At 39.1% G+C, this 211572-nt stretch carries 200 protein-coding genes and 1 tRNA gene; 59 read left to right on the top strand and 142 right to left on the bottom strand.

The window, feature by feature from the left end; translation table 11 throughout:
* Positions 1-241: 241 nt before the first annotated feature.
* Both elbB and PVK71_RS11280 read right to left on the bottom strand, forming a co-directional pair.
* Positions 242-892: an isoprenoid biosynthesis glyoxalase ElbB gene (elbB, locus tag PVK71_RS11275; RefSeq protein WP_274418951.1), complete on the bottom strand. Its 651-nt coding sequence runs from the start codon at positions 890-892 to the stop codon at positions 242-244.
* Positions 893-1236: 344 nt separating this feature from the next.
* Positions 1237-1313: transfer RNA gene (locus PVK71_RS11280), tRNA-Val, on the bottom strand.
* Between the two features lie 197 nt (positions 1314-1510).
* On the opposite strand from PVK71_RS11280, the gene PVK71_RS11285 reads away from it, so the two are divergent.
* Positions 1511-3064 carry a diguanylate cyclase gene (locus PVK71_RS11285; RefSeq protein WP_274418950.1) on the top strand — a complete coding sequence of 518 codons (1554 nt, stop codon included), beginning with the start codon at positions 1511-1513 and terminating at the stop codon, positions 3062-3064.
* Between the two features lie 184 nt (positions 3065-3248).
* Here the strand turns inward: PVK71_RS11285 and PVK71_RS11290 are convergent, their stop codons facing one another.
* Complete coding sequence (locus PVK71_RS11290) at positions 3249-4085, bottom strand: CvfB family protein (RefSeq protein WP_274418949.1); 837 nt, start codon at positions 4083-4085, stop codon at positions 3249-3251.
* Between the two features lie 89 nt (positions 4086-4174).
* On the opposite strand from PVK71_RS11290, the gene PVK71_RS11295 reads away from it, so the two are divergent.
* Complete coding sequence (locus PVK71_RS11295; protein ID WP_274418948.1) at positions 4175-5530, top strand: hypothetical protein; 1356 nt, start codon at positions 4175-4177, stop codon at positions 5528-5530.
* A gap of 83 nt (positions 5531-5613) precedes the next feature.
* On the opposite strand, the gene PVK71_RS11300 is transcribed toward PVK71_RS11295, so the two are convergent.
* On the bottom strand, positions 5614-6498 hold the full coding sequence (locus PVK71_RS11300; protein ID WP_274418947.1) for a putative PEP-binding protein: 885 nt from the start codon (positions 6496-6498) through the stop codon (positions 5614-5616).
* A 210-nt stretch (positions 6499-6708) separates the two neighbouring features.
* Between PVK71_RS11300 and PVK71_RS11305 the strand changes: the two genes are divergently transcribed.
* Entirely contained in the window at positions 6709-7761 is a 1053-nt protein-coding gene (locus PVK71_RS11305; protein WP_130046275.1) for a 3-deoxy-7-phosphoheptulonate synthase, read from the top strand.
* Positions 7762-7777: 16 nt separating this feature from the next.
* Positions 7778-8260, top strand: coding sequence for a YajQ family cyclic di-GMP-binding protein (locus tag PVK71_RS11310; RefSeq protein ID WP_130046274.1), 483 nt, complete (start codon positions 7778-7780; stop codon positions 8258-8260).
* A gap of 132 nt (positions 8261-8392) precedes the next feature.
* Here the strand turns inward: PVK71_RS11310 and PVK71_RS11315 are convergent, their stop codons facing one another.
* The 5 genes from PVK71_RS11315 to pheS all read right to left on the bottom strand — a co-directional run bounded on the left by PVK71_RS11315 (position 8393) and on the right by pheS (position 15750).
* On the bottom strand, positions 8393-10174 hold the full coding sequence (locus tag PVK71_RS11315; protein WP_274418946.1) for a M3 family oligoendopeptidase: 1782 nt from the start codon (positions 10172-10174) through the stop codon (positions 8393-8395).
* Between the two features lie 96 nt (positions 10175-10270).
* Positions 10271-11272: a succinylglutamate desuccinylase gene (locus PVK71_RS11320; RefSeq protein WP_274418945.1), complete on the bottom strand. Its 1002-nt coding sequence runs from the start codon at positions 11270-11272 to the stop codon at positions 10271-10273.
* A 196-nt stretch (positions 11273-11468) separates the two neighbouring features.
* Positions 11469-11765, bottom strand: a complete 297-nt coding sequence (ihfA, locus tag PVK71_RS11325) for an integration host factor subunit alpha (protein ID WP_005419121.1) — start codon at positions 11763-11765, stop codon at positions 11469-11471.
* 578 nt (positions 11766-12343) lie between these two features.
* The gene (pheT, locus tag PVK71_RS11330; RefSeq protein WP_274421810.1) at positions 12344-14749 is read right to left on the bottom strand and encodes a phenylalanine--tRNA ligase subunit beta; all 2406 of its coding nucleotides are present in this window, start codon (positions 14747-14749) and stop codon (positions 12344-12346) included.
* Positions 14750-14766: 17 nt separating this feature from the next.
* Positions 14767-15750 (bottom strand): phenylalanine--tRNA ligase subunit alpha, encoded by a 984-nt coding sequence (pheS, locus tag PVK71_RS11335; RefSeq protein WP_045102137.1) that lies wholly within the window; start codon positions 15748-15750, stop codon positions 14767-14769.
* A gap of 318 nt (positions 15751-16068) precedes the next feature.
* Between pheS and PVK71_RS11340 the strand changes: the two genes are divergently transcribed.
* Entirely contained in the window at positions 16069-18267 is a 2199-nt protein-coding gene (locus tag PVK71_RS11340; protein WP_274418941.1) for a TonB-dependent hemoglobin/transferrin/lactoferrin family receptor, read from the top strand.
* Positions 18268-18339: 72 nt separating this feature from the next.
* Here PVK71_RS11340 and PVK71_RS11345 read toward each other — a convergent pair whose 3' ends face one another.
* From PVK71_RS11345 to hutW, 9 genes are all read right to left on the bottom strand, one after another.
* Positions 18340-19059 carry a hypothetical protein gene (locus PVK71_RS11345; RefSeq protein WP_338000080.1) on the bottom strand — a complete coding sequence of 240 codons (720 nt, stop codon included), beginning with the start codon at positions 19057-19059 and terminating at the stop codon, positions 18340-18342.
* A gap of 25 nt (positions 19060-19084) precedes the next feature.
* Complete coding sequence (locus PVK71_RS11350; protein WP_274418940.1) at positions 19085-19816, bottom strand: hypothetical protein; 732 nt, start codon at positions 19814-19816, stop codon at positions 19085-19087.
* Positions 19817-19843: 27 nt separating this feature from the next.
* Positions 19844-20575 carry a hypothetical protein gene (locus tag PVK71_RS11355; protein ID WP_274418939.1) on the bottom strand — a complete coding sequence of 244 codons (732 nt, stop codon included), beginning with the start codon at positions 20573-20575 and terminating at the stop codon, positions 19844-19846.
* On the bottom strand, positions 20562-23816 hold the full coding sequence (locus PVK71_RS11360) for a T6SS effector BTH_I2691 family protein (RefSeq protein ID WP_274418938.1): 3255 nt from the start codon (positions 23814-23816) through the stop codon (positions 20562-20564). The genes PVK71_RS11355 and PVK71_RS11360 overlap by 14 nt, the downstream gene beginning before the upstream one ends.
* Positions 23813-24667, bottom strand: coding sequence for a DUF4123 domain-containing protein (locus PVK71_RS11365; protein WP_274418937.1), 855 nt, complete (start codon positions 24665-24667; stop codon positions 23813-23815). Before PVK71_RS11365 ends, PVK71_RS11360 begins: the two co-directional genes overlap by 4 nt.
* Positions 24667-26724 (bottom strand): type VI secretion system tip protein TssI/VgrG, encoded by a 2058-nt coding sequence (tssI, locus tag PVK71_RS11370; RefSeq protein ID WP_274418935.1) that lies wholly within the window; start codon positions 26722-26724, stop codon positions 24667-24669. Before tssI ends, PVK71_RS11365 begins: the two co-directional genes overlap by 1 nt.
* 272 nt (positions 26725-26996) lie before the next feature.
* Positions 26997-27524: a heme utilization protein HutZ gene (gene hutZ / locus PVK71_RS11375; protein ID WP_011261844.1), complete on the bottom strand. Its 528-nt coding sequence runs from the start codon at positions 27522-27524 to the stop codon at positions 26997-26999.
* Between the two features lie 52 nt (positions 27525-27576).
* Positions 27577-28113: a heme utilization cystosolic carrier protein HutX gene (gene hutX / locus PVK71_RS11380; RefSeq protein WP_443111715.1), complete on the bottom strand. Its 537-nt coding sequence runs from the start codon at positions 28111-28113 to the stop codon at positions 27577-27579.
* The gene (hutW, locus tag PVK71_RS11385) at positions 28097-29473 is read right to left on the bottom strand and encodes a heme anaerobic degradation radical SAM methyltransferase ChuW/HutW (protein ID WP_274418933.1); all 1377 of its coding nucleotides are present in this window, start codon (positions 29471-29473) and stop codon (positions 28097-28099) included. Before hutW ends, hutX begins: the two co-directional genes overlap by 17 nt.
* Before the next feature lie 157 nt (positions 29474-29630).
* Here hutW and PVK71_RS11390 point away from each other — a divergent pair, with 157 nt between their 5' ends.
* Genes PVK71_RS11390 through PVK71_RS11415 form a run of 6 tightly spaced genes read left to right on the top strand, consistent with a single transcriptional unit; the run spans position 29631 to position 34124 of the window.
* The gene (locus tag PVK71_RS11390; protein WP_274418930.1) at positions 29631-30332 is read left to right on the top strand and encodes an energy transducer TonB; all 702 of its coding nucleotides are present in this window, start codon (positions 29631-29633) and stop codon (positions 30330-30332) included.
* A gap of 21 nt (positions 30333-30353) precedes the next feature.
* Entirely contained in the window at positions 30354-31037 is a 684-nt protein-coding gene (locus tag PVK71_RS11395; RefSeq protein ID WP_274418928.1) for a MotA/TolQ/ExbB proton channel family protein, read from the top strand.
* Positions 31034-31453, top strand: coding sequence for an ExbD/TolR family protein (locus PVK71_RS11400; protein ID WP_146861286.1), 420 nt, complete (start codon positions 31034-31036; stop codon positions 31451-31453). The genes PVK71_RS11395 and PVK71_RS11400 overlap by 4 nt, the downstream gene beginning before the upstream one ends.
* The gene (locus PVK71_RS11405; RefSeq protein ID WP_274418926.1) at positions 31450-32298 is read left to right on the top strand and encodes a heme/hemin ABC transporter substrate-binding protein; all 849 of its coding nucleotides are present in this window, start codon (positions 31450-31452) and stop codon (positions 32296-32298) included. The genes PVK71_RS11400 and PVK71_RS11405 overlap by 4 nt, the downstream gene beginning before the upstream one ends.
* A 9-nt stretch (positions 32299-32307) precedes the next feature.
* Entirely contained in the window at positions 32308-33345 is a 1038-nt protein-coding gene (locus PVK71_RS11410) for a FecCD family ABC transporter permease (protein ID WP_274418925.1), read from the top strand.
* The gene (locus PVK71_RS11415) at positions 33345-34124 is read left to right on the top strand and encodes a heme ABC transporter ATP-binding protein (protein WP_274418924.1); all 780 of its coding nucleotides are present in this window, start codon (positions 33345-33347) and stop codon (positions 34122-34124) included. The genes PVK71_RS11410 and PVK71_RS11415 overlap by 1 nt, the downstream gene beginning before the upstream one ends.
* Before the next feature lie 76 nt (positions 34125-34200).
* On the opposite strand, the gene PVK71_RS11420 is transcribed toward PVK71_RS11415, so the two are convergent.
* From PVK71_RS11420 to thrS, 5 genes are all read right to left on the bottom strand, one after another.
* The gene (locus tag PVK71_RS11420; RefSeq protein ID WP_274418923.1) at positions 34201-35520 is read right to left on the bottom strand and encodes a ferredoxin reductase family protein; all 1320 of its coding nucleotides are present in this window, start codon (positions 35518-35520) and stop codon (positions 34201-34203) included.
* Between the two features lie 212 nt (positions 35521-35732).
* Complete coding sequence (gene rplT / locus PVK71_RS11425) at positions 35733-36086, bottom strand: 50S ribosomal protein L20 (protein ID WP_045102152.1); 354 nt, start codon at positions 36084-36086, stop codon at positions 35733-35735.
* A gap of 39 nt (positions 36087-36125) precedes the next feature.
* Complete coding sequence (gene rpmI, locus PVK71_RS11430; RefSeq protein ID WP_005419080.1) at positions 36126-36320, bottom strand: 50S ribosomal protein L35; 195 nt, start codon at positions 36318-36320, stop codon at positions 36126-36128.
* 107 nt (positions 36321-36427) lie between these two features.
* Positions 36428-36979 (bottom strand): translation initiation factor IF-3, encoded by a 552-nt coding sequence (infC, locus tag PVK71_RS11435; protein WP_130047836.1) that lies wholly within the window; start codon positions 36977-36979, stop codon positions 36428-36430.
* A 3-nt stretch (positions 36980-36982) separates the two neighbouring features.
* On the bottom strand, positions 36983-38911 hold the full coding sequence (gene thrS, locus PVK71_RS11440) for a threonine--tRNA ligase (RefSeq protein ID WP_130045361.1): 1929 nt from the start codon (positions 38909-38911) through the stop codon (positions 36983-36985).
* Between the two features lie 422 nt (positions 38912-39333).
* On the opposite strand from thrS, the gene PVK71_RS11445 reads away from it, so the two are divergent.
* Entirely contained in the window at positions 39334-40380 is a 1047-nt protein-coding gene (locus PVK71_RS11445) for a DNA-methyltransferase (protein WP_274418920.1), read from the top strand.
* A 195-nt stretch (positions 40381-40575) separates the two neighbouring features.
* Here the strand turns inward: PVK71_RS11445 and PVK71_RS11450 are convergent, their stop codons facing one another.
* From PVK71_RS11450 to PVK71_RS11640, 39 genes are all read right to left on the bottom strand, one after another.
* Positions 40576-41178, bottom strand: a complete 603-nt coding sequence (locus tag PVK71_RS11450; protein ID WP_274418919.1) for a hypothetical protein — start codon at positions 41176-41178, stop codon at positions 40576-40578.
* A gap of 84 nt (positions 41179-41262) precedes the next feature.
* Complete coding sequence (locus PVK71_RS11455) at positions 41263-41556, bottom strand: MarR family transcriptional regulator (RefSeq protein WP_274418918.1); 294 nt, start codon at positions 41554-41556, stop codon at positions 41263-41265.
* A 74-nt stretch (positions 41557-41630) separates the two neighbouring features.
* Positions 41631-42860 carry a tyrosine-type recombinase/integrase gene (locus PVK71_RS11460; RefSeq protein WP_274418917.1) on the bottom strand — a complete coding sequence of 410 codons (1230 nt, stop codon included), beginning with the start codon at positions 42858-42860 and terminating at the stop codon, positions 41631-41633.
* An 8-nt stretch (positions 42861-42868) separates the two neighbouring features.
* Positions 42869-43846 (bottom strand): hypothetical protein, encoded by a 978-nt coding sequence (locus PVK71_RS11465; RefSeq protein ID WP_274418916.1) that lies wholly within the window; start codon positions 43844-43846, stop codon positions 42869-42871.
* Positions 43837-44040 (bottom strand): hypothetical protein, encoded by a 204-nt coding sequence (locus PVK71_RS11470; protein ID WP_274418915.1) that lies wholly within the window; start codon positions 44038-44040, stop codon positions 43837-43839. The genes PVK71_RS11465 and PVK71_RS11470 overlap by 10 nt, the downstream gene beginning before the upstream one ends.
* Positions 44037-44402: a phage tail protein gene (locus PVK71_RS11475; protein WP_061036757.1), complete on the bottom strand. Its 366-nt coding sequence runs from the start codon at positions 44400-44402 to the stop codon at positions 44037-44039. Before PVK71_RS11475 ends, PVK71_RS11470 begins: the two co-directional genes overlap by 4 nt.
* Before the next feature lie 10 nt (positions 44403-44412).
* Positions 44413-47118 carry a phage tail tape measure protein gene (locus PVK71_RS11480; protein ID WP_274418913.1) on the bottom strand — a complete coding sequence of 902 codons (2706 nt, stop codon included), beginning with the start codon at positions 47116-47118 and terminating at the stop codon, positions 44413-44415.
* Between the two features lie 115 nt (positions 47119-47233).
* Positions 47234-47806 (bottom strand): phage tail assembly protein, encoded by a 573-nt coding sequence (locus tag PVK71_RS11485; protein WP_274418912.1) that lies wholly within the window; start codon positions 47804-47806, stop codon positions 47234-47236.
* 59 nt (positions 47807-47865) lie between these two features.
* Positions 47866-48357 (bottom strand): phage major tail tube protein, encoded by a 492-nt coding sequence (locus PVK71_RS11490; RefSeq protein ID WP_274418911.1) that lies wholly within the window; start codon positions 48355-48357, stop codon positions 47866-47868.
* On the bottom strand, positions 48350-49525 hold the full coding sequence (locus PVK71_RS11495; RefSeq protein WP_274418909.1) for a phage tail protein: 1176 nt from the start codon (positions 49523-49525) through the stop codon (positions 48350-48352). Before PVK71_RS11495 ends, PVK71_RS11490 begins: the two co-directional genes overlap by 8 nt.
* Positions 49525-49713, bottom strand: a complete 189-nt coding sequence (locus PVK71_RS11500; RefSeq protein WP_274418908.1) for a hypothetical protein — start codon at positions 49711-49713, stop codon at positions 49525-49527. The genes PVK71_RS11495 and PVK71_RS11500 overlap by 1 nt, the downstream gene beginning before the upstream one ends.
* Before the next feature lie 72 nt (positions 49714-49785).
* The gene (locus PVK71_RS11505; RefSeq protein ID WP_274418906.1) at positions 49786-50232 is read right to left on the bottom strand and encodes a hypothetical protein; all 447 of its coding nucleotides are present in this window, start codon (positions 50230-50232) and stop codon (positions 49786-49788) included.
* A 10-nt stretch (positions 50233-50242) separates the two neighbouring features.
* Positions 50243-51814 carry a tail fiber protein gene (locus tag PVK71_RS11510; RefSeq protein WP_274418904.1) on the bottom strand — a complete coding sequence of 524 codons (1572 nt, stop codon included), beginning with the start codon at positions 51812-51814 and terminating at the stop codon, positions 50243-50245.
* Positions 51811-52341 carry a phage tail protein gene (locus PVK71_RS11515; protein WP_274418903.1) on the bottom strand — a complete coding sequence of 177 codons (531 nt, stop codon included), beginning with the start codon at positions 52339-52341 and terminating at the stop codon, positions 51811-51813. The genes PVK71_RS11510 and PVK71_RS11515 overlap by 4 nt, the downstream gene beginning before the upstream one ends.
* The gene (locus PVK71_RS11520; RefSeq protein WP_274418901.1) at positions 52325-53302 is read right to left on the bottom strand and encodes a baseplate J/gp47 family protein; all 978 of its coding nucleotides are present in this window, start codon (positions 53300-53302) and stop codon (positions 52325-52327) included. The genes PVK71_RS11515 and PVK71_RS11520 overlap by 17 nt, the downstream gene beginning before the upstream one ends.
* Positions 53299-53631, bottom strand: coding sequence for a phage baseplate protein (locus PVK71_RS11525; protein WP_274418900.1), 333 nt, complete (start codon positions 53629-53631; stop codon positions 53299-53301). The genes PVK71_RS11520 and PVK71_RS11525 overlap by 4 nt, the downstream gene beginning before the upstream one ends.
* Positions 53628-54299, bottom strand: coding sequence for a DUF7217 family protein (locus PVK71_RS11530; RefSeq protein ID WP_274418899.1), 672 nt, complete (start codon positions 54297-54299; stop codon positions 53628-53630). Before PVK71_RS11530 ends, PVK71_RS11525 begins: the two co-directional genes overlap by 4 nt.
* Positions 54299-54925 carry a baseplate assembly protein gene (locus PVK71_RS11535; protein ID WP_274418898.1) on the bottom strand — a complete coding sequence of 209 codons (627 nt, stop codon included), beginning with the start codon at positions 54923-54925 and terminating at the stop codon, positions 54299-54301. The genes PVK71_RS11530 and PVK71_RS11535 overlap by 1 nt, the downstream gene beginning before the upstream one ends.
* Positions 54906-55397: a hypothetical protein gene (locus tag PVK71_RS11540; RefSeq protein ID WP_274418897.1), complete on the bottom strand. Its 492-nt coding sequence runs from the start codon at positions 55395-55397 to the stop codon at positions 54906-54908. The genes PVK71_RS11535 and PVK71_RS11540 overlap by 20 nt, the downstream gene beginning before the upstream one ends.
* Complete coding sequence (locus PVK71_RS11545) at positions 55360-55887, bottom strand: hypothetical protein (RefSeq protein ID WP_274418896.1); 528 nt, start codon at positions 55885-55887, stop codon at positions 55360-55362. The genes PVK71_RS11540 and PVK71_RS11545 overlap by 38 nt, the downstream gene beginning before the upstream one ends.
* A 1-nt stretch (position 55888) precedes the next feature.
* Complete coding sequence (locus tag PVK71_RS11550; protein ID WP_274418895.1) at positions 55889-56191, bottom strand: hypothetical protein; 303 nt, start codon at positions 56189-56191, stop codon at positions 55889-55891.
* Between the two features lie 12 nt (positions 56192-56203).
* The gene (locus PVK71_RS11555) at positions 56204-56539 is read right to left on the bottom strand and encodes a hypothetical protein (RefSeq protein ID WP_274418894.1); all 336 of its coding nucleotides are present in this window, start codon (positions 56537-56539) and stop codon (positions 56204-56206) included.
* 56 nt (positions 56540-56595) lie between these two features.
* Positions 56596-58584 (bottom strand): ClpP-like prohead protease/major capsid protein fusion protein, encoded by a 1989-nt coding sequence (locus PVK71_RS11560; RefSeq protein WP_274418893.1) that lies wholly within the window; start codon positions 58582-58584, stop codon positions 56596-56598.
* Positions 58562-60040: a phage portal protein gene (locus PVK71_RS11565; protein WP_274418892.1), complete on the bottom strand. Its 1479-nt coding sequence runs from the start codon at positions 60038-60040 to the stop codon at positions 58562-58564. The genes PVK71_RS11560 and PVK71_RS11565 overlap by 23 nt, the downstream gene beginning before the upstream one ends.
* Positions 60033-60251 carry a hypothetical protein gene (locus PVK71_RS11570; RefSeq protein ID WP_274418891.1) on the bottom strand — a complete coding sequence of 73 codons (219 nt, stop codon included), beginning with the start codon at positions 60249-60251 and terminating at the stop codon, positions 60033-60035. Before PVK71_RS11570 ends, PVK71_RS11565 begins: the two co-directional genes overlap by 8 nt.
* Positions 60248-62335, bottom strand: coding sequence for a terminase gpA endonuclease subunit (locus PVK71_RS11575; protein WP_274418890.1), 2088 nt, complete (start codon positions 62333-62335; stop codon positions 60248-60250). The genes PVK71_RS11570 and PVK71_RS11575 overlap by 4 nt, the downstream gene beginning before the upstream one ends.
* Positions 62310-62786 (bottom strand): DUF1441 family protein, encoded by a 477-nt coding sequence (locus tag PVK71_RS11580; protein ID WP_023603419.1) that lies wholly within the window; start codon positions 62784-62786, stop codon positions 62310-62312. Before PVK71_RS11580 ends, PVK71_RS11575 begins: the two co-directional genes overlap by 26 nt.
* A gap of 6 nt (positions 62787-62792) precedes the next feature.
* Positions 62793-62996, bottom strand: coding sequence for an Rz1-like lysis system protein LysC (gene lysC / locus PVK71_RS11585; RefSeq protein ID WP_274418888.1), 204 nt, complete (start codon positions 62994-62996; stop codon positions 62793-62795).
* Positions 62986-63354 carry a hypothetical protein gene (locus tag PVK71_RS11590; RefSeq protein ID WP_274418887.1) on the bottom strand — a complete coding sequence of 123 codons (369 nt, stop codon included), beginning with the start codon at positions 63352-63354 and terminating at the stop codon, positions 62986-62988. The genes lysC and PVK71_RS11590 overlap by 11 nt, the downstream gene beginning before the upstream one ends.
* A 1-nt stretch (position 63355) precedes the next feature.
* A complete protein-coding gene (locus PVK71_RS11595; protein WP_274418886.1) occupies positions 63356-63883 on the bottom strand; it encodes a lysozyme in 528 nt (175 codons plus the stop codon).
* A complete protein-coding gene (locus PVK71_RS11600; protein ID WP_274418885.1) occupies positions 63864-64076 on the bottom strand; it encodes an HP1 family phage holin in 213 nt (70 codons plus the stop codon). The genes PVK71_RS11595 and PVK71_RS11600 overlap by 20 nt, the downstream gene beginning before the upstream one ends.
* 148 nt (positions 64077-64224) lie before the next feature.
* Positions 64225-65424, bottom strand: a complete 1200-nt coding sequence (locus PVK71_RS11605; RefSeq protein WP_274418884.1) for a hypothetical protein — start codon at positions 65422-65424, stop codon at positions 64225-64227.
* A gap of 15 nt (positions 65425-65439) precedes the next feature.
* Positions 65440-66483, bottom strand: a complete 1044-nt coding sequence (locus PVK71_RS11610) for a nucleoid-associated protein (protein ID WP_274418883.1) — start codon at positions 66481-66483, stop codon at positions 65440-65442.
* A gap of 117 nt (positions 66484-66600) precedes the next feature.
* A complete protein-coding gene (locus PVK71_RS11615) occupies positions 66601-67191 on the bottom strand; it encodes a hypothetical protein (protein WP_274418882.1) in 591 nt (196 codons plus the stop codon).
* Entirely contained in the window at positions 67188-67382 is a 195-nt protein-coding gene (locus PVK71_RS11620) for a hypothetical protein (protein WP_274418881.1), read from the bottom strand. The genes PVK71_RS11615 and PVK71_RS11620 overlap by 4 nt, the downstream gene beginning before the upstream one ends.
* Positions 67379-68107: an ATP-binding protein gene (locus PVK71_RS11625; protein ID WP_274418880.1), complete on the bottom strand. Its 729-nt coding sequence runs from the start codon at positions 68105-68107 to the stop codon at positions 67379-67381. Before PVK71_RS11625 ends, PVK71_RS11620 begins: the two co-directional genes overlap by 4 nt.
* A 9-nt stretch (positions 68108-68116) precedes the next feature.
* On the bottom strand, positions 68117-68824 hold the full coding sequence (locus tag PVK71_RS11630; RefSeq protein WP_274418879.1) for a helix-turn-helix domain-containing protein: 708 nt from the start codon (positions 68822-68824) through the stop codon (positions 68117-68119).
* A gap of 140 nt (positions 68825-68964) precedes the next feature.
* The gene (locus tag PVK71_RS11635; RefSeq protein ID WP_045102189.1) at positions 68965-69510 is read right to left on the bottom strand and encodes a toxin YdaT family protein; all 546 of its coding nucleotides are present in this window, start codon (positions 69508-69510) and stop codon (positions 68965-68967) included.
* A gap of 19 nt (positions 69511-69529) precedes the next feature.
* A complete protein-coding gene (locus tag PVK71_RS11640) occupies positions 69530-69793 on the bottom strand; it encodes a helix-turn-helix transcriptional regulator (protein ID WP_274418878.1) in 264 nt (87 codons plus the stop codon).
* Between the two features lie 112 nt (positions 69794-69905).
* Between PVK71_RS11640 and PVK71_RS11645 the strand changes: the two genes are divergently transcribed.
* From PVK71_RS11645 to PVK71_RS11680, 8 genes are all read left to right on the top strand, one after another.
* Positions 69906-70568, top strand: coding sequence for a LexA family protein (locus tag PVK71_RS11645; protein WP_274418877.1), 663 nt, complete (start codon positions 69906-69908; stop codon positions 70566-70568).
* A 19-nt stretch (positions 70569-70587) separates the two neighbouring features.
* The gene (locus PVK71_RS11650) at positions 70588-70971 is read left to right on the top strand and encodes a hypothetical protein (RefSeq protein WP_274418876.1); all 384 of its coding nucleotides are present in this window, start codon (positions 70588-70590) and stop codon (positions 70969-70971) included.
* Between the two features lie 179 nt (positions 70972-71150).
* Entirely contained in the window at positions 71151-71408 is a 258-nt protein-coding gene (locus PVK71_RS11655; protein WP_274418874.1) for a hypothetical protein, read from the top strand.
* A gap of 32 nt (positions 71409-71440) precedes the next feature.
* Positions 71441-72127, top strand: coding sequence for a hypothetical protein (locus PVK71_RS11660; protein ID WP_274418873.1), 687 nt, complete (start codon positions 71441-71443; stop codon positions 72125-72127).
* A 148-nt stretch (positions 72128-72275) separates the two neighbouring features.
* Positions 72276-72515: a hypothetical protein gene (locus PVK71_RS11665; protein ID WP_274418872.1), complete on the top strand. Its 240-nt coding sequence runs from the start codon at positions 72276-72278 to the stop codon at positions 72513-72515.
* A complete protein-coding gene (locus PVK71_RS11670) occupies positions 72512-73183 on the top strand; it encodes a DUF2786 domain-containing protein (RefSeq protein ID WP_274418870.1) in 672 nt (223 codons plus the stop codon). Before PVK71_RS11665 ends, PVK71_RS11670 begins: the two co-directional genes overlap by 4 nt.
* Positions 73171-73554, top strand: coding sequence for a hypothetical protein (locus tag PVK71_RS11675; RefSeq protein WP_274418869.1), 384 nt, complete (start codon positions 73171-73173; stop codon positions 73552-73554). Before PVK71_RS11670 ends, PVK71_RS11675 begins: the two co-directional genes overlap by 13 nt.
* A gap of 118 nt (positions 73555-73672) precedes the next feature.
* Positions 73673-73864: a helix-turn-helix transcriptional regulator gene (locus tag PVK71_RS11680; RefSeq protein WP_274418868.1), complete on the top strand. Its 192-nt coding sequence runs from the start codon at positions 73673-73675 to the stop codon at positions 73862-73864.
* Between the two features lie 51 nt (positions 73865-73915).
* Here the strand turns inward: PVK71_RS11680 and PVK71_RS11685 are convergent, their stop codons facing one another.
* From PVK71_RS11685 to PVK71_RS11725, 9 genes are all read right to left on the bottom strand, one after another.
* On the bottom strand, positions 73916-75844 hold the full coding sequence (locus PVK71_RS11685; protein ID WP_274418867.1) for an AAA family ATPase: 1929 nt from the start codon (positions 75842-75844) through the stop codon (positions 73916-73918).
* Positions 75845-76303, bottom strand: a complete 459-nt coding sequence (locus tag PVK71_RS11690; protein WP_274418866.1) for a hypothetical protein — start codon at positions 76301-76303, stop codon at positions 75845-75847.
* Positions 76296-77510, bottom strand: a complete 1215-nt coding sequence (locus tag PVK71_RS11695) for an ABC-three component system protein (RefSeq protein ID WP_274418865.1) — start codon at positions 77508-77510, stop codon at positions 76296-76298. The genes PVK71_RS11690 and PVK71_RS11695 overlap by 8 nt, the downstream gene beginning before the upstream one ends.
* A 128-nt stretch (positions 77511-77638) precedes the next feature.
* Positions 77639-78838 (bottom strand): tyrosine-type recombinase/integrase, encoded by a 1200-nt coding sequence (locus PVK71_RS11700; RefSeq protein WP_274418863.1) that lies wholly within the window; start codon positions 78836-78838, stop codon positions 77639-77641.
* Between the two features lie 402 nt (positions 78839-79240).
* Positions 79241-79987 (bottom strand): sporulation protein, encoded by a 747-nt coding sequence (locus PVK71_RS11705; RefSeq protein WP_274418861.1) that lies wholly within the window; start codon positions 79985-79987, stop codon positions 79241-79243.
* A gap of 95 nt (positions 79988-80082) precedes the next feature.
* Positions 80083-81165, bottom strand: a complete 1083-nt coding sequence (locus PVK71_RS11710) for a site-2 protease family protein (RefSeq protein ID WP_274418860.1) — start codon at positions 81163-81165, stop codon at positions 80083-80085.
* Positions 81166-81182: 17 nt separating this feature from the next.
* Complete coding sequence (yqfB, locus tag PVK71_RS11715; protein ID WP_274418859.1) at positions 81183-81500, bottom strand: N(4)-acetylcytidine aminohydrolase; 318 nt, start codon at positions 81498-81500, stop codon at positions 81183-81185.
* Positions 81501-81571: 71 nt separating this feature from the next.
* Positions 81572-82924: a molecular chaperone gene (gene yegD, locus PVK71_RS11720; protein WP_130047838.1), complete on the bottom strand. Its 1353-nt coding sequence runs from the start codon at positions 82922-82924 to the stop codon at positions 81572-81574.
* 62 nt (positions 82925-82986) lie between these two features.
* Positions 82987-83535 (bottom strand): phosphatase PAP2 family protein, encoded by a 549-nt coding sequence (locus PVK71_RS11725; protein WP_274418858.1) that lies wholly within the window; start codon positions 83533-83535, stop codon positions 82987-82989.
* A gap of 221 nt (positions 83536-83756) precedes the next feature.
* Between PVK71_RS11725 and PVK71_RS11730 the strand changes: the two genes are divergently transcribed.
* Positions 83757-84464: a DUF3581 domain-containing protein gene (locus tag PVK71_RS11730; RefSeq protein ID WP_274418857.1), complete on the top strand. Its 708-nt coding sequence runs from the start codon at positions 83757-83759 to the stop codon at positions 84462-84464.
* Between the two features lie 158 nt (positions 84465-84622).
* Entirely contained in the window at positions 84623-84844 is a 222-nt protein-coding gene (locus PVK71_RS11735; protein WP_274418855.1) for a hypothetical protein, read from the top strand.
* Between the two features lie 59 nt (positions 84845-84903).
* Here PVK71_RS11735 and gyrA read toward each other — a convergent pair whose 3' ends face one another.
* Positions 84904-87543: a DNA topoisomerase (ATP-hydrolyzing) subunit A gene (gene gyrA, locus PVK71_RS11740; protein ID WP_274418854.1), complete on the bottom strand. Its 2640-nt coding sequence runs from the start codon at positions 87541-87543 to the stop codon at positions 84904-84906.
* Between the two features lie 322 nt (positions 87544-87865).
* Between gyrA and ubiG the strand changes: the two genes are divergently transcribed.
* From ubiG to yfaE, 5 genes are all read left to right on the top strand, one after another.
* Positions 87866-88570: a bifunctional 2-polyprenyl-6-hydroxyphenol methylase/3-demethylubiquinol 3-O-methyltransferase UbiG gene (gene ubiG, locus PVK71_RS11745; protein WP_274418853.1), complete on the top strand. Its 705-nt coding sequence runs from the start codon at positions 87866-87868 to the stop codon at positions 88568-88570.
* Positions 88571-89068: 498 nt separating this feature from the next.
* Complete coding sequence (gene nrdA, locus PVK71_RS11750) at positions 89069-91345, top strand: class 1a ribonucleoside-diphosphate reductase subunit alpha (RefSeq protein ID WP_274418851.1); 2277 nt, start codon at positions 89069-89071, stop codon at positions 91343-91345.
* A gap of 174 nt (positions 91346-91519) precedes the next feature.
* Entirely contained in the window at positions 91520-92653 is a 1134-nt protein-coding gene (gene nrdB / locus PVK71_RS11755; RefSeq protein WP_274418848.1) for a class Ia ribonucleoside-diphosphate reductase subunit beta, read from the top strand.
* A gap of 178 nt (positions 92654-92831) precedes the next feature.
* Positions 92832-94907, top strand: a complete 2076-nt coding sequence (locus tag PVK71_RS11760) for a tetratricopeptide repeat-containing diguanylate cyclase (RefSeq protein WP_274418847.1) — start codon at positions 92832-92834, stop codon at positions 94905-94907.
* Between the two features lie 70 nt (positions 94908-94977).
* A complete protein-coding gene (yfaE, locus tag PVK71_RS11765) occupies positions 94978-95256 on the top strand; it encodes a class I ribonucleotide reductase maintenance protein YfaE (protein WP_274418845.1) in 279 nt (92 codons plus the stop codon).
* A gap of 49 nt (positions 95257-95305) precedes the next feature.
* On the opposite strand, the gene PVK71_RS11770 is transcribed toward yfaE, so the two are convergent.
* On the bottom strand, positions 95306-96541 hold the full coding sequence (locus PVK71_RS11770; RefSeq protein ID WP_274418844.1) for a CinA family nicotinamide mononucleotide deamidase-related protein: 1236 nt from the start codon (positions 96539-96541) through the stop codon (positions 95306-95308).
* 227 nt (positions 96542-96768) lie between these two features.
* Between PVK71_RS11770 and PVK71_RS11775 the strand changes: the two genes are divergently transcribed.
* Positions 96769-97941 carry an aromatic amino acid transport family protein gene (locus PVK71_RS11775; protein WP_274418843.1) on the top strand — a complete coding sequence of 391 codons (1173 nt, stop codon included), beginning with the start codon at positions 96769-96771 and terminating at the stop codon, positions 97939-97941.
* 171 nt (positions 97942-98112) lie between these two features.
* A complete protein-coding gene (locus tag PVK71_RS11780) occupies positions 98113-99030 on the top strand; it encodes a DUF3943 domain-containing protein (protein WP_274418842.1) in 918 nt (305 codons plus the stop codon).
* A gap of 125 nt (positions 99031-99155) precedes the next feature.
* Here PVK71_RS11780 and PVK71_RS11785 read toward each other — a convergent pair whose 3' ends face one another.
* The 14 genes from PVK71_RS11785 to PVK71_RS11850 all read right to left on the bottom strand — a co-directional run bounded on the left by PVK71_RS11785 (position 99156) and on the right by PVK71_RS11850 (position 116267).
* Positions 99156-99542, bottom strand: coding sequence for a hypothetical protein (locus tag PVK71_RS11785; RefSeq protein WP_274418841.1), 387 nt, complete (start codon positions 99540-99542; stop codon positions 99156-99158).
* A 203-nt stretch (positions 99543-99745) separates the two neighbouring features.
* Positions 99746-100399 carry an MBL fold metallo-hydrolase gene (locus tag PVK71_RS11790; RefSeq protein ID WP_274418840.1) on the bottom strand — a complete coding sequence of 218 codons (654 nt, stop codon included), beginning with the start codon at positions 100397-100399 and terminating at the stop codon, positions 99746-99748.
* Positions 100400-100484: 85 nt separating this feature from the next.
* A complete protein-coding gene (locus tag PVK71_RS11795; protein ID WP_274418839.1) occupies positions 100485-101600 on the bottom strand; it encodes a DUF1513 domain-containing protein in 1116 nt (371 codons plus the stop codon).
* On the bottom strand, positions 101590-102609 hold the full coding sequence (locus PVK71_RS11800) for an imelysin family protein (RefSeq protein WP_274418838.1): 1020 nt from the start codon (positions 102607-102609) through the stop codon (positions 101590-101592). The genes PVK71_RS11795 and PVK71_RS11800 overlap by 11 nt, the downstream gene beginning before the upstream one ends.
* A gap of 10 nt (positions 102610-102619) precedes the next feature.
* Positions 102620-104008, bottom strand: a complete 1389-nt coding sequence (locus PVK71_RS11805; protein ID WP_274418954.1) for a di-heme oxidoreductase family protein — start codon at positions 104006-104008, stop codon at positions 102620-102622.
* Between the two features lie 175 nt (positions 104009-104183).
* Positions 104184-105437, bottom strand: coding sequence for an imelysin family protein (locus tag PVK71_RS11810; protein ID WP_274418836.1), 1254 nt, complete (start codon positions 105435-105437; stop codon positions 104184-104186).
* A 220-nt stretch (positions 105438-105657) separates the two neighbouring features.
* A complete protein-coding gene (locus tag PVK71_RS11815; RefSeq protein ID WP_274418835.1) occupies positions 105658-106257 on the bottom strand; it encodes a GTP cyclohydrolase II in 600 nt (199 codons plus the stop codon).
* Positions 106258-106414: 157 nt separating this feature from the next.
* Positions 106415-107560, bottom strand: coding sequence for an L-threonine dehydrogenase (gene yiaY / locus PVK71_RS11820; protein ID WP_274418834.1), 1146 nt, complete (start codon positions 107558-107560; stop codon positions 106415-106417).
* Positions 107561-107758: 198 nt separating this feature from the next.
* On the bottom strand, positions 107759-108475 hold the full coding sequence (locus PVK71_RS11825; protein WP_274418833.1) for a M48 family metallopeptidase: 717 nt from the start codon (positions 108473-108475) through the stop codon (positions 107759-107761).
* A gap of 1 nt (position 108476) precedes the next feature.
* Complete coding sequence (locus tag PVK71_RS11830) at positions 108477-111695, bottom strand: type I restriction endonuclease subunit R (protein ID WP_274418832.1); 3219 nt, start codon at positions 111693-111695, stop codon at positions 108477-108479.
* Between the two features lie 4 nt (positions 111696-111699).
* Positions 111700-112767: a Fic family protein gene (locus PVK71_RS11835; protein ID WP_274418830.1), complete on the bottom strand. Its 1068-nt coding sequence runs from the start codon at positions 112765-112767 to the stop codon at positions 111700-111702.
* Positions 112767-113975: a restriction endonuclease subunit S gene (locus PVK71_RS11840; RefSeq protein ID WP_274418829.1), complete on the bottom strand. Its 1209-nt coding sequence runs from the start codon at positions 113973-113975 to the stop codon at positions 112767-112769. The genes PVK71_RS11835 and PVK71_RS11840 overlap by 1 nt, the downstream gene beginning before the upstream one ends.
* Positions 113968-115719, bottom strand: coding sequence for a type I restriction-modification system subunit M (locus PVK71_RS11845; RefSeq protein WP_274418826.1), 1752 nt, complete (start codon positions 115717-115719; stop codon positions 113968-113970). The genes PVK71_RS11840 and PVK71_RS11845 overlap by 8 nt, the downstream gene beginning before the upstream one ends.
* A gap of 197 nt (positions 115720-115916) precedes the next feature.
* A complete protein-coding gene (locus tag PVK71_RS11850; RefSeq protein WP_105054594.1) occupies positions 115917-116267 on the bottom strand; it encodes a hypothetical protein in 351 nt (116 codons plus the stop codon).
* A gap of 154 nt (positions 116268-116421) precedes the next feature.
* Here PVK71_RS11850 and PVK71_RS11855 point away from each other — a divergent pair, with 154 nt between their 5' ends.
* The 3 genes from PVK71_RS11855 (at position 116422) to PVK71_RS11865 (ending at position 118276) form a co-directional block, all read left to right on the top strand.
* Positions 116422-117615 carry a cystathionine beta-lyase gene (locus PVK71_RS11855; protein ID WP_274421813.1) on the top strand — a complete coding sequence of 398 codons (1194 nt, stop codon included), beginning with the start codon at positions 116422-116424 and terminating at the stop codon, positions 117613-117615.
* Between the two features lie 183 nt (positions 117616-117798).
* Positions 117799-117966, top strand: coding sequence for a hypothetical protein (locus tag PVK71_RS11860; RefSeq protein WP_165371178.1), 168 nt, complete (start codon positions 117799-117801; stop codon positions 117964-117966).
* Position 117967: 1 nt separating this feature from the next.
* A complete protein-coding gene (locus tag PVK71_RS11865; protein ID WP_130086829.1) occupies positions 117968-118276 on the top strand; it encodes a hypothetical protein in 309 nt (102 codons plus the stop codon).
* Between the two features lie 39 nt (positions 118277-118315).
* Here the strand turns inward: PVK71_RS11865 and PVK71_RS11870 are convergent, their stop codons facing one another.
* The 6 genes from PVK71_RS11870 to PVK71_RS11895 all read right to left on the bottom strand — a co-directional run bounded on the left by PVK71_RS11870 (position 118316) and on the right by PVK71_RS11895 (position 126126).
* Positions 118316-118702, bottom strand: a complete 387-nt coding sequence (locus PVK71_RS11870) for a DUF2750 domain-containing protein (RefSeq protein WP_105054592.1) — start codon at positions 118700-118702, stop codon at positions 118316-118318.
* Between the two features lie 106 nt (positions 118703-118808).
* On the bottom strand, positions 118809-121886 hold the full coding sequence (locus PVK71_RS11875) for an efflux RND transporter permease subunit (protein WP_274418824.1): 3078 nt from the start codon (positions 121884-121886) through the stop codon (positions 118809-118811).
* A complete protein-coding gene (locus PVK71_RS11880; protein ID WP_274418823.1) occupies positions 121886-122965 on the bottom strand; it encodes an efflux RND transporter periplasmic adaptor subunit in 1080 nt (359 codons plus the stop codon). The genes PVK71_RS11875 and PVK71_RS11880 overlap by 1 nt, the downstream gene beginning before the upstream one ends.
* 2 nt (positions 122966-122967) lie before the next feature.
* Positions 122968-124002: an efflux RND transporter periplasmic adaptor subunit gene (locus tag PVK71_RS11885; protein WP_274418822.1), complete on the bottom strand. Its 1035-nt coding sequence runs from the start codon at positions 124000-124002 to the stop codon at positions 122968-122970.
* Between the two features lie 95 nt (positions 124003-124097).
* Positions 124098-124454, bottom strand: a complete 357-nt coding sequence (locus PVK71_RS11890; RefSeq protein WP_274418821.1) for a DUF2799 domain-containing protein — start codon at positions 124452-124454, stop codon at positions 124098-124100.
* 145 nt (positions 124455-124599) lie between these two features.
* Positions 124600-126126, bottom strand: a complete 1527-nt coding sequence (locus tag PVK71_RS11895; protein ID WP_274418820.1) for a fumarate hydratase — start codon at positions 126124-126126, stop codon at positions 124600-124602.
* Positions 126127-126292: 166 nt separating this feature from the next.
* On the opposite strand from PVK71_RS11895, the gene pabB reads away from it, so the two are divergent.
* The 5 genes from pabB (at position 126293) to PVK71_RS11920 (ending at position 131890) form a co-directional block, all read left to right on the top strand.
* Positions 126293-127663 (top strand): aminodeoxychorismate synthase component I, encoded by a 1371-nt coding sequence (gene pabB / locus PVK71_RS11900; protein ID WP_274418818.1) that lies wholly within the window; start codon positions 126293-126295, stop codon positions 127661-127663.
* A gap of 16 nt (positions 127664-127679) precedes the next feature.
* A complete protein-coding gene (locus tag PVK71_RS11905; RefSeq protein ID WP_274418817.1) occupies positions 127680-128261 on the top strand; it encodes a CoA pyrophosphatase in 582 nt (193 codons plus the stop codon).
* Between the two features lie 185 nt (positions 128262-128446).
* Positions 128447-129697 (top strand): aromatic amino acid transport family protein, encoded by a 1251-nt coding sequence (locus PVK71_RS11910; protein ID WP_274418816.1) that lies wholly within the window; start codon positions 128447-128449, stop codon positions 129695-129697.
* A 96-nt stretch (positions 129698-129793) separates the two neighbouring features.
* Positions 129794-131155 (top strand): L-serine ammonia-lyase, encoded by a 1362-nt coding sequence (locus PVK71_RS11915; RefSeq protein WP_274418815.1) that lies wholly within the window; start codon positions 129794-129796, stop codon positions 131153-131155.
* Positions 131156-131341: 186 nt separating this feature from the next.
* Positions 131342-131890 (top strand): hypothetical protein, encoded by a 549-nt coding sequence (locus tag PVK71_RS11920; RefSeq protein ID WP_130086821.1) that lies wholly within the window; start codon positions 131342-131344, stop codon positions 131888-131890.
* A gap of 76 nt (positions 131891-131966) precedes the next feature.
* On the opposite strand, the gene PVK71_RS11925 is transcribed toward PVK71_RS11920, so the two are convergent.
* From PVK71_RS11925 to sbcD, 8 genes are all read right to left on the bottom strand, one after another.
* Positions 131967-132326, bottom strand: coding sequence for a DUF2799 domain-containing protein (locus PVK71_RS11925; protein WP_274418814.1), 360 nt, complete (start codon positions 132324-132326; stop codon positions 131967-131969).
* Between the two features lie 50 nt (positions 132327-132376).
* Positions 132377-132739 carry a DUF2799 domain-containing protein gene (locus PVK71_RS11930; protein ID WP_338000079.1) on the bottom strand — a complete coding sequence of 121 codons (363 nt, stop codon included), beginning with the start codon at positions 132737-132739 and terminating at the stop codon, positions 132377-132379.
* A 64-nt stretch (positions 132740-132803) separates the two neighbouring features.
* Positions 132804-133973, bottom strand: a complete 1170-nt coding sequence (locus PVK71_RS11935; RefSeq protein WP_274418813.1) for an amino acid permease — start codon at positions 133971-133973, stop codon at positions 132804-132806.
* A 106-nt stretch (positions 133974-134079) separates the two neighbouring features.
* Positions 134080-135234: an amino acid permease gene (locus PVK71_RS11940; protein WP_274418812.1), complete on the bottom strand. Its 1155-nt coding sequence runs from the start codon at positions 135232-135234 to the stop codon at positions 134080-134082.
* A 414-nt stretch (positions 135235-135648) separates the two neighbouring features.
* Positions 135649-137037, bottom strand: coding sequence for an MATE family efflux transporter (locus PVK71_RS11945; RefSeq protein ID WP_443111716.1), 1389 nt, complete (start codon positions 137035-137037; stop codon positions 135649-135651).
* A gap of 201 nt (positions 137038-137238) precedes the next feature.
* The gene (locus PVK71_RS11950) at positions 137239-137724 is read right to left on the bottom strand and encodes an acyl-CoA thioesterase (RefSeq protein WP_130086818.1); all 486 of its coding nucleotides are present in this window, start codon (positions 137722-137724) and stop codon (positions 137239-137241) included.
* A gap of 36 nt (positions 137725-137760) precedes the next feature.
* The gene (locus tag PVK71_RS11955; RefSeq protein ID WP_274418808.1) at positions 137761-141441 is read right to left on the bottom strand and encodes an AAA family ATPase; all 3681 of its coding nucleotides are present in this window, start codon (positions 141439-141441) and stop codon (positions 137761-137763) included.
* Positions 141438-142682 (bottom strand): exonuclease subunit SbcD, encoded by a 1245-nt coding sequence (gene sbcD, locus PVK71_RS11960; RefSeq protein WP_274418806.1) that lies wholly within the window; start codon positions 142680-142682, stop codon positions 141438-141440. Before sbcD ends, PVK71_RS11955 begins: the two co-directional genes overlap by 4 nt.
* Positions 142683-142866: 184 nt before the next feature.
* Here sbcD and PVK71_RS11965 point away from each other — a divergent pair, with 184 nt between their 5' ends.
* The gene (locus tag PVK71_RS11965) at positions 142867-143892 is read left to right on the top strand and encodes an endonuclease/exonuclease/phosphatase family protein (protein ID WP_443111714.1); all 1026 of its coding nucleotides are present in this window, start codon (positions 142867-142869) and stop codon (positions 143890-143892) included.
* A 49-nt stretch (positions 143893-143941) separates the two neighbouring features.
* On the opposite strand, the gene queD is transcribed toward PVK71_RS11965, so the two are convergent.
* On the bottom strand, positions 143942-144304 hold the full coding sequence (gene queD, locus PVK71_RS11970; RefSeq protein WP_061002237.1) for a 6-carboxytetrahydropterin synthase QueD: 363 nt from the start codon (positions 144302-144304) through the stop codon (positions 143942-143944).
* A 267-nt stretch (positions 144305-144571) separates the two neighbouring features.
* Between queD and asnS the strand changes: the two genes are divergently transcribed.
* Positions 144572-145972: an asparagine--tRNA ligase gene (gene asnS / locus PVK71_RS11975; RefSeq protein ID WP_072054459.1), complete on the top strand. Its 1401-nt coding sequence runs from the start codon at positions 144572-144574 to the stop codon at positions 145970-145972.
* A 135-nt stretch (positions 145973-146107) separates the two neighbouring features.
* Here asnS and PVK71_RS11980 read toward each other — a convergent pair whose 3' ends face one another.
* From PVK71_RS11980 to PVK71_RS11990, 3 genes are all read right to left on the bottom strand, one after another.
* Complete coding sequence (locus PVK71_RS11980; protein WP_274418804.1) at positions 146108-146659, bottom strand: YcbK family protein; 552 nt, start codon at positions 146657-146659, stop codon at positions 146108-146110.
* A 176-nt stretch (positions 146660-146835) separates the two neighbouring features.
* Positions 146836-148374 carry a L,D-transpeptidase family protein gene (locus tag PVK71_RS11985; protein WP_274418803.1) on the bottom strand — a complete coding sequence of 513 codons (1539 nt, stop codon included), beginning with the start codon at positions 148372-148374 and terminating at the stop codon, positions 146836-146838.
* Between the two features lie 135 nt (positions 148375-148509).
* Positions 148510-149910, bottom strand: a complete 1401-nt coding sequence (locus PVK71_RS11990) for an amidohydrolase (RefSeq protein WP_274418802.1) — start codon at positions 149908-149910, stop codon at positions 148510-148512.
* 368 nt (positions 149911-150278) lie between these two features.
* On the opposite strand from PVK71_RS11990, the gene PVK71_RS11995 reads away from it, so the two are divergent.
* On the top strand, positions 150279-150800 hold the full coding sequence (locus PVK71_RS11995) for a hypothetical protein (RefSeq protein WP_274418801.1): 522 nt from the start codon (positions 150279-150281) through the stop codon (positions 150798-150800).
* A gap of 96 nt (positions 150801-150896) precedes the next feature.
* On the opposite strand, the gene PVK71_RS12000 is transcribed toward PVK71_RS11995, so the two are convergent.
* Both PVK71_RS12000 and htpX read right to left on the bottom strand, forming a co-directional pair.
* Positions 150897-151376, bottom strand: a complete 480-nt coding sequence (locus PVK71_RS12000) for a DUF1456 family protein (protein WP_130045311.1) — start codon at positions 151374-151376, stop codon at positions 150897-150899.
* Between the two features lie 135 nt (positions 151377-151511).
* Positions 151512-152387, bottom strand: a complete 876-nt coding sequence (htpX, locus tag PVK71_RS12005; protein WP_130045310.1) for a protease HtpX — start codon at positions 152385-152387, stop codon at positions 151512-151514.
* Positions 152388-152688: 301 nt separating this feature from the next.
* Between htpX and PVK71_RS12010 the strand changes: the two genes are divergently transcribed.
* Entirely contained in the window at positions 152689-152850 is a 162-nt protein-coding gene (locus PVK71_RS12010; protein ID WP_274418799.1) for a heat-shock protein HtpX, read from the top strand.
* A 77-nt stretch (positions 152851-152927) separates the two neighbouring features.
* On the opposite strand, the gene PVK71_RS12015 is transcribed toward PVK71_RS12010, so the two are convergent.
* On the bottom strand, positions 152928-153518 hold the full coding sequence (locus tag PVK71_RS12015; protein ID WP_130045308.1) for an acetate uptake transporter: 591 nt from the start codon (positions 153516-153518) through the stop codon (positions 152928-152930).
* A gap of 241 nt (positions 153519-153759) precedes the next feature.
* Here PVK71_RS12015 and PVK71_RS12020 point away from each other — a divergent pair, with 241 nt between their 5' ends.
* The 3 genes from PVK71_RS12020 to PVK71_RS12030 all read left to right on the top strand — a co-directional run bounded on the left by PVK71_RS12020 (position 153760) and on the right by PVK71_RS12030 (position 157778).
* A complete protein-coding gene (locus PVK71_RS12020; protein WP_274418798.1) occupies positions 153760-155442 on the top strand; it encodes a sensor histidine kinase in 1683 nt (560 codons plus the stop codon).
* Positions 155435-156151 carry a two-component system response regulator BtsR gene (gene btsR / locus PVK71_RS12025; protein WP_274418797.1) on the top strand — a complete coding sequence of 239 codons (717 nt, stop codon included), beginning with the start codon at positions 155435-155437 and terminating at the stop codon, positions 156149-156151. Before PVK71_RS12020 ends, btsR begins: the two co-directional genes overlap by 8 nt.
* Before the next feature lie 160 nt (positions 156152-156311).
* The gene (locus PVK71_RS12030; protein WP_274418796.1) at positions 156312-157778 is read left to right on the top strand and encodes a carbon starvation CstA family protein; all 1467 of its coding nucleotides are present in this window, start codon (positions 156312-156314) and stop codon (positions 157776-157778) included.
* Between the two features lie 151 nt (positions 157779-157929).
* On the opposite strand, the gene PVK71_RS12035 is transcribed toward PVK71_RS12030, so the two are convergent.
* From PVK71_RS12035 to PVK71_RS12055, 5 genes are all read right to left on the bottom strand, one after another.
* Positions 157930-158379, bottom strand: coding sequence for an exoribonuclease R (locus tag PVK71_RS12035; protein ID WP_130049345.1), 450 nt, complete (start codon positions 158377-158379; stop codon positions 157930-157932).
* A gap of 9 nt (positions 158380-158388) precedes the next feature.
* A complete protein-coding gene (locus PVK71_RS12040) occupies positions 158389-159684 on the bottom strand; it encodes a DEAD/DEAH box helicase (protein WP_130045299.1) in 1296 nt (431 codons plus the stop codon).
* A gap of 173 nt (positions 159685-159857) precedes the next feature.
* Positions 159858-161147, bottom strand: coding sequence for an NAD(P)/FAD-dependent oxidoreductase (locus PVK71_RS12045; protein ID WP_130049344.1), 1290 nt, complete (start codon positions 161145-161147; stop codon positions 159858-159860).
* Between the two features lie 416 nt (positions 161148-161563).
* Complete coding sequence (gene ycfP / locus PVK71_RS12050; RefSeq protein ID WP_274418795.1) at positions 161564-162115, bottom strand: alpha/beta hydrolase YcfP; 552 nt, start codon at positions 162113-162115, stop codon at positions 161564-161566.
* Between the two features lie 128 nt (positions 162116-162243).
* Complete coding sequence (locus tag PVK71_RS12055; protein WP_274418793.1) at positions 162244-163080, bottom strand: phosphotransferase; 837 nt, start codon at positions 163078-163080, stop codon at positions 162244-162246.
* A gap of 281 nt (positions 163081-163361) precedes the next feature.
* Here PVK71_RS12055 and PVK71_RS12060 point away from each other — a divergent pair, with 281 nt between their 5' ends.
* Positions 163362-164105: a class I SAM-dependent DNA methyltransferase gene (locus PVK71_RS12060; protein WP_274418792.1), complete on the top strand. Its 744-nt coding sequence runs from the start codon at positions 163362-163364 to the stop codon at positions 164103-164105.
* A 130-nt stretch (positions 164106-164235) separates the two neighbouring features.
* Here the strand turns inward: PVK71_RS12060 and PVK71_RS12065 are convergent, their stop codons facing one another.
* From PVK71_RS12065 to hinT, 5 genes are all read right to left on the bottom strand, one after another.
* Complete coding sequence (locus tag PVK71_RS12065) at positions 164236-164574, bottom strand: YggL family protein (protein WP_130045294.1); 339 nt, start codon at positions 164572-164574, stop codon at positions 164236-164238.
* Positions 164575-164729: 155 nt separating this feature from the next.
* On the bottom strand, positions 164730-165320 hold the full coding sequence (gene lpoB / locus PVK71_RS12070) for a penicillin-binding protein activator LpoB (protein ID WP_122035085.1): 591 nt from the start codon (positions 165318-165320) through the stop codon (positions 164730-164732).
* Positions 165321-165365: 45 nt separating this feature from the next.
* Positions 165366-165755: a YcfL family protein gene (locus PVK71_RS12075; RefSeq protein ID WP_274418789.1), complete on the bottom strand. Its 390-nt coding sequence runs from the start codon at positions 165753-165755 to the stop codon at positions 165366-165368.
* A complete protein-coding gene (locus PVK71_RS12080) occupies positions 165755-167152 on the bottom strand; it encodes a COG3014 family protein (RefSeq protein WP_274418788.1) in 1398 nt (465 codons plus the stop codon). The genes PVK71_RS12075 and PVK71_RS12080 overlap by 1 nt, the downstream gene beginning before the upstream one ends.
* A 66-nt stretch (positions 167153-167218) precedes the next feature.
* On the bottom strand, positions 167219-167569 hold the full coding sequence (gene hinT / locus PVK71_RS12085; protein ID WP_274418787.1) for a purine nucleoside phosphoramidase: 351 nt from the start codon (positions 167567-167569) through the stop codon (positions 167219-167221).
* Positions 167570-167871: 302 nt separating this feature from the next.
* Here hinT and PVK71_RS12090 point away from each other — a divergent pair, with 302 nt between their 5' ends.
* The gene (locus PVK71_RS12090) at positions 167872-169863 is read left to right on the top strand and encodes a methyl-accepting chemotaxis protein (protein ID WP_274418786.1); all 1992 of its coding nucleotides are present in this window, start codon (positions 167872-167874) and stop codon (positions 169861-169863) included.
* 103 nt (positions 169864-169966) lie between these two features.
* Here PVK71_RS12090 and PVK71_RS12095 read toward each other — a convergent pair whose 3' ends face one another.
* Positions 169967-171349 (bottom strand): alpha-amylase family protein, encoded by a 1383-nt coding sequence (locus PVK71_RS12095; RefSeq protein WP_274418784.1) that lies wholly within the window; start codon positions 171347-171349, stop codon positions 169967-169969.
* A gap of 163 nt (positions 171350-171512) precedes the next feature.
* Entirely contained in the window at positions 171513-171986 is a 474-nt protein-coding gene (locus tag PVK71_RS12100; RefSeq protein WP_130045289.1) for a LabA-like NYN domain-containing protein, read from the bottom strand.
* 94 nt (positions 171987-172080) lie between these two features.
* Here PVK71_RS12100 and PVK71_RS12105 point away from each other — a divergent pair, with 94 nt between their 5' ends.
* Together PVK71_RS12105 and PVK71_RS12110 are read left to right on the top strand one after the other, a co-directional pair.
* Positions 172081-172539, top strand: a complete 459-nt coding sequence (locus tag PVK71_RS12105) for an RNA methyltransferase (RefSeq protein WP_060990765.1) — start codon at positions 172081-172083, stop codon at positions 172537-172539.
* Between the two features lie 34 nt (positions 172540-172573).
* Positions 172574-173551 carry a phosphotransferase gene (locus PVK71_RS12110; protein ID WP_274418783.1) on the top strand — a complete coding sequence of 326 codons (978 nt, stop codon included), beginning with the start codon at positions 172574-172576 and terminating at the stop codon, positions 173549-173551.
* Between the two features lie 153 nt (positions 173552-173704).
* Here the strand turns inward: PVK71_RS12110 and PVK71_RS12115 are convergent, their stop codons facing one another.
* From PVK71_RS12115 to PVK71_RS12130, 4 genes are all read right to left on the bottom strand, one after another.
* On the bottom strand, positions 173705-175519 hold the full coding sequence (locus tag PVK71_RS12115) for a DUF4365 domain-containing protein (protein WP_274418782.1): 1815 nt from the start codon (positions 175517-175519) through the stop codon (positions 173705-173707).
* A gap of 319 nt (positions 175520-175838) precedes the next feature.
* Positions 175839-176006: a hypothetical protein gene (locus tag PVK71_RS12120; protein WP_274418781.1), complete on the bottom strand. Its 168-nt coding sequence runs from the start codon at positions 176004-176006 to the stop codon at positions 175839-175841.
* Between the two features lie 139 nt (positions 176007-176145).
* Entirely contained in the window at positions 176146-177750 is a 1605-nt protein-coding gene (locus PVK71_RS12125) for a BCCT family transporter (protein ID WP_274418780.1), read from the bottom strand.
* 322 nt (positions 177751-178072) lie between these two features.
* Positions 178073-178789 (bottom strand): sugar isomerase domain-containing protein, encoded by a 717-nt coding sequence (locus tag PVK71_RS12130; protein ID WP_274418778.1) that lies wholly within the window; start codon positions 178787-178789, stop codon positions 178073-178075.
* Between the two features lie 465 nt (positions 178790-179254).
* Between PVK71_RS12130 and PVK71_RS12135 the strand changes: the two genes are divergently transcribed.
* A complete protein-coding gene (locus PVK71_RS12135) occupies positions 179255-180742 on the top strand; it encodes an oligopeptide:H+ symporter (RefSeq protein ID WP_274418777.1) in 1488 nt (495 codons plus the stop codon).
* A 117-nt stretch (positions 180743-180859) separates the two neighbouring features.
* Here PVK71_RS12135 and PVK71_RS12140 read toward each other — a convergent pair whose 3' ends face one another.
* A complete protein-coding gene (locus PVK71_RS12140) occupies positions 180860-182896 on the bottom strand; it encodes a prolyl oligopeptidase family serine peptidase (protein WP_274418776.1) in 2037 nt (678 codons plus the stop codon).
* A gap of 446 nt (positions 182897-183342) precedes the next feature.
* Here PVK71_RS12140 and PVK71_RS12145 point away from each other — a divergent pair, with 446 nt between their 5' ends.
* On the top strand, positions 183343-185295 hold the full coding sequence (locus PVK71_RS12145; RefSeq protein WP_274418775.1) for a BCCT family transporter: 1953 nt from the start codon (positions 183343-183345) through the stop codon (positions 185293-185295).
* Positions 185296-185369: 74 nt separating this feature from the next.
* Here the strand turns inward: PVK71_RS12145 and PVK71_RS12150 are convergent, their stop codons facing one another.
* The 5 genes from PVK71_RS12150 to murQ form a co-directional block, all read right to left on the bottom strand.
* A complete protein-coding gene (locus tag PVK71_RS12150; RefSeq protein WP_274418774.1) occupies positions 185370-186098 on the bottom strand; it encodes a sulfite exporter TauE/SafE family protein in 729 nt (242 codons plus the stop codon).
* Between the two features lie 95 nt (positions 186099-186193).
* On the bottom strand, positions 186194-186733 hold the full coding sequence (locus PVK71_RS12155) for a YaeQ family protein (RefSeq protein WP_130045280.1): 540 nt from the start codon (positions 186731-186733) through the stop codon (positions 186194-186196).
* 153 nt (positions 186734-186886) lie between these two features.
* Positions 186887-189505: a glycosyl hydrolase family 18 protein gene (locus PVK71_RS12160; RefSeq protein ID WP_274418772.1), complete on the bottom strand. Its 2619-nt coding sequence runs from the start codon at positions 189503-189505 to the stop codon at positions 186887-186889.
* Positions 189506-189883: 378 nt separating this feature from the next.
* Entirely contained in the window at positions 189884-191335 is a 1452-nt protein-coding gene (gene murP, locus PVK71_RS12165; protein ID WP_274418771.1) for a PTS N-acetylmuramic acid transporter subunit IIBC, read from the bottom strand.
* 62 nt (positions 191336-191397) lie between these two features.
* A complete protein-coding gene (gene murQ / locus PVK71_RS12170) occupies positions 191398-192300 on the bottom strand; it encodes an N-acetylmuramic acid 6-phosphate etherase (protein ID WP_274418770.1) in 903 nt (300 codons plus the stop codon).
* 260 nt (positions 192301-192560) lie between these two features.
* On the opposite strand from murQ, the gene PVK71_RS12175 reads away from it, so the two are divergent.
* On the top strand, positions 192561-193415 hold the full coding sequence (locus tag PVK71_RS12175; protein WP_274418769.1) for an SIS domain-containing protein: 855 nt from the start codon (positions 192561-192563) through the stop codon (positions 193413-193415).
* Here PVK71_RS12175 and PVK71_RS12180 read toward each other — a convergent pair.
* From PVK71_RS12180 to PVK71_RS12210, 7 genes are all read right to left on the bottom strand, one after another.
* Positions 193412-194590 carry a hypothetical protein gene (locus PVK71_RS12180; protein WP_274418768.1) on the bottom strand — a complete coding sequence of 393 codons (1179 nt, stop codon included), beginning with the start codon at positions 194588-194590 and terminating at the stop codon, positions 193412-193414. The two genes, PVK71_RS12175 and PVK71_RS12180, sit on opposite strands and share 4 nt — an antisense overlap.
* 64 nt (positions 194591-194654) lie before the next feature.
* Positions 194655-195557, bottom strand: coding sequence for a DnaJ C-terminal domain-containing protein (locus PVK71_RS12185; protein WP_274418767.1), 903 nt, complete (start codon positions 195555-195557; stop codon positions 194655-194657).
* Between the two features lie 131 nt (positions 195558-195688).
* The gene (locus tag PVK71_RS12190; RefSeq protein ID WP_274418766.1) at positions 195689-196372 is read right to left on the bottom strand and encodes an ABC transporter ATP-binding protein; all 684 of its coding nucleotides are present in this window, start codon (positions 196370-196372) and stop codon (positions 195689-195691) included.
* A gap of 10 nt (positions 196373-196382) precedes the next feature.
* Positions 196383-197615: an ABC transporter permease gene (locus PVK71_RS12195; protein ID WP_274418765.1), complete on the bottom strand. Its 1233-nt coding sequence runs from the start codon at positions 197613-197615 to the stop codon at positions 196383-196385.
* On the bottom strand, positions 197605-198834 hold the full coding sequence (locus tag PVK71_RS12200) for an ABC transporter permease (RefSeq protein WP_274418764.1): 1230 nt from the start codon (positions 198832-198834) through the stop codon (positions 197605-197607). Before PVK71_RS12200 ends, PVK71_RS12195 begins: the two co-directional genes overlap by 11 nt.
* Positions 198835-198865: 31 nt before the next feature.
* Entirely contained in the window at positions 198866-199642 is a 777-nt protein-coding gene (locus tag PVK71_RS12205; RefSeq protein WP_274418763.1) for an outer membrane lipoprotein-sorting protein, read from the bottom strand.
* Between the two features lie 138 nt (positions 199643-199780).
* A complete protein-coding gene (locus PVK71_RS12210) occupies positions 199781-200248 on the bottom strand; it encodes a methyltransferase family protein (protein ID WP_274418762.1) in 468 nt (155 codons plus the stop codon).
* 406 nt (positions 200249-200654) lie between these two features.
* Between PVK71_RS12210 and PVK71_RS12215 the strand changes: the two genes are divergently transcribed.
* The 3 genes from PVK71_RS12215 to PVK71_RS12225 are packed head-to-tail and all read left to right on the top strand — an operon-like array spanning position 200655 to position 203618.
* On the top strand, positions 200655-201797 hold the full coding sequence (locus tag PVK71_RS12215; protein WP_274418761.1) for a DUF262 domain-containing protein: 1143 nt from the start codon (positions 200655-200657) through the stop codon (positions 201795-201797).
* Positions 201787-202836 (top strand): AAA family ATPase, encoded by a 1050-nt coding sequence (locus PVK71_RS12220; protein ID WP_274418760.1) that lies wholly within the window; start codon positions 201787-201789, stop codon positions 202834-202836. The genes PVK71_RS12215 and PVK71_RS12220 overlap by 11 nt, the downstream gene beginning before the upstream one ends.
* A gap of 2 nt (positions 202837-202838) precedes the next feature.
* A complete protein-coding gene (locus PVK71_RS12225) occupies positions 202839-203618 on the top strand; it encodes a hypothetical protein (RefSeq protein ID WP_274418759.1) in 780 nt (259 codons plus the stop codon).
* Positions 203619-203763: 145 nt separating this feature from the next.
* On the opposite strand, the gene PVK71_RS12230 is transcribed toward PVK71_RS12225, so the two are convergent.
* On the bottom strand, positions 203764-203922 hold the full coding sequence (locus tag PVK71_RS12230; RefSeq protein ID WP_274418758.1) for a hypothetical protein: 159 nt from the start codon (positions 203920-203922) through the stop codon (positions 203764-203766).
* Between the two features lie 118 nt (positions 203923-204040).
* Positions 204041-204199 (bottom strand): hypothetical protein, encoded by a 159-nt coding sequence (locus PVK71_RS12235; protein ID WP_274418757.1) that lies wholly within the window; start codon positions 204197-204199, stop codon positions 204041-204043.
* A gap of 173 nt (positions 204200-204372) precedes the next feature.
* On the opposite strand from PVK71_RS12235, the gene PVK71_RS12240 reads away from it, so the two are divergent.
* The 5 genes from PVK71_RS12240 (at position 204373) to PVK71_RS12260 (ending at position 208157) form a co-directional block, all read left to right on the top strand.
* Positions 204373-204717 (top strand): YajD family HNH nuclease, encoded by a 345-nt coding sequence (locus PVK71_RS12240; protein ID WP_130043423.1) that lies wholly within the window; start codon positions 204373-204375, stop codon positions 204715-204717.
* Positions 204718-204806: 89 nt separating this feature from the next.
* Complete coding sequence (locus PVK71_RS12245; RefSeq protein ID WP_274418756.1) at positions 204807-205724, top strand: 1-aminocyclopropane-1-carboxylate deaminase/D-cysteine desulfhydrase; 918 nt, start codon at positions 204807-204809, stop codon at positions 205722-205724.
* Between the two features lie 35 nt (positions 205725-205759).
* A complete protein-coding gene (bla, locus tag PVK71_RS12250; RefSeq protein ID WP_274418755.1) occupies positions 205760-206611 on the top strand; it encodes a class A beta-lactamase in 852 nt (283 codons plus the stop codon).
* 50 nt (positions 206612-206661) lie between these two features.
* Positions 206662-207159, top strand: coding sequence for a peptidylprolyl isomerase (locus tag PVK71_RS12255; protein ID WP_130043420.1), 498 nt, complete (start codon positions 206662-206664; stop codon positions 207157-207159).
* Between the two features lie 92 nt (positions 207160-207251).
* Positions 207252-208157 (top strand): glucosaminidase domain-containing protein, encoded by a 906-nt coding sequence (locus PVK71_RS12260; RefSeq protein WP_274418754.1) that lies wholly within the window; start codon positions 207252-207254, stop codon positions 208155-208157.
* An 80-nt stretch (positions 208158-208237) separates the two neighbouring features.
* Here the strand turns inward: PVK71_RS12260 and PVK71_RS12265 are convergent, their stop codons facing one another.
* The 3 genes from PVK71_RS12265 to PVK71_RS12275 all read right to left on the bottom strand — a co-directional run.
* The gene (locus tag PVK71_RS12265; RefSeq protein WP_274418753.1) at positions 208238-209443 is read right to left on the bottom strand and encodes a NupC/NupG family nucleoside CNT transporter; all 1206 of its coding nucleotides are present in this window, start codon (positions 209441-209443) and stop codon (positions 208238-208240) included.
* A 286-nt stretch (positions 209444-209729) separates the two neighbouring features.
* Complete coding sequence (locus PVK71_RS12270; protein ID WP_274418752.1) at positions 209730-210665, bottom strand: LysR family transcriptional regulator; 936 nt, start codon at positions 210663-210665, stop codon at positions 209730-209732.
* Between the two features lie 57 nt (positions 210666-210722).
* On the bottom strand, positions 210723-211572 hold an 850-nt coding region (locus tag PVK71_RS12275; RefSeq protein ID WP_274418751.1), incomplete at its 5' end, for a transporter substrate-binding domain-containing protein.

Here is a 211572-nt window from a genome sequence, read left to right on the forward strand (position 1 = left end):
ACTCCAAAGCAACGATAGAAACAAAAAAGCCCACATCTGGTGGGCTCTTTCGTATGATCTATTGTACTAAACTATAAAATCTATCAAACTGATTAATAAGTAAATTATAAAATAGATTTTTAAAACGCTACATCTGGTGTTACTTAGATAAGGCCGTAGATAATATTAAAAACACTAGTAAAAGTGCGCTGTAACTAATTACAAGCTTGTAGCAAATATTGATTTCAAGCTTTTATGTTAATTAACTTTCAGAGACCACTTTTTCAATTAACTTTGAAATCCCTTTCTGTACTTCAAGCATATTTTTTGCTGTCATATAAGCTGGTGTTGTTGCAACTTTATTTATGTCATCCCAAACAATATCTTGAGCTATACAATTTACATGCTTACCTCCTTGTGATTCTATAAAATTAGCGACTTTAATATCATTACCAATTGTACATTTAATCCCTTTTCCATAAATTGCAGGTAACATTACAGGAGAGATACACATGAATCCCGTTGGTTTTTCAGCCTTCTTAAATGATTTACAAGCTTTTAATACATGAGGGTTAATTTCAAACATTGCTGAGTCTAATGCAAAATTGGACAAATTTTTGGCTACCCCAAAACCACCAGGGACAATAAGTGCATCGAAGTCATTCGCATCAAGTGTAGCAACATCTGAGATTTCACCTCGAGATAAACGTGAAGATTCTTCCATAACATGTCGAGAGTCGATATGTTCACTTCCCGTAGAATGATCCAATGCATGATGCTGATAAACATTCGGAGCAAAACAAACCCACTCAGCGTCATTTTGCTCTATAGCTAACAGAGACAGTACCGCCTCATGGATCTCCGACCCATCAAACACTCCACAACCAGATAAAATTACCGCAATTTTTTTCATTATCATTTCCAATCAAGTAAAAACATAGCAATTATTTTAACTATACCCCAACCTAATAATGAACATTAAGTATCAAATAATAAGCTAAAGCTTAAATTTTGATACTTAGTGATAGAAAATATCGATAGAAGGTTTTCTAGAATCTCGATGCTCTTTTCATTTGGAGCAAGACCATTGTAAGTGATATTTCTTCTCTTTTGGTTTTACTTGCACATCAGAGGTGATGTTTGGATTTGTTTTCTTGCAGGCATTGAAAAAACTAAATTATTGATAAAACAAAGAATTACAGGCACAAAAAAGCCCACACTAGGTGGGCTTTTTTGCTTGTTCATAAAGAACGAATTTGGTGCCCGCTACTGGACTCGAACCAGTGACACCTTGCATGTCATGCAAGTACTCTAACCAACTGAGCTAAGCGGGCAAATTGTTAACCGGGAAGTAACTTACTTCTCCTTGAGAACGAGATGAATAATATCGAGTTCTTTTTTACTCTGCAAGCCTTTTTTTATTATTATCAATCATTTGACCATTTTTCGATCAAAGCGTGCAAAAACAGAGCAACTTGATACTTGGCGTCTTTTAAAATAGAATCAGCATACTGTTAATAGGACTTATTTCATGCCTCAATCTCGTTTTCATCATTTACTCTTTTTACAACCTATTTTAATTCTACTATTAATTGGTATTGCTGCAATTTCTTTAACGTTTAGCATTCAAAGCTTTCAAACGGTTGAAAAAACAATTCGCACCTCTTCATTTAAAGCGTTTAATAACTCTATTGAAGCCAGTTATGATATTGTTGATACCGCACTTAATGAGTCAATTAAACGTTATTTAAGAGGTATTGTAACTACCTCTGCTAAGTTTATTACTCAAATTCAGACCTCGTCTTTTTTAACGCAAAAACAAAAGAACACGTTAATTCAAAATTACATTAACTCTAATAAAATTGGTGATACTGGCTACCCTTATATCTTAAACTCTAAAGGTCAATTGGTGTATCATCCTATTTTTCAGGGTCGTAACGTCAGTGAGTATCGTCACATTCAAGAGCAAATAGATAATGATGATCATTTTGTTGAGTACTTATGGATAAATCCAGGTGAAGAGAAACCACGCAGAAAGCTGGCTTATTCTATTTATGTAGAAGAATTAGACTTTGTTATCTCTGCTAGCGCTTATAAAGATGAGCTTTTACACTTCATTGATAAAACTATCCTAAAAGATAAATTAAATAAGTATCAATATGGTAAAACTGGTTACGTTTATGTCATTGACTTAGTTGGTGAACTTATCCTCCACCCTAGCTATGAAGGAGAAAACATTCGTAGTTTGATTGGTGAAAATGCTGATGGTTTACTTAAAAAGATCCAACAATCAGCACACAGTTACAGTTTACAAATGAATCTAGTTAATGGTTCACCAGAGACGGTTTTTCATAGTGCAAATGTTGAAGATTATTCATATCAAATTACTATCGATAATAATACCTATCAAAAAGATGTTCTTTATATTTATTACCCTTATCTTGACTGGGCTATTGTCTCGGGAATTTCTCGCGATGAACTCCATCGCCCCACCAATACGCTTCTCTATAGCTTGTTAACCTTGGTTTTAAGTCTAACTGCGATAATCGTTATTTTATTATTATTGCTTAACCATCGCCATAAAAAGCTTGTTAACGTTCTTAATCGTGACTATTTGACTGGTTTATTTAACCGCCGTGCTTTTCACTATATGGCATCAAAGCTCACTAAGGACACGCAGCACCCGACAGGCTTTAAACCTTACTCTATCATTTTGTTAGATATTGATTTCTTTAAAAGAATCAATGATACCTATGGCCATACTGTCGGTGATAAAATCATTGCGATAGTAGGTAAAGCTATCTCCCAATACCCAAATATTTTAGCGGCACGCTATGGCGGTGAAGAGTTTGTGTTATTTACGAAAGAAAGCGATCCAAAGCAAGCGGTTCGATTTACAGAGCAAGTCCGAAAGAAAATCGATCAGTACAATACACTGCATGAGAAAGTAACATTAAGTGCAGGGATAACCACAATCAATAAACCAAATGTACTATTAGACGATGTAATTGAGCAGGCAGATAAAGCGTTATACCACTCAAAAAATACGGGAAGAAATAAGATTACTCATTATCGAGAGCTGTAAGGTGAATAGTAAGATAAATAAAAAGGGAATAAATAATAGACAAGCTAAGAAGCTGTACTACGCTAAATAAAGTAAGTTCTCCATTTTATTAGCGCAAGGCTCAGTGATTTGAGCCATTTCCCTAAGCCCGTAACCAGGAATCGTTACGGGCTATTTTTTAGGGCAATATTAGTTTAACTCTCGGTTATTTAACGAGGCTGATGCCTTCTTTTGTAATGGTGATTTTGCCTGCTTTATATAGGCCACCGATGGTCTTTTTGAACGTCCCTTTACTGGTTCTAAACTCAGAAAAAATCGCTTCTGGGGATGATTTATCACTTAATGGTAAGAAGCCGTCTTTTTTCTCTAATGTCGCCAATACTTTTTCGCTTAAATCATCCATACGTGCAACACCTGGACGTTGTAATGACAATGAGATTTTACCATCTTCACGCATATCATTAATAAACGCCTTTAACTGCTTACCAATAAATAGCTTACCAAATACATCTGAATGAAAGATTAGACCCCAATGCTCGCTATTTACTACGGCTTTATAGCCAAGGTCGGTACACTCAGCGATAATGATATCGACTTGTTGACCTTTCTCATAATTTGCTGGTGTTTTATCTAACCATTTATTAAAACGAGTTGTACCTACAATACGGCTAGACGCTTTATCGATATACACATAAACAAGAATAGATTGGCCTTCGTTTAAGCGACCACGTTGTTCACTAAACGGAACTAATAAATCTTTCTTCGCAATACCCCAATCAACAAATGCACCGATACTGTTAGTACCAATGACATTCATTAAACCAAATTGGCCAACTTGAGCTTTTGGTGTTTCAGTTGAGGCTACCACTTCATTTTCTGAATCAAGATAAATAAACACATCAAGCGCTTCGCCAACTTCTGTGCCTTCTGGAACAAAACGACTTGGAAGAAGAATTGAACCATAATCATCACCATCTAAAAAGACGCCAAAGTCTACGATTTTTGTTACTTCTAATTTGTTGATTTGACCAATTTTAATCATTACTTCAATTCCTAAATAAAATACTCGGCGATTATACCTTAACTCTGATATGCTTGCTGTATGAATTAGCATTTTTATAGGAATTTCCTGTGATTACAGTTGGTAAGAAGGATGGCTTATCACTTAAAATTTCTCATATTGTTGAAGAGTCAAAACAACATGAATTAGAAATGTTTCTTTTTGTGCCTGGAGAACTCGGGCTTAACAAAGATATGGTTTCTGAATCTGAGTTTTATTACAACTCCATTCAGAGCCAACGCACATATTTCAGTGATAAAAACCATCTCCCTCTTGTACACTCTCGTCTTGCACAACGCGGACGCTTGTCTACTGAACAATACCGTTTAAGTTTGAGTCTGTATGCTTATCAATATGCTTTGGCATTAGAGAAAGCCATGCAGCAACTGAGCGATACAACTCGTGACGACATTACACATGATGAAGTGGAAGATGCGATTGAATTGGCGATTGATATCCTTAGAAAGTTACGACGTAACGTGCCTTATGACGATGCATTAAAGCGTTACTATGCCAATATTGATAATTACCTTTCTTGGTATACCGAGCAAAAATTTCTTTCTCTGATTGCACATATGCCACGCAATGAAGAATATAAAGAAATAAAAGAGAAGCTTATCGATTTTTGTGAAAAAGAAGATCTCCATCGTTTAGATAAGAGTTATAACTCTCGTAAAGCGCGTGAGGATATGACTCGTATGTCGAATAAAATGCGCTTACTTCGTCGTTTAATTGAGTTCCCTATCGTATTAAAAGAGAAAAATCTGGCTCTTGGTAAACACATTAAACGTATGGTTAAAGGTGGCGCAACGGCTGTTGTGATGATCTTCGTTTCATTAATGGTGATCCAAGCACGCGGCTTCTTAGGTGAAATTACCGCCTCTTTTATCTTTGCGGTATCATTTATTTATGCCATGCGTGAAGTCTTTAAAGATGATTTACGTGATGTTATGTGGCGTTGGATACGTAAAGGCCAACCAAAATGGCGTAAGCGCTATCTTGACCCTACCACCAACACTTATGTTGGCCGTAAGCTAGAGTGGCTTGATTATATGACGTTCTCTGAATTGGACTCTGACATTCAAAAATTACGTAAACACCGTGTAGTACAGCGTGAAGAAGTGGTTCTGTCATACAAAAGCCAGACCAAAATGGCGATCACTAAGTTTATGAGTGGTTATGAACAGACACGAGAAACCATGTTGGTGGATCTTCGCCCTATCGCTCGTTTAATGGAAAAAGGCTCTCAAAAGATTTATCAATTGAATGAAGGACAAGTAAGTAAAGAGTCGGTTGAAAAACGCCACTTAATTAATTTAATCGTGCGGGAAACCATGGATGATTACAGCACCAAACTACATCGCTGGAAGATCATTGTAAACCGCTCAAAAATTATCGATATTGAAAAAATTGCTATCGATAAGTAATACTAATTAAATCCAAACAATAAAAACACTTTTAGGTTTAATCACCTAAAAGCGTTTTTTATCTTAACGGTAGCCAATTATCGTCACGCCGTAACTACAACCTCTGTCGCTGTCAGTTGCTCTAACAACTCTTGAATACGCGGATTTTGAGCCAATTCATCAATGGTTGTTAATACTGGCTTGTTCGCTTTATTTGCTGCTTGGATTGCGTTACCCACAAGATGTAGGACGGCTTCGTTTTGTGGATCAAAGTGGTGTTCTAGCGCTTCATTTTGTTTGTCTACGCCTAACGTAAATTGCGTCAATGTATCCACATTAATAATTAAACCATCAAAGTACTGGAGTAATTTATCTGCCATTAAAGCAGCGGCAGGCACATCACACACAAAGTGAACTTGTAAACCATTTAAACCACGTGGCAAACCTTGAATCGCTAAACGATCAATGATGGTTGCTGCATCACTTAAATTACGCACAAATGGCACCACAATTTGCACACTTGCTGTTGTCGCTGCGATGACTTTCTTTATCACTTCACACTCTAAAGCAAATTGCTCTGTACTCGCATCAGAGGCAAAGCGAGTAACACCACGAACGCCCATTTTTGGGTTTTCTTCATGTGCTTCTAGTTGGCCTCCCAGTAACCCTGAAAATGCAGCACTGTCAGCGTCTGAGAACGCAATTTTCACTTCTTTTGTTGATGCTTTGATATTCGCTAGGATCTCATTAGCTAAAGTATCTACAAAATGTGTTTTACCATCTGCCGCCCCTTCAATAATAATGGCTAAACTTTGCGCATCAATATCGCTCATTTTTGGTGCTTTAATAACGGCTTTTGGGTGATAAAACAAATGCTCTTGGATTAACCCTGCAATAGAAACATACAAAGTAGCTTCTGAATCGGTTTGAGACTGATATGAAGGTAAACTTGCCACACGAGTTAGCGTTGGTAAAATTGTATCTGTCATGCTTGCTCCAATGAACTCAATAAGTCGGTTTCATTATTTAATGTTATTTATGTTGAACATACCGATACATGAGCAACAACTCAAGTCTAAAAGATACAATACGTTAACTTTTCTTTACTCTATCTTTCGTTATACAAAAATTTTGGGTTTCATCCCCTTTGATTTTCCGTTATCTTATCCTTGTGTATTAAAGAATTAACGGGCGAAACTATGCCATTTCAAACAGATGAACTTCGTACTCAGCCATTAGGCCCTATGCCAACTCCTGCTGAGCTTACGACTGCTCACCCTATTACAGATGAGGTTGCTGAACATATTGAGCACTCTCGCGCACAGGTTGAAGCAATTTTAACTGGCAAAGATAAACGTCTTTTAGTCGTTGTGGGTCCATGCTCTGTTCATGATACAGATGCAGCTTTAGATTACGCACAACGCTTAGCCAATATACAAGATCAGTATAAAGATGAGCTTTTCATCGTTATGCGCACTTATTTTGAAAAACCACGTACCATTGTGGGTTGGAAAGGCTTAATTACCGATCCTAACTTAGATGGCAGTTATGCACTTGAAGCTGGTCTTCATAAAGCGCGTAAGCTCCTGCTTGATATCAACAAACTGGGTTTAGCTACGGCGACTGAGTTTTTAGATATGATCACGGGTCAATATATTGCTGACTTAATCACTTGGGGTGCTGTTGGCGCTCGTACGACTGAGTCTCAAATTCACCGTGAAATGGCTTCTGCCCTATCTTGCCCTGTTGGCTTTAAAAACGGCACAAATGGCAATGTACAAATAGCAATGGATGCGATTCGTGCAGCGAAAGCTTCTCACTTTTTCTACTCTCCAGACAAGCAAGGTCGTATGACGGTTTACCGTACTGCTGGTAACCCTTTTGGTCACGTTATCTTACGTGGTGGTAACGATAAGCCTAACTTTGATATTGATTCGGTAACGGATGCGTGTCAACGCTTAGCGGACGTAGATTTACCGCCTCATCTGATTGTAGACTTCAGCCACGCAAACTGTGAGAAGAAACACCGTCGCCAACTTGATGTAGCCAAAGATATTTGCGCTCAAATAGAGTCTGGTAGCAATAAAGTGGTTGGTATTATGGCCGAAAGCTTCATTATTGAAGGCAACCAACCAATGACTGATTTAAATAACCTGACTTATGGCCAATCAATTACTGACCCATGCCTAAGCTGGGAAGATACCGTGACTATGTTAGACATGTTATCAAACACAATTAAAACATCTCGTTAATTTAAGGATTAAAACTATGCCTGCTTTTGATATCGTTTCTGAAGTTGATAATGTTGAACTAAAAAATGCAGTAGACAATGCTACTCGTGAATTAGCTACTCGTTTCGATTTTCGTGGCGTTGATGCTAGCTTTGAATTAAAAGGCGAAAACATCAAGATTAAAGCGGAAGATGACTTCCAGCTGTCTCAATTAGTAGATATTTTACGTGGTAACCTTGCAAAACGTGGTGTTGATGCTCGTGCTATGGAGATCAAAGACGCCGTTCACTCTGGTAAAAACTTTTATCAAGATATCGACTTTAAGCAAGGTGTTGATACGCTTATCGCTAAGAAATTAGTAAAAGAAATCAAAGCATCAAAAATTAAAGTACAAGCTGCAATTCAAGGCGAGCAACTGCGTATTACTGGTAAAAATCGTGACGATCTACAAGCTGCAATGGCACTTGTACGTGAAGGTGACTTTGGTCAGCCTTTCCAGTTCACAAACTTCCGTGACTAATCCAATTTTCACATAGTGTTGTTCTAAAAAACATTGCTGTTTGATAGATATAGAAAAAGCGTCTCTACTGTTTATCAGTGAGACGCTTTTTATTATTTTCGGTTATATTTTTCGTTAGTCTCTAGTTTAAAATTAGCTGACTAATCGCTCAAATTCATCAATTTGTTGACTTACTCTGTCTAAACTCTGTTGCCAAAAATCCTCTTTGGTTAAATCCATCTGTAAATGCTTTTTAACTACCTCTTCTGCTCGCATAGAGCCTGTATCACGCAGTAAACTTACATAATCACTGTAGAAGCGTTCTCCTTTTGCTTCCCTCTGAGCGTATACACCAATACTAAATAAGTAACCAAACAAATATGGATAATTATAAAAGCTAACCTCTGGAATACTAAAATGCAGCTTACTTGCCCAGAACATGGGATCGGGCTCAGACATTGCTTCACCATACCATTCAGACCATGTTTGGCTCATTAAATCAGAGAGCTGGGTTGGCCCAAGCTCTTTCGTTGCACGTTGCTCATAAAATGCTTTTTCAAACTCATAGCGAACAGGAATATTAATGGTTAATGCGAGTGCCGAAGATAACTCTTCCCATAGCATTTCGATTTTATCTTCTTTGGTTTTTGCTTTAGCCAATAATGCATCACGAACAACGTTTTCTGCAAAGATTGACGCAGTCTCCGCTAACGTCATTGGATACTTGGTTTTACATAATGGCATGTCTCGCATTACCCAGTTATGGAAGGCGTGACCTAACTCATGTGCAAGCGTTAATACATCAGACATGCTATTACCCCAAGTCATAAAGACTAGAGGAGTACGTGTATCTGCAAATTTTGTACAATAAGCGCCAAGACGTTTAGTTTCTTGTGGTGCGGCATCAATCCTGCCATTTTTAACCATCAAATCAACAAAATCTGCCATCTCTTGAGACACACCAGAAAAAGCGTCTTTTATGATTTCAATGGCTTCATCAAAGCTGTAATTAGAGGCCTCTCCTACTAATGGTGGCATTGACGCTTGTTGATCCCATGGCGTTAACTGCTCAGTTCCAAACATTTTTGCCATTAAGCGTCCTGCTTTTTGTCCTACTGCGCGGTTCTTTTTTGCTACCGAGATCATGCTATCCAGCGTTTGTTGCTCAATACGGCTACCATGTAGACTTGGTTCAAGAAAGTGCAACTTATTCGCAGCGCTACGCTTTTGGTATTCTGTTAAACGCCAACCTGCCAGTGCATTTAAGATGGCAGAAAAGCTTTCTTGGTGTTGTTTCATTGCCAATTGTATTGCGTGCCATGCAGGCTCTCTACGTAGTGTATCGCTGCCATAGAGAATACTTGCCGCTTGAGACAAGCCAATGGTTTCCTCTGTTCCATTTGGAAGTTGCAGTGTCACTTTCATAGAGCCTGTAATATTGTCATACAAACGACCCCAGGCATTTTTACCATCAACACTCATGGCTGATAATAACTGCTCTTCTTTCACGCTTAGTCTGGTTGCAACCAGTTTTCTTTCTTCTTCGAGCAGGAAACGTTGTGCTTCTAATTCATCGTTTAGTGACAATACTTGCTCAAAGCATTCCGTTGGCGCATTTACAATCGCATCTAGATACGGGCTAAAAGCTTGAGACAGATCAGACGCAAGCTTTGTTACTTGATTAACCAATGCTTTAGCTTGAGAATTTGATCCATCCACAGAAGCGATGCAGTTACCATAGCTCCCCACCGTGGCCAGTTGCACAGAAATGGATTCTTTCTCAATAATCGCCTGCTGCAATCCATCAACGTTGACATTAATATCATCAGCAGCGAAATGAAGAATACGCTCTTCAATTGAAGTAATGGTATTTACTAGCTTTGGATCATCAAGCGATTGAAATGCAATAGAGAGATCCCAACTTGGTGCTGTCATTATCATGTCCTTTTATTTTGTTTTTTACATCATAACAATTGAATTCATTGGATAAAGGATTTATTGATAGAGACGCATTTTTTAAGTTAATTCGTCTTAATTTTCTATTTTTTGAACCAATAAACACGCCCTGTGTCCGTTTTCTACTTTCGCATTTGGAAACACAACACTTTCGCCACCACGTTGAGCCCGGTATTTAACCCCTTCATCTTCGGCAAGTAATTCATTCTCGTTAAATTGAGTAAAGTTCGCTAAGTCAGATGGAAAGTGAAATTCAAACTGCTCACTGTGTTTCATAATGCTTCGGGTTACTTGGTATTCAATGACACTCGATATAACCTTCTCATTATCTGTATGGCTATCATGGCTAATAAAATGTCGGAGTTCTTTTTCAAAATCAGCCAGTAAGGTTAAGTCATTTTCGCCCATTTTTGCCACTTTACCTAGCTCAACAGTCGCAGCATGAGCACCATGATGCTCTGCACTGTACCAACTAAAGGTTGATGCTGGCGCTTCTGAAAATAAGCAGGCTTCGATTTTACTTTGTGATAAAAAGCGAAGTAATGGATCTGATCTTTTGTAATGCCTGTTATATGGATGAATTGCAAAAGTGTAATGCTGCGATGAACGAATTGCACAATGGAGATCTAAATGCCATTTTTCTTGTGCGTCATGTTTGGTAAAAAAGCGGTCCACACTTTCCATCAGTCTATTCGCTAAGGCTACTTCTACAACGCTATCGTCAGGAGTTTGATACCCGCTAAATAAACGATTCAAATTTGTATCAATAAATCGAGTATGTTGGTGTGTTGCTGCAGGATGTCCATAAATAAATAAACAAGGTTGAGTCAATGAGAGCTTACCGCTTTGAATATCTTCAATGATAGTATCAAGCAGTTCTATTGGAGATGTTTCATTACCGTGAACCCCCGATGACAATACAACAGCACGGTTAGAGGTAAAATCTAAACTTGGGACAAACTCTACGACACCTCGACTATGATAAATAACCTGAGTGCCATCCGTAAGTAACCAACTTTTTTCTTTTACAGAGACAGATAAATCTAAGGTATTTTGAATAAATGAAATATGATCCATTGGTACTTCTCTTCCTTGGTAAAATATTCAACCAAAAAACTGTACCATTTACGTCAATGTTATTTAACAAAATACAAACAATTGTGTGAATTCAAACACAATGGAACTCTAAGTTAGAAAAATGAAGGCAATAAAAAAGCTGCATAACAAATAATTGTCATACAGCTTTCATTTTCTTCAGCCAAAGATGGCAAGATTATTTTTCTACTGGTAGATTCTCAACGCGAGCTTTCAGTTTCTGGCCCGGTTTAAATGTTACTACGCGGCGTGCAGAAATTGGAATATCTTCCCCAGTTTTTGGGTTACGTCCAGGTCGCTCACTCTTTTCGCGTAAGTCAAAATTACCAAATCCAGATAATTTAACTTGCTCACCACTCTCTAGAGCTTGCTTAATCTCTTCGAAAAATACTTCTACCGTTTCCTTGGCGTCGCGTTTACTTAATCCAACTTTTTCAAATAAGGTCTCAGCCAAATCAGCTTTAGTGAGTGCCATAAAAACTACCCTCAAGTTACGTTAGACAGAGCTACAGTATTTACTGTAACTGGAAACTGAACAGTTAGAACAACAACTTAACATTCGTTCAACTCTTGACAGTGTATGCCAACTGACTGATTTTCGCCAACTTTTTTCTCAAAAATCATGATGCATTTATGAGATGGCGATCAAATTTATAAGCTTAATCTACTTAGATATCTTATATCAGCCTAACCTAAGTCATTGATTTAGTATATACCACTAATAATACGTGGTTATTTAGAATATTCGTTCGTATGTAAAATTGTGATGCTACCCAAATAATTATTAACAAATTTGAAAGTAAGCCATCTGTTTGATTGTGAACAAGTAAGCTTTAGACCTCTATTACTATTTTCTAATCTATAGATACTAATCGAGTTTTTCTTCAGCATTATATACTGATACTGGATTGCAGCTTTCTCTCTTGCTTGATATAAAGCGAAGCCTAAAACGTAAATCTTTACCTTCGCGTTATTTTATAATAAAAAAAATCCAGCACCAACAAACGTCAGCACTGGATTTTATAGTCTTTCGTTAAAAAAGATGTGTATTAGTTAGTCACGCAGTGTTGCTGAGAACTTCTCACCAATTGCAGCAACAATAGCATCAACAGCTGAAGTGATATCAGCCTCTTCTAGCGTACGCTCAATAGATTGAAGTGTCAGTGCGATAGCAAGACTCTTCTTACCTTCTTCAACACCTTGGCCACGGTACACATCGAACAGTTTCGCGCTAGTTAATAGCTCGCCACCTGATGCTAGACATTCAGCAACGATGTCACCAGAAGCAATTGCTTCGTCTGCAACGATCGCGATATCACGACGGTTTGCAGGGAACTTAGATACTGATGCAGCTTCTGGGATAACGCGAGTATTGATTGCGTCCCACTCGATTTCAAACATAATTGTACGACCGTTTAAGCCAAACTTACGCTCTAACTCTGGGTGTACTGTACCAATGAAACCAACTTCTTTACCATCAACAACGATAGCTGCTGTTTGGCCTGGGTGAAGTGCTGGGTGCTTAGCTGCTTTAAACTCATACGCTAATTCGTTAGCAGTTAGTTCAAGAACTGCTTCTAAATCGCCTTTAAGATCAAAGAAATCAACAGTGTTTGTTGCGATATCCCAGTGTTCTTCACCACGAGTACCAGCGATGATACCAGCAAGCATCATTTCTTGACGCATGCCGTTTTCTGCTGATTCTTCAGGAATAAAACGTAGACCAGATTCGAATAAACGAACACGTGGTTGTTGACGTTTTTGGTTATGAACAACAGTGTTGATCAAACCAGTCCATAGGCTTAGGCGCATTGCTGACATGTCAGCTGAAATTGGGAATGGCAGAATTAACGGCTCAATCTCAGGCACGATCAGTTTTTGTTGCTCAGGCTCTACGAAGCTATAAGTAATTGCTTCGTGGTAACCACGGTCAACAAGAAGATCACGAACACGCTTAAGCGGTTGGTTTGCTTCTTTGTGATCGTTCATGTTTAGTGCAGCAACAGGTGCTTGGTTTGGAATGTTATTGTAACCGTAGATACGACCTACTTCTTCAATTAGGTCTTGCTCGATTGCAATATCAAAACGCCATGATGGAGATGTTGCAGTCCAGCCAGTATCCGTCGTTTCAACAGAACAACCTAGACGCGTTAAGATCTCAACCACATCTGTTGATGGGATGTGATGACCTAATAGACCATCTAACTTGCTGCGACGTAATTCAACTGTGTTTGCTGTTGGAAGATCAGCGTCAGATTCTGCTGCAGAGATAGGAGCTACTTCGCCACCACAAAGTTCAACAAGAAGCTGTGTTGCACGCTCCATCGCTGTTGCTTGTAATGTAGAGTCAACCCCACGCTCAAAACGTAGAGAAGAATCAGTGTGTAGACCGTATGCACGCGCACGACCACGAATGTGATCAGGTGCGAAGAATGCACACTCAAGCATGATGTCAGTTGTTTCAGTCGTTACACCAGACTCTTTACCACCAAAGATACCAGCGATTGCTAATGCTTTGTTTTGGTCTGCAATAACTAATGTATTGTTGTTTAGCTTCGCTTCGTTGCCATCAAGAAGAGTTAGTTTCTCATCTTGTTCAGCCATACGAACCACAATGCCGCCGTCGATCTTAGCAAGATCAAACGCGTGCATTGGTTGGCCTTGCTCAAGCATTACGTAGTTTGTGATATCAACAATCGCATCGATTGAACGGATACCACAACGACGCAGTTTCTCTTGCATCCAGATTGGTGTTTCAGCTTTTGTATTTACGTTCTTGATTACACGACCAAGGTAACGTGGACACGCTTCAGTTGCTTTAACTTCAATAGAAACCGTATCTTCAATACTTGTTGCTACTGCTTCAATAGTTGGTTCAACTACGTCTGCACGGTTAAGTACACCCACTTCACGGGCTAAACCACGAATGCTGAAACAGTCAGCACGGTTTGCTGTTAAGTCAACATCGATAGCAACGTCATTAAGCTCAAGAAGCTCACGAACGTCCATTCCTAATGTAGAGCCTTCAGGTAATTCTAAAATACCTTCAGATTCAACATCAATACCTAGCTCAGAGAAAGAACAAAGCATACCGTGTGATGGAACGCCACGTAGTTTTGCTTTCTTAATTTTGAAGTCACCAGGAAGTACAGCACCAACCGTCGCAACAGCAACCGTTAGGCCAAGACGACAGTTAGATGCACCACAAACGATGTCTAAAAGCTGTTTATTTCCATCAAGATCGACTTCACCGATATCAATTTTAGTTACACGAAGTTTGTCTGCGTCTGGGTGTTGTCCACACTCAACCACTTTACCTACTTTAACGCCGGTGAACTCACCAGCAACAGGTGCAACTTCATCAACTTCCAAACCTGCCATTGTGATTTGGTGAGCTAGCTCTTCGCTGTTAATAGCAGGTTTAACCCACTCGCGTAGCCAAGATTCACTGAATTTCATAAATTTCTAGCCCCGAATTACTTGAATTGTTTAAGGAAACGAAGGTCGTTCTCGAAGAACGCACGAAGGTCATTTACGCCATAACGAAGCATAGTTAGACGCTCAACACCCATACCAAACGCAAAGCCTGAGTATTTTTCAGGGTCGATGCCAACAGAGCGAAGTACGTTAGGGTGAACCATGCCACAACCTAATACTTCTAGCCATTTGCCATCTTTACGCTTCACATCAACTTCAGCAGAAGGTTCTGTGAATGGGAAAAATGAAGGGCGGAAACGCACTTCAACTTCTTCTTCAAAGAAATTACAAAGGAAATCGTGAAGAATACCTTTAAGTTGTGCAAAGTTTACGTTCTCATCAACTAACATACCTTCCACTTGGTGGAACATTGGTGTGTGAGTTTGATCGTAATCGTTACGGTAAACACGGCCCGGAGCGATGAAACGGAATGGTGGTTTGCCATTTTCCATTGTACGGATCTGAACACCTGATGTATGCGTACGTAGCATTAGATCAGGATTAAAGAAGAACGTATCGTGGTCAGTACGCGCTGGGTGATCGTCTGCAATGTTTAGTGCATCGAAGTTATGGAATGCATCTTCGATTTCAGGGCCAGATTCTGTGCTGAAACCTAATTCACCAAAGAATTGCTCAATACGCTCAACGGTACGAGTTACTGGGTGTAAACCACCGTTCTCAATACGACGGCCTGGAAGGCTTACATCGATAGTTTCAGCAGCAAGTTTCGCTTCAAGCTCTGCAGTTTGAAGAGAGTCTTTACGTTCAACTAATAACGTTTGAACCGCTTGCTTTGCTTTATTGATCAGTTGACCTGCTTCACGACGCTCTGAAGGATCTAGTTTACCTAGTCCTTGAAGCTGAAGTGTCAAATGCCCTTTTTTACCTAAGTATTGAACACGGACTTCGTCCAGAGCGACTAAAGAGCCTGCTTGTTCAATTTCTGCCGTTGCATTGGCAATGATCTCGTCTAGATGTTGCATCGTTTCCTCATCCACTTATAGGTGGTATCCGTTGCGAGTAAAATACATATCAGCACATAGTAATAAATCACAGCGCTAAATCCAAACTGAATTGGATAAAATAGCTGATCTAATAGAAAAAAGTACTTTTCTTAGCCAAATGCCTATAGAACGCCTATCAATTCCCCTCTTTTTATATGGCTATCATTTTTATTTTATTCAATTTTTCACGCCATAGAACAAAAAAACAAAAGATCAAATGAAAATGATAGTAATTATCATTCGCAGTATGTATTATCTTTCCCGAATTATGAGACCAGACACTTTCAAGGAATTAACATGTCTAATAAAAAAACACTTTTAGCTGCGTCTATTTTAGTTGCTATCTCTCCCACTCTTCACGCTGAAAGCTCTTCTGATGGGAATTCAACAATGTTTGATGAGGTTGTGGTATCGGCAACTCGAACAGAACAAAGCATCAAAGATGTATCAAGCTCTATATCAAAAGTAACTGCTGAAGACATTGATAAGACAATGGCAACCAGTGTTCAAGATGCTTTAAAATATACACCAGGGGTAACTGCAAATGGTGGCGGTCGTTTTGGTTTATCAGGGTTCACTATTCGTGGTATGAGTGACAGCCGTATTAAAATGTTAGTTGATGGAGTTCAACAACCTACCCCATACAATCCAGGCTCCAATGAACAACGTAAATACCCAAGTGCTATTGAAATTGACACCTTAAAAGCAATTGAAGTAAATAAAGGCCCATCTTCTACTCTATATGGTTCAGATTCTCTTGGCGGTACCGTTCTAATGGAGACTAAAAATCCTGAAGATATTTTAAGAACCGAGGGAGACGAAAACGCTTTTGAAGTCAAAACAGGCTATAACAGCGTAGATTCAAGCACGAAAACTACGGGGACATGGGCAATGCGTGCTGCTGAGCTAGAAACTCTAGTCATGCTGACGTATAAAAAAGGCAGTGAATCACAAACCCATTCTAACGGTGCAGATATTGAAGGCCCAGATCGTGGTGCAGCAAACCCAGCAGATGCACAAATTGGCAACTTATTAGCAAAAGCCTTTTACCAATTAAATGATTCACACCGCATCGGTACGACTGTGGAATATTACACATCACAATATGATGAAGATGAACTTTCCCAAAATGGTTATTCTATGATGAGTAGAGGGGTGCCTATCATTACTTATTACGATAACTACAATAAGGACACAACAACTCGATTACGCGTTGGTTTAGAGCATGAATGGACAGCTAATAATGCGCTATTCGATACGCTAGAATCAAAATTAAATGTACAACAAACTGAATCATTATCTGAAAACTACGATACTTCAACTGGGCCTTACGGCAGTGGTCGCCGTATGCGTGAACGTATTGCTAACGATGATTCTATCCAGTTTGACGCACAGTTTGATAAAATCGCCGAGTTTGGAGAAGGATTCCATCAAATCACTTATGGCCTGAGCTTTAGACAAAACAAGTTCGCAACTGAAAATACCGATTATAAATACGACCAAGGCACATCTGGCCCCGGCCATACCGATATGCCTGATGCAACCATGACGCAATATGGTATTTTTGCGCAGGACCAAGCTTTCTTACTTGATGAACAATTGGTGCTAACTGCTGGTTTACGTTATGACTCATTTGAAGCAAAACCAGAAACCAATGACGGTTTTAAAACAGAATATCCTGACAGCAAAAATGACGCTTTTACGGCGAAATTAGGATCGGTTTATCATATAAATAATAACGTTAGCGTACTTGCTCAGGTGAGCCAAGGCTTTAAAGCCCCTACTCTACAAGACATGTATTACTTCTATGACAGTGGCGCCGTCATTGATGCAAACCCAGATCTTAAAGCAGAAAGCAGTGTCTCTTATGAGGCCGGGATTCGAGCACAATCGAATGCCGCACAAGTTGAATTAATCGCTTTCTACAATGATTATTCTGATTTCATCAATCAACAATACTTAGGTAAAGTCGTTGGTGGCCCGAACGATGGAAAAGAACATTACACAAAAGAGAATATCGATTCTGTAGAAATTTATGGGGTTGAATTTAGTTCTACTTACTTATTGGATGAAGCGTTTAATGCACCTCAAGGAACCTACTCGAAGCTAAGTATTGCTTATGCTGAAGGCCGAGATAAAAAAACTGGCGCATCAATAGACAGTGTTGCCCCGCTAACTTCAAACCTAGGCTTAGGTTATGACTCCATTGGTTATACTTACGGTGCTTTATTAAACATCAATATGGTGGCAGCAAAAGACAAATGGTCAAATATTGGTCATGAAAACATCAATGTTGCTGGTTACACCTTGGTTGATTTAACGGCTTACTATAAACCAATGAAGGATTTAACCCTTCGTGGTGGTTTATTTAATGCGTTTGATAAACAGTACTGGCTATACAACGACATGATTGGTACTGAAGCCGGTGAAGATGGGATTGACCGTCAAGCTCAAGCAGGTCGTAATTGGGGCATTGAGTTAGATTACAAATTCTAAAAATGAATAAAATTCAACGTTAATTGGCTAGTTCAAAGCGGCGTCATCGCCGCTTTTTTTATGTTTGTTGTATTATGATTTTACTATTTCAGAGGGTTCAAATGGGCCGTAGTTATCTATTTCTTTCAAACGTTCCACTTCAATAAAATAACTTTTCTTAAATACATTCAATAAATTATCTCTAATTTCATTTTTATCTTTTAATTGATAATACAGCCCATCAAACGAGTTAAATAACCTATCAGGGTGGCTTCTTATCGAAAATGCACTCTCTTTCTGAATATCAAATAGTGTGTATTCATCCAAGAACAAAACATATGAGTCTCTAACTTGAGATTGAAAGCCTGTCACCTTAAATGAAAGTAACGCACATGCACCAGCTCCAACAAAGGCCATAGGTCCAATAATAGCCACAGAAACAATGCAAACTGCAACGCCAAACCATGCAAATCCTCGTACAACTTTATAAGCTGAATCAGGAATGATTTGTTCATAGGTATAATAGAGTCCTATTTGAGTTAGATAAAATTTATAATAGCAATCTGAAAACCATAAATAACGAACAACAAACATCATTATGGATGCAATAAAAAGAAATGGTACCACCGCATTGATATCGTTGATTAATAACAATAATATACTTATTGGAAAGAACGGAATAAATATACCTAATAACCATTGAGTTAATGATGTTTTATTTCCATGAAATCCACTATATTCCCACTCGTAAAGTACTGGAGAATTATAAAGTTCTTTCTCTAGCTTTAATTCATTGTCTTTATCATGCACCATTTAAAGCATCCCTTATAATTTCACATCAATCTTGACCTGCTGGATGTAAGAATTCATTAAACTTTTCATGTTCACAAATATCTTCGACACTCATCACTTCAAAAAAATATCCATTTGGATAAAATATTTTTATTGTATTAAAAATTTCTTCTACGTTATCTTTATTACAAAAAAATCCCATCGAAGAGCAGGTATCATTAGTATTTGCTGTAATATCTATATAATTTTCTTTGCTTGTTTTAAATATTACTGACTCATCAAAATACAACGTTTCAAACATCATAGGTTTTAATCTAAAGTTAACCAGTTTGAATGAGAGTAACGCACTGGCCCCTGCTCCAATGAACGCCATAGGACCAACAAAAACAACTGCAATCAAACATACAACGACACCCACTCGGCCTATCATTCGTATGCATTGATAAGCGTACTCTGGTACCACATCTGCTTGCTCGGTTACTATTCCGTTTTTAGTGAACTTGTAAATCCGCTTTATGTCTGCTGATGCAAAAAAAATAAAAACCAAATTGAGTAAAAGCCCACCTCCTGCGTAAATAATAATCTCCCCGATGTCAAGCCCATCATAACTAGAATCATACGACATCCAAACAATAAATAATGAACATAACAATGCCACAAAATATCCCAAATATTGATGCTCTATGGTTTCATACTCATAAAGCACTTCTTCGTTGTATAAATCCATTCTCATGGTTTCTATTTTGTCGTTATTGTCTATATCTTTATGAGTTAGCATTATTTAACGCATCCTTACAATTTCACATCAATCTTGATCCATTGGATGTAAGAACTCTTTAAATTTTTCATGCTCATAAATATCATCTTCTTTCTCAACCTCATAAAAATGACCATTTGGATAGAATTCTTTTAAAGTATTAAAAATATCATCTACATTTTCTTTATTACAAAAAAAGCCCATTCTAGAGGCTGATATTTTTCCATTAGGTATTACTGATATATAACTCACATCCGAAGCTTTAATTAATACCGTTTCATCAAAATACAACGTTTCAAACAGCATAGGTTTTAATCTAAAGTTAACCAATTTAAATGAAAGTAACGCACTGGCCCCTACTCCAATGAACGCCATAGGGCCAACAAAAACAACGGCAATCAAACATACAACGACACCCACTCGACCTATCATTCGTATGCATTGATAAGCGTACTCAGGCACCACATCTGCTTGCTCGGTTACTATTCCGTTTTTAGTGAACTTGTAAAGCCGTTTTATATCGGCGGATGCAAAAAAAATTAAAAATAGTGTCATTATGGTCCCACCACCACCAAATATAATGGCTTCACCTGCGTCTATTCCATCATCACTAAAATCATATAAAAACCAAAGCATCACACTGAAAAAACCAGCAGCCGCAAAATACCCTAAATATTGATGCTCTATGGTTTCATACTCATAAAGCACTTCTTCGTTGTATAAGGCCATTCTCATGGTTTCTATTTTGTCTTTATTGTCTATATCTTTATGAGTTAGCATTATTTAACCTCACAATCTCCATACCTAAGTTTTCTTTTTTTGAATAATCATTAAATGAAGTAACCTTATTTACATTTAGCTTTATATCCCCGCTACCACCTTGAAAACCTGAATAAGAAATAACATGAGGTGTTCTATTGGCTAAAACATCTAAACAAATGATTATATTAGAAATATCTTCTGAATGGTTTCGTTCAACTTTCATTTCATAACAATTATTATTTACTTTCGTAAAATTGACTTCTACTTCTGATTGACTCATCTCTTTATTTCCAATGAAATTATAATGTTTTATTGCTTTTTTAGATGCGCTTTTAATCACTTTAATTCCAAACCATTTATCGGATAAGTAATCAGGTAAATCAATTGTTAATGTCCATTGTTTGTCTGAATCAGAGCTTGACTGATACGTTCTAAGTATTCCAGTGTCTATCTGGGCAACAGGTTTATTTAATATGTTTTGCAAGTTAACTAGCTCTATTTCTGGTGCCCACTTAGCCGTCTTTACTCCCCATATGGACTGTACTAACCACAACTCCATATCGGTTCGTTTAAACATATTAATGAATACCGTTGCTGCAATATAAGCAATACCAAATACACTTAACCAAATAACCATCCAAGGAGCAAAAATCGCGCCTATTGACCCATTCATAAAACATGAAATTAGCTGAACAGAAAAGACTACTACTTGCCCGCCTAATGCGAATAATTTAAGTTTCTCAGCTATTCTTTCTTCTTTTGACAAAAGAGAGTTGTCTAATCGCTTATAGACATAATAAATTTCAGACACACTGGCGATTAATCCAGTAACAGCTACTAATCGAGTTAGATTAACGAATTTAGTAATGAGTTTTTTATTTGTTTTTAAAGCTTGCTTTCTTCTTTCATTCAATAAATCTTTATCTTTCATCACTTCAGCCCATGCCGCATCTCTTGATACCAAGGCGCAGGCATTGACTGTCCAAGAAGCCGTATAAACAACCTCTGCGGCAACTGATTTATATTCCTCTGTCGTCTTACTCTCTTGGTTTCTTTGAAGTAAATTTGAAAAAACGGTTATTGAGTTCCAAATGTTTAATGCTGCAACAACCCCATTCCAACTTGCTGAGCCTTTCCACTTCCTTTCCGAAAAACTAACAAGATCTGCCTTTGTATTCTTATATGCAGCCCAACTCTCTGCTACGCCTTTGCTGATTGCTCCTTTTACGTTTAACATTGAGCCGTTTTGTGAAACCTTAAGCATTTGAGGCATGTTCTCTGAAATAAATTCAGACGTTTTTTGTACTAGCACGGCAGCAAATTGTTCTTTCCGAATAATCGCAGCCATTGTTTTACTGTTAGATAATAAAAACTGATCATATTTTTTATTAAATGCCGCCAGTTCTTTAGGGTAATTAGGGTTTACAGAAACAATAAAACTGCTATCTGCTAGATTTTCCATGATGAGAACTCTGAAGCGAGCCATAAAGCTAAGTGCACTGAATTGATTTGTACGAGGTTGAATTGCATTGAGCATCTCCATCGAAGGTCGAAATTGCAGTATCGGATTGGCTTTATTACTTGCAATAAATGCAGCAAACACGACTTTAATATCGATATGAAGTAGCTTGTACCAATCAGAATCTTGAATTCTTACGTCACCTGTTAATGTATCGAATTCTGATAATCGAGTATGCAGTGCGATCATGTCACTAGGACTGCTCATATTAAGTCCAGCGCCACCTTCAGAGTAAATGGTTAACTCATCCACCACTTCTTTGGAATAGGCAAATGGGGCTAGTGCTAATAAATTATTTGGTTTACTCAGATCTAACATTTTTTCTAGGTAATGCTTAATCTCAGGAACATTAAAGCCTGATTGAACAAGCTCTACGGTTATTGGTGAAAATAGTTCGGATAAATAGCGTTGACCAACCTCTGTTTGGTTATCAATCCCGAAATACATAGGATCGATACCCATCTGTTCAATGGCATCGGTTACCTCTTTATGTTGATAAACTAACTTACTATTTAATGTTTCTACTTCTGATAATTTATCGTATTGTTCAAATAGGTATTCGTTTAATTCATTCCATCGAATTTCATCAAAATTTCGATATTGCCTTTTCCACTGAGAAGTATGTTCCTTTTTGATTTCAAAATTAAACCGCTCTTTTATGGTTTGTTTTTTCGCTTCTAACGCCTTATACCATGAGGTATTTTCTACCCCTTCGCCGACATGATATTCATAAGATGCTGAAGATTGTTGGACATTTTGCTCTTGGTATAAATACTCATTGATCTCTATTTCTAGCTTTAACCGTTCAATTGGATCTGATTTAATATGTTCAGGAAGTTGATCATCACTAAATGTTACCCTTGCTAAAGATCGTGTTAATTCAGCCATTTGAGCTTTGTACTCATCCTCCTCTGTTCCTTGTAGTTCAACAATACGCACGTATGTTTCTGACAACTTAAAAAACAGATCCGTTATATCTGCCAACTGATCATCCAGTGCAATATACAAAGCGCTGTTCTTTTCTAATAAATCGCATTGATAATCGGTTTCTAATACGGGTTTCTTATAAGTAGCGAGATGAAACTCATCATCAGAAGAATCATCGGCTTTTAATGGTGAACATGTTTTTTCAAACAAGATATCGGAGGGCTTTGGCGTACCAATATCAGCAACGGCATGGACAAAATCACGCATGCCACCACCGTGTTCTATCTCTAATATGTTTGAATAGGTTTTTAAGTCGACAGTTCGCATCCATTCGTTTCGACACTGAGTATTTGATCGCATGTGCTCACATAAGCGCCATGTCCAACGTTGGTGAGAAAATGATATGGTTAATGTGTCATTCTTAGAGTAAGACAAACAGCTTTTAGCCTCTCCTGCTTGACCTCTCTCTTCTGGTGCTTTGTCGGCTTCATCTGAGCCCCAATCAATCTTAATGAATTGAGTACCTTTCACCTGATATTCATGAAAGGTTTTATCTCTATTGCTATAAACGTAAAGCCAGCCATCTCTTAATTGTCTTAATGTATATTTTGAATGAGCAACATCAAAAAAGCCGTGACCTTTATGGGTATCAAGTAATGGGTGTATCTGCTCTTTCTCTTCATCATCCATATCATCAATCGCATAACGAACCGGAATAATGTCAATAACGCCAAACTTTACAGGGCAAGCTCCTACCGGGTTTTTCGCATCTTTTTTACTGCCACACATGGCGGCATTGTTTGCTTCGCTCATTCTTGTAAATCCTTTTGCATAGAGTGACGATATTGATAGGCCAAATCCGCCGCTTGTTTAATTCTTTGTTCTGGGGTTTGCTGCGATGTTTGATAGATCAATTCTGTGATTTTCGGGTATTTATCGGTTGTGATCGCTTCTTTTCCTAAATATCCCATCACATTCATAAAGAAGCAGACTTCAGTCTCATTTTGAAACCCTCTGCTGTAAGCGGCATCGAACCAATACTGAATCCATTTTTGTTTATCTATCACGCCCTCTAGACAATGTGGGAAGAAATATTCCACATGATTAAGTACATAGGCATAGGCATTTTCTGTCGCTAACTCTCCTAACGCTTGCCATTGTTCATCCGTTAAACGATAAGGTTTGATGCTTTTCATCTCAGTGCAAGGCGATAAGTAATGCGCCCATCCCTTTTTATATGGAAGCCAAACTTCATCAATGTGTTGCCAATACCAATCAGTTCCTGTCGAGAATAAAACATTGGCGCACCCTGAATGTGCTGATTTTAATATAATGGATGAACCATAAGGCGATTGAACCTTAATCACACTTCTTAAATGCTCTGCAAGGCTTTCTAGTTCTAATGGTGAACTGAATAAGAAACCGTCTAGCTGATCAAGTTGGCTTTCAAACCATTGTGCAATAACAGGCGTTGCTTTTACCAAATAAGGAGAGACTGATATCATGTCATCCCAAGGCTCATACAAATACAGTGGTTCTTGCTCTACTGCTGTATCTAATCGATATAGCTGTTTTAATACGTCGCCTTCCTGACTTGTATCTATCATCAAATAGAAAGAGGAGAAATCATCAATATTCAGAGAATCAAAGCACTCTGTTTCCATTACTCTTGCCCCTGATCTTGCTCGCATTCCTCGCAGATTGGATCCAATGTTTTTAATGCCTCGATCTGACGAATGGCGTGAATTTTACTTCTTGTGTATTCAGAGACCGTTGCGCTTTCAGCCACACTGCCTGCCATTTCACTCTGCTTCATGATTGGTTGGGTTGCTGTAATACCTGCATACCCACTGCCGCTTCCTGCACTTCCGCCTTTATTTAAGTCAATGGCAGCACCAAGTAGATGAATACCACCTGAATCTAGCTTCATTGTGCTACTGCCAGTGGTGATGGTCAGTTCACTACCGGCATCAAGGACTGCTTTATTACCCACCTTAATGTGTAACTCGGTGCCTATTTGTTCAAGCCGACTTCCTTGGATTTTTTGTTGAACAGAGCCTGATACTTGCTGGTGTGCGTCACCTTTAATTGAACTTAAATTATCTGATTGCACGGTTAAGTGATTATCTTTGGTGACTTGATGAAATTGATCATGATGCACAACAGAGTGATCATCATTAAATATCTCGCTAGTACGGTTGTTTTGAATTTGGCTATCCATGTCTTTCGCTGCATGAATATAGATCTGCTCTGACGCTTTTTTATCCTCAAAGCGCAACTCATTAAAATTATCCGCACCAATTGAGCTTGATGTTTTAAATGTACTGCGTGTTTTATGCTCTGGCAGTGTATATGGTGGTTTATTATCCCCGTTATACAGTGAACCTGTGATGATGGGTTTATCGGGATCCCCCTGAATGAAGCTAACGATCACTTCGTGTCCTATTCTTGGCAATACAAACTGACCGTATTGATTACCAGCCCATCCTTGTGAAGTACGAAGCCAACAACTGGTTTTCTCATCGGCTTGGCCATTTCTGTCCCAATGAAATTGAACTTTGACTCGTCCATGTTCATCACAATAGATCTCTTCACTCTCAGGGCCTGTGACTATTGCAGTATCAATATTATAAATATGAGGTTTCTCTATTTTTGCTAAACGATAAGGGACTGACCAAGGAATACATTGAAAACGAGATTCAAAATGAGAAGTTCCCTCTGCCAGTTCTTCTAACACTTGCGGTTGTCTACCTTCGTAATTAACCGAAGTAATTAACCAATTGGTATTCCACTCTTCTATCGGATGGTTTGATATGGGTTGAAAATACCCTGGTGTTAATTGCGGACTGTCGCTCTCTCCACGTAATATGGTTTGATTAGTACGTTTACTTTCAAGATAAAGGTTGGCTTGTTCTAAAGCTTGATAATCGTAATGCTCTAACGCCTCTTCACTGGCGGTGTTTTCTTTCTGCTCAGAACTTTTTTCTGCTTTGATTATTTGCTTTGGTTGATGAAAAGCATAATCTTTTATTGAATATTTACCAGTTTGAATGTTCTGTTCTTTAGCCAGTGAATAAATCACATCGCTCTCTTGTGCCATGCCATTTTCAGGCATAAATTCAAGTTCAGGAAGGTTTGTGTGGGTTTCTTTGCCATCAGAAATAATTAATTTGGATTGCGATTCTGTATGTTCAAAATAAGAAATTAATCCTTCTTCAGCCATTAAACGTTGCACAAATTGCGCATCAGTTTCACCATATTGCACACAATAATCTCGGTTCTCATGAGCATAATGAAGTTCAATTTCATAATGATGATTTAAAATTCCGGCTTTAGAATACATTTCAGAAATAATATCGTGTACTGGCTTGTGTTGAAAAATCTGATAATTATGTCGAAGTGATAACAAAGAAAATACAGGAACTAATGACAGTCGATACGTACTAAATCGAAATGATGTATTAATCTGCTCCATAGATTGAATCACACCATGAACAAACCGAGTATTAGCGTCACTATTCGCATTATCCCCATTAATACTTAATCGAGCAGGCAGCTGTAGCCACTCTTCTAAAATAAGATCTGGCTCCTCGCAAATGAAGGTAATATCAAACTGGTAGCCTTCACCTATTTTTTCGTCACCAGTAAATTCATAGACTTGAAGCGGCATATCTACCGTTGTTACATCCAAATCAAACTTTGATTGATTAGCATCCTGCATGGTCAACTCAGCCCTTAATTAACAGATTAATCAGTTACTTAGTAAAATTCACACTGAATGATATCAAGTTAATATTTAGTTTCTAATTTGATGAATAAATATGCGATCAACGACACTTCCACGCTTGAAAATCAATCAAACTAAAATTCATGCCAAAATTATTAGTCACTAATACCATTTAAAAAATCAACCAACGTTCAAAATCAATAGACATAAAAAAAGCCCAATTGCTTGAGCTTTAAATCTATTGACGATGTATAAAAAACAATTCGTTATGCGGTTCTTTTCTTATGACCTTCATCTAGATGGACAAAATCGACAAGATCATCACCACTCACTTGAAACGCTTGACCAAATCCTTTTACGAACAATCCTTGAATTGGCTTTAAACGAAACATTTTAAAATCTTCTAACGAACTCAAGCCGTCGATAATGTCGCCAAAGCGTTGTTTCATTTCATCAACCGCAAGTTGCCAATTGGCTTCTTCTCTATCAATTAAAATCGCCGTCGCATCAAACGTTAATCTTTTACGAGCAAACAGTTGTTTCGATGAATCTTCATCTTCGACAAGCATTAACGACACATCAGGGTTTTGTAGCAGATTTCTTGCATGACGTGCTATCTCTGAGATCAGCACATAGTAACCATCTTCTAATAACACAAAAGGAGCGTAGCTTACGTTTGGCTTTCCTTCGCAATCGACTGTTGCTAATTGAAGGGTTTTACGTGAATCACGAAACTCTTGAATTTCAGGACCAAGACGATTTTGTAATCTTTCCTGCTTAACATTTGAATTCATTTTTCTTTCCTTTTAAATTTGGTGCTGAGTTGTATGCTGAGCTGACTATTTTTTATTTATATTCTTGTTTTAAGACAGTAAACGCTGCAACTTGTTCTGGAATAAGTTGACGCTTTTTATCTCGACCTAAATAGATCTTAAATACCGAGTGGCCTTCATGATTAAAGAAGCCAAAGTAATGGCTTTCAGTTCCTCTGAACGGCTTGCTAATCAGTGCGATATCCTGAATTAAATCTAATTTTAAGTGACCGTGTAACTGTCCTTCTCGCCCCATCAGATTATAATAACCATGCGCTATTTTCCCTTTTGGAAATGGGGCTTTAACTTCAAAGATAGAACCAAATGAATGTACGATGGTTGTTACATCACCAAAACCTACTAGCCCTTCTAAAATCTCTTGGGTTTTCTGGCCTGATACCATGGTCACCATCTCTTTAGGTAATGATTTAACCACTTCGACTTCACTAATAGACAGTTGCTTAGCTATATCACTTGGTAATAATGATGGGTCATTTTCTAATAATTCGATAACGTGTTTATTCACTGGAATACTCTTATTATATTGATTAAATTTATGCAGCATGTTCATTAAAAACAGGCTGTTTGTTCGTCATTGATAAAGCAGATATCACACTTTGTGCTAAAGTCACTGCCCAAAATTCACCCGCTAGCGTTAAACTTAAATAATCGGCATTAACCTTAACTAATCCATTGTTTTGCCACTGTTTAAATAGCGGCATTAAGTATTGATAGACATCCTCTGATGTCTGCTGCATTAATGCTTTTCTTGATAGAACACCACGATCAAACCCTGCTTTAATCATTGAGAATAATCCTGCTGAAGAAGCGGATTGTGTCATCATTGCAATCGGCATTTGTTGAGCGTTAATTGACTGAATATAGGCGTCTAACGTGCGATGTTGCATAATGCCTACACCGCCAAGATTACCACCAGCACCACACCCTACAGGCAATACCTCTGCAGTGGTTTTAGCTAAACTGTTATAAATGCTTCTTTCACGATTACTGCGTGCCCAGTGGTTAACGCTCAAGCGATTCAGATGATGTTTGTTCATAAACTCCACACCATATTTATACATATACGCTTTTTCTTCGGTTGATGCGGGTTGTGGCAGTTTACCTTTATCAATCATGCCTTTCATGGGTGTTCCTCCCATTTCAATCAACTGATAAAGATCAACACCATGTGCATTTGTCTCTAAAAAATCATTAAGGTCTTGCTGCCAGATCTCTGCTGTTTGATAAGGAAGGCCATAAAGTAAATCAACCACAATGGGGGCTTGCTCTGAATCACTCAATTCTTGAATACGACGTAATACATACTCTTTATCATCAAGCCTCTTGGCTGAGCGTCTTACTTTTGTATTAAAGCTCTGTACACCAAATGAAAAACGATTAAAGCCACCTTCTAATGACTTATCAAACATCTCTTCGTCAAAACGGTTAATTCGCCCTTCTAGCGTAATTTCACAATCAGGGGTTAATGGGAACTGAGAGCGAATGGCTTTACCCAATTGTTCAATTTGATCTGCAGTAAGATCCGTAGGCGTTCCACCACCAATATATACCGCATGAAATGGCGCAGCTTGAGTCCAAGCGAGCTGCGCTTTCCATTTCAACTCAACTAATAAGGCATCAAAATATTCTTGTACTAGTTGCTTGCTTGAAGCGTGTTGAAAGAAATTGCAGTAAGTGCATCGCACACGACAAAAAGGAATATGTACATAGAGGCAACGATGCGTACTGATCTGTGTGGTTTCCGATGAAACGGAAGAAAAACGCTCATTAAACAAATCTGCCGAGATTGGTGTTGCGCCTCCCCCAGCATGAGCGGATGCTTTTCTTTGAAAGGCATACAGCAATGGCTCTGGTGTACTTTCACCGACAAGTGAAATAGGTAGCTGATTTAAGTCAATTTCTGTTCTCATGATTTCAATTCTTTTTAACTCGTTACTTCAAAGAGTTTTGCTTCTTTTTATATCATAAAGTATTTTCAAATGAGAATGCAATTGATAATTGATCTCATTCTTGTTTTGTTTATAATGTTGTCATCTTAAAAAAGTACTGAATTAAATGGAGACATTCGTGCTGAACTTTCGTTATCTAGCGGCAGCTGGTATTTCATTAGCTATTCATACCGCGCTTATTTGGTCTGTTCCTGAAAAAAAAGCCTTTGCTATGCCTACAGGTAGTACCTCATCACAAGTCAATATCCAGTTTGTCGTACCAAGTGTTCCTACCCCGCAATCAGTACAAACGAAAAAGAATGAGGTAACAAAGCCTAAAGAACAAACAAAGCAACAAGCGACGGTTGAAAAGAAAGTTCAAAAACAAGTGATGAAAAAGAAACCAACCGTTTCAAAACTAATTAAACCAGAAAAAAAGATTCTTAAAGAAAAAATAGAAACCAAACCAACAACTGAAACGGCTAAGAAAACAGAAAAACATGTTGAAAAAGAGTCAACAGCGGAACCAGTTGCTTCTAAATCAGGGGCAACAGAAAAACCACAATTAGTCCAAAAACCGAGTTTCTTAAAACGCCCAAACGCACCGCGTTACCCTCGCATAGCACAACGCAAAGGTATTGAAGGTACTGCGTTATATGAGATTTGGTTAAATGAAAATGGAAAACAAATTAAACAAGAGTTAATCACCTCATCAGGGGCACAAGTTCTTGATGAAGCCGCTCTTAATGCAATTCGTGATTGGCAATTTTCACCTCAAGTTATTAATGGCCAAGCGATTGCACATCGTGTGCAGATCCCTGTCCGATTTTCACTTAATTAATCAGTTATACCGGATTTAACTATGCTTAACTTTTCACACTTATATTCACAGCTTGGCATTATGGCATTACCGCTATTAGGGTGTTCATTACTCACTCTCGCCTTGTTACTTGAACGAACTATTCAGCTTTTACTTTTCTCTGGCTGCTCTCATAAAAAGATACAGTCAACGCTAAATCAATTAGAAAAAGACGATGCACATGGCATTCAATCCTTTATTAAAGAATTAAAAAAACGCCGTGCTCTCTCGGCAAAAGGCAATGCCATGCTACTTGCTCATCGTGATTTTGAAAAAGGATTACGAGAGGATGTGGCAGGATTATGGCTTCAAGAAAAACGCCATCAATTACGATCTGGACTGCGCCTTTTAGCTCTTATTGGCATGATCAGTCCATTGTTAGGACTATTAGGTACCGTTCTTGGTTTAATTGATATGTTTAAAGATGTAGCGGCAACGACGGGCTCTATTACACCGAATATTCTGGCGGATGGCTTGGGACTAGCAATGCGTACGACTGCGATTGGTTTGATCATTGCCTTACCCGCTATCGCAAGCTCACAACTTCTAGGCTTATGGGCTGATCGTATCTTGTCACGTTTGGAGCATTCATTAAATTACACTAATTTGTGGATTGAAGGCGTATTCAGCTCAAGTGATTCAATGACGGAGATTAACCAACATAAAATCATCAAGGTGAATGCATGATTAAGTCACCGTCCTCTGCTGCTGAAGAATCCATTCAGCCTGATCTGACCCCTTTACTCGATATTATTTTCATCGTAATGGTCTTTTTATTACTGACCGCGACAGTGAAACTTCAATCTTTAGAAGTGAGCTTACCGACAGCGGATACCGAATCGGTAAGTGACGTAGACAGTAAATCTTTTACCATCAATATATTAGAACAACCTCCATATTGGGGATTGGATGGCCATTCCTATTCAACGTGGGACTCTTTTACTACCGCATTATTGCAAAAAGTAAAAAGTAAGCCTGAGTTTCAAGTGGTTATCGCCTCAGATAAGACAGCTGAAATTCAGCATATGGTGAAATTATTAGCCTTTTTACAAGACAACAATATTAAAGCGACTCAAATTTTAATGGACGAAAATAAATCATGATTAACTCAAAGCTTACCTCTTCTCTTCTAACTATTGCATTACTTTCATTCTCATCCATTAGTACGGCACAAGAACGTATTATTAGTGCTGGAAGTGCCGTTACGGAGTTAATTTACGCGCTAGGTGCAGAAGACTCTCTTATTGCCGTTGATGTAACGAGCAAAATGCCGCAGACCCAATCCTTACCTAAAATTGGTTATCACCGCCAATTATCGACAGAAGGATTATTAGCCTTACAACCAACACAAATCATTGGTTCCGACGAAATGGGACCTCAAAGTACACTAGATTTGCTTTCTCAATCGAATGTAAAGGTGAATATCGTAAACACGACACCAACGGTTCAAGGCTTATTAAATCGTATTGACGAAATCGCCTCTATTACTCAACATCAATCGCAAGCAGAAGCCATCAAGGATCAAGTAAATAAAAAAGTCGCGTTACTAAGCAGTAATATTCCAAGTAAAGCGAAACAGAAAAAAGTCATTTACCTTTTATTACATGAAGGTAGAGCACCTTATGTGGCAGGCAGTGATACGACAATGGATGAATTGATCCATTTAGCAGGAGCAAATAACCCTGCAAACTCATCGATATCATCGTTTAAACCCATTTCAATGGAGGCAATGATATCAATGCAACCTGACGTTGTTTTAGTCAGTAACCGCAGCATCAAGAAGTTAAAAGGCATTGATAACATTATTGAATCGATTCCAACCTTAGCCTCCACGCCTGCTGGTATTAATAAACAAATTATTGGTATTGATGGCTCTGCACTCGTCGGTGGTCTTGGGTTGGCGACACTTGATGAGGCTGCTCGTTTGAATACCCTTCTTTACCCTTAAGTGATTATTATGTTGTTAAAGTACATCTCTTATTCAAAATTACTGTGGTTAAGTGGCTTTTCTCTACTTATTATCGCTGTCAGCTCCATTGCGACAGGACCAATGAACATTACTCTAAATGATAGTTTTCATAGTCTTATGCCTTGGTCAACAGATGAAATTCCGACGCACATTAATTTGATCATTCATCAAGTTCGTCTACCAAGAACCATCCTTTGTATGCTTGTTGGTGCCATATTGGCTATTTCTGGTGTTGTCATGCAGGGGTTATTTCGAAATCCTCTTGCTGAACCTGGGATCATTGGTGTATCTGCTGGGGCTGCACTGGGCGCTGCAATGGCAATCGTATTATTTTCATCCGTTGCTCAGCAATTTCCTATTTTTATGAATTTTGCCGCTGTACCTATTTTTGCTTTTCTTGGTGGCGCAATAACCACGCTAATTGTCTATCGATTAGGTACCAGTAAATTTGGCACCTCAATTACCGTTATGCTACTCGCTGGTGTGGCTATTAGCGCTTTATCTGGTGCTGGAATTGGCTATTTGAATTTCATTGCCGATGATCAAATGCTTCGCGACCTCTCTTTATGGTCTATGGGATCACTAGCCGGAGCAAAATGGAATGACCTACTGCTTGCAGGTATTGGTCTTATCACTCTGCTTATTTTATTTATGAAGAATGCATCAGGACTTAACGCCCTACTTCTTGGTGAAGCAGAAGCAAAACATTTAGGCATTAATGTTCAATCATTAAAGAAACGTATGATCATTTTAAGTGCTGTAGGTGTTGGTATTACCGTTAGCTTATCTGGAATGATTGGGTTTATTGGATTAATCATCCCTCACCTTGGTCGCATGTTGTCAGGTCCTAATCATAAAACCTTACTGCCTCTTTCAGCATTACTTGGCGGTCTTTTATTAACTGCAGCAGATATGTTTGCTCGTGTTGCCGTTAGCCCTGCTGAACTGCCTGTTGGTATCGTGACGGCCATTATTGGTGCGCCTTTCTTTTTGTATTTACTCTTTACCCAGCGAGGTAAAATTTAATGAGCCATTCTTCATTAGCAATCTCAGCCAAAAATATTTCCTATCGTATTGGTTCTAAAATAATTTTAGATGACATTAACTTAGATCTTCGTTGTGGTGAAGTCACAACACTACTTGGGCCAAATGGTGCCGGAAAAAGTACATTACTGAAATTGTTATGTGATGAAATCACCTCTTTTAATGACATCAGTTATTTCGGAAAAGCAAAAGACCAATGGGATAGTAATGAACTAGCAAAACGGCTTGGGGTTCTCCCTCAGCACAGTACCCTCTCTTTTGCTTTTAATGTAAATGAAGTGGTAGAGCTTGGAGGATTACCATTAGCACTATCGAATCAAGCATTACGAGAAATCACATCAGGCATGATGCAAAAAACGGGAATAAGTCATTTAGCTGAAAGATCCTACCCCTCTTTATCTGGTGGTGAAAAGCAACGAGTTCATTTAGCACGAGTGCTAACTCAAGTAAGCCAACATCAGCAGAAAATCGTGATGTTAGATGAACCGACGTCAGCGTTAGATCTTTCGCATCAACACAATACATTAAAGTTAGCAAGAGAGTTAGCGAGCGAAGGTGCTGCAGTTATTGTGGTACTGCATGACTTGAATTTGGCTGCACAATATTCTGATCGAGTGATTGTACTCCAAGATGGAAAACTCCAAGCAGACGGCGCTCCATGGGAGGCAATAACATCAGAAATGATAGAGAATGTGTATGGACATAAAACCTTAGTGCAAGCCCACCCTACATTGAATTTCCCTGTGGTTTTTGCGGCATAAAAACCAAAGAGGTTTCAATAAAAGAGCCAATATGTTTATGTTGGCTCTTTAGGATTAGATTGAATAAAAATACAGATCAACGCATCTTAAATATTTCTTTATGAAATGATGCTTCAGGAAGACCGTTAGCCATCAAACCTTGTTTTAAACTCATTCCAAACCCTTCAGGTCCGCAAAAACTAACAGAAAATGAATCACTATCGATTTTCTTTAGAATCTGCTCAGTAGTTAATCTACAGCCCTTATCTGACTCTATAAGATGTAATTCAATAAAATCCATATGACGCAAAATAGTTGTAATTTCGGCACTGAAAAAGGCTTCTTTCTCATTATTTACACAATAAAAAAGGTGTATTTTTTCAATATTTTTTGTAGCTTTATCGGTGGCCTTTTGTAACCAATATAATCGCGATAATAATGGTACGATCCCAATTCCTGCCCCTACCCATACTTGGTTCATATCAGATGGGACTTGAAAGTAACCATAACCGCCTTCAACTGTTGCTTTTTTTCCTACTGCAATTTGGTTAATTAATTGATGCGTATAATCCCCAAGATCTTTAATCCCAAACTCAACCAATCTTGTCTTTTCGTTATAATTTAAAATAGAAAATGGATGCGGTGCTTCACCGTCATGAAAATTGATATAAGCAAACTGTCCCTCTTTATATCGCAATTCACTCTCAAGTTTAATTTGAAGACGAGCCACCACAGTAAACTCAGACTCATCTTTAAATAGATCAACCTGAACCACCTCACCGTCTATTTTACTTTTATTACCAATAGAACCCGTTAGTGAAAGTATTGCACACCAAACTGAAATAACAGATATCAGTATTATTGCAATATTCATTGGGATTAATGAAAGATCCCATTTGATCAAAAACAGCGTATGAAACACACCAGCCAACATTAATGCCCCACCAATTTTGTGGATCCCTTTAAATTTTTTATAACTGACTCTTTCAACCAAACTAATGATGATAAAAAGTATAAAAAACTTAAACGATATATCACCCACTTTCTCTGCAAGAGATACCCAGTCAACCCCAGTAATTACTCTCTCTTTTCCTGCATGAGATGGACGTACAAGCCAACCTAGTTGCACAGCCCAGTGTGCAGATTTAATCACTAACCAGTGCAAGAGCAGAGCAATAAAAGCTGAAATCCCTAATTTTTTATGTAAACCATAAGCCTTATCTAGCCCTTTTACTAATCGTTCTGTCCATTTAAAGCGAGCGGAAAGAACAATAGCGGCGCCCATATAAGCAAAACCAAGCCAACCAGTTAAGACGATTAATTGTTTACGTAAATCCATCACACTATCAAATTGAGTAAGTGATGAAACAAAAGATGGCAGCCATAGCAAAAGCAACAGAACAGTAAATTTGCGCATTTTCAATACTCATTAAATGAATTAATTGAGTGAATAATAGACTTTTGTTGTTAAATCAAAAGTAACTTTACGTTAGTTGTATAAGCTTTACAGAAACTGACAGAGGGAGAAACAAGAGATTAATAAGATGGTATATGAATAAATTGGAGGCATAAAAAAAGGAGAGCTAGTGCTCTCCTTATTTAGTCTTAAAGCCTTTGAAACTGTTCTAATTAAAGAGCAGCTTTCGCCTTAGCAACAAGAGCAGCGAATGCTACTTTGTCGAATACAGCGATGTCAGCTAGGATCTTACGATCGATTTCAATAGATGCTTTCTTAAGACCGTTAATGAAACGGCTGTAAGACATCTCGTTTTGACGAGCTGCAGCATTGATACGAGCGATCCAAAGTTGACGGAAAACACGCTTTTTGTTGCGACGGTCACGGTAAGCATATTGACCTGCTTTAGTAACTGCCTGGAAAGCTACACGGTAAACACGTGAACGTGCTCCGTAGTAACCTTTAGCTTGTTTTAGAACTTTCTTATGACGTGCACGAGCTTGTACACCACGTTTTACGCGAGGCATTGTGTCTCTCCTAAACTAAAATTAAATAAATACTAAAAATTATGCGTATGGAAGCATACGTGCAACTGCTGCTACTTCACATTTTGGAAGTAGAGAGTTTGGACGAAGCTGACGCTTGTTTTTAGTAGTACGTTTAGTCAGGATGTGACGTTTCGTAGCGTGCTTAAATTTGATACCACCAGCAGTTTTCTTAAAACGCTTAGAAGCACCTTTGTTTGATTTCATCTTAGGCATGATGAATATAACTCCGCATTGTTGCGTGATTAAACATATAGTAATTAGGCGAATAAAACAGGATAACTGCGAGCAGTTACCCCACTTTACTACTTGAATGCACTAAATTACTTCTTCTTAGGGGCCAACACCATAATCATCTGGCGACCTTCAATTCTCGATGGGAAAGATTCAACTAGAGCAAACTCTTCAGTATCCGCTTTCAAACGATTAAGAACGTCAACACCGATGTTTTGGTGAGCCATTTCGCGGCCACGGAAGCGAATTGTTACCTTCACTTTGTTGCCGTCTTCAAGGAAACCAGTCAGGTTGCGTAGTTTTACCTGATAGTCTCCAATATCAGTTCCAGGTCTAAATTTAATTTCTTTAGTCTGAACCTGTTTTTGTTTTTTCTTCTGTTCTTTAGCAGCCTTAGCCTTTTCGAAGAGGAATTTGCCATAGTCCATCACACGACAAACTGGTGGCTCGGCATTCGGGCTGATTTCAACTAGATCGACACCTGCTTCAAGTGCAACGTCTAACGCTTCATTTAGTGAAACGACACCAACTGATTCGCCATCTAGACCTGTAAGGCGCACTTCTTTAACGCCAGTAATTTCACCGTTTAGACGATGAGCATTTTGTTTAGCCGGCTGTTGGGCTCTTTTTCCGCCTTTAATACCTTATTCCTCCACAGTATTGAGCGTTCGGGCACTAACTTCTTGCTGCAGGAATGCAACAAAATCATCAATTTTAAATTTACCCAAATCTTTACCTTTACGAGTACGTACTGCAATTTCGCCAGCTTCCATTTCTTGGTCACCACAAACAAGCATGTACGGAACACGTTTCAAAGTATGTTCCCTGATTTTAAAGCCAATCTTCTCATTTCTCAAGTCCGCTTTGGCTCTAAATCCATTTTTTTGCAGTTTTTTTGCAATTTCTTGTACATAATCAGCTTGTTTGTCTGTAATGCCCATTACAATTGCTTGTTCTGGAGCCAACCATGTTGGGAAAAAGCCTGCGTAATCTTCAATTAAGATACCAATGAATCGCTCAAGAGAACCTAAAATCGCGCGGTGAATCATCACTGGTGTGTGACGTTCGTTATCTTCACCTACGTAAGTTGCCCCTAAACGCTCTGGTAATGCAAAATCGAGTTGTACTGTACCACATTGCCACGCACGGTCCAGACAATCATGCAAAGTAAATTCAATTTTCGGTCCGTAGAATGCACCTTCACCCTCTTGAATCTCATAAGCGATTTCCATCGACTCTAGAGCAAGGATTAAATCGGCTTCTGCTTTGTCCCACATTTCGTCAGAACCCACACGTTGTTCAGGACGTGTAGATAACTTAACTACGATGTTTTCAAAACCGAACGTTGTATATGTATCATAAACCATCTCAATACATGATTTCACTTCATCTTGCACTTGTGCTTCTGTACAGAAGATATGTGCATCATCTTGAGTAAAGCCACGAACACGCATGATGCCGTGTAAAGCACCTGATGGCTCGTTACGGTGACATGAACCGAACTCAGCCATACGTAATGGCAGATCACGGTATGATTTCAGACCTTGGTTAAAGATTTGAACGTGACCAGGACAGTTCATAGGCTTGATAGCGTATTCACGGTTCTCAGAGCTTGTTGTGAACATCGCCTCAGCGTATTTATCCCAGTGACCAGAACGCTCCCAAAGTACACGGTCCATCATTAATGGGCCTTTAACTTCTTGGTAATCGTATTCTGTTAGTTTTTCACGTACGAATACTTCTAGCTCACGGAAGATAGTCCAACCGTTGTGGTGCCAGAAAACCATACCTGGTGCTTCTTGTTGCATATGGAACAGATCAAGATGCTTACCAATCTTACGGTGGTCACGCTTTGCTGCTTCTTCTAGGCGGATAAGGTGTGCTTTAAGCAGTTTCTTATCTTGGAATGCAGTGCCATAGATACGTTGAAGCATTTTGTTGTCGCTATTACCACGCCAGTATGCACCAGCCACACTCAGAATCTTAAAGTTCTGGCAGAAGCTCATGTTTGGAACGTGAGGACCACGACACATGTCGATGTATTCTTCATGATGGTATAAACCTGGACGATCGTCTTTAGATACGTTTTCGTCAAGGATTTCAATTTTGTACGTTTCGCCACGAGCATCGAATGCATCGCGCGCTTCTTGCCAGCTTACGTTCTTCTTGATTACTTGGTACTTGGTTTTAGCAAGGTCTTTCATACGCTTTTCAATCTTATCAAGATCTTCTTGCGTTAAAGAATGCTCCATATCGATATCGTAGTAGAAACCGTTATCAATAGTTGGACCAATCGCCATTTTAGCTTCAGGGAAAAGCTGCTTAACTGCGTGACCTAAAAGGTGCGCACAAGAGTGACGAATAATTTCTAAACCGTCTTCATCTTTTGCTGTGATGATTTCAAGTTGTGCGTCATTTTCAATTAAATCACACGCATCAACACGAACGCCATCAACACGACCAGCGATACAAGCTTTCGCAAGACCTGGACCGATGTCAGCAGCAACATCCATAGTAGAAACAGCATTATCGAATTGACGTTGAGAACCGTCTGGAAGAGTAATTACAGGCATGTTTTATCCTTTACAGTGGTGTTGCACACGAAGCAACACTTGTTAAATTAATAAAGCATTTAAAATTAAATACTTAATTGCGAATTTTCTATATATCTTTACCGTTGGTACAAAGCTAGGTACAAATACAGATGTACGTTGCTTAGTGTGTGAGCATTGTAACGAATTTAAATGAAATAACAACACGCAGCTTGCATAGGTAAGTCTAGAAATATTCCCTCTATATATAGAGAGAGTCAAACCCAACAAAATATAACTGTATATATATACAGTCATATTTGTTTTTGATACTCTTTCTTGGTGTTTATGCCTTGAGTACCTGAGACCCAAACTATTTTGGAGAGGAAGCATAAAGACCAACCTAGCCACATCATGTGGCTAGGTATCTTTAATTCAAGGCTCTATTATTTATGGAGTATCGAATGCACGCACCTATCGTAAAAAGTAACTTGTTACACCTAATCAATGGCGATTGCCTTAATCACTTAAAAACATTACCAACCAATTCTGTTGATCTCATTTTAACTGACCCACCCTACTTTCAAGTAAAGAAGAACGCTTGGGACAATCAATGGCCTAATGTGGAAAGCTTCATAGCTTGGCTTGATGATGTCTTAGTTGAACTTTGGCGAGTTCTAAAACCCTCTGGAAGTCTATATCTATTCTGTGGGCCTAAGTTGGCCGCAAATACTGAGCTTTTAATTAAAGCTCGTTTCGATGTATATAATCACATTGTATGGGCTAAGCCATCCGGGATATGGAAACGAGCACATAAACCTAATCTGCGATCTTTTTTTCCATCAACAGAACGGATCATATTTGCAGGACATTATGATTCAGAAGGGTTTGCCAAAGGTGCCAGTCAATATTCAATCAAGTGTAATGAATTAAAAGCAGAAGTTTTTAAACCTCTTATCGATTATTTTAAAAATGCTCGAGAAGTCCTGGGTATTTCAGCTAAAGAGATTAATGAAGCTACCGGCACACAAATGTGCTCTCATTGGTTTTCATACAGTCAATGGAAACTCCCTACAGAGAAACAATACACCCAGCTACAACTGCTCTTTTCTAAACGTAATCATGAGTTAAATAAAAGTCATAATGAGTTATGTAACGAATATTCAGCTCTACAAACAAAGTTCACGGTACTACTGAAAGAATATGATGATTTAAAGCGAGAGTATGAATTATTAAGACGCCCATTCAAAGTTACAGATGAAGTTCCTTATACTGATGTTTGGACTTTTGCTCCTGTTCAATACTATCCAGGTAAACACCCTTGTGAAAAACCTGCGGATTTACTCGAGCACATAATTCAAACCAGCAGCCGCAAAGGCCAAGTCGTATTGGATGCTTTTATGGGATCAGGTTCTACTGGCAAATCATGCGTGAAATTAAAGAGACCATTTATTGGAATAGAAATGGAAGAAGATACTTATCAAAATGCAGTCAGTAACATTCTTAAATAGTTTAGCCTACGACATAAAGACACTGACTAATATTAGCTAGTGTCTTTATATAATGCCTTTTTAATCAGCGTTACGCATCACGCTAACTCAGAATGAAGTAACTAAGGTGGTAATTTCTAAGCTGTTGGTGGTGACCATAGAGCCCGAAAAATTTTTATTCCCCGGGATGTAGCCCCGTAGGTAGGGATTTAAGCTCTAGAAGTACCTATCAAATAGATAAAAGACTGCAAACAAAATCATCATACCTAGAATGCAATACAATACTTTTAACAAGTGATCAGTTTTCTTTTCTAATAGAGTCAAACGCTCATCTACTTCATTTTGAACTATCATATTTATCTCTGGTGGTGATTTAGTTAAACCAAAACCAAGCAAAATAGCACTTAATGAGAAGCCAAAGAATGACACAAACATACGAATAATATTCAATGGCATAATTAACAGATCAATTCTTTTTTGTTCTTCTTCCGTTATAAACTTCTTGAATGGTTCTAATGACACATCGCCTGAGCCTTTAGTTATAGCCTCTACTAATAAATGTTGATTGCTAATTATTATCTCCATATATTTATAATTAGAAAAATCTTGTGTTACTGTGTTAATTATATCGATATACCCTTCATTAAGTAGAGCGCATATAAGTGATGAGGCAAAAAGAAAAATACTATAATGAATGCACTCTTCTGAACTTAAATTTTTACCCTTACTGAGCGCTTTGTAACAAAAAAACAGAACCGGAATTAACACCGCCAAAGTCGAAAACATGATTTTCATTTCAACAGAAAGTTCACTTCCCATATAACTCAAATATAAATAAAAATACGATAAAAGAAGTTTACCGTATTTACTCTTGTTTTCAGCAATCAAATTCACAATTTATAATTAAGCTAACGCTTTACAATACCGATACTCAACCCCACCCGTTAACTGCTGCATACAACTTCGAGTTAAATAATACTTCTCCGCCAGCCTCTTCAACAACGAACTTGCCCAGCTTGATGACAAACCGCACCTATCCGCAATCTGTGACAGTGTCACCTCTTCGCCCTCTTTAATCGACTGCAGAACAATTAACTGTGTCTTACTCAATTTAAGCGCTCCAACTTGGTGTGGAGCCGAACGTGCGCATTTCAATAAATCAGCCGAAATATGGTCATTTTTGCCCAAAATTGCCATCCTATGATTACCCCCTGTGATTGATATTTATTTTAACTTTATTAATTGATCTTAAAGATCATTTTACTGCTCATCTATTTCTGAAAAACAGGCGATAAACAGTTGCAACAGCTCTTTTTTAGCCATAAATGGTAGCGATTAAGGGCTTCTGACTTCTGAAATTCAATATGAGTATGAATGTAAGCCTGATCGAGTTTTCCCTTAGCATGGTTAAGCAGAGTCTCTGCTACTAGGTAATCAATACCAATATCAGCCCAAACCGTTCTAGCCAGCTTTCTTAAATCATGAGCGGTCCATTCCCCTTTGCTTACTGACTTAACAAAATCACTCGCAGTACCACGATGGATTGGTGCCTTATCGTATTTTGAATTAGGAAAGACATTGTTCCCCTGGTAATAATGATCCAGTTGCCATTGCTTAAAGCTTTGAAGCAGTAGCACCATTTCATTGCTTAATGGGTAGGTCATTTCCTTTTTTGTTTTCGTGTTGTGCTTGGGTATGGTCCATCTTTTGGTTTTAAAACAAATATGTCGCCATTTGGCTTTTCTGGTTTCACCAATGCGAGTGCCATGTGTCAGCATAAGCAAAGATAGTATACGAGCAAATGGATCGGCATTTTGGATCTGTTCTAGGATATTAGGTATATCACTCGGACGAACTTTGCAGCCTTTTACATCAATGGGTGTTGATACAAAATCAGTGAATATCATATTATTTAGCGGATTATAAGTAAGTAATCGAAGCTTTAACGCCTTAGTAAAAGCCGTTTTTAGTGCTTGGAAGATAACTCGCATATAGCTAATGGAATAGTGCTTCTCTCTTAATGGCTTCATCAGTAAAGATTCAATGTCCTTATGTTGAAGTCCATTAATCGAAGTGCCGTGTAAGTTAGGGATTAAGTGCCCTTCTGTAATTGATTTGAGCATTACCAACCTTTCTTTTGATAGCTGCTCTGAGCGGATCTCTCTATCTAGATTCCATATCAACAATTCATCAATCGTTTGAAATTCATTGGTTGATGAACGGCTACCAGTAGAGAGATCAGCAACAAGGTTTTGAAGCACTGTAAATGCATGAGCTGCCGATAAATTCGGATATTGGCCAAGACGATGTGACTTTTGCTTGCCGTTCTTATACTCCATGAAGAACCAAGCACCTTGAATTCGATTCTGTTTAAAGCGCAAATACAACGAATAGCGCTCATCTTTAAGCTGTCTTACTTGGCTGTCACGGCTGTATTTCTTGATTTGAGCTTCTGATATTTTGCATCGCACCGTGGTTTGAAACAGTACGTTTTGATTCATTGTGATCATCATTCCCCCAATAACGTGGCTTGCAATGTCATTCGTGTGGCTTGTTTTCCTGCTCCGCTGAGACTGACTGAATCAATGGAGTACGTCCCTTGTGCCACACTTGGAAATGAACCATCTAAAATCACATGACCTTCAGCAAAAGCCGTGGCAATGGCCGGAGCTTGAATGGTGACTTTGCGGCCTTGTCTTTGTATTTTTCTAAGCTCGGCATGACACGCTTGATCGGCTTCTTGCTGGTTGTTCTTATCCTGACCTAGACGTTTAAACGGTGCGGCCCCAATACTGACTTCCTTTCTTGAACTGTCCGTTGGATCCAAATAGAACGCTTTAACCCCTGCGAAATCATTACGGCCATCCAAGTCACCCGAGACATTCACAAAGTTTGAGTTAAGGCTTTTGTTTTCATCAGGAAGTGACAACGTAATGGATTGAATCTCTTTACCACTTGAAGTTGAACGTTGGCCAATTGGCACAAAGACAAAACGATCTTCCACCGGCTTTGCAATCGCATCATAACGTTTTGCTAATTTACGCAAAAAAGGCAACGTGCTTTCATCGAGCCTATGTAAACTCTCGATTTCAATTTTTTGTAATTCAGGTGCGACAAAAGGAACGAACCCATGTGGAGAAACGCAATCAGAGACCACTTGGCCTAGCGTTGCCTTGTTCCAACTCATGCTCTTTCTTTCTCTAAAACCTGAGTTATCTTTGATTGAGAATGGTGACACCGTCATGGTGATCGTGATGGTTCTTGGCTCTACTGAGAATTGACGGCCTGAGATTTGAAACACCCCACGATTTACCTCATCAAGATAAACGGTGTACTTCTCGCCCTTTGGCGGTAAACCATCAATGTCTGATGAGTGAATGACTAACTTTAGATCATCACCATCGATGCCGTTCTCATCACGCAGTGTCCAGCTTTGCAGTAAAGAGAGCATCATTTCACTGTGCTTGCCTTTGAGTTCTAGTCCCATGAGCGATTTACCTCTTTGATATTTTGTTTAAAGCTGACTTCAGGAATGGTGACCATGGTTTCTTCCATAAAAAAATCCCCACGAACATGAGGATTTAATTGATAGAAATCGGCTTCTAATTGGTCATCATCTTGACCTGTGTGTTTAAAGAGAACATCCGTAATGAGATCCCCTTTATGTACGGTGACTTTCATCGATACTCCAATAACTCAAGAGTGACGTCGGTAACTTGCGCCGAGCCGTTATGCACCAATTCTGATTTCCCTTCATTGATGCTTTTAATGGTCCATTGACCTAGGTTTACCCCTCCACCATTGCTGACTTGTTGTGGCTCATCGACCATTTGACGTAAACGTTCCACATTATCTTCTGCGGTTTGGCGTAACCATTTAGCCGTAATAGAGAGGGTTTCAAGGGGTTTTCCTGTGGGTGATGACATCGCACCATCAACCAGACTTATTTCAGTAAAGCGGCCTGTTGTGACACGGTTCATTTTCATAATGGGGGTTTTATCCCCCACCGAAAATACAAACTCACCAATAACAAGGTGATGCATGTATGGCTCCTTATCCTCTGTCTATTCCGGCATAATTAAAGCGTGATTCAATTGAATGACCGCCCATGAGATAACTGAATTGTTGCTGCATTTGCTCTGTCACTTGTTTGGCTATGGCCATTTCATCTTGGCCTTTGGATGGGGTGATGTTGATTTGTGGCGCAAAGTGAACAGCTGAGTTCTTTTCCTGCAGTGCTTCTTTGTTGGCTTTCTCTTCGACCTTTTGGCTGACTTCATCGGATGAGGCAAGTTTACTGCCAAACCAACCCCCGAGCATTTCGCCGCCCATGTCCCCAATCATTGAACCAGCAAGACCACCAAGCATGGTGCCAATGCCTGGCAAAATCATGGTACCAATCGCCGCCCCCAACGATGCGCCGCCCATGCCTCCGGCTAAACTGCCAAGTGAGCTGCCTGCGCCTTCCATATCCCCTTCAGATAATGATTGCACTGCATCGACACCACTGATGGCCATGTTTAATGGTCGCAATACTTTAGCAAGACCAAATCGTCCTGCAGACTGCGCCGCATCAGCCCCCATATCAATGGCATCTTGCGCCATCGCCATACCTGGTAAACTGGCAATCGCTCCGCCAGCCAAGGCTAATGGAATGCCTCTTTTTGAATGAGAAAATGAACCAGCAATACGAGACAATGGATTTCTGGATTTTGAACGACCTCGGGAACGTTTACCTGAACCACTGCGTGCTCCTCTTGAGCCGCCAGAGCGTCTAAGCTCTTGGTTTAAGCCTTTAAATGCCTTAGTCGCATACGAAGCCGCCTTTCCACTTTCTTGAGTTTCTCGGTTTAATCCTTTTTTAAACAGGCGAGTTTTATCAACCGTATTACCAAAAATTAATGACGCGGCTTTTCCTGCTATCAATGCAGTTTTAAACGCTAAGATTGCTCCAATACCGCCCATGATAACCGGTACAAGCACATCACTTTCTTGTGCAAATGCGGTGACACCATCAACCACGGCACCTAATGGAGTTAATACCCAGTTCAGTCCTGGTAATAACTTCTCACCCAGCACCACCGCCAACGCATTGAGTTTATTTACAAACTGTTTAATGCCATTTTCAGTGGTGTTCACACGCGCATCGTATTCATCTTGCAGTGATTGAACGTGTACTTCTTGGCTTTCATTGGCGAGTTTTAAAATATCAGTGAAGTTTTTGGTGTTACCGGCTAACGCTGCCACCGCGCCTTTGGCCTCTTCTCCAAAGATTTGAGAAATGAGCGCACTTTGCTCTTCAAGTGGCGCGTTCTTTAAGGCATCAAGCACTTCTAACAAGGTTCCTGATGCATCGGTTTGCATATCGGCCGCTAATGATCCTGAATCAAAGCCAAGTGAACTCAAAGCTTTTTGTTGATTACCACTGGCCGCATCACCTAGTGTCAAACGTCCTGAAATGTTTTTCAGAGCTGTTGCTGCTCGCTCTTCATTCATACCAGTAGAAAGCAGTGAAGCCGCTAATGCTGCGGATTCATTAACTTTAAAACCACCCGTTTTGGCGGTTGCTCCTTCACGCGCCATGACACCAGCAATGTCTTTGGCCTTTGCGTTGGAATTATTCGAGAGATAATTTGAAAGACCGGCTAAGCCAACCGCTCCTTTTTGATCTAATCCCATCGAGGCTTTAAAGGTGGCGAGCGTTTCACCGGCTTCACCTGCCTCCATATCAAACGCTACACCCATCTTGGCGGAATCAAGCACAAACGCTTTGAGCTTTTCATGATCCTTAATACCACTTTGACCACCAGCCGCCAACATGGCGTTGATTTCAGTGGCCGACATCGGCATATTGCCCGACTCTTTTAATGACCACTCTCTCAATGCTTTCATTTTGGCAGCATCTTGAGGATCATTTTTATCAGAGAGCACCTTCTTCACATCCGCAAAAGAAGATTCATTCTTGATAGCTGCATACATGGTACCGGCAATAGGAGCAGCGGCCATCGCAAGACCTGATGCTTGGCTTTGTAACTCACCAAGTTTGGCGTTTCGTTTATCTATTCGGCTTTGAATAGAATTAAGCTCTTTAAGTTGTCGTCCTTGTTTTTCTAACGCGCCGGTGGCTCGCTCACTAGCGGTTTTTAATCGTTGTTGCTCATCAGATAACTTATCAGTATTAAGGCCAGCACCTTTCAATTCACTCTGCAGCTTTTTAAGTTTGGCCGATTGGGTATCACTGCTTGAGGAATAACGGTCTATCTGTTTCTTGGCTTGATATTGGGATGAGCGCAGTTTGTTGGTGTGAATCGCGTTGCTGGCCATTTCATCAGAGAGTTTTTCAAGCCGTAACTCTGTTTTTGCAATCTCAACACCTAACGATTTTGTTTCAAATTGAGAGAGATTAAACGCCGTGGGATCGGCTAACTTTTTATGAAGTAAACCCAGTGATTGTTCAGTGCTTTTATAGCTTTCAGCCAGAGTTCGGGTTTTCTTCTGGCTGTCGCTAAGCTCTGCGCCAAGTCCTGATAATTTAACCTTTGAAGCATCAAGTTTGGCGTTCACTTTTTGTAGTGATTGCTCTGTGGCTTGATAGCCTTCGACCTTTTTTAAGTCTCGATTTAAGGCGGCCACATCATTACGTTGTTGCTCAAGCGTATTATTTAACTTTTCAGTGGCTTTGGTGGTTGATACCACATCCCCCAAGCCTCTGGTTGTTACATCAAGCAGCAAGGACACTTTGCTTTTTTGATTGCTCATCGTTTCTTAATCCCCAGCTTAGTTAAAATCAGCTCGTATCGATGCACCGCTAAATCCTGCCGCCATTCCTTTAACTCGGTTTCGGAGGTGTTGCGGTACATCGGGATCACATCAATTAAGTTTTCGACGTCGTCACTTGAAAGTAAGCCGCCGACTGTAGAAAAAAATCACCGACCTTCGGTTTAATCGTTAAGTAATCATTTACCGACATCTTCTGCAGATCTTCTTTATCTAGATCACACACCACCTGGAACATGAAATCTTCACGCAATTGCTTTTCACTGATGTCCGTCAGCGCTTGTGAATGCTTCACTTTAGGTACCGTAAATTTGATGTGTTCAATCTTCTCACCCACTTCATTTTCAAAGGGGAAAAGTAAATCAAATTCATAGCAGTCGTTCGCCAGTTTCTTACCTTGGAGCTCATCACTGCCCGTTAAGATATACGCCGTACAATCATTGGCTAAGGTATTAAAATCGGGGGCGGTTAATTCTTCAAACTGCTCTTCTGTTAATACTGTCGTTTCAAGGATGACCGCTTTTTGTTGCTCAAACAGCTCTTTATCAGTGAGTTTTTCTTCTTTGTTGATGAATGGGAGTTTTCGAAACACGTCAAGCGTCATAGAAGAAATGCTCAGGGTATCGCTGTCATTTAAACGAAAAAATGGCAATGCAGAAGTCTTTTTCATAATTATCTCGATCAAAAAAAGGAGCCGAAGCCCCTAGTAAAAGTAATGTCACAATGTGGTTAAGCCGTCGCGCCGTATTGACCCATAAGATCCACACCACCAATGATGGTTTTGCCGGTTCGGGTATCAATGTCATACACAGTTTTACCGTTATCAATCAGCTTGTAAGATTTACAGGTACCTTCAATGGTACACACCGGCTTTTCTCCCATCTTTACTGTTTCTTGCTTAATAGAGCTAATGGTGGAATAGAGTGAGTATTGCGCTTTATACCCACCGTTATTGCTGTCTTTGCCTTTTTCCGTCACGTTAACTTGCGCTTCAGATAACGCATAACGACCGAGCGACATCACCAGATCTGCATGCTTACCACGAACCTTCATGGACCATTTGAGCAAATCCATACCCACAACGTCTTCATTTTGAACAAAACTGCCTTCGTTCGCGGCGGTCTTAAACGTCACTTCTGGCGCACTAAATTCCACAATCTCATTCACCAATGGCACATCCTGCACCACTGCTGATAATCGTAATCGAACGCGATCAACCATTTACGACCTCCTCAAGCCATTGTTCAATCAATCCGTTATCCACGGACATTTCATACACCATGTGTTCATTCGGGCTATAACGACCATAATCCACACACAAGAACCAACGGCCTGAATTGTAGTTTTCAAGGTTGTTTTTACTTGGGTGCAAATAAGCACGAAAGACAGGAATAACCCCATCAGCCACTAAAGATTGACCCCAATTGCTCAAGCGCTCAACCACGCTGTCCATGAACTCTTCAGTAAGCAATTTGCCCATGTAGGGCTGAGAAGTCTCTTCGAGTTTACGTACCATCAGATCTTCTAAACCCACATGAGCCATAAAGCGCCCTGTGTTGGTTCGATTACCAATGATAGACACGCCACCCATGCGCGTTTTTGCCATGGTGGTCACGCCGTGTTTGTTCAAGAAATTGGCTTGAGTGGTCTTATCGCCAATCTTGTAAGTAACTAAACGACAAGGCTCATCACACAACACGCCTTGGTTTTGTGGTGATTCATACCCTTCAACTGCGGCCATGGCAGAGATAAGAGCGATTGATGCTGGTAATACCGTTGGTAAGCCGTCGTAGGTTTTAATAAACCATGGGTCGATAATGCTGAGCTTATCTTGCCCTGTTCCTTCAGCACCAAATTCACCGGCAAACTCTGCGGCTTCGGTATCGTTGGTATTTGGTCCATCAACAATGGGACGACAATGAATATCACGCGCCACGGTGCAAAGCTTTTGAACAAACGGAATGGAATTAAAGCCTGGTGCGCCAATCAAGGTTGGAGTTTCAGGACAACCTTTAATTGAAAACAAGCCAGAAGTCGCGCCGGTGTTTGCATCCACACCACCAATGATATTGGTTTCTGTGGCTGGTTTATCTACACCTTCTTCAACCACAATTACATAGAACACCGCACGAACATAACCCAGTAGATAACGCGCTAATAACGGCAACGTCCCTTCACTGGTGTTTGTGGTATCTAACATCATTTTGGCTTGTGGGTAATCAAACAAACGCACCGGCTCATTGTAAGCAATACCTGCATGTTTATTCGGTGCTGTACCCACTAAGCACACCACATGCTGAGCCAATGGCCCCATGCTTGGTAATGGCTCAATCGCAATGACTTCTGCGCCGTTTAATTCAAAATCCTGAATTGGGATCATGTCTGCCATTATTTCACCTCGGCTTTAGTAAGTTGAGCAACAATTTTGGCAATCTTTCCATTGAGAAGAAGAAAGCCAGCTTGTCGTGGATGAAGACGAATGGTCTTTTCATTGAGCAGAACCCAACGCTTGGCCAATCGAAAGGGGGTTAGAATTTGATATTCAATGCGCCCATCGATTTTGCTGTTTTTGTCCATAGGGTTTTCCTGTGGCTAGATAAAAGAAAACCCAGCGTAATGGCTGGGTTGGTAATGAATTAAAATATAAATCTACTCTTCTAACGTTGTGTTTAATTGTGAGTATTGATTCATAATCTCTGGACGGTTCGGAATGCGTCGAGTAACCGTATTTGGCTTTATCGCTCTTATGTATTCTTTTACTTCTCGCATTTGTTCATCTGAAATATCAGCGAGTTCTAAGCGATAATCTTCTTCAATACGAAGCGCAACCACTTTCTCTGATCCAAAGAACATTCTCGCTTCTTCTGCTAAATCTTCTTCAGTTTTAACGTAAGGTTCATAAGGTTTAATCTCACCGTAACTGCCTTTCATTGCCTCCTTCCATAAAGTTTGACCATGCTCCGTGTCAGCGTTATCTTGGGTAGAATGAGGGATAAAATCTAAGTCTTTTAACTCTTCAAACAGCACTTCTAAATTAAGTACCGTGTTGTCTTCGTTAATCCATACTGGGTTTTTTACTTGCAATACCGTGAACATGTGTTTTCTCCTATGAAATTCGTAACCAAAGGGTGGTTTGGGGAGAATAGTTATCGTTTGTTAGAAGGTCTGAAGTGACGCCCATGCATTGCCAAGTACCTTGCAACGTGCCACCATTATCATAACCCCATGCATTAGTCGGTACTAACCCAGACCCCTGCTGTATCTCCCCAAAATACGTCCGTTCGCCCAGAGTACGAGCCATAACATAAGTCTCCACCCCTCCTATTGAAGACTTTAATACATAACGTCTATCACCATCCGCTTTACTAAAAACACTCAACCATTCTCTGATCTCTGTGAGGTTATTACAAAACCGGATGTAGTTATCAGATGTACTGTTACGGAAAGCTAAACCGCCACTGATTGTGCGCTCATTGGCATAATTAGAACGAAATAATCGAGCAGATATATCACCTGAAGAGTCCCTTGTGGCAATCGTGTTTGATGTTGCCATTGTTGTATTAATTTTATTATTTAAGCGCGATGAGTTTGTTACTGTTTCATCACGCTTCCAATACCAACTATCCCCCTGCTCTTTCGTTACCTTACTGTTTGCAATATCGGCGACTAACTTCACCGCCTTTGATGTTGCCGCTAATGATTGACTGGTTGAGTTAATAGCACTGGATAGTTTAGTTGCTCCATACGCGGTTAAACTGGCTTCAACATAAGTCCATTTACTACGAGCAACCCTGAATGCATCATTTGCTCTATCCCAAATCGTTGTCCCTTTATTTGCGGTTAATGCTTGTGTTGTTGAGGTTGATGTCACCGTATCATTTAACTGCACCGCCCCTTTGGCTTCCGTACTCGCATTAGGTAATCGCTCGATGGCTAAAATACCTGAGTTCACATCACTGGCATCGTGTTTATGTGACGAGTTTGCTTTTGTTTCTAACCCATTACTAAGCGCTTTTTCACTCACGGCATAACCAGCTCTTGCTCTAGTAAACGAGTGAGATAACCGAGACAAAAAAGCCTCTTTCCAACGAAGTGCCGAAATCCAAACCGCCGTTGATGTCATTTCCTCCGCTTGGACTTTTGTTGCGTGCTCATCGTTATGAAGGTACTGAGGGTGTGGATTATCTGCCTCGCAATGCGCATTAAACTCAACAACGTGCGCGTCAAAATCCGTAATCGGTGTATAGAGCACTGAATCATCTTGGGTAATAGTCATTAACTCTGAATTATTCGTTCTAAAGTTCAGTCTAATTCGGGTGAGTTTCCCATCTGAATCTACCTTTCCAGCAACATAATCACCACGTGAGCGTGCGTATGAATAAAGAACGCCAGTATCAGTCAAAGTGCCAATTTCAAAATAGTGGTAACCCGTATCAGGAATAGGTATATCTGCTTCAACACGATAAAAACCACGCTCAGTATCTATCGCTTTGACAAAACAAACCGCTTCCGCTTTAGATTGTAATAACGCCGCTTGGTGTTGTGGTTGTTTAGTATCAGACAACAATCCAAGCCCAATAACGACTTTTTTAATCGTAACCTTACGGCCTTCTTCTTTGGCCAGTGCTTCTTCATCAAGCCCTGCCAACGTAATGTAATTTAAATATTCTGTACTCATGCGGCACCTATTTCTATAACAACCCCAGTTTGAATGGTTGAGCCGATAAAGGCGTGTGAATCAGCAGAGCGAATAAGGGCAATCTCCACCGTGTCACGCTCTGATTTGTAGTTATCTATTCGTGAACCAACTCGTGTGGTCGTTTCTTTATCAATAGGTAAGTCTGATAAAATCCCATCAATTTTTAGCGAATACGCCAATGCCCCCTTTTTTATTTCTGTGGTAATGTTCAACACACTCAAGGCTTGAGATAAACCAAAGCGTGTTCCTGCTTTTCGATGAATAGTAAAGGATTGCTCTGTGGTTTCTCGCCGTTGCTTCATGGTGTCATTGGGTTGCCAATCCAATACGCCACGCTCAGAGGCAAGTAACGACACAAATTCATCAGAAGTTAAAAGGGGTTGCTTCAATTCTGGATAAGGGTTTTCTGATGCACTTAATAAACTATGCCAGGCAAACTCTAATCCCTCTTCAATCAAGGTTCGATTCTCAGGTTGAACCGACACAAACTCATTGGGCTTTAACATTAATGATCACCTCTGTGCAGTGCGGCGCTTCATCCCATAAACAAAAAATATCCACAGAGGGTTTGGTTATCTCGACACGCTTTGCCCCTAATGAATAAAACACATGGCCAAGTTCAAGCCGCTCCACTCGCCCTTCAAGTAACTGGCTTTTATCCGCAAAATGTAATGCTGCGCTTTGGGCTTCTTCTTTTGAAATATCATTGACTGGATCACCTCCTGTGAATAACGTCGCTTCAATTACATAGGGTTTTGGCACACAGCTTTTCACTGTGAGGTCATCCGTTTCTTGGGCAATGTCATCACGATTTAAATAATCTCTAGCGCGTTTAATCAATTCAGGGCTTGCCGTTCCATCTGGATTTTCACGACTGACCAACGCCACCTGAACTTGACCGCTGTTTGGTACCAGCATTTTGGCTCTGGCATCTTTAACCAGTGCCGGTTGACTCTCTTTTGGAAACTCAAAGCGCATCACTACCGCATCAGGCTCTGAGCTGACCGTCATGGTTGGCCGTTCATCCAAAGTCAGTGCATGAAAACGATAACCGGCGCGAGTACCAGTGGTGTGAAACATGTACGGCGCTAAGTCAAAGCGCTGCAATAAACTGTCATTACTCTCCATCACCGCCGCTTTAGGTGGGAAAACATTGATGTTTTCAGGGATGAGTACTTGGCGTTTAAGCTGATATTGCGCCGCTAACAAGTCCACCATATCGGTTTCAGTCACAAACTTTCTGAACATCTGCAGAGCCCAATAGTTCTGCTCACGAATTTCAGCTAATCGCTTTAGCATGAAGGCTTGCGTCACTTGCGCTAAGGTTTCCGCTTCATTACGAAACGCCTCTTCAAGTTGAACCGCCATTTCTGGGTTCGACTCTTGAACGTAATTAACCGCAAAGGCCACATAATCATCAAACAAGGCTTCAAACGATGGCTCTTTAAACGCATTAGGGATGGTCATAATTCACCTTCAAGTTTGAGTTGATTGCCTTTCCACTTGCCAATCACTTTAATGGAATACCCCGTCGAGGTTGGTTGGGCGACACATTGAGTGGCTTTAAACTCAGACAACCCGTTTTGATGCTCAGTAAAGGCCGATAACGTAAGGTTTTGAATGATTAACGTAGTTTGTGGCGTTTGCAGCTTACCGAGACAACGTAACGCTGGATTTCCCACCTTTCGTCGTTTCACTCGGCTTGAAATTTCTGTGGTTAAAATACGACTGAAGCGCCGTTTAAGCGCTTCAAATCCTGTCACTGTTTTGCCTGTCTTTGGGTCAATCCCTATCATGGTAAAAGCCTTTTTATCTCATCGGGTAACACGTCGTTCATCACCGCTTTTGAACAAGGGTTATCCCAAAGCATGGCAATGGTTTGCGCGATGGCCGACGAGGTGATTTTGTTCTTTATCTCTAATACTTTCGCCGCTTCCTTACTGAGCAAGGACGAGATCTCACCATCAGCCACTGACATATAATCACTCAACGTTGTTAATAAGGTTTCAAACTCATCAAGTGCAATAAGCCCACCCATTACATCAATAATGCCTTGAACTAAGGCTCTGGCTGACTCATACACAATCGCAAAGGCCGCATCATTTTCACCTTGGATTGACCCAAATAATTCAGTGGTATTTGAACAACTGCTAGAAATACCACTGCTCATCGCATCCAATCGGTTCACTTGCTGCGCCATCGAACTCATTTGAATGGCATTATCGGCTGTGGTCGCCATGGCGTTTACACTGCCTATAATATTGGTATTAGTGCTTGCAATGCTGTCTCTAGCCGAAGTCAGCACCGTTAAATCAATGCCAAGTAAATCTAATGCCGGATTATTTAACGCCATTTCTAACGCCATTAATTGGTTACTGGTTTCACGCCCAGCATTCACCGCCGGATTTGAAATAGTCAGTCCATTGTTCATGATGTGCTGATAGATATTAAGATTAAGTGTCATTATTGATTTACTCCTGGGGGCATGGATGGATCACCGGGTTTAGAGCTGATATGATCATGTGCATTAAAGAGGTTTCTATCTTCAGACATACTGCGAACGCCATCAGAGATCTCTTTGGTTGCTTCAATATTGCCTTTTTGTTTGGTGTCCCCTTCAATTTGTAGATCACCAATCTGTTTACTGTCCGCATGGATTTCATAACCACCTGGGTACTTGGCCACAAGCTTTCGGCTCTCGATGTCATAAAGCTCCGTCATGCCATTGCCATAATCCACCATCACTTCATTTTCCTTAGTGGTTGGTACTGGGTATTGACTAGAAGGTAATCCCATTAAAGCCACGGCATTATTCAAATTAGTGCCAGAGCCAAGGTTAATCAATAAACACAATTCACCGACTGAAGGACGACGATAATGGCTCACCTTACCGCTGCAAAAGACAAAGAACGGTACGCCTTTCACGTCGTTGTCACCCGTTTTTATATCGACGGTGGTTTTACTGGCCTTTTCAACCACAGCAAGACGAATGAGATTGGCCAGATTGCCTCGTAATTCTTCAAGTTCATCCCCTTGTTCAAGCACTTTATTTTCTAAAGATAAGATCCGATTAATTATTGTCTGAAACATAAACACCACCAGGCATCATTTCAAAGTACTCCTCATCCACTTCACCAATCGACACCGACTGTCTCACCGTGACCGCTCGAATAAGATACCCATGCTCATCATCAATAATTTGAGGCTCATTAACGATATAATCTGGTAATTCAACCGAGTCACCCAAACCAAAATAACTGTTCTGAAATTCTCGCTCGATACGTGACGAGGCATCCAAGGCTTCTAAATCAAAGCCCTCATTGGAGGTGTTCACCGTAATGGAAAAAATCAGCTCAATGCTGTGCTTTTCTCTGCCATCGTTGGTGTCTTCTTTCATTATTTTAGATTGACCACATCGATAAGTGATCTCAACCGTTTCAGGACTGCTTGCCATCCGTTTGTATGAGCTAGTAATGTCAAGCGCTAATGTCGTTTCTAAATGGTCAATCACCGCCTTGACATAATCAGACGGATTTCGCAGTAATTGATAGGATCTCTTCATCAAAAAACGTCCTAAATTGGGCATCCACTTGAGGGGTTAATGTGGCAATGATGTCTGCCGTTTCTTTATCAATGGGCTCTGTAACCGCACGTATTTGGCGTCTTGCTTTCGCACTGCCAGAATGAGGCGCGTACCGCTCGAAAACCACAGGCGTTCGACCATTGCCAAGGTAACGAACAAAGGCGTTGTCATATTCGTTATTCCCCACACGAACCACTGAACCACCCAATTGGATAGGCTCACCAAAACGATGAGCCGCCAAATCATTGGTACCAATCCAAAGCTTGCCGATGTAATTGCGGCTCTTCACCCGATTAAATGGCTTTAAACGATCATTAAACGTTTTCAGTTTTAATTCCGTTTTCATCTCCGCTTTAGTTTTCACCTTTAGCCATTGGTTAGTTCGTCGTGCCGCCTTCATGGCCGCTTGCTCTATATGCTCAGGAAGATAGGCCAACTCCTTGAGCCAAGCCGTATCAACACTCAGCATATTATTTTGCCCAATCTCGACGTGTTGATGCACTTTCCATCATCAACGCGTATTCAAACATCCCATTACAGCCACGTTGAAAACTCACACGATAGGTTTTGCCTTTATGCTCCACAGTGGATTGCTCCTCTATTTTGCTATCGGTGATCATCGCTAAACGCTGCAATCCGTCTTTTTGGCGAGCCTTAACATAAGCGGTAATGACTGAGCTTTCTTCACTCGGAGAGATCACCGTTTTCTCATCCCCCATAGCCTCTAAAATGGCTTCATAAGCATCCGCTCTGTTTTCATCAAAATCAGACATTACCGCCCCTTATTACGCCGTTTTAATCTCAGTGATTAAGCCACCCGTTAACAGCACACCACCATCGACGAACACACCAATTGGTTGAATGACTGCGTCCACTTCCGTTGGCAGCGTTTTTGTAAACTCAACACCATCAAAATACGCAGGTGAGCAATCAAACATCGGATTATCACCGGCTTTAATCGGACCATCGAATAAACCGCGGATCATGCAGCTCACCACAACCCCTTCTTTGGCGCTAAAGCTTGGAACAACAAGCAAAGCCCCCACTAAACACGGCTCATCTTTTACAAAACCACCTGCAGGAGCCGCAATACTGAGTTTGTTTCCATCACATAAATGCATAATCATTACCTATAAAAAAAGGAGCCCGAAAGCGCCTATAAATGAACACAACAACCTTACTTAGTCGCTGCAAATGTGCCTTTACATAAACCACGGCGATCAGTCACCTTCGCCACAATGTCATAGGTGATACGCATCTTGGCACCATCAGAGGTAAAGCCATCACCCGTCTCCAACCATGGTTCTTCTTGACCATCCAAGAAGCCCATCACTACCGCTTCAAAGTCTTTGGTGGTTAAACCAATCGCACCATTCACCTCCTTCATGCGACCGGTACTGATCACTTCTTTGAACTTATTGAACGCAGGGTTAAATGCATCCGGCTTACTGGCCGTTGCCAATACCGCTTCAATCATTGGCGCATGATCGTGACTTGCCAGAATGAATTGGCTTTCTAAATCTAAAACATCACCGCCACTGGTTTCTGTTGTTGCCAGGGCTTTGTGCATCGCAAGAATAAGCGCTTGATAATCCCCTGCGGTGATCCCCGTTTGATTGTTAGCACCATAAAACACGGAGTCACCATCACTCATCTTTCCTGCAAGGATGGCATTGAAGATCAACTTATCGGATAAACGACGGCCTGATTGGAAGAACTTACGCGGAATTTTACTCAGCAAGGCAATTTCATCATTGATGATGGCTTGGCGAGTAATGCGGAACTCACGACCAAAGGTTGCCAGTTGAATTTTCTCGCCGGTTCCTTTGATTAGGGCTTGTTTGTATTCACCATCTTCCTGAATACCCATTAGATCAGGTGCATCATTGATGGTGATAAGTTCGGTTTCTTTAAAGTTAGGTAAATGCTCAGTACTTGCAAATTGACGCCACAACGGCGCTTTTACCTTCACTTCATCACGAATAACCGTTCTTACCCCTTCGGTTAAAATCTCAGAGAAATCACTGGTATTAAACGCTCGGGCCACCAAATCTTGCTTACTTAGCCCTTTACCTTCATTACCTAATGACGCTTTTGCCATGTTAAGCAATGAATCACTTGAGAATGAGTTATCCTTCTCAACCGTTTCAGTGCCTAAACGCGCATTTAAGGCGTTTTGTAATTCCGCTTTGATGTGATTGCCATTACCTGCATGAATGTGGGTTGGTGTTAGATTTGAAGGCGTTGGGGTTTCTTTGCCAGTCGCACTTTGTTGACCAATGGCAGCAAGGATCTGAGCCGCTGCATTGGCTTCATCACACTCCATGTCATTAAGCATTGAATTGAGTAATTCGTCTTTCACTTTATGTTGAGCGCACAGCCCACGAATGGCCGCTTGGCGTTGGTTTTCTTTCTTTACTGCATTTTGCAGATCTTCATTTGGTTTTGGCATAGTACTTACCTGTTTGGGCTCTTGGGTAGAGGGTGGAATTGAATTAGATAACGGCTCAGCGTTTGGTTTTGGCTCCGCTGATATGGCGTTTAACAGTGCATCTGGCGTATGTTTAAACGCGCTCAATGCTTCTTTTTTAATGCCATCAAAGCAGTTGGTTAAATTAACGGGGTCAATGACTTCGTCCACCAAGCCAAACGCGAGCGCTTCGTCTGCGGTAAACCACGTTTCTTTTGCCATTGCCGCCAATATGTCTTCATTTGATTGGCCTGTCTTTTCAACATACGCATCCGCAATGGTTTGTTTGGCGTTCTTAATCTGAGTGAGTGCGCTTTCAAGTTCTTTCTCTCCTCCCCATGCCCCAATCGATGGGTCGTGGATCATAAAGCTGGCGTTCTCTGGCATCTGAATATGATCACACGCCATCAAGAAATACGTCGCAATGGACGCCGCGAGTCCATCCACAACCCCTATGGTTTTTCCTTTGTGTGCCTTAATGGCGTTAAACATGGCTAAGCCTTCATAGACTGAGCCTCCAAAGCTTTTCACATGAAAAACGACGTCTTGAGTGCCAACCGATTGAAGCGCTCGAATTAAATCAATCGCCTCAATGTCATAGCTCCCAATGTCGCCGTGTATCCAGACTTTCACTGGCTCTGCGTCACCCTGGCTCTTTAACGTAAACCACGATTTAGCGTTGCTTTCCTTTGGCATTATTAACCTCTTTGTTTGAGTTAGATGAAATCAAGCTATGAGCAGGATCGGATGTGCTGACAATATTCATCTCATTGAGCTGCTTACGCTCCGATTGCACTTCAAGGCGCGTTGCCAGTGGGCTGATGTTCCGCTCACGTTGTGCCTGGCTTAATGAAAACAGCGATAAGCGAGTGCCTTTTTCAATTCCTGCCATTTCTCTTGTTGGGTCAATCCACGGCATCACCGGTGCTTGGTAAATCGCATTAAAAATGGAAGTTTTATCCACGCCTTTTGGCACATTCACTTCACCAGAAAGGATTGCCATATTGAGCGCATGACGGTATTGAGGACGGGTCCAATTAAGAATGAACTTACGTTGAAGCACTCGATAACGTGAATAGCTATCGACCAGCTCTTGTCGCTGCGATGAATAACTGCCGTTGCTGTAATCTCGGGTTACGCTTGAGTTATTCACACCGGCACCAGAGCTTGCTAAACGAAGTTGAGCATCACGAAATGGCGAGCTCATCGCTTCTTTGCGGTTACTCTCCACCATGCCAGCGTCTTCACCAGGTGAAAGCTCAAAGCTATTACCCATGCCAAGGAACATGTCACCATCACGCTCTAGTGATTCATCACCGCCCACCTCACGTTTAATGAAGTAGGTAAAGCGACTGGCAATTTGTGCGCTGACTCGTTCGGATTGATCGTAATCGTCAATGTCATCAATTAAATCGACAATCGAGTGAAGCAATGAAATGCCACGGTTTTGATGAAACCGCCGTGAGAACTTCAAATGCACCATAAAGAACGCATCGATTTCGACAAACTCAAACCCATGCGCGTCTTGTTGAATGAGATAGCTGATGGCTTGGCCTAACTTGTTGCGCTTAATCCCCTCTAACACGCCATTTTCAGGCTCATTAATTCGATGAGGAATAAAATCAGGCTCAAACGGCTGAATGGCAAACGGTGTATTGGTTGGGTATAACAGATCTTTATGCTTACCCATGTATAAACGACCAAACACTTCACCATCACGCAGCCAAGTTCGACACGCTAACCACTCGGTTTCACTTCGAGAATGCTCAGCATCGATGTTTTGATTGAGTGAAAACAGCTCTAACCATTTACTGATGGCTTGAGCAAACTCAGTGTGTACCTCTCCTTTCATATCGAGTGGTTGTGGTTCAATCATGATCCCATTAGGACCAATGACGTTAGAGCAGAGCTCATCCAAAATACCTGTCACTAACGGATTGTTTTCATCCATGTGACGAACACGCTCACGCACCGCTTTAGCGCCACGATTGACGCTATTAGCAGAGCCGGATGATTTCTTATTAGGTCGCTTGGTATGAGGATTACTAGGGAGTGAGGCGTTGTATTTGTTAAGAAGCTTTCTGTCGTATTGCCGTTGAAGTCCAGATTTCGGGTGAAAGTATTCCACTATTTTATCGATAAAATTACTCAAGATAATTTCTCCGTATCATGGAGCGACGACCACCTTGCCGAGAGCGATTCAATTGCCCTTCAAGACGCAAGATCTCAGCACGAACGTGGGCTAAATTGGCTCGAGTTAACTTCTCCCCATCCGCCGTTTCAACCGCTTGGCCTTTTAATATCTTGCGCTCAGCGTCGTAATACCACGACAAACGCTCTTGGGTTGTTGGTGTTGTTATCATCCGTAAATTCCTTTTGAGTGTTTGTAACGACGTTTAGGTTTACGAACAAACTCATGCTGCTCGATTGAATCACACACATTGCTGTTAAATTGCCATTCGGCGGCCCACGCCGGTGGATTATCCCAATTGATACTGTCACCGCCTTTGTAATGCATACCGGCTTCGGCGTAGTTACATAAATCAAAGGATTCGTTTCTCACCTTGGGTGGACATTCCCACAGCCCTTTTTCATTAACAAATTCGGCGGTCAGCTCATCAAACCATGAACGTTCAGCCCAGGCAGGAAGATGAAAGAAACGCGCCCCAAACTCTTCACGCTCATAGCTGGATGAGACACGGTTTTTTAATCGGTTGGTGTTGAGCAGCAATAACGGAATTTCACCGTGAGCGTGTTGGCTTCGCTCATCAGGGAAGCTTTCTTTGACCAAGTCTTTTTGGTTGTGGCTTGAGCCTTTAACTAATCGAAATAAGTGTTCAAGACGTTTGTGTTTTAAGCGCTTAAAGAACTGATAAGACAACTCCGTCACACTGGTGGCTTTACCGTCTTTCTCAGCACCCGAACCGCCAGAATCACACAAGGTTAAAACAGGCTTCATGCTGCGCCCTGACTCATCCGCCAAGGGATAGGTTTTTGCGATGACTTGGTCAATCAACAAATCCCAATCTTCGGCATAGATAGCGGGGTTAATGCGATCACCATTTCGATGTGGGTTCATGACGATTTCAAAGCGATCAATGATCCAACGTTGCAGCCCTTCACCAAACACTTGCGCTTGAACAATGAAACGAGGGTTTGATTTACCCCCTTGAACATCGATAGACATGATTAAGAAGCGCCCACCATAAGGAATAATCCCTCGAGGGTAACTGCTGGCACGCTCCATCAATTCATGAGCACCAATCTCAAAGCCACGGCCTTGTATGATGTAAGGACGGCCAATATTGACGTTCATGAAACTTTTCAGTGACTCTTCATCACCAGAATTATTATATAGCTCCTCTGCATTTAAAAAACGATACACCAACTTATCCCAGCTCGCATAGGCTGCAATGATGCCTTCAAACCAAAACGTTGCCCATTTGGATTTACGTATTTTGTTTTCGTCCGCAACCACTTCACCAAACTGGTTCACTTCCCCTTCACGGAACCATTTTCCATCCAGATTTAATGCTCGTTTTTTATTTTCAGTGATCACATGACTGCATCGCGGACATTCAACATACGCCGTTTTTGCCGCCTCTTGGAAATCCTCTAACGGCTCCCATTTCAACACTTCAAAATGCGGTAAAAAATACGCTTCGCAATCAGGACAGCACCAATAAAAACGACGTCTATCCCCTTGGTTATACAACTCAGCAATACCGCCACAAGGTTGTGCTTCATGCGGTTTTAAATCCTCAGCACGTTTTGGCATACGAACCACACGACCAGGAGAGCTTTCAGCCATCGCCATGCCAGAGCTTTTGGCATTCTGAACACGCATTAACATGAGCTGAAACTTTGAACCTTCTTCACCAACAGAATCGTCTCCACGATCATAATCGGTGCAACCGGCATAACGATACGTTGCGGCAGATAAACTGGTTTCGGTTGCGGAATCTAACTTCAAATTCATGCCGTTTTTAAAGCGTTTATGAGCAATATTGTCGTCAGCCTTTCGCCCTGTTCGTAACTTTGCAATCTCTTCAGTCGCTGAAAAACAGCGAGCCAAATCAACCTTACTCATTTCATTGGCTTTTGTTTTGGTACTGTAGATCAGCAACATGTCACCTGGCGCTTGAGTAATGGCATAATTCACCCACCCTTCAATCATGGCTTTGGTTTTGCCCGAACGTGCAGGGCCAACCACAATCACCGCTTCATAGATACGACGAGGCAAGCAATTCATGGGCTCACGCATATAAGGCGCTTGAGAAGACATGAATTTAGTAATATCGATACCATCTGACACCCACAACCCATGATCTGCCGCTTCAACGGGCGTTTTATCTGCTGGTAAACAAAGATACGCTAGGGACTTTCTTATTGCTTCGGCATCTGCGAACACCACACCTAATTTAGGATGGAACGGAGGAAACTTCATCACACACCTGCTTTAAGTCTTTATTAAACAAATCTTCTAACAGCTCTAACTCTTCAGGCTGAGCGTTAGGGATGGCGGTTTCAATCCGTGTAATGGCGTTAACCGCAAAGGTTTTCATTGAAGCAATCACCAAACCCAACTGACTTTCCATCTCAGGGGTTGCCACTAATTGCAAAGCGTCTTGTTGTAGACTTAGCTTTTCACGCTCAGCCTGAACAAACGCACGAAGCTCAGCGGCGGTTTTAAACCCCATTAGATCAGGTGCATCGGTTTCTTTCATTGGGGCTTTGCATAAATACGGAGCCACTTGAATGATGTCATACAGTGGCGTATTGCCTTTATTGGCGATGGGCTCGATACCGGCTTGTTTTAGTTTCTTGCGTATGGTTGAACGATGATAATTAAACCCTTCAAGCTCAGAGAGATTCCACAGACGTTTTTCATTATTCATAAAGCCTCACTGAGTCGAGTCCTCACCGTATCCATAAAAGCGGCGTAAATGCTGAATTTGATTCGCACACAAGCGCCACGCTTCTAACCAAACAGGATCACGTAATACCGCTTCACCGTAAGTTTTAGGTGGTGATGTAAATGGAATTTGGCATTGAACAAGATAAGCGGATGGCGGAACAATCAAACGGTCTTGATACTCAGTTACCACCTGTTTGGTAGTACAGCCACTTATCAGCATTAGGGATAGGCACATCACGACAAGTTTCATGCTTAATCACCTCTTTAATCACGGTTATCGTTTGGATGGTTTGTTGTTTTTGTTTGGAATGCTCAAGCGCCAATGCATCAGCGGCCATTTGAGCTTGTTTGATTTCTTGGTTTAAGTCACTAATGGTTAAGGCCAACGACAGATTCTTGGTTGCTGTATCTAGCAACTTGTTTTCAAGCTTGCCGTTGTGGATCGCTTGGCTCTCGATCACATCAAATAAGTAAGCAATAGAAAGCCCACAAGCGAGTAATAAGCCAGAAGACAAATACAACGCCACGTTCTTGATTGAAAATGCCATATCACCACCCGTTTAAACACGCTTGTTGTTCTATGTGACGACGCTTGACGATGCCAGCGCAATTGCTTTCTTTTACTCGACAATCTTTGCCATCGACATACACCCAACGAAGCAACTCGTTGCACGCGCCGGTGATGTCGTTTTGATTGAATTTTTTAAGCAGTGTTGAACGTTGGAAGTTGTCAGCACCAAGGTTAAACACAAAGCTCACCATCACATCGTATTGAGCTTGGGTAACATCAACACTGAGCGCGTTGTTTACAATGGTTTCTGCAGAGGAAATGTCGTTTACAAAATGGATCGCAATATCTTGGTTTGAAAGTTCAGTATTGGGGTTTACTGATTTGGTGTGGCCTACCCCGACAGTCCATACATTGGCACTGCATTGGTAGGCCTGTGTTCGGCAGCCCTCCAAATTTGCGATATGCGATAAACCTTGTTCGCTGGTCGCCAAATTGGAGTCAATGCCAAAGACAACGCCCAGTATGACGCCCACTGAACAAATGGCTTTAGTCGCTAATCTCTTCATATAATTTCTCGCTGATGGGACGTTTGCGAATTTCTTCGAGCATTTTCTTTTTGTAGTAACGATTCACTAAAGCGGTAAACACGACACATACCCCGCCAATGATGCTCATCCAATCTTGCAATGAATACGCACCAAACAAAGCAAAAGCACAACCAGAGACATACGCGGATAAAGAACTTATCTTTTCTTGCATATTTCACCCATAAAAAAAGCACCCCGAAAGGTGCCAGTAAACGTCATAAATTGCAGGTATAAAAAAACCCCGCCGGATGGGCGAGGTTTTTCAATGTGGTAAATGTGCATTATATTGACGTTAAAGTCAACACTCACATAACGAATACTTATGTTATAGCATGCATAGCTAGGCCAACTGTCACAATAAGAAGTAAGAACGTAAATAAAATAGTAATTAACAACTTAAAAAATGTCATCCAATATCTACAATTCAATTTTCCTTTTAATTCTAAAAGTTCAATACTTTGTGACTGGTCTAGATCATCATGTAATCTTTCAAAGAGACCTACATATTCAGCTTTCAATGCATTAATAAAAGAAAATTGCCCAAAAAAAGTAAAGCATACAATACAAACTAAAATAAGAACCATTAAACAGTACACTGAATTTTTTAAAAATTGGAAACTATCAATAGGGCTTTCATTAATTTGCATTGCTGCCAACCAAACCCCGGCTGGAATTGATAGAGCCTTTGCTGATACATCATCAAAAGATTTATTTATCTTAGATATATATTCTGTTGTTTTCTCTTGATACTCTTTTCTTACTTTATCAAATGAATAATTACGAATAAATTGCTGATAACCACATAATATTTTCGCAGAAAAAGCGTTAAAGTGCTGAATTAGGTGCTTTAATCGATGTTTACGATCAAGGGGATTCAATTGTTCAAGTAGACACTCTCTCATCAAACTTAACATTGCTTCTTTATGCATATCATGATTAAAAAATTCTTCAATCACCTGGGTATCAATTTCAGACTGTAGAACTTCTTCTGTCAAAACTATATCTATTTCTAATGCTTGACCGCAAACAACAAGGTATTTATCTGCTGTACTTGAATAAGAAACTCTATCAAGCAAACCTAAAACATCTGAAATCTTTGTGTAAGCCACATATTCATTAGTGCTATTACTCTCGCCTACAATTATGTTTAAATCACTGATATAGATATTTTTTATATGCCTTGTTAAATGCGTTTTATATTTAAGGACATCATTCCATGATTGACAAATAAATCCATCTATAACATTTTGTTTAGATTGAATAATCATCTCAACCTTAACATTTTCGCAATCCTTTAATTTGGAAGTATTAACGCTATCCTCTACTGAGAATTCTTCTTCACCGTCAGGATATACAAGAGTATAAATACCAGTACATAGATCATGATTATGTAATTTTTCTATATCATCAATTATATTAGGGTAATAAGGCACTAAACCCCTAACATCTTTATCTTCGATGATAGGATTTATAATGCTCTCCCTTATGTTTTTATATAATTTTAATATTTCAAGATCCATAATAACTACTTATCACTATTCTTTTTTTGTTTTTTTTTGTGCCAATATTGCATCTTTTAAACTTACTGGAATTTCATTAAAAATTAACGTTCCATTTTTTTCATCAAATTGCACCACATCGTCTAATAAATCCATGTCAAAACTAATGGACATAGTCTTACTTCTACCGGCCAATCTAACATATCGTTTCAATTCAGCACTACTTATTGCAATCTGCTCACTAATCTCATACTTTTCTGATTTAGCTAGCACCAAGAAATCTTCTGGGGAATCAGGGAAAACGCTATTAGCAATTGATGATAATAAAACTTCCTTACCCTTCTTTTGCTGATGAGAGATGAAACTATGAGCATCTTGTATTTTAATCGCGATTTCATCGTCATTTAAATCTTTACTTTTTCCATATGCTTGGATAACGTTTTTTAAAGCTCTAGTTTCTTTAATCGCAGCTTTTTTATCACGCTGACATCCAATAAAACGCTCAAAATAGTCTCTAACTTCTACAGCTCGGCCTGTCTTGAAACGAATGTAACGTGTATTTCCTTCTTCTTTCCATTTAGTGAGGTTAATCGACGCACCTAAGTGCAACCTATTAAGATCAATAATCGTTGAATCTGTTAAATCTAAAGATTTATTATCAGCATTTATTCCATCAATTCTGTCAACAACAGCTATACCTAGATAAGTATTATTTTTTTGCTCATACTCGTAAAAAACTAAAATCCCACCTTTTACACTGTAGAGAGCTTGTTCATTAATTATATCTTGATACATGACTGCCATGTCTCTAGTCATATCAACAAATGAACGGCATTCAAGTTTTTTGGGTTTATAGAACTGATTTAACTTTTGTTCAAACGCTGGCTCTAAAGTGGGATCAGAATTTAGTCCAAACTCACCAATATTTAAGTTAGCCATGGCAAAAAGATTCATCAACTGGTCAGTCAGTTTTTTACCTAAACCCTGCACATTATTTTCTACAATACGCAAGTTTTTAGTCGCATGCTCACCATCTTTATCTCTTTTTACTTCATGAAGTATCACATGATTAATTGCCATTAACTGCCCTATAAATAAACATCTGAATAATCATGTAATATTAACTAACTTTAGAAAAAATAATAGTGCCGATTATCAAAAAAATCTTTAAAAATTCACAAAGTTAAGTGTTAGTTCTCAATACGTCAATGCTTCCGCTTTCTCATCTTCGGCAATCGATCCCTGCACTGACAACGCCGCTGCATTCCTCTTATCAGAAAGCCAATCCACCAAGGCTTTGATAACTGGTATGTAGCGGCGAAAGCGTGAATACGTGATCCTCAAGGTTAAACAAAAGTATGCAAAACGGGTTTCTTGAGTCCACTGAATACGGCCATCATCACAACATGGGCACTTACGTGTTACGCGGTTCTTGGCCTTCACCTTTCCTGAGCCATTACACTCTGGGCAGATTTGACCTAATGGCTGGGTTGCCTCTGCTATCGCGGTGATGCACATTGCATTAAGAGCTTTATCTGGATAGGTTCCGCGCCATGTTTTCATGATCTCATTTGCTTCAATCATTGTAGCTTTGAATAACTGCTTTGCTGATTGGGCATCATTCAAACATTCTACGAACAACACCAAGAACCCTACTGGTGATTGCTTCCATGCTATCCCTACTGTGGCGAGATACTCTTCTAATGTCATTAACGCTTTGCTGCCTTTTGATGGCTCATAGTTAATCCCTTTTAAATCAAACTTTGCGATTACGCGTTCAATATTCATTTGTTACTCTCATCCACAATAAGCACTCTTGTTTTACCAGTACCAACAAGAACAAAACGGTTTGCGATGGTGATCACCTCACCTTTGATATGTTTAGCGGCTTCTTCAATCGCTTGGTCCCAATCAGCGCTTAGTGCTAATGGTTTCATGTTGACGGCTTGGCCACCTACGTCGTAAAAAAAACCTTTCATGACACCGCCTGTAATTTCTTGTTCTTTCTGAAGCTCGGCCATGAGAACGTTACCCACTCACCGTTATTTTCTAGTAAACGCTCCATCATTCGTGGCCCTAACATCTCAGTTAAGTTTTCAGTTTGAAGATTGGTAAGAATGCCCGTTGGTTTCTCGTTGGTGTAACGCGCATCGATGATCATATTCATCATCAGTTTTTCATGGTCGCTCATGCGTTGCAGCCCTACCTCATCAAGAATTAATACATCCAGATTGCCGAGGTACTTCATAAACTGCGCTTCAGTTGTGGTTGAGTTTGGTTTGTACTTGTCACGAATTTTAAGCATCAAATCGGCTACGGTGATCACAAGCACTGAAGTTTTACGTGCCATCAATCGCTTCGCAATGGCACACGCCAAATGATTTTTACCTGTGCCAGGTGTACCAGAAAAAACAAAACTGCTTGTTGCACCCTTGCGGTAATTCACTAGCCAGTTCTTTGCTTGTTTGTACGCTTGACGCTGACCTTGGTTCTCAGTAATGTAATTTTCAAAGCTGCAATTTAGGTGACGTTTTTTGATACCGCTTCGACCAAAGATGGATTGCATTTGGCTTGTTCGATAGTTGTCACGCGCTTTGTCTGATGCGGCTTTCTCGCACTCCTTCGCAATTTGTGCCATGCGTTCTGGTGTGTGGGGAACAATATGCACTGGAATGATTTGTTGTAATCTAGCCATTAAATTCATAATAATTCCTTAGTAACCTTTGGGAGCGGCAAACTGCGACGCATCAAGCTCTGGTGAATATTCCGCAATCTCGTTCATGCGGCTTGCTGTGTTCGTCTTGAGTTCAAACAACCCTTGCCATTCGTTGTCGATGGATTGATCGATAATTCGTTGCTGTAGTTTTTTATCGTTGCGAGATAATTCAAGCAGCTTGGTGATGCCAGTAAGCTCACCACGTTGGGTTTTGTATTTCTTCTTGATAGCTTCTCGATACTCAAGCCATTGCTGCCATGCAACCAAATTTAACTCTTCAGGAATTTCAGAGTTTTCGACCAAAGATTTTTTTATATTTTTTACTGGTTCTAATTGACTGGTTCTATGACTGGTTCTGGGTGACACAGGATCACTAGGGGGGTGATCCTCTGACACTACCCCTGGTGATCGTGTGTCACTAGGGGGTGACAATTTGTCACCATCTAAATTGAGTTGATAAAGATTGCTAGAATTGCCCTTTTCACCCTTCCGATATGTCAATGAGATGAGTCCTGAATCACATAATAATTTGATGTGACGCATGGCCGTTCGACGGTCGATTTCACACATTTCAGCAATGTGATCATACGACGGCCAGCACTTACCATTATCGTTCGCGTTATCGGCTAATTTAAGTAAAACAAGCTTACGAGTAGGATTACCCACTTTTATGCTCATGGCCTTTGCCATTAAGATCATACTCATTGATTAACCCTTTGTTTCATCTGGTTAAAAATGGCTTCAGCTTCGCATTTGGTCACAACGCAGCGCATGAAACGATTACTTGCTATCCACTGCATTTGGCCGTGGATGTTTTGATATGAAAGACTCATTGCACAAAGTCCTTATTTCTTATTAGAAATTAAAGTTTCTAGATAATTTAAAATGGGTTCATGAGCGCCCTCGCTTTCCTGAACTTCTTTGAAAGCGGCGCGTAGCTGGTCAATGCTTGCGTTTTCACTTAATAGAAGTACAGAACGAAGTGCCTCACCCGATTCTTTACTAAATTGTGCCAAGAGTTGATCTCGGCTGACTTGAGTTTGATTTGCTCCAATGGCAGCAACAGAGAACCCAAGTGGGTTTAAAAATTGGTTTAATGCAGTACACGCCCTATCCACTGGCATAACGCTGATAATGGCTGGCAATAAATCCATAATGGTTGCTTTGGCTTCAACACTGCTTCGTTCGTTGTAGCGAAAGAAGTTTTGAGTGTTGTTCTTGTCATCCGCACCAGGAACTTTCAGCAGTTCTTTACGTTGTGCATCGACTTCTTGCGGTAAGCCCATTTTGAAATAAGCGCTTGCGACTTTCTGAGCAATAAACTCTTTGCTTACTTCGCATCGCCACCCTTCTATGGCGTTACGCATAACGCCTTTTAAACTGGTTATCATGGTTTGTCCTTAGTACTGGTTATTTATCCAGAATGTTATGGCTCACCTGTTTTTCTTGATCTTCGATATAATTAATTTCAGTTGGATTAGGAAAGACATCAGAAAATTTACACTTAGTCCCTAGTTCATTAAGTGCTGTTATAATTTTCCAACATACATTCAAGCTAAAGTTACGCTTACCATTTTCTAAAAGAGCGATTTGCCCCTGACTAACTCCAATTTTTTCAGATAACTTTTTCTGAGAAATCGAAGCGTTATTACGAATTCTTTTTAATTGTGTCATCACGACCCCCTTTAAATACTTACTATTACATTATGCAATAAAATTAATCAATAATTATTTCATTTTGTCCATTTAACAAATTATTACTAACCGTAATAATCAAGGTATGAAAATGAATTGGAATGACCTGGTTAAAACTAGGATGAAAGAGTGCGGTATAACCCAAGAAATACTAGCTGAAAAGCTCGGTAAGTCTCAGGGTGCAGTTAATTTATGGCTCAATAAGAAAAGAGAACCTAGCTTGGATGATATTGCAGATATCATGAAAGAAGTTGGTCTAAGTACAATAATACTTAACTCTGATCGTAGCGTTGAATCTAGCTCTATTGGTATTGGAAATACTGAAAAAATAGATTCAAAAAATCTAACTTACAAAAATTCCTTCCCTGTAATAAGTGCTGTCCAAGCAGGATTATGGACTGAAGCTTGTGAAGCTTACACATTTTATGATATTGATGAATACTTACCAACAACAGAACGCGTAAGTGACTCTTCATTTTGGTTGCGAGTTAAGGGTGATTCAATGACATCTCTTACCTCCCCTAGTTTTCCTGAAGGAACAGCAGTTTTAGTTGACCCTACAATAGAACCTGAAAATGGTAAATTTGTTGTCGCAAAGCTCACTGATGAAAATGAAGCAACCTTTAAGCGTCTAGTCATTGATGCAGGGAAAAAATATCTTAAACCTTTAAACCGCGATTATTCCATGCTAGAAATCAACGATAACTGTAAGATCATTGGTGTTGTAGTTGATGCGAAAATTCAATTATTTTAACTAATTAGGATTATAAATCATGTCAAAAAAATTACTTATCGGCAGTTTTACAATTATTATATTAGGCTATTTTCTTATTGCTTCAAAAGGCACCCCACAAAGTGTTACCGCTGCTAAAACAAGTATTTGGTTAGAAATACAAAATATTAATTCAGCCCAATGTGAACCTGTTGAAATAGATAAACTCTGGTTTGTCGTATGTAAATCAAAAAGTAATTCCGATAACAAAGCTGTTTTTTGGATTGATTCACTAGAAAGTAATTCAAATAATGTCCAGTACGTTGTATACAACGTTAATGGTAAATCAAAGCAATATGCAGATCGCTTTAAAGACTTACAAACAGTTGATTTATACGATGATGGAAGTCATCCAAAAGTAATGACGGCTTTCAAGAAAATATAGCAAATAACCAAAATTTTTTGTTTTAAAAACCGCCCTCTTGGCGGTTTTTTTATGTCTAAAATTTCTCAAACCATAAAAATATTACATTTTGCAATTTACTTTATTATTTCAATATGTAATATTATGTGCATCGACGACATTTAACGAATGCAATAAATCGTAATCAACAAAGGTAATGTATGAAAACACTTACGTTAATCCATTTATCAAAGCTTGCCTCAACGGCTGAGCAAGTTCGCCAGAGTATTACTTTAGGCAATATCGCTGTAAGCCAGACAGCACAAAACCACCCAATCCGCGATGAGTTTAAGGCTTTTGAAATTGAGGCGAAGTCGCTGTTGGAGACATTCACAGCAGAAGTAAGTGATGAGCTGATCTCGAAAATTGAGAAGCTGCAAATCACCGCTGAGAATATTAATAGCAGATTGAGTTATTGATACCACCCATTTACCCAAAACAGGATTAAACCATGAAAGAACTACACGAAGTTGTTAATTCACACATCACATCGATGATTGAAAATGGCGCACTGAACGACATGATCGCCGAGCGACTTAACCAAGCAATCAAAGAATCTGTTGATGATTCAATGCGTTCATACGGCGATTTTGGCAAAGCACTAAAAGAGAAAATGAATGCCTCTCTAAATCAGGCACTTAAAAACGTCACCTTCCCTGAATACAACAAGTTTGTTAGTGAAGTTGCAATACAGGCTTATAACGACGTTTTAACTGAACAGGCTAAACCTAAAATTGTAGCGGCTATTGAGCAACGGTTAGAAGCTGTTCCTAAGGAGATTACGGCTAATGAGCTTTTAGGGAAAATAGCACAATATTGGAGAGAGCCTTGTAACGAAGAAGGACATGAAGAAATCGAAATTGAATGGAGTGATAGTCATGGAATGCATCTTAAAATTAAGCATCCTGAGTATGATTGGGAAACAATAAAAATTAGTTGTTACGACCATAGAACCCCAGGCATTTTCACTATCGGATACTTATCTGAAGAAAGTTCAGGCCGTTTATCTGGAACACTAAATGGCGCAACTCATAACAGTGGTTTACGTGGGTATTTATATAAATTGTATTGTGCTGGGACAACGATATCTGGCTTTGATGCTGTTTATGGTGAGAGCGTTCATATTGGCTGGGATTAAAAAGAAGAAAACCCTTATTAGTGACCAAACCAATAAGGGTTAACTTTGTGCAATGAGTCTTTCAACTCGCAATCAGTATATAACTGGCTGACCACCAATTACAAGTACTTATGCTGATTGCTGGGTTTCACCCAAAAGGAAATGTGTAATGAGTCTATTAACTTATCAAAACAGCCAAGAAGCGTTTATTGGCAAGCATATACATGCCGCTTTACAAACTGACGGCTATGAAACGTCTGATATTAACCGAGGCATTCAAGAAGCTCTCCGTTTCTATCGCACCACTTGTACTTTCACCAAAGGCCGAGTGTTTGATTCATGCTTAGCAAAAGCTCGTAATCTTCTTAAGCCAATTAAGAAGCCAACAAAGAAAGGTAAAGCGACATGAATCCACGTCATTTAGAAAAAATCAAAAAGTGTTTTGAGCTTGGTAAATCAGGCAACCCAAACGAAGCTGCAACCGCTTTGGCAATGGCTCATAAATTAATGCGTAAATATGGTCTTTCAGAAGATGATATTAACTTTATTGAAATGGGAGCCACCACCACTGCTTCTAAGATCCAGAAAAAGCCAGTTGCTTACGCTGTAAATCTTGGGACAAGTATTGCCAGCTCGTTTAAGTGTGAGGTACTTCTTCAGTATTCGTATCATGGAAATAATTTTAAATTCATCGGTAGAAAAGACACGGCCATGATGTCTGCTTATGCGTTTGATGTGCTTTTCCGTCAATTGAAACTGGCTCGTAAAGCGTTCTTGGCTACTATCCACCCTCGCACTTCTAAGCAGAATAAAACAAAACGAGCAGATTGTTATTGTGACGGCTGGGTAAATTCTGTTGTACGTAACTTAGATGTTGAAGAGTTACCACCAGAAGAGAAAGAGCGCATTACAAATTATCGTAAACACATTGGTTCATACAGTGAGAAAAAGGCTAAATCAAGACAGCGTAAAGGCGGTTCTATCTCTGATTATCTTACTGGATCTCATGATGGTAAGAACGTTCGCGTAAACACGCCAATACATGGTTCAGAAGGTGAAAGACTATGCCTTCAATAGACAAAATCAAAGAACAAAACCGTAAACGCGCTCAAAAGTTACGTAATAACAAAAAGAAACACGGTGTGATTGATCTTCGCGTTCCTTTGCACTCTGTTGAGCAAAACAAGTTAAGCAAGATTTGTGAGTTCTTCGCCTTTCCTGATAAAGCGTATAGCAGTGAAGAAGCTCTCCAATCGTTAATTCATCGGGTTTATTCCGAGATACCAAAGATTGAAAATGATCTTGGTACGTGTGAAATGTGTGGTGAGCAATTACCACAAGGTTGCGCGAAATTAAAAGATGGCGGCCTTTTTAAAGGCGATAGCAACTGTTTCCATACTATTAACCGTGTACGAATATTTGAACCAAGCAAGGAGGCTTCACAATGAGCTTCACAATTTATGGTATTGGCTGTTTGATTTTTTATGCCTTTTACACATGGAACCACCACGAAAAATAAACTTATCGTTCCAAAAAGCTACTTCGATTAAAAATAAGGACAGATTTATGACAACTCAAACTGAAGTTAAAAAGATACCACTGTACATTACTGATGCTGAAGTAATGAAAACTTTAGATATTAGCCAGCCTACTCTATGGCGCTGGACAAAGAAAAGAGATTTTCCAAAGCCAGTTATGCGTGGTCGCCGTTCGTACAAAGCATTTATGGAATGGATGGTAGGGAAAGGTTTGGTTTAATTAAAAAATAGCCAATCCATAGATTAGATTGGCTATTTAATTAATAATTACTTACATATCATTAATCAAACCTTTTTCATATTGCGAGTCGCTTTTATCAAATCGCTTTACAAGATTATAATTATCTTCATCTAAACAGTTTGGTAAATCATTATCTACAACTATTATTTGATAAGGGTTACCATTAGCTAATTCAGAAATAGCCTTTAATTGCATATAAATACCTTCATAAATAGAAGGGTCTGATAAATTTTCTTCATTCTTATCCATATCTAAAAGTCGAGCATATCTCCCTATATTTTGTCCAGGAGTATCTAAAAGTAAAGTAGTGGGTAAATACGCACCATTTTCTAAAATATATCTCAGTCTGGCCAAGTAAAGGTTTACAGAAAGAATTGTTCTAACGCCTCCTGATGAAATATGGCTATATTTACGTCCTCTAAATATTGGCATAAACTTAGAATCAATCGACGCGCCATAATTATTAGTAAGTTTCGATTGATTTATCAATTTTTTAAATTCACTAGATATACCCGTAAGCACATCATCAATGCTTCCTAAATTTTCCTCTACTTTAGATATCTCAGCCTTAATTTTTCCTACATTAATTTCTCTGCTTTCTACTTGAGTGTATTTCTCATCAAGCTTTTTAGTTAACATCATATTCTTTTTTAGAATGGCATAATGACTAACCAATGAACGTTTAATTGATTCAGCCCTAGAAATGGCATCAATCGTCGGAGATAACTTTTCTATATTATCAGTGTCAAATTTAATTCTAATCTCACTAAGATTATTATTCAATGCATCTTTTAAAATAACATTTTCTTTTATTTTTTCTAGTTGAATACTTATTGACGCATCACATCCTGATAAACGATTTTTCAAAGAGTTAATTTCATAGTCAATATTATCGTTATCTAAAGTTGGATCTGACAATTTGACTTCTGAATGGCACATCGGGCATGAAACATCTTTTTTACTCATCTCATCAACAGTTAGTACTCCACGCATTTTTTTAGATGCTTTAAGACAAGTAATATCATGGCTATAAGTAGTCTTTAACTTAGAATAAATTTTCAATTGAGATTCACTCATCTCTATGTCATTTATTAATTTATTAATTTCTTTTTGAAGAAGATCTATTTCTAACTTGATTTTATTAGAAACAATAGACGCATGAGTTTTATTACTTTTAAGCTTACAAATCTCTTCATCTATTTTATTTATTTCAATTGATAAACTTTCATATTCATCATTGGCTACAGATAAAGAACTTGTTGACTTTAAAAAATCTCTAATATTATTTACTTGCGTTTTAAGTGACGTTATTAGTTCAATTTCATGTTTTAATTGCTGATTAAGTTCTGATAATTGATCATCATGAACACCATAAATAAATTTTTGAACCTCAATATTTTTATTATGTACATAAGGATTTGCTGCATCCATCAAAGTATCATTAGCTACTTTTTTTTGTTTTAAATAAATTAATTTCATTAAATCTCTGAAACTTAACCTATCTGAATTAGTATTTTCACTTTTCTTTGATTCTTTAATTTTTACCTTTGGAATTCCTAACAAATCAAGGATAGCATCAGAAATCCAACCATCAGGTTCATTTGAAGATGATGAAGCGCCACAAATTAATGGATATACGTTACTAATATTATCTCGCTCAGAATGATAAAGCTTTATAATATTTGAATCCGTACCTAGCACCCTCTCTAAAGTAATTGGTTTATTATTAAACTCAACTTCAAGCTGTATATATCGCCCCTTACTTCTTAACTCATCATAATCTAATTGAAGTTCATTAAAACCACCACCAAGCGCATAATCGATTAAATTAAGAATGCTTGATTTCCCAGAATCCATGTCTCCCCAAATAAGATTAAGACCATAATCAAATTTACAAACGTACTCTTTATTGACACCGACAATAATTAGTTGTTTAAAAACCATACTTATTCTATTCATTTAAAGGCCCATTAATGATTTTAGTAATTTTGGCTCTGTCATAGAGGTAATTTTCTTTAATTTATTAATATTCGATGTGAGTAATTCATATGAATCAGTAAAAAAATCACTATCTCCATCATCCACAATATCAATATACTGAATACCCTTAACATTAGTATATTTTAACTTACCTATATTTATTAAATAGCACACAGTAAGTTTTATATTATCTAAATCTAAATAATCGATCAAACTTACAGATTGATCATAAAGCGTAGGTTTATAGCCAGTTATATTTCCTAAATTTAATAAATTACAGAATTCCTTAAACTTAGCAGGGTTCTGAATTAAAAAATATATAATCTCTAATTTTTTTAATGTAAGTATATTTCTACCATTATTATTTTTACCACAAAAATTAGTAATAAATAAAACCAAATACACTTTAAAATACCTTTCTTCTCTAAAATCATGCATTTGTTTTTATCTCTTCATGAATTTGTTCTAAATCTATACTTTTACACCAATTAACCTTTAAGTTTTTTTTATTTGATTCGTGATGAAGAAGTCCCTTTTTATGAATAAAGCTAACATATTGTAATACACAATCAATTGCTGACTTATCTAGTTCTATAATTTTTTTATGTATATATTGAACAACTTCACTATTAGATTTATTACTTGAACATGATGAATATGTTTTATACATACTGAGGACTTTAATTTTTAAATCATCAAAAATATCTCGATCTTTTTTAGGTGCTGATTTAAGTATAACATCAGCATAAAAAAAACTTTCTTTTGCATCATCAATCAACTTATCATCTATCTGTGCAAGTAGCATTTTAACTACAAATATTTCTTTGTCATAAGAATTTAAGCTTGGATCATATTTCAGCTTTAACGATTGATTAAGATCTATTTCTTGGATTGTTTCAAGAATAAATTTCTCTACAATTTTAAGAGATAGATCCGCTACTGATTCAGGCTTACAAATAGATGTATGATCATGATCTACAAGAAATGACTTAAATTTCTTTTTATTAGTACTGGAAGGTACTGAACTAATCTGATTCACATAATCATCATTTTTTGCAATAACATAACGCGAGTTAGGCATTGACTCTATATTTTCAACCCAACAATCATTAACATCACTTACTTCTTTGCTTAAAGGCCCTAACTCTTTAAGGTTAACATTAACTTTCCCAAATAGTGCCGCAGGGATAGAGCCCTTATGAGGTGTAGCTAATGAAATGTAGCCAAGAACTTCACTTTGAATGTCATCATAATTATTACTATTTAAATCTAAAATAAATTTCTTTCCGATTAGCCCCCCCATACTATGAGCTACTATTAATATATTACTGTATTCATTACAATCAAATTGGATAAATGTAGCGAGTTCCTCACTAAGTGTCATAAAAGAAACGTTCTTCTTTCTTTGTGGACCTTTAAAATTAACCCCTGGTACATAATTAACTAATTTAACTAACCCTTGTGATATCATGGAATTCTTTACATTCACAATTTTAGTAAAATACTCAAACTCCATAAAATCGAATTTTTCTTTTATTTGTTCATTTCTCATTAAAAGATCAGAAAATGATTCACTGTTACTATTCTTCCAAGTATCAGTACCTCCTGTTAAACCATGTATGAACAAAACTAAATTCTTGCGCATTATTACCTACTGTATATTATCAATAATTCATAAACCTTCACATGATATTACCTTTAGAATAATAAAAAACAATGACTTGAAACACATTTACAAAATTATACCAAATGATATTTATAAATAAGTAAGTATTACTCTGTCGTGTAAATAATACAACACCATAACTCATACCCCTCTCTCTGCTCTTCAAGGTAGTTATAATCAAGATAATGACTTTGTACGCCTGTATGCACCTTATGACCTAGCATCACTTCGGCTACATGGTATTTAATCCCTATCGACTCCCAAATATTACGGGCCGTTCGTCTCATATCGTGGTTAGTGGTTCTCGGGTAACCCATGCTTTCTATTTTATCTGCTAATGTTCTGCCAAACGCGACAGGAACATTGGCCGACATTGGTCTATCATCTTCACTGATTACTGGTGGAAACATGATTTTATGATCTTGCCATATCCCCATTTGAAAGCGGATAACCTCTTCAGCCAATTTTGGAATAGGACGGATAATATCTCCTCCCTTCTTCTTACGTGTCTTGTTATTCTCTTCTGGAACAGTCCATACCAGCTTATCTAAATCAAAATCACTCTTTTTCGCTAAACGCAACTCATTACTACGGCAAGCAAAGATCATCATTAAGCGTAAAAAATTACAGTTGCTTTCATGAACATGTATTTCTGATATGGCATTCCAAAGCACAGGAACCGCTTCTTCACTTTGTTTGCTTTTTTTAACGCTGCTTTGAACACCTACATCTGTTTTCTTTAGTTCTGAAAGTGCATTGTATTTAATTAGGCCGTGACGAACCGCAAATGAAAGGACTTGTTTAAATCGTGCCATTAGGTTTGCTGAATGCTTCGGGCTAACACGCTCACGCGCTTTTCTAAACACTGGCATATAATCTATCAGCTCTAAGTGCTTTGCTTGATACTCGCCGATATAGGGACGAATATCAGTATCAAACATTTGAATTAATGGTTTCCAACGAAGGATGTTATCTTTTGCGTGGTTTTCCAACCAATAATCTATGATCTCATTGATTGTCGTAGGCACATTGGTTTGACTAAGATTCAACCCAACTCTTGGATCAACTCCCATCATTACAAGCTCTGCTTTTTTATCTTTCAGAGCTATTGCTTCACGCATTTTTAACGCTGGGTACTGACCTAATGTTAATTTAATTGGTTTACTTCTAAATAGAACTCGATATATCCAGGTAACTTTACCTTTAGGGCTAACTCGCACACCTAAGCCGTCTCGATGAGTAACTTCTAGTTTACCCTTGTAAGGTTTATTTACTGTGGCTCTTAACCACGCATCTGTAATAGCCATAATTGTTCAATTCCACCAAATCTTTAGTACAAACTTGGTACAAATTGTAGATGAATACAAGGGATGAAACATGAAAATGAGATATCAACTGTATATTTACACAGTATTTTCTATTTTTGTTAAGATGCTGTTTTTGAAGAGAATTAGAAATGTAAGGAAAAACACTGAATAGTAATAACTGTATGTATGTACAGTATGAAGTTTTACACGAAGCAACACATGCTAAAAATTAATAAGTCTAAATAATAGATTGTCTAAGATGTAAGGATCAATCAACCACACAAAGGTCGGGAACACTTACAAGTCGGTCATTGTACGACTCTTAATCTGCTAATGCAAAAAAGAATCGAGATCACAAAAATGATGTCGATTCTTTTTAAAATTATAAGCAATGAGTATTAATTAAACGCGTAATATTTTTTGCACTGCATTATGAATTTCTGCACTTGAAGCATTTGTATTTAGTGAAAAAGAGACATATTGGTCACCACGATTAAAGCCCATCGAACGATCGACTTCAGCTAAACAATGAAGTACTTGCCCATCAAGAATAAACGACAGCTCAATCTCTTTTTTATTCATGAATCCATTACTTCTAAATTCAATCTCTTGGTAGCCGCCTGAATGAGATTTAAAGTGACCACCGTTAAGGTAGCCCTGCTCTACATCCGCTTTCACCATACCAAAGCCGGCCTGCTCTATTTGACTAATAATGGCAGCGGCAACAGGCATTGGTTTTACAATCAGTAAATCACGGTCGGTTGGGTCAATCGCAAAATCAATATCTAGAACAGTTTCAACCCAAACATCACAATGGTTATCACGAATATTTAATGCTGTAATTGGTGTCTCATCTGGCAATTTAATCGTAAATTGCATTTCCTTTTTCTCATTGGCTTGAATAGTAAATGGATTCACAGCCTGAGTATGGAATAAGGTTAGAGTTTGATAACTGGTTCCGCTGTCACTTTCAACTTTCACTTCCGTATTAAGTTTTAGATGAATAGCATCAATCTGCTGTTCAATATCCCCACCTTGGATGTGAACCGTACCAATTAGTGTATCACCTTGAAATAATTCTGGGTTTTCTAAAATGGTATCTACTTTTGCAGCACCTATACCTAATGACGCCTTTAGCTTTTTAAACATCCTTTCGTCCTTTTTCTATGTTTATTCTATGTTTATTCTTATTTTACTTCATCTATATATATGGCTTATATAGAGTCTTAGTATGGTATTAAAGATTAAGTTCCTAAAATCTGCATTGGTAATTGTAACAAGGCATCACCACTGCTAGCAAAGTACCAAATAATTCCTATAAGTGAACTAACTAAACCTACATACCATGCCGCTGATACCAATTGGCCATACTTATCGAGAGGCAGTAAATGGCTATGATGACGAGCACGCCATTCAAATACGATTTCAAGACTTCCCATAATAAGTAAGAAACCAAAAAGTGCGAGACCTAATTGGTAACTTAATATAACACCACCTACTGCAGCTAATGCGCATAATGTAATACCTAACTTACTGTTCATTGAGAAACTGATACTTTTAAGTACGTGCCCCCCATCTAACGGCAATATTGGCAATAAATTAAATAGATTTAAAAAGGCGTTAAATACAGCAAGGCCAGCAAAGAACATCTCGCCGGTTATCCAATAAACTACCATCAATATTAAGGAGAGGATCAAACCAAAGAATGGCCCCATAATAGAGATAACAACATCTTGCCAACGTGTATTTATTTTCTCATCACTGAGTGCTAAACCACCAAGGAACGGGATTAAGTAGATACCTTTAGTTTTCATACCAAAGTATTTCATTGCGCGAATATGGCCGTATTCATGAAAAACAAGGCAAGCAATAAGTGATAATGCAAACTCAATAGAAAAGAGCCATGAGTACGCGGCAATACTGGCGGAAGCTAAAGCCACTTTAATTAACTTTGCACTTTTTAACGCTTTCATCCCTAACGAAACAAGCCCTATCAAGCTGAATTTTCTTTCTGCTTTAATTGGCGTATGCGGTACTTGCTGCTCGATATCTTTAGTATTACGAGAGCCTTCTGCAATCAACTGACCATCAACCATTGCACGATACTCAATAAGAAAAGGCTGCCATGTCACTGTAGCTTCTAAGCGGCAAGTTAATACACTTTCGCCTTGATTGAGCTGGAATTCATGCACGTAATGATCTTGATGATCAGCAGACGCCGCTTGTTGTGCAACTAAAGTATTGCTCCAAAATACTTGCTGCCAACCCGCCATAGAACCTTCTAAGCGCAATGGTTGGCCTAAAAAATCAATAGATAATAATTCCATTACTTACCTTTACTTTCTTATACTAAATGGTATGAAATAACGTACAGTTGACCTTTATTTGGATAGATCTCTTCAATAATATTTTTAAGTTCTTCTAGCGTCATGTTTTCTTGCTCAGCATGGTACTGGTTAAGATCATCAAAGCTAATTGGATCAACAGCATCAATCGCTAAACGACAAAAACGACGGTTGTCTTCATAAGTGCTCACTTCAACTTCTGTTCCTACAACGTAATCTTTTTCAGATTCGTCACGGATAGTAATGACTTTTTTACTCGATAAAATATCTGATTCAAAACGCTCAAAGAATGTCATTGTTGCTGGTGCTACTTTCATTGTGTTTTCCTAATGTAATTCGAGCTGCGACAATGCAGCTCGAAAATTAATTATTGATATAATACTGTTCATTAACCAAAGCAGTAATTTGCCCAATGCGCTAAACCAGCGGTAACCGAACCAAAGTAGTTACCGCCTACAATTTCGATGTTTGGCAACTGTTGCTGTAAGGCTGCACGTAAAATTGGAGAGCGCGCTGAACCACCTGTAACATAAATAATATCAGGCGTTTTACCCGCTTGTTGAATCGCTTCTTTTACTAACTTATTGATGTTATCTTGTGGTTTTGCAATCGCTTCTGCTAAATCAGACTGATTAAGAGATAATGATAAACCTTCATCTAAGTAACTTAGATCAATCGCATGCTCTAAATGCTCTGATAACGCGATTTTCGTTTGCTCTGCATCACGCAATAATTTGTAGCTTAGTTTCTCATCATACAGCTTGATTAAGCGAGCCAATTTTTCCGGTTCTTGAGTATCGTTCATCATCTGTAAAAGGTGCTTGCGATTACCAAATCCAAAGAAATCCAGTTGAGCAACAATATTATTAATTGCAATTGGGTTCCAGAACTGTGTCATTGGTAACTCAAGGCCTTTATGAGTGCGGCTTTGAGAACCTAATAGTGGCATTAATTGACGATGCGCTAAATGAATGTCTAAATCGTTACCGCCAATACGTGAACCACTATGAGATAAAATGCCTTTAGTACGATCATGATAATCACGCCATGATGGTCCCATTTGAATCATTGAGCAGTCTGTTGTACCACCACCAATATCAACGATTAGTACCGTTTTATCTTCGGTCAGTGTTTGTTCATAATCTAGACCGGCAGCAACAGGTTCAAATTGAAACTCAATATTTTTAAAACCGACACGGATAGCTGCACGAGTTAAGATTGAGATCGCCTGTGTATTGGCGTCATCACTTGCTGCGCCTTGAAAGTTAACAGGACGGCCAATCACGGTCGATGTGATGTCTTGTTGTAATTCCTGCTCTGCATTATTTTTGATGTTTTTCATCATTGCAGTAACAAGATCTTCAAATAAGCTTACTTGAACATCACGTAAACCAGAAACACCAAGGAAAGACTTTGGTGATTTTACGTAATACACCTCTTCAGGATCATCAATATAAGTATTTAGAGCGGCTTGGCCGAATGTCATCGACTCAGCATCAACATCGATATCTTCTTCGCGGTTAAAAGAAATTGCAGTATGAAGTAAACGCTCATTAATATCTGTGCTTGGTTGAACGCCCCAAATACGGAAAAGATATTCAGAAACCGCTTCTCGTGTAGGCGCACATAATGCAGAAGGAATAAACGTGCTATCTCCTTCTAACTTTAATAGTTTCGCTTGATTATCTAGAATGGTCGCTACTGAGCAGTTAGCGGTTCCGTAGTCAAATCCAATAAACATTGTTGTACACCTAGCTTCGATAAAAGGGAGCTGATTTTACTCGCTTGTTGCCGCTTTGCCAATCAAAATGAGAAAGATGCTGCTATTCCTACCTGATCTTGATTAATTATAGGAGCAATCATTAGGTTATTTGCATTAAGGTACTTATCTGTAACTAAATACTGAATCGTTGTTGCCAATACCGCACCGGCAATAACATCTCGCCAATAGTGATGCTCATTCTCTACTCGTGAATAACCAACTAACCCTGCACCAATATAAGCAGGAAGACCATATTCCCACCCATAACGAAATTGTAGATATGATGCGCCTTGGAATGCTGATGATGAATGCCCCGATGGAAAACTAAGATTATCTTCGCCATTCGGACGCTCTTCTTTCACGGTATATTTTAATGCTTGTGTTGCAACTAACGTGTAGGTTGCTCCTTTAGCAAACATCCAAAAACCATCATAGTCTTCTTTATATAGAGCTATCGACCCCGCAATAACTGGGATTCCAACCGCACCAATGTCTGCGGCAAGATCACCAGATTTCCTCTCCTCTGCTTGTACACAATAACTTGATGCTAACAATGAACAAGTAACTCCTACAGATATTAACGTTCTCATTCTTTAACCTTAATTGTTAATCACAGATGTAATCTCAATGCATATAAATATTTCACCTATAATTATATCGAGGTAATCGTGAAGTAATTGTCAATTTTTCTACATTTTGAAACGTTTAACTCGCTGTTTTTACGTTTATTATGACTGGATAGACCATTTAACGATGAGAGATTGGTTATACTACCGCAGTTATTTCATTATCTAGGTTTTACCAAATATATATGCAGTTAAATCAATATTTTTCACAAACAGATAATTCATTCGAATTCACCCGTCAACAAGCAAGTGATTTTGCTAAAAAAGTAGCCCGTGATTTCAACCCGATACACGACGTAGATTCAAAACGTTTCTGTGTTCCTGGGGATTTATTGTTTGCTGTTTTGCTTTCTAAAACAGGCATTAGTAACAAAATGCACTTTGACTTTGCAGGCATGGTATCTGGCGGAACAGCTCTCCACATTAATCATGCTGAAGAAGGTGTTTATTCTTTATCTGATGATAATGACAAGCAGTACCTGCACGTAAAGCGTAGCGGTGAGAAAAACCGTAATCCTGAATTTATTGAATACGTAGTGAAGCAATATGTTCAGTTTTCAGGTATGAACTTTCCTCACATAATGGTGCCATTGATGGAAGAAAAGCAGTTAATGATCAACTGCCAACGTCCTTTGGTTATTTATGAAAGTATGGATCTTGAATTCACTCGTTTAGATATTTCCACACCTAAGGTTGAATTCACTGGTGCGACAATGGACATTGAAGGAAAACGTGGCCTTGTTAAATTAAACTTTAAATTCACTGAAAACGGTGAAGAAGTTGGTCATGGTACTAAACGAATGATCGCAACAGGTTTGAAAGCTTATGATCAAGCGGCAATTGATGATCTTGTTGAGCGTTTTGTTGATCTTAAAGCAGCATATAATAACTAAAATTTATAAATTAAATAATGGCTTATAAAAGAGTGCTCTTGCGCTCTTTTTTATTTTTAAAAAGGCAACCTAAGTCACGATCTGCATTATTGTTTTACGAGCCATACCATATCATACTCCTTTATAGGTATTTTATTAGCACCGTAAAGTTGGCTAGTATGAAAACAATAATAAAAGATGAAAGGCAAATTAAATTACAACAAGTAACTTTAAATGTAATTCCTAATAAAACTCATTTACGTTTAATTAATGCTCATTACTCATGTGGTGAATGCTATGCTGCGTGGTTTGGACCACCTGTTTGTATTTCTTGCGGCAAAAAAACGTTTGTCATTGCATCAAATTTATATTCAGAACAAGGCATTTTCGACGTTTTTTAATAATAAAAAAGCCCGCTTATTTCTAGGCAGGCTTTTTAATTTCTAGATTAAGTAATTACTTATTCTTCTGTGCTTTCAGTGTCTGAATCATCAGTTTGAGGCGCTTCAGTTGCTTCAGTATTTTCTGTCGCTTCTGTTACTTCGCTCTCTTCACCTTCAAGGACTTCAATCTCTTCTGGCTCATCAATGCGTTGTAGACCAACTACATTCTCATCTTCAGCAGTACGGATCAGAGTAACACCTTGGGTATTACGACCCACTTGACTTACTTCTGATACGCGAGTACGAACTAACGTACCTGCATCAGTGATCATCATGAACTCATCACCATCTTCAGTTTGAACGGCACCAACAACACTGCCGTTACGCTCAGAAACCTTGATAGATACAACACCTTGTGTTGCACGGCTCTTCGTTGGGTATTCAGAAAGTTTAGTACGTTTACCGTAACCATTTTCTGTCACTGTTAAAATGTCACCTTCATTTGAAGGAACAATTAACGAAACGACCTGATCTTCACCAGTCAGTTTCATACCACGAACACCCGAAGCAGTACGACCCATTCCACGAACATGTTCTTCGTTGAAACGAACCACTTTACCTGCTTTAGAGAACAGCATGATTTCATTTGAACCATCAGTGATATCAACACCGATCAATGAATCATCTTCACGTAGATTAACTGCAATCAGGCCGTTTGCACGAACTTTAGCAAATTGATCCAGTGATGTTTTCTTAACCGTACCATCACCTGTTGCCATGAAGATGAACTTATCTTCAGAGTATTCAGATACTGGTAGAATCGCTGTAATACGCTCACCTTCTTCTAGAGGAAGAATGTTAACGATAGGCTTACCACGAGCAGTACGGCTAGCTTGAGGAAGTTGGAATACTTTCAAGCTGTATGCTTTACCACGAGTAGAGAAGCAAAGGATATTATCATGAGTATTAGCAACAAGTAGACGCTCGATATAATCGGTGTCTTTCATCTTAGTTGCACTCTTACCCTTACCACCACGACGCTGAGCTTCGTAGTCACCTAGGATTTGGTACTTAACATAACCTTCACGAGAAAGTGTTACTACTACGTCTTCTTGTGTGATTAAGTCTTCCATGTCAATATCGTGAATTGCAGCACCAATTTCAGTGCGACGCTCATCACCATAAGTATCACGAACGGCTACTAATTCGTCACGGATAACTTCCATCAGACGTTCAGTGCTTGCAAGGATATGCATTAGCTCTGCGATTTCATCTAATAAAGCTTTGTATTCATCTAGAATCTTTTCATGTTCTAAACCAGTTAAACGGTGTAGACGTAATTCTAGGATAGCTTGAGCTTGTTGCTCCGTTAAGAAGTATTTACCTTCACGGATACCAAACTCTGGCTCTAACCAATCAGGGCGAGCAGCATCTGTACCTGCACGCTCTAGCATGTCAGCTACGTTGCCAAGATCCCAACCACGATCGATTAAGCCTTGTTTTGCATCAGCAGGTGTCGGAGCATTTTTGATTAGCTCAATGATTTCATCAATGTTTGCTAATGCTAGTGCTAAACCTTCAAGGATATGAGCACGATCACGCGCTTTGCGTAATTCAAAAATAGTACGACGAGTTACCACTTCACGACGGTGATCAACAAAACACTTCAACATTTCTTTCAGGTTGAACAGTTTTGGTTGGCCATTGTCTAGTGCAACCATGTTTACGCCGAATGTTGTTTGAAGCTGAGTTAATGAGTACAGGTTATTAAGAACCACCTCACCTACTGCATCACGCTTACATTCGATAACAATACGCATACCATCTTTATCAGATTCGTCACGCAGTGCTGAAATGCCTTCTACTTTCTTATCTTTAACAAGCTCTGCAATTTTTTCAATTACACGGGCCTTGTTTACTTGATAAGGGATCTCCGTAACAATAATAGTTTCTTTACCATTCTTGTCAGCTTCGATGTTTGCTTTAGAACGCATGTAAACTTTACCACGGCCTGTTTTATATGCATCAACGATGCCTTTACGACCGCTAATTAATGCAGCTGTCGGAAAGTCAGGACCTGGAATGTAGTTTATCAGCTCATCGATAGTGATATCTTCATTCTCGATGAATGCTAAACAACCATTAACCACTTCAGTTAAGTTATGAGGTGGAATGTTTGTTGCCATACCAACAGCGATACCTGATGCACCATTAACTAATAAGTTAGGTACGCGAGTAGGTAATACCGCAGGGATTTGTTCTGTACCATCATAGTTAGGAACGTAGTCTACGGTTTCTTTGTCTAAATCTGCCAACAGTTCGTGAGCAATTTTCGACATACGAACTTCGGTATAACGCATCGCCGCCGCTGAATCCCCATCGATAGAACCAAAGTTACCTTGGCCATCAACAAGCATATAGCGTAGTGAGAACGGCTGCGCCATACGTACTATCGTGTCGTATACAGCACTATCACCGTGTGGGTGATACTTACCAATTACGTCGCCGACTACACGGGCAGATTTTTTATATGGTTTATTCCAATCATTACCTAATACATCCATCGCAAATAAAACACGGCGGTGTACAGGTTTTAGACCATCACGCACATCTGGAAGAGCACGACCAACGATTACTGACATCGCATAGTCTAGGTATGAACCTCGAAGCTCATCTTCAATATTTACGGGCGTGATCCCTTTAGCAAGATCGCTCATAGAGCCAATATCCCTCAATTAGTTCTGTCGTATCAATATCAATTACTTTATCAATCATACCATCTATAAAGATAAAGTAATTGATACTGATAAACGTGCAAGATTGCAAAATATAGCACATAACACTTCAATTTCGCATCGTTTTAATTCGCAAAACAACTCTTAAGCTTAAGAATCCTACGAAATCAGGAGCAAGTCACATATCAGATCATCATATTCTTGAAAAACATAGCAAATACGACTAAAAAATCACCACTTTTATCGCTCTCTTTCTGTTTTTTTTCTGTATATAATAGAAGAAGATTAAAAAGGAATATGAACTATGACTCAACAGTTAAATGTCGATCCGGCAGAAATCAAAAAGTTTGAAGATATGGCGTCTCGTTGGTGGGATCTTGAAGGTGAATTTAAACCATTACATCAAATCAACCCATTACGCCTTAATTATGTATTAAATAATGCCAATGGTTTGTTTGGTAAAAAAGTATTAGATGTTGGCTGTGGTGGTGGAATTTTAGCTGAGAGCATGGCAAACCAAGGCGCTGATGTTGTTGGTTTAGACATGGGAAAAGAACCTTTAACGGTTGCTCGTTTACATGCTCTGGAAACAGGAACTACATTAGAATACATTCAATCAACGGCTGAACAACACGCTGAAGAAAACCCAGAGACATACGATATAGTAACCTGCATGGAAATGCTTGAACATGTTCCTGATCCACTTTCTGTTATTCGTTCATGTGCAAAAATGGTTAAACCTGGCGGGCACGTATTTTTCTCTACGTTAAATCGTAATATCAAATCGTATTTGTTTGCCATTGTTGGTGCAGAGCAATTGCTAAAGCTCGTACCAAAAGGGACACATGACCATAATAAATTCATTCGCCCTTCTGAATTATTAAAGATGCTCGATCAAACCGAATTGCAAGAACAAGGCATTACTGGCTTACATTACAACCCGTTAACAGACGTTTATTCATTAGGCAAAAATGTTGATGTAAATTACATCATCCATACTACTTTATAAGTCCTACTCGTTTACATATCATATTTATCCCTCTTTATCTGTGTCCTTAATACAAATAAAAAGGGATTTTTTTGCTAAATTTTCTAATTCTTATCTTGTTTACTAAAGCTGCATTAATGCTAAATTTAGAACAACAAATCAGCAATTTTTTTTGATTCTTAGAGATCCACCGAAACCATAAAAATCAAGAAAAATATTTTTTTTACTGCCTACTTATCCACCATTCTGAAATACGTTATTTCTGATGTCTTGATATAGCTAATCTCACTCGGTTAGTATCTACTTACTGTTTTTTTTAATTCATAGGTTATCCACAGGTCTCTCTTAATTTCAGACTTGATCACTGTCCATTTTATCATTATCTTGTAGTCAATTATTTATTAAGCCCTATATATAGTGTTTAGTTCCAAATTTAACACTATGAGCTTGATCACAAATTAATAACGAAAATTACAAATATTACATCTTTCGTTCCTCATTCTAAGGAAAAGTAGACAAATGACTCATCAGCTTACCGTTACGAAGCGAAATGGCACCACAGAAAAGATCAACTTAGACAAGATCCATAAAGTGATCACCTGGGCTGCAGAAGGTCTAGATAACGTTTCAGTATCACAAGTTGAAATGAAGTCTCATATCCAATTCTATGAAGGTATGAAGACCTCAGATATCCATGAGACTATCATCAAAGCAGCTGCTGACCTTATCTCTGAAGAAACACCTGATTATCAATACTTAGCAGCTCGTTTGTCTGTTTTCCACCTTCGTAAAAAAGCATATGGCCAATTTGAGCCACCAACACTATTTAAGCACGTAAATAACTTAATCGAACTGGGTAAATACGATAAACACATTATCGAAGATTACACAGAAGCAGAATTTAATATGATGGATCAAATGATCGATCATAACCGTGATATGGATTTTTCATACGCTGCAGTTAAGCAGCTTGAAGGTAAATATTTTGTTCAGAACCGTGTAACGGGCGCGATTTACGAAAGCGCACAATTCCTTTATATCTTAGTTGCGGCGTGTTTATTTGCTAAATACCCTAAAGATACGCGCCTTGAATACATTCAACGTTTCTATGATGCAACATCACGATTCAAGATTTCACTACCTACACCAATCATGTCTGGTGTACGTACGCCTACTCGTCAGTTTAGCTCTTGTGTATTAATTGAATGTGATGATAGCTTAGACTCTATCAATGCAACTGCAGGTTCGATTGTACGTTACGTATCTCAACGTGCTGGTATTGGTATCAATGCTGGACGTATTCGTGCTCTTGGCTCAGAGATCCGTGATGGTGAAGCTTTCCATACTGGTTGTATCCCATTCTACAAATATTTCCAAACAGCGGTAAAATGTTGTTCTCAAGGTGGTGTTCGTGGTGGTGCAGCAACATTGTTCTACCCTATCTGGCACCGTGAAGTAGAATCGCTATTGGTTCTTAAAAACAACCGTGGTGTTGAAGAGAACCGTGTTCGTCATATGGATTACGGTGTACAAATCAATAAATTAATGTACACACGCCTTATTAAAGGTGGCCACATTAGCTTATTCTCACCATCTGATGTTCCTGGTCTATACGATGCATTCTTTGCTGACCAAATAGAATTTGAGCGTCTATATGAGATCTATGAGCAAGATACTTCGATTAAACGTGAAACGGTTAAAGCTATCGAATTATTCTCTCTACTTATGCAAGAGCGTGCTTCAACAGGTCGTATCTATATTCAAAATGTCGATCACTGTAATACACACAGCCCATTTGATCCAAGTGTTGCACCAGTACGTCAATCGAACTTATGTTTAGAAATCGCGCTTCCGACTAAACCACTAACTCACGTAAATGACGAAGAAGGCGAGATTGCATTATGTACGCTTTCTGCATTTAACTTAGGTGCTATTGAAAAACTTGAAGAGCTTGAAGAATTAGCTGAACTTGCAGTACGTGCTCTTGATGCACTGCTTGATTACCAAGACTACCCTCTTCCAGCAGCATACAAGTCAACAATGAATCGTCGTACGTTAGGGGTTGGTGTAATTAACTATGCTTACTACCTTGCAAAAAATGGCGTTAAATACTCTGATGGTAGTGCAAATGGCTTAACACATAAAACGTTTGAAGCTATTCAATTCTATCTTCTAAAAGCGTCAGTTGGTTTAGCAAAAGAACAAGGTGCTTGTCCTGCATTCAATGAAACTACGTATGCACAAGGTATCTTACCAATCGATTCTTATAAGAAAGACATCGATAATGTATGTTCTGAGCAACTGCATTTAGATTGGGAAACACTGCGAGAAGAAATCAAAACTCACGGTCTACGTAACTCAACATTGTCAGCATTAATGCCTTCTGAGACCTCTTCTCAAATCTCTAATGCAACTAATGGTATTGAGCCGCCACGTGGGTTTGTGTCAGTAAAAGCATCTAAAGATGGTATCTTGAAGCAAGTTGTTCCTGATTACGTAAATCTAAAAGATAACTATGAGTTACTTTGGAATATCGGTTCAAACGACGGGTATTTGCAGCTTGTAGGTATTATGCAGAAGTTTATTGACCAAGCTATCTCAGCAAATACAAACTATGATCCAAACATTCAGCCAAATGGTAAAGTGCCAATGAAGCTGCTGTTAAAAGATCTATTAACGGCTTATAAACTAGGTCTTAAAACTCTTTATTATCATAACACCCGTGATGGTGCTAGCGACTCACAAGGTGATCTTGGACAAGATGACGATTGTGCAGGCGGTGGTTGTAAGATCTAAGTTTCCATTTTAAAATCAAGCCCGCTTTCATTAGCGGGCTTATTTATCTTTTAGCTCCATATCTGTAATTATTAATCCAATATGTACCTAAGTTCGTATAGGTATCTATCGGCATAATTTTTAAATTAAGAAGCCCTTCTCTATTTCTTTGGCTTTAATCACATTGAGGTTTCCATGGCGTACAGTACTTTTCGACAAGAAAAAAATGATCAATTGAAAGAACCTATGTTCTTAGGTAACTCGGTAAATGTTGCTCGTTATGACCAACAAAAATTTCAGATCTTTGAAAAACTTATCGAAAAGCAACTTTCGTTCTTTTGGCGTCCGGAAGAAGTTGATGTATCTGGTGATCGCATTGATTACAATAATCTACCAGAGCATGAACAACATATCTTCATCAGTAATCTAAAATACCAAACCTTATTAGATTCAATCCAAGGTCGAAGTCCAAATGTGGCACTGCTTCCTTTGGTTTCTATTCCTGAACTAGAAACTTGGATTGAAACATGGTCATTCTCTGAAACGATTCATTCACGCTCTTATACTCATATTATTCGTAATATCGTTAATAACCCTTCTGTAATTTTTGATGATATTGTTGAAAATGAAGAAATTTTAAAGCGTGCAAAAGACATTGCTCACTATTATGATAATCTAATCCAAGCAACAAATGATTACCATCGTTTCGGTGAAGGTACTCATGTTTTAAATGGTGAAGAAGTTACTATTTCTAAACGTGAGCTGAAAAAGAAATTATACCTTTGCTTAATGTCTGTAAACGCATTAGAAGCCATTCGATTCTACGTAAGCTTTGCTTGTTCATTTGCTTTTGCTGAACGTGAATTAATGGAAGGTAATGCTAAAATTATTAAACTGATCGCTCGTGATGAATCATTACACCTAACCAGTACTCAGCACATGCTAAATCTTCTTCGTACAGGTCAAGACGATCCTGAGTTTGTTGAAATTGCATCAGAATGTGAGCAAGAGTGTTTTGATCTATTTAAAGCGGCTGCTGAGCAAGAAAAAGAGTGGGCAAGCTATCTATTCAAAGACGGCTCAATGATTGGCCTAAACAAGGATATTCTTTGCCAATACGTTGAATATATTACCAACTTACGCATGAAAGCGGTTGGACTTAACAGTGCTTACGAAGGTGCGACACAAAATCCAATTCCATGGATAAATTCTTGGTTAAGTTCTGATAACGTTCAAGTTGCCCCTCAAGAAACAGAGATCAGCTCTTATCTTGTAGGACAAATTGATAATGATGTGGATGCTGATGATTTAGGCGACTTTGAATTATAATTTCATTTCACCTCTTTCTTTAAAAAGCCGAATTTTATTTCGGCTTTTTTTTGACAAAAATTTGACGCACTCCACATTTTCATCAATATAAAAGTATCAGAAACGAGACGTCGCTTCATGTAAAATTACTTATATGCCATAATCTATTGTAATAGAACAAAAAATATAAATATAAATTATGGCTAATGAACAATGGACAAGTTATCTATTGGAGCAAGTAAGGCAACTGCCTATTGCTTCATCAAAACAGCAGGTGCAATTTCGCCTCAATACTATTACGTCTGAATCTTTAAGGCAGAACCAAAGTATTCCCCCCCAATTTGAATTTATTTTTCAAAGGTTCTTATATTCTCGCTCAGGAAGACTAATCGAGTCCATTAACTTATTTTTCGATGCTATTACTTTTGCTCAACAAAATAAGCAAGAATTTCTTATTTGTTTTTGTCATTATAATATCGGCACCATTTATGGCATGCTCGGTAACTATTTTTATGCTCATAAGTTCTTAACAAAAGCAGAAAAATCAAATCCGATTGGTGATGACTATATAATTGGCCTTATAAAAAACAATATTGGTGATATCTTTCTCCAGCTTGGTAATTTCAATGAAGCCCTTACACATTTTGAAGAAGCCACTTTGCTTCTGCAGCAGCACGCTCATAAATTGTCAGCCGCAACATCTCAATTTAACATAGCCGAAATTAAAGCGAAACAATGCCACTTTGATGAAGCGTTAAATATTCTCGATAACCTATTTGATGATATAAAAGAAGAACCGCGATTGTTAGGGTTTTATTACAAAATAAAAGCGGAAATTGCAAATGGCCATAATAATATTGATGAAGCAGGTGCCTTTCATCTTTTATCTATTGAAAATATGTGTCGCTGTCAAAACAACTACTATCAAGCTGAAATGATCCTTGAATATTGCCAATATTTAACAAGTCACCATAAGTACGAAACGTTAGATGCCTATATTGAAAGCGGTTTATCCATTGCAAAAAGCATTGAAAGCGATAAATTAATTGATGGGTTTAATGACATAATCTTACTTAGAATTAAAGATATCCCAGCAATTGAAATTCGTGAACAGCATTACCAAACATTAACATCTTCGCTGCTTAATTCACGAAGAGAATTACTTAAAAGAGAAAGTGATTACCTACAACAATTGTATCGCTTGAATACAGCTAAATTACAATTAAGCACGATGAAGTCATTGTCAGATAACTTAGCATTAGTGAATAAAATTGGGCAATACATTAATAACAGTACTGATCTTCAGAGTATTCTTCCTACTATTCAACAAGACCTTTCTACTTTATTTCAAACAGATACTCTAGCATTAGGCTTCTACGATAAAAAAGCTGATTCTATTTCAATCCATTACCTTGATGAGAATCACACACCAAAAGCGCCCTATGTGGTCAACTGCAAAAGTGAAGCGACTTACATGAGCTATTGTATAAAAAGTGATTCAGCTTTTTATTTTAATCATATGAATAGCGAGCAAAAAGTTACCATGCTTGGTGATAAGTGCGATAAAAAGGTTCACTTTAAATCAGTCATGTTCTCACCAATAAAAATCAATGGTGAGATACAAGCCGGATTTACGGTTCAAGCAAAAGAGAGCTATCAATACCAAGCATTTCATTTTGAACTGTTTACACAGCTGATCAACTATATTTCTATAGCGCTTGAAAACCAATATAACAGACAACAACTGCTTTATCTTTCCCAAACAGATCACCTTACACAGGTGTGGAATCGTAAATCACTTGATGCACATTTCCTACAATTAAAAAAACAGCCCTCTAATGCCTACACCTCTATAATGATTGATATTGATCACTATAAAGAATATAACGACACCTATGGGCATATTGCTGGCGATAACGTACTGATTAATATCAGCAAATTAATCAAAGAGCACTTTCATTGTTTAAATACTGAAGTTTATCGTTATGGCGGCGATGAGTTTTTCATTTTAATCGCAGATATTAATAAAGAAAAAACTCAGGGAAAATTACATTCGTTGTTAAAAGCGATCAAGTATTTATTTATCCCTCATGAAAAATCAACATGCTCTCATTATGTTTCGGCATCGATTGGCATTAGCTACATAGAAGAAGGCTTAAATACATTAACACTTTCTCAGGTTGTTGATCGTGCAGACAAGGCTCTCTATAAAGCTAAAGAGATGGGCCGAGATTGCTACTATGATTTTTCTCATACAGAAGCGCTGATTCAATAAAATGACACACCCATTACTGTGAAACTTATGCTATTATTTTGTTCAATTTAATGAGCTGAGCTTCCATTACATGTCAAAAATCCACATTAATAAAATAACTACGCTCCACAATCAAGAAAATAAAACCCTGCTAGAGATAATGGAAAGCAACGGGATGATTGTGGAGTCACAATGTCGGAATGGTGACTGTGGTACATGTCGATGCACATTGATATCAGGTGAGGTCAGTTATCAGAGTTTCCCTCTTGCCTTTTTATCTACCAACGAAATATTACCATGTGTATGCAAAGCAAAATCAGATCTTATAATTGAAGGGGTAACCTTTCAACTTACTGAAAAAAAAGCATAAAAAAACGACCCTATAGGATCGCTCTTTAGTATTTTATATTTAGCTAATATTACTGCAATGCACTTTGTGGTACATAAATCTCAGATTCTCTATTCAGAGATTCATATTGACCAAACATTGGTTTCTTTTCTAAACAGCGACGCAACATATCAAGCATTAATGTTGATAAAATCGCTCGCATGTCATTATAAACATAATTACGTTTCAGACTCACTAACTGGCCCCACTCTCCATAAGGAGTAGATAACGCAACGGCAACCTTTCCCTGAATAATTGGTCCAGATGCTAAACCAATGGCGGTTTGAGTTCTTTCACGTGTTGCTGCTGCAAGTGCTAAAGCGGCGGCTAAAGGATCTTGACCTGCCATCTGTTGATCGACTTGTGAAGAGAGAATCCAGCCTTGCTTCATATTTACACGGATTTGGTCATCTTCTTGTAACCAGTTGGTTAACCACCCTCCTGTCGCCTGTTCTGCCACAGTAAGATTTAATGAAAACTCACTTAATAACGCCCCTACATTTGGCAACATAGATTCATCAACACTAACGACATTATCGCCAAGTAAATGATACATACGCTCTAGTACAGGGAAACGGCCATCATGATTTGCAGGTCCAAACAGTTTTACTTCAATAAAAGGCAGTGACGAGCGATAACCAATTTCAAAACCATAAGGTAAACGTAATTGTTGCAGTTTATCTTGAATGCCCGATTCAGATAAACCAAAAGTAAATAATCGGCTACATTCAGACGCTTCAACCATTGGATGCCACTGCTTCATACGAGGCAATATTTGATGTTCAACCATTACTTTAAATTCAGAAGGAACACCAGGTGTAAACAATACGATCGATTTATTTACTTCGATAAAAAAGCCACAAGCCGTACCCACTGGGTTATCAATTATCTGAGCCCCTTCAGGTAGCATAGCCTGTTTAATATTGCTATTTGGCATTTCTCGGCCTTGCTCTAAATAACGAGCTTGCATTCGTTCTAGCCAATAATGAGACATGACTAGTGGCGTATTCATCACCTTTGCTGCTGCTTCACTAGAAATATCATCAGATGTTGGCCCTAACCCACCATTAACTATAACAATAGATGCGGTTTGAGTTTGGTGTTGTATTTCAGCAACCAACGCATCAATGCTATCACCGACGGTTGAGCGGTTAGATAACTTAAAACCATGTTGATAAAATAGTTGAGACATCCACGCGGCATTGGTATCAACAATGTCACCATGAAGGACTTCTTCGCCTGTGCTAATCATTGCTACTTGCAACATGCACTCTTCCTCTTTGATATTTCTATAATTCCTCCTAATTTATCACATTAATCGTTTTAAAAAACTAATCTTGTTTTAATTCAGATAAATATCCACCAAAAAACCAAGTGTAAATATTAATTTACAAAAACTGTAATTCAATCAATACAAAATGATTGAGTTAATATTAAAATACGCGTACATTCTCACCATTAAAAAAGGTTTGATTTAGTATAGAAGTGGTATAAATGAAGACAAAAGTATTAGGAAGCTCTCTCATTATTGCAGGAACAACGATTGGCGCAGGTATGTTAGCCTTACCTCTTGTCTCTGCGAGTCTTGGTTTCTTTACAGCAAGTGTGTTAATGGTCGGTATTTGGGCGATCATGAGTTACACAAGCTTGTTAATGCTAGAAGTTCATCAGCATGGGCACCAAAGCGCAACACTACACAGCCTTGCACTTCAATTTTTAGGAAAAAATGGGCAGCGAATCGCTACTTTTTCAATGTTATTTCTCTTTTACGCATTATGCGCTGCATATATCGCAGGTGGCAGTGAACAATTTCATGAGAAAATTAATCTAGTGAGTCCTTTTCAGCTACCAAAAACATTCTCAACAATTCTGTTTACCATAATTGTCGCAGTAATTATTGCGCTTGGAACAAAAACGGTTGATGTCATTAACCGTGGGTTATTTGCATTAAAACTCATCATGCTGGTGTCGATTCTATTTTTCTTAACACCAAACATTACTGGCGAGTACTTAATGTCACTTCCTGTACATCAAGGGGTCTTTATTACTGCTTTGCCTGTTATTTTCACCTCATTTGGTTTTCATGGCAGTATCCCGGCAATCGTTAATTACCTTGACCTTGATATCAAAAAGATAAAAATAAGCTTGTTAATTGGTTCTTCTCTTCCTTTAATCATTTACTTGTTTTGGCAAGGGATTACTTTAGGTCAATTATCTCAGTCTGAATTTGAACAAATTAATGGTCTAAATCAGTTCATTACTACGATTCAACAATCAATCGATCATCAATTTATTCAGATTGCCTTATCATTATTCGCAGATTTAGCACTATTAACTTCGTTTATTGGTGTGAGTTTAGGTCTTTTTGAGTTTTTACGTGACTCTTCAAAAAAATGGCAAAAATCATCTATCATAACTGCTGTTTTAACCTACACTCCACCACTGATGTTCGCTTTATTTTACCCACAAGGTTTTATCACCGCTCTAGGGTATGCAGCTATCGCACTTGTAATTCTTGCTCTATTTTTACCTGTTGCTTTAGTCTTTTCTGCTCGAAAAATACATAATAATGCAGAATACACAGTCGCAGGTGGTAATATTGCACTTACACTTGTCGTACTGTTTGGCTTAACCATTATTGGTAGTCAGGTATTAAGTTCATTCTAACGTCAAATACACTGAACTAAAAAAGCTAACTGTAACCATCTGAAGTAAATGCCTATTTCTCTTTTTAACAGAGTCATAATTGGGCATTTACTGCTTTTATGTTTTGCATTTTCTGCCTAATAGTAGATAATTGTGATCTAGCTCAGTATTTGATTTAATTAAGGACTTTCCGTGAAAAAACAAGCAATAGCCAGTTTGCTTTTAGGATGTGCAGCTTCATCACCAGCATTTGCATTAGATACTAATAGCGCCTATGACATGGAATATCAAAATGATTGCTCCACCAACATTTATTCTAGCTATTGTTCAACGGCCTCTTTTGATTTCTCTCCAATGCGATTAGATGGTGATATTACTCCGTCTAAAGTTTCAGAAAATGATACGTATGCAGACAGCACTCAATTACCACACTATTTACGTGTGTCGGACGAGCGTGATTGGGACTACCTAATGGAGCAGTCGTACACCATCCTTGGCTTGAGTGTTGCAACTGTTGGTTTAATGACTTTTCTTCCTGAAAGCATTACTAAATGGGATTCAGAAGATTCAAGCATTAAAGGTCTGGGTTCTAAATGGAAAGATAACGTAAGTGCTGGCCCTGTTTGGGATAAAGATGAGCATTTCTTAAATTACATTATGCACCCATACTTTGGTGGTGTTTACTATACTGCCGCACGTCACGCAGGCTTTAATGAGTTCGAATCTTTCTTATACTCAACAACCATGTCTACTTTCTTTTGGGAGTATGGGGTAGAAGCATTTGCTGAAGTACCTTCTATTCAAGATTTATTCGTAACCCCATTCTTTGGTGCTGTTGTTGGTGAGCTAATGTTACAACAAGAACTACGCATTACAGAAAATGGTGGTGAAGTCATGGGCTCAGATACCTTAGGTAGCGTAAGTCTGTTCTTCTTAAACCCTGTCGGACATATCCACTATTGGGTAACGGACGCATGGGGTGGCGATACTGAAGTTAACTTGGCTTATAATGCATGGTTCAGTAATGGTGATGCCGCACAATTTGCTTATGATGCAGGTATGCCTTATACCGATCAGTTTGTGGGTCTTGAAGTTAAATTAAAATTTTAAACCTTTCTTAGTTTAACGATTAAGGGCACTCTTTGTAGTGCCCTTTTTTATATCAAAATATCACAGGCACAAAAAAACCGAGACAGTCTCGGCTTCTTTGTGTCTTAAAGTGAGTTACTAAAGCATTATGCTGCTTTGTAAATTACTTTATTACCAGCAAGCTGCTCACGCACAACTAGGTTTTCTTCAACTAGCTTTTTCAAGCCACCTGTTGCCCATGCAGCTGCTTTTGCTTCTTCTTGACCAGCTTTAACACCGATCTCTTTTGAATTGATACCTTCAGGATTCTGGCAAACAATATCAAATACAGTCTGTTGCTTTGGCGTAAGAGCGATATCTGTCGCTACTGTTGCCGCTTTAGGTGCTGCTGCAACTACTGCTTCCACTTTCTTCTCAACTGGTTTAGCTACTTTTGCAGGTTTAGCTGCTTTTTTCACTTCAGTTTTTGGTGCAGTTGCTTTAATTCGTTTATGCAGCTTAGACTGTACTTTACGTTTGTGAGCAATTTTCATGAAACTTAAACTCCGTTGCGCTAACTCTATTTTTAAGCCGTTAAGACTCAAAAATGATAGCGGAAAAAAGATGTCAATTCCTAAAGTGAAACTCAAATAGTCGTATTGGAATTGGCGAAGCGCGTTTTATACCAAAAAACGCGCAATATTTATAGAGAGGATGACACTGTATGGCGAAAAGTACGGCAATTTTGCCAATTTTCTTACCAGAATGGCATTTCATCCGCAACAAACGGGTTTGTTCTGCGCTCATGACCAAAAGTTGACTCTGGTCCATGGCCCGGTACAAATTTCATCTCATTACCTAAAGGCCATAGTTTTGTTTTGATCGATGCAATCAGCGTATCAAAATCACCTTTAGGGAAATCAGAGCGACCAATGGCACCTTTAAATAATACATCACCAACAAATGCCATCTTAGCTTCTTGGTTAAACAAAACAACATGTCCCGGTGTATGACCAGGAGTGTGTAAAACATCTAACTTTTGATTACCGAATTCAATCACATCGCCTTCATTTAGCCATTGATTAGGCTCGAATGCTTCAGTGTGAGGGAAACCAAATCGTTCACTTTGATTAGGAAGCCCTTGTAACCAAAAGTTATCTTCTTTATGTGGGCCAATAATCGATGCATTAGTAATCGCAGCTAGGTCTTCAGTGCCACCAACATGATCGAGATGACCATGAGTTAGTACCATGTGTACAACATCAATATTTAACGCATCAATCGCTTGTTTTAGCAATTGAACATCACCGCCGGGATCGATAACAACCCCTTTCATAGTTTCATCGCACCATACAATTGAGCAGTTTTGTTCATAAGGAGTCACTGGAATAATTTGATATTGTAAACTCATAGCTTTCTCTTCCTAAAATAGTTACTCCAAGAATAGCACGGCTCTTATTTTAGGGGAATTATGATGTTTCTTTTAATGGTAATCGTTAAACCACAGTTTGTGTGATCTGACTCCAATGGTTATCCCACATGACATTAGTTTGATGACTAATCACCTCACCATTTTCAGAACGAGTAATCACTTTGCCAGTGCCAGAGCTAATGTGCCATTGTAATAAACGACTATCTCTATTATTGACTACCACGCCTGACGCATCAGCTAACGAGGCGATCTCGACCAATTGATTATTTTTTAAATTCCAAACACCGTAACAATTCCCTCTGGGTGACGTAGCAACAACGTGTTCGCCAAGCACAGCAATACTCGCTATATAATGATTAAATCGCAACCACTCCTCTGGTTCCGCATTTAATTGTTGTAGAGCTTCTCCACGTCGATGTACAGCAACCAATGGCACACCATCTTCTGGCTCTCCTCGATATTGCTGTCCACACAATACTCGGCCATCATCCATTAAGGATAAGTGACGAATACTTAATTTATGATCCGCTAATCCAACGCGTTCAAGAACTTCACCAGAACTTGTCGATAAATACACAAGTGCTGGTTTCATTGATTCTAAATTAAGAGGAACTCGGCCTTTAGTATGAACACCACCAACTCCAATGGCTAAGGTCGTATCATCAACACGAATTACCTCATGTGGACCAATACCAAACCCTGAGAACTCTCTCACTTTTATTAATTGAGTCCCCTGCAATTGATAAACCCCGATAACTCCCTGACTGGTTTCTTTCTCTCCTTCAGTGGTGTAAAGCGTTAACCCATCAGAAGAAAACACACCATGACCATAGAAGTAACGATTTGGCATTGATGGCGTAATTGGATAACTTACACCCGTCGTTATATTAAATAATTGCATGTAATTGCCGGGGCGACGAGCAAATGCAACGGCCAATTCACCATTCGGCGTAATTGCAACGCCATGCCCTCTTTCCGGTAAAGGGATAGAATGAATCGGGTTTCCCTCATTATCAGCCACCACAGCACCAAAATGTCCATTTGAAGTTCGAGAGCAAGAGATTAAAGCCGCATTTTTATCTGAACTCGGTACGGATGAACACGCCGTTAGCCACGGTGACAATGTTATGGCCCCTAGGCTACATTTTAGCAGTTTTCGTCTTTGGTTATTAATCGCCATCGGTTGCATTAAATCCTATAGCAATGTTCAATTCGATAGCCACTTCTTCATGAATTAGGTATTTCAAATACTCGAATTTGTTATATAGAGCCAAAGTATTTTGATAACCAGATTTTGTCTGTAACTCAGCAAATAGTGATGACGATTCAGGCCATGTTTCTAACGTAGAATTAAAATGGTCTTCAATTCTATCAGCCAAATCAGCATACCCTTGCTTACGTAAATAATCATCAAGTCCAACACCATTTGCCAAATACAAATTTTTCATCGCTTCTACATTATATTTAAGCCAAGTAAGGGAGGTTTCTGAACGCCATGATTCCGAGAAATAAGGTCGAGGTTGCCCTATCTTTGCAAGCGGGCGACTGAGCTTTTTCATGCTGTAATCAAGCTGATTAGCTAGTAACGCAATGTATTCATTTAACCACATGGTTTCATCTAATTGAGACCATGGATTAACTTGCCATGCTTTCGCGACTTTTTGAGTGTTAAGCGCTAAATTTGCAGTAATCGCTTGGCCTAGATGACATGACTCTGATGCTGGCAATATCGAGGCTTTATCAAATAATAACCACTCAACCGCACCTAAACCTTGAGTCGTCACACTCTGTTGCTGAATTAACTCACTATTCCAAGTTTGTTCTGTTTTCAACAACTGAGACATTTTACGCCCAGTGGTGTTTTTCTTATCAGGCCAAAACTGAATATTCCAATTAACACTAAGTGCTGCCTCTGGCCCTCGCTCTTGACCTTGCAGTGCCATCCACGCTTGCATTGTTTGCTGCCACTGCATAACCAGCATTTCTTTTTCAGTTTTATTCGTACAATACCCTTCAAAATTCTCCGCCAATCGTTGACTAGATTCAACTAAACGCTGGGCTGACTGCTGCTCAATATAATAAACATGGTCAATCATACTTGTAGAGTTAGGAACTTGATTAGCCTCATTCGTACTTTGGCAGGCAGTCAGTAACACCGTGCTGCTTAACAATAAATAGATAGTTTTCATTACTTACACCTTATAACGAATCTAAAAATGCTAATAACGCATTACGATCTTTTGTCGATAATTGAATGACTTTATCTTTAGATGGCTGAGCCTCACCGCCATGCCATAAAATTGCTTCTAGTACATTTCGAGCTCGACCATCATGCAAGAACTCTGTATGTCCATTGACTTCTTTTGTATAACCTAGCCCCCACAGTGGTGGTGTTCGCCATTCTTGACCATTAGCCAAAAACTCTGGTCTATTATCAGCAAGCCCTTCTCCCATATCATGAAGCAGCATGTCCGTATAAGGGTGAATTAACTGATTAGATAACGCAGGCCTATCTTCAACTTTTGCCGTTTTGATATTTGTTTTATGGCAACTTTCACAACCGATATCTTTAAATAACTGTTGTCCTTTAATTACTTGAGGAGCATTAACATTACGACGAATAGGAACCGCTAAGTGCTGAGAATAAAACTCGACAAAATTTAAAATCTTATCACTCACTTCAGGTGTACCACCGTGAGGCAATTTCTCACAAATCCCCTGAGCTTCAGTACAATCATCTTTAGGGAACATATTACTGGTTAAACCCAAATCACCATTAAACGCCGCAGCATTTTGCTGCATAAGTGTTGGTTGTCCAGCCTTCCAGCCAAAGCGACCTAACTCTAGTTGATTGGTTTCTACACTCCATACGCGATTAGCCTTACCAGAAATGCCTTGATCCTCTTTTTTTTGTTGTTCAGCAAAACCTAAAATAGTGGATTCGGAGATAGATTCTAATAACCCCAAACCAATCATTGGCGGAGCAACCCGTGCCGAGAGCAATACATTATCTGCCATATCTCCATACGCTAGCTTTGTGATTGATAAATTAGGCTTACGTAACGTGACAACGTCACCATCAGCCAAAGTGATTGGATGGGCTGTATAAGTTATTTTAATTTGGCCTTCTGGTTCAATTCCTGGTAAAGCAAAGTCTTGTAATTGACCGCCGTAAATTGGCTCTGGGATCACCCCGTCTAAAATGACACGTTTTTTCTGCTCCGCAGTTAAAGCAGGGACACTTAACCGCACTAACATAGAAACCGCATTAGTATCCCCCTCTTTCGGCGTATGGCCTCGCCCATCTTTAATATGACAACTCTGACAACCATTGGTATTAAAGAACGGGCCTAATCCATCACGGGCATCGGTAGACGCAGGCGCTTGCACCCAAGGATTACGAAAAAAGCTATTACCTACACTAAAATCTAGTCGTTTACTCATTGGTAGGTTAGCGGCAGGTAGAGAAAAGGCATTTTGACCGTTTTTCTTTACGCTGGTTTTTCCACCAGAAGCGATATCGGCAGAAAAAGATGGGAAAGAAAGAATTGATAATAAAGCGATTGCTCCAAGCATTGCGGGTTTCATGATATCGAACATCCTGATCATCATTAATATTGTTCTTATCCATATACCTAGATTGGTATTATTTAGTTGTTTTTTTTACGATAAGGACAATATTAGAAAATAAAAGAGCTCAATCACTATATCGGGAGGGAGAAGTGATTGAGCTGAGTACTACTGCTTTTTCTTAACGTTATAATTAAAATTCGTGATCTGCGGTATCAGGGTTTAAGCTTGTAATACCAATCACATTTGCTGCGCGCTCAATCGACGCGGTTTGTAGCACTAAAGACATGATGGATTTATTCACCAACGCATTACCTGCTGCATTGTCTGAAGCAATCAACTGATCGAAATGTTGGTTATCTTTTTCAGCTGCCGATACTAACGTTCCAACTTGAGTGCGTGTTGCATCAAATTGCTGCTGAATCTCTTTAGCTGCCTTTGCGTCTTTCTTAGCAACTAAATCGTGAATACTTGGGCCTGATAATTGAGAGCCATCTGCACGAGTGTAAGTGCCTGTATATACGTTATAGATACCTTGTTCATTATAGTAATGAGAGTTGTGCGTATTATCAGAGAAACAATCGTGCTCATCTTCTGTAGAATTGGCTTCTAAGGCTACCTTCATGCGTTCACCCGCTAGCTCACCTAATGATAAAGAGCCCATGCCAAACAGCATCTTACGCAAACCTTGCTCTGATGATTCAGATAATAGCTCTGCACGGTAATTTTTCTCACCTTCTTTCCACTGCTTTTCCATCCAAGATAAATCTTTAATTAGTAACTCAGAAGCTGATTTTAAATACTCAGCACGGCGCTCACAGTTACCGTTAGTACAAGCAGAACCAATAACATAATCGGTATATGGTCGCTCACCTGCACCGGCATTTGTGCCATTTAAATCTTGCCCCCATAAAAGAAACTCAATGGCATGATAACCCGTCGCTACATTTGCTTCTGACCCGCCTAGCTCATTAAGATCCGCTAATTTATCTGCTTCTATGTTTTTCACATCAAGCGTTTCTGCACCAATTTTTATTGAGGTAGAAGCAATGATATTAGCTTTAGCACCGTCATTGCCTAATTCATATTGGTAATCATCGGCAACGTAATCAATTAAGCCTTCATCTAGTGGCCATGCGTTTAGTTGCCCTTCCCAATCATCAACAATGGCATTACCAAAACGGAATACTTCTGATTGTTGGTAAGGCACACGCGCTGCTTTCCATGCTGTTTTAACCGTTTGTAAGCCTTTCTCAGATGGGTTATTCAAAAAAGTGTGAATGGCTTTATCAAGTTGCTGAGCTGTCGTTAAAGAATCACTGTATACCGCATGAGCAATATCTGCGTAATGTTCAACAACTTCTGTTTGAGTCGCGGCATAAGAAAACGCAGGTAAAGCAAAAAGTGAGATGGTAACAATATTTCGAGCAAATTTGACGTGGTTCATAAATCGTCCTTGTTGAGCAAATGAATAGAGTTTGTAAACCATTAATTGAAATCTGTAAGAATTTATTAATGATAATAATTTTTATTTGCGTAATATACCGAAAAGAAATAGGAATGCAAATATTTATCATTTAGATTAACAAGCCATCAATGGAATATAAAAAAGCCCCATCCAATGATGAGGCTCTAGTAAGTACTTTTTGCCGTTAGTTAAATAGCAGTTATTTATCTAAATCAAGGTTATGCCCATGAGCTGCCTTTGCTTTTAAATAATGCTCATTACCTTGTTTAATATGTGCATGCGTATTAACCACTTCTTCTAACTCAATACCGTAGTTTTGAATATCTTCAATTTTCTTAGGATTATTGGTGACGAGTTTAATTTTAGAAAGCCCTAATGCTTCAAGCATCTGAGCTGCTTCTTTAAAATCACGTAAGTCATCACCAAAACCTAAGTGGTTATTAGCCTCATAGGTGTTCATTCCTTGGCTTTGAAGCTCATAAGCATCCAGTTTATTATACAAACCAATACCGCGTCCCTCTTGGCGAAGATATAAAATAATACCGCCACTTTCAGACATACGATTAATAGTTTCTTCTAACTGTTCACCACAATCACAGCGTGATGAATGAAATACGTCTCCCGTTAAGCATTCTGAATGCATACGAACCAGAGGGGATGTTTGATTCTTATCAGCGTGATTAAAGATAACAGCGACATGTTCTTTTTCAGTCTCTAGGCCTTCAAATGAAAGCATTTCTGCAGGGATATTACTTTTTTGCCCTACTTTTAACTCTATACGGGCTCTTACGTTTGCCATGCTGATTTACTGCCTTTTTCAATGAGAAGATCAGATCTTCTACGATTTAATCTGATAAAAAGATCATAAGCATACCTAGCAAATATGCAAGAATCAAAAAAAAGGCCTAACAAATGTTAGACCTTTCTAAACTAATTAATACTTTTATCTATAAGAATTACATTGCTGCTTTGAAGATACTTACGATTTCTTCGTGCGTCGCTTGTTTAGGGTTAGTAAAACCACAAGCATCTTTCAGTGCGTTTTCAGCTAGGGTATCAAAATCTTCTTCTTTAGCGTTAAGCTCTGTTAGGCCAGAAGGAATACCAACATCTTGTGATAATTGTTTAATCGCTTCTAGTGCAGCTTGAGCACCCTCTTCATTTGTCATGCCTTCAACATTTACGCCCATTGCTTTTGCAACATCTTTTAGACGCTCTGGACATACTTTTGCGTTGTAACTTTGTACGTGTGGAAGAAGAATCGCATTACATACACCGTGTGGAAGATCATAGAAGCCACCTAGTTGGTGCGCCATTGCATGAACATAACCTAAAGAAGCATTGTTAAACGCCATACCCGCCATGAACTGTGCGTAAGCCATTTGCTCACGCGCTTCTAGGTTTTGGCCATCTTCTACTGCAGTACGTAAATGCGCTTGAATTAACTCCATCGCTTTAATCGCAACAGCGTCTGTAATTGGCGTTGCTGCAATAGAGACATACGCTTCAATCGCATGCGTTAATGCATCCATCCCCGTTGCTGCCGTTAATGACGCAGGCTTAGCAAGCATTAACTCAGGATCATTTACCGACATTAATGGCGTTGTGTGTTTATCAACAATAGCCATTTTAATATGACGCGCTTCATCAGTAATAATACAGAAACGAGTCATTTCAGATGCCGTACCTGCCGTTGTATTAATAGCAACTAATGGCATTTGTGGTTTAGGTGATTGATCTACACCTTCATAGTCAGCAATTTCACCACCATTAGCGGCAACTAAAGCGATGCCTTTCGCACAATCGTGTGGAGAGCCACCACCAAGCGAAATAACAAGATCACACTCATTTTCTTTAAGAATTTTTAAGCCAGCATTTACATTACCGATAGTTGGGTTTGGTTGTGTTCCATCGAACACTGCAACGTCTACACCGCGCTCGGCTAGTAGATCAGATACCTGCTTAACCATACCAATTGCAACTAGCACGTTATCAGTAACGATTAACGCTTTTTTGTAGCCTTGAGATTTAATGCTGTCCATTGCTTCTGTAAGACAACCTGCACCCATTAAATTTACAGTAGGGATAAAAAATGCACTCATAACCAACTCCATTAGTATTTATATAAATTTTTAAGAACTGTTTATGTTTTAACATCGATGCAGGTAATAACTTTTTGATCTAAGACAAAAAATGAAACAGGTTTATTTTATTGCAACAAAACTGTGAAGTAGAGCATTTACACTAATGCGCAAGGTCACATAAAAACGCAATAATTTATTGATAATAAAAACAATAGATTAAACACTTAATAAATGACCATTATCTTTAAGCCATCTTTTACACTCTTGAAAATCTGGCATTACTCGTTCGACTTCTTTCCAAAACAGAGGTGAATGATCGTGATGAATGAGATGACACAGTTCATGAATCACCACATAATCCACTACGCGATTTGGCGCTTGCATAATTAACCAATTAAACTCTAAATCCCCGTAAGGCGTACAACTTCCCCAGCGGCTTTTAAACTCTTTAATACGAATAACCGCGGTTTCAACCCCCACTATCGGCGCATAGCGGTGAACTTTTTCACGAATTTTCTTTTCAGCATTCCGCTTATACCAATTCACCAAAGCGCGATTAATATACTGCGGTTGATGTTTAGGTTCAGGCACGGTGATCAAAATACGCCCTGCGACCAATTTAGTTTGAGTCAGCTCACCAGCCACTACTTTTAAACGATAATTTCGCCCAAGGTAAGGGAAAGCTTCACCCGATACATACTCTCTCGTATTCGTTGGTGTCGCATGCTGATTTAACGCGAGCTTTTCGATAATCCACGCGTGCTTATCTGTAATAACCTTTTCTATGCGATCAAGATCGAGCCTTCTTGGCACAACAACAGTGACCTTTCCCTCTTCCACTTTAATGGACGCGGTTTTTCTGCGAGAAGTGCGCTCGATGTAAACGCAATAACTTTCTCGCTGGATCATCTCTGCCTTTTTCTCTTTTGCCATGCTACTTATTTCCAAACTTGGTTTTCGCCAAGTCCATAAAGCGATCTTGTAGAACCGTCACCAACGCTTTATCACCAAAGGGTTGGTCAAGCACAGCACGTTTGATCTCTTTCTTCATGCGTTTTATTTCATCTTGCTTATTGAAGAAATCGACAGTTTCCGTCGCTTCATCAAGCATAACCACTAATGCTTGGGTTACCGCTTTAATCTCATCATGGGTTGATTCGGCAATCACATCGCCATCACTGACGTTGGTGACTTCAGCGATAAGGATATTGTAAAAAGCAAACTCCGTTTCAGACAAGCCGACATCCTGTGCTGCTTGCTGATACTGTGACCCAATATCCCCTCTCATTTCTAACATTAACTCAAGCTGTTGTGCCCACTTGCCTGCGGTTTTTTCGATAATGTCACGCAAGCGTAAACTCAACGAACGGTAATATTCTGGGTCTTCATCCAAATTAATTGTAATGTGGTGCTTAATGGCACTTTCTATTTCAGAGGCTTTTGATTCGTCCGATTTAATCGCTGTAATGCTTTCTTTAAAATTAGCCGCTAACAAATCAATCGGTGCGATTTTCGGGTCAACACCCGTGCTGAGAATATGCTCATCCACCAATTGGCGCACTTTGGCACCAATCTCGCTCATATCTAGCCCTTCGTCTCGAAATTTGCGTTTTGAATTGTGATAAATTTTGCCTAATAACTTCATATCAGGAATAAACGGAGCGGCCTCAGCATCAGGTAAAATAACGTTTAATTGCTTGGCAAACTGCTTAAATGCCATGTCAAATTGCGCTCGCACTGTTTCATCTTTTAATGCTAAAACGTAATCATCAATATCGTCACTCGGTTTGCCATTTTTAAGTACCTGCTTAAAGAACGACATGGCACGCGTATGCTTGGCTTTCAGCTTTGGTATTTCATCTTTTAAGCTTTGATACGAACCTTCTATATCATCACTGCTGAACAACTCTAACGCCTCAGTAAGATGCATCGCTAAGCCATGATAATCCACTACATAACCACACTCTTTGCCTTTATAGGTTCGGTTCACACGAGCAATTGCCTGCATTAAAGTGTGATCTTGCAGCTTTCTGTCGATGTACATCACTTGAGCAATAGGTGCATCAAAGCCCGTTAACAGCATGTCTTTGACTATCAAAAAAGCGGTATTATTAAACTTTTTATTTTTCTCTTCAGTGCCTTGTTTATCGATACCAAAAGGCTTTTTAAAATTGGCGATGACTTTCTTTTGATGCACTTTATCTGTGTATTGAGTGAGGTACTTTTCATCATTGTGATCGCCAGAGATAATCACCTCTGAGTGAGGCGCACCTAATTCATCTAAGGTCTTTTTAAAAATAGCCGCCGCATGACGACTGCCCACCACGATCATGGCTTTAAAGCCATCAGGACGAATATGTTCTTTATAGTGTTTGATTAAATCAATACACACCCAACGAATACGAGCTGGAGCTTCACGAACCGCCTTTTCTACACCGTATTTTCTTTTGATCTCACGTTGTTCTTCTTCAGTGTATTCACCAAAGTATTCCTCAAAAAGTTTATCGAGTGAATCACCTGCGACTTCCGATTTCACTTCACGGCCTTCATAAAGCAATTTAACCGTTGCCCCATCTTCTACCGCTTGGTTTATTTTGTATTCATCAATGTAACCACCAAACGCTTGACTCATTTTTTGAGTTTTCAGCAATGGCGTTCCGGTGAAACCAATTTTAGGCGCATTAGGTAACGCGGCATTAATCGTCATTGCCAAACCACCAAATTGGGTTCGGTGCGCCTCATCAGCCAAGACAATGATTTTGTCACTTGGGTTTAAATCAACAAAACCTTCTGCTACCGTTTTTTGCTTCTCTTGTTCTTTTTCGAGATCGGCAAATTTTTGTACCATCGCGGTCACAAGATCAGAGCTGTCTTTCTTTAGTAATTCTTTTAATTCTGCCACTGAACCTGCGTTATACACCGTCTCACCCTGCGCATCACGGAAGGTATTTGATAGCTGCTCATCAAGTTGAGTTCGGTCGGTAATAAACACCAATTTATACTGTTTTAATTCGGCATCACGACGCATTTTTACGGCAAGCATCACCATGGTCAGCGATTTACCACTGCCCTGTGTATGCCAAACTACACCACTTCTTTCTTTTCGATCCTTGCCTGATTTCAAGCGTTCAATCACTTTATTAACCGCACGATATTGCTGATAACGCGCCACTTTTTTAATTAAGCGACCGTCATCAGTTTCAAATAAAATGAAATTTTGCAGAATATCGAGAAAGTTTGAAATACTGAATATGCCCGCCAACAAACGCTGTTGCGCGGTAACTTCTGTTAATACCTCGTAACTTGCTGCTGGCTCAGCGGCTTGTTGCCATTCATCATGCTCTGTTGAGTTATCTTCACTCTCGTCTAACGCATCATCAGGGATTTGAACCGTAATCGCAGAATGAAGTGGAACGATATTATCGCGTAATGACTGTTGTGCTAATTGCGCATCAGAAAAAGGATACGCGTCTTTCCAATCACCATAATGCTGACTGTTTGAGCTGATGGTGCCCACTTTGGCTTGATCTCGACAAGTCGATACCATGAGTTGGTTATACCAAAACAGTTTTTCGGCCCCTTCGTGATCATCGGTATGACGTAGATTCGCGTAACGGCGTAATTGATTAATGCCATCACTCATTGGCGCGGAGATATACGGTGATTTGCATTCAATCACGGCTAGTGGAATGCCATTAACAAAGCAGACAATATCTGGAATGATGCTTTGGTTTGTACCTTCTACTTTAAATTGGTTGGTACATAAGAATTCGTTATTGCTTGGGGTTTCAAAATCAACCAGTTTAACCGTCTGCCCTTTTCGCCCTTTACCTAAGTCTTGTTCTACTGAGAGATAATTAACCATGGTTTGATAGAAGGCGTGGTTATATTCCATTAAGGCGGCGAAATTGGGATGCGTGACTTCACGAGAGACTTTGCGAAGGTTCTCGTCGCTTATCCACGGGTTAATGCGTTTAATCGCAGCTTCAAGGCGTTTGACTAACACCACATCACGCAGGTAAGTACGCTCAGGAACACCATCAGCACAGGCATAATCTGGCGACAGTTGTTTACCTGGAATGTAAGTCCACCCTAGTTGAACCAACTGAGCAATGGCAGGGGCTTCTACTTTATTGAATTCGTTATTTTTCATGCCTCTACCCTTGCTGTGACTGCGTTAATTTACCTAACTCAGTGAGTTGATATTGTTGTAATCGACTGGTTGGTTTATCTGGGATGGTCATTTCAATAACCCCCTCATTTAAGGCAGGTTTAAGATAAAGTTGATTGAATGATTTCTTATCTTTTAAACCAAGTAATTGCTGTAACTCTTCACGTTTAAAGGTAATGACTTTAGGTGATAGTTGTTGTTTTTCTTGTGCTGAAACCATCGCTTTTAATAACGCTGCGACTTGGGGGGTGACTTGGGGGGTGACTTGGGGGGTCGCGTATTCTACTGCTTGATTATTATGATGTAATTGCTGTAATGATTTCTCTATCATCGATAGCATAAATTCAATAAATGGTGCGCTGTTTGTTCCATTGGTGCTGTCAGCAATGGCTTTGTAATAATCATCTTGATGCGATGAAATTAAGCTTTCGACAGGCAAATAGGTAAACACCTCATGGTACTGTTTTAGAATAAGGGTTTGCCATAAACGCCCCATTCTTCCATTGCCATCGGCGAACGGGTGAATAAACTCAAACTCGTAATGAAACACACAGCTTTTTATTAGTGGATGATCGTCACTGGTGGCTAACCATGCAAACAGATCATTCATTAATCGAGGGACTAACCCTTCTGGTGGTGCCATGTGGATCACTTGATCGTTTTTAAACACGCCAACGCCAGTTGAACGGTATTGGCCTGCGCTGTCGATTAACCCTAACATCAGTTGTTTATGAGCAAGTAACAGTGCTTTCTCATTATCAAATTGAAAACTATCTAATTGCTCATAAACGGTTAATGCATTACTGGCTTCTTGCACTTCTCGTGCAGGTGCTATGACTCTCTTCCCATCTAAAATCGCGGTGATTTGCTCTTCACTTAGCTGATTACCTTCAATGGCTAGTGAGCCTTGAATGGTTCGCACTCGGTTTACTTTACGCAATAAGAGCGATTGCTCTGCGCTTTGAGTTGCGGATAAGCGACCAAGTTGTTCACTGACATTAGCAACCAGTGACACGATTTTATTGTTTAATGTGAAAGGAGGAGAGTATGTCATTAGCTGTCTACCTTTACTCGTACTTTACCTGTTAGGAGATCTTGCATAAGGGCTTTTTTGAGGTTTCTATTTTTCTTTAGTTTGCCGTCAGCAGCTTTCAACCGATTCGACAGCGTCTCAAGCACTCTAATTATAACTTCTTGCTCTGTGATTGATGGGACAGGTACTGGAATAGATATTAACTTTTCCTTTGTCAGGTGAGCTATGCTAGTTTGAGATATATAATCAACAAGTAACCCGTTTTCTTTGGCAAATTTCATATATTCCATGAGTAAAACTGGTTTATACCGATTCTCAATTGGTCGTAAACGATGAATTGCTTTTTGGTAATAACAATCTGATATTTCATTCATCCAAATAGCGCAACGGCCAACATCCCCACCCTCACACATCAAAAGGTCACCAGTTTCCAATGAGAATTTTTGCTTTTCTTTCTCTGAGAAATCCATTTTCTCTAGATCATCAATAACAACTCTTCCCCATTGGATATTCTTATTACCTAAGTATGATAGCGGAGAGTCCGTTATCTTCGAGGCTTTACTTAGCATCTTACCAAGTTGCACTGAGAACAAGTTACCGATTAATTCAACCGCCCACGCCTTCGGAATCCTGCCCACTGGCGAATCTTTAAACTCAGTATGTGGTTTTCCATCTACACCGACACCGCGGGTTAATAGCTCTTGCATCATGCCTGTTTTTAGGTCTTTGAGCTTGTTTATTTGCGCCTGTGTTTTTTCTATCACTTCATCGACTGAAGTGAGAATAGCGGCGATTTTTTGTTGTTCTGGGAGTGGTGGGAGTAAAAATTCAATTTCTCCAAAAGTACCATTCATTAATTTAGGGTTACCAACATAAGATACGTGGCTTTTAGCTACCGTACTCAAATAACGTGCGACAAAGTTAGGAAATACATCGTAATTCCCATTATCTTGTAATGTTCCACATACATTAGTGCAGTTAAATTGACCTTTTCTATGAAAAACAGTCCCAGCGTATGCTCCATCAGTTGTCCATGTTATATATTCACCATCAAAATCATACGTATTAATGGACCCCATTTTTCCATTATCTTTCGATTGGGATGAAAAAACAGGGTAGTGCCCAGGATTATCCCTAATTTCAGGCTTACTTATTACACGCCCTCGACCTAACTTAAATGCTTTTTGCACCTCTAATAATACCCACCCTTCTGGCACAAACTCACTCATAACCCAACTCCTTCAAGTAACTTTGCATTACTTGTTCAGCTTCGGTCACTTGTACATCTAACTCATGCAGCGATACTTGGTATTTGTCCCACCAGTGTTCTAGTTGGCTGATGATCTTTGCATCAACATCACCCACTTGTTCTTCAATAACCAGACGGATCTGCTCTTTGCTTTCAATGCTTGGTTTGAATGCATAATAGTCGTTGTCTTTTTTATCGAAGACGGCCGACACATCAAAGCCGTTTAACATCTCTTCTTGAATGTAAGCATCATTCACTTCACGCAGTGGAATGCCACCGTGAAGGATTGCACGTACATCAAAGATCTCCGCCGGAGGTGACGTATCAGCATAACGGCGAATATTGAGGTTAAAATCGTTTTCAGCAATTTCAGAGAATGGCACCACTCGCGCATAACGCTTAATATCACACTTGCTTTCAAACGAGTGGTTTTCAAAGGTGGCGACAACTTTAGCAATGTCTTCTGGGCGCAGTTTGTTTTGGTTTTTACCCTCTGCAAATTCCAATTCACCATTAATGAACAACACCTTGCCTTTACGTGCGCTTGGTTTGTTTTTATTGATGATAAGCAAACACGCAGGAATGCCCGTGCCGTAAAATAATCCTGATGGTAAACCCACCACGGCTTCTAATAAATCGTCTTCTAAAATCCCTTGACGAATCGCCTTTTCACTTGAGCCACGGAATAACACCCCATGAGGCATTACCACGCCTACCATGCCTTCGCTGTTGGTGCTGGCGATCATGTGTTGCACAAAAGCTAAATCACCCGCGTCTTTTGGTGGTGTGCCGTAAGGGAAACGTCCAAAACCGTCGTTATCACACTCGTCTTTACCCCACTTTTTCAGTGAGAACGGAGGGTTGGCAATAACGCGGTCAAAGCTCATTAGCTTGCCGCCTTCGGTGTGCTGTGGGTCACGCAGTGTATCGCCTTTACGAATATCAGCATTTTGTACGCCATGTAAGAACATGTTCATCTTACAAATTGCCCATGTGTTCAAGTTCATCTCTTGCCCATACAGTGACAAGTTAGCGGCGTTTTCACCCTGCTTTTCTAATTGGTTACGTGTTTGAACAAGCATGCCGCCCGACCCAGATGTTGGATCGTAAATACGCATTCCGGCATGAGGCTTTAATAGCTCAACCAATAGCTGAACCACTTCACTTGGGGTATAAAACTCGCCGCCTTTTTTGCCTGCGCTATCGGCAAACATTTTAATCAGGTATTCGTAAGCCGTACCCAGTAAATCAGGACGCTCAAAGTCTTCATTACGTAAGCGATGCTTATTGAAATGCGACAGTAAATCTTGCAGCTTTTTATCTGACAGTTTGTTTTTGATGTTGAAATCAATCGTCACTAACACGCCTTCTAGCGCCGAGTTGAACTCTTCAATCGATTCTGTCGCTTTGTTTAGCGTTTCACCAATGTTGTGCTTTAAATCTTTAAGTGCTGACCAACGGGCATTTTCTGGGATAAAAAAGGTACTGTCGTATTCGTCTTCATCATTAGCTAGATCTTCAGCTTGAGCCTGAGTTTTGCCTTTGTCGAGGTAGTATTGAATGACTTTTTCTTGAGATTCTTCAAACGCATCCGATAGACGCTTTAAAAACATCATGCCGAAGATGTAATCTTTAAATTCAGACGCATCCATGTTGCCACGAAGAATGTCGGCGGTTTCCCATAAGAAGGATTCGAGCTGTTGAAGAGATAGCTTGTTAGTCATGCAATAGAGCCTAATAAAATAAGAGGTAACGTGTATCAAGTAACACGTCTATTCAAACGAATTGATATGTGGTGGATTTTACGAGGTTATGCCGTTGGGGGCAATCGAACCGTAAGATAAACGTAGACAATAGATAAGAAAAAAGCCAACGAATCAATTCATTGGCTTTTGGAAGTCATGGGATAACTAAACAGCGATTAAGAACGCTTTGGCTGTTGGTACGTTTTACCTGCGGCTTGATACGTTTCTTTTTGCTTCATATCGAACATTGCGTAGAAGAACCAAGCGATGAATTTGATAACATCATCACCTTCGTTCATGATCCACTCTGCAAGCTCTTGTGCTTCGCCATTTTCGTCTTCATCATTAAATACGTGATAAATACGTTGCTCGCCTTCAACTTCAGCAAGACGGAATTGACCCGCTAGCGATTGTGCCGCTTCAACGATGTCTTGGTCTTCACACGTTTTTAATGCTTCTAGCACTTGAGGAAGATTTTCTTTTTGGCATAGTTCTTTAACTAGTGTTTCAAATTCATTCTGTTGCATTTTAATTTAACTCTTTTAGTCAACATGTCATCTAGATAGCGCAATTTTAGCAGTAATTAAAATTTATTCGACAGGAATTCGTTTTAATCCTTGATATTTCGCCTTCACTTTGGCTTTATGGAGGTATTATTTACTTATAATTGAATGGATTCAGATGTCAGATAAATTAGAGACCAAATACGTCACTGCTGGTCGTAGCAAAAAATGGACAAAAGGCGTAGTAAACCCTCCCGTTCAACGCGCTTCTACCGTGGTATTTAATACTGTTGCTGAAAAAACGCACGCCATGATTAACCGCGCAAAACAAACGCTTTTTTATGGCCGCCGTGGCACAGAAACTCACTTTGCATTCCAAGATGCGATGGTTGAACTTGAAGGTGGCGCAGGTTGTGCCCTTTATCCTTGTGGTACGGCTGCGATTGCCAATGCTATTTTATGTTTTGTAAAAACCGGCGATCATATTTTAATGGTCGATGGCTGTTACGAGCCGACTCGTGATTACTGTGACTCCATCTTGAAGAAAATGGGCATTGAAACCACCTATTACGACCCAATGATTGGTGAAGGCATTCGTGATTTAATTAAGCCGAATACAACGGTGCTGTTTACTGAATCGCCTTGCTCTATCACGATGGAAGTTCAAGACGTTCCGCTACTTTCTCGTATCGCGCATGAATCCGATATTGTGGTTATGCTTGATAACACATGGGCTGCGGGTGTGAATTTCTCTCCTTTTGACCATGGTGTTGATATCTCTATTCAAGCAGCCACTAAATATATTGTTGGTCACTCTGATGTGATGCTTGGTACAGCGGTAGCGAATGAAAAGCATTGGGACCAACTGCGCGAGCAAAGTTACTTAATGGGCCAATGTATCTCGCCAGATGATGCCTATTTAGCGATGCGTGGTTTGCGTACCATGGGCGTACGTCTAAAACAGCACGAAGCTAGCAGCATTAAAGTGGCTAAGTGGCTTGAGCTGCATCCACTGGTTGATCACGTTCGTCACCCTGCACTTGAAAGCTGCCCGGGTAATGAGTTTTATCAACGTGATTTTAAAGGCTGTAATGGCTTGTTCTCTTTTGTTCTAAAACAATCTAACACCAAGGCGACAACTGCGCTGCTTGATGGCATGAGTCATTTTAGTATGGGTTATTCTTGGGGCGGATTTGAAAGTTTGATCTTAGCTAATGAACCAAAAAGCTTTAATGCATTAAGAACGGTGGCTCATCCTCAGTTTGAAGGGACTTTGATCCGTGTTCATATTGGATTAGAAGATGTGGATGATTTGATTCAAGATTTAGAAGAAGGTTTATGCCGTTATCAAGCGACATTAGACATACAGTAATTATCAGATAAGATAACTAAAGTACTTATGGGTATGGGGAAACACTCTCATAAGTACTGCTTATCAGCGATATTACTAACCGCAATTAGACTTCCTTACCATTAGTTTTTACCCTTATGAATGATTGATTATGAAATACTTATTTCGTGTTTCACATTAATACTTATCAATAAGGCGACCGCTATGACCTCATCTTTATTCATTACTCTTTCCCCCTGCACTGCACTACTCGTTCTCGCTTGTCGAGATAAATCCCAATCAAAAGCGTGGCAACAAGTCTACAAAGTGATGGCTGTTATTTTTGGTACTATCACCGCTGGTGCTGGTATCGCTGTATTGGCTGGAGTATAAAATGAAGAATATAGACAATACTGCAACCAACTTAGTTAAAGCCATTTTTATCAATGGTAAATTAAGCTCTCTGCAATACCTTGGAAAGATGGTGGGCCAATTTACTATGCCATTAGAAGATAATATCATTTGGAAGGATATGTTGGAGCATTGTCCTGAGTGGTTTGATTATACACAAGAAGAGTGTGATGCTAATTCACCTTTCTTTGTAGCAAATCACTTAAAGCCGATGTGCTCCCCTTACCGAGCGGCACGTATTGAAAACCCATATAAAGACTCTACCGTCATGGTATATGGCATCATGAACTAGGCTAGTTCGCAATAAAACAGCCTAGTTAACACTAAGAAATTAACGCTTTCTTTCTTGTTTTGTTAATTCAAAATCGAATTCGTCGGGAAAAAGGATTTGCCCTTCTTCGTTTTGATTTGGGAATACAACAACCGCTAATTCATCATCTTCAAGACCTGTTGTCCAGCGACTGTGCCATTTGTTTAATGAAATAGATTCAGCTTTACATACGTCCCATTCGCCTGTTGCCCATGCTTCTGCAAACTCTTTATTTGGCCATACAGGAACGCAATCTTCTTCTTCGGTATTCAACATCACACAACCGTGTTCATCAGTCAAAATCCAAATTTCACGATTAGCGACAACTTCTTTCATAAAGTAAGTAAAACGCTCTTCTTCATGAGAATTTACGATTTTGTCCATTGCTTGTTGATCTAGTTGGCTCATTACCAATTCCTATCAGTGGGAAAGACTTTCCCGTGCATAATACCAAAAAAAGCCCACACTGCGTATGACAATGTGAGCTTCAATTAGAGTTTATACCAATCTTTGATTAATATTCGACGACTTTAATTTTATGGAACATGCGATACAACACAGGAACCACAATTAAGGTCAGTACGGTTGCGAAACCTAGACCAAACATAATGGTTACCGCCATTGGTTTAAAGAAGGTATCTGGTAATAGTGGGATCATACCTAAAATGGTCGTAATTGCTGCCATACAAACCGGACGAACACGGCTTAACGCGGCATCAACGACTGCATGGTAAGGTTCTTTTCCTGAGTGTATTTCTATCTCTATTTGATCAAGCAGTACGATACCATTTTTCAACAGCATGCCACTTAAACTCAAGAAGCCAAGCAGTGCCATAAAGCCAAATGGGGTATTGAGTAAGAGCAGACCACTGGTTACACCAATGAGTGCCAATGGCACCGTTAACCAAACAATCACCGACTCTTTCACACTGTTAAACAAGAACACAGTCACTAAGAACATGAACAAGTAACCCATTGGCATGGTTTGGAACAATGACGCTTGTGCATCACGAGACGATTCATATTCACCGCCCCACTCCAAACTATAACCAGTCGGGAAATCAATCGCTTCAATTTGTGGCTGTAAACGCTTTTGTAATGTTGCGGCCGTTTCTTCCCCTAAAATATCAGGGTCAGCCATTACCGTTAGCATACGTTTACGGTTTTTACGTACAACCAGTGGATCTTCCCAAATTACGTCATAACCTAGCACCACTTGTTGTAATGGTATGTATTGTGACAGCGCTGGACTCCAGATCTTCATTCCTTCAATGGTGCTAATATCTACACGTTCATTTTCAGGCAAACGAGTAACGATTGGCATCAATGTTGTCCCATCACGATACACACCAATGGCTTTACCTGAGAACGCCATTTCAAGCAGTTCATTAACATCCGTTTTGGAAATACCGTATCGACGCGCCTGACTTTCATTAAATTGAGGTTCAAGCACTTTAGTACGCTCACGCCAATCATGACGTACGTTTGTTGCGCCTGGATCTTGGTGCATGACTTCAATGACTTGTGCAGCTAAACCACGCAATATAGTTGGATCAGCACCTACAATACGCGCTTCCACTTTTGCACCACCACCTGGCCCTAACTCAATCAGTTTTAACTTGTATTGAATTTGAGGATAGTTGGCTTCGATATGTTGACGAAGCTTGTCCATTAAATCAGGTAACGCTAAGTAATCATCCACACGCGTCATTATCTCACCATAAGCTGCATAGCTCTTCTCTGGTGCGTAAGTCAGCATGAATCGTTGTAGACCTTTACCTGCGGTTGTTGTTACATGTTCAATATGTTTTTGCTCTAAGATCCACTCTTCTAACTCTTTTAATGTTGCATTGGTTGAACGAATATCCGTCCCTTCAGGCATCCACACATCCACCATGAAGATTGGTGTTGTAGAAGATGGGAAGAAAGACTGTTTAACTTTAGTAAAGCCATACATGCTTCCACCAAGTGCAATAACCAAAATGATCATCGTCACCGCTGAGTAACGCATACAGAACTCAAGGAATCGCTTATAAATAACAAAGATCATGCCATTGTATGGATCTTTTTCTTCTAAGCTTTCCTCGTCATTTTGCACTGTCTCTTTAAAGAACAAAGAAGCGAAAAACGGAGTAAGAGAAATGGCAGTAAACCAACTCAGCATCAGTGAAATAAGCAGAACAGTAAATAAGGTTCCACAATATTCACCGGTTGCATCATCCGATAGACCAATAGGCGCAAAAGCAGTTACCGCAATAACGGTTGCACCTAATAATGGCCATTTAGTTTGCGTAACAATATCGGTAGCGGCTTGCAGGCGAGTTCGTCCTTTTTGCATACCAATGAGTATGCCTTCGACCACCACAATGGCGTTATCCACGAGCATACCAAGAGCAATAACCAAGGCACCAAGAGAAATACGCTGTAAGTCAATCGCAAAGTACTTCATAAAGACAAATGTACCTGACACTGTCAGTAATAAAATAAGGCCAATCAATAAACCTGAACGTACGCCCATGAAGAACAGTAAAACGATGATAACGATAGCAACGGCTTGACCAAGACTGACCACAAAACCACTTACTGATTTATCTACTTCTTTTGGTTGGCTGTAGATCTCTGAAATATCAATACCAATGGGCTGTTGTTCTTTCAGCTCTAACATTCGCTGATCAACCAGTTTCCCGATCTCGACAACGTTAACGCCAGCACTAAAAGAAATCCCCATATTCAAAGCAAAGTTACCATTAAAGTTAACTAAATTGCTTGGTACTTCAACATAACCACGTTTAACTTCGGCAATGTCTTTTAGATAAATAAGGCCTTGTGCCCCGCCTTCGGTAATAATTAAATCACCAAGTTGTGACACATCTTCAAACTCGCCCGTTGGGTGTATTTGAATGTATTCAGATCCTATTTTTACTGCACCTGCACTCGATACTGTATTTTGGTTTGATAGTAAGCCGTATAAAGTTTGAGGTGAAATACCAAGGCTTGTCATGCGTTTTAATGACGCTTCAATAAAGACTTGCTCTTGTTGCACACCAGAAACAGAGACTTTACTTACCCCATCAACTAATTCCAGTTCACGACGTAAATAATCAACATAATCAAGCAACTCTTTATAAGAATACCCTTGCCCAGTAACGGCTAAAAGTACGCCATATACGTCACCAAAATCATCAATAACGGACGGTTCACCAACACCCGGAGGTAATTGACGTTTCAAGTCATTTACTTTTCGACGCAGTTCATCCCAAATTTGAGGAAGATCATCAGGCCCATAATTGTTTTTCATGGTTACCGTTATTTGTGATAAACCACGACTTGAAAGTGAATTTACTTCATCAACATAAGTTAATTGTTGAATTGCTTTCTCTAAAGGATAAGTAACCTCTTCTTCAACCTGTTCAGGGGTTGCTCCTGGATAATTGGTTACCACCATGGCGTCTTTAATGGTGAAGGCTGGGTCTTCTAATCGCCCCAAGCCAAAGAAAGCAGATGTACCACCAATCATAAAGATCAGAGTCAACATCCAGCTAATCACTTTATTTTGTATAAAGTAAGCCGCAATTCCTTTTTCTTGACTCATTATTTATCCTCCGTATTGATGATATTCACTTTTAGGCCGTCACGTAATCGCGAGACACCGGCAATAACAATACGATCTCCTGTTGAAACACCATCGACAACTCGTAATCCAAACGAGGTGGCTTTACTTGTTACCACTTTTTGCTTTCTTACTTTATTGTCAGAATCGACTACCCAAATGTATTTTTCTTTTTTATCAATTTCATCACCATCTTCATTAAAGATCGCTTCAATAGGAATGATTAACCCAAATTGGCTTGCTACATTTAATGAGCTCTGCTCTGTAGTGACTTCAACAGCCATACCATCCAAAATGAATTGATCTTCTGGCATTGGCATCGTTAAAGTAACGAGATACGCTCCAGATTCTGGATCAGGTTCTGTTGTATACTCTTTCACTTTTGCATCGTAAGACTGCCCATTATCAAGACGAACAGATGCTTGGATTTGCTCTACAACCCCTTGATTTGGTTGCTTTGAATATAATTTATCTGGGACTTGAACAATAATATCCACTTCATTTCGATTATGTATATTCACTATCTGCTGACCAACTTGAATCGTTTCAAATTGCTCAACACTAACTCGTGAAATAACACCATCTATTGGTGCTTTTAGTTCAGTAAAACTGAGTCGTAGTTTTGCTAGCTCTAAGTCTGCTAATGCAATTTGACGCTGTGCTGCCAACTCATCAAATTGAGATTTAGCAAGCAGACCTTTCTCAACTAACGGTTTTGAACGTTTATATTGACTGTTTGCAACGCTGTATCTTGCGCGCGCATTATCGACATCAATGTTGAAGTCGGTTTTATCTAGAACTGCTAATACTTGTCCTTTTTTAACCGTCTCACCTGCACGAACATTAAGCTCTTTAACTTCACCAGAAAGTCTAAAACTTAAATGAGAACGATCGGCCGCTGTTGCAACAGCTGGAAGATAAAGACTATCGCTAACTAAACCTGAATCAATATTTTTAACGATAACGTTAGGAGCTTCTATTTCTGAATCCATAGGGGCAGGACTGCAAGCGGTCAGTAATAACGAGGTAGAAAGTAAAGAAAATCTCATTAATTTTTGCATAATTATAATCCTCTCTCCTTAACCCATTTACGTACTTTCATTCCTTCTTCTAGCCCAGAAATACCTGAAGATACAATTTGCTCAGAATCATTAAGCCCCGAAACTACTTGTCGTTTTTCATTCAACTCTATCGCGACTTTCTCAACAATACCTTGCTCAGATACACGCCAGACATAAGTGGTCTCACCGTCTTGTTCAATCGCTGAAAGCGGAAGCTTCTCACTACCACCTTTTGGAATCGTTACTTTCACTTGGCCTGACATTCCCGGTAATATGCCTAAGTCTTTTGGTCTTGGCATGCTCATTTTTACCGTGTAACTTGATGTCTTGCTATCTGCTTCGGTATCAATTTCTTCAAATTCTAAAGGAAAACTAACCGTTGGGAATGAATCGAAAGTAACGGAAGCGGAGACTTGAGTAAAACTAAAGCGTTGCAATAGATAATCAGGAAGTTGAAAGGCCACATATAAGATATCATTAGTTTGAATATGCATAATGGGTTGTTTCGCAGTGACGTATTCGTAATTTTCAGCAGGTAATAACGAAATGGTGCCATCATAAGGAGCACTTAATTGGGTATAGCTTAAATTAGCACTGGCTTGATCTAACGTCGCTTTCGCTGTTTTTCTGTTCGCTACAGCACTGTCGTAATCTTGCTCTGAGACGACTTTGTCTTTACGCAGTTTTTTAATACGTTGGTATTGAACATCAATCAGTCTGTACTGTGCTTGTGCCTGCTTTTGAATCAAACGGTACTCATCAGGGTTTATTGTTGCTAGTAACTGCCCTTTGGTAACTAATTGACCTGCATGAACATCTAAGCTATTAAGTTGACCGGGAACTCGAAAGGCAAGAACCGCTTTATCTCCGGCTTCAGCTTGCGCTGGAAACAATCGAGAGGTTTCATGATCGCCAACAGTGACGGTCATTATTTTAGCTGGTCGCGACTCTGGTTCAGCGATCTCTGGGGCTTGTTTTCCACACCCAATAAGAAGCGTTGAACTTAACACCGTCGCTACCATCGTTTTTTTGAACATAAACCGTTCCTTGTAATGGTATATAAAAGAATTATTCCTCATATCCCTACCGTCATCCAGTCAATAAGAATAATAAGTTATAAAAATAGTCTTATTTATTCTTTTTTATGATTTTTCCCTTTTTCATACTCAGCACGAAAATCAGGCATAATTTGATCGCAAATACCAAAATATGGAGCTTCACGTAACCCTAAAATATAGGCTTCTTGAGAACAATAGATAGTCGTTCCAGAGGTATGCCCTTCTAAGTACGCATTATAGAATGCTTCCGTAACCTCCTCCTCTGGCTTTACACTTTCTAGAGTTTCCTTTTCTTGAACTAAAAAGCCATTTTTTGCTCTTTGCTCTCCATATTGGAACCAATCATCCGTATTTTTTTCTTTTACTTCAGATTGTGAAGCTGTACAGCCAACTAATAACAACATCATTAGACTAACAACTTTCTGTTTCATACTTCCTCCAAGAACAATCTAAATCACACAATATCAACAACATAATAACTCAGTTTAGACTTAAATAGTTAACATTAAAAACACAAGTATAAAAAAAGCACTCTATTTATGAGTGCTTTCTTAAATCCTAGAAATATAAAATCAATTAATTCATTTCAGCGATTTTAACTTTCCATGTATCTGGGCCGATTTGATGTGCATTTTCCCCTGTTGAATCAACAGCAACCGTTACTGGCATATCTTCCACTTCAAACTCATAAATAGCTTCCATTCCTAAGTCTTCAAAAGCCACTACTCGTGCTTTTTTAATCGCTTTAGCTACTAAATAAGCTGCACCGCCTACTGCCATCAAATACACGGCTTTTTTATCTTTAATAGAAGCAACCGTTGCTGGGCCACGCTCTGCTTTACCGATCATACCCATTAAGCCCGTATCAAGCATCATATCGGTAAATTTATCCATACGAGTGGACGTTGTTGGGCCAGCAGGACCTACGGCTTCATCACCAACCGCATCAACTGGGCCGACGTAGTAAATAAACTTCCCATTGAAATCGACGCCCTTAGGTAAACCCTCACCGCTTTCAATCATGCTTTGAAGGCGTTTATGTGCCGCATCACGCCCTGTTAATATCTTCCCTGTTAACAGAACCGTTTCACCTGTTCGCCATTCTTGTACGTCTTCTTTTGTGATCGTATCAAGATTAACTCGGCGTGTATTAGCACCGGCTTCCCATGTAATATCTGGCCACTCTTCAAGTTTTGGTGGCTGTAAGTCTGCCGGACCTGAACCATCAAGTGTAAAGTGAACATGACGAGTCGCAGCACAGTTTGGGATCATGCATACGGGTTTTGATGCTGCATGAGTTGGTGCTGATTTGATTTTTACATCAACAACGGTTGTTAAACCACCAAGGCCTTGTGCACCAATACCAAGCTTATTCACGCGATTAAAGATATCAAGGCGAAGCTCTTCTTCTGCGTTTTTAGGACCACGATCGATCAACTCTTGAATGTCGATATGCTCCATTAATGATTCTTTTGCTAATACTGCTGCTTTTTCAGCGGTTCCACCAATACCTATACCTAGCATTCCTGGTGGACACCAACCTGCTCCCATTAATGGTAAGGTTTTTTCTACCCATTCAGCCACATCATCTGAAGGATTTAACATCACCATTTTTGTTTTATTTTCAGAGCCGCCGCCTTTTGCTGCAATCTGAATCTCAACCTTATTACCTGGTACCATATTAATATGAACTACCGCAGGCGTATTGTCTTTTGTATTAATTCGCTTACCCGCAGGATCAGAAAGTACTGAAGCTCGAAGTGGGTTATCTGGATTCGTGTACGCCTGACGAGTTCCTTCATCAATCATTTGCTGGACGGTTAAATCTCCTTCCCAGCGTACATTCATGCCTATATTAACAAAGCAAGTTACTATCCCCGTATCCTGACAAATAGGACGATGCCCTTCAGCCGACATACGTGAATTTATTAAAATTTGAGCAATCGCATCTTTTGCCGCTTGGCTTTGTTCTCTGTGATATGCTTTTTCTAGTGCTTGAACAAAATCAAGTGGGTGGTAGTAAGAAATATACTGTAATGCATCAGCCACTGAGCTGATCACGTCTTCATTGCGGATGATAGTTTCTTTACCAACAGTCATCATTAAATCCTCTTATATATATGCTTCCATGGCGTGTTAAGTCTGTTTTTTTACTTAGTGACGTGAGTGTTCACCAATCTATTATTTTCTTTTAGAACAGCCAATATGATACTCTTGCTCCCCATCCAAGGCTATCGTTGCTCATCACATTCTGGTTATAAAACTTAAAATGAACAATCAATTAGATGCAAAACCACTTATTACCCTACTTGATTATCAATCTACTTCTGTGGTTGATTTATTTTCTGCCATTGAAAGCCAACCTTGGGCAATGCTGCTGCATTCATCAGCCAAAGAACATGTTGATAATCGTTACGATATTTTAGTGGCAGATCCAATCGCGACATTGCAAACCCACCAAAAGGTTACTTGTATTAATGTCATAGGAAAGCAGCCAGTAACCAGTGAAGCCTGCCCTTTTAAACTGCTTGCTCATTATCAAGAACGACTAACGCCTCATTGCCATTCAATAAAAGATCTTCCTTTTATTGGCGGAGCGTTAGGTTACTTCAGTTATGACTTAGGTCGCCGGGTTGAATCTATACCTAGTATTGCTGAGCGAGATATTCCAACCGCTGATATGGCTGTTGGGATCTATGACTGGGCTCTAATTGCTGATCATAAAACGTGTACCCTCACTTTAATACAACCACACGGGAGTAATCGTCTCGATTGGCTACAGCAATTTATAGCTATAAAAGAAAAGAAAGCTGATTTTAGTTTAGTGTCTAAATGGCAATCAAATATGACTCAAGCGGAATATAGCACTAAATTTGACACGATTCAGGAATACCTTAAATCAGGAGATTGCTATCAAATTAATCTTGCTCAACGTTTTCATGCTCAATACCAAGGTTCAGAATGGCTAGCGTATCAAAAATTGGCAACCCAAAATGGTGCACCCTTCTCTGCATTTATTAGAACCCCTGAACTTGCCATCTTATCCGTCTCACCAGAGCGTTTTTTACAGGTAAAAGATCGTAAAATAGAAACCAAACCAATTAAAGGAACTCGCCCTCGCTCAAGCGATCCGGAGCTAGATGCTAAAGAAGCAGATATTCTTCGCCATAGTGCTAAAGATCGCTCTGAAAACTTAATGATTGTGGATTTATTGCGTAATGATATTGGCCGAGTCTCCACTCCTGGCTCAGTCAAAGTGCCTAAGTTATTTGATATCGAAAGTTTTCCAGCTGTACACCATTTAGTCAGCACTATTACTGGTCAATTAGATGATAACTATACTATTAGTGATTTACTTAGTGCTTCTTTCCCTGGCGGATCGATCACCGGAGCCCCTAAAATCCGAGCTATGGAAATTATTGAAGAATTAGAGCCTCATCGCCGTAACTTATATTGTGGCAGTATTGGTTATATTAGCCGTTGTGGGAATATGGATACGAGTATTACTATACGTACCTTAATCGCCTACCAAGATACAATATACGCTTCAGCGGGTGGCGGTATTGTTGCCGATAGCCAAACTGAACTAGAATATGAAGAGACACTGCATAAGTTAAGCAAAATTTTACCCATTTTATAATTATAAGGATCGGTTTATGGATACGCATTTACTTTCTTATTTGTTACTTCATAAACCAATTGATTACAGTTCCAGTTTACTCTCCCATCCACGACTAACGAGCGGCAACTTTAAGTCTGCTGCTGTTCTTGTCCCTATCGTAAAAAGAGAATCTGGTTTCAACCTAATTTTAACTCAACGAGCGTCACATTTACGTCATCATCCTAGCCAAATTAGCTTCCCTGGAGGCAAGGTTGAACCCTTCGATTTATCCCTAATTCATACTGCTATTCGTGAAACAAATGAAGAAATTGGCATTGATCCTGCTCACATTAAACCATTAGCAAAACTTAACACAATACCAACAATATCTGGCTATAAAGTAACCCCAATCATTGCATTGATTGATGAAAATTATACCACCGCAATCGATTACGGTGAGGTTAGTAGCACATTTGAAGCACCGATAAATCATCTAATTAACCCAAAAAACACCTACAAACACCACATATTTAACAAAAAACATACCTACGATCTGATTTTCATTCCTTTTGACAAAAAACTCATTTGGGGTGTGACCGCTGAAATAATTCACGCAATGAATTACATTACAACTTAGAAAAATTATCATTAACGATAAGTTTTACTAATACTTGATTTACAATTACCGTGAACAATATCAATTATTTTTCGATCTTTGTTCATCTTTTTTCATTTTCCGATCTGGGTCAAAGTTTTTCTCGTCAAAATAACGACAATAGCGCCGTTCCCAAAATTCCTGTTCTAAAAATTAAGAGTAAAATTATGCAAACAACAAATACTGCATCAATAGATGCAAAAAAAACAAAGTGGACTTATCAAGACTTCACTTGGTGTCTTTCTCTTTTCGGTACTGCGGTAGGTGCTGGTGTTTTATTCCTTCCAATTAAAGCTGGCGCTGGTGGTTTTTGGCCTCTAGTTATCCTTGCATTAATCGCAGCACCAATGACTTGGTTCGCACACAAAAGTTTGGCTCGTTTCGTTCTTTCTGCTAAAAACCCAGATTCTGACATTACCGATACGGTAGAAGAGCATTTCGGTAAGACAGGCGCGAACCTAATCACTTTTGCCTACTTTTTCGCGATTTACCCAATTGTACTGATTTACGGTGTTGGCATCACAAACACAGTAGACTCTTTCATGATTAACCAAATGGGCATGGAATCTATTCCACGCTGGTTATTATCTGGTGTTCTTATCACTCTGATGACATGTGGTGTTGTATTTGGTAAAGAACTAATGCTGAAAGCAACTTCTGCAATGGTTTACCCTCTTGTATTCATCCTAATGGCACTTTCTGTATACCTAATCCCTGGTTGGAACACATCTATGATGTCTGTTTCTCCTGATTGGGGCTCAATGCCTTCTGTTGTTTGGTTAGCAATCCCTATCATCGTTTTCTCTTTCAACCACAGCCCAGTTATCAGCCAGTTCTCTAAAGAACAACGTCGTGTATACGGTGAAAATGCAGTTGCTAAAACTGACATGATCACTGGCGGTGCGGCAATGATGCTAATGGGTTTCGTTATGTTCTTCGTTTTCTCTGTAGTTCTTTCTCTATCTCCAGAGCAACTAGCACAAGCACAAGCACAAAACATCTCTGTACTTTCTTACTTAGCAAACGTACATGAATCTCCACTTATCTCTTACTTAGGTCCAATCGTTGCTTTTGCTGCGATTACTTCAAGCTACTTCGGTCACTTTCTTGGTGCTCATGAAGGTCTTGTTGGTCTAGCTAAGTCTCGTTCAAAAGCACCTGTTGCTAAGCTTGAGAAATTCTCTCTTATCTTCATCGTTGTTACTACATGGATCGTTTCTATCATCAACCCAAGTATCTTAGGTATGATTGAAACTATGGGTGCGCCAATGATTGCCGCTATCCTATTCCTTATGCCTGTATTCGCAATGCGTAAAGTTCCTGCAATGGCGAAGTACAAAACTTCAGCACCTGTGCAAATCTTTACAGCATTATGTGGTGTTGCAGCAATTACTTCTGTAATCTACGGCGCTCTTTAATAACTAGTTTATAAATCCTTATAAGCATTAGTTACACGAAGTTAATAATAATGATAATAAAGCCCCCTCTTTTGGGGGCTTATTCGAGGTAATAACATGATTAGTGTTTTTGATATCTACAAAATCGGAGTTGGTCCTTCTAGCTCCCACACCGTTGGTCCAATGAAAGCTGGTAAAGAGTTTATCGACGATTTACGTGGCATGGGCAAACTGCGTGATATCACTAAAATCACTGTTGATGTTTACGGTTCATTATCACTGACAGGGAAAGGTCACCATACTGATATCGCTATCATTATGGGTCTGGCAGGTAACACGCCAGAACACGTAGATATTGACTCTATTCCGGGCTTCATCGCTCGTGTTGAAGAAACAGAGCGCTTACCTGTTGGCATGCACTGCCATACGGTTGAATTTCCAAAAGAAGGTGGAATGAATTTCCACACAACTAACCTATCACTTCACGAAAATGGTATGCAAATCCATGCGTGGGTTGATGGCGACGTTGTTTACTCTAAAACATACTACTCTATCGGTGGTGGTTTTATTGTTGATGAAGAAAACTTTGGTAAAGAAGTTGAATCATCAATCCAAGTTCCTTACGCATTTAATTATGCCTCTGAATTAATTGATTTATGTAAAGAGAATGGACTATCTATTAGTACATTAGTAATGAAGAACGAACACGCTATTCTTGCAGAAGATGAAGTTCGTACTTACTTTGCAAAAATCTGGAAAACCATGCGTGACTGTATGGAAAAAGGCATGAACACTGAAGGTATCCTACCTGGACCTCTACGTGTTCCTCGTCGTGCAGCGGCACTTCGCCAGCAACTACTGACTTCTGAAAAGACGTCTAAAGACCCAATGGAAGTCGTTGATTGGGTAAATATGTACGCATTCGCTGTAAACGAAGAGAATGCTGCAGGTGGCCGAGTTGTTACTGCCCCAACAAATGGTGCATGTGGCATTATCCCTGCTGTTTTAGCTTACTACGATAAGTTTATTCAAACAGTAACTGAGAAAGATTACATCCGTTACTTTGCAGCTTCAGGTGCTATTGGTGGCCTTTATAAGCAAAACGCTTCAATCTCTGGTGCTGAAGTTGGCTGTCAGGGCGAAGTTGGTGTAGCTTGTTCTATGGCTGCTGCTGGTCTTGCTGAACTTATGGGTGGAAGTCCTGAGCAGGTATGTATGGCTGCTGAAATTGCAATGGAGCATAACCTTGGTTTAACTTGTGATCCTGTTGCTGGACAAGTACAAGTACCTTGTATCGAGCGTAATGGTATTGCTGCCGTTAAAGCAATCAACGCAACACGTATGGCACTTCGTCGTTCATCTGCTCCTCGTGTTTCACTTGATAAAGTTATTGAAACAATGCTTGAAACAGGTAAAGACATGAACGCCAAGTACCGTGAGACTTCTCAAGGTGGCTTAGCGATTAAAGTTATCTGTTAATCAGAACAAACTTTACTTAAAGCAATAATGAGGGCGTATATCGCCCTCTTTTTATTTCTCCTATTCTACTTTCCTCTTCTATACTAAATATATGCACCAATTTGATGAATAAATCACCTTTACTATTAACAAATGAATCAGTTACTGCAATAATGCAGTCATGCAAATAATTAGTACATTTCAATTATGAATAAGAAAAAACATACTCTTTCACCAAGAGCTCAGAAATTAAGAGCAGAATGGACAGGAATGGAAAGTGAACATCGTTTCATTTCACACTCATTTAATTGCGTTAAAATCCATATTCATACACCTGATGACGGTATGTATAACCGCTCTGTTGGTTGCCTAAAAGAGGGCCGAGAAAAAGCCCTAAAAGAAGCAATTAAACAACGAAATAAAGTCGGTAAAGAATTATGGGGAAATTGTTGGAACATGGTTCTTAACTACCCTAGCCTGTTTGAGCGCTTACCTCACAGCTTAGAGCCTGATATCATCACGAAAAAACGCACCTTACTTTCTGGTGAAGTGCGCACAACAGATTACTATATCGTTCGTTGGAAAGAGATCGTTGATGGTGAATATAAGCCAAAGAGCCGATTGTTCTCTCATGGTAACGGCAACGACAAATTAAGCGCTTACAGTAAAGCAAAGAAAGTCATGCTTGAAGTAAATAAAGAATTTTTACCTATTTTGAAAAAAATGGGACGCTTTAATATCGTTAAAGTGATCTAATTTAAATCTTCATATACAAAAATGGCGGATAAAATTATCCGCCATTTATATTTCGATTAAATCAACCTTAAAGATACTACATCCCTCTTTTAGTCGAGTTATAACCTCGTAAATAATCATATTTAAACTCTTTACTGATATCGTCACACACTCCAGTATAAACTCCACCTTTAGTTCCTAATTCAAATGCGTCTTGTCCGCAATATTCTTGTAATCCCTTTTTATATCCCGCAACGTACGCATCATAATTAGAGACTTTAAGCTCCTTGCCATCTAAAAGATCAACTATTTGTTCTTTAGATTCAAAATTCCAACCTTTTTGGCCTGTTTCTAAACCATAAGTAGCCCAATCGCTGTCCTGTGTAGATGTTAATGGTACTGTATTTGAACAGGCTGCTAGAAAAAGTGAAACCATTATAACTAAAATTGCTTTCATAACTTCTTACCCTCTTATTTATCTATTCATCCATGTGCCGTATAACTAAATTACATTCCACCAGCGGTTGAATGCATTCCATTAACATAATCTTCGCGGAAAAAGGGATCTATTCGATCACATATGCCATTGTACTGCTTCCCTACGACACCTAGCATATAAGCACTTTGATCGCAGTATTCTTTCTGACCTTTAGTATATCCATCTAAATAAGCTTGATAATTCTCTTCGCTTACCGCTTTACCATCCGACAATTTGACTAATTTGCTTTCTGATTGGACAATCCAGCCTTTCATTGCTCTGTCATAACCAAAGGCTTGCCAATCACTAGCTACCTGGGAACTTGGTGGTGGTGTTGTTGAGCATGCAGCTAAAAGTAAAACAGTAAAAAGAACCGTTAAATATTTCATCATTCTGACCCTCTACAATAAACACATTATCTATTACGTTAAGTGTATCAGGTCAGATCATTAATATTTATAAAACTTGGCTAACCAATAGTAAAAAACCAAATAATAAGGTTAACCCCAGCGCTACATGACCACCTTCAGCTTCATAAATGTGAGCTGACGTTTCATTGTCATTGCCTTTTTTCTTTCTCAGCGAAACCACCATTGCTAATGGAATAAAAATAGCAAGGAAAACTAAAATAACGCCCGCATAACCTAATACTGATAGAAACTGATCTGCTGCTAGACTCGCGCCCAATAGAGGTAATATAAAAGTACACACATAAGTCACTATCTTATTGTGTGAAATCATGTCTTTATTTTGATTATAAAGCGCCATTGCTACCCCAAGAAATGAAGTCAACAACGCCAATGAAGTAAAGATAGAAAGAATAATTTCAATGTATTCATTTTTTGCACTAAACGTTTGAATCAAATCTGAAATATTAGAAAAATGCGTTATATCATCTGCATTCAAATTACCCACAACTGCATAAAGCCATACTAAATAACAGATCAAAGGGATTACTGAGCCGAGAATAATCATATTTCGTAGCTGCTGACGGCTTGCTTCTTTGTTGTAGGCAACTAACGATGGAATAACAGGCATTGAAGCAAAACTGGTAAACAGGATCGTACTTGTACCAAATAGCATGCCTTTATCTGTATTTGTTACTTGTGTTAAGTTATCGACAGATATTCCTGGGACCAAAATAATCAAAGTAATCGCCAACATTGATATCATAAATAGAAATAAAACACGGTTAAGCTTATCTATAATTTGAGTTCCACACACCACAAACATACTTGCGACAAGTGTAAATCCGATTTGCGCTACTTCTATACTCATCTCAGTATCAAACATGGCAAATATGCGCTTTAAAAGATCGGCTGCCCCTAAGATATAAGCAATAAGCATACAGATAAGTAGCAAATAAAATAGAGCATTAGTGATCACTTGACCACCTTTACCTAACGTTCTGTTGGCAACGGTATTGATACCAAAAGCCAACTCAGTCTTTGAGCATGCCTCAGTTAAAAGTAAAGCCGAATATGTCGTACCGGCACAAATGATTAGCATCAAAAATGTGCTATAAAAAAGACCAAATTGCGCCAATACCATTGGAATTGCTAACATTCCAGCGCCAAGTGCTGTGCCAGATAAAATCAATGCACTGCCAAATAATTTAAAATTCATTACTATTACTTAATTTTAGAGATGATAAGCTCATTAAGAGCGAGAAAATGCACTCTACCGTTTCAAAAAAGTAGAGTGCTATGTAATACCAGTTACATTGCTATACCTAGATAACTTGAGAAACTAATAAAAAAGTACCAAAAACAAAAGAGAAGATAAGCATTGTAACTCCTCCTTCAGCTAAATAGCCTTTCGTCTGAGTCTCAACTTTTCGAAGTTGGACAACCATTGCAAGTGGAACAAATACTGCTAAGAAAACTAAAATGATCCCGGCGTAGCTTAAAACAGATAAGAACTGATCGGCTGCATAAACAGCACCAAGCAACGGTAAAATAAAACTGATCACATAAGTTACTGCTTTATTTTGCTTAAACGTATCTTCATTTTGAGTGAACAACGCCATTGCAACACCTAAAAATGACGTCAAGAGTGCAAGTCCAGTAAAGCTAGATAACACAAGATTAATAAAAGCATGCTCTGCACTAAATACTGAGATCAGTTCTGATACATTTGAAAAGTGAGTAATTTGTTCAGGTGTTAGGTTACCAACCACTGCATATAACCATACTAAATAACATACCAATGGAATTGCAGAGCCAATGATCACCATATTTCTTAATTGCTTTGGCGTTGCTTCATGGTTATATGAAACCAAAGATGGGATTACAACCATAAAGCCAAAACTGGTAAAGATAATCGCACTGGTTTGAACTAATTCAATACCATTTGAATTTGATACTTGAAGAAGATTATCTAATTCGATCCCTGGAACCAAAAATACAAGAGTCAGCAACAGCATGAATAGCATTACAGCAAAAAGTACACGGTTTAACTTATCAATTACTGCAGTTCCAGAAGCAACAATCACACCTGAAACCAAGGTAAATGCAATTTGGCTTTGTACTAAGGATAAATTCAATCCAACATTTCGAAGTAATTTATTGAGTAAATCTCCGGCGCCTAAAATGTAAGCCATCAGAAGACAAATAAGTAAAGCATACAACAAACCATTCGTGACTAGCTGTCCTCCTTTACCTAAACTTTTACGAGCGATGGTGTTCATACCTAAACCACCACCCACATTAATACTTGCTTCTAGCAGCAATAAAGCTGCATAAGTCGTTCCTACAAAGATCAATAACATCAATGCAGTACCCCAAATTAGGCCAAACTGAGCCAATACCATTGGGATTGCCAGCATACCAGCGCCTAACGCAGTACCTGAAATAATAAGTGAGCTTCCGATTAGTTTTAAATTCATTGTTATTCCTTCGTTCTATATTCGAGTTTGAGCTTTAGTTTTATTTTTTGTCAAATTCAACGCGCAAAAAGCCATCCACAAAGATAACGCGGTTGAAATTAGAGCTGATTAATTACGAATAGAAACGGAGAAATCGAAAATACGAGAAGAAGTGAAACGCGAGAAACTGAGACGAGAAAAAACGTAGAGAAAGAACAACTGATGATTTTAAACCAGTATTATGGGGTGAACCTTCTGTAGGCTCCAATAATGGGCCTGATGTTAGTTGGAAAATCATGTGTACATCCTAATTAGTCACATTCCATTTATAATAATAGGTCGTAAATCCTTTACTGACCGAACTACCAAACTAGTAGTTCGATCCATTCTATATAATGAACTTGGCAATGCAACCCTTAAATAAACTTGTTTCCTCTATCCTTTAGCCTCTACTAAGTTATTTATCCATTTCTTACTTTTTAAACGATAGATAGAAGCAAACCACTTAAATAATGTCTCTAAAAAGAAAAGACTATAGACAACTTCAGCCGAATAACCAAAATAGACAGCACCTAAAGCAGCGATAGGAATACCAAAGAACCACTGAGTTAATACGTCTTGATATAGGCAGAATTTAACATCCCCACCTGCTCTTAAAATACCAACAACTAGTGTCGTAGGAATAGAGCGAAGCATTATCCCTACACACAGGATAGATAAGAATGTATCAGCAAGTTCTCTGGTATCCGCCGTTAATGCCGTAAACAGATCTAAGATGGTCTCTTTTGAAAAATAAAGAGTGATTGACACCATTAAGGTTACAGCAAAACCAACCATCATCATTAATATCGCTTGGTAATACACCTTATCATATTCTTTTGCACCAATATGATTCCCAACAAGTACCCCAGAAGCATTTGCAATACCCATTAAAAAGCTTAGAGAAACCGCCTCAATAGGGGTAACAACAGCAAACGCAGCTAAACCTTCGGTTCCTGTCTGTCCCATAATCGCGGTATACGCAAATAAGCCACCTGCCCATAACAAAAAATTGGTGGTAGTTGGTAATGCTAAACGAATAAATGATTTAAATTTGTCTACCTGAAGGCTTTGGATGATATCTTTTATCCCGAACCTTAAAAGATGACTCTTCATAATTAAATAAAGATAAAACAAACCAACTTCAATGATAGAACTCACCACAGTAGCAATTGCTGCACCTTTTATCCCTAAAGCAGGAAAGCCTAAATAACCAAAAATCAAAACCCAATTCAGTAATATATTCAGAGCAATGCCTATCCCACTAAAGAATGTACTTATACCCGGCTGCTGTATTGAACGAAACCCTGCACCAAGACTCGCAGTAAAAGCAATAGCAAGCATACTCCAACTGGTTATTTGAATATATTCCACGCCAAGTGCAATAACGCTTGGATCTTTAGACGCCAACTGCATAACAAAACTGGCAAAGAATTGTAAAAGAAAGATAATAACCACAGCTGAAAATGTGGAAGTAAGCCAAGTTAATGCTGTCGTTTCTCTCAGCCCTTTATTATCCTTTGCGCCCCAATGTTGAGCAGCCAATAAAGCACCTGTTGTTGTTATTCCTGTCAGTATTATGGTTGTAAAAAAAATTGCTCGGCTACCTACACCAACAGCAGCAATATCAGCTTCTGAAAGTTGCCCGAGCATAAATACGTCGATTAAGCTTTTACTGGATAACAAAATACTTTGAAGGGTAATAGGAATAGCAATCAAAAATAGACGACGAAAAAAATCACCATTAGCATGATTATAAACATTACGAATTAGACTTGGGCTTATTTCTTTCACACTCTTTTCCACTAAATTTAAGTTGTGAATTAAGTGTATCGAAAATCGCAAGAATACTCATAAGTAGGTATAAAAAGAGTTAGGTCGATTGCAAGAATATGAACCTTGACATTACTATGACAACCCACCATAACCACCATAACCACCATAACCACCATCTTATTTATATAAAGAGTAATAATAAATATAGCGTTATTTTAGATATTGAACATGCGCTTCCATCTCTTCGCCAATTTCTTTACGCATATTCATTAGTTTGATTGCTGAATCTCTTAACTTAATGTCTTCTTCTGTCTCTGGTACCCACTCAGGGACTGACGTCGGTTTACCATTTCCATCAACCGCCACCATGATAACGATACAGTGCGTTGTTAAACGGTTATTCTGCTCTTTAGGATCACTCGCTTGCACATCAATAGCGATGTGCATAGACGATTTTCCGGTATAGATAACTTTGCCGGTGACTTCTACAAGGTTGCCGACAAAAATAGGCTCAACAAAACGAATACCACCTGCGTATGCAGTAATACAATATTTACCACTCCAGCCTGCCGATGATGCATAAGCGGCTAAATCGATCCATTTCATCACTGCACCACCGTGAACTTTACCACCAAAGTTCACATCCCCAGGTTCAGCTAAAAAGCGTAATGTTATTTCTCGTTTTGTTTTTCCCATTTTAAATTCCTTTTTACTGCATTACATTGTGCAAAATTAACTGACTTTTTTATATTGTTTTTCTAGCTCACTCACGCCTAAACCACTGCGTTTGGTGACTTTTATTTGGACTGGAATACGTTCTTTCATCGCTTCGATGTGGCTTATCACACCAATCATTTTTCCTGAGGCGTTTAAGTTATCTAACGCATCAAGCGCCATGTCTAACGTTTCACTGTCTAGCGTACCAAACCCTTCATCTAAGAACAGTGAATCAATGCTTGTTTTGTGACTAACCAGATCAGAAAGTGCCAATGCCAGCGCCAAACTAACAAGGAAGCTCTCACCACCAGATAAAGTTTTTGTATCACGAACCACATCGCCTTGCCATGTATCCAGCACTTGAAGCTCTAATCCATCACTGGCTTTACGTTTAAGCTCATAGCGGCCATGCAATCGAGTTAACTGCTTATTGGCTAAATACACCAAGTTCTCTAACGTTAACCCTTGGGCAAATTTACGGAATTTATCCCCTTTTTGCGAACCAATTAATGAGTGTAGATATTGAATATCATCGTATTCTGATTGATACGCTTCAATCGCTTCAAATAGTGCTTTTTGATTGGTTTTACGCTCGCTGTCTGAACGCAACGCTTGAGCGATTTCACCTTCACGCTTCACTAACGTCTCAGATTGAGATTTCACTTGAGCTAATTCAGCCTCAACCGCTTCTTTTGGCATTAATTGCCACTCTGCGGCTTTTGGCGCTTGATAATGATGTTCTTTGATTTGCTGTGCACTCTCTAGCAAAGCACCAGTTCGCTCAATCGCTTGTTGTATTTCAGTTTTTAAGCTGAGTAGCTGTTGGCGTTCTTCTTCTGAAATCAACGCCGCTTGGAATAACTCAAGCGTTTCAAATGGGCTTTGTAATAAAGCACCTTTCCATACATCAGAACGATCTACCGATAGTTTTTCACAACTTAAATAACTCTCTTTAAGACTATTCAACTTGCCATCTAAAGCCGCAAGGTCTTGTACTAATGCTTGTAATTTCTGTTGCTCAACATCATACGTTTGCTCTGAAATTGACAATTTCTCACTCATCATAAAGCGCGCTGTTTTGATCTCTTGTGTTCCAAACAACTCAATACGTTTTGCTTGTTGCTTCTCTAACTCTGTTGTTAATGCAGACATTTCAGTTTGTGATTGTTGCTGTTGAGTGTTCAATTCAACCAATTGCTCGGCTAAATGAGCGTGATCACTTTGTAGCGTTTGCTGTTGTTGGGTTTGCACTTGCTGCTGTGTGATTTTTTCCTGAATTTGTTGTAAGTCTTGCTCTTTTTGTACAAACCAAGAGGTAATTTGAGTCAACTCTGGTGCATTAAAGCCTGCTTGCTCAATTTCAGTGACCAACTGCTGCTTAAGTTCCGTTTGACGCAATTGCAGCTGTTCTCTTTTTTGATTGTTATCTTGTTGCTGTTGAAGCGCCGCTTGGTGTGATTGACGATCAAAATTTAACGCCGCAGTGACAGCGTCAAGACGATGCTGAACTTGTTGTAATTGGTTTTGTTGCACTCGAACCTTATCACCCACTTGGCGTAATTGCTTTGCTTGCTCATTAAGCGTAGATAAAGAGGCTTCACACTCACTAATGAACTGATTAATCGAATCAGTATCACCTAAGGTTAGAGTGAGTTGCGTTGTTTCTAATAACGTAGACCATTGCTTTTGCGTGGATTCAACCGTTTGTTGCCACTGCACTGATTGAGATTGGCAATGATCTTGTTTTATTTTAAGCGAATCTAATTGTTCACGTACTGATTTACCTTGCTCGACAATCTCTACGCGTTTCTGCTCGGCTTCTTTTTTACGTTGTATTGTCGCGCTCAAATCAAGCAATTGAGCTTGTTCTAATAGTGGATGATGCGTTGAACCACACAACGGACAATCTTGATCTTTTGCTAATTCTGCTCGATATTTTGCTAACTCGCCTTCTTGCTCAATTAAGGTAGTTAAATCGATGACTTGCTGCTCTTGTTGCTTAAACTGAGTCGCTAGTTCAGTACGCTGCACATCCAATTTTTCAATGTCATTCGCTTGTGTTTTCTGCACAGTGGCAAGCATTTTCAGCTCTTTTGTCGCTCGTAAATACTCATTATTAGTATGAGTTAATTCAACACGGTATTGATGACGAGTCGTTAGTGCAGTTATCTGCTCAGTCAGTTGTGCTTCTGACCCTTTATCTTGCCATTGTTGTAATTCAAGCTCTGCGCACTTCGTCGCTTCTATTTCGTTATTAACCATAATTTGAGCTTGATTTAATTCTGCTTCTTTTTTGTTGATAGCATCAAGCAGAGTCTCTAGCGCTGCATTCGCTAAAGTCAATTGACTGTCTAAAGAGGCAGTATCTTTATCTTGTTGTAAAATATGGCTAACTTGGTTCTTCCACTGACCTAAATAACGTTCAATTTTCAGATCAGCTTTATGCTCTTCAACATGATTTGCTAATAAAGAAAGTTTCTCTGTTATGTCAGATAATGTTGCTGTTAAACCTTGTTGCTTTTTATTACCGTCCTCAAGACGCGCAGTAAGGTTTGCGATTTGGTGCTGCTTCTCTTGAGATTGTTGAGCCAGTTGAGCAATCGCAGTATCTAACGGTTGCACCGAATCATTAATTAAGTTTTCTAATGCTTTACTCTCACCCTTAATAGTATCAAGATCTTGTTTTAGCTGTGTAACATGAGACTCAAGTGCTTTTTTATCACTAGCCTTTTGTTGGTGAGATTGCTCTGTCGTCTTTAATTCTTTAACCAACTCTTCAAAGCGAGTTTGCGCTTCTTGCCATAGTTGATATGGCGTACGTAGTTTTTCAGCTGGCTCACTTTGCGCTAAACGATGCAGTTGAATACTTGCTGATTTTTGCTTATCCACCGCGAGTTGATTATTATCAACCGCTTGCTGCCACTGGAGTTGGTTTTTCGCATCTGCAATCCACCATTCAACATGGGCTTGCCAATCTGCAAGTTGAGCTTGTTGCTGCTTTTGGATAGCTTGCAGTTCAACTTGCTCATCAATTAACGCTTGTTTATCTTCTTCAGAAAGCAGCTCAACCCCTTCAGCTTTGGCTTTAAGCTCGGCTAATTTCTGCTTTGATGCGCTGTAATGCTCATGCACTTTTTCAGAGATCTGACCGTAGATTTCTGTACCGGTTAGCTCTTCTAATAAACCGGCACGATCATTGGCATCGGCATTTAAAAACGCCGCAAATTGACCTTGAGAAAGCATCATTGATTTTGTAAATCGAGAGAAATCTAAGCCTGTAATGGTATTAATCAACTCATCTTTCTTTTTGACTTGTGTTGCTAATACTTTTTCAGAATCGACTTCTGCAAGCTCAACAGTAGCGGCTTGTAAGTTGCCATCCACTTTGCCACGTGAACGACGCTGGCTCCAAAACGCACGGTACGCTTTGCCTTTCACTTCAAATTCCACTTCCGCAGAACATTCCGCCGTGCCACGCGTCATGATTTCATTGCTTGAGGTTGAAATACCACCAAGACGAGGCGTTTTATGATAAAGCGCTAAACAGATCGCATCTAAAATCGTCGTTTTACCCGCACCCGTTGGGCCAGTAATCGCAAACAACCCGTTTTCAGCAAAAGGAGATGCTGAGAAATCAATTTTCCACTCACCTTTTAATGAGTTTAAATTTGAAAAACTTAGACTTAAAATTCTCATGCATCACCTTCTTGTGAATCGGTATCTTTGTGTTCTACTTCTGACAAAATCTGTTTAAATTTCATTGTCATTCTTTCTGCCCGTTGCTGCTCTTTCTCTGTCTCAAACGTCTCTTGCTCTATCCGTTTAGTAAACACATCAAAAGGCGTTAACTCCGCTAGCGTTTCTGTTTTTTCTTGTGCTAACGTTTGTTCACTGCGGTTTCTTGCACGACGCAGTTGCAACACTTCAACGTTAAGATCTTGAGTTAGTGCTTGAATGCGTTGTTGTAGATCTGACAGGTAATCTTGCACTTCGACTTCAATGCATAGCCAAGTCGTATCTTCACACTCTTTAAATTGTGCTAACTCTTGTTCAATCGTTTCTAAATCGCCCTTTAATGCCTTCATTTGTTGAAACATAGGCACATTAATTGGTGTAATTTGAGTTACGCTTGCTTTATCAAACTCCACCATCACCACTTGTTTTTGAGATTTTAACTCATCAAAACTTAATGGTATTGGTGAGCCTGAATAGCGGATATGATCAGATTTAGCCACCAATTGCGGGCGGTGAATATGACCAAGGGCGATGTAATCTGCAGGCGGGAAACCATCGGCAGCAAAGCCATCCAATGTGCCAATGTAGATATCACGAACCGAATCTGATTGTTTAACACCAAGTGCTGTTAAATGACCTGTTGCAATAATAGGGACTTCTACATTTAACTCTTTTCGTAACTCTAACGCTTTCTGATATAGCTGATGATAATGCTGTTTGATGGCTTCACCGAGCGCTTGTTGTTTCTCTACACCCGTTGATCCTGCAACACTGGTGACAACGTCACGCGGACGAATAAATGGAACCGCGCATAAAATAGCGCCCACTGCACCATCACTGTTTGGAAGCGTTAATAATTGAGTGGATAAGTCATCATTAGTATTCGCAATCACTCGAGCGTTCAAGTGAGCCAATAATTGTTTAGATTCATTTAGCGTTGAAACTGAGTCATGGTTTCCACCAAGCACGATAAATTCGCAGTTTACTTTGTTCATCTCCACCACAAATTGGTTATACATTTCGCGCGCGTAACTTGGTGGCGCGCCCGTATCAAATACATCTCCGGCAATGATTACCGCATTAATGGCATTTTCTTGTACTTGTTCAAGTAGCCAGCTAATGAATTTTTGATGTTCATTACGACGACTTTTTGTGAAGAAATTTTGACCTAGGTGCCAATCAGAAGTATGTAAAATACGCATAAATATCAACTTGTTTGATGGATAGAGAAGACGATACCCCTTTTATACCATCTGGGAGAGAAACTATGTACTTTTATAAGCTTTTAAACTTAAAACTATTAGCAGGTGTTGACCTTACTTCATGCTGTTATACTTTGTTTAATAAACGTCGATCCCATCGATAATAACAACATGAGTATCTAATTTGCCATCTCCTGAAAGCCTTACATTCACCACCATCAATATGTTCAACTTTGTTGAGCCGCCTAATGCGTATTACGATTTTGAAAATATACTAACTCAAGATGAATGGCTGAAGAAACAAGGCTGGTTTAAGGATAAGATCACAGCATTAAACTCTGATGTAATTGGTTTTCAAGAAGTTTTTAGTCCAAGCGCTTTAGAGGCTTTAGTGAACGAACTTGGCTATTCATATTTTGCCACTGTCGATGAACCAAAATCTGAAGATGGCTATGTCTTTAATTCCCCTGTAGTTGCCTTTGCTTCGCGTTATCCAATTTTAAATGCTCAACCTGTTGTTGCAGAACCAGAACAATTAAAACGATTCGGAATTGAATTTGAGTTTAATCGTGTACCTGTTCACGCCTCTATTGAACTGCCTCACCTTGGGATTACTGACTGTTATGTCGTGCACTTCAAATCTCAGCGCCCTAAAGAGCCTGAAGAAAGTGATGTAACGGATGAAGTCAACAGCTCTCCTCTTCATCAGCTTCATCAGCTTCATGATGAACAGCTAGGTTCTTGGCTTTCTACTGCACAACGTGGATTAGAAGCGAATATTCTACATAACCATATAATTCAGCAGCGCAAAGAATCAAACCAGCCTGTAATTGTAATGGGCGATTTTAATAAACCTTTGTTTCATGATGAATTTAAAGGGCTACTGTCTCATGAGTTACGGTTTGATAAGTTCAGTACTGATTATTTAACTCGATTTCAGCTTAAAGACAGTTGGGATATTTATTGTGGATTAAAAGGCGCAGATTTATTGGAAGAGCGAGTAAGTACCCATTATTACGGAGCAAAAGGGTCTGTATTGGATTACATTCTGCTGTCTAACGAATTTGATAGCTCATTTTCGGGCAGTATTTTAGAAATAATTGATTACACAGTAACAGATCAGCACATTGTGAATCCTAGATTTGATATTGACCAATTCAGTACCGATCATGCATTGGTTTCAATTACCGCTTGTATACGGCAGGCATAAAAAAGGGCTGAATAATTCAGCCCTCTCTAAACATGACAGTTAATGTAGATTACTCACCGCGGTAAGTACAACCTGCTGTACATGTCTCTTTAATTTCAATTTTACTTAGTAATGGAAGACTTGGTTTTACTTCGTTCCAAATCCACTTAGCTAATACTTCACTTGTTGGGTTTTCTAGCCCTTCAATATCGTTTAGGTAATAATGGTCAAGACGGTCATACGTTGGTTTAAATGCAGCTTTAATTTCAGAGAAATCAATTACCCAACCCGTATGTTGGTCAACTTCACCTTCAACATACAAACGAACTAAAAAAGAGTGACCATGAAGACGACCACATTTATGACCTTCTGGTACATGTGGTAAATGGTGTGCTGCTTCAAACATGAAGTCTTTATATAGTTCAGTTGTCATTAGTTAAAATCTCTATTACCTATATTATGAAGCAGGGATAGTACTCTACTTCCCTACTAAACAACAAGACTCACAATCAGTAAGTTCCCTATTCCCTTATGATATTGTCGATTTTTTCGGCGAATTTACAACGAAAATTGATTCTTATTCTGAAAAATCACGTTTATAGAACAACAACACTTGAAGCTATCAATAAGAAAGGTAATATGTATTTCTTGAAATAAAAATATTCGTGCATGTAGCACAACAATGGAGAATGTAATTAACATGACTTACGCGCCTGTAACAGACGTATTAAGCGGCAAACTAGCGGTTGACAGTGAAGTGACTGTTCGCGGTTGGATCCGTTCACGTCGCGACTCTAAAGCTGGAATCTCTTTCCTAGCTATCTATGACGGTTCTTGTTTCGATCCGATTCAGGCCGTAGTTCCTAATGACTTAAATAATTACAATGATGAAGTTCTTAAGCTAACAACAGGTTGTTCTGTTGAAGTGACAGGTACTATCGTAGCTTCTCCAGCTAAAGGTCAAGATTTTGAGCTAGCTGCAACTGAGGTTAAAGTTGTAGGTTGGGTTGAAGATGCTGACACTTACCCAATGGCTAAGACTCGTCACTCAATTGAATATTTACGTGAAGTTGCACACCTTCGCCCACGTACTAACGTGATTGGTGCGGTTGCACGTGTTCGTAACTGTCTATCTCAAGCGATTCACCGTTTCTACCACGAGCAAGGCTACTTCTGGATGTCTGCTCCACTAATCACATCATCTGATGCTGAAGGTGCTGGTGAAATGTTCCGTGTTTCTACGCTAGATCACGCGAACCTTCCTATGGATGACAAAGGCAATGTTGATTACGACAAAGATTTCTTTGGTAAAGAAACATTCCTAACCGTATCTGGTCAACTTAATGCGGAAACTTACGCTTGTGCACTAAGCAAAGTTTACACATTCGGTCCTACTTTCCGTGCTGAAAACTCACACACAAGCCGCCACCTAGCTGAATTCTGGATGGTCGAGCCTGAAGTTGCTTTCGCTACTCTTGATGACGTAGCTAAACTAGCTGAAGACATGCTTAAGTATGTATTCGAAGCCGTTCTTGCTGAGCGTCGTGATGACCTTGAGTTCTTTGCTTCTCGCATCGACAAACAAGCAATCACTCGTCTAGAGCAATTCGTAAGCTCTGATTTCGCACAAGTAGACTACACTGACGCTATCCAAATCCTTAAAGATTCTGGTCGTGACTTTGAGTTTGATGTTGAGTGGGGCATCGATATGTCTTCTGAGCATGAACGTTACCTTGCTGAAGAGCACTTCAAAGCACCAGTTATCGTTAAGAACTACCCGAAAGACATCAAAGCATTCTACATGCGTCAAAATGACGATGGTAAGACGGTTGCTGCGATGGATGTTCTTGCACCAGGTATTGGTGAGATCATTGGTGGTTCTCAACGTGAAGAGCGTTTAGACGTTCTTGATGCTCGTATGATTGAAATGGGCATAGACCCTGAGCACATGAGCTGGTACCGCGATTTACGTCGTTACGGCACAGTGCCTCATGCTGGCTTCGGTCTTGGCTTTGAGCGTCTAGTGTCTTACGTAACTGGCATGGGCAACGTTCGTGACGTTATCCCATTCCCACGTACTCCACGTTCAGCTAACTTCTAATTGGCTTTTCTTATAGGGCATTAGCTCTGTAAGAATAGAGTAAGTAGAAAGTATGAATACAAAAATGGCGACCAATGCGGTCGCCATTTTTTTAACTGTCTATTTAAGCTCGATTCGATATAACCTAGACATTCATTACCAAAAACGAACTCGCCCAGTATCAATATGAACAAAGTTGCTACCAGGGTAATACCCTACTCCGCCCGCTTTTAATGACAGTGCGGCTTTTCGTACTTCCGCTAATGGTACACCTTCTAGACGAAAATCCATTGCTCGACCTAACATATGTAAACTTTTCTTCGCTACGCCACCATGTGATTTACCACGTAACATTTCATTTGTTGCTGGTGAGCGATAACCCGAAATAATTTGGACCTGTGTATCACAACCAATGACATTTTGAATCGCCGACAATTGGTCAAATAATCGTTTATCCATTTCGATGCTTTCATTACGTCTGAAATCTCGACATAAATGATTTAGTTTTGCTAACTCTGCGCTCTGATAACCTCGTCCATTGAAATATTCAGTCTGTAACTCTTCACCGGTATGTAAATTGTTTAACGCTAGCTTACGTGGTGACTCTTCAAATTGTGATGCGAAAGATAACGTAGGAAATAGACTTAAACCAACGGTAGCTGCGCCACCAAGTAGGATTTTACGGCGTAATGGACTAAATTCAGACATGCAGTAAAGGGCTCACTTATAAATAGATCGGTCAATAACTGAGCGCAAAGATACACACCAATCATTGATTGGTCAAATAATAAACAATTCTTTTTGTCGCCTGAATTATATAATAACTAGCTTACTTATTGAACTAAATACACTTTTTAGGCTTAATTTTGAATGTCAATTATTGGTCAATTTTTAGACTTACTCCATTGATCATACTTATAAATATCATCTCTAAACTGAACTTGGTTCTTTTCATCGATCCACGCAGTTTGGTAAATCGTATATACCGAGATCATTTGAGATAAAAACGCTTCTTTCGTTTCAGGCAGTTGATGATAGCTACGGTATTCTTTTTTAGAAAAATGAGATTCTTTCATTAAAAGCTGAGCAAATTCTGATGCTTTTTCAACTCGAATACACCCAGAGCTATACGCTCTGGTTTGTTTTCTAAACAGTGATTTAGAAGGAGTGTCATGCAAATAAATTGCATTTCGATTTGGTGTATTAAATTTATAACGACCAAGCGCATTACTGTTGCCTGACTTTTGTCTCAACTTATAAGGAAAAGTTTCAATGCTCACTTGCTCCCAATCCACATCATCAATCGGAATGACATCATCACTTAACCACGTAGGTACAATTTCGAAATTTTGTGATAATAAAAAATCTCTATCATTAAAGGCTTTAGGTAAAATATCTTCTCTCATAATTTTCGTTGGTACTTTCCAATTAGGATTAAAAACAATGGAATTAAGATAAGTGGATAGCAGAGGTGTTTTTCGTTCTGGCTTCCCTACAATCACTTTACTATGAAACAACAATTCATCTTCTTGCCAATAACCCATTTCATAAGAAGGAATATTAACTAAAACATAACGCTCTTTTTTATTCTCCCATAACCGTAATCGCTGAATATTAAGAGCCATAATCCTAACCCGCTCTTTAGCTGACATGTTTAACCAGTATTTGGTTTTAGGGCCAATAATACCATCAGGAACCAAACCATGACGCTTCTGAAAGCGCTTAACAACACTCACAAGTTGTGGGTTATATAGCCCATTACTTTGCGATAACAATTCTGCACTTTCTTCTTCCGTAAGCTCTCCTGCAATATATAAACGATTGATTAAAGAAGCATCCGATATCACTTGGTTCGGTCGTAACACTTTAGAGGAAAGCTTCTCCATCGGCTCGCTATAAGGATCATAATAGCTAAGTAACTGAAGATAAAAGTCTTCATACTGTGTCGAGCTTGGCACTAAGCTCTCGGTAAGATAAGTCAACTGACCACTAGTAAAGGCACGGTTTATTGAGGAGATTATTTGAGGATATGGTGTACCTAAGTGCTCATCGAGGCGACCACCAAAAAACCAACTGTTCCCTTTTTTTGGTACTTGAGATTGATAAGTAAGAAGGTAAATTAAGGTATCTGTTGCTAAAACATCGTATTCCAGTTCTTTTGAATTCTGCAAATGGTAATAACGCTGTTCAAGTGTATCATTTAGGTCAGCAAGAACCAGTAAAGCTAACTGATTTTCTAGATTTTTCCGAGCTTGCGATGAATACCATTTTATCTGTTCATTTTGATAAAAGTGAAGAACTTGTTGTGGGTAAAATAACTCTGTTTCATACTGCTTTAAAACGTTTCTTACACCACTTGACGCTTGTACGCTTAATGGCATAAGAATTAAAAAAACGACAGTAAGAAGCAGAAATCTCATCATAAACACTCCCTACCAAATAATAGATCATTACTTTCATAATAGTCTTTAAGTATTAAATATCAAGTTGATAGGATACATTCATTCAGATATAAAAAAGGCCGGATAATCCAGCCTTTAGGTAGTTTTCACTATTTTTTATTGAATAACTTCGCCGCTTTCAATCACTGTTTTACGAACAACTTTTGTAAACTCAATGACTTCTTTACGAATTTCATCTTCATTAACGGTTAATATTTCACGATCTTTCATGATCACTTCACCATCAACGATTGTATGACGAACGTTACCTGAATTTGCCGAATAAACTAACGCAGAATAAGGGTTATATACTGGCAGCATATTTGGTGCTTTCGTATCAACAACAATAATGTCTGCTAGCTTACCAACTTCAATAGAGCCAATTTTATCTTCCATATGAAGCGCTTTAGCTGCACCCATCGTTGCCATATCAATAACCTTGATTGGAGGCATTGCTGCACGATCTTTATTCACTAATTTATGAACTTTAGCAACTTGGTTAAACTCATCAATAATGCTTAATGTGTTACCAGACATAGGGCCATCAGTACCTAAACCGATACGAACGCCTTCATCGTACATTTTAAGTGCTGGAGACACACCTTTTGCTGATTTGATGTTAGCACTCATGTTATGCGCAACACCCATATCCGATTCTTTGACTAACTCAATGTCTTTATCATCAATAAGAATCATATGCGCACCAATAAGGTTCTTATTAAGCGCGCCAATACTGTGCATGTACTCCACTGGAGACATCCCATTAGAGCGCTCAGCAATCACTTCTTCCTCGCGATCTGATTCTGCTAAATGGATCATGACTGGAACATCTAGCTCTAATGATAGCTTCGCAATTTTTTGTAGCGTCTCGGTTGTATTTGTATATGGTGCATGAGGAGCAAATGCTGGAGTGATACGAGGGTGATCTTTGTATTCTTCAATAAAGTTTAGTGCGTACTGAATGCCCTCATCTGCATTTGCAGCATCTGCCACTGGGAATTTAATAACACTTTCACCTAGAATTGCACGCATACCAATTTTGTCGACCGTCTTTGCAACTTCGTCTTCAAAATAGTACATATCAGCATAAGTGGTTACCCCACCCTTAACCATCTCTACGTTACCTAGATTAGCACCAATACGAACCATATCGCGTGATACTAATTTTTTCTCTAATGGAAAAATATAACGGTGTAAACGGTCAGGAACATCATCACCTAATGAACGAAAAACAGTCATTGAAGCGTGAGTATGTGTATTAATTAAACCCGGTAGAACAATATCACCATCAACATCTAATACGGTTTTTGCTTCATAGTTTTTTGCAATACTTTCATCACCAACTGCAACAATTTTATTACCTTTGATGGCAATTACACCATTATCAAACGTTTGCTTAGATTCATTCATTGTAAGCAATGTTGCATCTTTGATCAGTAAATCGACTTGTTGTGCTGCCAACGTAGAAAAACTAGTTGCTGCTATAGCAATGGCAACTAAGGTTTTTTTTAAATACATAAATATACTCACTAAAGAAAGATAGATAGCTAGATTTCAGGAGCGGATGATATACGTGACATTCCTTTTATCAAGGTAATTATCAATAAACAGCCCTACCTTATTTTCAAAGTAGTGACCAATGTCATATTTTTAAAGATTCAGCGAGGGGTGAGAATTATTGAAAATAATACCCTTGCTGCTATTTTGCTGCTAAGTCGGAAGGTAAGGTTAATAAAGGTATCGAAGAAGAAATATTCACTCAACAAGTGAATAGTTAAATAAGTGTTCCAAAAAAAGCAAATATATGAGAGAGCTAGCTTGCTCTCTCTTTTAATTCAAGTAAATGTCTTTATAATGCATCTACATTTTTTTCACATTTTTGAGTTATGAAGCCTTACTTTTTATCTTTTTTATTTTTTTTATTTTTTCCTTTAGAGAGCAAAGCGGAAGAGGAAGCTAGTGAGTTATCTCTTTACTCTATAAACACGGGATCATTTCTCTACCATTTAGTACCCTACGATCCTGACTCTCATCAATACTTTGGTAATCAATACTTTTCTGTTGAGCGTAAATTTTCTGCAGACTCTGATTACAGCTTCATGCTAGGCACTTTTTTAAACAGCCAAGCGAATCGTTGTATGCTTATTGGTGTCCGAAAAGACTGGTATCGTGTAAATAGCAAACTTGTGATTAAAGGGATGTATTCATATGCAGGTGAGTTCTTTATTGATGCATTTGAAGACTGTGGTGACGGCGGGATATATAAGACATCAAAAGAAAAAGTTGGCGTTGCATTTGCCCCATACATTTATCATGCAGCACAATACAACTTTACCGACTATTTTGGCGTAGAAGCTGGCTTTATCTTACCCGGAATTATCGTAATGAGTATGCAATGGAGTTTCTAGCTTCATAACAATACTGACAATATAATGCGGCTAATAAATAAAAACCACGACTCATCAAATGATCGTCGTGGTTTTTTTATGGTAAAACGAAAAAGCTTATTCGCTTTCTACTTCAGCTTCACCACGTAAATTCTGTTGCACGCCTTGTAAAAAGTTACGTAAAACTTGGTCTTTACAAATACGGTAGTGTTTATGATCTGCTTTACGGAAGAAAGCACTCAGTTCGTGCTTGCTTAGACGGAAGTTTACTAACTTCATTAAGTCTAAAACGTCATCTGCTTTTAAGTTTAAAGCAATTTGTAATTTTTTAAGAATAATGTTGTTCGTTAGTTTTTCTTCAGGCTTTGGTTGCTCGCCTTCACGCTTACCACGACGATCATTGATTAAACCATTTAGAAACGTTGCTAATTGAACATCTTGACAACTTTTATAGTCTTTATCGTCATCCGCTTTTAACCAGTTACATACTTCTTCACGAGTTACTTTAAGATCAGCAGCACCAAACAGTGCGATCATCTTAGTATCATCAAAATCAAAAGCGTAACGAATGCGTCGTAAAATGTCGTTATTAGTCAAGGTAAATCCTAAATGTATTAAATTTAAATTAGGTGCAGACTATAACTTGTAATCCACTCTGGTAAAAGATTTATGTGATCTATATGCATAAAAAAACCCGAGACAAACTCGGGTTTAATTCATTTCTATCAAATATTACATTTGACGTAAAGCGTCAATGCGTTTCTCAAGAGGTGGGTGGCTCATTAGCAGTTCTGTTAACGACTTTTTGCCATTAATACCAAATGCCATCATTGAACCTTCTAACTGAGACTCTTGACCCATGCGTAAGCGCTCAAGAGCTGAAATCATTTTTTGCTTTCCAACCAACTGAGCAGCACCAGCATCAGCATGGAATTCACGATGACGGCTAAACCACATCGTTAAGAAGCTTGCTAGGAAACCAAAAGCTAATTCAAGTACAGTAGAAACAATGAAGTACGTCATGAAGCTTCCGCCCTCACCTTCACCTTCTTCATCACTTGATGTAAAGCCACTTACTGCATTAGCAATCATGCGAGATAAGAAAATAACGAAGGTATTTACTACACCTTGCATTAGCGTCATTGTGATCATATCACCATTTGCAATATGACTGACTTCGTGTGCTAACACCGCTTCTGCTTCATCACGAGTCATGCTATGTAATAAACCAGTAGATACCGCAACCAATGAATCATCACGCTTTGCACCAGTAGCAAAAGCGTTCATATCAGGTGAATCATAGATAGCTACCGTTGGCATACCAATACCAACTTGTTGAGCTTGACGAGAAACCGTCTCTAATAACCAATGCTCTGTTTCATTACGAGGTTGTTCAATTACCTCACCGCCAACAGAACGCAATGCCATTGATTTAGACATCATTAATGAGATTAATGAACCACCAAAACCAAACAATACCGCCATAACTAACAAGCCAGATAAACTACCTTGTTGTATCCCCGTTACTGCATAAACAATATTCAGGACAATACTGAATACGATCATAACAGCTAAGTTTGTTGCTAAAAACAGCGCAATACGCTTCATTTATTTTTTCTCCAATTAATAATCAATTCAACTCACTTATTTTTTATATTTTGAGTTGCTACCAAACGTATCTAGCACGTTTATAAAGTATAAGCATAAGATAGTACCATTTGTCGTAATTACAAGGCTTTGACGTACTTTGATACACTTTCTTTTACCTATTAACCTTTCTATTCTTTTTAATTTTACCTCTCTGTAACTCAAAGAATAAATCCACCCTTAGACTTTGGTCGTATTGTCAAAACAAGCAATTAACTTTACTTTGTAAATCAAGAAAAATTATGGATATCAAGGATTGAACATGGCAGAACAACAAACTTACTTAATGGCGATTGATATGCTTTGCTGTCATCTAGGACTATCAAAAGAAGAAGCCAAAGAGCAATTGGGAATCGACGTTCAAACAACGGTCGAAAGTCAGATAGCAGATACCCAAGAAGGATTAATGGGTTTATATCGTTAATTAAAATACAGCACATACAAAAAAGGCAGCTTACTAACTAATAGTAAGCTGCCTTTTACTTTTTTATGAGCTGAATGTTACGCAGTAACTGATGCAGCTTCTTTCGCTTTCATTTCACCAACAGGTAATACAGTACGACCGTATTCACCGTTAATTACTTGCGCCATAGAGAAGTACATAGCGCTTAAACCACAGAATAAACCAACATAACCAGCCATGTGACCAATTACTACACTACCTGTGAAATCGCGAGCTGAAAGCAATGCGAATAAGATAGTTAAGCTACCAAATACAACTTGCTTAGCGCGTGGGTAGTTAAAAGTACCTAAGAATAAGAAGAATGTTAACACACCCCACATTGCAAGGTACCAACCCATGAATGCTGCTGATGTTGCTTGGCCTAGGCCCATTTCAGGCATAAGAATTAGAGCAACAAGAGATAACCAGAAGAAACCATAAGAAGTAAACGCAGTTGTGCCAAACGTATTACCTTTTTTATACTCCATGATGCCTGCAATTACTTGCGCGATACCACCGTAAAAAATACCCATCGATAAGATCGCAGTATTTAAAGGAAAGAAACCTGCATTATGTAGGTTTAGTAGCACAGTTGTCATACCAAAAGCCATTAGGCCTAATGGTGCTGGGTTTGCAAGTTTGTTTGACATGCCGAAGCCTCAAAAAAAAGTGTAATGATTAAAAAATGTTTTAGGAAGCGCATTCTATTTACGAGCACCAAAGATCACAACTATCATTTATGAAATCTTACATTTCATTTATTGCATTCTTAAATTTAAGTCGAAATTGATGATTTTTATGGCCCACTGTATTCAGTTTTCCCTCTTCTATTTAGACAGCATTCTTAATTACGATTACACTAGAGCTCCTGCATATTAATTGAGAACCTACATGGAATTAGTGTTTTCCCTACTACAGCAATTGAGCGTTTATCTTGTACTTGCTTATTTATTAAGTAAGACACCGCTATTTCTTCCAATTACTACTATTTCAGGGCGTTGGAGTCATCGTTTTCTTTGTTACATCATCTTTTCAGGCTTCTGTATTCTTGGTACCTACTTCGGCCTCGCGATTCAAGATGCAATTGCAAATACTCGTGCAATTGGGGCTGTCATGGGGGGCGTTCTCGGTGGGCCTTTAGTTGGTTTTTTTGTCGGCCTAACGGGTGGATTACACCGTTATTCAATGGGCGGATTTACCGATCTTGCTTGTGCTATTTCGACCACATCCGAAGGGCTTCTTGGTGGGTTATTTCATTTATACTTCGTACGTAAAAATCAAATAGATCAATTATTTAAACCAAGAACAGTTTTAATGATTGCTTTTATTGCAGAGCTATTACAAATGACGATAATTCTAATCGTTGCCAAACCATTTGATCAAGCTTATGCACTTGTCTCCTCTATCATTTTACCTATGGTTGTTGCCAACTCAGTTGGTGCTGCCATGTTCATGAGTATTATCCAAGATAGAAAAGCCATTTATGAAAAATACTCTGCCGCATTCTCTAATAAAGCGCTAAACATCGCCCAACGTTCTGTTGGAATATTAAGCCAAGGCTTCAACCAAGAAAACAGTGAACAAATCGCAAAAATCATCTATGAAGAGACCGGCGTAGGCGCTGTTTCTATTACTGATAAAGAGAAAATATTAGCCTTTATTGGCATTGGTGATGATCATCACTTACCAGGTACTCCTATTGCCTCTGATTACACACGAAAAGCCATAAAGCAGAGTAAAGTAATGTACATCGATGGGGACGAACACCCCTATCAATGCTCTATTGATAAAAAATGCAAACTCGGCTCAGCACTCGTTATTCCGCTTATTGGTGCAAATAATGAGGTGATTGGCACCATAAAACTGTATGAGCCAAAACTGAAACTATTTTCCTATATCAACATAACGCTGGGAGAAGGCATCGCCAAATTGCTCTCCAACCAAATTTTAACGGGCCGTTATTTACAGCAGCAATCTTTACTTACTCAAGCTGAATTGCGTCTATTACAAGCTCAAGTGAATCCTCATTTCCTATTTAATGCGTTAAATACGATTAGTGCCGTGATCCGACGAGATCCAACTCGTGCTCGAGAATTAATTCAGCACTTATCACAGTTTTTCCGTCGAAACTTAAAACAGAACTTTGAGCAAGTCACCTTAAAAGAAGAATTACATCACGTACAATCCTACTTAGAAATTGAGCTAGCACGATTTGCAGACAGACTGACAGTAGACGTAAGTATTGACGAAAAACTGTACGACCTCAAATTACCCACATTCACCTTGCAACCCTTAGTTGAGAACGCCATCAAACATGGCACTTCAAATATGTTTGAAAATGGCGAAATAAAAATTAAAGGTTATCTATCTCATCACCAAGTGATCCTTGAGGTAATTGATAATGCCGGACTATATACAGAGAAAACAAGCAGTGATGGTTTAGGCACTACCATTGTTGATAAACGCTTAAAAAATCAATTTGGCGACGCTTTTGGGCTGACTTTATCATGTATTGAGAATCAACAAACCAAAGCCACCATCCATTTACCATTAGAGACGATAAATCATGCTTAAAGCCATTGTGATTGACGACGAACTGTTTGCTCGCGAAGAGTTAATTGAGCAATTAAACGAGATAGGTCACATCGACATCATTGCTGAATGCGGTAATGCTATTGATGGGTTAAAGCAAATAAATCAACTAAAACCCGATGTGGTATTTCTTGATATTCAAATGCCTAAAATTACAGGAATGGATTTAATCAGCATGCTTGATCCTGAGACCATGCCAAATATCGTTTTTGTTACCGCTTATGATGAATTTGCAGTAAAAGCCTTTGAAGATAACGCCTTTGATTATTTACTCAAACCGATAGAGCCTTGCCGCCTTAAAAAAACCGTAAAACGATTATTGGCAGCAGACACCAAACTCGACCTCACTCCTATTATTACGCCTGAAATTGAGTTAATCCCCTGCTCTGGGCACAACCGTATTCTACTTCTACCGTCTAAAGAGATTGAGGTTGCCAGTATTCAAGCGGCAGGTGTTGAGCTTGTAACCAAATCTGAGAAAGCTTGCACACAATTGACATTAAAAGTCCTTGAAGAAAAGACCCCGCTTATCCGCTGCCATCGACAGTTTTTAATTAACCCTCACTTTATTAGAGAGATTAAACTGCATGATAACGGTACCAGTGAGATCATTACTCAAAATGGCCATATCGCTCAGGTTAGTCGTCGGTATCTTAAAGAAATAAAAGAGCGTTTAGGTATTCACCATTAATATGTGAGTATCACCAAAACCACTTAATCCGCTATAAAACCACTCACTAGCAAAACATAACCACTCACCTTTTTTGGGCGTGAACTCTTTACGCCCAGCAGTATTATACACAGCATCTAATTTTAAAATTTACTTAGCTAACTCTTAAAAGGAATGGATTATGCTTTGGTTTTTAACTTGTGTTGCTGCACTTATCGGTGGTTACTTTTTATATGGTGCTTTTATAGAAAAAATCTTTGGCATTAAAGAAGACAGAAAAACCCCCGCTCATACTAAAACAGACGGCGTTGATTATGTTCCAATGTCGACACCAAAAGTATACCTAGTTCAACTTCTTAACATTGCAGGCGTCGGTCCAATTTTTGGCCCAATCATGGGTGCCCTTTACGGCCCTGCAGCTATGTTATGGATTGTACTTGGTTGCATTTTTGCAGGTGCCGTTCACGACTATTTCTCTGGGATGTTATCTATCCGTAATGGTGGTGCATCAGTTCCAACAATTACAGGCAAATACCTAGGTAATGGCGCGAAACACTTTATGAATGTGTTTGCAATTGTTCTGCTGCTTCTTGTTGGTGTTGTATTCGTCTCTGCTCCTGCAAGCATGCTAACCAACCTAATGAATGACCAATTTGATTTGGGCATCACCATGACGGCGATGGTTGTTATCATTTTTGGATACTATATCTTGGCGACCATTGTACCTGTTGATAAAATTATCGGACGCTTCTATCCGCTATTTGGTGCTCTACTCATCTTCATGTCTGTTGGCTTAATTTCTGCAATCGCACTATCAAGTGATCATTCTGTACTTGGTGGCTACGAGCCAAGTGAGATGTTTACCAACATGAACCCGAACGACTTACCATTGTGGCCTGCACTATTTATCACTATCGCTTGTGGTGCTATCTCTGGTTTCCACGCAACGCAATCTCCGCTAATGGCGCGTTGTATGGAAAATGAAAAGAATGGCCGTTTTGTATTCTACGGCGCAATGATTGGTGAAGGTATTATCGCTCTGATCTGGTGTGCTATCGCTCTGTCTTTCTTTGATGGTATTGAAGCACTTCAAGCAGCGGTTGCAAACGGTGGTCCTGGTAACGTAGTTTACGCATCATCATTTGGTCTTCTAGGTACATTTGGTGGCATCCTAGCGTTCTTAGGTGTAGTTATTCTACCAATTACCTCTGGCGATACTGCATTCCGCTCAAGCCGTTTAATCCTTGCTGAATATTTCAACATGGAGCAGAAAACACTGCGTAACCGTCTACTCATGGCGCTTCCACTGTTCGTTCTTGGTGGTATCTTAACTCAAGTAGATTTCGGTATTATCTGGCGCTACTTCGGTTTTGCTAACCAGACTACAGCGGTAATGATGCTTTGGACTGCAACCGCTTACCTAGTTCGTCATAATAAACTGCACTGGGTGACAACGGTTCCAGCAGTATTCATGACAAGTGTTTGTATCACTTTCATTCTAAACAACAGCCAACTAGGTTTTGGATTACCGATGACACTATCTACCATTGTAGGTGTGGTTTCAGCGTTTGTAATTGCTGGTTTGATTATTGTGAAATCAAAAGGCAAAGGTGAGATTGATTCAGAAGAAGAGAGTCTTCAATCTTAAACTAACGTTATAACCTTCCCCCTATACCGTTAGACTTAAACCGGACCATTAATCGTGGTTCGGTTTTTTTATACCCATATAAAAAGCGCCAGTGGTAGTAACCACTGGCGCTTTATATAATTTAATTAGTTGCTTTGGTTTATGGAGAGCGTTACTTCTGTTTCGCAGCAATCGCGGCGTAATCACCAAGTAATTTAGATAAAATTGGCAACCAATTTAACGCATCTGTCGGTGGTTTCGCTAAAATCTTCTCAACCAATTCACAGTGCTCTTCTAACGATACCGCTTCTTCTAAATTAAATAGCATTGCATAGGTATGCCATAAAACAAGACGCATCATTCGTAAGCTGTTTTGTTGTGAATTTTCAGATTCAGAAAACGCATGAGTCACTTCACCAAGTGCAACAGCGGCAAGACGTAACATCGCGTCTAATTGAGCCGTTTGCATACGATCTTGATCTGCTGTTTCTTCCTGTTCAAAAGTGAAAATCTCTTGGATTGTCTCTTCTGGCACCATACGACTAATCACACGGTGGCTAAACTCTTCAAGTTCATGGCGTGGCATTGTTACTAAACAAGAGAAAGTATAATCACGTTCCATTTTTCTCTCCTACTTTTTAAGCTTAGTAATGCCAGCTTTCTTTTGGATCACATTTTTTAAGCGCATACGACGTTCTGCCGATGATTGATCAACGTTAGCATTGTTGGTACGACCTTTACGATCTTTAAAGCCTGCTTTCGTATTTACTTTTTCAATATACGCATCACGACTCTTAGGCTCGTAACCTGGTTGAACTACACGGTGAATACGTTGCTGAATTAACGTTTCAACTTGAACAACCGTTAGCTCTTCTTCGCGACTAACAAACGAAATCGCATGACCTTTTTTACCCGCACGACCAGTACGACCAATACGGTGAACATAGTCTTCTGCCAAGAATGGCATATCGTAGTTAATTACGTGTGGTAAATCAGCAATATCAAGGCCGCGAGCAGCAACATCGGTTGCAACCATTACGCGAGCTTTGCCTTCTTTAAACTCTTCTAACGCACGACGACGAGCACTTTGTGCTTTATCACCATGACAAATAACCGCTTTAATACCATCAAGCTTAAGCTCTTTAACGATGTTGTTTGCTGTTTCTTTGTAGTTTACAAATACCAGCACTTGTTGCCAGTTTTTACGACCAATCAGCTCAGAAAGTAATTCTGTTTTACGCTCTTCATCAACCGGATAAACCACATGAGCAATTGTCGTTGCTGTCATGTTTTCACGGTCTACTGAGATGCGTTTAGGACGACGTAAAATATCACTCGCTAATTTGTTCATTTGCGCAGAAGACGTCGCAGAGAACAACATGATTTGTGGCGCTGTATTTACTTCCATCATGATGTTACGAATCGCATTAACAAAGCCCATATCTAACATACGGTCAGCTTCATCAAATACTAAAAATTCAAGATTCGCGATCGAAATATTACCCTCTTCAATGTGCTCTTGAAGACGACCAGGAGTAGCAACTAAAATATCAACACCCGGATCTAATGCTCTCTCTTGAGAAGACATTTTTTTACCGCCAAATACTGCCGTTACTGATAGCGATGTGTATTTTGTGTAATCCGCAATGTTTACTGCGATTTGCTCTGCTAGTTCACGCGTTGGCGCTAAAATTAGAGCGCGAGCTGAACGACGCGTTGCTGTTTTTTTCGAATCAAGCAATTGCTGAATCACTGGCAATGCAAACGCAGCAGTTTTGCCTGTACCTGTTTGAGCATTTGCAAGAATATCATGACCTTTACGTGCCAAAGGAATAGCTTTTTGCTGGATTGGGGTTAATTTCTGATAACCACATTCAGTTAATGCTTTTACGACTTCAGGTGCGAAACCTTGAGATGAAAATGACATAAAGTGGATTCCTTAAGCGAACAGTCTATGTATTCAGTGGATAATAATTTAGCCGCGCATTATAAATGATTTACGGTGAGTTAGCGCACATTTTTTGTTATTCCATCATAAAAAAAGGCAGAAACACTGAAGTATTCCTGCCTTTTTATCTATTTCGTTTTAAAACGACCCGATTAGTGAAGTTTTAAGTTTGGACGAAGTACTCGGTTAATACGACCGACTAACATAATCAAGGTTGTTTTAAACACACCATGCAATGCAATCTGATGCATACGATATAAAGAAATGTACACCACGCGAGCAATACGACCCTCAACCATCATTGAGCCTTTTGTCAGGTTCCCCATTAAGCTACCAACTGTTGAGAAGTTACTTAATGAAACCAAAGACCCGTGATCTTTATACACATACGGCTTCATTTCACGATCAGTCATCTTAGCCACAATATTCTTAAACGCATGGCTTGCCATTTGGTGTGCCGCTTGTGCACGAGGAGGAACAAAACCACCCTCAGGCTTTTCACATGATGCTAAATCACCAATAACAAAAATATCGTCATCACGTGTTGTTTGAAGCGTAGGTTTAACAACAAGTTGGTTAATACGGTTCGTTTCTAAGCCTGCGATGTCTTTAATGAAATCAGGAGCTTTGATGCCCGCAGCCCATACCATGATTTGAGCAGGGATAAGCTCTCCATCTTTAGTATGTAAACCTTCAGAGTCGGCCTTTGTTACCATTGTCGTCGTACGAACATTAACACCAAGTTTAGTTAACTCGCTGTGAGCAGCAGCAGAGATACGCGGTGGTAATGCAGGGAGAATACGCTCACCCGCTTCTACAAGGTTTACGTTTAGCTTTGCAGAATCCAAATCGCCAAAGCCGTATAAACGTAGCTCTTTAACTGCATTATGTAACTCAGCAGACAGTTCAACACCCGTAGCACCAGCACCAACAATCGCAATATCTACGGTTTTTTGTGTTGGGTGCATATGAAGCTTTAAGAACTGGTTGTTCATTTCAGTACGGAAACGGTGAGCTTGCTCTGGACTATCTAGGAAGATACAGTTTTCACGAACACCCGGAGTATTAAAATCATTTGATGTTGAGCCAATCGCAAGGATCAGGTAATCGTATTCGATTTCTCTTGTCGGAATAAGAACTTCGTCATGCTCATCTTTAATTTCAGCCAGCGTGATGAATTTACGCTCACGGTTGATATCGCATAAGCTGCCCATCTGAAAATCAAACGAATGGTTTTTTGCATGTGCACGGTAACTGATTGCATCAACACCTTCATCTAAAGAACCCGTTGCTACTTCATGAAGTAATGGTTTCCATAAATGGCTCGCTTTACGATCAACCAAAGTAACTTCTGCACGACCTTTACGACCTAATGTACGACCAAATTTAGTAGCAAGCTCTAGACCACCAGCTCCACCACCAACAATAACAATCTTAGTCATTGCAATCTTCCTCTAAAAAATAAAAACGGCATCAACCTGAGCGACTCAGATTAAAAAATGTGTGCTCTCTACTTTTTCATACACACTATCGTAAAAAGTAAGAGTCTTGAGGAAACAGCGTTCACGTTACGCTAATTTTGAGCAATGTATGCTTCTTGTCTTTGTTTTAGACCAATGTGATTCATTAGATGATTACATTGGTATGAGCATTATATATCTGCATTTCGGATGTTATCAAGCATATATAGATGTTATAGAGAAGATTTCTTTTGAGGTGTAAAATAAATGATGGAATTGTGTTATTTTGTTATGAGAGATCGTTTCTTTGGTTTAGATCAAAAAACCTCACGATATTGTGAGGTTTTTATTATGTAGCAACCGTTTTTTATATCTAGATCGAATTTACAAAACAGGTACTAGATTAAAGTTTCAGCTTCTTTAAATGCTTTCATTGCCTGCAAGTGTTGAGAGATTTTTTTGAACTTATGCGTTTCATTCTCATCCCAAATGATTTGGTAATAAGGCTCAAGCTCTACTGCTGTCTCTGCGTTATCACGTATCTCATCGCTCTTAGATAAAATACATAAACAATGCTCTTTATTCTTTTGACGGAACTTCTCTACACACTTAGTCGCAATGTCTGCATACTCTTCAGGACGATCAATACGTCCTTCCATATTCACTTCTGGGTGCAAGTTAGGATTAAAAATAACCTGACGGATCCCACATAAAAAGCCAATACGTTCAGCCCAAAAGCCACCAAGACCAACACCACAGATAATTGGGTTTGGATCGCCAGCTTGCTCAATAACCTTATGCACTTCTTTTAATAAGTGCTGCATATCATGCTTAGGATGCAGAGTGCTGTAATTAATGAAACGAACATCTTCATCAATAAATTGAAGCTGTACCACTTTCTCATGATTACCAGGGCTTGTTGAGTCAAAGCCGTGAAGATAAATAATCATGTTTCCCCCTGTTCCTGAATAAGAATTAGTCCATATAAGTAAATTTAATCTACCATGAAAATTATGGTTTTAAAGCCATTAACTTAAGCAAAACTGAGAACAGTGATCTAGCCTAGATAATTACCGATTTATTTTTTAATTAATGGCATTAATTTCTTTAACTTGCTCATTTCTCGCTCAGCCAACTCTTGGTAACGCGTATCTTTCAATAACTGATGGCCTAGAGAAAACCATAACGCCCCCATAAAACAAACCCAAGGCGTCCACTTATTTACCGCCAGCTTCCATTTGTTTTCATCAAAACCTCGTAGCAGGCAATAACGATGAATAACCTCATCAGCATCGAACTGGTTAGCAATGATCATGGTTGCTAAGTCTTGGCTAGGATCTCCGATAGAAGCGTATTCCCAATCAATCAAGCCATACCCTTTTTCTTTGACAATAATATTATAAGCACCAATATCGAAGTGACATAAACAAGGAGTAAATAAAGGCAGTTCTTCTTCTTGAGAGAAGTAATCAACATAAACTTGCATTTCACTTGTTTGGTTTTCTGGTTCTAATGATGACCAATAACTCAAAATACGTGATTTTAAGCTCATCACATCATTTTTAACTTCATTGTTAAACCCATCCAAAGCAAGTTGATGAACTGACACTAATAGTTCAACCGCAACGTCTTTGGCTTTATCAAGCTCAATCACATCACCCTTAAACCATTCAACCAATAAACCCTCATCATTTGAACCGTAAACATTAGGGGCAAAAGATACTGCTTGCAATGCTGTTAATATGACTTGTTCTTTGCCTCTATTTGCCCCAAGTACTTTCGCTTGCTCAGATACTGGACGCCAGACAAAAGTTCCCTCTTTCGCTTCGACTTTTAAACAGGCATTAGTTAATCCACCAGACAGTAACGATACTTTGTTAGTATTTAACCCAAAGCCATCAAAATTAATATCCATATCTACTCCATAAATCTCGTAATAACATAAGCTTATAAAAGTTTATCACAATTAACCAAGCGCTTTTATTCTGTCTCTAATTTGCATTAAAAATTGATTTTAAAATCTTAATAGTTTTCGCTATTCAAACCTAATAAATTGGATTATTATCCGCGCCCTACGCGTCTCTTCTGGCTTAACTATTATACAGTTCCTCATCAGACGTATTTACTATATACCTTTCCAAATAAGCGGTTAATCAAACACTTAAAGTAGACTGGTGTTATTTTGGATAGACTATAATGTCCTCTAACGCTTTATATACTGATTTATCTGGCTATTACGATTTAATGTGTGCTGATATCGATTATCAAGAGCAAAGTAATTTTGTTCGCCGTATACATCAAATCTTTGGTAATCAAGGAAGAGATTATCTAGATTTAGCGTGTGGTACAGGCCCGCACGTTAAACATTTTATTAATTATGGATATCAAGCAAAAGGGTTAGACATAAACCAACCTATGCTTGATATTGCAAAGCAGCGTAACCCTGAAGCTGAGTTTATTTTGCATGACATGAGTAACTTCAAGGTTGAAGAACCATTGGATTTAATCACCTGTTTTCTTTATTCAATTCACTACAATGCGAATATTGAAAAGCTGTCAGAATGTATTGCAAGCGCTCATGCAGCGTTAAAGCCAGAAGGCGTACTTTGCTTTAATTCTGTAGCAAGAAACAAGATCGACAATCGCTCATTTGTAAAACATCCGGCAGAACACGAAGGCAGCCAATTTAGCTTCCAATCAGGCTGGAACTATTGTGGCGAAGGTGAGCAACAACACCTATTGCTAAAAATAGAAAAAACAACGGATGGTGTAACAGAGGTTTGGGACGACAAGCACCCTATGGTTGCGGTTGATTTTAAACAGCTGAACGCTTTGCTAGAACCGTACTTTGACGTTCATATGTTTGAGCATGATTATGAAAAAATCACACCATTAAATGATGGCTCAGGTAATGCCATTGTGGTTTGTGTGAAAAAATAAATTTAAACACCGATATCATCAATTTGATGATCTATTTAGCCATAATACATATAGCTAAAACAAAAAATCCGCCAAACAAGGCGGATTTTTATCTAATTAGTAATCAGAATAAAACTATTTCTGAAAAATATTATAGGTAGTTAGCATCAACCAATTCGCTAAGCTCTACTTTATTTACTTCAGGACGGCTATCTAACCAATTAGCCACAAGAAGTTGCTCGTCTGCTGTTGCTGAACGGTAACGCTCTGTCGAACAGATAAAGCCTTCAAATAGCTCTAGACCACCGCCACCAAAGCATAAGTCAATGCTGTTAATGTAATCAATGAAATCATCAACAAATGCATCGTATTGGTCAAAGTCTTTAAATTCAGTAGCGCAGCTTACTTCAAAACCAAGAATCGCAAATTCACCTAAGTATAATTTCTTACGAATACGACGATTTTTGTTTTCTAACTTATTCAGTTTCATGACATTTCTCTCTTTGATTTATCTACTACCTTTATACTCCTTTAGTCAGATTTACCCAAGCTTTGATTGCAAGAAATTAATAAGTTTATACAAACAAAAAAGCCAGAGCAGTTACCTACTCTGGCTTTCTTTAGCTATCAATTAACGTTGGGTAATTACCAACCTAATAAGCTTTTCTCTTGTTGTTTACGGATCTCAGTTTCATCAGCCCACTCGATAAGGCCAGTTTCTAGATCCATTAAACGCATTGTCATTTTGTAGTATACGTCTTTGTCGCTACCTGCATTTTTCACGATGCTAGAAAGGTTGCCATAAAGCATGTATTGAGCGCCAACCATTTTACCGAACTGAATCGCTGTATTTTGGTTTACTAACTCATCATTGTTTTGGAAGTTAAGTTGTGAACGTACCGCTTCTACGCGATCCATATCAACAAAACGGAACTTACCAGAATTAAGTAGCTTAGTACTGATTGAATCCGTTACTGATTCAGTATCAATATGCTCACTTGTTTTGTTCTTAATGCTCTCAACAAAAACAATTGGGCGATTACCTTGAGTAATTTGAGCAACAGCACCAGAAGACAGCATGCTTTCAGTCATTTCACCCGCAATCTTTTGTAGATCCGTTGAGCCAAAGTCTACCGTTGTTGTTTCAACCGCTTGAGCATCACCGTAACTTACTTTATTAGAACAACCACCGAGTAATACAGCCAAGCCTAATAATGCAACAACACTTTTTTTCATTTTATTTACCTCTAGTAAGTGGTTTCTATCTTAAATTATAGAAGGTTATTCTAATGTACGAATTTGAACACGGAATTGAGTTGCTTCAGGTTTTATAGCCACACCTTGAATGCTCATTGTATCTAAACCACGAACAATAAAAGTGCGCCAAGGTGAATCAGAACCATTCACTTCTAGCCCTTGAGCATCATACCAATAAAAACGGTATTGAAGTTGTTGATCACCAGAGTATTTACTTGTAACTGACACAATACCTCGAACCAAGCCATTGTTGTCTTGAGTACTTATCTGTTCAACCGATAAACGGTGACCCAGTACATTATCACCAAATAATACTTTCTGAGTACTGCTGTCTACGCTAATACCAGCGGTTTGACTTGAACTACACGCTGCTAATGCCAATGGTAGTAACAATACGATAAGCCATTTCTTCATTATATTTCTCCTAACTGTTTATGCCACCATGTGACAGCTTTTCCTTGCCTAGAGACCCAAACCACCACGGTATGACCTTCTTTTACTGTAAAGTTTAGTTCATTCCCTAAATATTGAATTTGATTCTCACCAGGTTCAATATTTTTACTTGTCACACTTATAACACCCGGCAATGTTTGCCAACTACGCGTATCTGGCTGCTCTGTCAGTGAGTTAAAAATAGTTAACACTGCATTAGCGAGCTCTTCCTCTTTGGTGTTTCTTGATGTTTTTCGTAGTTCATCTTTTGCTACAACACGTAAAGCCTGTCGAATAACCATTGCGGGGATACGCTCATTCAAATCATTACGAGCCATCAAGGTGACATCAGCAACAGGATCTGAATTTAACGCTTTATCATTCACTTTAAGTGGCGTAAAAACTTCACGGTTTGTCGTTTTATAATAAGGCAGAGCTAGATTGTATTGAACAAAGTTACCTTGACTATCCCACATTGGCAATCGTAATCGCCAATCTGACAGTTGTGGCAAAATACCTTGCTCATCAATAATAATGACACGGCTATCCGTTCGATTAGGAACCTGATATTCACCATACTTCTGCTCTAACATTCGAATGTCATTACGCATACCAAGACGACGAGCAAGGCGCTGCACAGATTCAATAACCGTCTTATTATTTGGAGCAACGGCTAAGGCTCTTTTATAGTCGATATACGCATCGCTGTAATTGCGGTTCGTTTCATATAACAAGCCAGAGTAGTAGAACAAATAGCCATTTTGCACCGCTGCCAGCTTATCACCCACATCAGGATAATTAGCTAAAATCGCGCCGACATTCGCATCTACACCTTGTTTCTTTGCTTCTTTCTCTGCAGAACGTAAGTCTTTCTCACGATCTCTTTTAGCTTGTTCTTGAATATAGTTTGCTTTACGAATTTCAACCAAAGCACCGTCTAAATCATTATTCTTTAAATAATTCAATGAAAGATACAAGTGCAAATAACCGAGCTCATAATCCGCTGGTTTATAGTCAATTAAATTATCATTTGTCACCAGAGAGCCGACTTGGTTCGCCGAATCTGAAACAGAGATAACCGCTTGATCACTTTGCACTCTTGCCGCCTGCTCTGCGGTTTCAAAATCAGATTTACTGACCGTATAATGCTCACTAAGTAAAGCCACTCGACCACGCTCTAAGTTATCGAGAATAGGACCGCCGATCTCAATAGGCTCTTCACTATAGGCAAGTTTAGAATCACCATTTTTAACTAACTGATAAGTGTCATCTGTTTGTGCAGAATAATGGCTAAACAAGTTACCGACAGACAGATTCGCACACCCTGTCATTAGCAGAGTAAAAGACAATACAATGGTTTTTTTTGATATCGATGTCATTAAAATAGAATGCTCTTGATTGGAAAAGTAAGGCCCCAACTATCAGAGCCTTATATTAGCGATCTATTAGCTTAATAGCATTGGACCCAATGGACGTCCGCCCACAAGGTGCATATGAATATGGTATACCTCTTGGCCGCCATGAGGATTACAATTAACAATTAAGCGGTAACCATCTTTGGCAATACCTTCGTCAATCGCAATTTTCTTAGCTACAGTAAACAAACGTCCCATAACTAGCTCATCTTCAGCTTCTACGTCATTTGTTGTCGGGATCAGCTTATTAGGAATAATCAATACGTGGCTCGGCGCACGCGGGTTAATATCACGAAACGCAGTAACTAAATCATCTTGATAAACCACATCCGCAGGGATCTCTTTGCGAATAATTTTACTAAAAATCGTTTCTTCAGCCATGAAGCCTCTCCAATAAAACACAGTTTTTTATTTACTATTAGCTCTAGTATGCGTCACAAATTTGTCGAAAACAATCACTTGAATCATAAGTTCAGCACAAATAATGTCTTGATACATAAAAATCCATTTAAAAATTTGAGAGTGACCTCTCGCTACGAATTACCTATTTTATAGATATCGTCACAATTAGTGATACTAAATAACCATACTATCAATAATATTGTCATCATATTAAGACACTGCCTCACAACTGAGGCTTCGATGTTACATTTAATACAATTATTATATAAGAGAGATAGAACATGAACAGTTCGGTAGTACGTCGAATGTATGCAGGATTTTCACTAATTGTGATCCTGTTTATAACGACGGTTATACTAATGCTCAATGGAACGAGTAATATTCACACTCAAATGAAATCCGTTTCTTCTGAATCATTACCTTTGGTCAGTTTATCCAACGAAACGAGCGTTGCCCTTCTTGCTGCAGACAAATCATTTAAAGACTTTTTAACGACACGTGATCCTTCTCAAATGCAACAGTCAAGAGAGCAGTTCACTTCAGCACAAGAAACATTTAACTCAACCTTTAAGCGCTTAACAACGGTAGCAGAACAAAAAAATACCGGCGCTCAGCAACGAACTGAACTCGCCGCTATTCAACAAGCGTATTTCACAGAAGCTAGAGTAGCCATGAACAACTACCAAGCTTTATTACTTGCTGAAGATGAAAAACAGAAATCAATCCGTAACTTCCAACGCCTTTACACTGAATTAAGTGTTCGCATGAAGGAATACGTTAACGACCAAGAAAGCATTGCCGTTAAAATGATGGCAAAAAGTTACTTTGTTAAACTAGAAGATGCAGAATTAATCACCTCTGACGCACTAGCAAGCAACGATATTGAGTTTGTAAAAAAAGCCGTTAACCAAAACAAAAAAGCCGTTACCCATTTAAACTACGCGTATCGCGGTTTAGTTAATCAGTTACCACAATTAAAAGAAACCTTTGATAAACCCGTTAATCAATTTAGTAATGAAGTCGGTAAAAAAGAAGGCATCCTAAATACACACTTTGCTTATCTAAATGCTACCGATACCCTTTACAGTAATATCTCTAATCTGGCTCGCCAAATTGATAGCGCACTGGTTTTATTAACCTCATTTAATGAATTAGCAAATCAAGACTTACAACAGTCATTGCAAATTGCAGAAGATATCTACCAACAAAGCGTATATAAAGCGATTGTATTAGGTATTGTGGTTTCGCTACTTGCTACCTTTATTGGTTATCACCTTGCATCATCAGTTCGCACACCATTAAAAAATATGCTACGTATTTTAGAGTCATTGACTTCTGGTGATATGACTCAACGAATTGAAACCAAAAGAAATACCGAATTCAGCCGTGTTTCTCGTCACATTAATACACTGGCTGATAATCTACAAAAAGTACTACTGCAACTCAGTGCTGCCTCAGACGAATTGACCGAGGTTGCTCAAAATAACAGCTCAACGGCTGAAAGAGCAAAACAACAACTGCTAAATCAACGCGAACAAACCACTAGCGTTGCCGCGGCGATGACTCAAATGGAACACTCAGTTGTTGAAGTTGCCTCAAGCTCAGAAAGCTCACTACTTAAGGTTCAAGAAGTAGAAGCGGCCTCTGAACATGGTCAACAAGTGATGCAAAGTAACTTGCAAACCATTGAGCAGCTATCAAGTCGTCTTGATGAATCAGTTCAAGCCGTAGGTAATTTACAAAAAGTTAGCGGGGAAATTGGTTCTATTCTTGATGTGATCAATAACATTGCAGAGCAAACTAACCTACTTGCACTAAACGCCGCGATTGAAGCAGCACGCGCAGGTGAGCAAGGACGTGGCTTTGCCGTAGTAGCTGATGAGGTTCGTATTCTTGCTCAACGTACTGCAAAATCAACCTCTGAAATTGAAGTCATGATTGCCAACCTTCAATCCAGCTCTAAAACTACCACCACCGTGATTGAAAGCTGTGTAGTCGACATGCAGCAGAGCGTTACTCAAACCAACGAAGCCAACAATGCAATGGTGATGATCCAAAGCCTGATTGATGAGATAAGCCACATGAGTAACCATATTTCTCAAGCAGCTAACGAGCAAAGTGCAACCACAACTGAAATTGCACGCAGTCTTGAAGACATTAGTCACATTGCAGAAGAGAACCAAACCGCAATGAATGATATTGCCAATGTCAGCTCAACATTGAATGAGTTGGCACACCAACAAAGTGATATCGTGCATCAGTTTAAGGTTTAGTTAAGAGAGTTAAGCAAATAACCAAGCGACAAAAACAAAAAAAGGTGGATACGTTATCCACCTTTTTTATGTCTGCTTATTAGCGTTTTTATTCTGGTAATAGTTACCGTGAAAACAACAGATACGAGTTTGCAGGAATAAAGAATCTAAGGTTTCCCTGCTGAGGTGCGTAATAACTGTGCGAGGTTCTTTCTAACCACACCACATCCGATTTTACCGCCATATTCACTTCAATATTATGGGCAGATTTATTGATTGCCACGATACCACTTTCCCCTCTTTCGAAGATCAAATGATCATCACTTGCAGCGACGTGTTTTTGTAGCTCACCATACATATCATGATGAAAAGCAATCAGTGTCGCCATGCGATCAGAATGCCACTCATCTTTCCATCTTGGTTCACCTGCGCCATTTTTTATGCCACTGACATCAAGCTCAGAATAAATCAGAGGGATCCCACCATCACGGCCAAACAAATACGCATGCGCAAGCCACTCATTTGCTTCACTCATCACAAGCGACTGAAACACTTGGTTATTGGGAATATCATGAGTAGTCGCAAAAGTAATCGCGCGCAGTGGAGACATTGCCATCCCATAAATGTACGGGTCAATTAAGCTCGTAAAAGAGGCGTCTTTTTCTAGTGCTTGATAAAGAGTATTAAACAAAGGAAAGTCATAAGCGCCTAACTCTGTTTCTTTTAGGTATGGGTTTAAAAAGGTTTCGTACTCTTCTTTGGTTGCACCACCATCGGTAATGATCTCACCAAAAATATGAATATCATGGGTGATCTCATCATCCCACACTTTGCTAAGGTGCTCTAAACTCATGTGCTTGGCGGCATCAATACGAAAGCCTTTCACACCAATCTGTTTTAGCGCCTTTAGGTATGAACGTTGCTGCTCAATAACATGCTCATTATCCGCTAACGTTGGTAAACCTGGGTCATGAGGCCCACCTGAGATTCGGCCGTTCTGCACTTCCCATTTGTCATTCCAATTCTCAATACCAAAGGCTTCGACAAAATCAGATTCAGAAAACAGCGGCTCAGATAAATCACCAAACAGTTTTAATGCTTCATACTTCTCAGGGTTACGAGCGTAATCTTCTCTGTCCCACTGATTTGGGTATTCAAGATCGGCTCTAATGTCTGATTCATTCGCCATGTGATTGAACACTACATCAACATAAACCCACAACCCTAGCTCAGCCAATCGCTCTACCATGCGTGTAAAATCAAGCGTATTACCAAGGGGGTTATCTATTAAGCGGTAATCTTGAGGTTGGTATCGCTGCCACCACTGAGTGCCTGATGGCAAGCTTAATGATTTCATGGCAGGAGAAACGAGCACAGAGCGATAACCCAAACGGGCAATCAATTCTGCTTGCTCTGTGATGTGTTCATAGCGCCAATCGAAAGCATGTAGGATGACATTACTCATCGCTGGCACTTCAGCTGAATGGCATTGTGTTTGCTGGTTCATTATTTTTTTATCCATTACATAACATCATTCAATTATAAAAAGTTCCCATTTTCCTTCCCTCCTCCCTTAATCGATAAAATCCAGTAGGAGATCTTAGGCGTAGAAGAGAAAGATAAGCAGTACTCTATAGCGATACCGTAAAGGATACTAATGATAACTCACTCTATAATAACAAGTTATCTTCTATTGGGATAAAGCGATCAGCAGCTTCTATAAGTGAATTAGCCGTTAAATTTTGCACGCCATACACTTCAACTTCTTTATTAAAACGTGACTGAATTCGCTTAACGAGTAAGTCAAAATCCCCATCGCCAGACAAAATAACCACAATATCCGCCTGCTCTGCTAACTCAATCGCATCAAGGGTGATACCTACGTCCCAATCGCCTTTTGCTGACCCATCACGACGCTGAATAAAAGGCTTAAGCTTTACATCAAAACCAATACCACGAAGGATATTATGAAACTGCTTTTGTTTGTCATCACTGCGCGCAATCGCATACGCATTAGCCCCAACCACCTTACGGCCATCGGTCACTTTTGCCCATAATGCGTTGTAATCAAAATGACGTTGGTAAACATCACGCGTGGTGTAATAAATATTTTGTACATCAACAAGAATCGCAACGGTTTTCATATTTCGCCTTCCTAGGAAATTATCCAATGAGTCTATATGAATCCCTTTAATTTAGGTATACTTCGCGCAAATTTTGTATTGGAAAGACGGTAAAATGACTAAAGGCTACTCTTGTATTGGATTGGTAAACCCAAAAACACCTGAAAACGTAGGCTCGGTAATGCGAGCGGCAGGCTGCTATGGCGTAAACTCGGTATTCTACACGGGCAGACGTTACGATATTGCAAAGCAGTTTTGTACGGATACAAAAAGCCAGCATCTTAACGTTCCATTGATCGGCGTTGAAGATCTAAAAGACATCATTCCTTTAGATTGTGTGCCAGTCGCGGTTGATTTAATTGAAGGCGCTAAACCACTGCCAGATTACAAGCACCCACCACGTGCGTTTTACATTTTTGGCCCAGAAGATGGCACATTGAAAAAAGAGATCACCGATTTCTGCCGTGAGACGATTTATGTCCCAACCAATGGCTGCATGAACTTAGCCGCTGCTGTGAACGTGATCATGTACGATCGCATGGCAAAAGGCGAAAACTTCTCCAACCATAAATAATCTACGTTAAGCTAGATGAATAAAGGAACTCGACATGTTTGATTTATCACGTATTTCGGGTTTCGAAAACGCATCAATTACCCAAACCGATACCCTACAAACCTTGTGGGGCGGCTATGGGGAGTTGGTGCGTTTGCATTTAACCCAAGCACCCATCTCTTCTATTATCATTAAACAGATCACCTTACCCAAGCCTAAAGTGCATCCTAGGGGTTGGAATACAGATTTATCACACCAACGTAAACTCGACTCATACCAAGTGGAACTCAATTGGTATCAAGATTACGCCAATGCAGTTTCTACCCATTGTCCTGTGCCGCGCTGTTTATATGTAGAGCAGCGAGATAACGAGCTCATCTTAGTATTGGAAGATTTAGCGACTTGCGGATTTCCAATCGTAAAAACTGGACCATTACAAACCAGCGCCTCAATAAATGAAACCAAAGCCTGCTTAACTTGGCTTGCAAACTTTCATGCAGCACACCTTAATGTTGAGCCTATTGGCTTATGGCAAACTGGCACTTATTGGCATTTAGATACGCGCCCTGATGAGCTTGAAGCCTTAACGGACATACCATTAGAAGACGCTGCGCTTAAGATTGATGAAACACTAAAAAACACCCGTTACCAAACCTTGGTTCATGGTGATGCTAAGTTAGCGAACTTCTGCTTTTCTGAAGATGGCGAGCAAGTCGCTGCTGTTGATTTTCAATATGTGGGTAAAGGCTGCGGTATGAAGGATGTGATCTTGTTTATCAGCAGTGCAATAAAGCCAGAACAGTGCGCAGAGCTTGAGAGTGAGCTGTTAGATCATTACTTTAGTCAGCTTAAAAGCGCCCTATTACGTTTAGGTCACACAAAAGCAAGTGACGATATTGAGCAAGCGTGGCGACCACTGTTTTGCATTGCTTGGGCTGATTTTCAACGCTTTGTAAAAGGCTGGAGCCCAGAGCATTGGAAGATTAATGGGTATACTGAAGAACTTAAAGAAAGAGCGCTGAAGGTTTTGTAGGGAAAGGTCGCAAGTGAGCGACCTTTTTTCTATGGGTGTAGCTGTTAACTTGTTTCTGGATAGAAATGGGCGAGCATTGATGCTCTAAGTCATGAAGTTCGGATAAGCTAGGTTTATGACATAATATGATTAGAGAACCATTCTCGGTTCAGTTTAAAAATCTATCTTATCAAGCCACTCGACATGCTTTGTACGTTCTTCTTGCTGCCATTTCATATTCCAAATCCAATCATCAAATCTTGGTGAGCAATCAGAACACTTATCACAATGCCTTTGTTTAAATCCTGACATAAACTCTGGTCCACCCGAGTTATCAAATGCTTTGATCAGCAAGTTCCCAGTTCCAACTGTATACTTATGCTTTAAACAAGTCATGATAGACATACTCAGAGAGTGCATTCCCAACTGTTTGGCTATCATTCCTCTCGGTCGGTAATCAACGAACATATGTTCACAATGACCAATAATATTTGTAGGGTCATAGTTGGCTAAACCTATTGCGATGAACTGACCTTCTCTCGAAGTAGGATCGTCTGGGTCCATTCCAAGGTTTTTAGCCATATCAGCAAAGAACTGCTTTTGCTCTTCAATACTAGCTTCAAAAAGTGGCTTTCGTTCTTCTTTATTAGCCATTACATTATCAAGCGCATCCAATAACTCTTCAGCACTCGAACAATGCTCAAGAATTAAAGATCTAACGTCAAACTTCACAATAGTTTTAAGCTCAGACTGTAAGTTGACCATAAGATACAGCTGCTCAATTTTTCTCATCTCACTAACAATTGACGAGTACATCAATACTGTATGAAGCATCTTTTCAAACCACTCATCTAGGAATGCGATAGCTTCATTTGACCCACGTGCATTGTGAATGGTTTTAAACATACCTATAGATAAACTAACATCACACATCAAATCTGCCAAGATATTAAACTGACTGAGGTTAACCAGTCTGTGGCACATGTTAATTATCTTCTGCAACTGAGCACAAGCCTCATGATATTGCTTGTGTATTTCTCGGTTCATAAACAAGTATTCAAAACTATCAGATTTAAAGTTCTCATTTGAATGATGTTGCGCATGTAGCTGTTCAACTTGAATACTAAACAATGCGCTTCTTGCTTTAGCTATCGCTGTTAGACGGTAAGCTGACTCTTTTTGCTCTCTTGCACAGGCAACTAAGTATTCGCATAACTTAAGTTGCTCCTCAATCTGTTCATTTTTGACTTGTTTATAAGGAGCGATCTTAAAAGCGTAATCAAAGTAAAGTGCAGCCAAGAATCTATCTTTAGCTGGCACAATGCGCGATTGAATAATGTCACTAGCTTGCCGATAAAGGTCATCAAATGATCTAGCAAGTAAGAGTTGGTCTAACTTGATATGGTAAGCCTTAAACAAAGCATCACCGACTTGTTCGATACGTGTATTCAAAGCTTCTGGTTGCAAGGTCTTACAGTTGTTAACCGCAAGCTTAAGATCTCGTAAAGACAGGAAATCCCAGCATTCTTGAACAGCCACCAACAATTTATCGAATGCTACGGAATCGTTTCTTTCTAGCTTATTCTCAACGGGTAAATGGACAGTCAAAGTATCAGTAGATGAGTCTCTTACTTTCTCCAAGATCTCTTGATTGTCAGTAACAGAAGCCCAGTAAATTTCTTCGCTAGACACTTCAACAACTACCAATATCACTGGAATATTGAACTTGAGATAATACTGAAGACGGGAGCGAGAAACCGAGAAAGACAGTTTCTGTCCATCCTCAATAAATGAACAGTTCTCTTGACCTTTAAGCTGAATTTTGAACACGCTCTCTTGACCAAGAGCTTTTCCGTTTGAATCTTTCAGCTCAATTTCACAGTCAATACCATGATCATTCTGGTCTTCTTGACTTCTGATAATCCAATTGAACGGCGCTTTGTACTCAAAAATTCGCCCTGCTGCTGTACCAATCTCACCTGCATTCATAGTGAAACCTTATAAATTTTAAAGCCTTTATTTTAACCGGAAGCTGCAACAATTTAAATGTAAATAGAGCAAATCAAGATGAGAGTTATGTCAAATTACTTTAATTAAGCCAAAACTAGAATCGTAGATATGTAAACGAAAGACACCTCAAACTCACTTTGGGGCACAAACGAGTTAGATTATTATTTAGCAAGTTGATATTCGCCAATAAGACTCCCAAGTAGAATGTTCAACTTACGATTTAAATTTCTAATCATGGCAAGTGAAAGTCGTCTCTTTCTCTTCAAGCTCTCTGTAACTCGGCTGTGCAGCCCTAGACTTAAATTTTATAGTGAACGTTTTCGTATGCTTCAGCTAATGTGGTTAAAATTTCTAATTCATCAAATTCATGATCAGACAGTGCATCAAGATCGCCGCTAGTAAGCTCACTGATACGAGCCATCGCTGCTTTGTAATCATCTTTAGTTCTAATTGGCTTAGTATTCATAATTTATTACCTCTACATTGTTATTACATGCTTAGTGTTTATAAACTCTATAAAAAACTCCCCAGCACAAAGTACCAGAGAGTTTTATTGTAGATCTAACTTTTACTTTAGCTCTTAATCTAGCTACAAACTAACCTAATTAGTTAACTCGCTTAGTCGCTACCTTTGGTTTTTCAACTTCCGTCAATAGCCCTTTAAGTAGACTTGCACTGCCAAGCAACAGAATAATAGTAAACGGCATTGCTGCAATAATGGTAATTGATTGCAGAGATTGAATAGACTGCGTACCACCAATCCACAACATAATCATGGCGATAGCACCAGAGATAACAGCCCACACTACTTTCTGCTTAACAGGTACTTCTAATTTACCACCCGCTGTCATGCCATCAATAACGATAGAGCCTGAATCCAACGTTGTCACAAAGAAAACGATGATCAATGCTACGGCAATAAAAGATAAAATATCCCCGAACGGATAAGCATCTAGCATGTGGAACAAGCTTAGAGAGACATCGCTAATACCTTGTTGAGCACCTAATAGCCCAATTTTATCGATGACTTGTTGAATAGCCACGCCGCCGAAGATAGACATCCAAGCCGTTGTTACCATTGTCGGAATAAGCATTACGCAAAGTAGGAACTCACGAACGGTTCGTCCTTTAGAGATACGCGCTACGAACATACCAAAGAAAGGTGCATACGCAACCCACCACGCCCAATAGAACACAGTCCAACCGTGCAACCAAGTGGTGTCTTCACGGCCAGAGGTTTCGCTTAATGGAATAATATTTTTCACATAACCTGTTAATGCCGTAACTAATGAATCTAATACGGTTGTGAAGTTCAGCACAGCAATCAGACCAAGGAAGATAAAGGCAATAACCATATTTAGGTTACTAAGAAACTTAACGCCCCCATCCATACCTCGTAAAACAGAGATAATAGCTAAGCCCATAATCAATATGATAATAGCCTGTTGAAGATAGATATTATTTTCCATTCCAAAAACATGGCTAATACCACTCGCCGCTTGCGAGCCGCCTAAACCAAGAGACGTTGCCAGACCAAACAAGGTAACTAATACGGTTAAGATATCAATCACATCGCCAGTTTTACCCCAAACGCGATCCCCTAATAGTGGATAAAACACAGAGCGCATTGATAATGGCAGCCCTTTGTTATAAACAAAATAAGCAAGGCAAAGTGCCGTCATGCCATAGATAGCCCACGCATGTAAACCCCAATGGAAAACGGTTGCGCCTAGTGCAAGTTCACGACCTGCTTCTGTAAAAGGTTCTACATTAAGTGGGGTTCCAAACCAGTTGGTAAAGAACGCGGTTGGCTCTGCAACACCCCAGAAAATAAGCCCAATACCCATACCTGCTGCAAATAGCATTGAGATCCAAGAGGCTTTTGAATAATCAGGTTTTGCACCTTCACCACCTAAACGAATTTTACCCAAAGGTGAAAACGCGATAATAATGGCTAAAATTAATAATAGGTTAGCTCCCCACATAAAGAGGAAGTCAAAATTTGCTAACACTGAGCCTTTAATGGAATCAATCGCGGCTTTGGCGTCTGTCGGTGGTAGTGCGAGAAGAGTGATAATGAAGAGAAGAGATAAGCCAACTGAGGCCATAAAAACGGTGTTATGGACATCCATGCCCCATTTACTAATGTTATCTTGACCGACTTCATAATCTGTCGATTCAATACTGTACTTTTTTGATTTAAAACCCATAAATGATAATGTTCAGATATTCAGTTAAGCGAACGCCTAGACGAATATAAGGACAACTCCTTATCCAATTGCTGTTTGATTGAGTAGCGGTACCATGTAAATAAACATGATAAAAATCACCACGGTAGGTGATTAATGGCTCTTTTTCTCAATCCCAAGCGGCGAATTGTAACACAAAATGGGTAGTTATTGGTGATTAACTCTTTTTCTGCGTGTAGCTATCGTATTTCATGATAAAAGATCGTTAATAAACGATCTTTTTAATTTGGGTATTTTAGTCTCTAAATGATGTTCAGATAATCGGCCGTTTAGAATGTTCGTTCTACATCGACTTTAATCGGCCTTTAAAGTGCTCATAAACATCTTCATTATTGAAACCATCGACATTTTGGCTGCTAAAGATCAACGGCTCGACCCCTTGCTCTAGTGCTAATTTTTGCGCTTCTGTACATAGCGTATTGATAAGAGCCATACCTGAAATACTAGAAAAAGCCCCTGTTACTCGGTTATTTATCTCACACAGCCCATCACCACTTGGAACGCGATTATCTAAAATGATATCAGCGATATCCATCAATTTTAGTCCACTTTCATGGCGACTTGGATATTGGCTAGATTGCTCAACAGAGGTTATCGCAATCACTTTATGGCCTTTATCTTTGGCTAGCTGGGCAAACTCTACAGGGAGCGCGTTTCTACCTGAATTAGAAGCAACGACAATCACATCATCTGCACCTATATTTTGATCTTGCCACAAGATCTCTGCAAGCCCATTAAGCTTTTCAAGCCGAGAGCCGCGCAGCGCACCATCTGATGTAAGAACTGTTGAGTCTAAGATTGCGTTAATATTCCCTAACCCACCAGCACGAATAAAGCCTTCTAGGCCAATCATATGAGAATGACCAGTACCTAATACTTGGATCATATTGTCATTAATAATGGCATCAGCGAATAGTTGAGAAGCCTGTTGAATAGGCTGTTGGTTATCAATAAAAAGCTGTTCTAATGCATGGATAAGTTTATTGCTATATTCGAACATGGAGACCACTTAAGACAAAAGGAAAAGCTAACTATATGGCAGATGCAGATCTATTTCCTATGAAGTAATCACAAAACAGATAAGGCAACCTGCAAGTTAACCAATATCTATCTACCTCACTCTCTCAATACCAAAAGCCTTACGCTGTAAGTGTTCAATCTTTATACGCGTTAAAAAAACATTTACCATGAATTAGTAAATCTAATGCTTTGTTATTACACAATAATACATTCAAGTCACAGCCATGGGACTCAAACTCAACCTTTCAGTAACTTAGATAACCTTACAGATACTTAATTGAACTATTAACTCAAATATTACTAATGGTTAATTATTAGAGCATTTAATCTAATGTGACATTAATCACAGAGAGCAAACCGCAAAGCAAACAAATATCACGTTTTAATTTGTTAAATTGGTTTTTAATGCCTGCACAATAATAAACAGCTAGGTGAAATAACTAATATGGACAATAAAGCAAGTATATTAAACCAACCAAAACCGTTTAAGATGATATTTTTCATTGAACTATGGGAACGATTTGGTTACTACGGACTTCAAGGGATACTCGCCGTCTACTTTGTAGATAAACTCGGTTTTAGCATGCAAGACTCTTTTGTTACCTTTGGCGCATTTGCTGCTTTAGTTTATGGTCTTGTTTCTGTCGGTGGCTACGTCGGAGATTATGTTCTAGGTACTAAACGCACCATGGTCTTTGGTGCTATCGTTCTTGCTCTCGGCTATTTTTTAATGGGATTTTCGATTTTAAATCCTAACTTTATCTATTTGGCTCTTGGTGCTATCGCGGTTGGTAATGGCTTATTCAAAGCAAACCCATCAAGTCTATTAGCAAAGTGCTATGAAAAAGGTGATTCACGCTTAGATGGCGCATTTACCCTTTATTATATGTCAATCAACATTGGCTCTTTAGTTTCGCTTTCTCTAAGTCCTGTCATCGCGAATAATTACGGTTATGAATATGCTTTTTTAATCTGTGGCCTCGGATTAGTCGCTAGTCTATTTAGCTACTTTTCTCTTCGTAGCACAGTACAAGGCATTGGGTCTGAACCTGATACACTTCCACTAAATAAAACCAAGGCCTTAATTGTTTTGATCGGCACCGTAGCATCGACGCTAGTTTGTGCATGGTTACTGCAAAACATTATGATGGCCAACTTAGCACTAGGCGTTATTGGTGTTGGTGTAGTTGGCTTCTTCTTAAAAGAAACCTTTAAAGAAACTGGCGAGCAACGTAACAAAATGATCGTCGCTTTCATTCTTATGTTACAAGCGATTATTTTCTATGTGTTATATGCACAAATGCCAACCTCATTAAACTTCTTTGCGATTAATAATGTTCACACTGAGTTATTTGGCATTGATATTAACCCTGTTAGCTTACAAGCGTTAAATCCATTCTGGGTGGTGTTCTGTAGCCCTATCTTAGCTTACCTATACACTTACTACGGTAACCAAAATAAAGACTTATCTATGCCAGGTAAATTTACTGTTGGTATGTTTATGTGTGCCTTTGGATTCTTATCAGTTGCAGCGGCAGGCAATTGGTTTGCAGACCAAGCCGGTATGGTTTCTGTTTGGTGGATGGTTCTGGTTTACTTATTCCAAAGCTTAGGTGAGTTAATGATCAGTGGCCTTGGTCTTGCAATGGTGGCAAGTTTAGTTCCACAACGTTTGATGGGCTTTACTATGGGGGCATGGTTCTTAACTCAAGCCGCTTCATTCATCATTGGTGGTTATGTTGCAACATTCAGTGCAACACCAGAGCATTTAACTGATCCATTGGATACTTTGCCTGTTTATACTGAATTGTTCCAAAATATTGGTTTTGTTACTTTAGCCGTTGCTATCGTAATGGCGATTACTGCACCAAAACTGAATCGTATGATGACAAGCTTACAGCCTGAAGAAATAGAGCTAGTTGAGCAACACTAAACAATATTAGACAAGTTATCTGATAGAAAACTATCTAATAAAAAAAGCAGAATGAAGCGTGATGCTCATTCTGCTTTTTATTTACTGTAATTTGATTATTACTAATAAATATTCAGATTACTCAAACGGATTCACTTTCATATTACTTAACGTAAACGCATACACATCCGCCATTAAGTCCATCGATTTTGAAATTGGCATTCCTGCTCCATGGCCTGCATTGACATCAATACGAATTAACACGGGGTTATCACCTGATTGCTTAGCTTGTAGTTCAGCAATAAACTTATAGGAATGTGCAGGAACAACGCGGTCATCATGATCAGCCGTTGTTACCAATGTCGCAGGGTATTCAACGCCCTCTTTTACGTTATGCACTGGCGAGTAGTTTAGTAGATAGTTAAACATCTCTTCACTTTGTGCTGATGTGCCAAAATCATAAGCCCACCCTTCTCCAGAAGTAAACGTATGGTAACGAAGCATATCCAACACACCTACCGCAGGCAGCGCGACTTTAAATAGTTCAGGTCGCTGCGTCATACACGCGCCAACCAATAGGCCACCGTTTGAGCCACCACGAATTGCCAAATGTGATGAGTCGGTATAACCAGCATCAATTAAGTATTCGGCTGCTGCAATAAAATCATCAAATACATTTTGTTTCTGTTGCTGTGTTCCTGCGTTATGCCACGCTTTACCATACTCGCCACCACCGCGAATATTGGGAATTGCATACACACCGCCAAGCTCTAACCAACTGGCCATTACACCACTAAAGCTTGGCGTTAGGCTAACGTTAAACCCACCGTAACCATATAAAATGGTTGGATTGGTGCCATCAAGCTCAATGCCTTTTCGATAAGAGATAAGCATTGGAACTTGAGTGCCATCTTTTGAGGTATAGAACACTTGCTTTGATTCAAACTTCTCAGAATCAAAAGGTGATGCAGAAGCTAAATACAACTCGGTATGGCCTGTTTTGACATCAAATTGGTAAATCGTTGGTGGCGTAACGTAGTTAGTAAAAGTGAAAAACAGATCCGTTTGTTCTCTTTTACCTGAAAATCCTGTCACTTGGCCTTCGCCCGGTAGCGCAATTTCTCGTAATAAGTTACCTGAAAAATCGTACTGCTTCACTTGACTAAGAACATCAACCATATACGTTGCAAATAAGGTTCCACCACCAACGCTAATATCTAACGGTTGGGGCTGCTCTGGAATAACGTCCATCCAATCACATGTGACTGCATTATAAGAAACAATCTTACCGTTTGGTGCATTTAGATTGGTGTACATTAGTAAGCGCGAGTCATCATTTTCAATTACGTAAGTATCTGAATCAGTATTATCTAAAACGGTAATTCGAGTTGAGTTACCGCAACTTAAACGCTCAAGATAAAGCTTATTACCTGAGGTTGATGTCGCGGCTGAGATAACTAAATACGCATCATCTTCTGTGGTATAGCCACTCACATAACGATGCTTCTCTTCTTCTGTGGCACCAAACACCACAACATCGTCGGTTTGTGGTTTGCCTATCTCATGAAAGTAGAGTTTATGTTGCTCTGTTCTTGCGGATAATTCGCTACCCTCAGGCTTATCGTAACTTGAGTAATAAAAGCCTTTTGAACCTAACCATGAAATGTCAGTAAATTTGGCATCCACAATTGGCGCTTCAATTTGCGCTTTGGTTTCAGCATTTAATACAAAAATCTTACGCCAATCACTCCCCGCTTCTGATATCGAATACGCTACAAGTGATGCGTCTTTAGAAAAGCTAACCGCACCTAAAGAGGTGGTTCCCTCTTCACTAAAAGTGTTTGGGTCAAGAAAGACTTCTATCTCTCCGCCTTCTTTAGAGCGATACAGAACACTCTGATTTTGTAAACCGTCATTTTGATAGAAGTAAGTGTAATCGCCACGCTTGAAGGGCTGTGAAGTTTTTTGGTAATCCTGACCTTTTGCGATTAAAGCGCGAATATCATCACGAAAACCAATATGAGAAAGATAATCAAAGGTGACGTCATTTTGCTTATTCACCCACGCTTCTGTTTCTTCGCTTCTGTCGTCTTCTAGCCAATGATATGGGTCAGCGATAGCATGAGAAAAATAGTGGTCAACCGTTGAGTCTTGTTTTGTGAAAGGATAAATCATAATGCATCCCTATTTATAATTAGTTTGTGTTATCTGTTTGTAGAATACGCTCATTAAAAATAGGAATACAACTGTTTGATGGTTTAAGCCTAGTTATTGATACTGCAAGCGTTACGGTTCTGTCTATAGTGATAAATTTAAGGGTTTAGAATGTTTATTAATCAGCTTATTTTTGTAAATAAATTTTTATGCAACCTAGATCACACTTTTTATAAAACAAAGAAATAAGTTTGTCGACAGATTAGAGAATTAGCTCTATTTTATCTCAAATCCACATTAATCGTGATCTGGATAACTTTCGAGCATTACATTACTCACAATAAACCGTCCGCTTACACTATTTATACTCTACTAATTTAAGTTAAACCCGTCTGATCCCTTCAGCACGGGGAGTTGTTGGTGCGCGTACTTAATAATTAAATCTGTTTTTATTACGGACAATAAAAATGAAAAAACACTTCGAACTTATCGATAAACCCACTTTTTTCGGCGCAATATTACTGCTTTGTGCGGTTGTAATTCCTTTGCTGGTATTCCCAGCGGAAGGGGCTGAGTGGATAGCCGTAGCTAAAACATTTATGACAGACAAACTAGGCTTTGCTTATCTAGGTCTAGGTTTAGCGGCATTTTTCTTCATGATCTACATCGTTTTCTCTGATATCGGCCAAATCAAACTGGGTGATCCCGATGAAAAACCTGAATTTGCTCTGTCGTCTTGGGCGGCTATGCTATTTTGTGGTGGTATCGGTGCGAGTATTTTGTACTGGGGTACAATTGAATGGGCTTACTACTACCAAAATCCTCCGTTTCAATTAGAAGCGGGCAGTGAAGAAGCGGTACGTTGGGCGGCGACTTATGGTCTTTTCCACTGGGGGCCAATTGCGTGGTGTATCTATATGATCCCTGCAATTCCAATTGCTTACTTCTTCTATGTACGTAAACAACCGGTACTAAAAGTATCTGCTGCTTTAATGCCTGTTATTGGTGAAGCAAACAGCTTTGGTAAACTGGGTAAAGTTATTGATGTACTGTTTATCTTTGGTTTATTAGGCGGCGCAGCAACAACCTTAGGTTTAGCGGCACCACTGATCAACGAAGGTATTAGCTACCTATTTGGTATTCCTGCAACAACAGGCAGCCAGATTTTAGTACTTATGGTTTGTACCGCTATCTTTGCTTACTCATCGTACATGGGTATGGACAAAGGCATTAAGATTTTAAGTAACATTAACTTCTGGGGTGCGTTAGGTTTACTGCTGTTTGTATTAGTTTGTGGCCCTACCATCTTTATGCTGGAAACCGGTCTAGATTCAATCGGTCGTATGCTGTCTAACTTCTTTGTGATGGCAACATGGGCAGAACCTTTTGGTGGCATGGGTACGTTTGAAGATACGCACTTCCCACAAGATTGGACTATTTTCTACTGGGCATGGTGGTTAGTATTTGCACCAAGCATGGGTCTGTTCGTTGCGCGTATTTCACGCGGAAGAACGATTAAACAAATGGTTTCTGGTGCGGTGTTCTTTGGCTCTTTAGGCTGTTCAATGTACTTCATCATTCTAGGTAACTACGGTTTATCACTGCAGTTATCTGGTGAATTAGACGTTGTTGGTATTCTAAATTCTGAAGGGGCAACTCGAGCTATCTTCGCTACTTTAGAAACACTGCCATTTAGTACTTTTGTTATTGCTGTATTTACCTTGTTATGTGTGATTTTCACCGCGACAACGTTTGACTCTATCTCTTATATTTTAGCGTCAGTAGTACAAACCAACGTAACTGAAGATCCAATGCGTTGGAACCGTCTGTTCTGGGCTTTCACTCTATCATTTATGCCATCGGCGTTAATGTTTATGGGCGGCTTGGCAACACTACAAACAGCGGCAATTGTTGGTGGTTTACCACTATTGGTTATCGCAGTAATGCTAATGATCTCTGGTGTTAAAGCAGCAATGCTAGATTTATCTCACCAAGATAATTACGTTGATCCTGTTATCAACATTTCTGACTTACCAGATGTTGATCCTTGGAGCAAGGAAGGCCAAGCATTGGCTCGTTTTGAGCAACTACGTGATAACGCAATTGAAGCAGCCGATCTTGAACGTGAAGCTAATGACGCAATTTGGATGCTGAAAAAACAATTACGTAAAGAAGCATTAGCTCGCGGTGAATCAAGCGTTGATTTAGGTGATGCACCTGATGAAATCATTGAGAAATTACGTCAATTAACGGATGATTCAATGAATGCTAAAGATGCTAAGCTAGCGGCGTCTGAGCTTGCTCAAGAAGCGCGCGTTGCCTTTGATGCACTGATGCGTCAAAAGGTTGAGGACGAAGCACAACAAGCAAATGAAGAAGCAAAACTGGCGATTAAAACAAGATTGAATACGCCAAGTTAATTCTAACTTTGTGGTTAATGTCTGCTGAAATACGCAGGCATTAACCCTTTTCTTTTCCATCAACTTACCCGCTACTACCTCAACCCCAACACAATCGCCGCTATACCTGATACCGAACACATCACCAAAGACACCTTTCTTATTGTTCCTTTATCAATTCTATCCACCACTTTCATCGCGACTAGATAACCGATAACCGAAGCCGGAAGTAATGGCAATGTAAGATATAAATGATTCAAGCTCATGTACCCAGCTGGCACTTGAACCGCTAATGAGATAACACTACTCACCACAAAGAAAGCGGATAAGTTAGCTCGAATAAGATTTGCTTCTTGATGCTGTAATAACAGCGCCATTGGCGGTCCACCAATACCTGAACTGGTGCCAAACAAGCCTGAAAAGAAACCTGCAATCGTCATTCTTGAATTATTTGGTTCAATACGAAATGGAAGCAAGCTAATCGCAACGGCAAGTAATACAACTACACCAATCCAAAGAGACAGCAGTTTTGCATCTACATAGTAAAGTAGTAACCCACCAAGCAAAGAGCCTGGAATTCGGCCTAAAAATGCGTAGCCTAATCCACGAAAAGAGACATTTGCTTTGTATTTATAGGCATTAATAATGGATAAGAATAAACCGACAATTACGATTGGGCCCGGCACATAATTTGGCGAGATTAAAAATAACAATGGTGCAGTAACAATAGCCAAACCAAAACCAATGGCGCTTTGCACAAATGAGCCTATAAAAATCAGGAACATTGCAAAGAATAAACCGAGATCGATTAGGGGAAATTCCATAAAAAATGCCTTCTATTTATGGGGAAATAATAGAAGGCATTATGAACTAGATTTTAGAAAGGAAATAGCAGTATTACACTATTTACTTTTCATTATTACTCAACCGATTGCAGAGTTTCCCACGTTACTTCGCACTCACCTTTTACCGTAGAGATAAATGCTGAATCACCGGTAATCATTACTGAGAATTCCATCGTTCTTTCTAAGAAAGTGGAGAACTCTTGGATCTGCTCCCAATCAAAACGAACCACTTCTACAGGGTATTGCTTAAACTTACTTTGGTTTTGTTTCCACCACACATCAGATTTTGAGTTAAAGCTGTACACTTTAGTCACTTTTGATTGGCGTGATGCTTTTTTCATGCGATCAGGATCTGGCTCGCCTGCATCAATCCAAAGTGAAATAGTATCATCGTATTCACGAACCCAGATATCCGGCTCATCAACCGCTGATAGCCCTTTAGTAAACGTTAAGTTTTCCTCTGCGTTTAAACAAAAAGCCAACACGCGAGCCATCATACGTTCAACGTTCTCAGATGGGTGCTGAGCGATGGTTAAGTTTACTGAATCGTAGTGATCACGGTTCATGTCCGTTAATGCAACACGGAATTTATAGATGGTTGGTTTGATAGCCACTGGCTTTCCTAAGTATTGAGAATTGGGGGCATTGTACGCGATTCCTATAGGGATACTAGACAAAAAAAGCCAAGTACATACGCACTTAGCTTTCCATTAAAAATCGTCAACGTATTTTAGACGAGGCGATTATAGTCCCCTGATTAGTTTAGCTTACTTACAGATAGCTTCGCCAATATTAATCCATACTGCGTCAACACCAGGTTCATTGCCTTGAGTCCACCATTTAGCTTCCCAGCGGCTGCCTTTATGGTCAACTTGTGCGGCACCAGAGTAAGCTACCGTTGGATTCCAACCTAGGTTTGCTTCAGAGATTAGTTCCCACGCTTCAACACCTGGAGCTGGCTCAACAGCTTGCACCCACCATTTTGCTTTATAAACAAGACCGTTATGACTTACTGTTTCTGTCGTGTATACGTTGGTTGCGTTCCACGCTGGATAATTACCTGCGTTTGGATCTGTATCAGAACATTGACCATTGTCACCTTCGTTACCATCTTCTTTTTTAGCCTCAACGGTTACACGAGTTGTTGCTGATGCATCTAAACTACCATCAGTTACTGTTACCGTAATATCTGCTACCGTTTCAATTTCTAACTCAGGCGCTTTAAGTGTTAGAGACGCAGTACCCATACCACTTACAACCGTAAATGCATTTGTATGTATCCATGAATAGATTAACGCATCATTTTCTGGGTCAATCGCTTGTGCATTCAATGTGAACTGAGCACCTGCTTTTACGTTTAATGTTACAGGTAGTGTTACGGTTGGAGCTTGGTTTTCTTTTGGTGCATCGTTAGTAATGATCACGGTATCTTTTGCAGATAGTCCCTTCTCATCAGTCACGATTAATTCAAATGTATAGCTTGTTTTTTCTTCTACTTCAGGAACAATAATTTCAGCTTTTGCTGATGTTGCATTAGTTAATACAACCTTATTGCCTGCTGTTTGAGCCCAAGAATAAGTCAGCTCATCACGTTCAGGATCATAAGATGATGTACCATCAAGAATAACTGATTTTTCACCCGTTACCGCTTGGTCACGACCTGCGTTAGCAATTGGTGCTTTATTTTCAGGTTCAACCGGGCCACTAGTATCATCGCCATGACCTAAACCTTCGTGCATTGCGTTTAAGATATCACCGTTATCTGCGTCGATTTCCCAAGAAAATACACCAGCAAGGCCTAGTTGATTAACATAATTACCTTTTGCTTTTACAGAGCGAGCATCATCATAAGTAATTAAATCACCTGTTGATGCTTTGAATAAATACGGTGCTTCTGCTTTTTCATCATAACCATGCTCCCAGCCTGCACCCATGTGATTATTTGCAATATCACGGTAATCTAGAACACCATTCTCCCACGTACCTTTGATTGGGCCAGTAGCAGAACCTGTAAATGGGTTTCCTGGTTGAGCTCCTGTTACGCCAGTCCAACCACGACCATACGCAGCTACCCCAACAACCATTTTGCTCGCTTCTACACCTTGCTCTAGCATTGCATTAACGCCACGAGAAGTATAATAACGAGTTTCGTCTTTCATGCCTGATGCATGTAATGCTGTTTGGTGGTTAAGATCATTGTTATCCCAAGCACCATAGAAGTCATAACTCATTAAGAAAATATGATCTAAATATTGTTGAGCATCTTTGTAATCAACTACTGCTATTTTATCATCACCAACACTAATCGCCGAGGTTAGATCGTAAGTACGGCCAGTTTCCGCTTCTAATTCATCCAACATTACGCGTAGATCTTTTAGGATAGCAATATAGATATCACTGTCTTTTTCTTTATCGCCTAGGTTCGGGTTTGCACCATTGCCACCAGGGAATTCAAAGTCAATATCGACGCCATCAAAGAATTTCCATGTTAATAGGTACTCTTTTACTGAAGCAACAAATGTTGCACGCTTAACGGCATCATCCATGAAGAAGAATGGATCAGATAGAGTCCAGCCACCGATAGATGGTAAGATTTTAAGATCTGGTTGCGCACGTTTTAATGCCATTAATTGGCCAAAGTTACCTTTATAAGCTTGAGAATATGCTTCTACGCCTTTTTGAGGTTTTTGAATCGCTGCCCATGGGTCATGAATTGCGACTTCGAAGTCTTTACGACCTTTACATGCATTTTGTAGAGCACCAAAGCTTCCACTGATCGTTTTTAAACTGTCATTAATACCATCACCACCACACATAGGAACAAAGCCGTATAAAATGTGGGTAAGATTACCTGCTGGTAATTGGTCTACATTATACTTACGGTCATACACACCCCACTCTACAAAATAAGAGCCTACGACTTTGCCTGTTGTGTTTTCGTAAGGTTTATTATTTTCTAAATACCCCGTTTCTAATGGCGCAAGGTGGCTTCCATCAGTATCTGCAACTACGATTTCTTTTGTATCTGAAACAGTACAACCATCAGCATTACATAACTCAAGTGTTAGATTATAAATACCACCTTTGCTGATTGGAAATGTTGCTGAGTTAACTGAACCAGCAGCTTCCCATACTAAGTCGTTATTCATAAAGATACGCGCCGTTTCAGCGGCATCTCCTGACCAAGAACTCCAAGCGATGTTAATATCAACAGAATCACGACGTGCTTTTACTAATTCATTGTATGCAATCGCACTTGGGTCAACATCAACTAGTGCATATTTATGCTCTGCCCAATCAAATGATGGTTTTCCTGGTGCTGCAGCTTGTACTTGTGTCGCTAATAGCCCGCCAATAAGGCCAGCCAATAATGTTATCTTTTTCATTAGGTTATCTCTATAAATCAACTAACGATATAGTACAAAGCCCTAATTTTTACACCAACAAATATTTTTCATCCTCACGATCAGCACTTTAGATCGTCACTTTAATGACGTTATTTATTTGACCAAACACATCAAAATCAGTCAATTTTCTTAAAAAAAAGCCTATTTACTGAATTAACCTCTCATTAGTTTTTAATATAAAAATACAACCTTTAATAATCACATATTATATTTACAATTTGAATTATTTCACTTATGGAAGAAGTATCACAGTATTTAAGGCCTGCATCTGATAGGAAAACCTCATTGTGGTACCAATGAGGTCTTAGCGTACTTATAGGGGCAAGTACTTATTATTCGTTAATTTACTCTCTGAGATTAGCTTAAATCAACATTCTTTGTTCCGAAGAACCAAGTTGCAATAAAGCCAGCTACGTATGAAATCACCAGGCCTGCGGCAAATACCAACATACCAGCAAAGATACCTGCGTTTGATGTCATTAATGGTAACGCTACGATGCCAGAAGGCCCAAACACGGTATTTAAACCAACAGGTAAACCCAGGTAAGAGACAAGTCCAATAAAGAAACCACCGGTTGCGCCGCCCGCACATGCCGTAATAAACGGTTTTACTCTTGGTAGTGTTACGCCATAAATTAACGGTTCACCTATTCCTAAGAACCCCGGAATAATAGCGCCTTTCACTTGTGTACGTAATAGCGCATCCTTACCTGCTTTTGAGTAAAGAGCTAATGCTGCGCCAACTTGCCCTGCTCCAGCCATTGCTAGAATTGGGAATAGAGAGTTAAACCCTTGCGCGTCCATCAGTGCAAAATACACTGGAACAAACCCTTGGTGGATACCAAACATTACCGAGATTAGGAACAAACCAGCCAGTATTGCACTACCAAATGGATTACCATTTAAGTTAATGAATAGCCAAGACATGCCTTGGAATAACACACCACCAATCGGCATGATAACCACAAAGGTAACGGCACCCATAATAAGTAAGGTCACTACCGAGGTTAAGATCATATCTAGGTTATCTGGCATGTATTGACGTACTTTTTTCTCAACAGCCGCACCAACTATCGCAGCAATCAAAACACCAATGATGTTACCTCTTGGGTCAATGCCGTGGCCAAAAAAATCCGTCATACCAGAGTAAATACCAGAGGTCGCTTCTGGGTTATACCCAAGTACAAATAGAGAGGCTAAAATCGCACCGTTAACCCCAGACCCACCAAAAGCTTGCTGTGCGTTGTAACCAATTAAAATACTTAAGAAGCTAAACAGACCTTTACTGAATACCTTCATGTAGAGGATCAAATCAACCAAATGTGCATTTGGTGACTCATTACCCATCACATAAACTTGATCAAGCAGTGTAGCAAAACCTAGTAGCAAACCAGCAGCAATGAATCCCGGAATTAACGGTGTAAAAATGGTCGCGAATTTACTTAAAAATCGCTGTGTCGCACTGGTCTGTTTCTTTTTCAGTTTCTGCTTATGCTCAGAAGCCACATCTTTTAAATCACGGTTCTCTGTGATTGCTGGTGCAGATTCTTCTTCACCTTCCATCATCTCATTCATCATTTCTGCCGCAGTTTGTGCTTTACCTGGGCCTAAAACTATTTGAAATTGATCATCACTTTCAACTAATCCCATCACGCCTACAATGCGTTTAATTACGTCTCTGTCAGCAAGATCATCATTGTGTAATGTTAAACGTAAACGAGTCATGCAGTTTCCGCATTTAATGACATTATTTTTGCCACCAATTGCAGAGAGTATTTCTTGAATCATGGAAGTGGTTATTTTAGCCATGTCCTATTCCCTTTCAATTGTTCAGTATAAAGGCCACGTATGACCTTGTTATCGCTTAGCCGTTATTGGTCTGAAAGCGCGTTGCGAATAAAGCCATTATGTTTTGCTAACTTTGCTTTCGCGCTTTTTGCATCTAACCCAGACAAAACCATTAAAATGGCAGTTTTACAGTGATTATCACATTGAGATAAAGCCTCAGCCGCTTCTGTTTCTTGGCAGCCTGTTGTTTCTATTACAATGTTCTTTTGGCGTTGCACTAATTTTGCGTTGGTTGCTTCTACGTCGACCATTAGATTTCCAAATACTTTACCTGTGCGGATCATCGCCCCTGTCGTTAGCATATTTAGTACTAATTTTTGAGCCGTTCCTGCTTTCATGCGAGAAGAGCCTGTTACCACTTCAGGGCCAACTACTGGTGTCATATTAATGTCTGCAAGCTCTGTCATTGGGCTGTTTGGGTTACAGCTTAGCGTTGCAACCGTTGCACCTACTGATTTTGCGTATTCCATTGCTCCAAGAACGTAAGGAGTACGTCCGCTCGCTGCGATACCAACTAATACGTCTTTCTCATTAAGAGCTAGATCTTGTAAATCCGATGCGCCAAGTTCACGGTTATCCTCTGCATTCTCTACTGCTTTTAGAATCGCTTTATGGCCGCCTGCAATTAGACCAACCACTAAATCAGGGTTAGAGCCATAAGTCGGAGGGCATTCACTCGCATCTAAAATACCTAAACGACCTGAAGTGCCTGCGCCTGTATAGATTAAACGCCCACCCGATTGAAATGCGATTGCAATGGCATCGACCACTTCTGCAATTTGAGGAAGAATTGCTTCAACAGCTAAAGCGACTTTTTGATCTTCTTTATTAATCACTGTCAGCATTTCTACCGTTGATAACACATCGATATTTTCACTGGCTTGGTTACGGCTCTCTGTCACTAATGTTGTTAAATCAATTTTCATTGTCTGTACTCTTTAAAAGTTAAATGCTCAATTTTGATGTTGGCTATCATAAAGAATAAAAAATTCCATTTAGTGACCAAAATCACAACAAAAGTTATTCTAAACTCTCAAAATAGATGGAATAATCATTATTAAAAACAAATTATCACAATCAAAAATCGTGATAATAATCAAAATAAATCAACTAGATAAACAACAAACCCACTATTAGAATAATAATTATTACTTTGGAATAATTAATTCAAAAAAAAGAGACAAGAATGAATACTTTAGAACGAATTCAAAACCAAAGAAGTAACTTATCAACTAATGGGATTAAGATTTTAGATTTCATACTTGAGGCGCCCTCTTCTATTGGATCGTATTCAAGTCAAGAATTAGCTAAAAAAGTGGGCGTATCTCAATCAAGTATCGTTAAGCTAACCCAGCGACTTGGCTTTAAAGGGTTTACTGCTTTTAAACTGGCGATAATTGAAGACTTAGGACGAAAACACGCAATACTAGAACCTGAACGCCCAATTCATAATAAAATACACAGCGATGATTCTTCCCAAACCATGGCGCAGAAATTGATACAAGAAAAGCATCACGCGCTAATTGCAACGACAAATGCCATTAATTACAGCGAATTTGAAGTCATTATTTCATTATTAAACAGGGCAAATCGAATTCAAATTGTAGGAATTGGAGGGTCAGCATTAACCGCTAAAGATTTGGCTTTTAAGTTGCTTAAACTTGGCATGATTGCACTATCAGAACAAGATAGCCACGTTCAAATTGCCACAGCAAATACACTCTCGATAGGAGATATCCAGATTGTGATCTCTTATTCTGGCAATCGAAAAGAAATATTAGTCGCTGCGCAAACTGCAATAGACAAAGGCGCAACCGTTATTGCGTTAACGTCGACAAAGAAAAATCCATTAAGAAAGATAGCAAGTTATTGCATTGGTACCATTGCTGATGAGCGTCAGTTTCGTAGTTCGTCCATTTCATCTCGAACGGCGCAGAACGTAATTACTGATTTGATATTTATGACCTTGTTTCAATCACGAAGTGATACAGCAAAACTGCTTATTAGTGATATTTCATCGTCTATCGATAAAGTGCGTTAAAAACTCCATTTGATTTGAGCGTACAGCAAGGTACTAGGGTTTTCTCCAAACACGCTGTCGCTCGCTCCATCAAAATATTGCACTACACCAATTAATTGCCAATCATCGGCTAATGAGTAGGTCTGATTAACGCCAACAAAGAAAGATCCATCATCGTAATAACTGTTCATAAAGGTGAGTCTTGATAATGGTGATAAATCCACACCTAAGCTTGAATACCATGTCCAACGAGTAAAGCTAAGGGTTCTGGCACTGAGTGGGAGGTTAAGATAAGCCATTGCATTGTCGGCATCTTGAGGCTCAGAGATATGCATGAGAGATCCTTGAATCACCCAGTTTTGAGTTCCATTAAAGCGATAATCCATTTCAAGGCTTGAAACACTGGATGCAACGAGATCTTGGTTATCATAACGACGTTGAGTGGGTTCAAACCAACTGAACTCACCACGCAACCCTGCGCCATAAATATCCCCTGCAAAGCCTGCACCTACCACATAATCTAGCTGAGACTTACCTAGCAGAACCTGCATGTCCCACCCCTGTTTATTAAACAGATACCGCGCTGCATAGCTGTCTAACTCACTGTCTGAACTGGGATTAAAAACCAAGTCAATTGAGCTCGCAAAACCAAGTTTTTTACTTACCATTACTGCATCGGTTCCAGGACGCTCTTCATAATCAAAATCATAAATGGAATATGAATTAAAGATATCGTTTGGGTTCCATACGGTGGTCATTCCCCAATTTATACGAAAACGCCCAGCTCGAAATTGCCAATCATCTTTATTCCAATTGAGATAAGCTCGATCAAATTGTGTGTTTCCTATCATCCCTTTTTTATCTATCCAATTTTTAGATAAATCAACATAGCCAGGATCATAAGAGATAAAATCACTATAATTCGAATACTCTGCGCTATCACCAAACAATAGACGGTTACGCATACTCAAATTCACTCGTAATTGATCATTAAATCGGTATTCAAAATTAAAACGTTGATGGACGATATTATCAAAGATAGCGTCGCCCGAGTTTGGGATGGTACTGGTTGCCATGTACTTTACATAGCCGTTTAAATCCCAATTTTTCTCTGGGGCTAAACCGGGAATTTGAGCGTGGCTTAATAAGGGAAGTAATAATAAAAAAGGCACGAACTTTGTGAGTATTCTCTTCATCAGTTCATGCCCCTTAGTGATACCTATTCTAGATAAGTATTATGTCTGTTTGATAATAATCAGGTTACGACAGTTCCCTGAACTTTATCAACAATTCTTTCTGCTCTTCAGTCAGATTCGTCGGTGTCGCCACAGTAATAACCACCATTAGATCACCCGTCGCACCTTTACGGCTCTTCACGCCTTTTTCTTTCATGCGGAATTTACGACCGCTTTGAGTCCCTGCTGGTACTTTTAATTTAAAACGGCTTTCTAGAGTTTGGATCTCAACTTCACCACCTAATGCAGCTGTCGCAAAGTCGGTAATTACTGGGCAAATTAAATCATTACCTTCACGTTTTAAATGCGTGTGCGGACGCGTATTAATCTGAATTAATAAGTCACCCGCTGGGCCGCCGTATGCGCCAGCTTCGCCTTTACCAACAAAGCGAATTTTCTCGCCGTCTTCAATACCTGCTGGTACTTTAACGTTGATTTTTTTGTTCACGCCATTGACTGGTAATTCGATAACTTGCTCGCAGCCGTTGATCGCATCAGCAAATTCAACCGTTAGGTTAAACTGACGGTCTTGCCCTTTTTGCGCACGCGGTTGACGATGCTGAGAAAACATATCTTCAAATCCGCCGCCGCCGCCAAAACCACCACGCGAACGACCGCCAAATGCGCCACCAAAAATATCTTCGAAGCCGCTGAAACCTTGGCTATGACCACCGCCAAAACCGCCGCCACCCATGCCACCATTTTGGAATGCTGAATGACCATAATCATCATACTGACCGCGTTTATCAGCATCAGTTAGAATTTCATACGCTTCTTTAATTTCTTTAAACTTATCTGCGGCTTGCGCATCACCTGGATTTTTATCTGGGTGGTATTTCATCGCAAGACGTTTGTACGCTTTTTTGATCTCTTTTTCTGTACTGTTTTTGGAGACACCAAGGACTTCATAATAATCACGTTTAGACATGACTTAACCTCGTCAATGAATAGAAACAGACATAAAACGGAATCGCTTATGCCTTTCTTTGAATAAATCTAATCAAAGGAGTTTATGTCCTATCAGATTAAGGTCAAGATCTATCTCACAAAATGCGGCAGTTATTGTTGTTTATCTTCTTTCAGCTGTCCATCTTCAAACACGATTACCCGCTTGGCTCTATCAAATACTCTTGAATCATGAGTAGAAAAAATAAAGGTCGTTCCCTCTTCTTTATTCAAGCTTTCCATTATATCAAGCAGCTCGGCGGTGCTTTTAGCATCGAGATTTGCCGTTGGTTCATCTGCCATAATAAAGCGTGGTCTCGGTGCCAAAGCTCGTGCAACTGCGACTCGTTGCTGCTGCCCACCAGAGAGTTGTGCTGGCCTTTTATGTTGCTGATTCTCTAATCCTACTTTTTTTAGTAAGTCTTGAGCTCTTTGTTTACATTTATCCTCTGCGTGACCCTGTAACTGCATGACAAACTCAACATTCTCTAACGCAGTCAATACAGGTAATAAACTGTAGTCTTGAAAGATGAATCCTATATTGTCACGGCGAAACTCTATCAGTTTCTTTTCGTCCATAACTGTCAGCTCATTACCATCAATACTTACTTTTCCTGAGCTAGCGCTGTCGATCCCACCCAACATATTTAATAAGGTTGTTTTTCCTGATCCTGATGGTCCAATCACCGCAACAAACTCCCCTTGCTCAATAACCAAATCAAGGTGATCAACCGCATGGACAGGAAAATCCGACTCTGGATTATAGGTTTTGCATAACTGCTCAATTTTTATCGTCATACTTTTTACCTTATTGTTTCTCTGCCATGGCTTCGACGGGTTTCTTTTTAATAATTTGATGGGCAGGATAAAGACCAGCTAATACACTGACACACCATACCACCACAAAAACGGTGACATAATCACTAAAAGCGACACTTGGGTATAAAACCGAATCAATACCAAATGCGTTTAACCCTTCAGCCATCGCTTCAAGTGGTATGCCTGTTTTGCTAAGGATAAAGAGTAAAAATAAAGAGAAAATAACACCAGAACCCGCGCCAATTATTCCAATAAAGCCAGATTCTAAAATTATTAGTTGGCGAATATTGCCTTTCTTCATTCCAACGGCCATTAACACGCCAAACTCTCTGGTTCGCTCAAAGACTGACATCAAAAGAATATTGATGATGCCAAAGCCCATTGCTATAACAAAGATAACTAAGATAACTTGATTACCTGCGTTCATTGAATTCATCATGGTAGAAAGCAGTGGTTGTAATTGAAGCCAATCCTGCACGCTATTGTTATTTGAAGAGTGATTACTTGAAAAATCATGGCTCAATTGATCGCGAAAAGCAGTAACTTGAGCCTCATCATACAATAAGATCGCTATTTCATGATCATGATAGACTTGCCCAAGTTGTTGAATATCGGCTTTTCTGACATACACGTTTGCATCATCAAAAGTACTGGATGAGGTTTTAAAGATCCCCCTGACTCGAAACGCCGCGCCAGTAACATCTCCTGTAGTATCGGTAAACGTAAGCACGACTTTTGAGCCTACTCTGAGCTTTAATCGATCCGCCGTTTTCTGTGATACCAAGATAGGGTTGCGTCCTTTATCATCAAGCCATTTCCCCTCTAAAACATGTTCTGCAATCGGAGTTATCTTAGGCTCTGACTCTAAATCAATGCCGTTTATTTGAATACCACGCGTACTGCGTGCTGACGCTATCATGCCATTAACTAAAGTTCTGCTTGTCCATGCTTTGACTTGTGGTGCTTGTTCTAGCTGTTTGGTTATCTCAGCTTCATCATCAATCACCAGATTAATGTCTGGATTTAATGCGTAATTTTTCTGATGGATTTGAATATGACTGGTTTGCCACTGAATGGTATTTTTTACCAAATTATCAATGATCCCATTCATAAACCCCATCATCAACATAACACCAGCGACACCAAAAATCATGGCTCCCAACATAATGGAGGTTCGTAATTTATTGCGCCATACGTTGTGCCACGCCAATTTAACCAACATGCGAACCTCCTTTAAGTGCAGAGACAATCGAAAGATGGTAAATACGCCACAGTGGATAAATAAGACAGAGCAATAGTAGCCCAATAACGATCACTATCTGATCAATAAATAAGCCTGAACTAATTAATACTGGAATAATAGGTTCATAGCCCATTTCTAGCATTGCTTGTGCTGTATCTCCGGTTAAGGTAATAGGGTTAATATACAAATAGCCTAAGATAGGAATGGCAATAATTAAGCCTATAGCAATACCTAACAATCCGATAAACAGGGATTCAAGAACTAATAATTTTAATAGCTTTACTCTAACCATTCCTGTCGCTAACATGACGCCAAATTCACGTTGTCTTTCTAAAATCATCATTAATAGGGTAGCAAACAGACCAAAGCCAACAATGCCGTATAAGATGTACATCATGATAATGCCACTTACCCGATCAATTTGGATCTGCTGTTCCATTTCGGGGCTAAGATCATTCCAAGGGCGAACAGCAACGTTTGAGCCATACCCTATCTGTAGATCTTCCACTGTTTGTGACAGTTGTGAAAAATCACGAGTATGCAGTATCCAAGCGGTGACTTGATCTTCTGTGCTAAATAAACGGGCTGCTTCTTTGATGGGTAAATAGATAAGTTGATTGTTCAATTCTGGCATCGGAAAGTGCACAATCCCCTTAATGAGATATAGCCCAGCAGCAGTTTGACCTCGATAGCCTTGTCCATAAAGCACAACCTCGTCACCAAGGGTGAGATTAAAAAATTGGGCAAGCCCTTCTGATATAAGAATGGCTTTGTCGCCTGATGAGAAGTAGCTTCCTTTAACGACTTTATCTGCCAAACCAGAATAAGCAGTTTCTGGTGTTGGATCAACCCCCACTACCATCACGCCTTTTGATTTATCATTCGCGGCAGCAAGAGAAAAGGTTTCGATACGTGGAAGTGCAAATTCAATATTAGGCTGTTGCTTGGTTGGTTTGATAAAGTCATCGCTCATTGGCAATAAATCATCAATGCTTTGGCTTTCTTTAAATTCTGGATTTTGCAGTTGAATAAGGCCCGTAGATAAACGAGCCGCATTCTCGATATTTGCGGTATAACTGCCCTCTTGAATGCTTCGCATTAATAATGAAAGCAACAAGGCCAATGCTAGTGCAGAGGCCGTTAGCAAGGTTCTTCTTTTTTGTCGCCATAGGTTTCGCCAAGCTAACTTAATGAGCATGTTTACCGCCTAGAAATAAGGAATTAAATGCTTAATTACGTAATGATTTCATTTGACCTTGTGAGAAAAACTCATCGTTAATAAGAAAATTAAATTGTGCTTTATGAGTAATCATTTCGGTTTTATTACCGGGCTTATCGGCAGGAACCATTTCCATTCTTGTTGCTACCATGCGATTGCCCATTTCTTTAATATCATAGGTTGTCATAGTATTGACTAGCTCATCGAACTCATCATACGACTCGACTTTGCGTTGTAAGAACGTCTCTTGTGATATCCATAAACGTACTTTACTCCACACCACAGGTGCATCAGGTTTTGCTATTGCATCTATTACCCATGTCTTGTCACCATCGATCACTTCTTGTTTAACTATTTTGTGATCATAATCCACCACAATAGAAGATTGGTTGATCAAATCATCATTTGTAAAATCTGAGCCCATCCATGATTGTCCCAACATTGAAGGAGCTATTTTTATCACTCTTTCGATATTTGGTATCCAACTCCACATCTCTTTATCACGCTTAAGAGACGCGCTGCCGCGATCTTTTGCTGGACCAGTAATCAACACTAAAGATAGATTTTGCCCTTTAGTCCAACTCTTCATACTCATGCTGCGAGTCCAATCAGGACGTATGATATTCATAGTTAACTCGGTATAACTTGAATTACCACGCATTTGAGCATCCGACTTTTTAACAATCGTATTTGCACTTAACTCATCTGCTGCAAATACGTGACCTACTACGCCGAAAAACGCAAAAAACAGTACTATTTTAATCAATAATTTTATTTTATGTTTCATATCACACCCCAGCCATGATGCTTAATTTATAAACACATAATAGAATGTTTAGGCTAATATTTTCGTGACCTCTAAGACGAAATTATCTAAATCTTTGTCATAGAAATGTCAAGTTCGCTTCATTGTATTTATAACAAATTAAAACCAGCGTTTAACTTGATTCATGTAGCCAACAAACTCATCACCAAAAAGTTTAACCAAGATTTTTTCTTCTGGTTCAATTTGAAAACGGTTCATATACGTAACAAAGCCGAGCGCACTCACCAATCCTAGTGGGTGTTGGGTATAAACCACTGAACTGAGTAAAATAAGCAAGAAACCAAGGTACATAGGGTTACGTGTATATTGATAAACCCCTGAATTCACAAGCGATGAACTGCTTTCTGGTTTTAATGGGTTTACTGTGGTTTTAGCGTCTCTAAACTCTTTTACCCCCCATAACGACACGAACCCGCCAAGTACGATTAAGCTAATAACAAGCACATAAGTTAACCAAGGTAGATAAAACAGATCGAATGGCATTATTTTGTCAAAAGCAAATACTGTCACCATAAATAACAGCATGACTAACGGCGGTGGGATCCTCAACTCTAATTTTGATAGCATTTATTCTCCTTAAAAACGTGGTATATTCTTTCCATATATTTATTGTATTAACTTTTAGCAGTCGAGATTTATATGTCATCTGATTTCTACTGATAAATTTAGTGATTAATAATCAACAAGTTAACACAAAAGCACTTCAAAACTGTCGCAAAAATGACTACACCTTGACTTTTTTGTGACTACCGATACAACAAAGCCCCTTCTAGCTAGGGGCTATCTTTTTAAAATTAAGCCGACTCAAACAAAAAATCACCAAGTATACCTAACATCATTCTAAGTCATATCAATGCCAACGGATTTTATCTACTATTTACTGAGGCGATATATTCAAATTTTTCTGACGATAATGCTCAAGATATGCCATAATCGAAGGCATTTAGAACTAACATGTAAGTGCGAATTCAATATGTCTAAAAGCGACTTGATGCCTATTCAGGAAAACAATGAAGATATAGAGATTGCTGATGCAATTGAGAGTTGTTGCGATAAGTCTTATGATATGGCTCCTGACACTTCAATTCGAATTGCTAAGGAACAATTTAGTATTTTTGAAATAGTTAGGCATATAGAAGGAAAAAGAATTAACCTATCTCCTGACTTTCAGCGATACAATGTATGGAGTGATTTCCAGCGTTCAGAATTGATTGAATCAGTTTTAATGGGAATTCCTATTCCTATGCTATATTTATTCGAAAATGAAAAAGGAGAAAAACAAGTCATTGATGGAAAACAAAGACTTACAGCTATATATGACTTTATGAAAGACAGTTTCCCGTTATCTAAACTCAGACTACTCACGGAATACAATGGTTTTGCTTTCAGTAAACTACCATCTATTCTGCAAGCTAGACTAGAAGACTGCCAGCTACATACCTACATTGTGCAACCACCGACGCCAGACGTAATCAAATTTTACATATTTGATAGAATAAACCGCGGTGGAACACAACTAAACCAACAGGAGATGAGACATGCTCTACATCAAGGTTTATCAACTAAACTATTATATGATATAGCCAATGATGAAAGATTTGCTTATTTTAATATAGCGAAAACAGACTCAAGTCGTATGCAAAAAGAATATATGGCACTACGTTGTGTAACATTTCATCTGTGTGCATTTGGGTATGTGAATTGTAATGAAGCTCTACAAACAAATGATATCAATGAATTACATTCCATGACAATGAAGTTTTTAAATGGGTGCGATGAATCTTTTGTTGAACAGTTATATATACATACTGTTTGGTGCTTATACTATTCTATAATTGTTCTCGGTGAGGATGCGTTTAGATATTCAGGATCCAACAATAGAACAATCATATCTCTTTTTGAAATGATTCCATTTATATTAGGAAATTATTTTACAAAAGAAAAAATAGACTTAGGAAATAGAAGTAAAGATTTAGTACATTCTATTATAAATAAATACAAGGATTATATTAGAGAAGATAAATCTCTTTCATTGGATTATAAAACCATATCTTCATTGAATAATAGAATTCATTTGGCTAAAGAAATTATTGAGGAAATAAGAATTGCTAAATAAAATTGATGCAGTTGGATTTAAAAGTTTAAGTAAGGAATCTTTACCTTTAAAACCTTTAACAATTATCACAGGAGTTAACTCTTCTGGAAAATCAACATTAATACAATCGATACTTTTAGCTATTCGACATTCTAGTATCGAAAATAAATATAAAATGGAGCCACTAACTAATTATCTAGATAGATTTTCTGAAATAAGAAACAAAAATAATAATTCTAGAGAAATTAATATAAGTATTGATTCTGATTATGGAAAATATAATTTAACAATAACTGCTGATAATATTATTAAATCAGGGGATGGATTATATGGACTTGATCTTCCTGAGAATAATACTGATCCAGAATTATTTTATTTAAATGCAAATAGACAAGGTCCTGATGACACGTCTACCATAAGCGAAAGTAAGGTTGGTACATCAGCCCAGCATGTCTTTTCATATTTTGAAAAGGTTAAAGACAAAGTTCTATCTGATAGTTTATGCCGTTTTAATGAGTCTCCAACTCTAGCCTATCAAGTTGGTAGATGGCTAAGCTTCATTACCGATACAAAAACAGAATTAAAAACTGAAAGCCAATCATCTTCAAAAGTAAGCGTTTTTTTCGAAGATGATAAACTAGGCCAAGTATCTCCATTTAACTTAGGAGCAGGAATGAGCTATGTTGCTAAAATAATTATTTTATGCTTAATAGCAAAGAAAGATGACCTTATAATTATAGAAAACCCTGAGATTCATCTACATCCGAAAGCACAAGCTCAACTTGGAGTATTTTTTTCATTCATAGCTAAAAATGGAATACAATTATTACTGGAAACACATTGTGAACATCTATTAAACAAAATTAGGCATCAAGTATTTAGGAAAGAGTTAAATAAAAAAGATGTGGTAGTTTTATATAAATCTGAAGTTTATTCTCCATTTGAAAAATTATACTTAAATGGAAATGGTCATTATGTAGATGAAAATAATACTCTAACCATTTTTCCAAAAGGTTTCTTTGATGGTACTTTAAATGAACTTATTGAAATAGGGGGGTAATTATGGATAAAGTTACTCTTGATGATAACTTATTTATTGAATACTTCCGGTTTAAAAATGGAAAAAGTGAAGACCATGACTTAATATATAAATTACTTTCTAATTTAAAAATGCCATTTGTTAAAGCACCATGCCAAGCATTTCGGTGTTTTCAAAAACTTAACACCGAAGAAAATGATGAGTATAACCTACATGATTTATTTTCCCCTGCTCTAATGAGCAGTTTTTTATCTGGAGGATATCCACAAAAAACTATCGAAGAATTAGCTAAAGATTCAAAATATAAGTTAATTTTAACAGCAGATAGCTCAAAAGATAGTTATCCTTATTTAAATATAAATAATCCTAATATAGAACTTAATTACTCTAAAACATGTCAAGCGAGCGTGGACAGAGCTGATTTAATAGAGCATCTAAAATCCTTATGTGAAAATGCTGATAAAGTAACAATCTGTGATAGCTTCTTTTTTTCTGATTGGAATGTTCAAGGTGCTTTAACAACCGAGAAATTGTTTGATGACATACTCCCTAAAAAAATACTCACAATTGAGTTTGTAGGTTATGGAACAAAAACTCGTCAAAGGAAACCCTATATTGAAGGTAAACATGTTGAATGGACAATGGAAGGTTATCAAGGAGAGCGCTACTCACTAAACAGTAATCATGACCGCTATTTTATAATCCATAAACCGAACTCAACGATTGAAGTTATCTTATCAAGTGGTTTCATTTACTTATGGAAAAATACTAAAGAAATTACCTGTGTTTTAAGAGCCATTTAATTCTAAAGCGATTTTTTAAATATAACATTCAAGCATCTAACTTTATTCAAGATCACCTTAAAGCAGCTAGAAAATTTCTGTGAAGCCTTCGCTTACGTTCCTCGCCGAGGGGGTTACACTCCTCGGCATTTTCGGCTTTGTTCTGTTAATAACTCATACTCATATTCCCCACATTCAAACTTAAATCAGTGCCCTTCTCGCTCTTTGCCTTATCAATAGTAACTGGTTTATCTGATTTGATAGTAAGTGCTACTTCTGCTTGGCTTTTCACTGTTTGGTTGGTTAATCGTGCCGCTTTAGACATTGGGATAATGTTGCCTGATAAGCTTTGTTTTGGTTGATTGTGGTATGACGTTACAATGGTTGATGTTGTCTTTCTGTAGCTGTGATACCTAGCTTGGCGTTCTTATCTTTCACATTACTCAGTTTGGTGCTGAGCTTATCCACCTCTTTCCGGCATCTTCCACTGAGGCTTTCCAACCATCCGGAATAAGTGCATCTGGCAGCATGCTTATCATGGATTTAATGCCATCCCATACCCAGCCAATCGCCGCAACCATTAGGCCAATTGGGTTTGCCATGATGACGGCATTTAAGGCAATGAGTGCCACGCTGAAAAAATGACTACATTGTGACTCAAAACAATACCGTTATTGGTATTTATATGTTTATATATACGAAAAGCTAATATGCTAAGTCGTTATTTTTAAAGAAAAACCTTTAAAATTAAAAGGTTAGAAAGGAAATGAATATTATGTCATCAGATTTTTATGGCTCTAGTGCCGCTTATGCCCGTCAAGAAAGTGGCTACCGTGAAAAAGCATTAAAACTGTACCCTTGGGTTTGTGGTAACTGTGCGCGTGAATTTGTTTATTCAAATTTACGTGAGTTAACGGTTCACCATAAAGATCACGACCATACGAATAACCCAAATGATGGCAGTAACTGGGAGCTTTTGTGCCTTTTCTGTCACGACCATGAGCATTCAAAATACACAGAGCATGATCAATACGGCTCTGAAATTAAAGCTGGCCAAGACGATCACCAAACTGCGACACACAACCCATTTGCTGATTTAAAAGCGATGATGAAGAAGTAACTTAATATTCATTTATTCGTCAGATGACCTTTCAAACCTCAGAAAGGTCATTATTATCTCCTTTCTTTTACTAATACCTAAGCCTCATCATGAAAATCCAAAATAGCCCCATAACTCAGCATCAATTTAATGGTGTCGATTTCTATTTGAAGCGCGATGATAAACTTCATCCTCAATTTTCTGGCAATAAAGCTCGTAAATTTATGGGATTGTTAGACGGTGATTTTCCTGCGATTACCACGATTATTGGTTATGGTTCACCACAGGCAAACTCTCTCTACTCGTTAGCGGCGTTGGCTCAACTAAAAGGTTGGCAGTTAGATTTTTACGTTGACCATGTTCCTTCATTCTTAAAAGAATCACCAAAAGGGAACTATCGTGCGGCATTGGATCTTGGCGCAAATATTATCGCGTTAAATGAGACAGATAACGCCAAACTAGATGATGGCAGCACACTAGGGAGCTTAGATTACATTCAACAAGTTAGGCAGCCAAACGAGCATGAATTATTTGTGCCTGAAGGCGGCCGTTGTGGTTTGGCTGAAAGCGGCGTAAAGCAATTGGCAGCAGAGCTTATTGAATGGAAGAAAGAACAGAGATTGACCTCTCTAACCGTGGCTTTACCTTCTGGTACAGGAACAACGGCGCTGTTTCTTCATAAACATTTAAAAGCCCACGATATAAACGTGATTACCTGTGCCTGTGTTGGCGGAGATGCTTATCTTACCGCACAATTTTTAGAACTTGGGGAAACCGATCATCCTGAGATTTTAACACCAACGAAAAAACATCATTTTGGAAAGTTATATCGTCACGATTACGAAATGTGGAAGACACTTCTCTTACAAACTGGTGTTGAGTTTGAGTTACTGTACGACCCTCTAATGTGGCGCTGCTTGAATGATTGGATACCAAATAACGCCAATCAAACGTTAGTTTATATCCATCAAGGTGGTTTGTTAGGTAACGAAAGTATGTTGCCTCGTTACCAACGAAAATTTGATTAATCTATATTTATAAAAGATATTCTTTAGGACTAATAATGAAACGTAACGCACTGCTTTTTTGCTTAACTTTGCTCTCTCACTCTGTATTTGCTTCTTCTACATTAGAAACCATTGAAGCCATTGAGTTATCAAGCTCTGGTACTATCGGTATTTCAGTCCTAGATACCGCAACAGATACTACCTGGAGCTATAAAGGCGACCAACGCTTTCCAATGATGAGTACATTTAAAACTCTGCTTTGTGCTCAAATGCTGTATAACTCAAGTAATGACCTTTTAGATAAAGAAGCACTAACAAGAGTGACTCAAGAATCCATCATTCCATGGTCTCCAATCACTGAAAAGTTCATCGGTGAAACAATTAGTACAGAGAGCGCATGCGAAGCTACGATGCTGATGAGTGACAATACTGCAGCCAATATAGTATTAGAGCAAACTGGAACCCCAACTTCTCTCACGCTTTTCTTACGCTTAATTGGTGATGACATTACTCGATTAGACCGTATTGAACCTGAATTAAATGAAGCACAAAAGGGGGATGTGAGGGATACAACGACTCCAAATGCGATGACAAATACACTTAATGAGCTATTATTTGGTCAAACACTTACCACAGCAGACAAAAATACCTTAAAAGGTTGGATGGTCAATAATAAAGTCTCTGATCCACTATTACGTTCGATTCTTCCAAGAAACTGGTCAATTGCGGATCGCTCTGGTGCTGGAGGTTTTGGATCTCGTGGTATCACTGCTGTTCTATGGAATGAAAAGCGTGCGCCTATCATTATTTCTATCTATTTGACTCAAACGAATTTAGATATGGCTTCACGCAATCAAATTATTGTAGAAGTGGGCAATGCGATATTCAAAGAGTTCAACATAAACTAAGAAACTACGTATAATCTTCCCCAATTACTTTTTAAATAGACATTAACTGTATGATTATTTTTACTACCAATTTCGGCGATATACACATTGAGCTAAACAAAGAAAAAGCACCTGTAAGCTCTAAAAACTTTTTAAAATATTGCCAAGATGGTTTTTACGAAGGCACTATTTTTCATCGAGTGATCAAAGGTTTTATGATCCAAGGCGGTGGTTTCACGGCTGATATGCAAGAAAAAGAAATGCGTGCCCCTATTGTTAATGAAGCGAACCGTGGTTTGAAAAACTTAAACGGTACTATCGCTATGGCGCGCACTGATGCCCCTCACTCTGCCACCAGTGAATTCTTTATTAATATCGCGAACAATACTTTTCTTGATCACACTGCAACCACTAACGCAGGCTGGGGTTATGCGGTATTTGGTGAAGTGACGATTGGCATGGATGTGGTTAAGAAAATAGCAAAGATCAAAACCAAATCTATTGGTGAGTTTGACGATGTTCCAAAAGAGAGTATTGTGATCGAGAAAGTGACGATCGTTGAAGAGTAACGAGCTCTTTGTTATCTCAACATAAACACTAACAACGGTGCTGGTTTAGCACCGTTTTCGATCCTATTAATATTAACAATGGAACTCTATTTATGTCTTTATCTAAAAAGTTAAAACATATCTCTGCTTCTTTGCTTTTCATTACATCCTCTAGTACGTTTGCTGCGGATCTTCCTATTTCACCAGAGAAGCTCATCGCCCCCTACCCTGAGGTAAAAGTTACTACGCTTAACTCAGCTCAATCTCTTATCAATGAATTTAAGCAGCATCAGTATCAATTGGCTAATGTAAGTAAAACAGATCAAATCCCTTCGTTCTTTGTTGAAAACCTACCAAGCGATCTGAATTCACTGCCTGTCCAAGAGAAGATTTCAGGGTTTATTCGTTTATTACTGCCTACCATTATTGAGGTGAATAAACGCATAAGTACGGTTAGACATGACGTTATCGCACTATCAAAACAACCTAAAAGTGAATGGTCGAAAGAAGAAACGGTGTGGTTAAATGATTTAATGACGTCTTATGATATTAAATCAAACAACATTGATGACCTACTTTTACGTCTTGATATTATTCCTGTTGGTATGGTTCTAGCCCAAGGGATTGATGAAAGTGGTTGGGGAACCAGTTACTTTGCAGTTAAAGGGAATGGATTATATGGAGAGCACTTATCTTCTAAAGGCGGTAAGTATTTAAGTACCCCTGGTGGGCATGTAAAAGTAGCTGCATTTGATAATTTGTTCGCAGGAACTGCACGTTACATGTACAACTTAAATACGACCTCTGCCTATAAAGATCTTTGGACTTTACGCCAAAAACTAAGCACAGAAGGTAAATTATCAGGTTATGAGTTAGTTGAGTCTTTATCTCACTACTCTACGCGTGGCGATGCCTATGTTGAGAATTTACAATCTCTAATCAAGCATCATAAATTAGATAGTTTTGATCAGGCTACATTTGATAGCTCAACACCGATTCGAGTGAGATTTGAGGACTAGGAACTAGAAAAAATAAAGGTTGCGACTTTTTGATCGCAACCTTTCATTATTATCTTATCCGTATCAAACGTCATTTTTGTCTATAGCGACAAGATAACACCGGCAATAGCAGCACTCATCAAGTTTGCTAATACACCTGCGGTAATCGCTCTGAATCCCATTTTAGCGATGAATGAACGACGCTCCGGAACCAAGCTCCCTAAACCACCAATCAAGATAGCCATGGTTGATATATTGGCAAAACCACACAAAGCAAAGGTAACAATCGCAACAGAATGCGGGCTTAGTTGCTCTTTCACTTCCATCAATTGAATAAAGGCAACAAACTCATTTACCACGATCTTATTACCAATTAATGAACCCGCAAGAATCGCTTCATTCCATGGAACACCTAACAAGAAAGCCACAGGTGCAAATAAATAGCCAAGGATCAATTCAAAGCTAAGCTTAATACCAAAGATGTCACCAACATGACCAAGTAAACCGTTTAATAGTGCAATCACACTCACGAATGCTAATAACGTTGTACCCACAGCAACTGCAATACGTAAACCAGACATTGCGCCATCAGCCAATGCTTCAAACACATTAGTTGCGTGATCGATTTCTACCGATGTAATTTCATCGTCGTTATTCTCTTCGTTACCTGGTGGCACCATCATTTTTGCCATCAATAAACCAGCCGGTGCTGACATGAATGCCGCTGAGATCAGGAAGTTAAGATCCACACCTAGAGATGCGTAACCCACCATAGTACCGCCAGCTACTGATGCTAAACCACAAGTCATTACAGCAAAAAATTGAGAATCACTCATGTGTTTCAAATAAGGTTTAACGACAAGTGGTGCCTCTACCATACTAACAAAGATATTTGCCGTTGCTGCAAGTGATTCTGCACGTCCTGTTCCCAATAAACGTTGTAAGCCACCACCAATAAAGTTGATCACTTTAGGCATAATACCAAGATGGTAAAGCGCAGAAATAAGGGCTGAGAAGAAGATGATAATACCAAGCACATTAACGGCAAATACAAAGCCGACTTTACCCGTGGCTAAACCACCAAACAGAAACGCAATACCTTGCTGACCGTAATCAATTACGCCTGAAACGCCTGCGGTTACTGAGTTCAAAACTTCTTTACCTGCTGGAACATAAAGTACCAACAGAGCAAATAAAATTTGTAACCCAAACGCCAAAGAAACGGTTCTTAAAGGGATATTACGGCGATCAGTCGAACATAGGTAAGCAAATAGTAAAATGGCAAAAATACCAAGAAAAGATGTCATGATAGAAACCTGTGCTATCGAAAATGAGCCTGCATTCTAATGCGCAAAGGTTTGCGTGCAAGTCGGGTTTGCTAACGCACTGTTAATGAGACCTAGATCACGCTTTGTGTGAGTTTTTTAACTTATTGATTTATAAAATAAGAAGAGGTGATATTACGGGTATTGTTGCCATATGGAAAAGATATTTATTTCAAGGCTGATAATTGATTTAAGCCATTGATTAAAAAGGCATCACAGGCCTGTGTGTAATTTAATCAATGACAATATTGGACGAATAATAGTTTGATTATAACTTAACCCGTTTCATTAACGCTTTGTCCCAATATGGCTGTTGGCCAATGTGCTCTCGTAAGAAATCAATAACAGCACTTATCTTTTTTGGCAGGTGCTTGCGGCTTGGGTAAACCGCATAAATTGGCATTTTTTGACTTGCTTTCCAATCAGGTAATAGCTGAATTAATTTGCCATCATTAAACTCATTGGTTAATAAGTAACTGGCTAAATACGCTACACCCCATCCCGAAATCGCTGCATCTCTTACTGCTTCTGCTAAATCAACACGATAATTACCAGATACTTTTACGCATAAGGCCTCATTGTCTTTGCTGAAATCCCAATTACTGTAGTCGCGGTGACGGCTTTGGTAAGTTAAGCAATTGTGCTCAGTTAAATCTTGAGGATGATGAGGAACCGCTTTATCGATCAAATAATCAGGTGAAGCTGCTAGTACAAAATGCGAATCCGCTAATCGCTGCGCAACGTAACCTTCTGGTAAGTCTTCAAAATTAGTCACCCACAAATCCAAGCCCTCTTTAAGCATGTCTGCACGATGATCGAATAAACGAACTTCAACCTGAAGATCTGGATATTGATGACGTAATTTATCTATCGCAGGGATAATGTGCATGGTACCAAAAGACTGTGATAGCCCTAAACGCAAGATACCCGCGACCTCATCACGTTCATTATCCATAATGGCACTGGCTTCGCTCATCGCACTGTACATCTTTTCACAATACAAATAGAACTGTTGCCCTGCATCAGTCAGTGTTAACGAACGTGTCGTGCGCTGTACTAACTTAACGTTAAGCTCTGCTTCTAATATTCCCAGTTGCTTACTCACATGAGAGGTAGATACGCCCATTTGCTTTGCTGCCGCGGTAAAACTTCCCGCTTTTGCTAAAGCGTAAAATATCACCATTTGGCTGGCTCGATCGTGCATCTATCATGTCCTTTAATTCAAAGGGGAAATTGGGGAAAAGATAGTATCATTATTGGATTAATTTTCAGTAAAATATTCTAATAGTATTTGATGCCATTCTGATGTTTCTCGGATCTGCAATAACGCCCGATTGATCTTCTCTTCATAGGGGCTATTTTCAACTAATACTAAACCATAGTTTTGTTTTTCAAGCTGATATGGTAATACGACTAAATCAGCAAGCATCTCTTTTTCTTTGCTTTGTTTGATCATATAACGCAGTACAGCATCATCCGCTACAATGGCATCAACGTCCCCATTATCTAGAGCAACTAATAACTCTCCCATATTAGGATATGTTTCATGAGCAATACTATGATCACCCAATAACAAAGAAGCCGTTGTTGCTTGTTTGGCTCCTGTTTTTAATTTTGATAAATCATTCACCCCTTTTACATCAAACCGTAATTGTTCTAACGTCAACGAACTTGCCAATATCGCAGTAATGCTAGCAATAAAAACGGTAGAAAACATAGCAATCAATACTGTCATTATTCGAGCTGATAAGGTTTTAAATTCAAAATAATTAAAGGGACCTTTGGTAATAAACAGTACCCCAAGAATAAAAGCTTCAACTAATCGACCTCGTTTTGTAGGCATAGAGTAAAGTTTGTCATTATTTTTACGCTCCAGAAAATAATAGAAAGCCCCGACACTTATCGCGACAAAGAAAAAAATACCTAGTGCTTTCCATAAGGTTTTATTGGTAATGATGCTAATAAATGAATCAAGATAACCACGGTTTTTTACCGCTATTGCTAAGTGTGTTTCATAAAATGAGTGTGAAAAATCAACATGCTCTTCTCTGTCAGGAGTTATTGATATACAAGAAACGCCAACATCTATCTCTCCTTTTTCTGCGGCTAGC

It is taken from the genome of Aliivibrio sp. S4MY1 (genome assembly GCF_028765545.1).
Classification (GTDB): Bacteria; Pseudomonadota; Gammaproteobacteria; order Enterobacterales; family Vibrionaceae; genus Aliivibrio.

Excerpts from the sequence above, each read along its gene's own strand:
- PVK71_RS11845 (WP_274418826.1), bottom strand. The coding sequence starts at position 115,719 with ATGACTAACAAGCTATCTCTTCAACAGCTCGAATCCTTCTTATGGGAA.
- PVK71_RS12255 (WP_130043420.1), top strand. The coding sequence starts at position 206,662 with ATGATTATTTTTACTACCAATTTCGGCGATATACACATTGAGCTAAAC.
- PVK71_RS11655 (WP_274418874.1), top strand. The coding sequence starts at position 71,151 with ATGAAAACACTTACGTTAATCCATTTATCAAAGCTTGCCTCAACGGCT.
- PVK71_RS12110 (WP_274418783.1), top strand. The coding sequence starts at position 172,574 with ATGTTTGATTTATCACGTATTTCGGGTTTCGAAAACGCATCAATTACC.
- PVK71_RS12235 (WP_274418757.1), bottom strand. The coding sequence starts at position 204,199 with ATGGCAAACCCAATTGGCCTAATGGTTGCGGCGATTGGCTGGGTATGG.
- PVK71_RS11990 (WP_274418802.1), bottom strand. The coding sequence starts at position 149,910 with ATGTATTTAAAAAAAACCTTAGTTGCCATTGCTATAGCAGCAACTAGT.
- PVK71_RS11645 (WP_274418877.1), top strand. The coding sequence starts at position 69,906 with ATGAATTGGAATGACCTGGTTAAAACTAGGATGAAAGAGTGCGGTATA.
- PVK71_RS12010 (WP_274418799.1), top strand. The coding sequence starts at position 152,689 with ATGGCAGAACAACAAACTTACTTAATGGCGATTGATATGCTTTGCTGT.
- PVK71_RS11795 (WP_274418839.1), bottom strand. The coding sequence starts at position 101,600 with ATGGCGATTAATAACCAAAGACGAAAACTGCTAAAATGTAGCCTAGGG.
- PVK71_RS11915 (WP_274418815.1), top strand. The coding sequence starts at position 129,794 with ATGATTAGTGTTTTTGATATCTACAAAATCGGAGTTGGTCCTTCTAGC.
- PVK71_RS12090 (WP_274418786.1), top strand. The coding sequence starts at position 167,872 with ATGAACAGTTCGGTAGTACGTCGAATGTATGCAGGATTTTCACTAATT.
- asnS (WP_072054459.1), top strand. The coding sequence starts at position 144,572 with ATGACTTACGCGCCTGTAACAGACGTATTAAGCGGCAAACTAGCGGTT.
- PVK71_RS11880 (WP_274418823.1), bottom strand. The coding sequence starts at position 122,965 with ATGCAAAAATTAATGAGATTTTCTTTACTTTCTACCTCGTTATTACTG.
- PVK71_RS12150 (WP_274418774.1), bottom strand. The coding sequence starts at position 186,098 with ATGGAATTTCCCCTAATCGATCTCGGTTTATTCTTTGCAATGTTCCTG.
- PVK71_RS11910 (WP_274418816.1), top strand. The coding sequence starts at position 128,447 with ATGCAAACAACAAATACTGCATCAATAGATGCAAAAAAAACAAAGTGG.
- PVK71_RS11350 (WP_274418940.1), bottom strand. The coding sequence starts at position 19,816 with ATGCTAACTCATAAAGATATAGACAATAACGACAAAATAGAAACCATG.
- PVK71_RS11810 (WP_274418836.1), bottom strand. The coding sequence starts at position 105,437 with ATGAACCACGTCAAATTTGCTCGAAATATTGTTACCATCTCACTTTTT.
- ihfA (WP_005419121.1), bottom strand. The coding sequence starts at position 11,765 with ATGGCACTCACTAAAGCTGATTTGGCTGAGACCTTATTTGAAAAAGTT.
- PVK71_RS11570 (WP_274418891.1), bottom strand. The coding sequence starts at position 60,251 with ATGATAACAACACCAACAACCCAAGAGCGTTTGTCGTGGTATTACGAC.
- queD (WP_061002237.1), bottom strand. The coding sequence starts at position 144,304 with ATGACAACTGAACTATATAAAGACTTCATGTTTGAAGCAGCACACCAT.
- PVK71_RS12185 (WP_274418767.1), bottom strand. The coding sequence starts at position 195,557 with ATGTCTAAACGTGATTATTATGAAGTCCTTGGTGTCTCCAAAAACAGT.
- PVK71_RS11490 (WP_274418911.1), bottom strand. The coding sequence starts at position 48,357 with ATGGTTGATCGCGTTCGATTACGATTATCAGCAGTGGTGCAGGATGTG.
- PVK71_RS11870 (WP_105054592.1), bottom strand. The coding sequence starts at position 118,702 with ATGAGCCAACTAGATCAACAAGCAATGGACAAAATCGTAAATTCTCAT.
- PVK71_RS12035 (WP_130049345.1), bottom strand. The coding sequence starts at position 158,379 with ATGGAACGTGATTATACTTTCTCTTGTTTAGTAACAATGCCACGCCAT.
- PVK71_RS11660 (WP_274418873.1), top strand. The coding sequence starts at position 71,441 with ATGAAAGAACTACACGAAGTTGTTAATTCACACATCACATCGATGATT.
- bla (WP_274418755.1), top strand. The coding sequence starts at position 205,760 with ATGAAACGTAACGCACTGCTTTTTTGCTTAACTTTGCTCTCTCACTCT.
- PVK71_RS11680 (WP_274418868.1), top strand. The coding sequence starts at position 73,673 with ATGACAACTCAAACTGAAGTTAAAAAGATACCACTGTACATTACTGAT.
- PVK71_RS11500 (WP_274418908.1), bottom strand. The coding sequence starts at position 49,713 with ATGGACAAAAACAGCAAAATCGATGGGCGCATTGAATATCAAATTCTA.
- PVK71_RS12270 (WP_274418752.1), bottom strand. The coding sequence starts at position 210,665 with ATGCACGATCGAGCCAGCCAAATGGTGATATTTTACGCTTTAGCAAAA.
- PVK71_RS11535 (WP_274418898.1), bottom strand. The coding sequence starts at position 54,925 with ATGTTTCAGACAATAATTAATCGGATCTTATCTTTAGAAAATAAAGTG.
- PVK71_RS11530 (WP_274418899.1), bottom strand. The coding sequence starts at position 54,299 with ATGACACTTAATCTTAATATCTATCAGCACATCATGAACAATGGACTG.
- PVK71_RS11885 (WP_274418822.1), bottom strand. The coding sequence starts at position 124,002 with ATGTTCAAAAAAACGATGGTAGCGACGGTGTTAAGTTCAACGCTTCTT.
- PVK71_RS11730 (WP_274418857.1), top strand. The coding sequence starts at position 83,757 with ATGCAGTTAAATCAATATTTTTCACAAACAGATAATTCATTCGAATTC.
- PVK71_RS12260 (WP_274418754.1), top strand. The coding sequence starts at position 207,252 with ATGTCTTTATCTAAAAAGTTAAAACATATCTCTGCTTCTTTGCTTTTC.
- PVK71_RS11985 (WP_274418803.1), bottom strand. The coding sequence starts at position 148,374 with ATGATGAGATTTCTGCTTCTTACTGTCGTTTTTTTAATTCTTATGCCA.
- PVK71_RS12100 (WP_130045289.1), bottom strand. The coding sequence starts at position 171,986 with ATGAAAACCGTTGCGATTCTTGTTGATGTACAAAATATTTATTACACC.
- PVK71_RS11635 (WP_045102189.1), bottom strand. The coding sequence starts at position 69,510 with ATGATAACCAGTTTAAAAGGCGTTATGCGTAACGCCATAGAAGGGTGG.
- PVK71_RS12145 (WP_274418775.1), top strand. The coding sequence starts at position 183,343 with ATGAAAAAACACTTCGAACTTATCGATAAACCCACTTTTTTCGGCGCA.
- PVK71_RS11340 (WP_274418941.1), top strand. The coding sequence starts at position 16,069 with ATGTCTAATAAAAAAACACTTTTAGCTGCGTCTATTTTAGTTGCTATC.
- PVK71_RS11980 (WP_274418804.1), bottom strand. The coding sequence starts at position 146,659 with ATGTCTGAATTTAGTCCATTACGCCGTAAAATCCTACTTGGTGGCGCA.
- yiaY (WP_274418834.1), bottom strand. The coding sequence starts at position 107,560 with ATGAGTGCATTTTTTATCCCTACTGTAAATTTAATGGGTGCAGGTTGT.
- PVK71_RS12230 (WP_274418758.1), bottom strand. The coding sequence starts at position 203,922 with ATGTCTAAAGCGGCACGATTAACCAACCAAACAGTGAAAAGCCAAGCA.
- PVK71_RS11815 (WP_274418835.1), bottom strand. The coding sequence starts at position 106,257 with ATGGCAAACGTAAGAGCCCGTATAGAGTTAAAAGTAGGGCAAAAAAGT.
- PVK71_RS11495 (WP_274418909.1), bottom strand. The coding sequence starts at position 49,525 with ATGGCAGACATGATCCCAATTCAGGATTTTGAATTAAACGGCGCAGAA.
- PVK71_RS11790 (WP_274418840.1), bottom strand. The coding sequence starts at position 100,399 with ATGAGTTTACAATATCAAATTATTCCAGTGACTCCTTATGAACAAAAC.
- PVK71_RS11445 (WP_274418920.1), top strand. The coding sequence starts at position 39,334 with ATGCACGCACCTATCGTAAAAAGTAACTTGTTACACCTAATCAATGGC.
- hutW (WP_274418933.1), bottom strand. The coding sequence starts at position 29,473 with ATGAGAACAGAAATTGACTTAAATCAGCTACCTATTTCACTTGTCGGT.
- pheT (WP_274421810.1), bottom strand. The coding sequence starts at position 14,749 with ATGAAATTCAGTGAATCTTGGCTACGCGAGTGGGTTAAACCTGCTATT.
- lpoB (WP_122035085.1), bottom strand. The coding sequence starts at position 165,320 with ATGAAAAAAAGTGTTGTTGCATTATTAGGCTTGGCTGTATTACTCGGT.
- PVK71_RS11760 (WP_274418847.1), top strand. The coding sequence starts at position 92,832 with ATGGCTAATGAACAATGGACAAGTTATCTATTGGAGCAAGTAAGGCAA.
- PVK71_RS11595 (WP_274418886.1), bottom strand. The coding sequence starts at position 63,883 with ATGAAGAGATTAGCGACTAAAGCCATTTGTTCAGTGGGCGTCATACTG.
- murQ (WP_274418770.1), bottom strand. The coding sequence starts at position 192,300 with ATGAAAATTGATTTAACAACATTAGTGACAGAGAGCCGTAACCAAGCC.
- PVK71_RS12065 (WP_130045294.1), bottom strand. The coding sequence starts at position 164,574 with ATGAAACTGAATAAGTTAGAAAACAAAAATCGTCGTATTCGTAAGAAA.
- PVK71_RS11520 (WP_274418901.1), bottom strand. The coding sequence starts at position 53,302 with ATGACCATCCCTAATGCGTTTAAAGAGCCATCGTTTGAAGCCTTGTTT.
- PVK71_RS12130 (WP_274418778.1), bottom strand. The coding sequence starts at position 178,789 with ATGTTCGAATATAGCAATAAACTTATCCATGCATTAGAACAGCTTTTT.
- hutZ (WP_011261844.1), bottom strand. The coding sequence starts at position 27,524 with ATGAATTCAAATGTTAAGCAGGAAAGATTACAAAATCGTCTTGGTCCT.
- PVK71_RS11665 (WP_274418872.1), top strand. The coding sequence starts at position 72,276 with ATGAGTCTATTAACTTATCAAAACAGCCAAGAAGCGTTTATTGGCAAG.
- PVK71_RS12095 (WP_274418784.1), bottom strand. The coding sequence starts at position 171,349 with ATGAACCAGCAAACACAATGCCATTCAGCTGAAGTGCCAGCGATGAGT.
- PVK71_RS11710 (WP_274418860.1), bottom strand. The coding sequence starts at position 81,165 with ATGGAATTATTATCTATTGATTTTTTAGGCCAACCATTGCGCTTAGAA.
- PVK71_RS12265 (WP_274418753.1), bottom strand. The coding sequence starts at position 209,443 with ATGACATCTTTTCTTGGTATTTTTGCCATTTTACTATTTGCTTACCTA.
- PVK71_RS11305 (WP_130046275.1), top strand. The coding sequence starts at position 6,709 with ATGCCATTTCAAACAGATGAACTTCGTACTCAGCCATTAGGCCCTATG.
- PVK71_RS11415 (WP_274418924.1), top strand. The coding sequence starts at position 33,345 with ATGAGCCATTCTTCATTAGCAATCTCAGCCAAAAATATTTCCTATCGT.
- PVK71_RS11735 (WP_274418855.1), top strand. The coding sequence starts at position 84,623 with ATGAAAACAATAATAAAAGATGAAAGGCAAATTAAATTACAACAAGTA.
- PVK71_RS11925 (WP_274418814.1), bottom strand. The coding sequence starts at position 132,326 with ATGAAAGCAATTTTAGTTATAATGGTTTCACTTTTTCTAGCAGCCTGT.
- PVK71_RS12115 (WP_274418782.1), bottom strand. The coding sequence starts at position 175,519 with ATGAATGCAGGTGAGATTGGTACAGCAGCAGGGCGAATTTTTGAGTAC.
- PVK71_RS11550 (WP_274418895.1), bottom strand. The coding sequence starts at position 56,191 with ATGTCTGATTTTGATGAAAACAGAGCGGATGCTTATGAAGCCATTTTA.
- PVK71_RS11890 (WP_274418821.1), bottom strand. The coding sequence starts at position 124,454 with ATGAAACAGAAAGTTGTTAGTCTAATGATGTTGTTATTAGTTGGCTGT.
- PVK71_RS11310 (WP_130046274.1), top strand. The coding sequence starts at position 7,778 with ATGCCTGCTTTTGATATCGTTTCTGAAGTTGATAATGTTGAACTAAAA.
- PVK71_RS11775 (WP_274418843.1), top strand. The coding sequence starts at position 96,769 with ATGAAGACAAAAGTATTAGGAAGCTCTCTCATTATTGCAGGAACAACG.
- PVK71_RS11830 (WP_274418832.1), bottom strand. The coding sequence starts at position 111,695 with ATGAAAAATAACGAATTCAATAAAGTAGAAGCCCCTGCCATTGCTCAG.
- PVK71_RS11650 (WP_274418876.1), top strand. The coding sequence starts at position 70,588 with ATGTCAAAAAAATTACTTATCGGCAGTTTTACAATTATTATATTAGGC.
- PVK71_RS11615 (WP_274418882.1), bottom strand. The coding sequence starts at position 67,191 with ATGAATATTGAACGCGTAATCGCAAAGTTTGATTTAAAAGGGATTAAC.
- PVK71_RS11300 (WP_274418947.1), bottom strand. The coding sequence starts at position 6,498 with ATGACAGATACAATTTTACCAACGCTAACTCGTGTGGCAAGTTTACCT.
- PVK71_RS12020 (WP_274418798.1), top strand. The coding sequence starts at position 153,760 with ATGGAATTAGTGTTTTCCCTACTACAGCAATTGAGCGTTTATCTTGTA.
- PVK71_RS11690 (WP_274418866.1), bottom strand. The coding sequence starts at position 76,303 with ATGCATGATTTTAGAGAAGAAAGGTATTTTAAAGTGTATTTGGTTTTA.
- PVK71_RS11575 (WP_274418890.1), bottom strand. The coding sequence starts at position 62,335 with ATGAAGTTTCCTCCGTTCCATCCTAAATTAGGTGTGGTGTTCGCAGAT.
- htpX (WP_130045310.1), bottom strand. The coding sequence starts at position 152,387 with ATGAAGCGTATTGCGCTGTTTTTAGCAACAAACTTAGCTGTTATGATC.
- PVK71_RS11515 (WP_274418903.1), bottom strand. The coding sequence starts at position 52,341 with ATGTTAAAGCCCAATGAGTTTGTGTCGGTTCAACCTGAGAATCGAACC.
- PVK71_RS12245 (WP_274418756.1), top strand. The coding sequence starts at position 204,807 with ATGAAAATCCAAAATAGCCCCATAACTCAGCATCAATTTAATGGTGTC.
- murP (WP_274418771.1), bottom strand. The coding sequence starts at position 191,335 with ATGGCTAAAATAACCACTTCCATGATTCAAGAAATACTCTCTGCAATT.
- pheS (WP_045102137.1), bottom strand. The coding sequence starts at position 15,750 with ATGCAACATCTAGACGAGATCATTGCCAATGCAACGGCAGAAATTGAA.
- PVK71_RS11905 (WP_274418817.1), top strand. The coding sequence starts at position 127,680 with ATGGATACGCATTTACTTTCTTATTTGTTACTTCATAAACCAATTGAT.
- PVK71_RS11875 (WP_274418824.1), bottom strand. The coding sequence starts at position 121,886 with ATGAGTCAAGAAAAAGGAATTGCGGCTTACTTTATACAAAATAAAGTG.
- PVK71_RS12030 (WP_274418796.1), top strand. The coding sequence starts at position 156,312 with ATGCTTTGGTTTTTAACTTGTGTTGCTGCACTTATCGGTGGTTACTTT.
- PVK71_RS11395 (WP_274418928.1), top strand. The coding sequence starts at position 30,354 with ATGCTTAACTTTTCACACTTATATTCACAGCTTGGCATTATGGCATTA.
- hutX (WP_443111715.1), bottom strand. The coding sequence starts at position 28,113 with ATGAACATGCTGCATAAATTTAATCAATATAATAAGAGTATTCCAGTG.
- PVK71_RS11580 (WP_023603419.1), bottom strand. The coding sequence starts at position 62,786 with ATGAATAATGAAAAACGTCTGTGGAATCTCTCTGAGCTTGAAGGGTTT.
- PVK71_RS11770 (WP_274418844.1), bottom strand. The coding sequence starts at position 96,541 with ATGTTGCAAGTAGCAATGATTAGCACAGGCGAAGAAGTCCTTCATGGT.
- PVK71_RS11935 (WP_274418813.1), bottom strand. The coding sequence starts at position 133,973 with ATGAATTTTAAATTATTTGGCAGTGCATTGATTTTATCTGGCACAGCA.
- PVK71_RS11290 (WP_274418949.1), bottom strand. The coding sequence starts at position 4,085 with ATGATTAAAATTGGTCAAATCAACAAATTAGAAGTAACAAAAATCGTA.
- PVK71_RS12210 (WP_274418762.1), bottom strand. The coding sequence starts at position 200,248 with ATGCTATCAAAATTAGAGTTGAGGATCCCACCGCCGTTAGTCATGCTG.
- PVK71_RS11670 (WP_274418870.1), top strand. The coding sequence starts at position 72,512 with ATGAATCCACGTCATTTAGAAAAAATCAAAAAGTGTTTTGAGCTTGGT.
- PVK71_RS12105 (WP_060990765.1), top strand. The coding sequence starts at position 172,081 with ATGACTAAAGGCTACTCTTGTATTGGATTGGTAAACCCAAAAACACCT.
- nrdA (WP_274418851.1), top strand. The coding sequence starts at position 89,069 with ATGACTCATCAGCTTACCGTTACGAAGCGAAATGGCACCACAGAAAAG.
- PVK71_RS11590 (WP_274418887.1), bottom strand. The coding sequence starts at position 63,354 with ATGGCATTTTCAATCAAGAACGTGGCGTTGTATTTGTCTTCTGGCTTA.
- PVK71_RS11540 (WP_274418897.1), bottom strand. The coding sequence starts at position 55,397 with ATGAAGAGATCCTATCAATTACTGCGAAATCCGTCTGATTATGTCAAG.
- PVK71_RS12055 (WP_274418793.1), bottom strand. The coding sequence starts at position 163,080 with ATGGATATTAATTTTGATGGCTTTGGGTTAAATACTAACAAAGTATCG.
- PVK71_RS11630 (WP_274418879.1), bottom strand. The coding sequence starts at position 68,824 with ATGAGTATGATCTTAATGGCAAAGGCCATGAGCATAAAAGTGGGTAAT.
- ycfP (WP_274418795.1), bottom strand. The coding sequence starts at position 162,115 with ATGATTATTTATCTTCACGGCTTTGACTCAACAAGCCCTGGTAATCAT.
- PVK71_RS11485 (WP_274418912.1), bottom strand. The coding sequence starts at position 47,806 with ATGAAAAAGACTTCTGCATTGCCATTTTTTCGTTTAAATGACAGCGAT.
- btsR (WP_274418797.1), top strand. The coding sequence starts at position 155,435 with ATGCTTAAAGCCATTGTGATTGACGACGAACTGTTTGCTCGCGAAGAG.
- PVK71_RS12060 (WP_274418792.1), top strand. The coding sequence starts at position 163,362 with ATGTCCTCTAACGCTTTATATACTGATTTATCTGGCTATTACGATTTA.
- PVK71_RS11315 (WP_274418946.1), bottom strand. The coding sequence starts at position 10,174 with ATGACAGCACCAAGTTGGGATCTCTCTATTGCATTTCAATCGCTTGAT.
- PVK71_RS11400 (WP_146861286.1), top strand. The coding sequence starts at position 31,034 with ATGATTAAGTCACCGTCCTCTGCTGCTGAAGAATCCATTCAGCCTGAT.
- PVK71_RS11410 (WP_274418925.1), top strand. The coding sequence starts at position 32,308 with ATGTTGTTAAAGTACATCTCTTATTCAAAATTACTGTGGTTAAGTGGC.
- gyrA (WP_274418854.1), bottom strand. The coding sequence starts at position 87,543 with ATGAGCGATCTTGCTAAAGGGATCACGCCCGTAAATATTGAAGATGAG.
- PVK71_RS11895 (WP_274418820.1), bottom strand. The coding sequence starts at position 126,126 with ATGATGACTGTTGGTAAAGAAACTATCATCCGCAATGAAGACGTGATC.
- PVK71_RS11785 (WP_274418841.1), bottom strand. The coding sequence starts at position 99,542 with ATGAAAATTGCTCACAAACGTAAAGTACAGTCTAAGCTGCATAAACGA.
- PVK71_RS12195 (WP_274418765.1), bottom strand. The coding sequence starts at position 197,615 with ATGTTGGTTAAATTGGCGTGGCACAACGTATGGCGCAATAAATTACGA.
- PVK71_RS11605 (WP_274418884.1), bottom strand. The coding sequence starts at position 65,424 with ATGGATCTTGAAATATTAAAATTATATAAAAACATAAGGGAGAGCATT.
- PVK71_RS11920 (WP_130086821.1), top strand. The coding sequence starts at position 131,342 with ATGAATAAGAAAAAACATACTCTTTCACCAAGAGCTCAGAAATTAAGA.
- rpmI (WP_005419080.1), bottom strand. The coding sequence starts at position 36,320 with ATGCCTAAGATGAAATCAAACAAAGGTGCTTCTAAGCGTTTTAAGAAA.
- pabB (WP_274418818.1), top strand. The coding sequence starts at position 126,293 with ATGAACAATCAATTAGATGCAAAACCACTTATTACCCTACTTGATTAT.
- PVK71_RS11480 (WP_274418913.1), bottom strand. The coding sequence starts at position 47,118 with ATGAGCAATCAAAAAAGCAAAGTGTCCTTGCTGCTTGATGTAACAACC.
- ubiG (WP_274418853.1), top strand. The coding sequence starts at position 87,866 with ATGACTCAACAGTTAAATGTCGATCCGGCAGAAATCAAAAAGTTTGAA.
- PVK71_RS12190 (WP_274418766.1), bottom strand. The coding sequence starts at position 196,372 with ATGACGATAAAAATTGAGCAGTTATGCAAAACCTATAATCCAGAGTCG.
- PVK71_RS11850 (WP_105054594.1), bottom strand. The coding sequence starts at position 116,267 with ATGCAACAGAATGAATTTGAAACACTAGTTAAAGAACTATGCCAAAAA.
- PVK71_RS11285 (WP_274418950.1), top strand. The coding sequence starts at position 1,511 with ATGCCTCAATCTCGTTTTCATCATTTACTCTTTTTACAACCTATTTTA.
- PVK71_RS11475 (WP_061036757.1), bottom strand. The coding sequence starts at position 44,402 with ATGCATCACCTTGTTATTGGTGAGTTTGTATTTTCGGTGGGGGATAAA.
- PVK71_RS11505 (WP_274418906.1), bottom strand. The coding sequence starts at position 50,232 with ATGTTCACGGTATTGCAAGTAAAAAACCCAGTATGGATTAACGAAGAC.
- PVK71_RS11465 (WP_274418916.1), bottom strand. The coding sequence starts at position 43,846 with ATGGGACTAGAACTCAAAGGCAAGCACAGTGAAATGATGCTCTCTTTA.
- PVK71_RS11685 (WP_274418867.1), bottom strand. The coding sequence starts at position 75,844 with ATGAATAGAATAAGTATGGTTTTTAAACAACTAATTATTGTCGGTGTC.
- PVK71_RS11420 (WP_274418923.1), bottom strand. The coding sequence starts at position 35,520 with ATGCGCAAATTTACTGTTCTGTTGCTTTTGCTATGGCTGCCATCTTTT.
- PVK71_RS11995 (WP_274418801.1), top strand. The coding sequence starts at position 150,279 with ATGAAGCCTTACTTTTTATCTTTTTTATTTTTTTTATTTTTTCCTTTA.
- yegD (WP_130047838.1), bottom strand. The coding sequence starts at position 82,924 with ATGTTTATTGGATTTGACTACGGAACCGCTAACTGCTCAGTAGCGACC.
- PVK71_RS11320 (WP_274418945.1), bottom strand. The coding sequence starts at position 11,272 with ATGGATCATATTTCATTTATTCAAAATACCTTAGATTTATCTGTCTCT.
- PVK71_RS12240 (WP_130043423.1), top strand. The coding sequence starts at position 204,373 with ATGTCATCAGATTTTTATGGCTCTAGTGCCGCTTATGCCCGTCAAGAA.
- PVK71_RS11855 (WP_274421813.1), top strand. The coding sequence starts at position 116,422 with ATGTCAGATAAATTAGAGACCAAATACGTCACTGCTGGTCGTAGCAAA.
- PVK71_RS11955 (WP_274418808.1), bottom strand. The coding sequence starts at position 141,441 with ATGAGAATTTTAAGTCTAAGTTTTTCAAATTTAAACTCATTAAAAGGT.
- PVK71_RS11950 (WP_130086818.1), bottom strand. The coding sequence starts at position 137,724 with ATGGGAAAAACAAAACGAGAAATAACATTACGCTTTTTAGCTGAACCT.
- PVK71_RS11825 (WP_274418833.1), bottom strand. The coding sequence starts at position 108,475 with ATGGCAAAAGAGAAAAAGGCAGAGATGATCCAGCGAGAAAGTTATTGC.
- PVK71_RS11705 (WP_274418861.1), bottom strand. The coding sequence starts at position 79,987 with ATGTTTAAAAAGCTAAAGGCGTCATTAGGTATAGGTGCTGCAAAAGTA.
- rplT (WP_045102152.1), bottom strand. The coding sequence starts at position 36,086 with ATGCCTCGCGTAAAACGTGGTGTACAAGCTCGTGCACGTCATAAGAAA.
- PVK71_RS11865 (WP_130086829.1), top strand. The coding sequence starts at position 117,968 with ATGAAGAATATAGACAATACTGCAACCAACTTAGTTAAAGCCATTTTT.
- PVK71_RS11675 (WP_274418869.1), top strand. The coding sequence starts at position 73,171 with ATGCCTTCAATAGACAAAATCAAAGAACAAAACCGTAAACGCGCTCAA.
- PVK71_RS12045 (WP_130049344.1), bottom strand. The coding sequence starts at position 161,147 with ATGACTAAGATTGTTATTGTTGGTGGTGGAGCTGGTGGTCTAGAGCTT.
- hinT (WP_274418787.1), bottom strand. The coding sequence starts at position 167,569 with ATGGCTGAAGAAACGATTTTTAGTAAAATTATTCGCAAAGAGATCCCT.
- PVK71_RS11940 (WP_274418812.1), bottom strand. The coding sequence starts at position 135,234 with ATGAATTTAAAACTAATCGGAAGCTCACTTATTATTTCAGGTACTGCG.
- PVK71_RS11725 (WP_274418858.1), bottom strand. The coding sequence starts at position 83,535 with ATGAGAACGTTAATATCTGTAGGAGTTACTTGTTCATTGTTAGCATCA.
- tssI (WP_274418935.1), bottom strand. The coding sequence starts at position 26,724 with ATGCAGGATGCTAATCAATCAAAGTTTGATTTGGATGTAACAACGGTA.
- PVK71_RS11405 (WP_274418926.1), top strand. The coding sequence starts at position 31,450 with ATGATTAACTCAAAGCTTACCTCTTCTCTTCTAACTATTGCATTACTT.
- PVK71_RS11555 (WP_274418894.1), bottom strand. The coding sequence starts at position 56,539 with ATGCATTTATGTGATGGAAACAAACTCAGTATTGCGGCTCCTGCAGGT.
- thrS (WP_130045361.1), bottom strand. The coding sequence starts at position 38,911 with ATGCCTGTAATTACTCTTCCAGACGGTTCTCAACGTCAATTCGATAAT.
- PVK71_RS12015 (WP_130045308.1), bottom strand. The coding sequence starts at position 153,518 with ATGTCAAACAAACTTGCAAACCCAGCACCATTAGGCCTAATGGCTTTT.
- PVK71_RS11800 (WP_274418838.1), bottom strand. The coding sequence starts at position 102,609 with ATGAAAACTATCTATTTATTGTTAAGCAGCACGGTGTTACTGACTGCC.
- PVK71_RS12140 (WP_274418776.1), bottom strand. The coding sequence starts at position 182,896 with ATGATTTATCCTTTCACAAAACAAGACTCAACGGTTGACCACTATTTT.
- PVK71_RS12225 (WP_274418759.1), top strand. The coding sequence starts at position 202,839 with ATGGATAAAGTTACTCTTGATGATAACTTATTTATTGAATACTTCCGG.
- PVK71_RS12135 (WP_274418777.1), top strand. The coding sequence starts at position 179,255 with ATGGACAATAAAGCAAGTATATTAAACCAACCAAAACCGTTTAAGATG.
- PVK71_RS11510 (WP_274418904.1), bottom strand. The coding sequence starts at position 51,814 with ATGAGTACAGAATATTTAAATTACATTACGTTGGCAGGGCTTGATGAA.
- PVK71_RS11700 (WP_274418863.1), bottom strand. The coding sequence starts at position 78,838 with ATGGCTATTACAGATGCGTGGTTAAGAGCCACAGTAAATAAACCTTAC.
- PVK71_RS11835 (WP_274418830.1), bottom strand. The coding sequence starts at position 112,767 with ATGACATACTCTCCTCCTTTCACATTAAACAATAAAATCGTGTCACTG.
- PVK71_RS11470 (WP_274418915.1), bottom strand. The coding sequence starts at position 44,040 with ATGAAAGTCACCGTACATAAAGGGGATCTCATTACGGATGTTCTCTTT.
- PVK71_RS11600 (WP_274418885.1), bottom strand. The coding sequence starts at position 64,076 with ATGCAAGAAAAGATAAGTTCTTTATCCGCGTATGTCTCTGGTTGTGCT.
- PVK71_RS12080 (WP_274418788.1), bottom strand. The coding sequence starts at position 167,152 with ATGACATCGATATCAAAAAAAACCATTGTATTGTCTTTTACTCTGCTA.
- PVK71_RS11640 (WP_274418878.1), bottom strand. The coding sequence starts at position 69,793 with ATGACACAATTAAAAAGAATTCGTAATAACGCTTCGATTTCTCAGAAA.
- PVK71_RS11620 (WP_274418881.1), bottom strand. The coding sequence starts at position 67,382 with ATGAAAGGTTTTTTTTACGACGTAGGTGGCCAAGCCGTCAACATGAAA.
- PVK71_RS11695 (WP_274418865.1), bottom strand. The coding sequence starts at position 77,510 with ATGCGCAAGAATTTAGTTTTGTTCATACATGGTTTAACAGGAGGTACT.
- PVK71_RS12200 (WP_274418764.1), bottom strand. The coding sequence starts at position 198,834 with ATGCTCATTAAGTTAGCTTGGCGAAACCTATGGCGACAAAAAAGAAGA.
- PVK71_RS11450 (WP_274418919.1), bottom strand. The coding sequence starts at position 41,178 with ATGGGAAGTGAACTTTCTGTTGAAATGAAAATCATGTTTTCGACTTTG.
- PVK71_RS12040 (WP_130045299.1), bottom strand. The coding sequence starts at position 159,684 with ATGTCATTTTCATCTCAAGGTTTCGCACCTGAAGTCGTAAAAGCATTA.
- PVK71_RS11360 (WP_274418938.1), bottom strand. The coding sequence starts at position 23,816 with ATGAGCGAAGCAAACAATGCCGCCATGTGTGGCAGTAAAAAAGATGCG.
- PVK71_RS11355 (WP_274418939.1), bottom strand. The coding sequence starts at position 20,575 with ATGCTAACTCATAAAGATATAGACAATAAAGACAAAATAGAAACCATG.
- PVK71_RS12075 (WP_274418789.1), bottom strand. The coding sequence starts at position 165,755 with ATGAAGAAATGGCTTATCGTATTGTTACTACCATTGGCATTAGCAGCG.
- PVK71_RS12120 (WP_274418781.1), bottom strand. The coding sequence starts at position 176,006 with ATGAATACTAAGCCAATTAGAACTAAAGATGATTACAAAGCAGCGATG.
- yqfB (WP_274418859.1), bottom strand. The coding sequence starts at position 81,500 with ATGAAAGTAGCACCAGCAACAATGACATTCTTTGAGCGTTTTGAATCA.
- PVK71_RS12205 (WP_274418763.1), bottom strand. The coding sequence starts at position 199,642 with ATGAAACATAAAATAAAATTATTGATTAAAATAGTACTGTTTTTTGCG.
- PVK71_RS11455 (WP_274418918.1), bottom strand. The coding sequence starts at position 41,556 with ATGGCAATTTTGGGCAAAAATGACCATATTTCGGCTGATTTATTGAAA.
- PVK71_RS12215 (WP_274418761.1), top strand. The coding sequence starts at position 200,655 with ATGTCTAAAAGCGACTTGATGCCTATTCAGGAAAACAATGAAGATATA.
- yfaE (WP_274418845.1), top strand. The coding sequence starts at position 94,978 with ATGTCAAAAATCCACATTAATAAAATAACTACGCTCCACAATCAAGAA.
- PVK71_RS11365 (WP_274418937.1), bottom strand. The coding sequence starts at position 24,667 with ATGGAAACAGAGTGCTTTGATTCTCTGAATATTGATGATTTCTCCTCT.
- sbcD (WP_274418806.1), bottom strand. The coding sequence starts at position 142,682 with ATGCGTATTTTACATACTTCTGATTGGCACCTAGGTCAAAATTTCTTC.
- PVK71_RS12180 (WP_274418768.1), bottom strand. The coding sequence starts at position 194,590 with ATGAAGAGAATACTCACAAAGTTCGTGCCTTTTTTATTATTACTTCCC.
- PVK71_RS11525 (WP_274418900.1), bottom strand. The coding sequence starts at position 53,631 with ATGATAGGGATTGACCCAAAGACAGGCAAAACAGTGACAGGATTTGAA.
- PVK71_RS11460 (WP_274418917.1), bottom strand. The coding sequence starts at position 42,860 with ATGAATCAAAACGTACTGTTTCAAACCACGGTGCGATGCAAAATATCA.
- PVK71_RS11805 (WP_274418954.1), bottom strand. The coding sequence starts at position 104,008 with ATGAAACCCGCAATGCTTGGAGCAATCGCTTTATTATCAATTCTTTCT.
- PVK71_RS11345 (WP_338000080.1), bottom strand. The coding sequence starts at position 19,059 with ATGGTGCATGATAAAGACAATGAATTAAAGCTAGAGAAAGAACTTTAT.
- PVK71_RS11545 (WP_274418896.1), bottom strand. The coding sequence starts at position 55,887 with ATGCTGAGTGTTGATACGGCTTGGCTCAAGGAGTTGGCCTATCTTCCT.
- PVK71_RS11610 (WP_274418883.1), bottom strand. The coding sequence starts at position 66,483 with ATGGCAATTAATCATGTGATACTTCATGAAGTAAAAAGAGATAAAGAT.
- nrdB (WP_274418848.1), top strand. The coding sequence starts at position 91,520 with ATGGCGTACAGTACTTTTCGACAAGAAAAAAATGATCAATTGAAAGAA.
- PVK71_RS11840 (WP_274418829.1), bottom strand. The coding sequence starts at position 113,975 with ATGAGTGAGTTTGTGCCAGAAGGGTGGGTATTATTAGAGGTGCAAAAA.
- PVK71_RS12160 (WP_274418772.1), bottom strand. The coding sequence starts at position 189,505 with ATGAAAAAGATAACATTATTGGCTGGCCTTATTGGCGGGCTATTAGCG.
- PVK71_RS11860 (WP_165371178.1), top strand. The coding sequence starts at position 117,799 with ATGACCTCATCTTTATTCATTACTCTTTCCCCCTGCACTGCACTACTC.
- PVK71_RS11930 (WP_338000079.1), bottom strand. The coding sequence starts at position 132,739 with ATGATGAAATATTTAACGGTTCTTTTTACTGTTTTACTTTTAGCTGCA.
- elbB (WP_274418951.1), bottom strand. The coding sequence starts at position 892 with ATGAAAAAAATTGCGGTAATTTTATCTGGTTGTGGAGTGTTTGATGGG.
- PVK71_RS12125 (WP_274418780.1), bottom strand. The coding sequence starts at position 177,750 with ATGGGTTTTAAATCAAAAAAGTACAGTATTGAATCGACAGATTATGAA.
- PVK71_RS11625 (WP_274418880.1), bottom strand. The coding sequence starts at position 68,107 with ATGAATTTAATGGCTAGATTACAACAAATCATTCCAGTGCATATTGTT.
- PVK71_RS12175 (WP_274418769.1), top strand. The coding sequence starts at position 192,561 with ATGAATACTTTAGAACGAATTCAAAACCAAAGAAGTAACTTATCAACT.
- PVK71_RS11560 (WP_274418893.1), bottom strand. The coding sequence starts at position 58,584 with ATGCCAAAGGAAAGCAACGCTAAATCGTGGTTTACGTTAAAGAGCCAG.